This window comes from uncultured Serinicoccus sp. (assembly GCF_947500995.1).
GTDB lineage: Bacteria > Actinomycetota > Actinomycetes > Actinomycetales > Dermatophilaceae > Ornithinicoccus.
Genome location: NZ_CANMUA010000005.1, coordinates 1 through 228,551 on the forward strand (window position 1 = coordinate 1; position 228,551 = coordinate 228,551).

The 228,551-nt window shown below is 71.3% G+C and carries 198 protein-coding genes, 9 tRNA genes, 1 other RNA gene, 7 pseudogenes and 1 riboswitch (1 of these 216 running past the window's edge); of the genes and pseudogenes, 79 read left to right on the plus strand and 136 right to left on the minus strand.

From position 1 onward, the window contains the following. Nucleotides 1-238 precede the first annotated feature (238 nt). Nucleotides 239-5,974 carry a MobF family relaxase gene (gene mobF / locus Q0967_RS08635; protein ID WP_299449591.1) on the plus strand — a complete coding sequence of 1,912 codons (5,736 nt, stop codon included), beginning with the start codon at nt 239-241 and terminating at the stop codon, nt 5,972-5,974. Nucleotides 5,975-6,219: 245 nt separating this feature from the next. Here mobF and Q0967_RS08640 read toward each other — a convergent pair. Then, nucleotides 6,220-7,415, minus strand: a protein-coding gene (locus Q0967_RS08640) for an IS3 family transposase (RefSeq protein WP_299449592.1) whose coding sequence is annotated in 2 segments (ribosomal slippage) — nt 6,220-7,163 and nt 7,163-7,415 — 1,197 coding nt in all. Because the reading frame shifts where the segments join, the coding sequence is not laid out codon by codon here. 95 nt (nt 7,416-7,510) lie between these two features. On the opposite strand from Q0967_RS08640, the pseudogene Q0967_RS08645 reads away from it, so the two are divergent. Beyond that, nucleotides 7,511-7,734 (plus strand): annotated as a pseudogene (locus tag Q0967_RS08645) (ISL3 family transposase); the annotation flags it as partial. A 21-nt stretch (nt 7,735-7,755) separates the two neighbouring features. Here the strand turns inward: Q0967_RS08645 and Q0967_RS08650 are convergent. The 11 genes from Q0967_RS08650 to Q0967_RS08685 all read right to left on the minus strand — a co-directional run bounded on the left by Q0967_RS08650 (nt 7,756) and on the right by Q0967_RS08685 (nt 21,377). Continuing rightward, nucleotides 7,756-8,271: a zinc-binding dehydrogenase gene (locus Q0967_RS08650; RefSeq protein ID WP_299449593.1), complete on the minus strand. Its 516-nt coding sequence runs from the start codon at nt 8,269-8,271 to the stop codon at nt 7,756-7,758. Nucleotides 8,272-8,935: 664 nt separating this feature from the next. Beyond that, on the minus strand, nt 8,936-10,090 hold the full coding sequence (locus Q0967_RS17410) for an MFS transporter (protein WP_367181613.1): 1,155 nt from the start codon (nt 10,088-10,090) through the stop codon (nt 8,936-8,938). A gap of 110 nt (nt 10,091-10,200) precedes the next feature. Next, nucleotides 10,201-11,214, minus strand: a complete 1,014-nt coding sequence (locus tag Q0967_RS08655; RefSeq protein WP_299449594.1) for an iron-containing alcohol dehydrogenase — start codon at nt 11,212-11,214, stop codon at nt 10,201-10,203. Next, on the minus strand, nt 11,211-12,713 hold the full coding sequence (locus tag Q0967_RS08660; RefSeq protein WP_299449595.1) for a tripartite tricarboxylate transporter permease: 1,503 nt from the start codon (nt 12,711-12,713) through the stop codon (nt 11,211-11,213). Before Q0967_RS08660 ends, Q0967_RS08655 begins: the two co-directional genes overlap by 4 nt. 12 nt (nt 12,714-12,725) lie before the next feature. Beyond that, nucleotides 12,726-13,196, minus strand: coding sequence for a tripartite tricarboxylate transporter TctB family protein (locus Q0967_RS08665; protein WP_299449596.1), 471 nt, complete (start codon nt 13,194-13,196; stop codon nt 12,726-12,728). A 323-nt stretch (nt 13,197-13,519) separates the two neighbouring features. Further along, nucleotides 13,520-14,377: a tripartite tricarboxylate transporter substrate binding protein gene (locus tag Q0967_RS08670; protein WP_299449597.1), complete on the minus strand. Its 858-nt coding sequence runs from the start codon at nt 14,375-14,377 to the stop codon at nt 13,520-13,522. Between the two features lie 154 nt (nt 14,378-14,531). Next, on the minus strand, nt 14,532-15,215 hold the full coding sequence (locus Q0967_RS17415) for a TetR/AcrR family transcriptional regulator (protein ID WP_367181617.1): 684 nt from the start codon (nt 15,213-15,215) through the stop codon (nt 14,532-14,534). A 7-nt stretch (nt 15,216-15,222) separates the two neighbouring features. Next, nucleotides 15,223-16,821 carry a CocE/NonD family hydrolase gene (locus tag Q0967_RS17420; RefSeq protein WP_367181614.1) on the minus strand — a complete coding sequence of 533 codons (1,599 nt, stop codon included), beginning with the start codon at nt 16,819-16,821 and terminating at the stop codon, nt 15,223-15,225. Between the two features lie 3 nt (nt 16,822-16,824). Next, nucleotides 16,825-17,994: a CaiB/BaiF CoA-transferase family protein gene (locus Q0967_RS08675; RefSeq protein ID WP_299449598.1), complete on the minus strand. Its 1,170-nt coding sequence runs from the start codon at nt 17,992-17,994 to the stop codon at nt 16,825-16,827. Nucleotides 17,995-18,657: 663 nt separating this feature from the next. Next, nucleotides 18,658-20,265, minus strand: coding sequence for an NAD(P)/FAD-dependent oxidoreductase (locus Q0967_RS08680; protein WP_299449599.1), 1,608 nt, complete (start codon nt 20,263-20,265; stop codon nt 18,658-18,660). A 14-nt stretch (nt 20,266-20,279) separates the two neighbouring features. Beyond that, nucleotides 20,280-21,377 (minus strand): CaiB/BaiF CoA-transferase family protein, encoded by a 1,098-nt coding sequence (locus tag Q0967_RS08685; protein ID WP_299449600.1) that lies wholly within the window; start codon nt 21,375-21,377, stop codon nt 20,280-20,282. Nucleotides 21,378-22,760: 1,383 nt separating this feature from the next. On the opposite strand from Q0967_RS08685, the gene Q0967_RS08690 reads away from it, so the two are divergent. After that, nucleotides 22,761-23,546 (plus strand): citryl-CoA lyase, encoded by a 786-nt coding sequence (locus Q0967_RS08690; RefSeq protein WP_299449601.1) that lies wholly within the window; start codon nt 22,761-22,763, stop codon nt 23,544-23,546. After that, nucleotides 23,543-25,132 carry an AMP-binding protein gene (locus tag Q0967_RS08695; protein ID WP_299449602.1) on the plus strand — a complete coding sequence of 530 codons (1,590 nt, stop codon included), beginning with the start codon at nt 23,543-23,545 and terminating at the stop codon, nt 25,130-25,132. Before Q0967_RS08690 ends, Q0967_RS08695 begins: the two co-directional genes overlap by 4 nt. 343 nt (nt 25,133-25,475) lie before the next feature. Here the strand turns inward: Q0967_RS08695 and Q0967_RS08700 are convergent, their stop codons facing one another. The 25 genes from Q0967_RS08700 to Q0967_RS17425 all read right to left on the minus strand — a co-directional run bounded on the left by Q0967_RS08700 (nt 25,476) and on the right by Q0967_RS17425 (nt 49,779). Next, on the minus strand, nt 25,476-26,141 hold the full coding sequence (locus Q0967_RS08700; protein WP_299449603.1) for a hypothetical protein: 666 nt from the start codon (nt 26,139-26,141) through the stop codon (nt 25,476-25,478). Beyond that, nucleotides 26,138-27,511, minus strand: coding sequence for a type IV secretory system conjugative DNA transfer family protein (locus Q0967_RS08705; RefSeq protein ID WP_299449604.1), 1,374 nt, complete (start codon nt 27,509-27,511; stop codon nt 26,138-26,140). Before Q0967_RS08705 ends, Q0967_RS08700 begins: the two co-directional genes overlap by 4 nt. Before the next feature lie 110 nt (nt 27,512-27,621). Next, nucleotides 27,622-28,071, minus strand: coding sequence for a hypothetical protein (locus Q0967_RS08710; RefSeq protein WP_299449605.1), 450 nt, complete (start codon nt 28,069-28,071; stop codon nt 27,622-27,624). 66 nt (nt 28,072-28,137) lie between these two features. Then, nucleotides 28,138-29,712, minus strand: coding sequence for a peptidoglycan DD-metalloendopeptidase family protein (locus Q0967_RS08715; RefSeq protein ID WP_299449606.1), 1,575 nt, complete (start codon nt 29,710-29,712; stop codon nt 28,138-28,140). 5 nt (nt 29,713-29,717) lie between these two features. Further along, nucleotides 29,718-31,040 (minus strand): ATP-binding protein, encoded by a 1,323-nt coding sequence (locus tag Q0967_RS08720; protein ID WP_299449607.1) that lies wholly within the window; start codon nt 31,038-31,040, stop codon nt 29,718-29,720. Nucleotides 31,041-31,262: 222 nt separating this feature from the next. Next, nucleotides 31,263-32,771, minus strand: coding sequence for an SCO6880 family protein (locus Q0967_RS08725; RefSeq protein ID WP_299449608.1), 1,509 nt, complete (start codon nt 32,769-32,771; stop codon nt 31,263-31,265). A 70-nt stretch (nt 32,772-32,841) separates the two neighbouring features. After that, a complete protein-coding gene (locus tag Q0967_RS08730; protein ID WP_299449609.1) occupies nt 32,842-34,296 on the minus strand; it encodes a hypothetical protein in 1,455 nt (484 codons plus the stop codon). 23 nt (nt 34,297-34,319) lie between these two features. Further along, nucleotides 34,320-35,144 (minus strand): hypothetical protein, encoded by an 825-nt coding sequence (locus Q0967_RS08735; protein ID WP_299449610.1) that lies wholly within the window; start codon nt 35,142-35,144, stop codon nt 34,320-34,322. A 1-nt stretch (nt 35,145) separates the two neighbouring features. Further along, the gene (locus tag Q0967_RS08740) at nt 35,146-35,454 is read right to left on the minus strand and encodes a hypothetical protein (protein ID WP_075957343.1); all 309 of its coding nucleotides are present in this window, start codon (nt 35,452-35,454) and stop codon (nt 35,146-35,148) included. After that, nucleotides 35,444-36,295, minus strand: coding sequence for a hypothetical protein (locus tag Q0967_RS08745; protein ID WP_299449613.1), 852 nt, complete (start codon nt 36,293-36,295; stop codon nt 35,444-35,446). Before Q0967_RS08745 ends, Q0967_RS08740 begins: the two co-directional genes overlap by 11 nt. After that, nucleotides 36,292-36,504, minus strand: coding sequence for a hypothetical protein (locus tag Q0967_RS08750; RefSeq protein WP_299449615.1), 213 nt, complete (start codon nt 36,502-36,504; stop codon nt 36,292-36,294). Before Q0967_RS08750 ends, Q0967_RS08745 begins: the two co-directional genes overlap by 4 nt. A 36-nt stretch (nt 36,505-36,540) precedes the next feature. Further along, nucleotides 36,541-37,353 carry a hypothetical protein gene (locus tag Q0967_RS08755; protein ID WP_299449616.1) on the minus strand — a complete coding sequence of 271 codons (813 nt, stop codon included), beginning with the start codon at nt 37,351-37,353 and terminating at the stop codon, nt 36,541-36,543. A gap of 296 nt (nt 37,354-37,649) precedes the next feature. After that, nucleotides 37,650-40,997 (minus strand): LysM peptidoglycan-binding domain-containing protein, encoded by a 3,348-nt coding sequence (locus Q0967_RS08760; RefSeq protein ID WP_299449617.1) that lies wholly within the window; start codon nt 40,995-40,997, stop codon nt 37,650-37,652. After that, entirely contained in the window at nt 40,994-41,425 is a 432-nt protein-coding gene (locus Q0967_RS08765) for a pilus assembly protein (protein WP_299449619.1), read from the minus strand. Before Q0967_RS08765 ends, Q0967_RS08760 begins: the two co-directional genes overlap by 4 nt. A 19-nt stretch (nt 41,426-41,444) precedes the next feature. Beyond that, nucleotides 41,445-41,885 carry a TadE/TadG family type IV pilus assembly protein gene (locus Q0967_RS08770; protein WP_299449620.1) on the minus strand — a complete coding sequence of 147 codons (441 nt, stop codon included), beginning with the start codon at nt 41,883-41,885 and terminating at the stop codon, nt 41,445-41,447. Continuing rightward, nucleotides 41,882-42,223 carry a TadE/TadG family type IV pilus assembly protein gene (locus Q0967_RS08775; RefSeq protein ID WP_299449621.1) on the minus strand — a complete coding sequence of 114 codons (342 nt, stop codon included), beginning with the start codon at nt 42,221-42,223 and terminating at the stop codon, nt 41,882-41,884. Before Q0967_RS08775 ends, Q0967_RS08770 begins: the two co-directional genes overlap by 4 nt. An 80-nt stretch (nt 42,224-42,303) precedes the next feature. Then, entirely contained in the window at nt 42,304-42,504 is a 201-nt protein-coding gene (locus Q0967_RS08780; protein ID WP_299449622.1) for a hypothetical protein, read from the minus strand. An 87-nt stretch (nt 42,505-42,591) separates the two neighbouring features. After that, entirely contained in the window at nt 42,592-43,515 is a 924-nt protein-coding gene (locus Q0967_RS08785; RefSeq protein WP_299449623.1) for a type II secretion system F family protein, read from the minus strand. Continuing rightward, nucleotides 43,512-44,369, minus strand: coding sequence for a type II secretion system F family protein (locus Q0967_RS08790; RefSeq protein ID WP_299449624.1), 858 nt, complete (start codon nt 44,367-44,369; stop codon nt 43,512-43,514). The genes Q0967_RS08785 and Q0967_RS08790 overlap by 4 nt, the downstream gene beginning before the upstream one ends. Continuing rightward, nucleotides 44,366-45,982, minus strand: coding sequence for a CpaF family protein (locus Q0967_RS08795; protein WP_299449625.1), 1,617 nt, complete (start codon nt 45,980-45,982; stop codon nt 44,366-44,368). Before Q0967_RS08795 ends, Q0967_RS08790 begins: the two co-directional genes overlap by 4 nt. Further along, nucleotides 45,979-46,773 (minus strand): hypothetical protein, encoded by a 795-nt coding sequence (locus Q0967_RS08800; protein WP_299449626.1) that lies wholly within the window; start codon nt 46,771-46,773, stop codon nt 45,979-45,981. Before Q0967_RS08800 ends, Q0967_RS08795 begins: the two co-directional genes overlap by 4 nt. A 1-nt stretch (nt 46,774) precedes the next feature. Beyond that, the gene (locus Q0967_RS08805) at nt 46,775-47,485 is read right to left on the minus strand and encodes an SAF domain-containing protein (RefSeq protein ID WP_299449627.1); all 711 of its coding nucleotides are present in this window, start codon (nt 47,483-47,485) and stop codon (nt 46,775-46,777) included. Nucleotides 47,486-47,561: 76 nt separating this feature from the next. Then, nucleotides 47,562-48,254 carry a hypothetical protein gene (locus tag Q0967_RS08810; RefSeq protein ID WP_299449629.1) on the minus strand — a complete coding sequence of 231 codons (693 nt, stop codon included), beginning with the start codon at nt 48,252-48,254 and terminating at the stop codon, nt 47,562-47,564. 227 nt (nt 48,255-48,481) lie between these two features. Continuing rightward, the gene (locus Q0967_RS08815; protein ID WP_299449631.1) at nt 48,482-49,093 is read right to left on the minus strand and encodes a hypothetical protein; all 612 of its coding nucleotides are present in this window, start codon (nt 49,091-49,093) and stop codon (nt 48,482-48,484) included. Nucleotides 49,094-49,347: 254 nt separating this feature from the next. Then, nucleotides 49,348-49,779, minus strand: a complete 432-nt coding sequence (locus Q0967_RS17425) for a helix-turn-helix domain-containing protein (protein ID WP_367181618.1) — start codon at nt 49,777-49,779, stop codon at nt 49,348-49,350. Nucleotides 49,780-50,066: 287 nt separating this feature from the next. Between Q0967_RS17425 and Q0967_RS08820 the strand changes: the two genes are divergently transcribed. After that, nucleotides 50,067-50,405 carry an Lsr2 family protein gene (locus Q0967_RS08820; RefSeq protein ID WP_299449632.1) on the plus strand — a complete coding sequence of 113 codons (339 nt, stop codon included), beginning with the start codon at nt 50,067-50,069 and terminating at the stop codon, nt 50,403-50,405. Nucleotides 50,406-50,584: 179 nt separating this feature from the next. Here the strand turns inward: Q0967_RS08820 and Q0967_RS08825 are convergent, their stop codons facing one another. The 7 genes from Q0967_RS08825 to Q0967_RS08855 all read right to left on the minus strand — a co-directional run bounded on the left by Q0967_RS08825 (nt 50,585) and on the right by Q0967_RS08855 (nt 59,751). Further along, entirely contained in the window at nt 50,585-52,273 is a 1,689-nt protein-coding gene (locus Q0967_RS08825; protein ID WP_299449634.1) for a hypothetical protein, read from the minus strand. 248 nt (nt 52,274-52,521) lie between these two features. Next, on the minus strand, nt 52,522-53,109 hold the full coding sequence (locus Q0967_RS08830; protein ID WP_299449636.1) for a hypothetical protein: 588 nt from the start codon (nt 53,107-53,109) through the stop codon (nt 52,522-52,524). Nucleotides 53,110-53,294: 185 nt separating this feature from the next. Continuing rightward, nucleotides 53,295-53,714: an HIT family protein gene (locus tag Q0967_RS08835; protein ID WP_299449638.1), complete on the minus strand. Its 420-nt coding sequence runs from the start codon at nt 53,712-53,714 to the stop codon at nt 53,295-53,297. Nucleotides 53,715-53,845: 131 nt separating this feature from the next. Next, a complete protein-coding gene (locus Q0967_RS08840; RefSeq protein ID WP_299449640.1) occupies nt 53,846-54,973 on the minus strand; it encodes a PD-(D/E)XK nuclease family protein in 1,128 nt (375 codons plus the stop codon). Between the two features lie 66 nt (nt 54,974-55,039). Continuing rightward, nucleotides 55,040-56,329: an ISL3 family transposase gene (locus Q0967_RS08845; RefSeq protein WP_299449642.1), complete on the minus strand. Its 1,290-nt coding sequence runs from the start codon at nt 56,327-56,329 to the stop codon at nt 55,040-55,042. Between the two features lie 307 nt (nt 56,330-56,636). After that, entirely contained in the window at nt 56,637-57,875 is a 1,239-nt protein-coding gene (locus Q0967_RS08850; RefSeq protein ID WP_299449644.1) for an IS110 family transposase, read from the minus strand. A gap of 685 nt (nt 57,876-58,560) precedes the next feature. Next, nucleotides 58,561-59,751, minus strand: a complete 1,191-nt coding sequence (locus Q0967_RS08855) for a TRAFAC clade GTPase domain-containing protein (RefSeq protein ID WP_299449646.1) — start codon at nt 59,749-59,751, stop codon at nt 58,561-58,563. Between the two features lie 200 nt (nt 59,752-59,951). On the opposite strand from Q0967_RS08855, the gene Q0967_RS08860 reads away from it, so the two are divergent. The 3 genes and pseudogenes from Q0967_RS08860 (at nt 59,952) to Q0967_RS08870 (ending at nt 64,365) form a co-directional block, all read left to right on the plus strand. Continuing rightward, on the plus strand, nt 59,952-61,007 hold the full coding sequence (locus Q0967_RS08860) for a restriction endonuclease (protein ID WP_299449649.1): 1,056 nt from the start codon (nt 59,952-59,954) through the stop codon (nt 61,005-61,007). A 202-nt stretch (nt 61,008-61,209) separates the two neighbouring features. After that, nucleotides 61,210-62,543 (plus strand): annotated as a pseudogene (locus Q0967_RS08865) (ISL3 family transposase). Nucleotides 62,544-62,772: 229 nt separating this feature from the next. Continuing rightward, nucleotides 62,773-64,365 (plus strand): hypothetical protein, encoded by a 1,593-nt coding sequence (locus Q0967_RS08870; protein ID WP_299449650.1) that lies wholly within the window; start codon nt 62,773-62,775, stop codon nt 64,363-64,365. Nucleotides 64,366-64,401: 36 nt separating this feature from the next. On the opposite strand, the gene Q0967_RS08875 is transcribed toward Q0967_RS08870, so the two are convergent. Next, nucleotides 64,402-67,266: an NACHT domain-containing NTPase gene (locus tag Q0967_RS08875; RefSeq protein WP_299449652.1), complete on the minus strand. Its 2,865-nt coding sequence runs from the start codon at nt 67,264-67,266 to the stop codon at nt 64,402-64,404. A 943-nt stretch (nt 67,267-68,209) separates the two neighbouring features. On the opposite strand from Q0967_RS08875, the gene Q0967_RS08880 reads away from it, so the two are divergent. Continuing rightward, on the plus strand, nt 68,210-69,232 hold the full coding sequence (locus Q0967_RS08880; protein WP_299449654.1) for a zinc-dependent alcohol dehydrogenase: 1,023 nt from the start codon (nt 68,210-68,212) through the stop codon (nt 69,230-69,232). A gap of 61 nt (nt 69,233-69,293) precedes the next feature. On the opposite strand, the gene Q0967_RS08885 is transcribed toward Q0967_RS08880, so the two are convergent. The 8 genes and pseudogenes from Q0967_RS08885 to Q0967_RS08920 form a co-directional block, all read right to left on the minus strand. Continuing rightward, nucleotides 69,294-70,229, minus strand: a complete 936-nt coding sequence (locus Q0967_RS08885) for an HAD family phosphatase (protein WP_299449656.1) — start codon at nt 70,227-70,229, stop codon at nt 69,294-69,296. Then, nucleotides 70,226-71,158, minus strand: coding sequence for a formylglycine-generating enzyme family protein (locus tag Q0967_RS08890; protein WP_299449859.1), 933 nt, complete (start codon nt 71,156-71,158; stop codon nt 70,226-70,228). Before Q0967_RS08890 ends, Q0967_RS08885 begins: the two co-directional genes overlap by 4 nt. 4 nt (nt 71,159-71,162) lie before the next feature. Next, nucleotides 71,163-71,480 (minus strand): hypothetical protein, encoded by a 318-nt coding sequence (locus tag Q0967_RS17430; protein WP_363321996.1) that lies wholly within the window; start codon nt 71,478-71,480, stop codon nt 71,163-71,165. Between the two features lie 225 nt (nt 71,481-71,705). Further along, nucleotides 71,706-72,896, minus strand: a pseudogene (locus tag Q0967_RS17435) (sulfatase-like hydrolase/transferase); the annotation flags it as partial. Beyond that, nucleotides 72,802-73,593 carry an ABC transporter permease gene (locus Q0967_RS08905; RefSeq protein ID WP_298752423.1) on the minus strand — a complete coding sequence of 264 codons (792 nt, stop codon included), beginning with the start codon at nt 73,591-73,593 and terminating at the stop codon, nt 72,802-72,804. The pseudogene Q0967_RS17435 and the gene Q0967_RS08905, both read right to left, overlap by 95 nt. Then, nucleotides 73,590-74,386, minus strand: a pseudogene (locus Q0967_RS08910) (ABC transporter ATP-binding protein). The gene Q0967_RS08905 and the pseudogene Q0967_RS08910 overlap by 4 nt, the downstream one beginning before the upstream one ends. Beyond that, nucleotides 74,383-74,763 (minus strand): DUF1048 domain-containing protein, encoded by a 381-nt coding sequence (locus Q0967_RS08915; RefSeq protein WP_298752593.1) that lies wholly within the window; start codon nt 74,761-74,763, stop codon nt 74,383-74,385. The pseudogene Q0967_RS08910 and the gene Q0967_RS08915 overlap by 4 nt, the downstream one beginning before the upstream one ends. A gap of 2 nt (nt 74,764-74,765) precedes the next feature. After that, entirely contained in the window at nt 74,766-75,095 is a 330-nt protein-coding gene (locus Q0967_RS08920) for a PadR family transcriptional regulator (RefSeq protein ID WP_298752589.1), read from the minus strand. Nucleotides 75,096-75,228: 133 nt separating this feature from the next. On the opposite strand from Q0967_RS08920, the gene Q0967_RS08925 reads away from it, so the two are divergent. Next, nucleotides 75,229-75,633, plus strand: a complete 405-nt coding sequence (locus Q0967_RS08925) for a nuclear transport factor 2 family protein (protein ID WP_298752422.1) — start codon at nt 75,229-75,231, stop codon at nt 75,631-75,633. On the opposite strand, the gene Q0967_RS08930 is transcribed toward Q0967_RS08925, so the two are convergent. Next, on the minus strand, nt 75,599-76,066 hold the full coding sequence (locus Q0967_RS08930; protein ID WP_298752421.1) for a MarR family winged helix-turn-helix transcriptional regulator: 468 nt from the start codon (nt 76,064-76,066) through the stop codon (nt 75,599-75,601). The two genes, Q0967_RS08925 and Q0967_RS08930, sit on opposite strands and share 35 nt — an antisense overlap. An 84-nt stretch (nt 76,067-76,150) precedes the next feature. On the opposite strand from Q0967_RS08930, the gene Q0967_RS08935 reads away from it, so the two are divergent. Beyond that, nucleotides 76,151-76,717, plus strand: coding sequence for a YceI family protein (locus Q0967_RS08935; protein ID WP_298752420.1), 567 nt, complete (start codon nt 76,151-76,153; stop codon nt 76,715-76,717). Nucleotides 76,718-77,144: 427 nt separating this feature from the next. On the opposite strand, the gene Q0967_RS08940 is transcribed toward Q0967_RS08935, so the two are convergent. Further along, nucleotides 77,145-77,987, minus strand: coding sequence for an aldo/keto reductase (locus tag Q0967_RS08940; protein WP_298752419.1), 843 nt, complete (start codon nt 77,985-77,987; stop codon nt 77,145-77,147). Nucleotides 77,988-78,020: 33 nt separating this feature from the next. Between Q0967_RS08940 and Q0967_RS08945 the strand changes: the two genes are divergently transcribed. After that, entirely contained in the window at nt 78,021-78,401 is a 381-nt protein-coding gene (locus tag Q0967_RS08945; RefSeq protein WP_298752417.1) for a hypothetical protein, read from the plus strand. Here Q0967_RS08945 and pabB read toward each other — a convergent pair. Together pabB and Q0967_RS08955 are read right to left on the minus strand one after the other, a co-directional pair. Beyond that, a complete protein-coding gene (gene pabB, locus Q0967_RS08950; protein WP_298752416.1) occupies nt 78,376-80,541 on the minus strand; it encodes an aminodeoxychorismate synthase component I in 2,166 nt (721 codons plus the stop codon). The genes Q0967_RS08945 and pabB overlap by 26 nt on opposite strands. Nucleotides 80,542-80,544: 3 nt before the next feature. Continuing rightward, complete coding sequence (locus Q0967_RS08955; RefSeq protein ID WP_298752415.1) at nt 80,545-81,540, minus strand: pirin family protein; 996 nt, start codon at nt 81,538-81,540, stop codon at nt 80,545-80,547. 99 nt (nt 81,541-81,639) lie between these two features. Between Q0967_RS08955 and Q0967_RS08960 the strand changes: the two genes are divergently transcribed. Then, a complete protein-coding gene (locus Q0967_RS08960) occupies nt 81,640-83,025 on the plus strand; it encodes an NAD(P)/FAD-dependent oxidoreductase (RefSeq protein WP_299449676.1) in 1,386 nt (461 codons plus the stop codon). Nucleotide 83,026: 1 nt separating this feature from the next. Here Q0967_RS08960 and Q0967_RS08965 read toward each other — a convergent pair whose 3' ends face one another. After that, nucleotides 83,027-83,458, minus strand: coding sequence for a GNAT family N-acetyltransferase (locus tag Q0967_RS08965; RefSeq protein WP_298752413.1), 432 nt, complete (start codon nt 83,456-83,458; stop codon nt 83,027-83,029). 101 nt (nt 83,459-83,559) lie between these two features. Here Q0967_RS08965 and Q0967_RS08970 point away from each other — a divergent pair, with 101 nt between their 5' ends. The 8 genes from Q0967_RS08970 to Q0967_RS09005 all read left to right on the plus strand — a co-directional run bounded on the left by Q0967_RS08970 (nt 83,560) and on the right by Q0967_RS09005 (nt 89,531). Continuing rightward, complete coding sequence (locus Q0967_RS08970; protein ID WP_298752410.1) at nt 83,560-84,639, plus strand: PHP domain-containing protein; 1,080 nt, start codon at nt 83,560-83,562, stop codon at nt 84,637-84,639. A gap of 82 nt (nt 84,640-84,721) precedes the next feature. Further along, a tRNA-Glu gene (locus tag Q0967_RS08975) sits at nt 84,722-84,794 on the plus strand. 24 nt (nt 84,795-84,818) lie between these two features. Continuing rightward, nucleotides 84,819-84,892: transfer RNA gene (locus Q0967_RS08980), tRNA-Asp, on the plus strand. A 60-nt stretch (nt 84,893-84,952) separates the two neighbouring features. After that, nucleotides 84,953-85,026: transfer RNA gene (locus Q0967_RS08985), tRNA-Phe, on the plus strand. Nucleotides 85,027-85,164: 138 nt separating this feature from the next. Then, the gene (locus tag Q0967_RS08990) at nt 85,165-86,253 is read left to right on the plus strand and encodes an iron ABC transporter substrate-binding protein (protein WP_298752408.1); all 1,089 of its coding nucleotides are present in this window, start codon (nt 85,165-85,167) and stop codon (nt 86,251-86,253) included. Between the two features lie 32 nt (nt 86,254-86,285). Further along, entirely contained in the window at nt 86,286-87,872 is a 1,587-nt protein-coding gene (locus Q0967_RS08995; RefSeq protein WP_298752377.1) for an iron ABC transporter permease, read from the plus strand. A gap of 46 nt (nt 87,873-87,918) precedes the next feature. Next, complete coding sequence (locus Q0967_RS09000) at nt 87,919-89,031, plus strand: ABC transporter ATP-binding protein (protein ID WP_298752375.1); 1,113 nt, start codon at nt 87,919-87,921, stop codon at nt 89,029-89,031. After that, nucleotides 89,028-89,531 (plus strand): DUF4442 domain-containing protein, encoded by a 504-nt coding sequence (locus Q0967_RS09005; protein WP_298752374.1) that lies wholly within the window; start codon nt 89,028-89,030, stop codon nt 89,529-89,531. The genes Q0967_RS09000 and Q0967_RS09005 overlap by 4 nt, the downstream gene beginning before the upstream one ends. Before the next feature lie 19 nt (nt 89,532-89,550). On the opposite strand, the gene Q0967_RS09010 is transcribed toward Q0967_RS09005, so the two are convergent. Further along, complete coding sequence (locus Q0967_RS09010) at nt 89,551-91,461, minus strand: chorismate-binding protein (protein ID WP_298752372.1); 1,911 nt, start codon at nt 91,459-91,461, stop codon at nt 89,551-89,553. 92 nt (nt 91,462-91,553) lie between these two features. On the opposite strand from Q0967_RS09010, the gene Q0967_RS09015 reads away from it, so the two are divergent. The 3 genes from Q0967_RS09015 to Q0967_RS09025 all read left to right on the plus strand — a co-directional run bounded on the left by Q0967_RS09015 (nt 91,554) and on the right by Q0967_RS09025 (nt 93,465). After that, nucleotides 91,554-92,366, plus strand: coding sequence for a siderophore-interacting protein (locus Q0967_RS09015; protein WP_298752371.1), 813 nt, complete (start codon nt 91,554-91,556; stop codon nt 92,364-92,366). Between the two features lie 81 nt (nt 92,367-92,447). Then, entirely contained in the window at nt 92,448-92,666 is a 219-nt protein-coding gene (locus tag Q0967_RS09020; RefSeq protein WP_130011328.1) for a three-helix bundle dimerization domain-containing protein, read from the plus strand. Nucleotides 92,667-92,754: 88 nt separating this feature from the next. Next, nucleotides 92,755-93,465: a low molecular weight phosphatase family protein gene (locus tag Q0967_RS09025; RefSeq protein ID WP_298752360.1), complete on the plus strand. Its 711-nt coding sequence runs from the start codon at nt 92,755-92,757 to the stop codon at nt 93,463-93,465. Nucleotides 93,466-93,533: 68 nt separating this feature from the next. Here Q0967_RS09025 and ilvD read toward each other — a convergent pair whose 3' ends face one another. The 4 genes from ilvD to Q0967_RS09045 form a co-directional block, all read right to left on the minus strand. Continuing rightward, nucleotides 93,534-95,234, minus strand: a complete 1,701-nt coding sequence (gene ilvD / locus Q0967_RS09030; RefSeq protein WP_298752358.1) for a dihydroxy-acid dehydratase — start codon at nt 95,232-95,234, stop codon at nt 93,534-93,536. Further along, nucleotides 95,227-96,264, minus strand: a complete 1,038-nt coding sequence (gene ilvC, locus Q0967_RS09035) for a ketol-acid reductoisomerase (RefSeq protein ID WP_298752356.1) — start codon at nt 96,262-96,264, stop codon at nt 95,227-95,229. Before ilvC ends, ilvD begins: the two co-directional genes overlap by 8 nt. Nucleotides 96,265-96,318: 54 nt before the next feature. Further along, nucleotides 96,319-96,654 carry an acetolactate synthase small subunit gene (gene ilvN, locus Q0967_RS09040; RefSeq protein WP_081480635.1) on the minus strand — a complete coding sequence of 112 codons (336 nt, stop codon included), beginning with the start codon at nt 96,652-96,654 and terminating at the stop codon, nt 96,319-96,321. Between the two features lie 101 nt (nt 96,655-96,755). Next, entirely contained in the window at nt 96,756-98,561 is a 1,806-nt protein-coding gene (locus tag Q0967_RS09045; protein WP_298752351.1) for an acetolactate synthase large subunit, read from the minus strand. 313 nt (nt 98,562-98,874) lie between these two features. Here Q0967_RS09045 and Q0967_RS09050 point away from each other — a divergent pair, with 313 nt between their 5' ends. The 4 genes from Q0967_RS09050 (at nt 98,875) to Q0967_RS09065 (ending at nt 104,558) form a co-directional block, all read left to right on the plus strand. Continuing rightward, a complete protein-coding gene (locus Q0967_RS09050; RefSeq protein WP_298752349.1) occupies nt 98,875-99,687 on the plus strand; it encodes a PadR family transcriptional regulator in 813 nt (270 codons plus the stop codon). Between the two features lie 73 nt (nt 99,688-99,760). After that, nucleotides 99,761-101,161 (plus strand): dihydrolipoyl dehydrogenase, encoded by a 1,401-nt coding sequence (lpdA, locus tag Q0967_RS09055; protein ID WP_298752347.1) that lies wholly within the window; start codon nt 99,761-99,763, stop codon nt 101,159-101,161. Nucleotides 101,162-101,180: 19 nt separating this feature from the next. Next, a complete protein-coding gene (murJ, locus tag Q0967_RS09060) occupies nt 101,181-102,713 on the plus strand; it encodes a murein biosynthesis integral membrane protein MurJ (RefSeq protein WP_298752345.1) in 1,533 nt (510 codons plus the stop codon). A gap of 1,329 nt (nt 102,714-104,042) precedes the next feature. After that, the gene (locus tag Q0967_RS09065) at nt 104,043-104,558 is read left to right on the plus strand and encodes a PspC domain-containing protein (protein ID WP_298752343.1); all 516 of its coding nucleotides are present in this window, start codon (nt 104,043-104,045) and stop codon (nt 104,556-104,558) included. Between the two features lie 90 nt (nt 104,559-104,648). On the opposite strand, the gene Q0967_RS09070 is transcribed toward Q0967_RS09065, so the two are convergent. Then, complete coding sequence (locus Q0967_RS09070; protein WP_298752341.1) at nt 104,649-105,563, minus strand: hypothetical protein; 915 nt, start codon at nt 105,561-105,563, stop codon at nt 104,649-104,651. Nucleotides 105,564-105,566: 3 nt separating this feature from the next. Further along, on the minus strand, nt 105,567-105,956 hold the full coding sequence (locus tag Q0967_RS09075) for a hypothetical protein (RefSeq protein ID WP_298752336.1): 390 nt from the start codon (nt 105,954-105,956) through the stop codon (nt 105,567-105,569). 233 nt (nt 105,957-106,189) lie between these two features. Here Q0967_RS09075 and Q0967_RS09080 point away from each other — a divergent pair, with 233 nt between their 5' ends. From Q0967_RS09080 to Q0967_RS09125, 10 genes are all read left to right on the plus strand, one after another. Continuing rightward, nucleotides 106,190-106,471 carry a DUF4212 domain-containing protein gene (locus Q0967_RS09080; RefSeq protein WP_298752334.1) on the plus strand — a complete coding sequence of 94 codons (282 nt, stop codon included), beginning with the start codon at nt 106,190-106,192 and terminating at the stop codon, nt 106,469-106,471. After that, entirely contained in the window at nt 106,468-108,192 is a 1,725-nt protein-coding gene (locus tag Q0967_RS09085) for a sodium:solute symporter family protein (protein ID WP_298752333.1), read from the plus strand. The genes Q0967_RS09080 and Q0967_RS09085 overlap by 4 nt, the downstream gene beginning before the upstream one ends. Nucleotides 108,193-108,408: 216 nt before the next feature. Then, complete coding sequence (locus tag Q0967_RS09090; RefSeq protein WP_298752331.1) at nt 108,409-110,415, plus strand: beta-propeller domain-containing protein; 2,007 nt, start codon at nt 108,409-108,411, stop codon at nt 110,413-110,415. Nucleotides 110,416-110,554: 139 nt separating this feature from the next. Continuing rightward, nucleotides 110,555-110,704, plus strand: a complete 150-nt coding sequence (locus Q0967_RS09095; RefSeq protein WP_298752329.1) for a hypothetical protein — start codon at nt 110,555-110,557, stop codon at nt 110,702-110,704. Nucleotides 110,705-110,773: 69 nt separating this feature from the next. After that, complete coding sequence (locus Q0967_RS09100) at nt 110,774-111,523, plus strand: hypothetical protein (RefSeq protein ID WP_298752326.1); 750 nt, start codon at nt 110,774-110,776, stop codon at nt 111,521-111,523. A gap of 398 nt (nt 111,524-111,921) precedes the next feature. Then, nucleotides 111,922-113,256, plus strand: coding sequence for a bifunctional o-acetylhomoserine/o-acetylserine sulfhydrylase (locus Q0967_RS09105; RefSeq protein ID WP_298752324.1), 1,335 nt, complete (start codon nt 111,922-111,924; stop codon nt 113,254-113,256). A gap of 1 nt (nt 113,257) precedes the next feature. Further along, nucleotides 113,258-114,430, plus strand: coding sequence for a homoserine O-acetyltransferase (locus Q0967_RS09110; RefSeq protein WP_298752322.1), 1,173 nt, complete (start codon nt 113,258-113,260; stop codon nt 114,428-114,430). A gap of 302 nt (nt 114,431-114,732) precedes the next feature. Next, a complete protein-coding gene (locus tag Q0967_RS09115; RefSeq protein WP_298752320.1) occupies nt 114,733-115,230 on the plus strand; it encodes an NfeD family protein in 498 nt (165 codons plus the stop codon). Between the two features lie 51 nt (nt 115,231-115,281). Then, nucleotides 115,282-116,562 carry an SPFH domain-containing protein gene (locus tag Q0967_RS09120; protein WP_298752318.1) on the plus strand — a complete coding sequence of 427 codons (1,281 nt, stop codon included), beginning with the start codon at nt 115,282-115,284 and terminating at the stop codon, nt 116,560-116,562. Between the two features lie 99 nt (nt 116,563-116,661). Then, nucleotides 116,662-117,912 (plus strand): amidohydrolase family protein, encoded by a 1,251-nt coding sequence (locus Q0967_RS09125; protein ID WP_298752316.1) that lies wholly within the window; start codon nt 116,662-116,664, stop codon nt 117,910-117,912. Nucleotides 117,913-117,931: 19 nt separating this feature from the next. On the opposite strand, the gene Q0967_RS09130 is transcribed toward Q0967_RS09125, so the two are convergent. From Q0967_RS09130 to Q0967_RS09145, 4 genes are all read right to left on the minus strand, one after another. Next, nucleotides 117,932-119,638: an alpha-glucosidase gene (locus Q0967_RS09130; protein WP_298752314.1), complete on the minus strand. Its 1,707-nt coding sequence runs from the start codon at nt 119,636-119,638 to the stop codon at nt 117,932-117,934. A 24-nt stretch (nt 119,639-119,662) separates the two neighbouring features. Then, nucleotides 119,663-120,190, minus strand: a complete 528-nt coding sequence (locus Q0967_RS09135; protein ID WP_298752313.1) for a gluconokinase — start codon at nt 120,188-120,190, stop codon at nt 119,663-119,665. Beyond that, nucleotides 120,187-121,626 carry a GntP family permease gene (locus tag Q0967_RS09140; RefSeq protein ID WP_298752311.1) on the minus strand — a complete coding sequence of 480 codons (1,440 nt, stop codon included), beginning with the start codon at nt 121,624-121,626 and terminating at the stop codon, nt 120,187-120,189. The genes Q0967_RS09135 and Q0967_RS09140 overlap by 4 nt, the downstream gene beginning before the upstream one ends. A gap of 100 nt (nt 121,627-121,726) precedes the next feature. Further along, on the minus strand, nt 121,727-122,365 hold the full coding sequence (locus Q0967_RS09145) for a YigZ family protein (RefSeq protein ID WP_298752307.1): 639 nt from the start codon (nt 122,363-122,365) through the stop codon (nt 121,727-121,729). A gap of 45 nt (nt 122,366-122,410) precedes the next feature. On the opposite strand from Q0967_RS09145, the gene Q0967_RS09150 reads away from it, so the two are divergent. The 3 genes from Q0967_RS09150 (at nt 122,411) to Q0967_RS09160 (ending at nt 124,048) form a co-directional block, all read left to right on the plus strand. Continuing rightward, on the plus strand, nt 122,411-123,064 hold the full coding sequence (locus Q0967_RS09150; protein ID WP_298752305.1) for a copper resistance protein CopC: 654 nt from the start codon (nt 122,411-122,413) through the stop codon (nt 123,062-123,064). 140 nt (nt 123,065-123,204) lie between these two features. Then, complete coding sequence (locus tag Q0967_RS09155) at nt 123,205-123,444, plus strand: DUF3073 domain-containing protein (protein WP_298752303.1); 240 nt, start codon at nt 123,205-123,207, stop codon at nt 123,442-123,444. A 58-nt stretch (nt 123,445-123,502) separates the two neighbouring features. Beyond that, a complete protein-coding gene (locus Q0967_RS09160; RefSeq protein ID WP_298752301.1) occupies nt 123,503-124,048 on the plus strand; it encodes a hypothetical protein in 546 nt (181 codons plus the stop codon). A gap of 96 nt (nt 124,049-124,144) precedes the next feature. Here the strand turns inward: Q0967_RS09160 and purM are convergent, their stop codons facing one another. The 9 genes from purM to Q0967_RS09205 form a co-directional block, all read right to left on the minus strand. Further along, nucleotides 124,145-125,251 (minus strand): phosphoribosylformylglycinamidine cyclo-ligase, encoded by a 1,107-nt coding sequence (gene purM, locus Q0967_RS09165; protein WP_298752299.1) that lies wholly within the window; start codon nt 125,249-125,251, stop codon nt 124,145-124,147. A gap of 137 nt (nt 125,252-125,388) precedes the next feature. Next, nucleotides 125,389-126,072, minus strand: a complete 684-nt coding sequence (locus Q0967_RS09170) for a hypothetical protein (RefSeq protein ID WP_298752297.1) — start codon at nt 126,070-126,072, stop codon at nt 125,389-125,391. A gap of 249 nt (nt 126,073-126,321) precedes the next feature. Further along, nucleotides 126,322-127,959 carry an amidophosphoribosyltransferase gene (gene purF, locus Q0967_RS09175; protein ID WP_298752295.1) on the minus strand — a complete coding sequence of 546 codons (1,638 nt, stop codon included), beginning with the start codon at nt 127,957-127,959 and terminating at the stop codon, nt 126,322-126,324. Nucleotides 127,960-128,019: 60 nt separating this feature from the next. Further along, a complete protein-coding gene (locus Q0967_RS09180; protein WP_298752293.1) occupies nt 128,020-128,235 on the minus strand; it encodes a hypothetical protein in 216 nt (71 codons plus the stop codon). 9 nt (nt 128,236-128,244) lie between these two features. Next, nucleotides 128,245-128,508 (minus strand): hypothetical protein, encoded by a 264-nt coding sequence (locus tag Q0967_RS09185; RefSeq protein WP_298752291.1) that lies wholly within the window; start codon nt 128,506-128,508, stop codon nt 128,245-128,247. Between the two features lie 86 nt (nt 128,509-128,594). Then, entirely contained in the window at nt 128,595-130,025 is a 1,431-nt protein-coding gene (locus tag Q0967_RS09190) for a cell wall-binding repeat-containing protein (protein WP_298752289.1), read from the minus strand. A 132-nt stretch (nt 130,026-130,157) separates the two neighbouring features. Further along, nucleotides 130,158-131,018, minus strand: coding sequence for an LLM class flavin-dependent oxidoreductase (locus Q0967_RS09195; protein WP_298752287.1), 861 nt, complete (start codon nt 131,016-131,018; stop codon nt 130,158-130,160). A 31-nt stretch (nt 131,019-131,049) separates the two neighbouring features. Next, complete coding sequence (locus Q0967_RS09200; protein ID WP_298752285.1) at nt 131,050-132,171, minus strand: MFS transporter; 1,122 nt, start codon at nt 132,169-132,171, stop codon at nt 131,050-131,052. Next, nucleotides 132,165-132,350, minus strand: coding sequence for a hypothetical protein (locus Q0967_RS09205; protein WP_298752283.1), 186 nt, complete (start codon nt 132,348-132,350; stop codon nt 132,165-132,167). The genes Q0967_RS09200 and Q0967_RS09205 overlap by 7 nt, the downstream gene beginning before the upstream one ends. Nucleotides 132,351-132,445: 95 nt before the next feature. Here Q0967_RS09205 and Q0967_RS09210 point away from each other — a divergent pair, with 95 nt between their 5' ends. Continuing rightward, nucleotides 132,446-133,027 carry a helix-turn-helix domain-containing protein gene (locus Q0967_RS09210; RefSeq protein ID WP_298752281.1) on the plus strand — a complete coding sequence of 194 codons (582 nt, stop codon included), beginning with the start codon at nt 132,446-132,448 and terminating at the stop codon, nt 133,025-133,027. Between the two features lie 7 nt (nt 133,028-133,034). On the opposite strand, the gene Q0967_RS09215 is transcribed toward Q0967_RS09210, so the two are convergent. The 5 genes from Q0967_RS09215 to Q0967_RS09235 form a co-directional block, all read right to left on the minus strand. Then, nucleotides 133,035-133,418, minus strand: coding sequence for a sterol carrier family protein (locus Q0967_RS09215; RefSeq protein WP_298752279.1), 384 nt, complete (start codon nt 133,416-133,418; stop codon nt 133,035-133,037). After that, a complete protein-coding gene (locus Q0967_RS09220; RefSeq protein WP_298752277.1) occupies nt 133,418-134,659 on the minus strand; it encodes an arginine deiminase in 1,242 nt (413 codons plus the stop codon). Before Q0967_RS09220 ends, Q0967_RS09215 begins: the two co-directional genes overlap by 1 nt. 72 nt (nt 134,660-134,731) lie before the next feature. Beyond that, nucleotides 134,732-134,830, minus strand: an RNA gene (gene ffs / locus Q0967_RS09225) — signal recognition particle sRNA small type. A 130-nt stretch (nt 134,831-134,960) separates the two neighbouring features. Continuing rightward, nucleotides 134,961-135,048, minus strand: a tRNA-Ser gene (locus Q0967_RS09230). Nucleotides 135,049-135,168: 120 nt separating this feature from the next. Next, nucleotides 135,169-136,773 (minus strand): helicase HerA-like domain-containing protein, encoded by a 1,605-nt coding sequence (locus tag Q0967_RS09235; RefSeq protein ID WP_298752275.1) that lies wholly within the window; start codon nt 136,771-136,773, stop codon nt 135,169-135,171. A 24-nt stretch (nt 136,774-136,797) separates the two neighbouring features. On the opposite strand from Q0967_RS09235, the gene Q0967_RS09240 reads away from it, so the two are divergent. Genes Q0967_RS09240 through Q0967_RS09255 form a run of 4 tightly spaced genes read left to right on the plus strand, consistent with a single transcriptional unit; the run spans nt 136,798 to nt 138,601 of the window. Beyond that, on the plus strand, nt 136,798-137,109 hold the full coding sequence (locus Q0967_RS09240; protein ID WP_139722429.1) for a type II toxin-antitoxin system VapB family antitoxin: 312 nt from the start codon (nt 136,798-136,800) through the stop codon (nt 137,107-137,109). Nucleotides 137,110-137,137: 28 nt separating this feature from the next. Next, nucleotides 137,138-137,656 carry a LytR C-terminal domain-containing protein gene (locus tag Q0967_RS09245; RefSeq protein WP_298752268.1) on the plus strand — a complete coding sequence of 173 codons (519 nt, stop codon included), beginning with the start codon at nt 137,138-137,140 and terminating at the stop codon, nt 137,654-137,656. Next, entirely contained in the window at nt 137,653-138,132 is a 480-nt protein-coding gene (locus tag Q0967_RS09250; RefSeq protein WP_298752266.1) for an SRPBCC family protein, read from the plus strand. The genes Q0967_RS09245 and Q0967_RS09250 overlap by 4 nt, the downstream gene beginning before the upstream one ends. Nucleotides 138,133-138,187: 55 nt before the next feature. Then, the gene (locus Q0967_RS09255; protein WP_298752263.1) at nt 138,188-138,601 is read left to right on the plus strand and encodes a hypothetical protein; all 414 of its coding nucleotides are present in this window, start codon (nt 138,188-138,190) and stop codon (nt 138,599-138,601) included. A 17-nt stretch (nt 138,602-138,618) separates the two neighbouring features. Here the strand turns inward: Q0967_RS09255 and Q0967_RS09260 are convergent, their stop codons facing one another. Next, a complete protein-coding gene (locus Q0967_RS09260) occupies nt 138,619-140,580 on the minus strand; it encodes a cell wall-binding repeat-containing protein (RefSeq protein ID WP_298752262.1) in 1,962 nt (653 codons plus the stop codon). A gap of 188 nt (nt 140,581-140,768) precedes the next feature. Here Q0967_RS09260 and Q0967_RS09265 point away from each other — a divergent pair, with 188 nt between their 5' ends. Next, a complete protein-coding gene (locus tag Q0967_RS09265; RefSeq protein WP_298752259.1) occupies nt 140,769-141,161 on the plus strand; it encodes a DUF4190 domain-containing protein in 393 nt (130 codons plus the stop codon). 72 nt (nt 141,162-141,233) lie between these two features. Here Q0967_RS09265 and Q0967_RS09270 read toward each other — a convergent pair. Together Q0967_RS09270 and tadA are read right to left on the minus strand one after the other, a co-directional pair. Then, nucleotides 141,234-141,320 (minus strand) — tRNA-Ser (locus tag Q0967_RS09270). Nucleotides 141,321-141,370: 50 nt separating this feature from the next. Next, a complete protein-coding gene (tadA, locus tag Q0967_RS09275; protein ID WP_298752587.1) occupies nt 141,371-141,868 on the minus strand; it encodes a tRNA adenosine(34) deaminase TadA in 498 nt (165 codons plus the stop codon). A gap of 26 nt (nt 141,869-141,894) precedes the next feature. Here tadA and upp point away from each other — a divergent pair, with 26 nt between their 5' ends. Both upp and Q0967_RS09285 read left to right on the plus strand, forming a co-directional pair. Then, nucleotides 141,895-142,533: a uracil phosphoribosyltransferase gene (upp, locus tag Q0967_RS09280; RefSeq protein WP_058890087.1), complete on the plus strand. Its 639-nt coding sequence runs from the start codon at nt 141,895-141,897 to the stop codon at nt 142,531-142,533. Between the two features lie 110 nt (nt 142,534-142,643). Next, nucleotides 142,644-143,759, plus strand: a complete 1,116-nt coding sequence (locus tag Q0967_RS09285; protein WP_298752585.1) for an aminotransferase class I/II-fold pyridoxal phosphate-dependent enzyme — start codon at nt 142,644-142,646, stop codon at nt 143,757-143,759. A gap of 47 nt (nt 143,760-143,806) precedes the next feature. On the opposite strand, the pseudogene Q0967_RS09290 reads toward Q0967_RS09285, so the two are convergent. After that, nucleotides 143,807-144,664: pseudogene (locus tag Q0967_RS09290) on the minus strand (DMT family transporter); the annotation flags it as partial. A gap of 35 nt (nt 144,665-144,699) precedes the next feature. On the opposite strand from Q0967_RS09290, the gene Q0967_RS09295 reads away from it, so the two are divergent. From Q0967_RS09295 to Q0967_RS09305, 3 genes are all read left to right on the plus strand, one after another. Next, on the plus strand, nt 144,700-145,197 hold the full coding sequence (locus Q0967_RS09295; RefSeq protein ID WP_298752252.1) for a MarR family winged helix-turn-helix transcriptional regulator: 498 nt from the start codon (nt 144,700-144,702) through the stop codon (nt 145,195-145,197). Nucleotides 145,198-145,329: 132 nt separating this feature from the next. Then, a complete protein-coding gene (locus Q0967_RS09300) occupies nt 145,330-145,500 on the plus strand; it encodes a hypothetical protein (RefSeq protein WP_165368457.1) in 171 nt (56 codons plus the stop codon). A gap of 14 nt (nt 145,501-145,514) precedes the next feature. Next, the gene (locus Q0967_RS09305; protein ID WP_298752246.1) at nt 145,515-146,309 is read left to right on the plus strand and encodes a PH domain-containing protein; all 795 of its coding nucleotides are present in this window, start codon (nt 145,515-145,517) and stop codon (nt 146,307-146,309) included. Nucleotides 146,310-146,506: 197 nt separating this feature from the next. Here Q0967_RS09305 and Q0967_RS09310 read toward each other — a convergent pair. Then, nucleotides 146,507-147,133 (minus strand): annotated as a pseudogene (locus tag Q0967_RS09310) (YgjV family protein); the annotation flags it as partial. Nucleotides 147,134-147,176: 43 nt separating this feature from the next. Here Q0967_RS09310 and def point away from each other — a divergent pair. Both def and Q0967_RS09320 read left to right on the plus strand, forming a co-directional pair. After that, nucleotides 147,177-147,746, plus strand: a complete 570-nt coding sequence (gene def, locus Q0967_RS09315) for a peptide deformylase (protein WP_298752245.1) — start codon at nt 147,177-147,179, stop codon at nt 147,744-147,746. Nucleotides 147,747-147,757: 11 nt separating this feature from the next. Continuing rightward, nucleotides 147,758-148,684: an alpha/beta hydrolase gene (locus Q0967_RS09320; protein ID WP_298752243.1), complete on the plus strand. Its 927-nt coding sequence runs from the start codon at nt 147,758-147,760 to the stop codon at nt 148,682-148,684. 82 nt (nt 148,685-148,766) lie between these two features. Here the strand turns inward: Q0967_RS09320 and Q0967_RS09325 are convergent, their stop codons facing one another. Both Q0967_RS09325 and Q0967_RS09330 read right to left on the minus strand, forming a co-directional pair. Then, complete coding sequence (locus tag Q0967_RS09325) at nt 148,767-149,795, minus strand: type IV toxin-antitoxin system AbiEi family antitoxin domain-containing protein (RefSeq protein ID WP_298752241.1); 1,029 nt, start codon at nt 149,793-149,795, stop codon at nt 148,767-148,769. 208 nt (nt 149,796-150,003) lie between these two features. After that, nucleotides 150,004-151,410, minus strand: a complete 1,407-nt coding sequence (locus Q0967_RS09330) for a sugar porter family MFS transporter (protein ID WP_298752238.1) — start codon at nt 151,408-151,410, stop codon at nt 150,004-150,006. Nucleotides 151,411-151,541: 131 nt separating this feature from the next. Between Q0967_RS09330 and Q0967_RS09335 the strand changes: the two genes are divergently transcribed. The 3 genes from Q0967_RS09335 to Q0967_RS09345 are packed head-to-tail and all read left to right on the plus strand — an operon-like array spanning nt 151,542 to nt 154,433. Further along, the gene (locus Q0967_RS09335) at nt 151,542-152,741 is read left to right on the plus strand and encodes a pyridoxal phosphate-dependent aminotransferase (protein ID WP_298752236.1); all 1,200 of its coding nucleotides are present in this window, start codon (nt 151,542-151,544) and stop codon (nt 152,739-152,741) included. Beyond that, entirely contained in the window at nt 152,738-153,700 is a 963-nt protein-coding gene (locus Q0967_RS09340; protein ID WP_298752234.1) for a D-glycerate dehydrogenase, read from the plus strand. The genes Q0967_RS09335 and Q0967_RS09340 overlap by 4 nt, the downstream gene beginning before the upstream one ends. Nucleotides 153,701-153,758: 58 nt before the next feature. Then, nucleotides 153,759-154,433, plus strand: a complete 675-nt coding sequence (locus tag Q0967_RS09345; protein ID WP_298752231.1) for an AIM24 family protein — start codon at nt 153,759-153,761, stop codon at nt 154,431-154,433. A 149-nt stretch (nt 154,434-154,582) separates the two neighbouring features. Here Q0967_RS09345 and Q0967_RS09350 read toward each other — a convergent pair. Together Q0967_RS09350 and Q0967_RS09355 are read right to left on the minus strand one after the other, a co-directional pair. After that, nucleotides 154,583-154,655: transfer RNA gene (locus Q0967_RS09350), tRNA-Arg, on the minus strand. An 89-nt stretch (nt 154,656-154,744) separates the two neighbouring features. Further along, nucleotides 154,745-155,500 (minus strand): sulfite exporter TauE/SafE family protein, encoded by a 756-nt coding sequence (locus tag Q0967_RS09355; RefSeq protein WP_299449694.1) that lies wholly within the window; start codon nt 155,498-155,500, stop codon nt 154,745-154,747. Between the two features lie 175 nt (nt 155,501-155,675). On the opposite strand from Q0967_RS09355, the gene Q0967_RS09360 reads away from it, so the two are divergent. Next, a complete protein-coding gene (locus Q0967_RS09360; protein ID WP_298752227.1) occupies nt 155,676-157,505 on the plus strand; it encodes a phosphoenolpyruvate carboxykinase (GTP) in 1,830 nt (609 codons plus the stop codon). Continuing rightward, nucleotides 157,502-157,810: a hypothetical protein gene (locus Q0967_RS09365; protein WP_298752225.1), complete on the plus strand. Its 309-nt coding sequence runs from the start codon at nt 157,502-157,504 to the stop codon at nt 157,808-157,810. The genes Q0967_RS09360 and Q0967_RS09365 overlap by 4 nt, the downstream gene beginning before the upstream one ends. A gap of 70 nt (nt 157,811-157,880) precedes the next feature. Here Q0967_RS09365 and Q0967_RS09370 read toward each other — a convergent pair. After that, a tRNA-Ser gene (locus Q0967_RS09370) sits at nt 157,881-157,972 on the minus strand. Nucleotides 157,973-158,089: 117 nt separating this feature from the next. Here Q0967_RS09370 and Q0967_RS09375 point away from each other — a divergent pair. Beyond that, complete coding sequence (locus tag Q0967_RS09375; RefSeq protein WP_298752223.1) at nt 158,090-159,688, plus strand: LCP family protein; 1,599 nt, start codon at nt 158,090-158,092, stop codon at nt 159,686-159,688. A 157-nt stretch (nt 159,689-159,845) separates the two neighbouring features. On the opposite strand, the gene Q0967_RS09380 is transcribed toward Q0967_RS09375, so the two are convergent. Beyond that, nucleotides 159,846-160,049, minus strand: coding sequence for a cold-shock protein (locus Q0967_RS09380; RefSeq protein WP_022926015.1), 204 nt, complete (start codon nt 160,047-160,049; stop codon nt 159,846-159,848). 210 nt (nt 160,050-160,259) lie between these two features. On the opposite strand from Q0967_RS09380, the gene Q0967_RS09385 reads away from it, so the two are divergent. Together Q0967_RS09385 and Q0967_RS09390 are read left to right on the plus strand one after the other, a co-directional pair. Further along, nucleotides 160,260-160,342: transfer RNA gene (locus Q0967_RS09385), tRNA-Ser, on the plus strand. Between the two features lie 97 nt (nt 160,343-160,439). Continuing rightward, nucleotides 160,440-160,787, plus strand: a complete 348-nt coding sequence (locus Q0967_RS09390; protein WP_298752216.1) for a YtxH domain-containing protein — start codon at nt 160,440-160,442, stop codon at nt 160,785-160,787. A 109-nt stretch (nt 160,788-160,896) separates the two neighbouring features. Here the strand turns inward: Q0967_RS09390 and epsC are convergent, their stop codons facing one another. After that, a complete protein-coding gene (gene epsC / locus Q0967_RS09395) occupies nt 160,897-161,511 on the minus strand; it encodes a serine O-acetyltransferase EpsC (RefSeq protein WP_299449864.1) in 615 nt (204 codons plus the stop codon). A gap of 11 nt (nt 161,512-161,522) precedes the next feature. Continuing rightward, nucleotides 161,523-162,491: a cysteine synthase A gene (gene cysK, locus Q0967_RS09400; RefSeq protein ID WP_299449698.1), complete on the minus strand. Its 969-nt coding sequence runs from the start codon at nt 162,489-162,491 to the stop codon at nt 161,523-161,525. 112 nt (nt 162,492-162,603) lie between these two features. Between cysK and Q0967_RS09405 the strand changes: the two genes are divergently transcribed. After that, nucleotides 162,604-164,898 (plus strand): (Fe-S)-binding protein, encoded by a 2,295-nt coding sequence (locus Q0967_RS09405; protein ID WP_299449700.1) that lies wholly within the window; start codon nt 162,604-162,606, stop codon nt 164,896-164,898. A 24-nt stretch (nt 164,899-164,922) separates the two neighbouring features. On the opposite strand, the gene dcd is transcribed toward Q0967_RS09405, so the two are convergent. Then, nucleotides 164,923-165,504, minus strand: a complete 582-nt coding sequence (gene dcd, locus Q0967_RS09410; protein ID WP_298752210.1) for a dCTP deaminase — start codon at nt 165,502-165,504, stop codon at nt 164,923-164,925. A gap of 81 nt (nt 165,505-165,585) precedes the next feature. Here dcd and Q0967_RS09415 point away from each other — a divergent pair. Then, nucleotides 165,586-165,659, plus strand: a tRNA-Gly gene (locus tag Q0967_RS09415). Nucleotides 165,660-165,669: 10 nt separating this feature from the next. Here the strand turns inward: Q0967_RS09415 and cutA are convergent. Both cutA and Q0967_RS09425 read right to left on the minus strand, forming a co-directional pair. Continuing rightward, on the minus strand, nt 165,670-166,032 hold the full coding sequence (gene cutA, locus Q0967_RS09420) for a divalent-cation tolerance protein CutA (RefSeq protein ID WP_298752208.1): 363 nt from the start codon (nt 166,030-166,032) through the stop codon (nt 165,670-165,672). 24 nt (nt 166,033-166,056) lie between these two features. Further along, nucleotides 166,057-167,379, minus strand: a complete 1,323-nt coding sequence (locus tag Q0967_RS09425) for an aminotransferase class III-fold pyridoxal phosphate-dependent enzyme (RefSeq protein WP_299449703.1) — start codon at nt 167,377-167,379, stop codon at nt 166,057-166,059. Between the two features lie 64 nt (nt 167,380-167,443). Between Q0967_RS09425 and Q0967_RS09430 the strand changes: the two genes are divergently transcribed. Then, complete coding sequence (locus tag Q0967_RS09430) at nt 167,444-169,075, plus strand: AMP-binding protein (RefSeq protein WP_298752205.1); 1,632 nt, start codon at nt 167,444-167,446, stop codon at nt 169,073-169,075. Nucleotides 169,076-169,185: 110 nt separating this feature from the next. After that, complete coding sequence (locus Q0967_RS09435; protein ID WP_298752201.1) at nt 169,186-169,956, plus strand: SDR family NAD(P)-dependent oxidoreductase; 771 nt, start codon at nt 169,186-169,188, stop codon at nt 169,954-169,956. A 92-nt stretch (nt 169,957-170,048) separates the two neighbouring features. Here Q0967_RS09435 and purU read toward each other — a convergent pair whose 3' ends face one another. The 9 genes from purU to Q0967_RS09480 all read right to left on the minus strand — a co-directional run bounded on the left by purU (nt 170,049) and on the right by Q0967_RS09480 (nt 180,871). Further along, the gene (gene purU / locus Q0967_RS09440) at nt 170,049-170,933 is read right to left on the minus strand and encodes a formyltetrahydrofolate deformylase (RefSeq protein ID WP_298752199.1); all 885 of its coding nucleotides are present in this window, start codon (nt 170,931-170,933) and stop codon (nt 170,049-170,051) included. A 62-nt stretch (nt 170,934-170,995) separates the two neighbouring features. Beyond that, complete coding sequence (locus Q0967_RS09445) at nt 170,996-172,144, minus strand: P1 family peptidase (protein WP_298752197.1); 1,149 nt, start codon at nt 172,142-172,144, stop codon at nt 170,996-170,998. Between the two features lie 12 nt (nt 172,145-172,156). Beyond that, entirely contained in the window at nt 172,157-173,560 is a 1,404-nt protein-coding gene (gene pntB / locus Q0967_RS09450) for a Re/Si-specific NAD(P)(+) transhydrogenase subunit beta (RefSeq protein WP_298752195.1), read from the minus strand. Then, nucleotides 173,557-175,164: a Re/Si-specific NAD(P)(+) transhydrogenase subunit alpha gene (locus Q0967_RS09455; RefSeq protein WP_298752193.1), complete on the minus strand. Its 1,608-nt coding sequence runs from the start codon at nt 175,162-175,164 to the stop codon at nt 173,557-173,559. The genes pntB and Q0967_RS09455 overlap by 4 nt, the downstream gene beginning before the upstream one ends. A 145-nt stretch (nt 175,165-175,309) precedes the next feature. Continuing rightward, nucleotides 175,310-176,155, minus strand: a complete 846-nt coding sequence (locus Q0967_RS09460) for an ABC transporter ATP-binding protein (protein ID WP_298752191.1) — start codon at nt 176,153-176,155, stop codon at nt 175,310-175,312. A 121-nt stretch (nt 176,156-176,276) separates the two neighbouring features. Beyond that, nucleotides 176,277-177,347 carry an ABC transporter ATP-binding protein gene (locus tag Q0967_RS09465; protein WP_363321997.1) on the minus strand — a complete coding sequence of 357 codons (1,071 nt, stop codon included), beginning with the start codon at nt 177,345-177,347 and terminating at the stop codon, nt 176,277-176,279. After that, entirely contained in the window at nt 177,344-178,231 is an 888-nt protein-coding gene (locus Q0967_RS09470; protein WP_298752700.1) for an ABC transporter permease, read from the minus strand. Before Q0967_RS09470 ends, Q0967_RS09465 begins: the two co-directional genes overlap by 4 nt. Then, nucleotides 178,228-179,178 carry an ABC transporter permease gene (locus Q0967_RS09475; RefSeq protein ID WP_298752698.1) on the minus strand — a complete coding sequence of 317 codons (951 nt, stop codon included), beginning with the start codon at nt 179,176-179,178 and terminating at the stop codon, nt 178,228-178,230. The genes Q0967_RS09470 and Q0967_RS09475 overlap by 4 nt, the downstream gene beginning before the upstream one ends. An 85-nt stretch (nt 179,179-179,263) precedes the next feature. Beyond that, nucleotides 179,264-180,871, minus strand: a complete 1,608-nt coding sequence (locus tag Q0967_RS09480) for an ABC transporter substrate-binding protein (protein ID WP_298752697.1) — start codon at nt 180,869-180,871, stop codon at nt 179,264-179,266. 61 nt (nt 180,872-180,932) lie between these two features. Between Q0967_RS09480 and Q0967_RS09485 the strand changes: the two genes are divergently transcribed. From Q0967_RS09485 to Q0967_RS09495, 3 genes are all read left to right on the plus strand, one after another. Beyond that, the gene (locus tag Q0967_RS09485; RefSeq protein WP_298752696.1) at nt 180,933-181,982 is read left to right on the plus strand and encodes a glycerate kinase; all 1,050 of its coding nucleotides are present in this window, start codon (nt 180,933-180,935) and stop codon (nt 181,980-181,982) included. Between the two features lie 105 nt (nt 181,983-182,087). Further along, nucleotides 182,088-183,989: an acyl-CoA dehydrogenase gene (locus Q0967_RS09490; RefSeq protein ID WP_298752695.1), complete on the plus strand. Its 1,902-nt coding sequence runs from the start codon at nt 182,088-182,090 to the stop codon at nt 183,987-183,989. Between the two features lie 163 nt (nt 183,990-184,152). Next, nucleotides 184,153-184,737: a GNAT family N-acetyltransferase gene (locus Q0967_RS09495; RefSeq protein ID WP_298752694.1), complete on the plus strand. Its 585-nt coding sequence runs from the start codon at nt 184,153-184,155 to the stop codon at nt 184,735-184,737. Nucleotides 184,738-184,843: 106 nt separating this feature from the next. Here the strand turns inward: Q0967_RS09495 and Q0967_RS09500 are convergent, their stop codons facing one another. The 4 genes from Q0967_RS09500 to Q0967_RS09515 are packed head-to-tail and all read right to left on the minus strand — an operon-like array spanning nt 184,844 to nt 188,417. After that, nucleotides 184,844-185,263 (minus strand): GtrA family protein, encoded by a 420-nt coding sequence (locus Q0967_RS09500; RefSeq protein ID WP_298752693.1) that lies wholly within the window; start codon nt 185,261-185,263, stop codon nt 184,844-184,846. A gap of 35 nt (nt 185,264-185,298) precedes the next feature. Next, nucleotides 185,299-185,532: a DUF6458 family protein gene (locus Q0967_RS09505; RefSeq protein ID WP_298752692.1), complete on the minus strand. Its 234-nt coding sequence runs from the start codon at nt 185,530-185,532 to the stop codon at nt 185,299-185,301. A 45-nt stretch (nt 185,533-185,577) separates the two neighbouring features. Then, nucleotides 185,578-186,408, minus strand: a complete 831-nt coding sequence (locus Q0967_RS09510) for a carbon-nitrogen family hydrolase (protein ID WP_298752690.1) — start codon at nt 186,406-186,408, stop codon at nt 185,578-185,580. After that, nucleotides 186,405-188,417 carry a cytochrome c oxidase assembly protein gene (locus Q0967_RS09515; protein ID WP_298752689.1) on the minus strand — a complete coding sequence of 671 codons (2,013 nt, stop codon included), beginning with the start codon at nt 188,415-188,417 and terminating at the stop codon, nt 186,405-186,407. Before Q0967_RS09515 ends, Q0967_RS09510 begins: the two co-directional genes overlap by 4 nt. Nucleotides 188,418-188,482: 65 nt before the next feature. Between Q0967_RS09515 and Q0967_RS09520 the strand changes: the two genes are divergently transcribed. Next, nucleotides 188,483-189,376: a maleylpyruvate isomerase family mycothiol-dependent enzyme gene (locus Q0967_RS09520; protein WP_298752688.1), complete on the plus strand. Its 894-nt coding sequence runs from the start codon at nt 188,483-188,485 to the stop codon at nt 189,374-189,376. A gap of 54 nt (nt 189,377-189,430) precedes the next feature. Here Q0967_RS09520 and Q0967_RS09525 read toward each other — a convergent pair whose 3' ends face one another. Further along, on the minus strand, nt 189,431-189,832 hold the full coding sequence (locus Q0967_RS09525) for a hypothetical protein (RefSeq protein ID WP_298752687.1): 402 nt from the start codon (nt 189,830-189,832) through the stop codon (nt 189,431-189,433). Between the two features lie 109 nt (nt 189,833-189,941). On the opposite strand from Q0967_RS09525, the gene Q0967_RS09530 reads away from it, so the two are divergent. Further along, nucleotides 189,942-190,910 (plus strand): DUF368 domain-containing protein, encoded by a 969-nt coding sequence (locus tag Q0967_RS09530; RefSeq protein ID WP_298752686.1) that lies wholly within the window; start codon nt 189,942-189,944, stop codon nt 190,908-190,910. A gap of 161 nt (nt 190,911-191,071) precedes the next feature. Here the strand turns inward: Q0967_RS09530 and Q0967_RS09535 are convergent, their stop codons facing one another. From Q0967_RS09535 to Q0967_RS09550, 4 genes are all read right to left on the minus strand, one after another. Beyond that, the gene (locus tag Q0967_RS09535) at nt 191,072-192,592 is read right to left on the minus strand and encodes a dihydrolipoamide acetyltransferase family protein (protein WP_299449712.1); all 1,521 of its coding nucleotides are present in this window, start codon (nt 192,590-192,592) and stop codon (nt 191,072-191,074) included. Between the two features lie 56 nt (nt 192,593-192,648). After that, on the minus strand, nt 192,649-193,665 hold the full coding sequence (locus tag Q0967_RS09540; RefSeq protein WP_298752682.1) for an alpha-ketoacid dehydrogenase subunit beta: 1,017 nt from the start codon (nt 193,663-193,665) through the stop codon (nt 192,649-192,651). A 9-nt stretch (nt 193,666-193,674) separates the two neighbouring features. Next, nucleotides 193,675-194,856 carry a pyruvate dehydrogenase (acetyl-transferring) E1 component subunit alpha gene (gene pdhA, locus Q0967_RS09545; RefSeq protein WP_299449714.1) on the minus strand — a complete coding sequence of 394 codons (1,182 nt, stop codon included), beginning with the start codon at nt 194,854-194,856 and terminating at the stop codon, nt 193,675-193,677. A 127-nt stretch (nt 194,857-194,983) separates the two neighbouring features. Then, nucleotides 194,984-195,367 carry a phage holin family protein gene (locus Q0967_RS09550; RefSeq protein ID WP_299449716.1) on the minus strand — a complete coding sequence of 128 codons (384 nt, stop codon included), beginning with the start codon at nt 195,365-195,367 and terminating at the stop codon, nt 194,984-194,986. 41 nt (nt 195,368-195,408) lie between these two features. Here Q0967_RS09550 and hisC point away from each other — a divergent pair, with 41 nt between their 5' ends. Continuing rightward, nucleotides 195,409-196,500 carry a histidinol-phosphate transaminase gene (gene hisC / locus Q0967_RS09555; protein WP_299449718.1) on the plus strand — a complete coding sequence of 364 codons (1,092 nt, stop codon included), beginning with the start codon at nt 195,409-195,411 and terminating at the stop codon, nt 196,498-196,500. 57 nt (nt 196,501-196,557) lie between these two features. Here the strand turns inward: hisC and Q0967_RS09560 are convergent, their stop codons facing one another. Further along, nucleotides 196,558-196,956, minus strand: coding sequence for a hypothetical protein (locus Q0967_RS09560; protein WP_299449720.1), 399 nt, complete (start codon nt 196,954-196,956; stop codon nt 196,558-196,560). Between the two features lie 106 nt (nt 196,957-197,062). On the opposite strand from Q0967_RS09560, the gene Q0967_RS09565 reads away from it, so the two are divergent. The 4 genes from Q0967_RS09565 (at nt 197,063) to Q0967_RS09580 (ending at nt 205,259) form a co-directional block, all read left to right on the plus strand. After that, entirely contained in the window at nt 197,063-199,099 is a 2,037-nt protein-coding gene (locus Q0967_RS09565; protein WP_299449722.1) for a methylmalonyl-CoA mutase family protein, read from the plus strand. An 89-nt stretch (nt 199,100-199,188) separates the two neighbouring features. Beyond that, nucleotides 199,189-201,504, plus strand: a complete 2,316-nt coding sequence (scpA, locus tag Q0967_RS09570; RefSeq protein WP_299449724.1) for a methylmalonyl-CoA mutase — start codon at nt 199,189-199,191, stop codon at nt 201,502-201,504. Beyond that, nucleotides 201,497-202,573 carry a methylmalonyl Co-A mutase-associated GTPase MeaB gene (gene meaB / locus Q0967_RS09575; protein WP_299449726.1) on the plus strand — a complete coding sequence of 359 codons (1,077 nt, stop codon included), beginning with the start codon at nt 201,497-201,499 and terminating at the stop codon, nt 202,571-202,573. Before scpA ends, meaB begins: the two co-directional genes overlap by 8 nt. A 490-nt stretch (nt 202,574-203,063) precedes the next feature. Continuing rightward, nucleotides 203,064-205,259, plus strand: a complete 2,196-nt coding sequence (locus tag Q0967_RS09580; protein WP_299449728.1) for an HNH endonuclease signature motif containing protein — start codon at nt 203,064-203,066, stop codon at nt 205,257-205,259. Between the two features lie 157 nt (nt 205,260-205,416). Here the strand turns inward: Q0967_RS09580 and Q0967_RS09585 are convergent, their stop codons facing one another. From Q0967_RS09585 to Q0967_RS09640, 12 genes and pseudogenes are all read right to left on the minus strand, one after another. Continuing rightward, nucleotides 205,417-205,623 carry an RNA-binding S4 domain-containing protein gene (locus Q0967_RS09585; RefSeq protein WP_298752702.1) on the minus strand — a complete coding sequence of 69 codons (207 nt, stop codon included), beginning with the start codon at nt 205,621-205,623 and terminating at the stop codon, nt 205,417-205,419. Nucleotides 205,624-205,668: 45 nt separating this feature from the next. Then, a pseudogene (locus Q0967_RS09590) lies at nt 205,669-206,004 on the minus strand (GNAT family N-acetyltransferase); the annotation flags it as partial. Further along, nucleotides 205,970-206,743: a CPBP family intramembrane glutamic endopeptidase gene (locus tag Q0967_RS09595; protein ID WP_299449730.1), complete on the minus strand. Its 774-nt coding sequence runs from the start codon at nt 206,741-206,743 to the stop codon at nt 205,970-205,972. The gene Q0967_RS09595 and the pseudogene Q0967_RS09590, both read right to left, overlap by 35 nt. Before the next feature lie 67 nt (nt 206,744-206,810). Continuing rightward, on the minus strand, nt 206,811-207,401 hold the full coding sequence (locus tag Q0967_RS09600) for a hypothetical protein (protein ID WP_299449732.1): 591 nt from the start codon (nt 207,399-207,401) through the stop codon (nt 206,811-206,813). A gap of 73 nt (nt 207,402-207,474) precedes the next feature. Next, nucleotides 207,475-210,243: a hypothetical protein gene (locus Q0967_RS09605; protein ID WP_299449734.1), complete on the minus strand. Its 2,769-nt coding sequence runs from the start codon at nt 210,241-210,243 to the stop codon at nt 207,475-207,477. Continuing rightward, nucleotides 210,236-212,014, minus strand: coding sequence for an ABC transporter ATP-binding protein (locus Q0967_RS09610; protein WP_299449736.1), 1,779 nt, complete (start codon nt 212,012-212,014; stop codon nt 210,236-210,238). The genes Q0967_RS09605 and Q0967_RS09610 overlap by 8 nt, the downstream gene beginning before the upstream one ends. Next, nucleotides 212,014-213,366, minus strand: coding sequence for a glycosyltransferase family 4 protein (locus Q0967_RS09615; RefSeq protein ID WP_299449738.1), 1,353 nt, complete (start codon nt 213,364-213,366; stop codon nt 212,014-212,016). The genes Q0967_RS09610 and Q0967_RS09615 overlap by 1 nt, the downstream gene beginning before the upstream one ends. Beyond that, nucleotides 213,363-214,604: a glycosyltransferase family 4 protein gene (locus Q0967_RS09620; protein WP_299449740.1), complete on the minus strand. Its 1,242-nt coding sequence runs from the start codon at nt 214,602-214,604 to the stop codon at nt 213,363-213,365. Before Q0967_RS09620 ends, Q0967_RS09615 begins: the two co-directional genes overlap by 4 nt. Further along, nucleotides 214,594-215,847, minus strand: a complete 1,254-nt coding sequence (locus Q0967_RS09625) for a glycosyltransferase family protein (protein ID WP_298752656.1) — start codon at nt 215,845-215,847, stop codon at nt 214,594-214,596. The genes Q0967_RS09620 and Q0967_RS09625 overlap by 11 nt, the downstream gene beginning before the upstream one ends. Before the next feature lie 140 nt (nt 215,848-215,987). Then, entirely contained in the window at nt 215,988-216,662 is a 675-nt protein-coding gene (locus Q0967_RS09630; protein WP_298752653.1) for a response regulator transcription factor, read from the minus strand. A 10-nt stretch (nt 216,663-216,672) separates the two neighbouring features. Continuing rightward, nucleotides 216,673-218,208: a cell wall metabolism sensor histidine kinase WalK gene (locus Q0967_RS09635; protein WP_299449742.1), complete on the minus strand. Its 1,536-nt coding sequence runs from the start codon at nt 218,206-218,208 to the stop codon at nt 216,673-216,675. Next, complete coding sequence (locus tag Q0967_RS09640; protein WP_299449744.1) at nt 218,205-219,320, minus strand: DUF2891 family protein; 1,116 nt, start codon at nt 219,318-219,320, stop codon at nt 218,205-218,207. Before Q0967_RS09640 ends, Q0967_RS09635 begins: the two co-directional genes overlap by 4 nt. 25 nt (nt 219,321-219,345) lie before the next feature. Between Q0967_RS09640 and Q0967_RS09645 the strand changes: the two genes are divergently transcribed. Further along, a complete protein-coding gene (locus Q0967_RS09645) occupies nt 219,346-220,137 on the plus strand; it encodes a thioesterase family protein (protein WP_299449746.1) in 792 nt (263 codons plus the stop codon). 142 nt (nt 220,138-220,279) lie between these two features. Here Q0967_RS09645 and Q0967_RS09650 read toward each other — a convergent pair whose 3' ends face one another. The 6 genes from Q0967_RS09650 to Q0967_RS09675 form a co-directional block, all read right to left on the minus strand. Beyond that, the gene (locus Q0967_RS09650) at nt 220,280-220,867 is read right to left on the minus strand and encodes a hypothetical protein (RefSeq protein WP_299449748.1); all 588 of its coding nucleotides are present in this window, start codon (nt 220,865-220,867) and stop codon (nt 220,280-220,282) included. A 286-nt stretch (nt 220,868-221,153) separates the two neighbouring features. Then, nucleotides 221,154-222,344 carry an O-succinylhomoserine sulfhydrylase gene (locus tag Q0967_RS09655; protein WP_299449750.1) on the minus strand — a complete coding sequence of 397 codons (1,191 nt, stop codon included), beginning with the start codon at nt 222,342-222,344 and terminating at the stop codon, nt 221,154-221,156. 138 nt (nt 222,345-222,482) lie between these two features. Then, nucleotides 222,483-223,505 (minus strand): ABC transporter ATP-binding protein, encoded by a 1,023-nt coding sequence (locus Q0967_RS09660; protein WP_299449752.1) that lies wholly within the window; start codon nt 223,503-223,505, stop codon nt 222,483-222,485. Then, nucleotides 223,505-225,151, minus strand: a complete 1,647-nt coding sequence (locus tag Q0967_RS09665; RefSeq protein ID WP_299449754.1) for an iron ABC transporter permease — start codon at nt 225,149-225,151, stop codon at nt 223,505-223,507. The genes Q0967_RS09660 and Q0967_RS09665 overlap by 1 nt, the downstream gene beginning before the upstream one ends. Next, nucleotides 225,148-226,332, minus strand: coding sequence for a thiamine ABC transporter substrate binding subunit (locus tag Q0967_RS09670; protein ID WP_299449756.1), 1,185 nt, complete (start codon nt 226,330-226,332; stop codon nt 225,148-225,150). Before Q0967_RS09670 ends, Q0967_RS09665 begins: the two co-directional genes overlap by 4 nt. A gap of 5 nt (nt 226,333-226,337) precedes the next feature. Next, nucleotides 226,338-226,442, minus strand: a riboswitch (TPP riboswitch). Then, on the minus strand, nt 226,412-226,651 hold the full coding sequence (locus tag Q0967_RS09675) for a hypothetical protein (RefSeq protein ID WP_298752628.1): 240 nt from the start codon (nt 226,649-226,651) through the stop codon (nt 226,412-226,414). (Overlaps the previous riboswitch by 31 nt.) Nucleotides 226,652-226,846: 195 nt before the next feature. On the opposite strand from Q0967_RS09675, the gene Q0967_RS09680 reads away from it, so the two are divergent. Then, complete coding sequence (locus Q0967_RS09680) at nt 226,847-227,128, plus strand: DUF4235 domain-containing protein (RefSeq protein WP_299449759.1); 282 nt, start codon at nt 226,847-226,849, stop codon at nt 227,126-227,128. Nucleotides 227,129-227,316: 188 nt separating this feature from the next. Beyond that, nucleotides 227,317-228,551 carry the 5' portion of a nucleoside-diphosphate sugar epimerase/dehydratase gene (locus Q0967_RS09685; RefSeq protein ID WP_299449761.1) on the plus strand. Its footprint extends 583 nt past the window's final position, so the window shows 1,235 of its 1,818 coding nt (coding positions 1-1,235); its start codon is at nt 227,317-227,319; its stop codon lies beyond the right edge, outside the window.

Consider the following 228,551-nt stretch of genomic DNA (forward strand, 5'->3'; position numbering starts at 1 on the left):
GAAGCGCCGAACGACGGAGCGTGACGCCTCCCATTCCGGGCGCCTGACCTGCGGGGCGTCGCCTGCTTCGGGCCAGCTATAAGGACTGGTTCCGATAGGGCTGTCCACCAGTATAGGGCCGCGAATCAACTGCAAGTTGACCGCCGTTCCGGGGCCGCGTCTCTGCCAGATCGTGATCGGAAAGTTGCCCGGAAATGAGTCCCTGGGCCTCGGATCTCCGCTTTGTATAGGTATGACGATGACGATCCACCGGCTGACCGCAGGGTCGGGGTATGACTACCTGACCCGGCAGGTCGCCCGGCAGGACGCCACCGAGGTCGGCCACAGCGGGCTGGGCAGCTACTACACCGCCAAGGGCGAGGCTCCGGGTGTGTGGGTCGGCGCCGGCATGGCCGGGATCGCCGGCCTGGCCGCCGGTGAGGAGGTCACTGCCGAGCAGATGACTCGGCTGTTCGGCACCGGGGAGCACCCGCTGGGTGATGAGTCCGGGCAGAGCCTGGGCCGTCCGTTCCGGGTGTACGGCGGCCGCGATGACGTGACCCCGTTCCGGATCGAGGTGGCGCGCCGGTTCGAGAAGCACAACAAGGCTCTGGGGCTGCCGGTGGACCACCCGATCCCTGTGGAGGAACGCGCGAGCATCCGCACCCAGGTCGCCCTGCAGATGTTCCGCGCCGAGCACGGACGCGAGCCTTTCGACGAGCGGGAGCTGGCCGGGCTCATCGCCAAGCAGTCCCGGCCGCGGACCACCGCGGTCGCCGGGTTTGACCTGACCTTCTCCCCCGTGAAGTCAGTCTCCACCCTGTGGGCGGTGGCCGACCGGCCCTTGGCCCTGCAGATCAAGGCCGCGCACCAGGCTGCGGTCCGCGACGCCCTGGCCTACATCGAGAAGCACGCCCTGTTCACCCGCACCGGTAAGGACGGCGTGCAGCAGGTGGACGTGCGCGGCATGGTCGCCGCGGCGTTCACCCACCGCGACTCCCGCGCTGGGGACCCGGACCTGCACACCCACGTCGCGGTGGCCAACAAGGTGCAGACCGCGGCTGACGGGCGGTGGCTGTCCATCGACAGCCGCCTGCTGCACAAGGCGACGGTCTCCGCCTCCGAGGCGTACAACACTGCCCTGGAGAAGCACCTGCGCCCACTGGGGCTCACCTTCGCCCCGAGGACCCCGACCACAGGGCCGGAGGCCCGCAAGCGGCCGGTGCGCGAGGTCGTCGGTGTCGACGACCGGCTCAACCAGGCGTGGTCGAGCAGGCGGGCGAGCATCCAGGCGCGGCGCAGTGAGCTGGCGCAGGCGTTCCAGGCTCAGCACGGGCGGCCGCCGACCCCGGTCGAGTCGATCCAGCTCGCGCAGCAGGCCACCCTGGAGACGCGCGACGCCAAGCACGAACCCCGCTCCGAGGCCGAGCAGCGACAGGCGTGGCGGGCCGAGGCGCTGTCCGTCCTCGGTGACCATGACGGGTTGGCCTCGATGGTGGACGCGGCGCTGGCCGGGGCCCGCACCCACGGGCTCGGCGAGCGGGTCGACGAGGCGTGGGTGGAGCGGACCGCGGCGCGGGTGGTGGACACCGTGCAAGGGTCCCGGTCCACGTGGCAGGTGTGGCACGTGCGCGCCGAGGCCCAGCGTCGCGTTCGTGCCGCGGACGTCCCCCAGGAGCGGGTCGAGGACCTGGTCGAGCAGCTCACGCAGGAAGCGCTGGCACGCAGCAAGACGATGACGTCAGCCAAGGCGGACACGATCAGCGAGCCCGAACCGTTGCGTCGGGCCGACGGGTCCAGCGTCTACACGGTCGCCGGATCGCAGTTGTTCACCTCCACCGCGGTCCTGGAGGCCGAGCAACGCCTGGTCGCCGCTGCTGGCGTCACGGACGGGCGCCGCGCCTGCGAGCAGGACGTGGACGTGGCCCTGCTGGAGTCGGTCGCCAACGGGGTACACCTCAACGCCGGGCAGGCGGCGCTGGTCAAGGGCATGGCGACGTCGGGGGCGCGGCTGCAGCTGGCGATCGCGCCGGCCGGGTCGGGCAAGACCACTGCCATGCGGGCTCTGGCCCGGGCGTGGGAGGCCTCCGGCGGGACCGTCGTCGGGCTCGCTCCGGCCGCGGCCGCCGCCGCCGTGCTGCGGGACAACGCCGGCACCCAGGCCGACACCCTGGCCAAGCTGGTCTGGCACCTCGAGCACGACCCCGAGCACCTGCCTCGGTGGGCAACGGACATCGACGAACGGGCCCTGGTGGTCATCGACGAGGCCGGGATGGTCGACACCCTGTCCCTGGACAAGGCGGTCACCTTCATCACTTCCCGGGGTGCCTCGGTGCGTCTGGTCGGGGACGACCAGCAGCTGGCGGCGGTCGGCGCCGGCGGGGTGCTGCGCGACATCCGCGCCACCCACGGCGCTCTGCACCTGACCGAGCTGATGCGCTTCACCGGGGCCGCCGAGGGCGCAGCCTCACTCGAACTGCGGGAAGGACGCCCCTCCGCCCTGGGGTTCTACCTCGACACCGGACGCGTACACGTCGGTGACCTGGCCACCATGACCGAAGAAGTCTTCGGTGCCTGGTCGGCCGACCGGGCCCGTGGGCGGGACGCGATCATGCTCGCCCCCACCCGGGAGCTCGTCGCCGAGCTCAACCAACGTGCCCGCGACCACCGCCTCGACGGGGTACCCCGACCCACCGACGAGGTCGCCCTGTCCGACGGCAACCACGCCTCGGTCGGGGACACCGTCATCACCCGCCGCAACGACCGCCGCCTGCAGACGGCACCGACCGACTGGGTCAAGAACGGTGACCGGTGGACCGTGCTGGACACCACCGGCGCCGGGGCCCTGGTCGTGCAACACACCCGCACCGCCCGCAAGATCGTCCTGCCGGCCGACTACGTCGCAGCCAATGTCGAGCTCGGGTACGCCTCCACCGTGCACACCGCCCAAGGGGTGTCGGTCGACGTCACCCACGGCCTGGCCACCGGGGACGAGTCGCGCCAGCAGCTCTACACGATGATGACCCGCGGCCGGGACGACAACCATGTCTACCTGGAGGTCGTCGGAACCGGGGACGAGCACGACGCCGCCAAGCCGCACACGGTCAGCCCGCGCACCGCCACCGACATGCTCGAGGCCATCCTGGCCCGGGACGAGGCACCTGCCTCAGCGACGACCATGCTGCGCGAGGCCGACGACCCGTCCGTCCTGCTCGGTGAGTCCACCGCCCGGTACGTCGACGCGCTCTACACCGCCGCCGCCACGGTCGGCACCGATCGTCTCCAGGCGCTCGACGAGGCCGCCGAGCGCCTTGTCCCCGGCATGAGCGAGGCGGCGGCGTGGCCGACCCTGCGGGCGCACCTGACCCTCATCGCCGCCGGCGGGAACGACCCGGTTCAGGCGCTGGCCGGCGCGGTCACCGCGCGGGAGGTCGACACCGCCGCCGACCCCGCTGCCGTGCTCGACTGGCGCCTGGACGACACCGGGATGCGCAACACCGCCTCCGGACCGCTGCCATGGACCCCCGGCATCCCAGCCACCCTGGTCACCGACCCGACCTGGGGGCCCTACCTGGCCGCCCGCGCCCAGCGCGTCACCGACCTCGCCTCCGAGGTCGCCGAGCACGCGGTCACCGCACCCACCCCCGAGTGGGCGGCCCAGGGCACCGCCCGCCCGGCCGACGACGTGCTCGCAGCTGTCGCCGTGTGGCGGGCCGCGAACCAGGTCGAGGCCACCGACCTGCGCCCCACCGGCCCGGCTCACGCATCCAAGGCCGCCGCGACCTACCAACGCCAGCTGCGATCCCAGATCCAGGGCGACCGCTCCCCCGCCCTGGCCGAGTGGGGACCGCTCCTGTCCGAGGTCGCGCCGGGGGCGGCCAAAGACGCCTTCGCCCCTGTCCTGGCCGAGCGGCTGGCCGCCGCCACCCGGGCCGGGATCGACGCCGCCACCCTGCTCCGCCACGCCGCTGGCACCCGGGCCCTGCCGGACGACCACGCCGCGGCCGCGCTGTGGTGGCGCGTCGCCGAGCAGCTGACCCCGGCCGTGAACACCACCACCGTTACTGGGCAGCTCCTGTCCACCGCGTGGGCGCCGACGCTGGCGGACCGTCTCGGGGAGGACCGGGCACGGGAGATGCAGGCCAGCAGCTGGTGGCCGGCGCTGGTCACCACCGTCGACCACGCCCTGCAGCGCGGCTGGTCCCTGGACGCCCTGGTGGCCACCGCTCCTTCGCCGGGAGCCGACGTCGACGACGCCGCGGCGATGACCTGGACCATCAGCACCCTGCTGGACGACCCGACCCACCTGCACACCGACATCGGACCCCACAACGAATCCCTCGAGCCAGGTGGGACGGGCGTCGACCCCCACCCGGTCTCGGTGCAGGCCACCGACGCCGAGTACCGCCAGTACCTCGATACCCTGACCACCCCCTCCCCCACCGACGCCCCGACCGACCAGCAGGACGACCTCGACCCCTCGACGGTGAACGCCGGTCTGGCCCTGGCCGCGCAGTACCGCCGGCTCATGGGGCCGTTGGACCCGACCGACACCGACCTGCAGCGGGCCTTCGACCGCGCGGTGCAGGCGCAGGAATCGCCCGTCCCGGTGCAGCGGCTGGCGCAGGTCAACGCGATGGCGCTGCACTACTACGAGCAGCAGCTGGTCGCCGGTGGCTGGGCCCGCGACTACCTCGCCGGCCGGTTCGGCCAGGACGTCGCCGGCCACCCGAACGTGCGCCCCGGGTACGCGCCAGCCGGGTGGACCCGGCTGGCCGACCACCTGCGCGCCCAGGGCGTCACCGACATCGAACTGACCACCACCGGGCTGGTCACCTCCACCAAGGACGGCCGCCTCATCGACCGGTTCCGCGACCGGGCCGTCTTCCCGATCACCGACCACACTCGCGGGCAGGTGCTGGGGTTCGTCGGCCGCCGCAACCCCTCCACCAGTGAGGACGCCCCGCATGCCGGTCCCAAGTACCTCAACACCCCCAGCACCCCCCTGTTCTCCAAGGGCCACCAGCTCTACGGCGCCGACGCCGACGCCGACCTGCTCAAGGCCGGGGCCACCCCGGTGCTCGTCGAGGGCCCGATGGACGCCCACGCCATCACCCTCGCCACCCGCGGCATGTCCGTCGGGGTCGCTCCGCTGGGCACCGCACTCACCGCAGACCAGGCCGCGCAGCTCGCCCAGCTCGGCGGCCCTGTCGTCGTGGCCACCGACGCCGACCTGGCCGGCCGCATGGCCGCCGAACGGGCCCACTGGCTCCTCGCCCAGCACAACGTCCCCACCTTCCACACGCCCCTGCCCGAGGGCACCGACCCCGCAGCCATGCTCCACCACCAGGGCGCCGACGCCCTGACCGGCGCGATCCTGGCCTCATCCCCCCTGTCCGACCTCCTGCTGGAAGAGCGGCTGACCAACCTTCCCTTCGACGAGGCACTCGAGCCAGCCGCCCGGGTGCTGGCCACCGCCGACCCGTCCAGTTGGGACCGCACCTGCACCGAGATCGCCGACCGCCTCGGCACCAACGACCAGACCACGCGCCGGTCCCTCCACCAGGCCGTCCGCGCCTGGCACGACGACCCCTACGCGGTCGCCACACAGCAGCTCGACAACGACCGCGACGTGCGCGCACGGATCGACGCGACCGCACAGCAGACCCACGAACAACGTTGGGCTCCCATTGCCGACCGACTCGACAACCGGCTCACCACCCAGGAGGACTGGCCGGCCCTGGCCCACGTCATGCAGCACCTGCACGACGAAGGCCACGACGTCCAAGCCCTGGCCAAGGCCAGCATCAGCGACGAGCCCTTGGTCTCATCCCGTCCGGCACAGGCCCTGCGCCACCGACTAACGGTGACCGCTCCACCCCCGGAGACAGCCCTCGGAACTGCGGAGACGGTCTCCACAACCGCGGCCCGCCCCGAGGACGAACGGCAGTCACCTCAGGCCACCCCCCACCGGCCGACGACCCCGGGCCGCTGACCCGGTGGCGTCAGGTCCGGGACGGCCTTCTTGGGGAGTGGGTTGCCGGGTCGCCAGACTCAGGTGCATCCTGCAGATCAATACGAGATGTCGTGTTTACTGGCTCTTCATAGATGCGGGTGTAGCGAGCGCGTGGCGCGTAGGTCCGGGGGTAGGCATCGAAATCTTCCGAAGATGGGAGTTCTCACGCAACCCATCCGAAAGACCTCGGCGTGCTGGGGTTGACCCCGTCCGGTGGACATCGGTTAAGCGGCTTCTGAGGCCGCGGTGATGGTCCGGTGCTCGAACGCTACCGGAGGGATCTGGCCCAGGGCGCTGTGGCGCCGGCGGCGGTTGTAGACGTTCTCGATCCAGGAGGTGACGGCGTGGATCGCCTCGGTCCGAGTGGTGAACTCGTATCGCTCGTAGAACTCGGTCTTCAGGGTCGACCAGAAGCTCTCGATCTGGGCGTTGTCCCAGCACACACCGGTGCGTCCGACCGAGAGCAGCACGCCCAGCTCCTGCGCGACGTCGGCCAGCTGAGTGGAGGTGTACTGACAGCCCCTGTCGGCATGCAGGATGACACCGGTGACCTCGTCGTCGCGGAAGGTGACCGCACGACGTAGCGCGGTCTCCACGACGTCGGTGTGCAGGCTGTCGGAGAAGGCATAGCCGATCACCCGGCGTGAGCAGCCGTCGCGGACGGCGCACAGGTACAGCCAACCCTGGCCGGTGGCCAGGTAGGTGATGTCCGAGGTCCACACCACGTTCAGGGCACCGCGGTCGAAACGGCGGCCGACCCGGTCGGGGATGGTGTGCGGCACCTGGTCCGGCAACGTCGTGACCGGCCGCCACGGTCGGGGGCTGATCCCGCGGAGCCCGTCGGTGCGCATGAGCTTGGCGACCGTCTTCCTCGTGACGACCTCGCCGTCCTCGCGCAGGTCCGCAGTGATCCGCGGTGCACCGTTCACACCGTCGGAGTCGGCGTGGAACCGGCGGATCTTCACGAGCAGGTCATCCTGGCGCTGCGCCCGGGCCGAGGGACCGGCAACTTGCCGGTCGACCCACTTATAGTACCCCGACCGGGACACTTTGAGCAGCTCACACATGCGCACGATCTCGAAGGTGGCCTTCTCCGCGTGGATCAGCTCGAACGCCCGCTGGGGTTGTTCGAGGCGTTCTCCGTGACGAAGAAGGCCGCTGCTGCTTTCAAGAACTCCCGGTCCATCCGCAGCTGGGCGTTCTCGGCCCGCAGCCGTTCCAGCTCGGCCCGCTCATCGATATCCAGGGCCCCCGGCGGGTCCTCCACTCGGGCCCGCTCGGTCGCGACCCACCGCCCCAGCAACTGGGCCCCGACCCCGATCTCCTGGGCGACCTCAGCGATGGTGCGGCCGGTGTCGATCACCAGATGGGCAGCGTCACGACGGTACGCCGGGGTGTACTTCTTCCTCTTGGCACCCATGAGGGCATCCTCTCCTGCCAGGCTCACCTGGCCGGTCAGGATGTCCACCCAACGGGGTCAACCTCAGTGCCGACGCTACCTTCCGGCGCCCTGACCTGACCAGCTTCACCGGCTTGGAAGACCTCGGTCTGGAGGTGACCGCCCAGCTGCTCCAGCCCGACCCTGCGGTGCTTGCGTGCCGGGTCCTCGAACCGGACGACTGGTGCCGGCAGTGCGGCTCCTAGGGCGCCCCGCGGGGACCGTGCCCCGGGAGCTGGCGCACGAGCCGTTAGGGTGGCGACCCACCGCGCTGCTGCTCACCGTGCGCCGCTACCCGTGCGCCGAGCTCCTGCGTATAGGCTCAGGAGACCGTAAGCGTTACCTTCCCGAGACGCCTCGCTCGCCCCAAGAGCCGCTCGGCCTCAAGCACGGCTTCCAAACCGACTTCCTCGGCTACCCGAGGTCGCAGAACGCCAGCAGCCATCAGAGGCAAAATCATCCGCTCGAAAGAACGCGTCACCACAATCCGTTCTTGCAAGGAACGGGTCCGGAACGTGACGCCCTTCATAGTTATTTGCCGGCGAGCGAACTCGTCGAGATTCATACTTCCCCTGGTACCTCCCAGACGCCCGACATGGACGATCCGACCACCGATTGCAGTACTCAAGACGTTGCTGTTGATCGTGGAACCCCCCACCATATCTATCACAAGATCCACCCCGCCCTCGACAAGAGAGCCCACCTCTCCGGCGACCGCCTCCTCGCTGCCACCCAGGACAGCTGTGAAGCCAATGCCTAGTAGTTCGGAGGCGTTCTCTCTCGAGCGCGTAGTTCCTATTATGATGCCCGCGCCGAGGTGCCTAGCTATCTGGACCACCCCCAAGCCAGTGGAAGACGTCGCCCCGCGCACCAGAACCGAACCGCCCGGCGATAGGTGCCCAGCGCGATGCAAAGCATCGAAAGCGGTAGTGTACGAAACAGGCGCAGCAGCCGCCTCGGCCCAGCTGTACGCCGACGGAACACGCAAGGCTAGCCGAAAGTCCAAAATTGCTTCTTCCGCCCATGCCCGCGGCGTCATACCCATAACACGTTGCCCAACCCACGTACCCACCACATTCGACCCCTGCGCCATTACATGACCCGCCATCTCCAGCCCAGCGACAGGCTCAGATCCCCCCAGGTCGGACGCCTCAAAGTGCGTCGGGTTACGGCGCAAATCCGCTTGGTTGATGGCGCTGGAGCGAACGGCAACCAACAGATCGTTCGGTCCCATGGTCGGCCGTGGGACGTCTTGTAAGACGAAGCGAGCGTTCTCTCCGGTACCATCAATTACTACTGCTCTCATGAACGTAATCCTTGTACTAGAAGGAACAATATCAACTCGTGCAAAAACGCTACAGCATCGACCCTAGCCCGCAACGAGCAGTTGGACTGTCTGCTCTTCCCCAGAAAGCGTCTGAAGACGTGAACGCCAGCCACGTTGGCTTCCGCCGTTCCAAGATTCGGTGAACCATGAAACGACGCGGCGGTCCAGAGGGAGTCTACCGTAATTCACCATGTTTGCGCGTCCAGAATAGGAACAATAACCCAGTAAATAACATAACAACCCCCCACGCGGACCAAGACAAGGAGTAACCTTGTGAACCACTGAGCAACCCGAACAAGGGTGGCGCGACAGAGCCACCAACGGCCCCCCCTATCAGGAGCCTGGCCATTACCGCGCGACTGTGATCCTTGTACATCCTGGTCGCCATAGCCATCAACAAACTTCCGGACGACCAGCCACAACCGAAGATGAGAATCACGCCCACGATAATGGCCGCAAGAGACGGCACAGACGCCAACCAACTACCAAGCCCCGCGAGAACAAAAAGACTACCTATTAGTACCGTTTCGCTTACCCTTGGTGAATCCGCGAAAGAGCCTACCAGCACTCTGCTGGCCGCCGATAAAAGCCCACCAACAATGAGAAGTACCGCTCCCCATGAAGCCGCGACATCGATTGCAACAACGGTGACTACAAGGAAGGTGGTGGACACGTTCGTCATTCCATAAGAAAACGCCATGAAAACCCCAAGGACTAGGATGACCGCAGGCGACGGACCCTCTTCAGGACGTGGCCTCCGACGGACTCCTCTAGGACACCGACGACTGAGCGCGAAAGACAAACAGAAGCCTGCGACCCCCACGAGAACGAAAGACATTCGCCAGCTAACTGCGGTCAGCGTGAGCGCACCGACGGCACCCGAAGCAGCCACAGCTAGAGGCTTAGCGCTTTGAAACCAACCGAAGGCCCTTCCATAGTTGGACCCGACAACAATGGACCCCAGTAGGCGCCCCACTGACATCTGATGAACGCTACTGCCCAGGCCACCCACAAATAGTCCAAGCAACAAGACCGGAAGAGTGTGCGCAGTCGCCACCACGAGCCCGGCGCAGACCCCACAGACACCCCCAGATAGGGCCCCGGTTCCCACATGCCAACGGTCAAGAACGCCACCAGCAAAAAGTGATGCAGTCGCAAGCCCCACCGTGAAGAAGCCAACGGCTAGTCCAAGGTCCGCTGGGGTCAACCCAAGGTCGTTCATGATTCTCGGGGCTTGAGCCCCCACGAGAAAAGCCGGAAAGACAGAGGCTATAGTGGACGCTACGACCAAAGCGACGGTCGTATTGGGCCCACCCTGCTCATCAGACACTCTTGCGCCCTCCAACGGGACTACCTCTTCAGTCTATTTGCTTTCCAAGCAGACCCCACAATGGCGGCCAGGCCAGTTCATATTGACACTCCTCGCTGCGAGAAACACATTCAACGCGTCGATTCCATAGCACGCCTTACAAGCGCAGCTAGGCCACGCAAATCTATAATGTTCCAATCCATCCAGGACAAATCGCAAAGAACATCCGACTCGTACCATTCCTTCAACTCCCCGCCTGTGACTACGCTCGATTCCGGCGAGCAGGCTGGGACAATATTTGTGCCGTGTGGAGGTGACCCGGAAACTGACAAGAATGGAGGCGCGGATAAATGACGCCGTTCACACGCCCAATCGAACACCGGCCGACGAAGTATTTTGTGCACTTCGCCCTGCTGAACGTCCAACTTAAATCGAACCAGGTGACAAGTCGCATGGATTATCCCAATGCCGCCACCGTCCTGGACTCTGGCCGCCAGTTGCGCCTGATGTAGACGGGAGGGCCGCGACTCGAACTGGGAGCGCTCGAGCTCCACCGCCGCGACCAGAGCCTCCATCGACCGCTCGTCACCCCTCGTGAGCACATACGCATCGTAGGCTTTTGAGAGACAATTCTCAATACTCATGCGAAAGACCCTTGAGGGTGTCTGTTTCAGCACGTCCTCGATATAGACAATGCTCCCTTCGGGAACTTTGACAAACAACCTTTCCGAACCACTCTTCTTGACGACCGCGACACGCCCTGACTCTGCCCCCGATACGGCCGATGGACACAAAATCAAGTCGCCGGGGAGCGGATCCCTTTCGATGTCTTCGTAGGTGGCCCGCGTCTCTTTCGAAAAAGCGCGCAAAACGTCAGCTGAGGAAGCGCTGTACGCAAAACGCGCAAGGTCCATAATAGCGCCTGGGCCTATGACCACCACTGAATGAACCCCGGTTTTGGCGATGCGTTCACGCAAGGCAAGGGCCGTGGCAATATTCTTATCAGAACTTGAGACAGTTTGTACCCAAGCAGCCCGCATCAACAAGGGCTCTGGGACCTCGAGGTTTCGATGAACCACGAGTGCCCAGTGCTCGAGACTGTCGAGGAGTTCCTCGAGACGGTTCAAGTAGCGAACCGGGGTCATCGGATGTTCGCCTCAGCGGGAGCGCTCTTATCTCCGCGTATCGCGCCCCAAGCGAGCATTCCAGCCAATCCAACGAGAAGGATCACCATGAGCGCTGAAAACGGGCGATACACGAAGATACCCAACTCGCCATCCCCCATTATCATCGAGCGCCGGAACTGAACTTCCATCATCGGCGCAAGAATGAATGCCAGTATAAGGGGGGCAAGATCAAACTTCCACTTCTTCAAGGCATATCCTATAACGCCAAACACGAGTGCCACGATGATGTCGTACAACTTATGGTTTATGCTGTACAGCCCTGCGACGGCTATTATGACTATGATCGCGTTCAAGAACGCGGGCGGCACCCGCAGAATTTGCACAAACACCCCAACCAGGGGAAGGTTCAAAATCAGAAGTAGCAAGTTTCCAATGTACATCGACGCGATCACGCCCCAAAAGATGTCGGGATGCTGCTCGATTAGCCCGGGTCCCGGTGGAACATTGTGCATTAGGAGAGCGCCGAACATCACCGCTAGAACTGAATTTGGCGGCAGGCCCAGTGTCAGTAGCGGTATGAACGACGCGTTGGAGCTGGCGTTGTCAGCAGTTTCCGTCGCGGTCAACCCCTCAACGGCGCCCTTACCAAACCGAGATGGTTCCTTGGATATCTTCTTCTCAAGACCGTACGCGACAATCGAACTCACGGTTCCGCCACCGCCAGGAACCACGCCGATGAAGAATCCGACAATCGCGGCCCGCACCATGGCCCACCGGCTCCGCACCCAGTCGTCCATCGTAGGGAAGAGCCGCCCCAACTTTGTATCAACACCCTCGGCCCCCAACCGAGTATCTATAGCGTAGAAAACCTCACTCAGCCCGAACAAGCCCACGGCAATAGCGACGATCGAAATCCCGCTAGCGAGATCATAATTCCCGTAGGTCAAACGCGTCTGACCCGACATTGCGTCGACGCCGATTGTTCCAATCAGGAGCCCCAAAGCAGCCAAAGAAAAAGCTCGAACTTTAGAGCCGCTGCCGATGATGGCCACCAAGAATATACCAAAGAGAGTGAGCATGAACAACTCGGGAGGGCCGACTCGCGCAGCGTACCGCGCCACAATGGGGGCTAGTACGGTCAATCCCACGATCGCAATCGTGCCGCCGACGAAGGATCCGATAGCAGTTATCGCGAGAGCTGGCCCGGCGCGGCCCTGCAGACGCATGGGGTAACCGTCGAAAGTAGTCACAACGGCCGACGCGTCGCCGGGCATATTGATAAGGATCGCTGGTATTCGCCCGCCGTACATCGTGCCGTAATATATCCCGGCGAGGAAAATAATGGCTGTGGACGCGGGCAAGCCAAATGTTAACGGAAGGAGCAGGGACACCCCGGCGGTCGGCCCCAGGCCGGGTAGGAGGCCTACAACGGTTCCAATTAAAACGCCGAGGGTAACAAACAGGAGGTTTTGGGCGGTTAACGCAACTGAGAAACCCTCAACAATGCCTTCGAACACGATATAGCCCTCTCAGGGGAGACGAACGCTTAAGACTTGGGTGAAGAGCAGATAGATAAAGACCGTTACGCCAACGGGCACAAGTACGAGAGGTATAACGCGACGCTCCTGTGATATCCACACTGCGCCCATTCCGAACAGCGAGCTGGCCAAAATGAAGCCCAGGGGCCGTAGGGCAATGATGTATAGACATATCCAGACGATCAACATCACGACACGTTTTACTCCCCCTTCGGCAAACGGTTCGCTACGCCTAGGCCTCCAAATGATTAGGATTGACAGAACCATGAGCAGCAGACCACCGTTCATGATCCAGCCCCCCGGACCTGGCCTCTCTACTGTTCCCAGTCCCAGTCTGAGTGCCTCTACGACCGCGGCGACGGCTATCGCCATTAGCAGTATCCCGATGATTCTATCGGAGACCTGTGCACCGACATCCGGGCCAGCGGGAGAGTCCGTTTGTGGGGGCATGCCTTTAGGCATCTGTTTCTCCTTGGGTGGTAGGTTTCTCGAACCTCAGATGCGCTGTTTCGTACGCCTGTGCACGGGCTCTGCTGTCCAAGCCACCGCTTAAGTTGGGGGCCTCAATCTGGGGGCCGACTCGTAGCATATGCCCTCGCTCTTGGGTAGTCCAATATTGCGCTGCTTCGGATCCGAACCCGCGTGACGGCCCCGGCTTGGTCATCTGTCTGGCCCGAATATGCGATTTCCTTGGAGGCGCCTCGGCCCAGGACCTGACCTGGGCCGACCTACGGACACACCGCGACTTGGTGGTCCCTAGGCCGGCCCAAGAGCCGTGCCTGCTATCAGCCGACGACCTCGCGGATTGCCTCCTCCAGCTCCTTGTACTCATCGGTTACCTCATCCGGATCCCGGAAGGTCTCGGGAAGGAATGGGCCAACACCCTCTTGAACGTCAGGCTCGTCCAAGCATGTGCGCCACAGATCCGTGAGTCGATCTTGAACGTCCTCCGGGGTACCTGCCGGGACAACGACGGGAACCTCGATCGACATCGATGGAAGCGCGTCCCCGTAACCCAGTTCCTCCAACGTTTGCGTCTCCCCTGGGAGGTATGAGGGTACTGAGTCACCGGCTACTGCAATGACGCGCATCTCCCCTGATTCGATTCGGGGCAGGTAGTCCAGCGAGACCGCCGTGGCACCCGCCGAATAGTCGCCGGCTAGCACGCCTCGAGCGATTTCGGCATTCGAGTCGGTGGGTACGACCCTCGCCTCGAACGCACCGTCTTCAACCAGGGCACGCGTAGCGAAGTCCTGAAGGGAATTTGCGCCAGGCGTAGCAATGGTGGCTTCCTCAGAACTGCTCGCTTCGGCAAAATCCTCGAAAGTTTCGATGTCCGAGTCGCCAGCAACCCACAAAATCATAGGGGTTGCGTACATGAGAGCCACAACCTCCATGTCGTCGAACTCGTAGCCAGTATCAGTAGTCACGGGAGTGATGACAGTGGGGCTGTTCGAACTGATAGACACCGTGTACCCGTCGGGCTCAGCCTCCACCAGCCGACGTGTCCCGATCGTCCCCCCGGCCCCAGGGACATTTTCGACGACGAACGAGGCCCCAGTCTCGTCGGAGAGACATGGAGCTATGGCGCGTGCCATGGTGTCCCCATTACCGCCGGCGTCATAGGGGACGATGACTGTCACGTCTCGCGAGGGGTAGTCGTCTCCGCCGTCGCCTGACCCTCCTCCCCCGCAAGCCGTTAGACCCAAGGCCCCAACCAAGGCCAGCAGGGTAGTGGCGGGTGCTCTACGCATAGGAACTCCTTCGTTCGCTGTCACAGGCCGTACTCGCTGTACATCAACCTCGTGAGAGCCTACTATCAGACTCGGTCACAGCGCAAGGGGTCAAGAGAGGAACTTTGCCAAGTAGCGCTGGCTCCAACTGGACGCGCAGTCGGGGCTCCAACCGGTCCCAAATGGTGTCGGGGCTCAGATCGCGAGCTCGCTCTCGCTCGATCTCGTGCATGAAGACCGCATGGCAATTCTGGGCCACTAACTCAGCCGTTCTCGCATTCAGAGGCCGTGCCAAGACGGGCTCTGTTAACATGCGCTCCACAAGACGGATAGTTCGATCCCCTTGCGCCATGTTGCGAGTCCAGCTGGATCCCATGCGCTGGAACCCTGAGCGCAGATACCTAGCCCCATTCCGAGGATTCTTTGCGTAGAACGAGGATCGCATATTGTACACTCTCAATATGCGCCGCAAAATCCAGTCCTCCGCCGCCTCGCTAGGCCCTTCTGCTTCTAGCTGCTTGTCTCCCGCCTCAATTTCCTCTAGCGCCGTGTCGAGCAGGTCTCCATAAACCGTCGCGAAAAGGTTTTCTTTAGTCTCAAAATATCGATAGACTGTGGCATCACCGACGCCCGCCTCTCGGGCAAGGTCACGGACAGTGACATCGTCGAAGTCAGAAGCTTGAAACAAATGGTAGGCCGCCCTCAGAATGGCGTCATACCTGCGTGAATGAGAGCTACTTAAAGTCATTTGAAGTTTACCGGCCCTGCGCAGGATTAGGTAGGGCACGCCCGCTTGTCGTGACGCTGCTCACCCGCACGGTGCTCAAAACGCCTTCTTGCAATTTTGGGAAGACGGGAAACACCGACGGCACCAGCACCAATTTGAACCTGGCAAGTGCGTCGTGGCATTTCATCGGTGCTATCCATTTAGTCCGACTGCACCCATCCGTACCCGGAAGAATCACACATTCGTCACTGAGAACCTCTAGTTGAGCACCGCCCCCAGCTCGGTCCAGCAGCAGGATGGCCCGAACCGCAACATCTTGCGGTGACGCATACCTCAAGCCCCAATATCCATTAACTTCATTCAACGTGCACTCGACGTCCCATACCGAACCAACTGAGATCAAGTCCTCGAGCCGCAGTAAGAATCGAGTACCACTTGAATCGCCCAGCACTCGAGGGCCGCTCCCCAAAGTCGTCAGACTAAATATACTACTACTAAACGAAGGCGCCTCGCGGTACTCGCTGATCAGTTCTACCTCAAACTCATGTATGTGGCTCGCCGTACCTTGCGATGCATCCGTATCCCATTCCTGGCCTTTCCAGGAACGGTCCCCCAAGTCAAACACGGACTCTGCAACTCGGCCCGCCGGACTATTCGCGATGACATCCTCGGCCCAATCAAGAATCTGGCGCCCCAATCGCCTATGTCGCGCGTCAGATTCGAACCCATAATCCACGCCACCTTGGATCCCTGTGAGATCCCCATGAGTCCAGGGACCGACTACCAAACGACTTCCCGGCACCATCCTGCACCCGTGCCACAGATCCAGCATGCCGGCCAGAAACGGGTCCCACCATCCGGCTATAAGGAAGCTCGGGACGTTCAACGAGGTCAGCTGGGCGTTCTCATGCTCTTGACTGACAGACTCTCCGAAGGAACGCGCCCTTGTTATGGCCGGATGAGTCCACCAAGCCATTGCCCACGGAGATTCTTCTTCGACGGCGGCAGCTAGCGCGCACAAGTACTTGGCGTACGCCGTGTCCAACACGGAACGCTTGCCCGCACTCCCCCCTGGTCCCCCTCCTTCCGCTTCTGGGTATGGGTCCAGGTTCTTTCGAAGGATGTCCGTCCACGCTATCCGCTCGCCGAGGTTGAAGGCGCCCCCCCGGTAAGCCCAGTCCCGTGCAAGATCTACAGGAGCCTGCATCAGTGCAAGACCCCGAATACGCGAGGAGTCGGCCCGTGCCGTGGCCAGGGCTGCGGCCCCCGAATAGGATGCACCGTAAAGCACGATGCGCCCGTCCGTTACCCCTGACGCCAACGCCCAGTCCACTGCGTCCACGCCGTCCCGCCCCTCGTGGATGTACGGATCGAATGTTCCGTCTGACCCGTGACGTCCGCGGACATCTTGGATCCACACGTTCCAACCCCTCTTTACAGCCTTCGCGGCATTAAGGCCAGCGTACCGGGCCTGTTGGAAGCCATAGGGAGTACGTTGTAGGAGCAGGGGCCTTTGCCGAGGCTCATCGTCACTTGATGGAAACATCAATGTGCCTCGAAGGGTTGCGCCATCCCGCGTTATGCAATCCTGACTTACGGTCTGACACTCGGGCTCTGTCACATTCATGCCTCAGACGATCCCCGTCGCTCGCAGCTTCTCAATCTCATTCTGTGAGAGCCCGAGATCGTCACGCAGGATCCTATCGGAATCCACCCCCAAGGCCCCCCCAGCATCTCTAACTGTGGCCGGCGTCCCCGTCATGCGTACAATTGGTCCCTGTAGTGTGATATTTCCCAACTCCTGATCGGGGACCGGTTTAAACACGCCATTGGCAACCATGTGTTGATCTGCCATCAGTTCAGGGGTGCTGTAAACTGGAGCGTAGGAGACCAGGTGGCTATCGAATATGGAGACGATCTCACTATATTCGCGTTCGGCTGCCCATGCGCGAACCAGCTTCCCGATCTCTTCACTGTCACGAAGGCGTGCTTGGCTATCTGCCGCATAAATCTCCCCCAGATCGGGACGCTCAATTGCCCTAAACATGTTGCGCACGGCATTGGGATGGCTTCCCGAGATGACGAACCATTTATGGTCGCGTGTCTGAAACGTATCCCGTGGGGCCGTCCACTTCCACTGATTCCCGACGCGACCCTGCACCTCACCGGTGGCGTCATACTGGACCGTGTTGTAGTCCATCAGGCGTGCAAGCGGTTCGACAAGGTTTGCGTCGATTAACTGACCCTCGTCCTCACGGTTCATCAAGGCGACCATTACCGCAAAGGCCCCAGCCATACCGGTAACACTGTCCGCCAGTGCGAATGAAGGCATCGTCGGTGGGCCATCTGCCGATCCGGTGGTATACGCGAACCCACTCATCGCCTCGCCAAGACTACCGAAGCCCGGGCGGTCGGCATAGGGCCCAGTCAAGCCGAAAGCTGAAATATGAAGAACGATCAGGGCGGGGTTTTCTGACTTGAGAGATTGGTAGTCTAAGCCCCACTTCTCTAGAGTGCTGGGACGATGGTTCACGATCGCCACATCGGCGTTCCTAACCAACCGACGAAAGAGTTCCTGACCTTCACCCTTTCGCAGATCCAGAGTCATGTACTCCTTGTTTCTGTTCGCGGACTTGTAGCACAAGCCCACCCCATCTTTCTCCGCGCCCCAATGCCGAATGGGGTCGCCTTTGACAGGGTCTTCGACCTTGATGACGCGCGCTCCGTGTTCGGCTAACAACGTCCCGGCGAAGGGTCCAGCGACCATGCCTGATGCATCAATAACAGTGATGTCGCTCATATTAATGTTCATTTTCATGGCTAGCTACTCTTCCAATCTGTCAAGGCGACCCGTTGGTCAACCAGTAGTTTGACGACACGTTGCATTGCGAATTCGCCTGACCTTAGGGACAAGACATTGAAGAAGCCAGGCAACGCCACAGGCACCTGGACCGCGTCTCGGCCCCTTTCAGTGTAGCCCGCCGCCACGTCTGCACGCGCGATCACCATATCCCCCCGGGACGTGTCGGACGCGGGCGGCGGATCAATCAGAACGGCCTCCCGGGATAACTCCTCCGGAACGACGTCAATTGCATATCCCAAGATGAACACGTGGTCGGCGGAGGACCGGTAGTTCGTAACCCACCAAGAGGGGTCCACGATCGATACCGAAGCGTTACAGCGTTCGGCTAAACGACCTCCCAGGACCGCGTAGTCCGATGCATGGCCGCGATCGTGAGTCGGTCCCACGTCCCGAATAAGTGTTATCTCCGTCTCGGCTCCACGCGAGGGTGAGATTTGGATGGGACCACCTTCGCCATTATGCACGGTAACAAAATCACCAACTGGTCCATTCCATTCTTGGAGAAACTCATTGGCTTTCGCGCCCGTTTTCCCATAAACGGCCTCTTCCAAGGTTAGTGCGGAGGCTGCGGCCGCCGCCTGAAACTTGCGCTCATCGTATTCAAACACGGTCTCGGACCTCAAATCCCTCGTATCCTGAACTAGCCACCCGTTGACATTCCTCTCGGTACGATCCGAAGTGGCCCAAATAGAAGAGAAAGCTCTTCTTTTTCCCCGGAATGTTTGATCCGGTGAACCACGATTCAGCGAGCGGTATGACGGACTTGTACGCTTGTTCGCCCACCGTTTCCGTCCACATTCGTTGTGCCTCAATGTCAGGTTGGATGGATCCATTTCCATTGGCATCCATCCATTTCATTAGGTCGTGGACCCAATCGACGTGGTTCTCGATCGACACCGGCAAGTTGCCAGTTGTCGAGCCTGGCCCCGTCAACATGAACATGTTGGGGAATCCGTGCGTCATGAGTCCTAGGTAGGAGTTCGGGCCGTCTTGCCACGCCTCGCGCAAAGGCTGGCCCCCCGCACCCTGAATATCAATGCCAAAGTACGGACCGGTGATGGCGTCGAACCCAGTGGCAAAGATCATGACATCAATGGGGACGACTTCACCATCAATGACGATCCCCTCCGGAACCATTCCCTCGAATTTCTGGTAACGAAGATCGCACAAATGCACGTGCTCGTTTGCGTACACTTCGTAATAGTTGGTTTCGACAATGGGGCGTCGGGCCAGAAATGGAAAGTCGACTGGGACTAGGTGGTCCCACATCGCTTCGTTGGTGATACGTTCCCGTGTCTTTTCCCTGATGAACTCAGAGACGATGTCGTTCGCCCGACGGTCGAGGCTAATGTCCCTATAGGAACCGTAGGCGAACTCGAGGCCCCCCTTGTTCCACATCATCTCGAGGGTTTCATTGCGCTCTACGGCTGTGTCCTCCAGAACTGAACGTCCGTTGTGCTGCCACGGGTACCCACCGGCCGAGTGACGCGCCACATCCCAAACTTGTCCGTACCTGCCCTTCAGCTCCGTTAATTCCTGCCTCCCAATGGTATGATGCTGCGCTGGAATAGCGTACTGAGGGGTACGTTGCAGAACGTAAAGCTCCGCGGTCTTGGAGGCAATCTCGGAGACGACTTGGACGCCCGTGCTTCCCGTCCCAAGAACCGCGACTCTCTTGCCCTCTAGAGCCGTGCCCTCCGGCCATGCAGCTGTGTGATGCCATTCACCGGAAAAGGAGTCTAGGCCAGGGATTTCTGGGACATATCGGGCGATTGACAGATGACCAATACCCAGGACCAAATAGCGCGCTCGGTATCTTTCGCCGTCGTCGGTTCTGACATCCCACATCTGTTCTGCTTCTAGGTAGTGGGCATGAGCGACTCTTGTATTAAAGTCGAAGATCTGACGCAGCCCAAAGCGATCCGTCACATGATTAAGATACTCGAGAATCTCGGGCTGGGTCGGATATTTTCCTTCCCAGTCCCACTCTTCCAAGAGTTCCTCTGAGAAGGAATAGCAGTAAATGTAGCCCTCGGTGTCGCAGCGCGCCCCTGGGTATCGATTCCAATGCCAGGTGCCCCCGACGCCGGAACCGGCTTCTATACCTTTCACGCTGAAGTTGCCCTCATTACTCAATTTATGTGCTGCGTAGAGGCCTGCGAAGCCGGCACCAACTACTACGGCGTCGTAGTATTTGTACTGGTCCATTTGTGTCACTCACCTTAACTTTCGTCCGTTATGTCACTGGTCGGCCGATTACTGCCCGGCTTGGGTGTGTATCGAGGTAGTGCATCCGTCTCCGACCTGAAATATCCTGGGTGTGGGAATGCGGTCGTCTTGCTATGAGCTCGCTGATCGCGGATGCCTTCCGCAAGCGAACGGACCGTGCCGACCGGCACATCGGCGTCGCGCAACTGCCGCACGGCCTCGTCGCGTGATCCCTGGCGCACCCACCTGGCCAGGTCCCCGTGCATGGCTGGCCAGGTGTCCTCGGCTTCGCGGTTGCCGCGGTGCTGTTCTAGTCCGGTTGCATCGATCATTGCGGAAAACGATTGCGGCTCGACCGCCGTTATGGTGAGCCATTTCCCGTCTCCAGCTTGATATGTATTATAAAAGGGACAATGGCCCGTGAAGAATTTCCCATCGCCGTCTGCTTGAGATGTCGCTAGCCATGCTTCAGCGGGAGCCATTAGATGTCGCAGATTGTCCACGATAGAAAGGTCGAGGTAGCAACCACGTTGCGTCTGTCGTCTAGAAATCAGAGCAACCAATATGGAATACGCCCCGTAGAGGCCACCAGCCGCGTAGTCAGCAACTATGTTCAACGGGACTTCATGGACGCCATTCTTTCTACCCAGGACTGAAAGAAGGCCCGATTCGGCCAGAAAGTCGAGGTCGTGCCCACGAACCGATGCTAAATCCCCGTCCTGGCCATACCCCGTCAGGGACGCGTAGATCATTTGTGGGGCGTCAGAGCTCAACGACTCGTACCCGAGACCCAATCGGGACATCACTCCGGGTCGAAACGACTCCAGCAAGACGTCGGCCTCTAGCGCCAACTGTCGGGCGCGCTGCATTCCATCGGCCTGCTTCATGTCTACGCATACGGAGGTCACCCCTCGATAGAGTGGGTGCACGCCCGACTCGCGAGCTCTATTGGCCAGGAAGCTGTCCGGATCACGGGAGGGGGGTTGCGCGGTCTCGATCATGACCACATCTGCGCCGAGATCTGCAAGGAGTCTGGCGGCAAAGGGCCCTGGCGCCATCCGGGAGAAGTTGATCACCCGGACACCGAGAAGCGGGGCCGCGTTCGGCTTCATGGTGGTTTCTGTTTGTTCGCTCAACGTCGAGCGCCTCTCGTGGTCGGCAGGGCCAGTTGATAGTGGGCTATCAACTGGCCTGCACGTTACTACCTGAGCGCGTGCCTGGCAACCCCCTCTCGTCTCGCTTGCCGTCCGGGCCGTTAGGGCGTTTCCCGTCCGATCCCCTCGGTAACCGCCCTCCCACGTCCCGCGGGGAGCCTTCGCCCCACGGGGGATGATGGAGGCCCATCCCCAAGCTGGGACATCCCGCTGCGTCTGCGCGACAGCAGCACGCTCAGGTCTCAAGCGACGTCGGCTGGCTGGCTGGAGGGACGCCGGCAATCCCTGCGCCCGGTCGACGAGCCGAGACGGCCCGGGCCTGGACGGGGTGCGGCACCTTGTCGGGGCGACGCAGTCACCGGCCGCCGCGGCCGCAGGCTCATGACGGCGTCGTGAGGGAGCTTGCTGCCCTCTTTCGAAGGCTAGGCCGTCACTCGGTCGGAGTGGCCCGTGGTGGTTCACGCACCGGCTTGCACACGCCGTCGAGGTTCAGGCTGCGTCACACGTCGGCCGGCCCGCAGTCGGGCGACCGGGTCCCCTCTCGACACACCTCCGATTCGGCCTTGACCTCATCCGCGGCCTGACAGTTGGGGTAGAGGAGCGCAGCAAGGGGACGGCTTGGTCGTGCCTACCTCGCGCAGCGTTGACCATCCCTGGTCGAGGCCGGGTGACGTCGTGCGTAGCCGCGGACATCGCCAGCAGCTCGACGCCCAACCCCAGTGCTGTAACTGACCTCGGGCCGCCGCAGCCGGAGATGACCATAGCGTTGAAGGCCACCAAGCTGGGGAAGGATCGAAGCAGTCAGGTACCTCCCGCACTGTTCGCCGAAGCCCGCCCGCACCCTTTGCAGGATCCTGGTCGCTACACAGGAGTCCCTCACCGCCCGACCCGGTCGCTTCCGGGCCGCGACCCGACGGTCGATGCCGGCGGAGTCGGCGAACCGGGCGAACTGGTTGGCCAGGCCGATGTTGACGTCCCGGCACACTCAAGGTGACTTGGCCGCCGCCCTCCGACGCGTAGGGGTTCGCCCCAAAAGCAGCCCTTCGCGGCAACCACTCCCTCCAGGATCTGACCCCGGCCCCTCTTTCCAGCGCTCACGCACACCCTCGGCGTGCCTGCTGGTGACCTCGGGATGAGACCTATCGACAGAGAACGCACCTGTCCCAAGGGCCCGTAGCCCCCTCCGTTTCGCGAGCAATCCAGGATCGAGGACCGACCCGGCATCCGCCTCGTGGGCGCTCTCGGTGAGTCTCGCCGCCCCCTTGACCGTCCCTGCGCCGCAGCGTCTATTGTGGCTTAGACCCCCCTCAGAACGCATCCCCTCCAGGAAGAAGAAGTCCTATGATCACAACAGAGATCGGCCAAACGACTAGGGAGCACATAACAATCCGGGGCCAAGACCTTGCCAGAGACTTGATCGGCGAGGTCGACTTTATTGATATGTTGATGCTCACTACATGCGACAGGGCGGTGACGGAGAACGAACGAGCAATGCTCAACGCATTGATGGTCGCCGTCATGGACCATGGATTTACCCCGAGTTCGATGAGCGCTCGATTGACCTACTTGGGAGCACCTGAGGCGCCCCAGGCTGCAATCGCGGCGGGCCTACTCGGCGCAGGGTCTGTCTTCCTCGGCGCAATGCAGAACGCCGCCGAAATGATAAAGGACGGGGCGCGGTCCTTGACTGAGGACTCCGATTCCGAGGATGTTCAGGCCCAAGCGGTTCAGCTAGTTCAAGACCGGCGGTCTCACGGGCAACCCCTTTTTGGGCTAGGGCACAACATTCATACACAAGGTGATCCGCGAGTCTCGAAACTGCGAGAAGTGGCCGAAAGTCAAGGAATGTACGACCGGCACTGGCGCCTGCTCGACGCGGTCGAAGACGCGACCGTTGCAGCGATCGGAAGGCGCCTGCCCATCAACGGTGCCGGTGCAATGGGGGCGTGTATCATGGCCATGGACCTACCAATGACTATGGCACGTGGCCTCGCCTTAGTGGCTCGCACGGCGGGCCTTGTGGCCCATCTCATTGAGGAAGAATCGGCTCCGGTTGGAAAAGACATTTGGTCCCTCGTCTTGTTGCAAGATCCCCGTAACCAGATGGACGCGGAGGGGACTGCATGACGTTCCATTCTGACCCTGCGGCACAGACGTTTCGGGTGGACGCGGTCAATTTGTCCACTTACCTACGAGTTGTCGCGCGCCGATTTGCTCAACGCGAGGCAATATCCTCAGGAACCAACTCCGTCACGTGGGCGCAGTTGGACGCAAGCGTAGATGCTCTAGCCTCGGCCCTGAGAAGCCGAGGGATCCGACCCGGGGACCCCGTCATCCTACAGTCGCGAAATAGTATCGCCTTCGTGCAGACCATGTACGCCGTTTGGAGAGTCGGTGCCGTTGTCGTCCCGGTGAACTTCCGCAGCGGCCCGTCCGAGGTGGCGCACATGGCACTGACAAGTGGCGCGACACTTATGGTCGCGCAAAGCGAGTTTCGGAAGCACATAGCCGCCGCCACGGAGTGGGGCGCACTTCCCTTGGGTCACATGGTCATTGAGGACGATGAACCCTTCGACTTATCGACCAGCACTGTCCAAGAGGCTGAACCGATCCACGACGTGCGGGTCGACCAGAATCATCCTGCGTGGTACTTCTTCACCTCGGGCACAAGCGGAAAGCCTAAAGCCGCGGTCTTAACACATCACACGCTGGGCTTCATTATCACAAACAGACTGGCAGATCTCACGCCTGGGACGACCCAGGAGGATGTTTCTTTGGTGATCGCACCCCTTTCGCACGGCGCCGGGACCCATCTATTATCCCAGGTTGCCCGTGGCGCAAAGATAGTGCTGGCCCATTCTAAGCCAATGGACCCCGCCGAGATATTCCAGTTAATCGAAGAACACCACGTAACGAATTTCTTCGCCGTTCCAACCATCCTGAAACGTCTTTCCGAGTCAGAAGGACACGGTGAGTACAACCATTCCTCCCTCCGTTTCGTCCTATACGGCGGCGCTCCGATGCTAACCCGCGATAGGGACCACGCGAGAAAGGTCTTCGGGGAAAAATTAGTTCAGTACTACGGCATGGCTGAGGTTACTGGCTGCATGACAGTCCTAGCCCCCCATGAGCACGCTGCTGTCCCAGCCGACGAGACGGGAGTCGGCCCTGCCGGATTCGCTCGAACAGGGGTCGAACTCAGTATCCAGGACGAGAGCGGCGTGGAACGTGCGCCAGGAGAGGTAGGTGAAATCTGCGCAGCGGGCCTAGCCGTGTTTGCGGGGTACCTGAATGATACGGCGGCAAACGAAAAGGCGTTCCGTAATGGGTGGTTTCGAACGGGCGACGTCGGATACCTCGACGCTACTGGGTGCCTATACGTGACTGGCCGGTCCTCCGATATGTACATATCGGGCGGGCATAATATATATCCGCGCGAGATCGAGGAATGCTTGAGTCACCATCCTCGACTAGAGGACGTGACAGTCGTGGGCATTTCAGACGCGCAGTGGGGTGAGATCGGGGTCGCTGTCTGCGTGGCAACGGAAGGGCCGGTTCCGAGCGAGAGGGAGATGACGGATTGGGTGGGGGACCGTTTGGCCAGGTTCAAAGCGCCGCGTCGTTACGTCTTTTGGCAGGAGCTTCCCAAGAACGCCTATGGAAAAGTTGCAAAGACTGAGGTTCGTCGACTTTTCATTAAGAGTGAGACGTAACCCTGCGGGCGGTTTCGGGAAGGTAGGTGGACTTGCGTCGGACACGATGAACGACCGTTCTTTGGTACGTACTGGTCTGTCCCCAGCGCAGGACGTCTCTCCCCCTGACTTAGGCCACACTCATGCGCTCCTGACTTCGTCTTGATGGCGTGCCGGGACCCGGCGAGGTCGTCGGGGATGGGTCGACGACGGTGGAGGTGTGCTCGCCGACGGACCCTCGACGGTGCTCGCGCCGCGCGCATGCAGGACACGGCACGCGCTTGCCCTCGTGTTGGAGCCCTGCGCGAGCGAAACGGAGCTTGAGCGAGACGGAGTTTGACCATCAGGGTGGCGTGGCCGTGGTTCATATCCGCTGCTGGACTTCGCCACTGTCTTGGTTGGCGCGGTGGTCGTCGACGACGTGCAGGCGTGGGATCTGGAGGGTCTTGTCGGGGGGTTGCAGCAGCTGGCGGTGGTGGTCGACGTCGCCGGTGTAGTGCCGTGCCCGGTGGTCGTGGGCGTCTTGGAAGCGGACGTGGGCGGGGCGGGCTGGCCAGTCGTGGTGGCGATTGTCGCAGGCTGTGCGTAGTCGGGTCTTGCGGCGGTCGAAGAAGGCGGGCAGTGCGTAGCGGTGCCATTCCTCGAGGGCGTCGCTGGCGATGGCCTGGCCAGCGCGGCGGCGTTGGTCGGCCAGGACGGCGATCTCGTGGACGAGGTGGGGGTGGGCGGGCCAGCAGGGTGGGACGAGGTAGGAGGGGTCCCAGACGTGTTCGCTGTTGACCCATTCGACGACGGCCTCGAGCCATTCCCACAGCTCGGCGCGCATGGGTGGGTCTTCGATGGTTCCGGGGTCCCAGGGGCGGGGCAGCTTGCTGGGGTGGCCGACGGCCTTGCGTGCCGCGTCGTCCCCGTTGAGGGCGATGTCGAGTTCCCGGTAGGCGTGGACGATCAACGGGCCGGGGGCGGGGAAGGGCCTGGCCAGCGGGTAAGGTCCCCGTCCCTGTTCTCCTGCTTGGTGGGTCGTGCTCACCGGTCGTACTCCGCTGTGATGAGGCCGTGCTGACGGGCTGCGGCCAGGGCGGCGGTGGTGCGGGCCTCGGGGCTGATCGTGGCGCGCTGGTGGCCCCCGATCTGCTCCCGGAGCAGGGCCTGGTCGGCCAGGAGTCGCCTGCCGGGTCTGCCGTCGATGCAGCGGGCCAGGCGGGCCATGACCGGTTTGCCGTTCTCGGAGATGACCAGGGCGTGCCGTTCCTTGATCTGGCGGATCTCCGATCCGGTCAGGACGGGGATGTCCTCGGCCGAGTAGGTACGCCCGCCGCGGTGGCCGGTGTTCCAGGTGGCCCGGCCGACGCGGACCTTGCCGACCAGGTCGCAGACCTCCTGGTTGAAGGCGACGTCCTTGGAGCCGCCGAACAGGACCAGGTTGTTGGTCAGGCCGAGCACGGCGCGGGCCTCCTGCTGGCCGAAGATCGAGTCGAGCTGGGCGCGGGTCTGCGCGGCCCAGATGAAGGACAGGCCCAGGGCGCGTTCGTTGGCCATCCGGGTGCGCAGGGTGGGCAGCGGCGCGGTGGAGGGCAGCTCGTCCAGGCAGGCGAGCAGGGGTGGGCACAACCTGCCCCAGCCGGACCGTTGGGCCATGCCCAGGGCTGTGTCCAGGACGTGCTCTGCCAGGGCGGTCATCAGCGGGGAGGCCGAGGCGTAGGGGTCCTCCCGGCCGAGCAGGTAGATGGTGCCGCCGCCGGCGAGAACCTCGGCGATGTTAGTCGCCGGTCGTCCAGGTCCGGGGACGCACCGCTGGCGCATCGGTTCCTGGAAGAACAACGACAGGGCCTGCTGCACCGTGGTGACGGTGTTGCCGGCAGTCCGTTCGTCTCCGTGGAGGGCCCCGTGCAGCAGTCCGTGCCAGAAGCGGGCGGCCTGCGGGTGGGTGCGCAGGATCTCGGCGGGTTCGACGGTGGAGCGCGGGTCGGCGACCCACTCCAGCACGTCGTCCAGGGTGCGGCTGGTCAGCGCAGCCGCGTGGAAGTAGGCCTGGATGACCTTGGCGGCCTCGGCGGCGTAGAACCGGGCGGCCTGGTCCCCGTACCCCTCGGCCACAGCCCCCTTGATCGTTCCGGCGGTGAACGCCTTGGCCCGCCGCTCGGCCACGACCGCGTCCACGCACCCCTCGATCGGGTCCCACACCAGCTCGGGCAGCCCGGGCACCAGCCCGAACGGGTCGAGCACGACGCAGGGTCGCCCGTCGCTGGAGCGGGCGGTGAACGTCAGGAGCAGGTCGTCCGGTTTGGTGAGGGTGACCAAGGCCGGCCCGGGTGCGTCGAGCAGGGCAGGGGTGAGCAGGTCCAGCGTCTTGCCTGACCCTTGTGGGCCGATGACCCCGGCGGTGCGGTCCCACGGCACCCACAGATCCACCCCGGCGGGAGCGGTGGACCGTCCCAAGTTCCACCCCACCTCCCGAGGATCAAACCGGCGGCGAGGACGACGTCGGAGTTGAAAGGGGCTGGGCAGGTTCATCGCGGGTCCTTTCCGATCAGGTCGGGCCGGATGACGGCCCGGTGCTTACGGAGCCGGGGCAGACCCAGCAGCGACGCGGCCTCGGTCCGGGAGGCCATGCCCCGCAACCGGCCCGACCCGAGGCGCCGGTAGGCCACCACGGAGGCGACCAGCGCGCCGATCAGGTTGAGCGCCGCGGTGACGATCACCCAGGTCCGCAGCGCCCGCGGGTCGGCGACGACGCCGGGGTTGGTCAGCCCGGCGCCGGCGTCCCCACGCAGCAGGCCGGGCAGGCTGGGAAACAGCTCGGTGGCTGGGGGCCAGCCCCAACCACCGCCGGCAAGGAGGTTGGCCACGGCCCGCCCGGTGTGCACGCCCAGCACCGCGACCAGCACCAGGGTGACCGCGATGGCCAGGGGGATCTCGTAGGTCCACGGGTGCGGGTTCTTGAGTCTGTCCTGCTGCATCGCTTCCTCATCTCCGGGGCGGGGAACTGTTCTGCGTCCTAAAGCGGACGAGGACGGCCCAGGGACTCAACTGGGTGCTTTCGGGTTGTCGTCAATGTTGCCCAGGCGCCAGATCTCGAAGATGTTGTTGTCCAGCGCGTGCTCGTAGCTGAAGAAGCCGACCCCTTTGGCGGGGTTGGCGGCCTCGATGCTGGTGTAGCTGGCCGGGTCCCAGACGAACCCGACATGCCCGATCGTGTGCGGGCCCAGGTAGGAGTCGAAGAAGAACAGGTCCCCCGGTTGGGCCTGGTCGAGGGGCACGCGGAACCCGTTGCCCATCGCCAGCCAGTCCCGCTGGGCCTGGGCGGTGCGGGGGGCGGTGATCCCGATCTGGGCCATCGCGGTCTGGGTCAGCGAGGAGCAGTCCCAGGCGTCGGGCCCACCGGCGCCCAGGATGTAGGAGTCCCCCTCCTGTCCGGCCGCGAACGCCAGCATCTGGGCCACCCGTTCGCTGCTGACCGGGGGCAGGTCGGGGTTGCCGCCCTGGCCGTCACAATGCAACGGGTCTCCCAGCACCAATCCACCCCCATACTGCTGGGCGTAGTACAGGACGTCGTTGACGTACCAGTCGGCGTGGTTGTAGGCGAACAGCGCATCACGCACCCCCTGTTCACCACGGTGCACCCCGGAGGCGGTCAGGTAGTTGGCCGCGGAGTGGACGGAGTCGGCGTCGTTGTCGATGTCGGCCAGCCCGTCCCCGTCCCCGTCGACCCCGTAGGCGGCGAAGCTGGCCGGCATGAACTGCATGAGGCCCCGCGCACCCGCCGAGCTGGTGCCGGTGTTGGCCCCGTGGGCAGTCTCGGCCATCCCGATCCCTGCCAGCAGGGTCCACGGAATCGCGTACTGCGACCCGGCCTGCTCGTACAGCTCCTGGATTCCCGACGGGATCGGCAGGGACGGGTTGTGCAGGGAGTCCTGGCGGGGCTCCCCCGGGGCGGGCAGCTCGAACCCGATGCCACCCTCCCCGTCCTCGGGGAGTTCAGGCACCCACGGTGGCAACGGTTCCTCCCCCGGCTCTGGGGAGGGTGCCACGGCGACACCGTTGAGGGTGGCACCGCGCTCGAGCATGAACGGCACCGGGTCGATCGGTTGCCCGTCCTGGTGGATCTCGAAGTGCAGGTGTGAACCGGTGGAGTCGCCGGTGGACCCCTCGGTGCCGACCCGTTGACCGATGTGGACCCGGTCCCCGACGGACAGGTCACTGGGGTGGGCGAGATGCAGATAGCGGCTGCTGGTGCCACCGCCGTGGTCGATGCTGACAGTGTTTCCTCCCCCGCCTGTCCACCCGGCCGCGGTGACCGTGCCGGCCGCGGCGGCGACCACCGGTGCGCCCGCCGGCTGGGAGACCAGGTCGACCCCGGCGTGCAGGCGCCATTCCTGGTGGATCGGGTGGAAGCGCTGTCCGAACTGCGAGGTCTGGGTGTAGGCGGTCTCGTACGGTGGCCGCCAGTCCCCGGTGACGGGAAGGGTCCCCTCGCAGAAGAGGGTGCGGTGCACCTGCGCCATCGCGGGCGTGCCTACCGAGGCCACGAGCACCGCGGTGGCCAGGGGAAATCCCAGCAGCACCGCGAGGGCGGCCAGGACGGCGAGGGCGCCTTTCACTCACCTCACCTGGCCGACTCGATACCGAGGTTGGTGTTGGCCAGTGCGGCCTCGAGGGGGTGCAGGACGGTGGCCACCTTGTACATGCGGTCCCCCACCTGCCACACGGCCCGGCCCGGTTCCTGCCGCGCCCAGGTGGTGATGGCGTGCACGGCCAACGGACCCAGGCCCAGGATCTCGTCGAGCTCGCCTGCGACCTTGGGGCCCTGGCCGTGCAAGATCTTGATGTCGGCCAGGTGCAGCATGTCCCGGGCGATGGTCTGGGCCACCGAGCCCTCGTCGCCGGCGGAGAGCAGGTCGGAAGGTTTGTGCGCGACCGCGTACTGGATGTCCCCGCCCTGGCCGGCGAAACCACGGGACAGGCGCATGTCGGCGTCGAACGCCTTGACGGCCTCCGGCCCCAGCCGCAGCTGCCGCCACGCCTCGTCACGGACGACCACGCGCTGGTCGGTCCTGGAGACGACCTCGCGCTGACCGGCGCCCCAGGAGCCCAGACACGTCAGGGCGATGCCCACGGCCTCCTTGGGCAGCCGGGACAGGGACAGGGACTGGATCGGCGCGAGCCAGTCGATGTCGACGTTGGTGTGCGCGTCGAACATGCCGGCCAGGGCGCCGTTGACCAGCTGGCCCAGGGCGTCGCGCAGCAGGCGGGTCTCGTCCATGAATTGCCGTGTGCTCTCGAACCGGGTCGCGGCCACCAGTTCGGGGGCAGGGTTGTCCAGGGCGTGCCACAGCCCGGGCAGTGTGGTTTCGGTCAAGGAGGTGGCGCCGGCGGCGTACCCGGTCAGGTCGGCCAGGGCGGTGCGGACCACGGCCTCGTCGCTGGGCCCGAAGGGGACCAGGTTCTCCCCGATCTGCTGGGACCCGACCAGGGCACGGATCAGGGTCAGCCACCGGGAGAACACGGACTGGGCGCGACGTTCGGCCTCCACGGCATCCAGCCGTTCCCAGCCGTGGGCCAGCGGGCCAAGGGCCAGGGGGTTGACCCGGGCGCCCAGGCCGGCGCCGAGGGCGATCGGTTCGACCCCCAGGAAGGCGCACACGCCTTCGTACTCGTCCTTGGTGTCGCCCAGGATCAGGGCCCGGTACCCGAAGTCCATCATCCGCAGGATGAACGCCTTGGTGGTCCCGGACTTGCCCATGCCGGGCTTGCCGAAGCACATGATGTTCGGGTTGCTGATCGGCACATCGACCCGGACCACCCAACCGAGGGGGTCGCAGTGGAACGCTGCCCCGGAGGCGACGTCGATGCCCATCTGCGCCCCGGTCGGGGGCAACGCGGGGGTGGGGATGAACGGCCAGAACGCCGGAGCCTGGTCACTGGTCATCCGCCAGGTCGCCACCGGCGCTTTCGCCGGGGCCCAACCGCGATCTGTCTTCCGTGGTCCTCTGGGACTGGTGGGCCGGAACACCCGCGGCTCCCGCTCTGACCTCACTTGGGTGGGTACCGGCGGGGCGTCGTGGCCGAAGTCGGCCAGCAGACGGGCCACGCCCCGGCCGGTGCTCGCCCGGCGGCCGTGAGGGATTCGACTGCGTGAGGCGCCCATGCTTCACCCCGCCTTCCGGGTCAGGCTGATACCCATCGGCACCACGGAGGCGGCGAAGGCCACGTCGTGGGCCAGGTCCAGGCGCAGCGGGGCGAAACCTGCCCGGCGGATCGAGGAGTCCAGGCGGCGACCGGCCTCGGCTGCCCGGACTGTCTTGGGCACCGTGACCGTGGCCACGGCGTAGGGAACGGTCAGGGAGTTGCCGCGGGCCAGCTTGGACTCCAGCCGGCGCACCTTCTCGGACTCGTCGACGTCCTTGGTGCGCTGCTTCATCCGTGCTGCGACCCGCAACGACTGCCCCAGGTCGGCACCGAACTCGCTGTTGGCCGACTGTCGATCGGCACGGCCCGGCGGCACCAGGGGGTAGCAGACCATGAAGCTGCGCCGCTCCCCGTCCTGGTGTGCCGACAGGACCGGGGCCAGTGCCCCCATCGCGGCCCCCTTGACCGGCAGCTTGATCGTCGAGGAGACCGAGTTCCAGGCGTCGTGGGAGTAGTGCCGCACGGCGGCGTCGGCGCCGGACGGGCCGGCCATCTCCCACGGCACGTCGGTGCACACGTCGTCGTCGGTCTGGGATGCCGCGAGGGCGTCGATGATGGTGGCCCGGTCCCCTGGGGCGAACCCGGTCCGGCACGCATGGGCCAGCTGGGGGCTGGTCAGCCACTCCACGCTCGAGACGCCCAGGCCGCCGCGCAGGTGAGACTCGACCTCGGCGATCGCTGCGTACAGAGCCCTGGCGCGACCGTTGACTCCCCCGCCGTACTCCCGGGCCACCTTGCCCAGCCGTGACTCGGGCACCACGACGGTGACGTACTGCTCGGTGCGCACGGTCGCGGCGGTCAGCGACTCGTGCAGGTCGTCGTTGATCGCCGTGACCTGGGCTGGGGCGTTGCCCGTGCGGTGGCGCCGGACCCAGTCGGCCCGCTCGGCACCGTCCTCGGGGACGGTGCGGACCATGAAGATCACCTCGGAGACCAGCTCGGCCCGCACGGCCGCGTCGAGCAGCTCGGTCAGGCCCTGCCCGTAGACCTCCCGGTCCTCGGCCTCGGCCATGCCCAGTCCCGGGTGGACGATCGAGGCGGTGACCGCCCAGGTCCGTGTCGAGTGGTTCTGGATCAACGCGACCCGCCGATGGGAGTGCCCTGTCGGTGGGCCCTCGTGGATCACGACGCTGGCCAGGATCCCCGGCAGGTCCGCCTGCTCCTGCTCCTGGGGTCTGGCCTGCCCGGTGGTGGCCCGCGCCCGGAACCTGGTCCAGCCGGCCAGGGTCCCCGCAGCCAGGGACACGGTCGAGGTGATCCACCCGGTCATCGACCGGCCCCGCACCGGGACGGCCACGACACCGAACAGCAACCCCCACAGGAGGATGGACAGGCCCACCGCGGCCCAGTCCTGCTTGGAGATCGACCAAGCCACCGGCAGGACGGCTGCGGCCAGGAGACCGAGCTGGAGGCCGGTGAGGCCGAAGAACCAGCCGATGCGGGCTCGGGTGTAGTCGCGGTAGACGGTCATCGTGGGGTCCTCCTGCAGGCGGTTTCGGTCGGTCGCTTCCTAAAGCGGAGCTGCACCGGCCAGGGACTCATCACTTCGCCGCTCCTGCGGCCGCTCCGGCCGCTCCGGCGCCAGATCCTCCGGCGGCACCGGCCGCACCTGCGCCGCTGGGCGGGGGCAGCGGCCCAGCGCCGGTGCTCGGGTTGGTCTGCGCCGGGGGTGGGGCCTGGACCGCTCCCCCTCCGGCCTCACCGTTGCCACCGCTGCCACCGCCGGTCTCCTCGCCGCGCTGTTCAGGGTGGCTGGCCCACCGGCGGCCGCCACTTGTCCTGGCCGGCTGAAAGTCGGGGACATACGTGTTGTGCCCGACACCCATCTGGTTGGACACGTCCGCGCCGATGGCCGCGCCCCGGGTGCCGGCCGAGACCATCAGCCCAACCCCGACCCCGACCGCGGCGCCGATCCCACCGGCCACCGGTCCGATGGCAGACCCGCCCTTGGAGGCCAACGAGCTGGTCGCCTGCGCCGCCCGCTGGTTGGCCTGTCCCTCCTGGGAGACCTCGCTGCTGGAGCGGCCATGGCTGTCCACGCTCGAGGCGGCGTTGGATGTTCCCACGGCCCGGCCGGTCAACCCGCGTAACCCACCCTGGGCCTCGTACCCGGCACGCATCGCGGCCCCGGAGGAGGTGCCGGGGTCCACGAAAGCCAGGAGCTTGAACAGGGCCAGCGGGGAGAACGCGGCGATGCAGATCAGGAACACCCCAGGGATCGCCGTGCCGATCGTCTTGGCCAGCCCGTCGGCTTCGCCTTCGACGATGCCGGTGGTCAACGAGATGCCCAGGCCGAGTACCAGAGCGACCAGGACCGGGGTGAATGCGGCCGCGTGGAACCACCGGAACGACTTCCAGAACCACGACCGTGAGAACCCGCTGGCCAGGCCTGCCGCGGCGATGGGGCCGGTGGCGACCAGCACCAGCAGCGCACCGGCCCGGGTCAGCATGACCAGCAGGAACCCGATCGCTGCCAGCCACAGGAACATGCCCATGAACCCCAGGACGGTGGCCAGCAGCGTGTCGGTGATGTCCTCGGTGGCGATGAAGAAGACCTCGGAGGGTTCCCAGTGGGCGAAGGCCTCCACCCCGAACATGGCCCGCATCAGAGAACGGGTCAGGCCCTGCGCGGCGGCCAGGATCATCACGCAGTAACCGATCCAGCCGGCGAAGATGACCACGAACTGCGCGACCCCGATGCCGGCCTGGGCGAGGTCTGCGCCGTCCCGACGCCACGCGGCCAGGCCCAGCTGGGCCATCGCCAGGATGAGGACCAGGGCCAGGGCCAGCCAGAACGTGGTCCGGTACACCTGCCCGGCGGGTCCGGCTGCGGTGACGTCCGGGGTGAGGATGGCGTCCACGAAGCCCAGGACGGTGCGCAGGAACCACAGCCCGGCAGCCCAGATCCCCAGCATGATGGACGTCCAGACGTCGGCCGCCAGCTCGCCGACGGCCTTGCCTGCCAGGTACTCGAACGGGTTCGGGATACCGAACATGAGTCAGGCCCTTTCTGGTCTTCTCAGTGGTTGTCGGCCCAGGGCCGCCACCCGGCCTGGGCGGCCAGCTCGGTCCCGGGCCACGTCGAAGGCGCCGGGGAGACTGGGCGGCTCGTGTCGATCACCCAGCGGTCGCCGGCCCAGGTCATGGCCTCGCAGTGCCCGTAGGCGACGCGTGCCTCCTCCACCAGACGTGCGTGCAGCTCCAGCAGGACGCACGCCACCACCCAGTCGGACCCGTCGCTGCCCTTGACCTGGCCAGCGGCGGGGACCGCGGTCACGACCAGGCCGGCCTCCTTGGTCTGCCCGGACTGGCCGGCGGCGGTGAGGAAGTCGGTGACGTTGCCTGTCATCACCCACCTCGCCGGGTCGGCACCACCCGTTGACCAGGACCGGTAGATCTCGTGCGTCGCCGGGACCGACATCGCCTGGATGACGGCGACGTCGATCGCTGCCAGCTGCGCCACCGCACCCTCCGGGGTCTGGGGGAACCCGGTGGGGACGTCCACCGGACCGGTCCTCGTCGGCGAGGGCACGACCAGGGGTTCGGCGACCGTGGTGGCCACCTGCCCCTCGCGGTAGGCGCGTGGGTCGTCCACGGCCAGCATCTGCGCGTCCGCGATCTGCTCGCGCCGGGCAGGCCCCTCCTGCGGCAGGGTGGCCTCGTCCAGCACGACCGGCGAGGGTGCCGTGTCCTGCGTGGCAGACGTCTGGGGAGCATCGTCGGCCAGGACCTGCCAGATGAACAAGCCCAGGCCGGCCAGCAGCGCCAGCCCCGCACCCAGGGCTGCGGCGAGGATGGCCAGCAGCTTGCCCCGACCCCACGCCTGCGAGCTCGTCGTGGGCATCTCAGACGCACCCGGTGCCCATCATCGCGTCCAGGATCCCCGGCAGGATCAGGTAGGCGATCACGGCGATGAAGACGATGACCAGGCCGATGATGCCGCCGGTGCTGGCGTGCGGCATGCCGAACATGCGTCCGCCGGCGATCGCTGCCACCGCGATGATGACGCCGAGGAAGAACAGGATGCCCACTCCCCACAGGACGTAGCCGAGGATGTTGTCGACGTGCGCCTGCGCGCCCGGGGGCGCCTGCGGGCAGACGGCGGCGACGAACGTGGCGGCCTGCAGGCCGGCGTCGGAGACGTTAGCGAACATGCTGGGGGTTTCCCTTCTGGTGGTGGATAGAACTGCCGGCCAGCTGCAGGAGCTGGGCGATCGTGGTCGCGGCGCTGAGCACGCCGCCGGGCAGGGGTGAGGTGTCCAGGCCGCGGACGGCCAGGCCGGGGTCGTGGGGTACCTCGACCAGGTCCTTCTCGAGCAGGGAACTGGCCCGCGGGCCGATGCAGGAGGCCACCTCGCGGGGCCAACGTCGACGTCTCGAGCCCTGGACGGCCACAGCCACCCCGGCGGGAAGCGGGTCGAGCTCGTGCAGGACCCCCTCGAGCCGGCGCAGGCCGGGGACGGTGGCGGTGGTGACCAGCACCACCCGGTCGGCGTCCAGCACGCTCGAGCGGACCCAGCCGGCGGACCGCACCAGAGTGCCCATCGGCCATCCGGCGTCGAGCACGTGCAGCACCGGCCCGTCCTGCGGGTCAGGGTCCGGGACCGGGATCTGGTCGGGTGCGTACCCGTCAAGCAGCCGGTCCAGGACCAGCAGGTCGCGGTGGCCACGAACCCAGCCCGACCCGGTCTCCCCCAGCTCGGCGGTGGCGAACCCGGTCAGGCCGCTCGTTCCGGCCGGACCGGCCTCGACCACCCGCACCGGGAGCTCCAGCGCGGTCGCGACCGCGACCGCGACCGTGGTGGCCCCGGCCGACCCGTGGCAGCCCAGGACGGGCAGCACAGGCACGCCAGGGTTCCAGGGGGCGCCCTGGCCCTCTCCGGCCTGGGGTGCGTGCGAGCGGCACGGCGGCACGTCCGTGGCCCCTGGGCGGAACCGGCCGTCCTTGACGGCCAGCCAGGCCCGCTGCAGCTCGGCCACGCTGACCACGCTCACGATTCGCCCCTTGGTCCTGCCATGCGCTCGTGCCGACGCGCGATCGCCTGTCGCACGTCCTCGGTAGGCAGCTGGGCAAGAGCGGTCTTGGCTTCCTGCACCTGCCGCAGACGGCGGACACAGTCGTCCAGCTCGGCCAGCACCTGTGGGCCGGACGCCGACAGCTGCAGCAGCTGCTGGACGTCGGCTCCGGCGTCCGGTTGGTTCATCACGCCTCCTAAAGCGCGGTGGCGAGGTTCTGGGTCTCACGCCGAGCGAACTGTTCTGGCGTAGGTGTCCTGCAGTGCCCGCAGCGCCCGCTCGGCCCGGCGGGTGACGGTCGCTCGGGACACGCTCCATTCACTGGCCACGCCGGCAGCACTCGATCGGGCGAACAGGCCGCCTCGGCCGCGGCCGCCGCGGCGAGTGTCGGCGTGCTCGGCCAGGCGCAGCAGCAGGTGACAGTCGTCCTCGTCCACCACGCCGGCGCCGGTGGCGTCCTCGAGGAGCTCGTGCAGCGCGCCGATGTCGGCTGCCGCAGCACCCTGCGGTACGCACGTACCGACCGGGCGCGCGCCGACACCAAGTGCCATGAGCAGTTCGGGATCTGCCGACGGGACCTCGGCGCGGGCCGCGCGCGGATCCATCGACAACCCCAGGTCGGTCATCACCTCCCGACGCGTGTTCATCAGGACCGTCGCGGCGACCCAGATGCCTTTGGCCCAGCTGACGGTGCGGGCACTGATCCACAGCTGCGCGGCCACGATCTCGTCGATCCGTTCGCTCAACCGCATCAAGGCATGGGCGACCCCCACCGCGCCCGGAAGAAGCAGCCACAGCAACGCAGCCGTCGCCGCCGGGTCGTCCCCACCGTCCGCCGCCCCCAGCTCGGCCAACGCCAGCAGAACCTCGTTCGCCTCATCCGGGGTCGCCAGCCTGACCCACCCCGGTAGGTCGAGGAGGTCGTCACAGACGCCCAGCACCGGGTGCGTGCACTGCCACTCCTTCCATCGGGCACACGCGGACACCAGCAGGTCCCCGTGCGGCTGCTCCAGACCAAGCTGCGTCGCCAGGCTCACCTCGAGCTCCTCTCGTCGTGCGATCACGACGAGAAAGGTCGCCAAACAACGCTCCCGGTTCCGTCTCTGCTAGGCCCGACCTGGCCGGTGCGCCAGAGGGGAGACGCTGTGAAACCGCAGGTCAGACCGCGTCTCCGGACGTCTCCGGAAAAGTCCGTGCGGACCCCTTGCCAACGGCCCGCACCCCGACCCCCGACGTGCCCGGATCCTCACTCCGGGGCATAGAGCAACCCCCACGCGAGGGGGGAGACCCCGGGGAGAGTTGCGTGGGGGTTGCTGCCTGTGGTGCCGCTGGGTCAGACGGCTTTCTTGCGGTCCTCCAGCCAGCCGTGGCGGTCGAGGATCCGCTGGGTGCGTTCGGGAAGGTCGCCCGGTGGGAGGTCGGGGTCGTCGGTGCGGTTGCAGATGTCGGTCTGCAGCAGGCGGACCGCTTCGGCCGTGTTGCCCTCCCGTGCGGTGACCGCGACCAGGTCGAGCGTGGGGATCTCCTCGTCCGGGGCGGCGAGGAAGGCGATCTCCGCGGCCGCCCGTGCCCCGGCCAGGTCGCCGGTCTGCAGGTCGTGGGTGGCGACGATGTGGGCGACGTCGACCACCGCGCAGGTCATGTGGTGGTCGAGCCGGTCCCCCTCGAACAGCCAGGCCCAGCCGCCGCGGCGAAGCTGGTCGAAGGGGCGTCCCTGGACCAGGCGCAGCGCAGCCTTGAGGTCCTCGATGCCCTCGACGCCGCCGCGGGCGGTGGCCCGGGTACGGAGCCGGCGGAAGAGGTCGACGTCGACCAGCAGGCCGAGCACCTGGTAGACGTTCACGCCACGTTCGCGGGTGGCGGGGGCGTCCTGGACGTGCGGGATGTACAGCTCGCCGGTGACCGGGTCGGTGCCGAGCCAGTCACGGCAGCGGCCGATGTAGTCGCGGGTCCTGGTCTCGGTGATCCCGAACGCCTCGGCCGTCTGCACGGTGGTGACCCCTCGTGGGTGCAGCGCCAGGTAGGCCAGCAGCTCGGTCATGTACCCCTTGCGCTCGGCCAACGGTTTGCCCCACGTCTTGGCCTGGACCGGGCCCAGCAGGCTGAGTCGGGGGACGCGGACGTCCGGGTCCCACCATGCGGCCAGGTCGGCATCCAGGGTGGGGTCGGCCTGCAGCACCTGCCGGGCGACGTCGGGCTCCACCCGGGGGGCCAGTCTCGGGAGGTCCTCTGCGGTGGTGGCTGCCTCCTGCTCGTAGACCTCGTCCCTCTGGGGTAATAGCGTCGCCAGGTCCTGGTCGAGGGCCGCGTCCCGCCCGGCGCTGTGCTCAGGGCGGATGGCGCCGGCCTGGTCGGTCCAGCCCCGCCAGTCCTCCTGGTGCTCGTCGCTGTCAGGAGTGGCTGCCGGCATCGGCACGTCGGCCTCGGCGTGCGACTGGGCCAGCAGCGCCGCGCACCCGGCCGCCTCGTCGGCGGTCAGGCCCACACCGACCAGGTCCAGCCCCGCTGCGGGCACACGGACCCGACCGTCTGCGGTGGCTTCGATGTGCATCGCGGTGGCGGTGGGGGCACCGCCGTGGACGACCACTGAGGCGCCCGTGCTCCCGGCGTGCTGGGCCAGCAGCTGGCGCAGCTGGTCGGTGGCCGCAGGCGCCGCACCGTCGGTGCTGAGCAGGACCAGCCGGGCCGGCCAGGTGTCCTCGCCGTCCTGGCGGACCCGAGCGGTGGGCACGCCCTGCTCCCCCACCCGGTCGATCACGCCGACGACCTCGGCGACCAGGTCCTCGACGGCGCCGACGTCCGCGACGCGCACCCGGGCCGGGTTCATCGGGGCGACCTCGGAGGCGATGCCGACGCAGTCCAGCCGGACCCCGGCCGACCAGGGGTTCACCGCGACCTCCGCAGCCAGGTAGCGGGCCAGGTCGTCCACGTACTCGGGCTGCCCGGTCAGGGCCACCTCCAGGTCCTCCATGTTCAGCAGCCACGCCGACCCGTCGTCCCCGGCGCCGATGGAGACCAGCAGCGGGAACGGTGCAGGAGCATCCTGCTCCAGCGGGCCGATCTGCTCCACCGGAGTGCCAGCGGGCAGGAACCAGTGCTGCCCGTCCCCGGTGTCTTTCCACGGGGCTCCCAGGTCGGCCGGTTGCCACAGGTGCAGCCACAGGCCGTCTCTGGCCAGCTGCACGGCCGCCACGGCCGGGACGGGGGACCCGGTCACGGCGCACGTCCCACCGAGGCGGCGCAGGGCCTGGTCCAGCTGTTCCAGGGTGGGAGCCGCCGACCGGCCGCGGGTCTGGATCGTCTTCTCCACGGGGACCAGGACCGGGTCGGGTGAGGCGAGGGCACGTCCTGGGCGGCGGGTCCGGAACCGGGAACGGCGGCGCAAGGTGAGCGCGAGGAACAGCGCCCCTCCCAGCAGGGCCCCGGACCCGACGATGCCCTCCAGCAGCCACGCCGGAGGGGTGTCTTCCTCAACGTCTCCGGCAGCGTCTCTGCCGTCTCCCCCAGCGTCTCTGCCGTCTCCAGCAGCGTCTCTGCCGCTCCCGGCAGCGTCCCCACCGACGCCGCGACCGACGTCTCCACCGGTGTCGGGTCCGGCCTGCGCGGTGCTGTCGACGGTGGAGGTGGCGCCCACGGCGGCACCCAGGGTGATACCTGACCGGGCGGCCGCGCCACCTGCCGGGCTCACCGCACCTGGCTGCTTCGGCGCGGCTGCGTAGTTGGGGGTGTCTGGCTGGGCCCCCAGTGCGGTGCCGACGTCCGCGCCCACCCGTGCACCCTCCGTGGTCGACGCCGGCCGTTCCTGGCCCCCGGCCGAGTCGGGCAGGTCCAGGCGCCAGCCGGGATAGATCAGGTTGGGGTCGCTCAGGCGTCGCCCGTCCGGCTGGACGGTGCCGGTGGAGGCCTCGTAGATCTCTGGCCACCGGTCGGCCTGCCCCAGGTGCTCGGCGGCCAGGCCGCTGAGGGTGTCACCGGTCTGCACCACCACGTCCTGCTCCTGGCCGACCTGCTCGCCGGTGCCGGTCCCGGCCCCGGTCGCGGGGAGCTGCAGCACCATGCCGGGGGTGACCCAGTCGGCGCCACCGGCCAGCTGCTCGGGGTTGAGGTCGACGATGCGGTGGTAGTCGTGCCCGGACCCCAGGTGCTGGTCAGCGATGGACCAGAGCGTGTCCCCAGGGCGCACCACGTAGGAGTGCTTGGGCTCCTGCTCGGTGGTGGTTGCAGGGGTCGCCGTGACCGGGGCGGGGGCCGTGCCGGCCCCGGCTGTCACCGGGGCAGAGGCGGTCACCGGGGCGGGGGCCGCCGTGGCCGCGGGAACGGTCCCGCCGGGGGCGGCGATGAACAGGGCCAGCGCGGCCACGACCAGGGGCCGCATGCCGGACTGGGGCAGGGACAGTGCAGGCAGCCTCGGAGGCCGGACGCCGCGCAGCGCCGAGACGGCCTCGACGACGATGCTGAGGCTCAGGGCGGCCCAGACCACCCAGCCGAGCAGCTTGGCCCCGGTCAGGGCCAGGGTGCCGTCGTCGGGCGTCAGCAGGGCGTCGCGGACCTCCTCCAGGCTGGGGAGGGTCTCCGGCAGCGGATTCCCGCCCAGGGTCAGCAACAGTGCGGGCAGGCCCACCAGGATGCCGGCCAGGACGACCAGCGCGCCCAGGCCGAGAAGGCGTTGACGGACTCTCATTGCTCCACTCCTCCCACGGACCGGGTGATCCGCGCCTGCGCCGTGCCGGTGGCACTCAGGCTGGGCACGCCGACGATCGACAGGAACTTGGTCGGGTAGACCGAGGTGACGTCGACGCTGATGCTGGCCGGGCCGGTCACGGACGCAGAACCGGCGACTCCGGCGCTGGCCAGGTACGCCTGCGCGGCCGCCGCGGCCTGGCCGGGGTCGGCCACCGCCCCGAGGCCGCGGACCCCGGTGGGCGTCTGCACCTGCTGGCCCCCGACGCGGGCGGCCTCCCGGGCGGTCGCGCGGGCCTCCTGCATGGCGTGCAGGTGCCCGGAGACGTCCACCGCGAGGCCGACCATGATCAGGAACGAGGCCGCGATGACGATGACGAACACCCCCACCGACCCGCGCTCGGCACGCTCCCGCAGGGACTGTCTCATGCCCGTGGTCATCGCGGCCTCACCCCTGCCTCGAGCGGTAGGTGTCGATCGGGGACGACATGGTCGCCTCCAGGGTGCGGTTGCCAGGGATACCGGGGAACGCCAGGTCGGACATGTCGACCTGGCACGACACGGTCGCGGTGACCAGCCCTGGTGTGCCGGGGTCCTGCGCGAAGGCGCTGGTGTCCACCGACACCGACCGGGTGAGACAGCTCACGTCCTGGTTGGCCAACGACGCCGACGCTGCCCCGGTCGCAGAACCGGACGCCTCCCCGGCTGAGCGGGCGATCGAGGCGGCCCGGGCTGCCTCGGCGGCCGCGGCCTGGACGGACTGCTGGGCCAGTGCGTACCGGCCGGCGAAGAAGATGGCCAGGACGAAGAACAGCAGGACCGGGCCCAGGATCACCAGCTCCACGGACACCGATCCCCTGTCGGACCCGGCCCTGCGCGCGCGGATCATCCGGTGATCCTCTCGGTCGGGAAGCTGGCCGATTGGGCGACCGACGGGTTCAGGAAAGGCACGAGGCTCTGAGCCTGGCCGGTGACGGTCACTGTCGCGGTCGTGGCCGACCGTGATCCGGTGACGGCGGGGTCGAGCATCACGCCGCTACCGGCGTCGGCGATGAACGAGGTGGCTGCGGAGATCCCGGCACCTGCCGAGGAGCTCTCCGCGGCGGCGACGCGGGCACCCTCGGTGGCCGCGCCCAGGGCGACCGCGCGGGCGTGGAACCACAGGCCGCCCTGCACCATCGCGAACAGCAGCAGGAACACCAGCGGAAGCAGGACGACGACCTCCACCGAGCTCGAACCACGGTCCCGGGGCGTGGCACGCAGAACACGCGCCACGCCCCGGTGCCGCAGGCCGAGTCGGTGGGTCATCAGCTCAGGCCACCCAGCTTGCCGGTGGCCCAGGCGGTCAGCAGGCCGACGATGACGGTGGCCAGGGCGAACAGGCCCAGGGCGATGACGACGGTCTCCACCGAGATCGACCCCCGCTCACCGCGGGCGATGATCTCCTGACGCAGGCGCTGCGGGTAGGCCGCGACCTGGGCGCTGAGCTTGAGAGTGCACTTCTTCATGGGTTCTCCCCTTCGTGATGGTGCGGATGGTTCTCGAGTTCGTTGGGTGGGTGTCCTGGCGGCGGGTTCTCGTTGGGCTCGTGTCGGTCAGCTCCCCACCATGCGCAGGAGCTGGGGGGTGATGAGGATGAGCAGGAAGATCATTCCGAGCAGGGTCATCGGCAGGGTCATGCGTTCGCTGACCTCGTTGGCGCGGGTCTTCTGCGCGGACAGGATCGCCGAGCGCATGCTGGCTGCCCGGGCCTTCAGCTGGGGGTAGACCCGTCCACCGTCCTCACCGGCCAGGCGCATGATGTCGGCCAGCTCGTGCAGGTCTGGCATGTCGATCTCGTTGCCCAGGTGCCGCAGCGCGTCCCAGGGGGTGACCCCGGACCAGCGGGTGCGTGCCAGCTCCTCCCGCATCCGGCGGAACACCCAGGAGTCCCCGACCGCGGCCGCGGCCTCCATCGACTGCCGCGGGCCTGACCCGGAGGCCATCTCCAGGGCGACCAGGTCGACGAACGCGCCCAGGGAACGGGCGAACTCGACCCGGGCGTCGCGGGCGTCGCTGGCCACGTTGTAGGTCGGGACGAACCACAGCACCACGGTCAGCACGAGGGTGGCCAGGACCGGGACGTACACCGGGATGGAGAAGGAGAACATGACCGCGGCGGACAGGACGGGGCCGGCGACCAGGCCGATGAAGGCGTACAGGATCTTCTCGCCGTAGAACCGCGCTGGGGTCATCCCCAGCACGGCCAGGTCGGCCGGTGCCACCTTGCCCCACAGGCTGGCCGGCAGGTGCCGGGCACCCCAGGCACCGAGCACATCGCGCACGTCGCGGTCCGCACCGGCCCCCTTGACCTGGGGTTGGGCCAGGGCCGCGCTCTGGGCCTCCCGGGCACCGGCCGGGGAGAGCCGGGCCAGCGCCTGCCCCAGGTCGGGGTGGGACGGGACCAGCTGGAACAGCAGCAGGGCCAGCCCGGCCCCGACGAGCCCGCCGGCGGCCAGCAGCAGCTGCAGGACGCTCATGCCGCACGCTCCCGCACGGAGGTGCCGATGAAGCGCGGCATCGGCTTGCCGCGGGCCATCGTGCGCAGCCAGATCAGCATCCCGACGTACAGGGCCAGGAAGGTGCCCAGCAGCACCTGCCCGACCGGGGTCCCGTAGGGAGCGATGTAGCTCCCGGACAGGGACAGGAAGACCAGCACCGACAGGGTGATGCCGGTGATCAGGCGCGCGTTGCTGCGCGGCTTGGCCCGGTCGGACTCGATCTCGCGCCGGGCGCGCACGTCCTCACCCACGGACTGCGCCAGCGCACCCAGCACGGTGGCCAGGCCGCCGCCGCGGCGGCGGGCCCCCAGGGACAGGTTGGCGGCGACCAGGTCCCCGGTCGGGTCGTCCAGGTCGTCGGCGAAGGCCCGCAGCGCGTCCTCGGTGGCCCACCGTGCCCGAAGCCGGCCTGCCAGGCGGGTCACCTCCGGTTTGATCGGCTCCGGGGTGGAGCGCAGGGACCGCAGCAGCGCCTGCTCCAGCCCGACCCCTGCCCCCAGGGTGCCCGCCACGGTGCGCACCCACTCCTCCATCGCCTCCAACCGTTGCACCTCCCGCTGCGCAGGGGGCGCGGCCAGCAACACCGGGATCCCGGTCAGGGCCAGCGGGGCGACGGCCAGGGCGATCACCCACCCGGTCAGCACCGCGACCAGAGCGCCGATGCCCAGGCCGATGCCTGCCAGCATCCGGGTGTGTGGGCTCAGCCGGGGACGCCGGGTGCTGGCCCGGCGTGGCCGGGCCGGCGGGACCGGCCGTCGCAGCAGCCCAGCGACGATGGAGAGCAGGCCACCGGCGACCAGGGCGCCGGCGACAGCGACGAGCAGGGTGTTCATGCCCCGGTCCCTTCCTGTGCGTCGGTGAACCCGGCCAGGTCGAAACCGAACCGGGCCAGGTCGCGGTAGTCGTCGGGCAGGACGTGCGGACGGGCGGTCGCCGACCCGGGGTCGGTCTTGAACACGTGCGTGACCGCGTACCCGGTCTGCTCCTCCCCCAGCGCGACGGCGATGATCTCCGAGACGAACCGGGACACCTGCGCGGTTCCGTCGTCGGCCGGCAGGGTCTCCTTGGTGACGTGGACGACGACGTCGACACCGGAGGCGACCGCACGCAGGGCGAACTCATGGGTCGCGTGCTGCCCCGACTCCATGACGCAGGTCACCAGCTTCTCCACCGCCCCGACCGCGTGGGCCGCGTGCGTGGTGGAGATCGACCCCGACCCCGACTGCATGGCCTTGAGCATCGCCGCTGCCTCCGGTCCGCGGACCTCACCGACGATCTGCCGGTTCAGGTTCATCCGGAAGCTGCCGTGCAGCGCCTGGTCCAGCGTGTACTCCCCCGCCCGTGACCCGTCCGGGCCGACCTCACCCGAACCGGGCCGGGCCTCCCAGGCGAACACGTACGGGTGCCGTTCGGGCATCTGGTGCAGGTGCAGCTCGTGCTCGGTCTCGAAGGTGCCGATGACCTCATACCGGGGGATCTCGTTGCACAACGCCCGCACCATCGTGGTCTTGCCCGCGCCCTGGGCGCCGGAGACCACGACCGAACGGCCCGAGCGGACCACCGCGGCCAGGAACGAGGCCGCGACCGGGGTCAGCGCCCCCAGGTCGACCAGGTCCTCCAGGGACACCTGGGTCAACCGGTGCCGACGGACCACCACCTGCGGCCGCGGCGTCACCCACGCCTGCGCCGCCAGACGGGCACCACCGTCGAGGCGCAGGTGCAGCTCGGGATGGGACGGGGAGAACGGGCGGGCGTTCACCTCCGAGCGGGAGGCCACGAAAGCCAGGAAGTCCACCAGCTCCTGGTCGGAGTCGGCCACCGGTGCCGCCATGACCTGCCGGCCCCCGGTGAGCTCCACGGTGACCTGGTCGTGACCGAAGATCATGATGTTCTCCACCTGCGGGTCATCGACCAACGGCTGCAGGCGTCCCAGCCCGAACACCGCGTCGAAGACGGCCCTGGCCAGGGCGTGCTGCTCCTCGGTGTCCCAGGCATCCTCCCCGGCCCGGAGCCGCTCGGTGCCCTCCTGTCCCAGCAGCTCGGTGATGATCGCCCAACCCCGCTCCTGCTGGGCCTCCCGGTCGTCCTCACCGGTGGGGGAACCTTCCTGGGACAGGCGGTCGGCGGCCTGCTGCCGCAGGCTGGCCACCAGCTCCCAGGCCAGCCCGCCCCGAGACCAGCCGTGCCGGCCCGACCGACCCGCGTCCCTGGTCTGCAGCGGCACCACGTTGTCGCCCCGAACCTGCTCTGGTTGGGAGGCACCACGTGCGCAGGGGTGACCGGCATGCTCGCCCGTGCCCTGGGTCAGGGTGAATCCCCCGCGTCGACGGCCACGGGACGACCCGGGGGCAGTCTCCGTGGTGGGCGGGGTGGTGAACAGCGGCAGCCCGGTCGGGTCGGAGCTGGCCGTCCCCTCGGGCTGGACGGCGTAGTTCTCGATGCTCACGAGGGCACCTCACTCAGATCGCGGGTGTTGCTCGCGATCCGTTTCCGGGCGGCGTCGTCCAGGTGCCGCAGGCTGGCCACGAGCTTGCTCGAGCCCAGCCGGCGCACCTGCGCCCCGGCGGAGAACGCGGCCGCAGCCTTCGGGTCCCAGTCCACGGATGCCAGGACCGGGGACCGCCCGCCGCACACCTGGGTCAGGACCTTGCCGACCTCGGCCTCGCTGTAAGGCCGACCGGGGCCGACGATCACCACGCCCAGCGACGTCGACCCACCGACCTCCTCGAGCTCGGTGTGCAGGGTGGCCAGCCACGACCGCAGTGCGGACAACGACACCAGGTCGGCCCGGCACACCACCAGGGCCAGGTCCGCCCCGTACAGCAACGGCGTGGGCGACCCGGCCAGACCCAGACGCCCCACGTCGACGAGCACGTCCTGCCCCGTGCCCTCCAACGCCTTCAGCGCCGCCAGCAACGGCTCCCACAGGCCGACCAGCCCCCGCGCCTGGGCGTGCGACCGGGTACCCGGCAGAAGCCCCACCTGAGAGTCGGGCAGAGACATGGTCAGCGACGGCAGCGCCGCCCGCAGCCGGCCCTGCTGCTGGGCCGCCCACAGCTCCAGCAGCACGTCCGGGGGCACCATCTGCCCGCGCAGGTACCCGGCCAACATGGACGCACCGCCGGTGGGGTCGGCATCCACCAGCACGGTGGGCCGTCCCCGGGACAGCGCCCACCCCAGGGCGGTCGTCGTCACCCCCGGAGAACCGGAGGCCGACGTCAGCGTGATGACCGCCACCTCAGTTCCCCTCCCGGCTGTCCAGCACCAGCGCGGCCCGCCCCGCCGAGGCCCACTGCGCGATCCGTGCCGCGTCCTGCTCCGGGACCAGGACCGAGACCACCGTCTGCGGCGACTCCACCGAAGCAGTCACGCCGACCACCTCAGCCCCGAACACGGTGTCCGCGGACTCGAACGCCGCCGGGTCCCCGGCCTGACCGGGGGTGGCCACCACCCGCACACGGTCCCCCACCATCAACGGTTCCCCAGGCATCAGCCCGGACGTCAGCGCCAGACCCACCACCGACTCACCAGCCCCGGGGACGACCTGCTCGGCGGCCGCATCCGGGGTCAGCAGCGCACCGGCGGACAGGTCGCGGGCGGCACGCTGGCCGACGAAGGAGTCCAGGTCGCCGGCCGGCACCAGCGACAGGGCCGGGTCCGGGGTCACCTGGACCGTCATCAGGTCCGCCGCGGTGATCGTCTCCCCCCGCATCACCGTCTCCCGCACCGCCACCGCACTCGTGGCATCGGTGTTGGACAGGTAGACCCACACCGCCAGCAGGGCCCCCATCACCACCAGACCCAGACCCGCCAGAGCCAGCAAGGGCCGGCGGCGCAGCTTCGGCGGCGCCGCCACCGCGGTCGGCTCGGCTGTGGGTGGTGCGGTGTGGGGCGGCAAGGACCCGCCGGTGCCGCCCTGACCGTCGGCCTGGTCGAACTTCTTCGCCATGTGCGTCTCTCCCCGATCTTGCTGGTCGGCGCGGTGCTTGCACTGTCCCGCACCCGAACCGATGACGTTGCCTGCGCTACTGGCTCAGCACCTGGGCCTCCCCCATCACGATCTGCCCCTCCTGGACCAGGTCCATCTCGATGGTTCCCGACCGACCCAGGCCGGCCCAGGTGATGACCCAGTACGAGGTCGCCGAGACCGGGTAGTGCCCCTGTGCCTCGTACCGGTGGCCGCAGTCCGGGCTATCCATGTCACCGAACCGGTCCTCGTACGGGGTGCCCGGGGTCGTGCAGACCACCGTCGTCCCGTCCCCCATGTCCCACTCGATCCGCTCCACCTCAGCTGTCGCGGTCACCGACCACGGCCCGCTGGTCGCGGTCCGGGTGATCGGCCCCCACGTCGACCCGCCCAGGTCCTGCACCCACATCCACGTCGGCAACCCCACCAGCCCGACCCGGCCCGGCCCCTGCTCGGGAACGATCCCGATCTGGATCGCCCGCAGCCCCATCGACTCCACCGCCGCCCGGGCCAGCTCCTCCGGGTCCGGAGGCGCACCCCACGGCGGGGACGGTGCCCACCGAGGGATCGTGTCCGCAGGGAACGGGTCGGTCAGGGTCACCCCGCGGGAGCACCAGAAGATCGCCCCGTCAGTCCGCCCGCTCCACGCCGGATCGCTCCAGGGCGGCTGCGGGTCCGCGTACTTCGTCCAGCACGCCCAGTCATAGGACCAGTACCAGTCGTGCACGATGCACGGGACCACACGATCCACCAGCGGGTCCGCGCACACCGGCTCCTCACCACCGCTGCCATCGCCAGGATCCCCAGGGACGTCTCTCGGCGGGGCCGGGTAGTCCGGCGGCGGCGGCGGAACGTAGATGATGCACTGACCGGAACGCTCGTCGAACTCTCGGCACTCAGGGTCGGCCTGTGCGGGCCCATCGGCCCGAACGGTAAGGGTTGCCCCCATCACCAGAACGAGGACGGTCCACAATATGCCTAGCCGTCGCATGGCTCGTTCCGATTCGTGTCCTCAACGACGTACCAGCCCAACTGGGCCGAGTCGTCACGCTCCAGCACGAAGTCCTTGAGCGTCCGGTCCAGCCGGCTCTCCGGGACGATGGAGTCACCGTTCTCATCCATCACCTCGACATCAGACACGTCCGCGCAGGCGGTTACGTTCGCGATGTCCGCATCCACCGACGTGTCAAGCACCTCCAGGTCAGTCAACCCTGTGGATGTCGTGCCTTGAGCTTCCGATGCCATCACCTGCGTCACCCACTTCTCCCGTGCGGTGTCCCGGGAGAACGGGTAGATCGCCTCCACGGACGCGTCACCGTTGAAAGCGTCGTCAAGAGCGCGCGTATAGAGCTGCAGCGTCTCCTCGATGTCGGCCGCGTCCTGATCCTCTGCCGACAGCTCCGGCGACGCGCTAGCAGTCTCCGCGTCATCAACCGGCGCTTCGGTCGTCGCGACAGGTTCCGCGGTGGTTGGCGCCGCTGTGCTGGGCGCCGGCGTGGCGCTGCCATCGCCGGGGGCATCGGAACAGCCAGTGAGGGTCAGCATCCCCACTGCGACCAGGCTCGCCAGTCTCACCCGGGTGCTCGACATGTCTTGGCTTCCTTCCATGTCTACCAAAGCGGCCAATCTGCGGTCTGGGTCTCACGCCCCGACAAGTTGGCACATTACCGCTAGTCCCTGGCGGCCAACCGTCGTTTTCCAGAACCTGTGGATAACGTGAAGCAAACTGACCGGTGACCCCCTCAAGACCTTGGGCGATCTCGAGCCTAGAGGCCGGACCCAGCCCCGCTGAGGGTTCTTACCAAACCTTTACCCGAGTCCGCCCGAAACGGCGCCTGCTCAGATCAGGGCCGCTCGCCCGTAGCACCGCGAGCCCTCATCAACGCCGCTTCGACCTGTGCGGGAGCGACGTCTAGAGCACGGGCTAGCGCGCGAACGACATCCGCGCCTGGCACTCTGACGAAGTCCCCGCTCTCCCACCGTCGCAACGTCGACGGTGACGTGCTGGCGGCACTGGCGAGTTCTCTGAGAGTCATCCCTCGGACGACACGCAACTCTTGCAGCGTTCGGCCCTCTGTGCCATCGACCGCAAGAAGCTCGATCGGATCAACGCCCAGCACCTTTGCGACTTGAAACAGCGTGCTAGGACGAGGCGTTGCGACGCCTCGTTCCCAAGCCGAGATGGCAGCAGCACCCTGCACTCCGACCTTCAGCGAGAGCGCATGCTGCGACATGCCCTTACCGAGCCGCAGTTCTCGTAGGCGACCCGTATCCATACGTGGGCGGGCGTACGGGAAGTGATTGGTCTCGCTCAAGTCACCCACACGTCGAATATAGATGCGTGCCCACCGGCTCTTGGGGATCCTTCAGTGTCCGCGGAACAGCGAGCAGGCGGCGGCGCTACCTCCTACCTACCTCCAGGCAGCGCTAGAGATCCAGCGCGCCGGTCTTGCAGCGACACACGAAGGTTGCGCCCCCCATGTGCCCGTCCAGAAGTCTGTTACCCGCGGAAGCTACTCGGCGCGTACGATCAAACGTCATTCCCCCACACGTAGGAGTTGCTGTGGCACAGAAGGTGCGAACGATCCTTGTCTCAGACCTCACCGGCAAGGAGCTGGGCGAGGACGGCCAGACCGTCAAGTTCGGCTTCCTCGGAGCCGAGTACGAGATCGACCTCTCGCAGGAAGAGGCAGACGAGTTCGACGCCGTCTTGCAGAAGTACACGGACGCCGCTCGACGTGTCGGTGGCCGTCGCCAGACGGCTAGCAGCCGTGCCAACGCTCCCACAGACCGTGAGCAGTTGAGGAAGATCCGCGCGTGGGCGAACGAGAACGGCTACAAGGTGTCGAGCCGCGGCCGCATCCCCCAGGAGATCCAGGACGCCTACCACGCTTCCAACTGATTTCGAGGACAACAACCCCGGTGGAAGGAGACCGCCAGGCAGGAATTTTGCCCCAGGGGACTACTGGCACGAGTGCCCCGGTGGCAACCAGTCCAGGGATCGAGAATTCGCCATGTCACCCGCAGCGCGGCAATACAGGGAGACCCCGAGACGGCGGATCTCGGCCTCGTAGTTGTCCTTTATCGAGCGGCGGGCGTCACACGCCAAGGTTGGTCCAGGTCTGAGTGGTCAACCATGACCACCAGCGCAGGGTTGACGTGGTAAACCTCCATCCAAGGTCCGTGGCTGAGAACGTCGCCCTCGAGTCGTGCGTGGGCCCCGACATAGACGACCCCCTCGGGTATGTGGTTTGTAAAGGTCCGGTCCGTCTGAATCTTCACCACCGCCTGATCCACCTCCGCCTCGCACGCCAACCCGGTTACCTGGTCGGTCAGGATCCACAATCGAGGTTGGGTGGTGCCCCTAATCCACAGGGAAGCGAGTTCGGCGCGGGACGCGTTCGGAGATCGAGGAGCGACCTCATCCCGGACTAGACGATCGTGCGTCTCGATCCATGCCGAGGATGTCATTGACCACGGCACCTCCTTGTGGTCGTGCCACAGATCCTTAAGCCACGGCAAGCGGTCTATGCGAGCTTCCAACCGCTCACGGTAAAAGAGAGAAGCTGTGCGTGGGAATTTTTTGAGTCGCTGCCCTGAGCACAATCGGTTTCCGACCCAGGAGATCAGCTCATTGAGGGCGCCCTGTGCCGTGACGCACTCGTCGAAGCTGGGCTCGTAGCCAGCGTGTGCGACCCGGTTACGCAACCCATACACGTCGCGGTACCACCGCCGGGGAGCCTCCTCGCCTGTGTCCATCGACCAGCTCCCACCAACCTGCTCGGGCAGTTCTCGCCTCACCCGGGCGAGCAGGGATTCGGGCCAGTCCCGTGCGCTATTCTCCGGCGTCCACCCCCGCTCCCAGCGCATCGTCAGGATGAGCCGGCTGAGGAACACCTCAGACGCGGCGCCCAGCATCACCGCGCATTCGCGCAGGGTTCCGTCGATGTGCAGCGCCACGTCGGCTTGGTTGTACAAGTCGATGTATGGGATCGCATGGAGGCCCACCTCTGGCGCATCGAGCATGAGCCGGCGACGCTCGGGCGGGAGTGGCGCCATGGGCGCCAGCCGCTCCAAACGGCTGTTAGTGAGGAAGACTCCACCCGTGGTAGCACCGGGCTCGAGTGCGTTCATGTTTCGCACGCCGTACACCGTGACTGGAGGGAGCTGTTGCCGGGAAAGGAGCTTTGTGGGGCGACGGGTAATGGCGGCGTACGACCGCTGCAAATGTCTGACGCTTTCGAGCGCCGCGTCGAATGCGTCGCTCACCAGTTCGGGCGGCGGGTCCTGTAGATCCGGTAGCTCCGCAACACGCAGACCCTCATCCACCGCTTTCCGCGCAAGCAGGGTGATCAAGGGGATCGCAACTTCAACCACGACGGTGGCGGTCTCAAGTATCGGCGGCGTCTTTGGTGGATCGCCCGCGTGGGGGAACCCTCGGTGGAAGGCATGCATCATCGGTGTCAACTGGACAGCCGTAGCCGCGTCGCTCGGCACCTCGTGGCACAGCAGTGAGGAGGTCACCACCGCATCGGGATATTGCTCCGGCTCCCGATCCGTGCCCGTCAATCGACTGATCGCGTCGAGCAGACTCGGGTGTGGTCGCTCGTGGAGGCGGACCGGCTGGTCCGGGGGCCACCCGAAACCGGTCTCGAGAGGGAAGAAGAACACGACCACCCGTTCCCCCTCCGGCAGCAGCAACAGTGGGCCTGGTCGAGCGTCACCGCTCGAAGAACTGAGCAATTCGGCGAAGTCGTCACCCTCTGTCATGACGCCACGGTACGAGGCAGAGACGTCAGGCGGGCCCGAGTGTCGGGGTGCGTGTCGGTCGCCCCAGCGGAGGGGCGCAACGGCTCACCGGGACGCAAGGAGAACCTGACTGAAGGCCTGAGCGTCCGGCACTCAGGAGATAATGCGACCGGGAAAGCCGCCGCGCAGTGCGGCAGATGAGTGCGAGAGTGCACGGTCGCTCGTGTTCTTGAACTTTCCCCCGCTGCCGCGTTCGGGTCGGCCGGCAGTCAGTCACGCTTCTTCAATTCTGCAGTGATGCCCTCGACCGCCCGCGTCAGTTTGTGTAGCGTTCCCGCCGGGCGATCCTGCGACTCGCGAAAGTCTGCCAGGTTGATCGCATATTCGAGAGTCGGGATGGGGCCGAACGGCCCGTCTGCTTCGATGGTCACCGAGTGGACCTGCGCCGTTTCCGACTCTAGAAGGTTTGCGGACGCTCCCAAGACCCAGGCGAGATTGTGCCCGGGCGCAAGCGACGACATCCCCGTCTGCATTCGTTGCAGCGCTGTCCCGGTCAGACTGTCGACCCGGTCTTCGAACGGCAAAGGTGGGTCGAAGACGACGCGGACGTTCTCTGCGACCGTGGGGCCGGAGTTTCCAACCATGAGTTGCAGCCAGTGGCCTTGGGTGTCGTCAGCCCGTACATCAGCCCACACGTACGGCTGAGCGGCCGCAATGTTGCTCTCGCGCTGTCCCACAACCTGGGCTTCAGCCGCATCAGCCGATCGTTTGGCTTGTCTGACGCTAGCTTTGGCGAACCAGGCTGAGACGAGTGCCACTAGAGCTGCGAGGCCGGAGATGGTGAGGTCAACGTCCATGGCCCCATTGTCGGTTGGACGTCTGACATCCTCCTCGGCTCGGCAGTCGTCGCCCGGGAAGGAGTTGTGACGGGCGTTATGCAGCGCAGCGCGGGTGCCCGGACTACCGAGCACGAACTACTGGAACGCTCCGTCGACCACCAGGTCATCGAAGCGGGCGACCTGCGGCAGGAGCGGACGGTCAGTCAGTCTTCGGCAAGCGAGGCTGCGACGCGGTCGAGCTCGTCCCTGGTGGCGCGAGTGCCCGGCAGCTCGATCTTTACAGCGTCATTGCTATGCCGTGGAACAACGTGCATGTGGACGTGCGAGATATCCTGCTCGGCCTCTGCACCGTCGGAAAGGTGCAGATTCACCGCCGGTGCGTGCTTCGCCTTAACCCTCCGGGCCATCAATTGCGTCATGCCCCATAGGGCGGTGCCCTCGTCAGGATTGAGGTCAGCCAACGAGCGAACGTGTCGGCGGGGCACGATGAGCACGTGTCCGGGGGCGACGGGGTATGCGTCCATGAAAGCCACGGTCAACTCGTCGCGAGCGGCGACGCTCGCCTCTCCACGGTCGGCCGAGATCTCGCAGAAGGAGCATGCAGTCGGGGCATTCTCAGACATGGACGCACTCTACGAGCGGCGGCCGATGGTCGCGAAGCATGCGGCAGATGAGGGCGGCCGCTGTCCGCCGGGTGACCTCCCCTGGCTATCTTGAATCGCTGTCCGGACCCCAGGGGCCTCGGACAGGGTGCTTACGGGCGGTAGGCCAACAGCTGAACGATCTCGTCGTGGAGTCGGGTGTCCGTCTTGTCCAGTCCGTCTACTACTTCCTGCAGAGTCACGATGGACTGCCGCACTTCCCTATTGGCGGCGCGGGTTAGGAACAATCGCGAATAGTCGGCAACGGCGGGATCGACCCTCTGTCTCCAAGCGGGATCGCTCTCATTGGCGAACCAAGCCGAGGGGCCGAACTTGAGCTGCAGCCTCGCTTCACCGATGTCTTCTCCGACGTCGTCAATGTCGAAGTTGACCGTCCACTGGTAGATCCCCGCATAAGTGGCGCTCACCTTCCGCACAAAGTCGTTGCCGAACGTTGCGTTCAGCTGCGGCCTCAACGCTTGTGCGCCGAACCCCTTCAGTCGGCTCTTGATCTGTTGCAGCAGCAGACGGCCCTCGTCGAAACGTCGCCTGGCCTGCTCTGCTAAGTCACTGGCGAACTGTTCAGCGGCAACCTCGACCTGCTTCTGCTGGTAGCGCCGAGCCTCTCCCGTTTCGCACATCGCAACAACGAAGCCCAGCACGTCTTCGTCCACCATGCGGCCCCTCTCCTCTACGAACTTCCGGTACATCTGCTCGACGAATGAGTAGGCCTCAGGATTCTTTCGCTGGTAGACGAGGTCTCGCCCGGTGAGCTCGCGGAGGCGTCCGATCAGCTTGGCGTAGGTGAGGACGGGGGCGTTCTCCCACCCCAGCGTTTGCAGCGAACGGTTCTCGTCTCGGCACAGGAGGACTACCACGCCTCTACGGCTGTCGCGCCGGCTGTACTGCTGGTAACGGCTGTGATCGTGACCGTGACCATCGGAGGTGAAGTAGTTCTCGACGACGACCACCGCTTCCTTGCTCTCCAGGACCAGGTCGGCGATGTCTTCGGCGTCAGCGCCGACAGCGGTGTTCACCTCCTGTCGGACCCAGTACCCACCGTGCAGCAGCGGCTCTTGGTCGACGAGCAGCGTGTTCAGCTCGTCGATAAAGAGGCGCACGAACAGGTCACCCAGGTTGTGGGACCCCTCTTCTTCCAGAAGCCACCTGAAGACGTTCGAGATCTGCTTCTCGTGCAGACCGTGGTGCATGACATCGAAGACGTTGAACCCCGCGTCCAAGGGATTTCCCAGTACAGGCAGCAGCCCTGTTACAAGGCTCTTCGCATTTAAGCGGGGCGGGGCTGTTCATGCTGCTGACCTGTGCCCTCGGGTGAGGGTGATGTGGGCCAGTATGCGTCGTCGGTAGTTGGTCATGTTGCGGTACCCGCAGCCGACTCTCTTGGTGTCCTTGATGATCCGGTTGAAGCCCTCGGTGCGGGCGTTCGTGACGTCCTCGGTGAGCGCGGTGAGGATGGCCGGCCACCAGGTCTGGACCGTCGTGGCCAGACGGGTGGTCTCGGCCATGTGGGAGTCGGAAGCGGCGTTGTAGAAGTCGAACAGCCGGGCCCGGATGACGGGCGGGTCGCTGGCGTCCAGGAGCAGCCTGAGGCGTTCCTTGACGGCGTGCGCGGCGCCGATCTCGTTGGTGGTGTCCTCGGCCGCCAGGGTGGTCTGCAGGCGCGCGACCTGCTTGTTCGAGAGGTGTTCGTACCCGGTGAGCAGCAGCTGCCGGTGGGCCCAGGTCGCCTCGGCGGTGGTGCCTCGCCGGCCCAGACGTTCCCGGGTGACGCGTTGGCGGACCTCGGTGACCATCTGGTTGGCCAGTGCCACCAGGTGCCACTTGTCGACCGCGACCCGCGCGTGCGGTAGCGCGGCCCGCACACCGGAGGCGTACGGGGCCGAAGGGTCGATGACGACCAGCTCGATGCCCTCGCGGAACGCCTGGGACTGCTCACCGAGCCAGTCGATAACGCAGGCCCCGGACCTGCCCGGGACCAGCCCCAGCAACGCGCCCGGGGCGCTGGTGTCGGCGTTGACGAAGGAGGTCATCCACGGGTTGGACCTTCTCCACCCGGCCTCTTCCAGCACCCACCGCACGGACCTGGCGCGGGTCTCATCGATGCCCAGCACCCGGGTCGGCTCCGGTTCGGGGAACCATGCGGTCGCCGCGGCGATCAGCGCCTGGTGCGCGGTGTGCCAGGACACGCCGTGCTCGGCGGCGACGTCGGACACCGCCCGGTTCGACCGGGCGATCGCTGCAGCGAGCTCGGCGCGCAACCGGACGCTGAGCCTGGCTCGGGCCGGGACCTGGGTGGACTGCTGGGTGAACGTCACCCGCTGGCACCCTGTCTGCTGACAGACCAGGCGCCGCTTACGCCACCACAGATCCAGGATCTGACCGCTGACCTTCAGGTCCTTCACCGCGATGATCGGACGGTCCTTGACCCTGCTCGTCAGGACCCCGCACCCCGGGCAGGCACCCTCGCTCACCCTGACCTCGATGAGCGCCTTCACCCGCCCCGGGTCGATCCGCTCGACCAGCAGGACGGTGAACTCGTCCTCCAGACCCAGAAGTACTGCCGTACCGTCGTCCATGCTCGTGGCCTCGTCGCTGTCGGTGGTGAGAGACCAACAGCATGTCGGGGCCACGAGCCCGATCACCTACCGGGCGCCCCGCTCAACTACGAAGAGCCTGTTACAAGATCGTGAGTCACCAGCGGTTCCTCCGGCTCCAGCTTCCTGAGGTAGAACGTACCGTGCCCAAGCACCAACGCGCCCGGGAACCCACGGGGCCGGCGAGCGGCTCGAGGCATGGTCGGACGCTACGCGGCCACAGCGGCAATGTCGGACGCGCCGAAGGCTAGCGTCCTCCTGGCGGCAGACATCCCAGGTTCTGGTTCTGTCAAGCGGCGGTGTTGAGGTGCTGCTGCCAGGCAGTGTTCTCGTCGTAGAAGGTCCGGTCGCGGAGGCAGCCGTGGAGGATGCCGACCCAGCGGTTGGCCAGTTGTCGTAGCGCGGCTTGGTGGCCGACGCCTCGTCCTCGGAGGGCCTTGTAGTAGGCGCGTGCACCGGCGGAGCCGCGCATCGAGCAGAACGCCCACTGCTGCAAGGCGTCACCGAGGCGCCGGTTGCGGGCGTACCGAGCCAGCACCACCCGTCTAGTTCCTGATGCTCTGGTGATCGGGGCGGTGCCGGCGTAGGCCTTGCGGCCCTTGGCGTCGGCGTAACGGTGGGGGTCATCGCCGAACTCGCCAAGGATCCGGGCGCTAAGGATCACACCGAGGCCGGGAAGGCTGGTGTAGATGTCAGCGTCCCGGTGCCGGCCAAAATGCTCGGCCACCACCTGCCCCAGCCGCTCGATCTGGGCGTTCAGCACCGTGATGAGCGCGACCTCGGAACTCACGATCGCGGCGTAGGCGTCCTGGATCGGGCCCGGTTGCCGCAGCTCAGGTGCGGTCAGGACCTGGCGGATCTTCTCGGCACGGGCGGTGACGTCGCGCCGGTTCGCTCTGGTCAGCGCGCGGACGATCTTGGCGCGGGACAGCCTCGAGGCGGCATCCGGGTCGGGTGCCTGGGCCAGCAGTGCGAGGGTGTCCGGCTCGTCCAGGTCGCCGAACGCGGCCAGGGCGGCGGGGAAGAAGTCCCGCAGCGCCGCGCGGAGGCGCAGCACGTGGCGGGTCCGGTCCCAGATCATCGACTGGTGCGCCCGGGCGGTCACCTTGACCGACTCCCCGGTCGGACTGTCGCCGGCGACCTGGCGGTGGTGTGACCGGTCCAGGCGGACGATCTCGGCCAGCAGGTGCGCGTCCGCGGTGTCCGACTTCGCCCCGGAGGTGGAGTGCCGCTCCCGGTAGCGGGCGACCGACTTCGGGTTCAGCGCGTACACGGTGTACCCGGCCGCGACCAGTGCCCCGACCCAGGGGCCGCGGTCGGTCTCGATGCCGACCATCACCTGCGCGGCCGCCTCGGCCGGGTCCAGGTCCGCCCATTCCTGCGGTGCGTGCTCCGCGAGCAGGGCGTGCAGCCGGGTGATCCCGCCCAGCCCCTCGGGTAGGCGTCTTCGCGCCAGGATTCGTCCCTGGTCGTCGACGAGCTCGACGTCGTGGTGGTCCTCGGCCCAGTCATCACCTACGAACAACATCGCCTTCTCCTCCTTCGCCTCGTTGCGATCCGTTGCAGCAGCGTGGAGGAGGACTTCCGGCGATCTAATGGTCAAGTGCTCACCCGAACGATCTGGGGGCACGTCATCCCAGCAGCGGTCACGCCTCCTCACGACCCGCGGGCGCACGGTCTGCCGCAAGACCTCAACGATCAGATGAGTGGAGTGCTGACCCGCCGGCCGCTACCGGAACCGAGCCTGCCAGAGGATCGGCAGAACCCATTAGATGAGTGTGTCTAGCAGGACTGCGCCGCGCAGACCCCAGGCGAGGGTCAATCGGCGCCGGGTGCGCTCGGGAAGGAGAGATCACCCGGTGCGGGGGGTTTTTCCGCATCCCAGACTCGGGCATAGGCCCCTGCGACGCGGGGCCAAACCGTTGTCAGGCCGTCGTCGACGGATCTGATCTCCTCGGCCAACTTGCCCATCACAACGAACTCGTGCGGGATGACGCGACCGGCTGCGTCTCGGCGTCCCAACGGATCGGGAAAACGCAGTCCGACCAGCCCGGCGTCACGGCACCATGTCGTCGGCTCGTTTACAGCGTGCGCAAAGATACGTTCGTACGTCGGCAGTGGGTCCGACAGTCCTCCGTTGAGGAGAAATCTGAACCCCCAGGAACGGCCGCGGGTGGCCCAGACGAGGTTCTCGGGTCGTTCTTGGACATGGCTCACTTAAGACTCCTGATCAGGAGCCTGTCCTTGACGCCTGCGTCCAGGTCGAGCTTGAACTGCGTCAGTGAGGCAGTCAGGTGGTCGTGGTCCGCTCTGGCCCGGGCGTTCATCTCTTGGAGTTGGCTTTGACTCATCTTGACGGCCTGCACCAGCATGGGGATCGCGGCCTTGCGCGCAAGGGGACCGACGACGGGGATCTTGGCCATCAACTTCTCGAGGACCGGGCCCCCACCAACCAGGACCGCGGCCAAGGTATCGGCGCCGTCGGCCAAGGTGTCCACAACCTTTCTAGGAATTTCCATTCGCTCACCCCACTGAACGCGACGCTCAAGGGGAAGCAGCGAGGCCACCGGCAGGATGAGGTCTAGGCCCACCCGTTGCGTGACATCGATCTTTCCCGTGCCCTCGGGTGCTGCAGAGGACAGTTCGAACTTCGCCGAGGAGAGCAGCATGAAGTCTTCGCCGACCGACAGAGCTTCGGGAGTGTCCACCAGGTCCTGCAGCGTCTCACGTAGACCGTCCACATGCTCAGCCGCCTTGGCGACGACGAGGTCGCGGAAGGAGTAGACGTCCCAGTCTGGGAACAGATCAGCCTTGGAGAGTGCCAGGATCCAGATGCGCGGAAATTCGACTAGCCTTTCTTGATCTGCTAGTAGGTCCTCCTTGAGCCGCAGCAGGCCTTGGCGGAAGTTTGTCATCAGTGACTTGAGGTATCGCTCTTCCTCACCGGCGTAGTCGAGCAATTTCTGCCCGTCTACGAGGAACAGCGCTACATCTGAACGCAGCAAGGATCTGAAGGTATCGACTCGCCGTGTCGCCTCCTCCTCACTGCTTGGCGATTCTTCGAACCATTCCCCCGGGTAGTCGTGCCATGCCAGCCGTAGGGCATCGAAGGGACGGGTTTTCGCCGCGGCGTTATCGCCGCCCTTGAGCTTGACGGAGAAGTGATAGGTCGTAGCGTCGAACCGAGTCGGCAGTGGAGCTGTCGCGTGGTCCCTCATGCCGAGGAAGTTCTGGTAGAGCCGGTTCCCCTGTCCTGTGTCGTCAGCGACAAGGTTCCACAGGTCGTTCGAGTAGGACCCCTCCTGTGTGGGGCCGAAGAAGGAGGAGACCAGCACCGTTTTCCCCGAGCCGCTCGCGCCGAAGACGGCGATGTGCTGCTCTCGGACCCGAGGATATCTAGCCATGACGCGAAACTACCTCACTTATGGGCCTGCCTTGCGCCTGTGGCGGCGGGCGCCCTCGGAGCAGCGAGGAACCGGGAGCCCCTTCGACGAACGTGTGTCGTTCGCCTGGGTGAGCGCAGCAGGGCAGACCTACGCCTCCGGTGTAGCGTCGCGGGAGATGGCTGGGCAGATGTGTCCGAAAGCAGTTTGAGGAGGTCAAGGTGGACGTCAGAGCATGGGTGGTTCGTGCAGGGCGACACGGTGAGGATGAGGAGCACAATCTCCGAGACGGCCGCGTCACCATCGGGTGGCGGCAAACTGGGGACCTCACAAACCTGCACACGCGCGAAGCGATTCGTGAGCGGGTGGACGAGGTCTTCGTAGGAGACCACCCCGGCCGCCAAGCGATCTTCGCCGGCCAGATCTGGGCCTTCCGCGACACCATTCGCGAGGGGGACCTCATCTTGCTTCCGCTGAAGTCGCAGCCGGGACACATTGCCTTCGGGCGGTGCTCCGGCCCGTATGCCTTCGATCCCGAGGCAGACCCCCATCGACGCCATTACCGTACGGTTCAGTGGCAAGAGGACACCGTCCCACGTTCAGCGCTGCAGGGGGACTTGTTGGCGATGATCAATGCGTCGTTGACCGTCTTCAGCCCCTCACGTAATGACGCCGCACGCCGCTTGCACGTCATCGCCAAGACGGGCATCGACCCAGGCCCGGGCAACCCGTCCAAAGACGCTCAGGAGGCGACGAAGATCAACGGTGACGTCCAGGTGACCGACCCGGCATCGGCGCCAACGATGGACGCGATCAAGGACCAGGTTCGAACGTTCGTCATGGCCAACTTCCGAGAGCACGAACTCACGCGCCTGGTTGCGGCCATCCTCGAAGCACTCGGATTCGTCTGCGACGTGTCTCCTGCCGGGCCGGACGGGGGCGTCGACATCCTCGCCGGCGGCGGACCGCTCGGCTTCGGCGCGCCGACCATTGTGGTCGAGGTCAAGTCCGAACCTGGCGCCGTCGGCTCGGCGGTGCTACGCACGCTGCACAGTGCTGTGACCCGTTACGACGCCGATCATGGCGTTCTGGTCGCGTGGGGTGGAGTCAGCAAGCCCGCCATGGCGGAGTTCTCCCACCTACGCAAGACAATCCGCATCTGGGACAGCGAAGAACTCTTGGACAAGCTCTTCCAGACCTACCCGCAGCTGCCGGACTCGATACGTGCCCAACTCCCGCTTAAGAAGGCCTGGGTCTTGGACGACGAAGCACTCTGAGCACCCCGCGGTCCTTGAACTCGGCATCTAGGGGCCGCCATGCCTCAAGCTCTGGACGCGGCAGGAGCGTAAGCGGGTCTTCCCAGTTGTGGTGGGGGTGAGGGTGTGACGCGCCGAGGGGCGCGGTTGTCGGGGTGAGAGGGGTCGAGGTCCTCAAGATCGGAAGCGACCAAGCATTCCGAGAACCCTGAGGACCTCGACGATGGACCACCCTACGTCGTGCTGCGCCGCGCTCGGCGCGCCCAGCGCGTACTGTCACAACTGCGACCTGCTCGTCGGGCTGGAGGGCTATCACGTCCTGGACGTGGCGCGCGGCCCGGACGGGCTGGGGGTGCGAGTGGAGTCACCGCCGGGGCCGGCCGGGTGCCCGGACTGCGGGGTGCGCGCGACCTCGCGCGGTCGGCGCGAGCACAGGCTCGTCGACATTCCGGCGTTCGGGACGCCGGTGAGGCTGGTCTGGGTCAAGCGCACCTGGGCCTGCGCCGAGCCTTCGTGCCCGCGGCGCTCGTTCACCGAGGTCGACGAGAGTTTGGCGCCGCCACGCTCGACGTGGACGACCCGGGCCCGGTCCTGGGCCGTGGGTCAGCTGCGGCGCGAGCACGCCACGGTGCACGGCCTGGCCCGTCAGCTGGGTCTGGGCTGGGACACCGTCTGGTCCGGGGTCGAGCCCATCCTGGCCGTGGCCGCGGCCGATGAGTCCCGCTTCACCGGTGTCCAGACCCTGGGCGTGGACGAGCACGTGTGGCACCACGTGTCCACCAAGGCGCCAGAGGACGGTGGCCGCGGACCGAAGGAGCTGACCGGGATGGTCGACCTGACCTGCGATGAGAACGGGCAGGTCAGGGCACGTCTGCTGGACCTGGTCCCAGGCAGGTCGAAGAAGGCGTACGCCGACTGGCTCACCGAACGCGGCGATGGCTTCACCGCCGGCGTCGAGGTCGCCACCCTAGACCCATTCCACGGGTACAAGGCCGCGATCGACGACGAGCTCGAGGACGCGACCGCGGTCCTGGACGTCTTCCACGTCGTCGCCCTGGGCACCAAGTGCGTCGATGAGGTCAGACGCCGGGTGCAGCAGGCGACCACCGGGCACCGCGGCCGCAAGGGCGACCCGCTCTACGGGATCCAGACCATCCTGCGCGCCGGCGCTGAGAACCTGACCGACAAGCAGCGCGCCAGGATCGAGCGGGCGTTCGCCGCCCGCCCCGAGCACGAGGTCGTCGACCTGACCTGGCAGTGCGCCCAGCAGCTGCGCGCCGCCTACAGCACGCCGACAAGACCGAAGGACGCTCGATCGCCGAGCGCATCGTCGACTCCTTCCCCTCCTGCCCGATCCCCGAGATCGCCCGCCTCGGCCGGACCCTACGCAAGTGGAAAGAGGCGTTCCTGGCCTACTTCACCACCGGCGCCACCAACGGCGGCACCGAGGCCATCAACGGCCTCATCGAACTGCACCGCCGACTCGCCCGAGGCTTCAAAAACCGATCCAACTACAGACTCCGGATGCTCCTCATCGGCGGAGGACTCAACCTATGACCCCCACCGCAACTGGGAAGAGCCGCGTAAGCATCTTCTTGCTTGGACAAGGGAACCGGCCAGCAGGTCGTCACTAATGCATATACTTGGCCGGTCGACCTGCATCTACTGAGTGGGCGCGCAATTTAGGAGCCTTGCGATCAAGGGGTTAGTGTCGGCATACAGTTTCACCAGCGGGTCAGGTTGAAGTAGTCATGCACCCGGCATACGTCGAGAGGAACGAGCCCCCATGCAGACGGAACAGCTGTCCTCCCAGTCGGACTTCTACTGGAAGGTAGCTTACTGGGGAGTCGAGTTCGACTACGGACTGAATCTCCCTTTCGGTCAGGCTGTAATCGCCGCGAACCGATGGACCTGCATCATCGGGACGAGCAGGCGCACTGCGGAGGCGATGGACAGCGACGACGACGACGTGATCTGGTCTGTGATCGACGGCGTCGGGGAGGACGGCAACCACGTGGCCGTCGCGCTGCCTTGCGGACCTGGCGAGGATGTCGATCGCGCTGCCGTGGCTGACCATGTCTCGAGGCTGCGTGAACGCCTTGCTCGCACGACGGCGCGTCTGATTCGGGAGCAGGCAGTTCTTGATCGTGAAGACCCCGATTCTACCGACTACGTGAGCCCTTACCGATGGGCTCGCGTCGAGCTCGATCCCGCCCAGCCCTGGTACCGGGCCCGTGCACAGGACGCTGTCCGCGCAGTCTTACGGACCAACTCCGCCGAGGCGGAGTTGAGTTCCTCCAGGCATTCACGCCTGATGAAGGTCAACGTCGAACTCCTCGGATTCCCCGTCGTGCTCAGGATTGCGCGCTACTTCGTCCCCGACCGTGTGTTGCGGGTCTATGCCCCCGCGCTTGTCGACTACGCCCGGGCGGTAGCCAGCCGACACAACCTGGACGTGCAGCAGATCAGGGTGCTTGATCGCTCGAACCCGCATGGCCAGATCTTTTTCTGGGACGTCGACACCGTCCTTGCAAGGGAGCGGGCACGTTCTGGACGACGCGTCCCGGTGGGACTGGCCGAGGCACTGCCGCCTGACGTGGTGGAGGTCCTCGCGACGTCCTGGAGCACCTACGACCGACTCGGTGTCCCACCCGAAGTCGAGAGACGCTTGGACGGGCTCGAGCGGCGGAGCTTGGTGGACACCCCGTCCAGCGAGTGCCTGGTGTGCGGCGGGAACCCGGATGGTGGTGTGTGCAGGGCCTGTGACGATGACGTCGTGACGGGTCTGCCGGTTGGCCATGGAAGGGACTGGGAGCCGTCGATGCACTGGGCGATGACGCAGCTGGCGATCGAGTTCGGCGGCGCTATGTCCATGCGGCAGGTGAACCGACCAGTCGACCTCAGCGAGGCTGATGCTCCTCGTCGACTCGTCCTCAGAATGCTGGCCAAGCAGGGCGAAAAGCCCTGGACTGAGCGGCTTGTGGACTCCGGGGTCGCCGCCGACGGCCACCGCGCCAGCTGGGGGCTCGTGTCTCGCGCTGTGGACGGCCACCTGTGCCGCTCGGCGCTGGAGCGCACGGTCGATGACTGGATGCACGTCAACGGTGTGGCACACGTTCCCGAGCCGATGTACCCCCGTGACGCCGAGCTTAACGCGCGCGGGCTGTTACGCGCCGACTGGGCACTCATAGACGGCACTCTCGTCGAAGCATTCGGGGCGCTCGGGGTCGAGGAGTACGCCGTCAAGGCCGCGCGCAAGCGGGAACTGGTTCGGCGCCACGGGTTGCGCCTGATCGAGCTGACGGACAAGGACACCGCGCGCTTGGACGTAATCTTCAAGCGTTGGGTTCGAAAACTAGGTCTTTCGTCAGCCGACTGAGCGAGCACAGTGGCAAAGGAGTGTTCCGGGGACGCGTCACAAGCCGTCCTTCGACAGCCCGGACCGCGCGCCCGATTCACCGGCCATGCGCTTTGGGGCCACTAAGCCGGCAGCCACTGGTAGTCGTTCCCGGGCCCGCCAGAGCAGCGAGGTGATCGCGCTCCTCGCCGACCAGTTCTGCGGATCGATCGCATCGATGGCTTCCACCACTGTCTGTAGCGCAGTCCGGTCGCTTGCCACATCGAACGCGCTGGCTGGAACCGCTAAGCCATCAGGGAACTCGAACAAGCCGTCTGCACGGCAAGTCGTCTTTACACTTTGCAAGTCCTGGCGAAAAGCGTGCGGTGTCGAGCCCTTCAGCCACGTCGTAGAGGTTTCAGCCGGAAGTGCGTCTGCCAGAGTGACGACTCGTTTGTCACCCTGTGGTTCTCTCTTCGACAAGGCGTGCATTGACCGCATCTGGCGTGCCTTTGTGGCCAGCGAACCCACTCGCTCCTTCGCGGCGAGTTCTCGCAGGACGAGGATCGCGCTTTGGTGGTTCTCTGGGCGGGAAGCAAGAGCGCGTTCAAGCGCGCGCACGATGTTGCTACGCGTTATGTCATTGAGGTTGTTCTGATCAGCGAGCACTTGACCGAGTCGACTCGCACCCAGACTCACGCCGTTCAGAGTCTCCAGAGCATGTTCGATGAGCAGACGCAGATGTCGTGGGTTGTTCGCGGCGAGACCATCCTCCAGGACGTCCGTAGCTAACCTGGGGCCGATTGGAGCAAGAATACTAAGCCAGGCGTCATCGGCGGCGTCGACGTCGCGCATGGCCTGGAGCATCCGGTCGAATAAGTCGGGCTTCTCTCGGTACAACGTCCCAACGGCCAGCAACCAAGTATTGCGCCAGTGCGCAGACGGTCCGATAGCTGTGAGGTCCCTGACGACGTCATCGTCTCGTCCGGAAGTAAGTGCCTTCGCGGCCATAAACTCCTGCAGGCTGCGTAGGTCGAACCCCACGTGGTCCTGCCCTGTGGCCGCCAGAAGCACTAGGCGGTCACGCGCGGCACGCGTCAGGTCGTCGACGCGTCGCTCGAGGCTAGGGCCGGAATGCTCCTGAGCGATTAGGCGCTGGCGGATGATTTGGTGGAGTTCATCTGCGGACATTGCGGCATCGAAGTCTCCACCGTCCTCGCTCCGGATCTGCAAGGTGAGGCCGACGCGAAAGTGGATGGCGTCGATATCCAAACGATGATCCTGGAGCACGTCCGATAGATAGTTCTGCTTCTGCAATTCACGGTCGTAGATCACATCGTAGTACGCCTGGAAAAGCGAGGCTCGGTCCTGCGGCGGTCGGCGTCGGTTCTCCAGCAAAAGCGTCAGAATCATGACTTGCAGCGGCGTGCCCATCAACCGCCCCGTCACTTCATCGTCTACCGCGGCCGTGATGCGTTTTATTACCTCCGTCTTGTCAGCATCTTCACCCAGACGCATCTGCGTTAGCCGGGTTGCATAGGCAACGGCGTCGTCGCGTGAGAGCTTCCGCAATTTTAGTTTTGCAAGGGCATCAGGGAGCTCGTTACCGTAGCCTTGCGGTCGGGTCGTCGCAACGATCAGCAGATCAGCGTCTTCAGTCTGCGCGGTCTCCAGCAATGCTGTCACGGCCCTCGCCACCTGCTCCCTTGCAACCGCGGACGCTACCTCGTCGTAGCCATCGAGGACCAGCAGCCACGGCCAGGCTCCTAGCCATTGACGGGCATTACGTGCGAAGAAGTCTGCACCCGTGACCGCATTGATCTTGCGGGCAATGTAGGCGACGAGCGGCACCTCTGCACCGCCGGCTACATCGGATGCGTACTCGGCCAGGTCGACGCGGAACGGCCATCGTCGGTTTGTGATGCGTGGCGCCCCGATCTGAGCGGCGCGCTCGAGGGACGCGACCACGATCCGCGACACCTGTGGGCTTTGGTTAGGTCGGGAGCTCAGGAGCGCGGCGCGGTAAGTCTGAACGAGTATCCGACCGAGGGTTGTCTTTCCCTGTCCTGGCCCACCGATGATGAGGAAGTGGGGGCTGGACTCAACTCGAACAGAGGGCCGCTGCACGAGATTGCCCACCGTGATGATGTGCTGCAGCACTCGCAGATCCGACATACCGTCTTCGTCAGTCTCGATTTCCGCGGGGAGGTCGACAGCGACAGCCGCGAGGTCGAGGCGCTGGTTCGCGACCTGACCAGCCTCGCCGAGTTTCACCTGACCGCCCTGCACCAGTTCCACACGTGCATGCTCCTCCAGCAGGGGCAGCGAGTCTCCGAGCGAAATGGTTGGAACCGTCATCGTGCCGCCGGCCAATGCCGCAATGACGTCGCCCGCGGTCAAAAGTCCGTTGAACCGCTGTCTCACGCTGACGTGCGCGTCCAGAAGTCGCTCGACTTTGGACCTGTCCCACACCTGGCAGGCATTCAGGTCCCACTGGTTCTTCGGGTCGGCTGCATGTTCTCGGATGGCGCTCTCAACCTCATCGATCCCACCTCCGATATGCCCAGAGAGAGACACATTGGTGATGACGATGAAGTAGTCAGGGCGCCTACCCTTGCGCTTCAATTCGGTCTTGTCGTTGTAAGTGACGACCTCGCTCCAGCGTTTCAGCTCTCTCCGGACTTGCGCGAGCAACCAGCCCTTGTTCGCACGAGCATCACCGGGGCGTTCGCAGAACTTGGCTTGGAAGACGTGGTATCCGTCCCACGATGGTGCGTCGTCCGCCGTAAGTGTAGTTGGCGAGACCCCCTCAAATACTGCGTCCCGACCGTCGTCCTTGCCCGTGCCGAAGACCTCCAGTGTGGGCCCGAACTCGCAGACCAGCAGCGCCTGAACCATGCGCTCGAAGTCGTGCGGTCCCAGTTCCTCGATCACGTAGGGCATGGATCCCATCCTGCCTGTCGCCGCTGACCTAGGACGCACAGGCTCGCGCCTAAGATCACGACGAGGATCTGCTGCAAGTCGTCGCAACGCTGCCTAACAGGCGCTTCCGTACTGAACATTGCCGCGAGAACCCTAGGCTTTGGCTGCTGATCGGCGTCTCTGACCACATGGAAGGGGATCACCAGTCGTCCGGACATCGGCGTGAGCGTGCTGTCACGCACCGCGGCGTGTGGGCACCCAGGTTCAGGATTGCGACCTGAGGTGCAGGGTGGCGGCCCCGGTCGCCATGCCTGGGATGGTCCTCGAGTCCCGGCCAGGATGCTGCCACCGGCCGGTAGTCATCCACGGTGTCGCTCGACAACACGGGCGCCGACCCGGACCCACTCCCATAACCATGAACCCGTTGGTGTGGCCACCAAACCGTGGTGGCCCACCCTGCTACGCCGAACCCTGGCGATGAGGAGCGCCACCGGCCGTGGGTCCAAGTGGCTCAGCCGCGCCTCCCGGTCCAGCCTGCGGCGTGTCGCGTGAGGGGTTCAGTGGCGAGTCTCGCCCGCACTGGCATCGTGGGCGGATGCACTTGTCCAGCTCCCGGAGAGGAGTTCCAGGACGGGGTCGCGCGTGGCCACCATTTGGCCACCACAGCATCGCCCCGACCGCCCTTGGTTGCGTCAAGAACCGTGGTTTGCACCGACCGCCGCAGGTGCCACATCCCCTGCACCGCAGTGCATCTGCCTTTTAATCCGTAGGTTGTGGGTTCGAGCCCCACGGGGCCCACGTCCCGGCCCGGTCAGGCGTCTGAACGCCTGGCGCGGCCGGCAGCCCCGGACCCCCACCCTCTGCTCTTCGACGGCGCGGCACCGCCTACCTACTATGTCACGTAGTATGATGATCTCTGCGTCATCCTCTGGCGTTGCAGGTCCCCATCTACGGAAGGATCGAGATGAAAGCCGCCGTCGTCCCCTCGCTCGGAGCCCCCCTGGAGATCCGTGAGGTCCCCGTCCCCGAGCCCGGCCCGGGTCAGGTCCTCGTCAGGGTCGAGGCCTCCGGGCTGTGCCACACGGACATCCACGCCGCCCGCGGGGAGTGGCCGGTCCGGCCGACGATGCCGCTCATCCCGGGCCACGAGGGGGTCGGGACGGTGGTCGCCCGCGGGGACGGCGACTCCCCCGTGGAGGAGGGCGACCGGGTGGCGGTCCCGTGGCTGGGCCACGCCTGCGGCCACTGCCGCTACTGCGTCGGGGGCTGGGAGACCTACTGCCTGAGCCCGCAGTACACCGGCTACACCATGGACGGCGGGTATGCCGAGTACGTGCTCGCCTACGCCTCCCACGTCGTCCCCGTGCCCGAGGGGGTCACCTCCTTCGACGCCGCACCGCTCACCTGTGCGGGCGTCACGACCTACAAGGCGCTCAAGGTCGCCCACCCGCAGCCGAACGAGACCGTCATGGTGGTCGGGGTCGGCGGGCTGGGCCACCTCGGCCTGCAGTACGCCTCGGTGTTCGGCGCCAGGACGGTGGCGGTGGACGTCGAGGACGAGAAGCTGCAGCTCGCCCGAGAGCTGGGGGCCGACCACACCGTCGACGCCAGGTCGGGCCGGCAGGAGGAGGAGCTGGCCGCGCTGGGCGGGGTGGACGTGGCGCTGGTGACCGTGCCCTCCCCTGAGGCGATGCGCGCGGCGCACGCCTCGCTCAACCCGGGCGGCCGGCTCGTGCTGGTCGGGTTGCCGGCGGACAACCGCCTGGAGCTGCCGGTGTTCGAGACCGTCCTCAAGGGGATCTCGGTGATCGGCTCGCTCGTCGGCACCCGCAACGACCTCGCCGACTGCTTCGCCCTGCACGCCCGCGGACGCACCCGCGTCGTCGCCGAGCCTCGACGCCTCGAGGACGTCAACGACTGCTTCGAGGAGGTGCTCTCCGGTCGCGTCCCCGCGCGGCTCGTCTTCGACCTGTCCGCGAGCGCCTAGGCAGGCAGCCCGGCGCGCCCTCGTGGTCGCCGACCTCCCGGCCACCGGCCCCGCCTGGATCTCAGGGCGTCGTCCCGGTTCCGGAGCCGTCGAAGACCGTCTCCCAGTCGCGGGCCATGCTCACGACCGTCCAGCCCAGACGCGCACCCACCTGCGTGATGGGTTCGGGCTCGGCGAAGGTCTCGGCGGTGCTGGTGTAGGCGAACTCGCGGTCGCCGTCGTCGTGGTCGACCAGCAACGCCAGGGTGGGCCCCTCCCCCGCCGCGGCCCACTCGAGCATCTCGCGGTCGCCGCCGGAGTTGCCTGCCGCGAGGATGGGGCGCCGGCCGAGCTGGGTCTGGATGTGCGTCACCTTGGCCGCCCCCTCGTTCGCCGGCCCGACGAGGCGGCTGGCGCGGACGAGGCGTGGCCCCGACCCGTCCGAGGTCGGGAGGAAGTCGTAGTCGATGAGACTCCCGGCCACCGCCTCGGGGGGCACCCCGTAGAGCTGCTGGCTGACCGCCCGGACGAACTCGGTGCCGCCGCCGGTGACGATGAGCACGCTGAAGTCGGCCCGCCGCAGCTCGTCGAGGAGCTCCAGCATGGGCACGTAGGTCAGCGTGCGCAGCGGCCGGTCCAGGGTGGGGTGGACGGCACGGTCGAAGAAGTCGCGCACCCGGGCCGTGAACTCCTGGGCGGAGATCCCCTCGAAGAGCTCGGTGAGCGCCAGGGCGATCCGCCCGAGCCCCATCTCGTCGCGGGCCGCCCGGTCACCGGTCAGCAGGGCGGCGTACTCCGCCCGCTCGGCGAGGCCGGGGTCACGGGCGAGGGCGGTCCGGAGCGCGTCCACGAAGAAGTCGAGCTGGGCATACCGCGGACGCTCGCACCACAACGTCCCGTCGTTGTCGAAGCAGGCGACCCGGTCCTCGACCGGCACGGCCCGCGCCTGGTCCAAGAAGCGCACCACGGCGTCGCGGGACGCGCCGGGGCGCCAGGACGGCAGGACGTCGGGGGTCACGCGGCACCGTCCCGTCCGCCGGGTCGGACGCACCGGAAGCCCTGGTGACTGGTCCCGGTGTCGAGCATCTGCGGTCGGCGCGCGGCAGGGCGGTAGCGCAGGCAGTAGGAGTCGGCGCACAGGTGCGAGCCGCCCTTGACGACCTTCCGCCCCACCCGGAACTGCGGCTGCGCCCGGTCGTAGCTCTCCTCCAGCGAGCCGCCGCGGGGGTTGCTCGGCAGGCAGCAGGACCCCTGCGAGCGTCCGGGGTGGCGCTCGCTCCACCAGTCGTCCGTCCACTCCCACACGTTGCCGGCCATGTCGAAGAGCCCGAACCCGTTGGGCGGGAAGCTCCCGACGGGCGCGGTCCGCAGGAAGCCGCTCTCCCCCGTGCTGCGCCAGGGGAAGTCCGGACCGTCCCAGGTGTTGGCCATGATGCGGCCACCCGGCCTGGCCTCCTCACCCCAGGTGTATGCCGCGCCCTCCAGGCCTCCGCGGGCCGCGTACTCCCACTCCGCCTCCGTCGGGAGTCGGCCACCCACCCAGCTGGCGTAGGCCTGGGCGTCCTCGTGCGCGACGTGGACGACCGGATGGTCCCCCTTCGCCTCGACCGAGCTGCGCGGTCCCTGCGGATGGCGCCAGCTCGCCCCGGGCTTCCAGGTCCACCACTGGCTGAGGTGACGGAGATCGACCGGCCCCGGCGTGGGCGTGAACACCAAGGACCCGGGCTGCAGGTTCTCCGGTGGGGCGCCGGGGTAGTCGGCCGGGTCGAGGTCGCGCTCAGCCACGGTGACGTAGCCCGTGGCCTCCACGAACGCGGCGAACTCGACGTTGGTCACCGCGGTCGACTCGATCGTGAAGCCGTCCACCCGCACCTGGTGCGCGGGCGCCTCCTCCGCGTAGTGGGAGTCCGACCCCATGGTGAAGGCCCCCCCGGGAAGGTCGACCAGCACCTCAGCTGTCCCCGATGCCGCTCGTGAGCTTGGCCATGACCTGCTCGACGTTGAAGCTGGCGGGCTTCTGCCGCGGGGGGAACTCGGCCAGGCTGGAGATCATCTCGGCGACGTAGGCCTGGGCCGGGACGAAGGTCCACACGTGGTCCAGGACCCAGTCCCAGTAGGTGTTCGAGGTGATGTCCGCGCGCTCGTAGGGGTCGGCCCGGAGGTTGAACAGCTTGGGGAAGCGCAGCTCGACGAAGGGCTCGGCCCAGATGCGCAACGTCCCGGTCGCACGCTGCTCCAGGAAGACGAACTTCCAGTTGTCGTACCTCATCGCGGTCAGGTCGCCGTCGTCGGAGACGTAGAAGAAGTGCTTACGCGGGCTCTCGGCAGCCTGCCCGGTGAGGTAGTCGAGCTGGTCGTGCCCGTCCAGGTGCACCTTGTAGGTCGCGCCCGCCAGCTCGGTGCCCTCCCGCAGCCGGCCGGCGACGTCGGGGTCGCCCGCCGCGGCGAGGAGGGTGACGAACCAGTCGTTGTGGCTGACGATGCCGGTGCGCACCTCTCCCGCGGGGATGCGTCCCGGCCAGCGGACGAGGGCGGGGACCCGGTAGGCGCCTTCCCAGTTCGAGTTCTTCTCGCTGCGGAAGGGCGTCACACCCGCATCCGGCCAGCTGTTCATGTGCGGCCCGTTGTCGGTGGATTACATGACGATGGTCGAGTCGGTCAGCCCGCGCTCGTCGAGGTGGTCGAGCACCGAGCCGACCAGGTCGTCGTGGTCGCACATCGTGTCGTGGTACTCCGACTGCCAGCGGCCCGCCCGTCCCCGGCTGCTCTCCTTGCCGTGCGTGCGGAAGTGCATGTGCGTGGTGTTGAGCCACACGAAGAACGGGGTGTCGTCGTCCTGCGCGTCGCTCATGAAGCGCAGGGCCTCCGGCACGACCTCGTCGTCGATGGTCCTCATCCGCTCCCTGGTGAGCGGACCGGTGTCCTCGATCCGCTGCGTCCCGTCCTCCTGGGCCCAGGAGTGGATGACCCCACGCGGGCCGAACCGCTCGCGGAAGTTCGGGAAGTCCTCCTCGGAGGGGTAGTCGAAGAGCTCGGGCTCCTCCTCGGAGTTGAGGTGGTAGAGGTTGCCGAAGAACTCGTCGAAGCCGTGGGCGGTCGGGAGGAACTCGTCGCGGTCCCCGAAGTGGTTCTTGCCGAACTGCCCGGTGGCATACCCCAGCGACTTCAGCGCGGTCGCGATCGTCGGGTCCTCCGCGCGCAGGCCGATGTCCGCCCCCGGCATACCGACCTTGGTCAGGCCGGTGCGGTAGGGGTTCTGCCCGGTGATGAAGGCCGCCCGCCCCGCGGTACAGCTCTGCTCACCGTAGTAGTCGTGAACCGCACCCCCTCCTCGGCGAGACGGTCGATGTGGGGCGTGCGGTACCCCATCACCCCGTCGGCGTAGCAGCTGAGGTTGCTGAGGCCGATGTCGTCGCCCCAGATGATGAGGATGTTCGGTCGTTCCGTCATGGCACTCCTCAGTCCCGTCGACCCGACCGGAAGGACCGTGGTCGAGAAAATCCACCGATGGGAGGAAACGTACTACCGCAGCGGTGGCGCGGCCAGATGTGGAACAGGGCAGGACGGGCCGGGGAGCACCTCGCCCGGCCTCATCCCACGCGACGACGGAAGAGCACCACGGCGACCGTGTAGGCCAGCACGAGGGCGCCGACGCACCAGGCGAGCGCCACCCAGATCTCCCCACCGACCGGTTCGCCGGCCAGCAGGGCCCGCAGGCTGTCCACGACCGAGGTCACCGGTTGGTGCTCGGCGAACCACCGGCCCGGTCCGGGCATCGTGGCGGTGGGCACGAAGGCCGAGCTGAGGAAGGGCAGGAAGATCAGCGGGTAGGAGAAGGCGATCGCGCCGTCCAGGGACCGGGCCGACAGCCCGGCGATGACGGCCAGCCAGGTGAGCACCAGCGCCACGAGGACCAGGATCCCGGTCACCGCGAGGCACCCGAGCAGGTCTGCCTCGCTCCGGAACCCCATGAGCACGGCCACGCCCACCACGACGGCCAGCGAGGTCAGGATGGCCGCCAGCGACGTCAGCACGTGCGCCCACAGGACCGGGGCGCGGGAGATCGGCATGGACCGCAGCCGCTCGACCATCCCCCCTTGCAGGTCCATGAACACGCGGTATGCCGTGTAGGCGACACCGGTCGCGATGGTGATGAGCAGGATGCCCGGCAGCAGGTAGTCGACGTAGGCCTCTCCGCCCGACGACCCGGCCGCCGGGCCCTCCACGCCGGCCTCGATCGCGCCACCGAAGACGTAGACGAAGAGCAGCAGGAAGGCGATGGGCATGACCGCCGTCGTGACGATCGTGTCGGGGCTGCGCAGGACGTGGCGCAGCGAGCGGCGGGTGAGCGCGGCCGTCTCGTGCAGGGCGTGCGTGCTCATCGTCCGTCCTCCACGTGCTCGTCGGCGTCGGCCGGGTCGTCCCCGACGAGCGCCAGGAAGATCTCCTCCAGGGTCGGCTGCGTCTCGACGTACTCCACCGTGGTGGGGGGCAGCAGGGCGCGCAGCTCGGCGAGGGTGCCCTCGACCAGGACCCGGCCGTGGTGCAGGATCGCGATGCGGTCCGCGAGGTGCTCCGCCTCCTCGAGGTACTGCGTCGTCAGCAGCACGGTCGTGCCTGCGGCGGCCAGGGTGCGGACGGCGTCCCACACCTCGAGGCGCCCCTGCGGGTCGAGTCCGGTCGTCGGCTCGTCGAGGAAGACCACCGGTGGGCGGCCCGTCAGGCTCATGGCGATGTCGAGACGTCGCCGCATCCCTCCGGAGTAGGTCGCCACCCGCCGGCCGCCCGCCTCCACCAGGGAGAACTGCTCCAGCAGCTCCCGCGCGCGCTCGCGCGGGTCCGGCAGGTGCCAGAGCTGGCCCATGAGCACGAGGTTCTCCCGGCCGGTGAGGACCTCGTCGACGGCGGCGAACTGGCCGGTGAGGCTGATCGAGCCACGGACGTCGGCGGCCCGGGTCACCACGTCGAGGTCGCAGACCGTGGCGGTGCCGGCATCCGGGGGCAGGAGCGTCGACAGGATGCGCACCAGGGTGGTCTTGCCGGCGCCGTTCGCCCCAGGAGGGCGTGGATGCTGCCCCGGTCGACCTCGAGGTCGACACCGCGGAGGACGTCGACGCCGGCGAAGGACTTCCTCAGGCCGTGCACCTCGATCGTGGGTCCGGTGGTGGTCGTCATCCCCGCGCTCCGTGCTGCTCGAGCGAGGAGGCGCGGACGATGGTCTCGCCCAGCCGGCGCCGCTCGTGGGTCACCCACCGTGCGTCGTCGTAGGTGGCCAGGAAGGTCTCGGCGAACTCGACCGGGTCCGCGCCCACCACGTCGGTGACGGACAGACCGTCGGCCGCGCTCTGCTCGAAGAGCTCGACGAGGTCCTCCAGCATCTGCACCAGCACGTCACCGCGGGCGATGCCGCCCGTCACCATCACATACCGGTCCAGGCCCTCGACCGCGGTGCGGTGGTGGGCAGGGAGGGCCCGGCGCCGGTCCTTGTAGCGCCAGTAGCGCCGCTTCTGCGACCACGGGCCGGTCACCGTCTCGATCCAGCGTGCCGCCATGCTCACGCACCATCCTCTCGGAGCTGGTCCAGTCGTTCGGTGAGGAAGCTCCAGGTCCTCCAGAACTCGGTGAGGTCCTCGCGCCCGCGGGCGTTGAGGGTGAAGACCTTGCGCGGCGGCCCCTTCTCCGAGGGCACCTTCTCGACGTCGACCAGGCCGCGCTGCTCGATGCGGATCAGCAGCGCGTACACCGTCCCCTCGGCGAGGTCGGTGAACCCCTGGTCGCGCAGGCGCGCGGTGATCTCGTAGCCGTAGGCGGGCCGCGTGGACAGCAGGGTCAGGACGATGCCCTCGAGGACGCCCTTGAGCATCTCCGTCGACTGCCGGCCCACCGTCGCTCCCATCTACTCACTGTCACTGACTACCACTACACAGTAACGCTGAGTACCGGACCGTGGCAAGCGGGTCCAGGACCGTCGGTCCCCGCGCCCATACTGGTCAGGACCGCCCGACCGAGGAGAGCCCATGACCACCGACCACGAGCCCACGCCCGTCCGACGGCTGCCCGGCCTGCTGCGCTCCTACCTCGCCGCCCGGGACGCCGGCCGGTATGCCGACGCCGCCGCCCTCTTCGCCCCCGACGCCGTGGTGGAGGACGACGGCGGCAGGCACGTCGGGATCGACGCGGTCGCCCGGTGGATCGTCGAGTCGGCCACGGCCGTCGAGCACACCACCACCGTGCTGGGTCACACGGTCGTCGACGACCGGACCGTGGACGTCCTCGTCCGCATCGAGGGCGCCTTCCTCGGCGGCAGCGCGACCCTGCGGCAGCGCTTCACGACGGACTACGGCGTCATCCGCCACCTGACCATCGAGCCGGCCCCGGACGGCGGGCTCAGGCCGGGGCCACCCGGTCCAGCACCCGCGTGAGCACGCGCAGCAGCGCATCGCGCTCCGGCGCGCTCATCCCGTCGAGGAAGACCTGGCGGACCGTGCGCACGTGATCCGGGGCAGCGCCCTCCAGGGCCTCCCGGCCGGCCGGGGTCAGCACCACGAACGACCCCCGGCCGTCCTCCGGGCACTCGACCTTCTCCACGAGCCCGCGGGCGCCCATCCTGCGCAGGTGGTGCGAGAGCCTCGACCGCTCCCAGTGCATCTCGTCGGCCAGCGCCGACACGCGCAGCCGCCCCTCCCCCGACTCCGAGAGCCGCACCAGGGTCTCGAAGTCCTGCAGCGACAGGTCACTGTCCTCGTGCAGCGCCCGGCCCATGGCCGCCGGCAGCTCGGTCTGCACCCGCAGCCAGGCGCGCCACAGGCGCATCTCGTCCTCGTCGAGCCAGGGGGCGGTCGCAGTGGTGGGCATGTCTCTCAGTCTAGCAGTTGCGTGACACGTCACCAACATCTAGAGTGACAGTTGACCGATCAACTATCCGGGAAGGACCCCCTCATGACCGACGTCACCCCCACCACCATCTCCCTGCACGACCTGGACGGCACCTACGCCATCGACGCCTCGCACAGCCGCGTCGGCTTCTCGACCCGGCACGCCATGGTCACCAAGGTCCGGGGCGCCTTCAACGACATCGAGGGCAGCGCCACCACCGGCCCCGGCCTCCAGGACGCCTCCGTGCAGCTGACCATGCAGGTCGCCTCGGTCGACACCCGCTCCGCGGACCGTGACGGCCACCTGCGCTCGCCGGACTTCTTCGACGTGGAGAACTACCCCACGATGACCTTCACCTCGACCGAGGTCACCGCGGTGGACGACGAGACGCTGCGCGTCACGGGCGACCTGACCATCAAGGACGTCACCCGCCCGGTCACCGTGGACTTCGAGTACGCTGGGGCCGCGACCGACCCGTTCGGCAACCAGCGCATCGGCTTCGAGGGCTCCACCGTCGTCAACCGCAAGGACTTCGGCCTCACCTGGAACGCCGCGCTGGAGACCGGTGGTGTCCTGGTCGCCGAGAAGGTTACCCTGGAGTTCGAGATCTCGGCCATCAAGTCCGTCTGATCTCGCCACACACTCCCCCGGACCGTGCCTGCAACCGGTCCGGGGTGAGCGCGGCCCCGCTGGACCTGTGACCCGGCGGGGCCGTCGTCATGTCCGGGGGCGGCAGCGGACCCGCCGCCGGTCCGCACCGGACGGGCGTTGCACCATACTGCGGGGCTCATCGTCGAGCGCACCGCATACCTGTGCGCCTGCTCGTGTCACAAGGGTGCTCAGGGGCACGCCTGTGACACCAGGTCGTGCACACGTCACCGCACAAGCGTGCTCCGCCACCGGCGGGGCGTCGCGGTCCAGCACGGACGACCGACCGACGGACCCGGCCAGACTCAGGACGGACCCGGCCAGACTCGGGGGCCCACCTTGCGCGGACGGGGTCAGGAGCCCCACGCAGGGCTCGGGTGCGTCGCCGCGCCGGGCGTATGCCGCAGGCTCAGCTGCGGAACTGCGTGAAGTCCGCGGTCTGCGGGTCCGGGAACATCCGCTCGCCGGTGTCGAGGCCGCTGATCGCGCCCATCTGCGCCTCGTCGAGCTCGAAGCCGAAGACGTCGGCGTTGGAGACGATGCGCTCGGGGGTCGCGGACTTGGGGATGACGATGCGGCCCTCCTGGAGGTGCCAGCGGATGACCACCTGTGCCGGGCTCACGCCGTGCGCCTCCGCCGCCTCGGTCACCGGCGCGAGCTCGAGGTCGGCGCCCTGGCCGATGGGCGCGTACGCCTCCACCGCCAGCCCGGCCTCGCGGGAGGCGCGCTGGGTCTGCGGCTGCTGGAAGGAGGGGTGGACCTCGATCTGGTTGACCGCGGGCGTCACCGACGCGTCCCGCAGCAGCTCGGCGAGGTGGTCGGGGAGGAAGTTGGACACGCCGATCGCCCGGGCCGCACCCTCCGCCTGCAGCTCCTCGAAGACCTCCCAGGTCTGCGCCGCGAGACCCTTGCTGGGCACCGGCCAGTGGATGAGGTAGAGGTCCACGGCGTCCACGCCGAGCGCCTCGCGCGAGCTCTCGAAGGCCGCCCTGGCCCGCTCTCGGCCCTGGTCGCCGTTGCGCAGCTTGGTGGTGAGGAAGACCTCGTCCCGGGCCAGCCCGCTGGCCCGCAGGGCCGCGCCGACGCCGGCCTCGTTGTAGTAGCCCGCGGCGGTGTCGATGTGCCGGTAGCCCGCCTCCAGAGCAGCCTCCACGACCCGCTGGGTCTCCTTCACGTCCACCTGGAAGGTGCCGAAGCCGAGCTGGGGGATGGTGACGTCGGGGGTGAGGGCGATGGTTGGCTGACTCGTCATGCATCCCACGATACGTCGGGCACACTGGGGGGCATGGCATGGGACGACCTGCCCGGCGACCCCGAGCGGGAGCGATGGGACCGCCGGGACGAGGCGGCGGCCCAGCTGCGCCTCAGCCGGCACCTGCAGCTGCAGCTGCCGGGGCTCGTCGCGCGCCGGGTGCCCGTCCGCGGGATCACGCCGGGGCCCATCCAGGGCGTCGGCCGGCTGCGGTTGGCCGACTCCACCACCTTCCTCGTGGGCGGTGCTGTCCCCGGCAACCTCGGTCGCATCCTGCGCGCCCTCCACGACCGGCACGCGGTGACCGTCTCCGGCTGGGAGCAGCACGAGGACGGCCTCCTCCTCACCCTGGCGGGGGTGCCCGGGAGGGAGCCGGTCCAGATCTGGCTCATCGGTCCCGACCAGCCGGACTGACCGCACCCGGCCGCTCCCCCGTCCGCTCCCCCGTGGTCGCGACGGCCGCTGCGCGGTCCACCGCCCTGAGCATCGCCTGCGCCTTGGCGCGCGTCTCGGCATACTCCTCGGCCGGGTGCGAGAGCGCGGTGACCGCACCCCCGACGCCGAAGGCGAGGGCCCCGTCCGTCGACCGGGTGAGCGTGCGGATGACGATCGAGGTGTCCATCGACCCGTCCAGCCCGATCCACCCGATCGTCCCCGAGTAGACCCCGCGCGCCCGGCCCTCGAGCTCGTCGAGGATCTCCATCGTGCGCACCTTGGGCGCACCGGTCATCGACCCACCGGGGAAGCAGGCCCGCAGCACGTCCGTCGGCCCCATCCGCGGGGCGAGCGTGCCCCGCACCGTCGAGACGAGCTGATGGACGGTCGCGTAGGTCTCGACCGCGCACAGCTGCGGCACGTGCACGCTGCCCGAGCGGCACACGCGGTGCAGGTCGTTGCGCAGCAGGTCCACGATCATGAGGTTCTCGGCCCGGTCCTTGACCGCGGTCGCGAGGTCGGCGGCGAGCGCGGCGTCGTGCTCGGCGCTGTCCCCGCGCGGGCGGGTCCCCTTGATCGGCCGCGCCTCGACGGCGCCGCTGCCGGCGTCCACCGACACGAAGCGCTCGGGCGAACCGCTCAGCACGCTGAGGCCGGGCGCGCGCAGCCAGGCCCCGCGCGGCACGGGTGACACCTCCCGCAGCGCCCGGTACAGCTCGCCCTCGTCGAGCTCCGGCGCGCTCGTGCGGTATGCCGTCGTGAGGCAGATCTCGTAGGACTCGCCCCGCGCGATCTGGGCCTGGGCGAGGCGCACCTTGGCGAGGTACCCCGCCTCGTCGTCCTCCGCCGCCCAGGCCGGGGCAGCGGCACGGGGACGGCCCTCGACCGGGGCGCCGGGTGCCGGCCCCTCGCCCGCCGTCCCGGCCGGCGCTGCCACCGGGGGCTCCGTCGCCGCGCGCAGGACCGGGACCACCTCCTCGACCCACCGCGCCTGCTCGTCGGCGGTCGACGCGTCCTCGACCCACACCGCCCACACCTGGTCGGTGCGGTGGTCGAGCACGACCCCACGGTCGACGAGGAGCAGCCAGGCGTCCGGCCACGGCGAACGGTGCGGCCCGGTAGGGTCGGCGCCGGTCTCGGCCTTGACCTCGTAGCCGATCCAGCCGACGAGCCCGGGACGCCACGGCACCTCCCCCGGCCGCTCCTGCGCGACCTCCAGCGCCCAGGCGTCCAGCTCGGCGTCCACCCGGTCCAGCAGCGGGGCACCCTCGCCCACCCGGTGGGTCAGCTCCCGGGACAGCGGTCCGCGGCCGTCGGCGAGCACCGACCAGCCGCTGCCGTCCGAGGAGTCGAGCCAGACCGAGCTCGGCGCCCGGCCGACGAGGCGCTCGTGCAGCTCGAGGACACGCACCCGGGACGCGTCCTCGCGCAGCAGCCGGGCGCGCAGCCGCACCGGGCGTCCACCGCGGCGGTGCTCCTGCGGCCGCAGCGTGTCACCGACGGCCACCACGGCCCCGCCCTCGTCCGCCGCCGCCCGGACACCGGCGAGCGCCAGGAAGTTGGCCACGACCCGCTCCCCGTGCTCGGACAGGACCGACTCGGGGTGGAACTGCACGCCCCAGAACGGCCGGTCGGGGTCCGCGAGCGCCATGACGCAGCCGTCGTCGACGGCCCGGGCGGTGACGTGCAACGCCGAGCGCAGCGGCTCGACCACCTCCAGGGAGTGGTACCGCACGACCTGCAGGGGCGACGGCACGCCCTCGAAGAGGCCCTGGCCGTCGTGCTCCACCGGGCTGACGATGCCGTGCCGGGTCAGGCTCATCTCCGCCACCGTCTCCCCCGCCACGTGGGCGAGGCCCTGGTGGCCCAGGCACACCCCCAGCACGGGGACCTCCCGCTGGCGGAGCGCCAGCGCCGACAGGCCCAGGTCGCCGTCGACCTGGGGCCGTCCCGGCCCGGGCCCGATGACCACCGCGGCGAACCGTCGCAGGTCCTGCGCCGAGGCCGGGTGGTCGTGGCGCCACAGCACGGGGGCCCGCCCCAGGACGCGGTGCAGCAGGTCGGCCAGGTTGTAGGTGAAGCTGTCGAGGTGGTCGATCAGCAGGACCTCGCCCGCCACGCCTCAGCCCCGGGGGCGCAGCCGCACCTGCGGCAGCTCGGGCGCCGGCAGGGAGTCCCCGCCGGGGTGGTCGACGGCGCCGAAGCGGCCCTCGGGGTCGTGCCCGAGCTCGGCCTGCCACTGCTCACGCGCCTGCACGACCTCCTCGTGGGAGCGGCCGATGAAGTTCCACCACATGACGATCTGCTCGCCGAAGGGCGGGCCCCCGAGCAGCAGCACCCGGGCGCCGTCGGCACCCGCGGTGAGCTCGAGCTCGGCACGCCCCGGCGCGAGGTAGCCCAGCTCGGCGCGCTCGACGACCGTCTCCCCCACCCCCACCCGGCCCTGGTCGACGAGCACCCCGTGCTCGTGCTCGGGGTCGACCGTGAGACGGACCCGCGCTCCGGGGTCCAGGACGAGCTCCGCGCCCAGCAGCGGGGTATACGTCGGCACCGGCGAGCCTGTCTGCTCCCCGTCCACCCAGAGGGCGCCCAGGAAGACGCTGACCCGCCCGCCGCGGACCTCCCGCGGCTGCGGCGCGTGGTGCTGGAACCCCGGGTCCACCCCGGCGTCGGCGGCCGGGAGCGCCACCCACAGCTGGGCACCGTGGAGCACCTGCAGGTGCGGTTCGTCGCCGGTGACGGACACCTCGGAGTGACAGACCCCCCGGCCCGCCGTCATGAGGTTGAGCTCCCCCGGTCGGACGACGGCGTGCACGCCCGTGGAGTCGCGGTGCTCGATCTCCCCGCTGAACAACCAGGAGACCGTCTGCAGGGCGGTGTGCGGGTGCGGCGGCACGACCATCCCGCCGGTCCGTCCCACCTCGTCGGGACCGTAGTGGTCCACGAAGCACCAGGCCCCGACCATGGTCCGTCCGCGGGAGGGCAGGGTGCGGCGCACCCGCATGGCCCGGGGTCCGCCGAGCGGCACCTCGCGGGGGGCGAGGACGGTCACCGCCCCCTGCGGCGACGGTCCGTCCCCGCACGTCACCTCGTCCGGGCGCGTCTCCAACGAGCTCATCGCCCCATCCTCCCACCGTGAGCAACGTCTCGTCGTCCCTGCGGGCACCCGGTGGCCGCAGCGGAATCCTGCGGTGCGGTTCTGTTGTTGACTAGACATATGAGCACTCCCCAGCCGTCCGCCCCGGCGCAGCAGCCGTCCGCCTCCCGCCCCCACCGCGTCCTGATCATCGGCTCCGGCTTCGGCGGCCTGTTCGCCACCAAGGCGCTGTCCGACCCGGCCGTGCAGGTGCTCATGGTGGCCCGCACCGGCCACCACCTGTTCCAGCCGCTGCTCTACCAGGTGGCGACCGGCATCCTGTCCGAGGGCGTCATCGCCCCGCCGACGCGGGACGTGCTGGCCAGCCAGGACAACGTGACGGTGATGCTGGGCGACGTCAAGAGCATCGACATCGACGAGCGCTCGGTGACCGCGGTCACCGCCGGCGAGGACATGGTCTACGACTACGACAGCCTCATCCTCGCGGCCGGTGCCAACCAGTCGTGGTTCGGCAGCCCGCACTTCGCCGAGTACGCCCCCGGCATGAAGTCGATCGACGACGCCCTGGAGCTGCGCGGGCGCATCTACGGCGCCTTCGAGCTCGCCGAGCTGGCGGCCGCCGCCGGGCGGGAGGACGACGTGCGCCGGCTGCTGACCTTCGTCGTCGTCGGCGCCGGGCCGACGGGCGTGGAGATGGCCGGCCAGCTGGCCGAGCTGAGCAAGCGCACGCTGCGCAAGGAGTTCCGCCACATCGACCCGACGCAGGCCCGGATCATCCTCGTGGACGCCGTGGACAAGGTGCTCGCGCCCTTCGGGGACAGCCTGGCGGCGAAGACCGAGCGCAGCCTGACCGACCTCGGTATCGAGGTGAAGCTCGGCCGCAAGGTCGTCGACGTCGACGAGGGCGGCGTCGTCCTGGAGTCCACCGAGGACGGCAGCCAGGAGCGCATCGAGGCGCAGACCAAGGTGTGGGCCGCCGGCGTGCAGGGCAACCCGCTGGGGCGCAAGATCGCCGAGCAGGCGGGCGCCGAGCTCGACCCCTCCGGACGCGTCAAGGTCCAGCCCGACCTCACCCTGCCCGGGCACCCCGAGGTCTTAGTCGTGGGCGACCTGGCCGCCGTCGACGGCGTGCCCGGGGTGGCCCAGGGCGCGATCCAGGAGGCCCGGCACGCGGCCGACCAGATCATGCGGCGGCTCCGTGGGGAGGAGACCGGGCAGGCGTTCGAGTACTTCGACAAGGGCTCGATGGCCACGATCTCCCGCTTCCGCGCGGTGATGAAGCGGGGGCGCATCGAGCTCACCGGCTACCCCGCCTGGGTCGCGTGGCTGGCCGTGCACCTCTTCTACATCATCGGCTTCAAGAGCCAGCTGGCCACGCTGCTGCACTGGGCGGTGAGCTTCGTGGGGCGGGACCGCTCCGAGCGCACGGTGACCGAGCAGCAGGTGTACGCCCGGCTGGCCCTGGAGTACCTCGGCGAGGACTTCCGCAAGCAGCCCAAGCGCTGACTCAGCCCCGCGTCATCGGCAGGTGGGGTATGCCGTCCTCCAGGTAGTCCGGGCCGCTGCGGACGAACCCGAGCCGGGCGTACCAGTCCGCCAGGTAGGCCTGGGCACCGATCTGGACCGGCCCGTCGCCCAGCCGGCGCAGCCCCTCCCGGACGAGCTCGGCGGCATACCCCTGCCCGCGGTGGTCGCGGTGCGTGGCCACCCTCCCCAGCCGGCGCGTGCCGTCGGGGTCGACCAGGGTGCGGACCGTCGCCGCGACCTGCCCGTCGACGTCCATCCACAGGTGCTCGGCCGTAGGCTCGACGTCGCGCCCGTCGATCTCGGGGTAGGGGCACTGCTGCTCGACGACGAAGACGTCCACCCGCAGCCGCAGCAGGTCGTGCAGCGTCGTGACGTCGAGGTCGGCGAACCTGGCGGCGTGGAGGGTGCCCATGCCAGCAGGGTATGCCGACCGCACCGGCCGCCCGGGTGGCGGCGGCGGCGGGGACGTCCTGCGCCCGGCCGGCGGCGGGCAGGGACGCCTAGAGTGGGGTCATGAGCCACGCACCGGGCGGCCCCGAGCCGGTCGACGTGCTGCGGCGGATCGCCTTCCTGCTCGAGCGCGAGCGCGCCGAGACCCGGCGGGTGGAGGCCTACCGCAGGGCCGCGTCGGTCATCCTGCCGCTGGGGGAGGACGAGGTGCGCCACCGGGTCGCGGCCGGCACGCTGCGGGACCTGGCCGGCATCGGCCCCTCGACCTCGGCCGTCATCGAGGCCGTCGTGCGCGGGGAGACGCCGGACAAGCTGGCCGACCTGGAGTCCCGGTCCGGCACCCCGTTGGCCACCGGCGGGGAGTCGCTGCGCGAGCTGCTGCGCGGCGACCTGCACAGCCACTCGGACTGGTCCGACGGCGGCAGCCCGATCGAGGAGATGGTGGCCAGCGCGATGGAGCTGGGGCACGACTACCTCGCGCTCACCGACCACTCGCCCCGGCTCACCGTGGCCCGCGGGCTGACGGCCGACCGGTTGCGCCGCCAGCTGCAGGTCGTCGACGCCGTCAATGCGCAGACCGCGCCGGGGTTCACCCTCCTCAAGGCGATCGAGGTGGACATCCTCGACGACGGCGGCCTCGACCAGGACGCGGACCTGCTGGGCGAGCTCGACGTGCGGGTCGCCTCGGTGCACTCCAAGCTCACCATGGCCCGGACCGCGATGACCCGGCGCATGGTCGCCGCGGTCGAGAACCCGCTCACCAGCGTCCTGGGTCACTGCACCGGCCGCCGGGTCATGCCGCGGCAGGGCGACCGGGGCGCCCGCAGCGGATCCCGCGCCCGCCCGCCCAGCGACTTCGACGCGGCCGCCGTCTTCGAGGCGTGCGCGCGGACCGGCACGGCCGTGGAGGTCAACTCCCGGCCCGAGCGTCAGGACCCGCCCGGCGCGCTCCTCGAGCTGGCCGTGGAGACCGGCTGCCTCTTCGCGGTGTCGACCGACGCGCACGCCCCCGGCCAGCTCGACTTCCTCGACTACGGCTGCGAGCGGGCGGTGCGCCACGGCGTGCCCGCCGACCGGGTGGTGAACACCTGGCCGCTGGAGCGCCTGCGGGAGTGGGCCCGGGACCCCGCGTCGGCGATCTGAGGCCCGGCCACGCGCACGGCGCCGACCGTTTTGGTCCATCCCTGCGCGATCACGTATGCTCATCGTCGTCCTCAACGGATAGGTCCCCATCGTCTAGTGGCCTAGGACCCCGCCCTTTCACGGCGGTAACACGGGTTCGAATCCCGTTGGGGATGCACCAGGTCTCGACCTGAAATCGAGGCCCCGTGGCGCAGTTGGTTAGCGCGCCGCCCTGTCACGGCGGAGGTCGCGGGTTCGAGTCCCGTCGGGGTCGCAGAGTAGGAGCGGCGTGGTCACCGGAGAGATCCGGGGGCCACGCCGGATCACTACTTCCGGCCAGGTAGCTCAGTTGGTACGAGCGTTCGACTGAAAATCGAAAGGTCGGCGGTTCGACCCCGCCCCTGGCCACGCGACAAGCCGCGGGTCTGCCCTGATGACACCCGCGGCTTTCGCGTGTCCGGGGGTCGGAGAATTTGTGCAGACGATCATGCCTGTGGTGAAGTTAGGTCCACCTAAGTTGGACCGCTCCTCGAGGAGACCACCCCCATGATCCGAGTGACCCGCCTCGCCCTCGTCGGCGCCCTGCTCCCCCTGACCCTGGCCGCCTGCACCTCGACGGACGAGCAGGCTCCCGCCTCCGACGACACCACCACCGAGGCGACCGACGCCGCGGACGGCGGCGAGGGCGTCGCCGAGAGCGACGGCACCCTCACCCTCTACTCCGGCCGCAACGAGGAGCTCGTCCAGCCGGTGCTGGACGACTTCACCAGCGAGACCGGCATCGAGGTGGAGGTCCGGTATGCCGACACCGCAGCGATGGCGGCCCAGCTCCTGGAGGAGGGCGAGAACTCCCCCGCCGACGCCTTCCTCGCCCAGGACGCCGGCGCCCTCGGCGCCGTCTCCGCGGAGGGGCTGCTCGAGGAGCTCCCGCAGGAGACCCTCGACCTGGTGGCGGACACCTACCGGTCGGCGGACGGCACGTGGGTCGGGCTCACCGGGCGATCCCGCGTCCTGGCCTACAACACCGAGGCCGTGCCCGAGGACGAGCTGCCCGCCTCGGTCCAGGAGCTGACCGGCCCGGAGTGGACCGGCCGCGTGGGCGTGGCCCCGACCAACGCCAGCTTCCAGTCCTTCGTCACCGCGATGCGGGTGCTCGAGGGTGAGGACGCCGCGGCCACCTGGCTCGAGGGTCTCGCCGCCAACGACCCGCAGATCAGAGAGCGGAACGGGGAGATCGTCGCCGACGTCGACTCCGGCGCGATCGACGTCGGTCTGGTCAACCACTACTACGTCTACGAGCTGGCCGCCGAGCAGGGCGTGGCTCCCGAGGAGCTGGACGTGGCCCTGCACTTCTTCCCCGACGGCGACACCGGCGCCCTGGTCAACATCTCCGGCATCGGCCTCGTGGGCGAGCAGCCGGACGCCGACGCGCAGGCGCTCGTCGACTACCTGCTCTCCGACGCCGGGCAGACCTACTTCGTCGAGCAGACCTCGGAGTACCCCATGATCGAGGGTCTCGAGGGCCCGGCCGGCCTCCCGGCGCTCGAGGAGCTCGAGACCCCCGACATCGACCTCAACGACCTCGAGGACCTCCAGACGACGATCGGGATGATCACCGAGGCGGGTCTGCTCTGACCGGACGCCGAGCCCATCCGGCGCTCACCGCCATGGCCCTCGCGGCCACGGCGGTGGCGCTGCTCCCGCTCGGCTACCTGCTGCTGCGCACGGCGGAGGGCGGCCTGCCCACCTGGTGGGAGACGGTCGCCACCGAGCGGGTCGCCCGGCTCACCGCCACCTCGCTCCTGCTCGCCCTCGTCGTCACGCTGGCCTGCCTGGTCATCGGCGTCGGCAGCGCCTGGCTCGTGACCCGGTCCAACACCCCCGGCCGCGCCCCGCTCGCGGTGCTGCTGGCGCTGCCCCTGGCCGTCCCCAGCTATGTCGCCGCCTTCACCTGGGTGTCGGTGTCCGACCTGTGGTCCGCCGACCCCGGCGCCCGCTTCGAGGGGTTCGGCGCCGCAGCCCTGGTGCTCACCCTCTACACCTACCCCTACGTCTACCTCCCGGTCGCCGCCGCGCTGGCCCGGGTCGACCCCAGCCAGGAGGAGGTGGCGCGGTCGCTGGGCTGCGGTCCCTGGCGCACCCTGACCACCGTCACCCTCCCCCAGGTCCGCCCCGCCATCGCCGGCGGTGGCCTGCTCGCCGCGCTCTACGTCCTGGCAGACTTCGGCGCCGTCTCGATCCTGCGCCTCGACACCTTCACCCGCGCCATCTTCACCGCCCTCAGCTCGGGCTTCAACCGCTCCATGGCGCTGACCCTGGCCACCGTCCTGGTGCTGCTGACCCTGGCCATCCTCTGGGGCGAGGGTCGCACCCGGCGGGCCGGTGCCCGCTTCTCCACGGCCACGGTCAGCCGCCCCGCGCCGGCCCTGGACCTCGGCCCCTGGCGCCTCGTCGGCACCGGCACCCTCGCCCTGGTCGTGCTCACCGCCCTCGGCGTCCCGGCCCTCTCGCTGGCCCGCTGGATCGCCGCCGGCTCCTCCGCGGGCCAGGCCTGGGACCGGATCGGCGGCGCCGCGTGGGGCTCGCTCAGCGCCTCCCTGCTCGGCGCGCTGCTCACCGTCGCCCTCGCGCTGCCGGTGGGCCTCCTGGCCGCCCGCCACCCCGGGCGGCTGAGCGCGCTGCTGGAGCGGGCGGCATACCTCGCCCACGCCCTGCCCGGGGTCGTCGTCGGGCTCTCCCTCGTCTTCTTCGGCGTGACCGTGGCGCTGCCGCTCTACCAGACCACGTGGCTGCTCGCGCTGGCCTACGCCTCGCTCTTCCTGCCGCTCGCGGTCGCCGCCGTGGCCTCGGCCGCCGCGCAGGCGCCCCCGTCGCTGGAGGAGGCGGCGCAGTCCCTCGGCACCTCTCCCGCCCGCGTCTTCACCCGGGTCACCCTGCCGCTCACCCTGCCCGGGATCGGGGCGGGCGCCGCGCTCGTCTTCCTCACCGCGATGAAGGAGCTGCCTGCCACGCTGCTGCTGCGCCCCACCGGGATGGAGACGCTGGCCACCCGCCTGTGGAGCGCGACCGGGATCGGCCGGTATGCCGAGGCCGCCCCCTACGCCCTGCTCCTCGTCGCGCTGGCCGCCATCCCCACCTGGGTGGTGGTGCGCCGGACCGGCATCGTGCCGGCCGGCGCCGCCGGTCCCCTCCCCGGGCGGGCGGTCCCCCACCCGGCCGACCCGGCCCCCGTCGAGCCGGTCGTGTCACCATGATCTCGACCCCCCTCGCGCGCCCGCAGCCGACCAGGAAGGACCGCCGATGCCCGTGACCACCGACGCCTCGCGGGCCTCCCGCACCTCGGTCGGCACGCACGCCGTCGAGGTGATCGGCGTCGGCAAGTCCTTCGGCCCGGTCCGTGCGCTCGACCACGTCGACCTGCACCTCGACGACGGGGAGTTCCTCGCCGTCCTCGGGCCCTCGGGGTGCGGCAAGACCACCCTGCTGCGCTGCCTGGCCGGCTTCGAACGGATCGACGAGGGTCGCCTCGCCGTGCACGGTCGCGCGGTGGCGCTGCCCGGCATCCACCTGCCCCCGCACCGCCGTCAGGTCGCCGTCGTGCCGCAGGAGGGCGCGCTCTTCCCGCACCTCTCGGTCGCCGACAACGTCGGCTTCGGCCTGCCCCGGCGCTCCCCCCGGGCGCAGCGGTCCCGGCGCGTGGACGAGTGCCTCGAGCTCGTGGGGCTGGCCGGGCTCGGTCAGCGCATGCCGCACGAGCTCTCCGGCGGCCAGCAGCAGCGGGTCGCCCTCGCCCGGGCGCTGGCGCCGCGCCCACCGCTGGTGCTGCTGGACGAGCCCTTCAGCGCCCTCGACGCCTCGCTGCGGGTGGAGCTGCGTCGCGACGTCCGCGACGCCCTGCACGCGGACGGCGCGACGGCCATCCTCGTCACCCACGACCAGGGCGAGGCGCTGTCGATGGCCGACCAGGTCGCGGTGATGCGCGAGGGCCGGGTCCATCAGGTGGCCGCGCCCGAGGAGGTCTACGCCGCCCCGGTCGACGCCTGGGTCGCCTCCTTCGTCGGGGAGGCCGACCTCTTCCCCGTGCCCGACGCGAGCGCCGACGGCCTCGTCGACACCCCGCTGGGCCGGGTCGAGGTCACCGGCGGCGTCGACGACGCCACGCACGTCCTCGTCCGCCCCGAGCAGGTCGTCCTGGGCGCAGACGGCATCCCCGCCCAGGTCCGGACCGTCGACTTCCACGGGCACGACGCCCTGGTCACCCTCGCCCTCGACGACGGCACCCTGGTGCACTCGCGCAGCGGCGCCCACCCGCCGGTCGTGGGCGCGCGCGTGGGTCTGCGCGTCCAGGGGGCGTGTCGTGCCGTCCCGGGGGGCCGGCCCGGGCCCGCACCCGCCCCCACCCCGGCGCGATGAGCGGCACCCCGCCGGTGAACCGTTCCACGCAGCGGGTCGGCCGGCTCAAGGCGCTGGCCACCTCCCCGCGCGCGCTCCGGCTCGGCATGAACCTCTGGCCCCCGTTCCTCTGCGCCGGCATCCGGATCGAGCGGATGGACGAGGACCTCCGGCACGTCCGGGTGCGCCTCCGGCACACCCCGCTCACCACCAACTACGTGGGGACGCTCTTCGGCGGCTCGCTCTTCGCGATGACCGACCCGTTCTGGATGGTCATGGTGCTGCGGGGACTGGGTCCGGGGTATGTCGTGTGGGACCAGGCCGCGGAGATCACCTTCGTGGCCCCCGGCCGCGGTGCCGCGAGCGCCAGCTTCACCCTCGAGGAGCAGGTGCTGGAGGAGCTGCGGGCGGCTGCGGCCGACGGGGCGCCGGTCCGGCGCTGGTTCTCGACCGACGTCGTGGCCGACGACGGCACGGTGCTGGCCCGCGTGCGCAAGCAGCTCTACGTCCGCCGGACCTGACCGCGCGTCCGGCGGGCGCTTACCGCGCGCCCGGTGCGGCGGGGTGGCCCAGGGCGTGCCGGACGAGGGCGTGCAGCGCCCGCAGGCCGTCCCGGGACAGCACCGACTCGGCGTGGCCCTGGATCGTGGCCACCGCGTCACCGCGCAGGCCGACGACCGCGTCGTCCGGCTCGTGCAGCGCCACCTCGAGCGGCCGGCCCAGGAGGCTCGCCGGGCCCGGCCGGGCGACGAAGGTGTTGTAGAAGCCGATGCGGTGCACCTCTCCCCACAGGTCGACCGGGAGCTGGACCCCCTGGTTCGGGGAGGGCAGCTTGGCGATCTCCAGCCCCGCGGTCGCCGCGAGCACCTGGTGCGACAGGCAGACCGCCAGCACCGGCAGCCCCGCCTCCACCCGGGTCGCGATGAGGTGGCGCAGCCGCACGATGCGCGGGTCGGCCGCGTCGGTGGGGTCTCCCGGCCCGGGGCCGTAGAGCACCAGGTCCGCGCCGCCACCCCCACCGGAGGCGTCCCGCCGGCCGGTGACGTCGGCCGGGGTGACGTCCTCCCAGCGCCGCACCTCGGGGACCATGCCCAGGTGGCGCACCATGTGGGCCAGCATCTGCGTCCAGGTGTCCTCGGCGTCCACGACGAGCACGCGCCGGCCCAGCAGGTCCGGGTCGGGGCGGGCGCCCTGGGGGCTGAGCCAGAAGGGCGCGAGCGTGTCGTTGCGGGCGGCCAGGTCCTCGGCGACCCCGGGGAGCGAGCCGAGGTCGACGGCATACCCGAGGTCACGACGCGGCCGCAGCCCGAGCGCCGCGAGCACCCCTCGGGCCTTCGCCGAGGTCTCGGCGCACTCCGACACCGGGTCGCTGTGCCGCACCAGCGTCGCGCCCGCGCTGACCGACACGGTGCCGTCGCCGCGGACGTGCGCCGTGCGGATGAGGATGGGCGCGTCCAGGGTCTCCCCGCCCTCGTCGTCCTCCTCCAGCAGCGCGAGCACGCCGGAGTAGTAGCCGCGACCGGTCTCCTCGTGCCGGGCGATGACGGTGCAGGCGTTCTCCATCGGCGAGCCGGTGACCGTGGGGGCGAACATCGTCGTGCGCAGCACGTCGCGGACGTCGGCGTCGCTGCGCCCGTCCAGCAGGTACTCGGTATGGGTGAGGTGGGCCATCTGCTTGAGGTAGGGCCCGGTGATCCGCCCGCCGTCGGAGCAGATCTGGGCCATCATCTTCATCTCCTCGTCGACCACCATGAAGAGCTCCTCGGTCTCCTTGGTGTCCTTGACGAAGGCCCTAAACTCCGGCTCCACCTCGGCCTCGTCCGCCGGGTGCCGGAAGGTGCCGGAGATGGGGTTCATCCAGACCCGGCCGTCGCGCACGCTGACGTGCCGCTCCGGCGTCGCACCGACGAGGGTGTGCCCGGGCGTGTGCACCGCGAAGGTCCAGTAGGCGCCGCGCTCGTCGACGAGCAGCGACCTCAGCCAGGTGAGGGCGGCGACGGCGTGGTCGCCGGCGCACCGCGCGAGCACGTCGCGCCGGATGACGAAGTTGGCGCCCTCGCCCTCGCCGATCTCCTCCTCGATGACCCTCCCGACGGTGCGGGCGTAGTCGTCGTCCTCGACGCTGAAGTGCTCGCCGGTCAGCTCCACCGGGTCCTGCGGCAGCGCCGCGACCAGCTCGTCCAGCCCCACCCGAGCGGTACGGGTGGGTTGCAGCACGCGCAGCGGGGTGTCGTCCTGCCGGGCGTCGAAGCCCCGCTCGGCGATCTGCCGGAACGGCACCATCGCGAGGACCGGCGCGCGGTCCCGCGGCCGCGGGATCTGGCTGAGCAGGTCGAGGTCCACCACGTCGCCCAGCAGGATCTCGGCCTCGTCCTGGCCGTCCCGCCACAGGACCGCCCAGGCCTGCCCGGCGGGGTCGGCGAGGATCTCGTCCAGCAGGCGCAGCGACATGGCGAGAGTCTGTCATGCCCACCGGCGGCCCCCGTATCCGTGCGGGGCCGACCTCCGCCAGATTTTGGTGAGGTTATCCTTATCTTATTCCGATGGAAGGAGAACCCGTGTACGGCACCGTCGTCCGCACCGAAGAGCTCACCCCGCACCTGCGTCGCGTCGTCCTCGGCGGGGACGGTCTCGACGGCTTCGCCGACCCCGGGTTCGCCGACTCCTACGTCAACATGTTCTTCCTGCCCGAGGGGGCGGACTACCGGCCGCCCTTCGACGCCGAGGCGGTGCGTGACCTGCCCCGCGAGCAGCGGCCCTACCCCCGCCGCATCACGGTGCGCTCCTGGGACCGGGAACGCCGCGAGCTCGCCGTGGACCTCGCCGTGCACGGCGACGAGGGGTATGCCGGTCGCTGGGCCCGGCACGCCCGCCCCGGTGACCGGGTTCAGCTGCGGGGTCCGGCGGGTGACTACTCGCCCCCGGCGGACGCCGAGGCATACCTCCTGGTCGGCGACGAGAGCGCCCTGCCCGCCATCGCCGCGTGCCTCGAGGCGGTCCCCGAGGGACGGCCGGTGGTGGCCCTCGTGGAGGTCGACGGACCCGACGACGAGCTGGCCCTGCACTCCCCCGGCGACCTGCGGGTGACCTACGTCCACCGGGCCGGGCACGCCGAGCCCACCCGACTGCTCGTCGACACGCTGGCGGCCACCCGCCTGCCCGCGGGCCGGCTGAGCGCGTTCGTGCACGGCGAGGCGGAGTCGATCCGCGCGGTGCGCCGCCACCTGCTCGGCCGGTCGCTGACCGAGCCCGCGATGCTGTCCTGCTCGCCCTACTGGCGCCGTGGCCACACCGACGAGCAGTGGCGGTCGGTCAAGAGCGACTGGGTCCGGGCCATGCACGCCGAGACGCCCTGAGCCGCAACGGCCCCGCGCCATCCGCCGACGCTTCACCTCGGCGTCACCCCACCGACACCGCGGGGTGACAGAGTGCGACCCATGTCCACGCTCGCCCCGGCCGCCGTCGCCGCGGTCGTCGACGAGCTGGTGGTCGCGTTCACTGGGATCTTCAGCCGGGAGGAGGTCGCGTTCGTGGTCGAGGACAGCTGGCACGACCTCGAGGCACGCTCACGGACCCCGCACTTCCTCACCGCCCTGCTCCGCAAGGACGCCCGGGACCGGCTGACCCAGATGGCCCGCTACCGGGGGCTGCGCTGACCGGCTGACGCGCGTTCGTCGGCCAGGGTCCGCCCGCCGGTCACCTGCGCGTCACGCTGCGGTCGACGGGAGGACGTTGGCTGGCCCCATGGCCGAGGCAGACCAGCACGAGATCCAGATGCTCCACCGCGCCCTCGTGGGCAAGTACGACGGGACCCTGTCCTCCGAGGACATCACCGACGCGATCGACCAGGCACGCGCGGAGCTGGAGCGGGAGGCGAGGATCGACGAGTTCCTCACCGTCTTCGTCCAGCGTCGGGCCGAGGAGCTGCTGGCGCAGCGCGCCCGCGACCGGGGGATCGACCTGGCCCACGTCACGCAGGTGCTCTTCGTCGACGACGCCAACACCGGCCGCAGCCACATCGCCGCCGTCATCGCCAACGGCCGCGGGGAGGGCCTCGTCCGGGCCCGCTCGGGAGGCGTCGTCCCCGGGGAGCAGATCCGTCCCGAGATCCAGGACCTGCTGCGGCACCACGGGTTCGACCCCGACGAGTTCACAGTGACCCCGATGACGGGCAAGCTCGTCCTCACCTCCGACCTCGTGGTGACCATGGGCCTCAGCGAGGAGGAGAAGGTGCAGATGCCCACCCACGGGCTGCACCAGGTCGACTGGGACGACCTGACCTCCCTGCAGGGCCGGGAGGACCTCGACGTGGCCTTCGACGAGATCGAGGCCCGGGTGTCCGAGCTGGTCGACGCGCTCCTGGAGAAGGACCTGGCCGAGCGCACGGCCGACCCGGAGGTCGAGGAGGAGCTGCGCCGGGTGATCGGCGAGCTGCACGACCCCGGGCGCGGCTGAGCGCGCCCGGCGACGCCGACGGCCGGTCCCGGTGCATCGGGACCGGCCGTCGGCGACTCACGCACCCGTCAGTGCGTCACGGCCCCCTCGGAGGCCGACCGGACGAGCGCGACGTACTTCGCGAGCACGCCGCGACGGGCGCGCTCCGGCGGCTGCGGCGCCGACCACTGCGCGCGCCGTCGCTCCAGCTCGGCCTCCTCGACCCCCAGGTCGAGGTGGCCGTTCGCCACGTCGAGGGTGATGGGGTCCCCGTCCTGGACCAGCGCGATCGGGCCGCCCTCGGTCGCCTCGGGGGCGATGTGCCCCACGCACAGCCCGGTGGTGCCGCCGGAGAACCGTCCGTCGGTGACGAGCAGCACGTCCTTGCCGAGGCCGGCACCCTTGATCGCCCCGGTGATCGCGAGCATCTCGCGCATCCCCGGGCCACCCCTCGGCCCCTCGTACCGGATGACCACGACGTCACCGGCCCCGATCGTGCCGTCCTCCAGGGCGTCCATGGCGGCCCGCTCCCCGTCGAAGACGCGTGCCGTGCCCTCGAAGACGTCGGAGTCGAAGCCGGCCGACTTCACCACCGCCCCGCCGGGCGCGAGCGTCCCGTCGAGGATGGTCAGGCCGCCGGTGGCGTGGATGGGGTTGTCCATCGCCCGCAGCACCGTGCCGTCCAGCGGCGGGGCGCCGAGGTCGGCGAGGTTCTCCGCCATGGTCCGCCCGGTCACCGTCAGCACGTCGCCGTGCAGCAGCCCGGCGTCGAGCAGCGCCTGCATGACGACGGGGATGCCGCCGATCCGGTCGACGTCGACCATGACGTGCTGCCCGAAGGGCTTGACGTCGGCCAGGTGCGGGACCTTCGCCCCGATCCGGCGGAAGTCGTCCAGGCTGAGCTCGACCTCCGCCTCGTTGGCGATGGCGAGCAGGTGGAGCACCGCGTTCGTCGAGCCCCCGAAGGCCATCGTCACCGCGATGGCGTTCTCGAAGGCCTCCCGGGTGAGGATCTGCCGGGCGGTGATGCCTTGGCGCAGCATCCCGACGACGGCCTCGCCGCTGCGCCGGGCGAAGCCGTCCCGGCGCCGGTCGGTGGCCGGCGGCGCCGCGGACCCGGGCAGCGACATCCCCAGCGCCTCGGCGGCGGCCGCCATGGTGTTGGCGGTGTACATCCCGCCGCACGCCCCCTCGCCCGGGCAGATCGCCCGCTCGATGGCGTCGACGTCCGCGCGCGACATGAGCCCGCGCGAGCACGCCCCGACCGCCTCGAAGGCGTCGATGATCGTGACCTCCTTCTCCGAGCCGTCGGAGAGGCGGGCCCGACCGGGCAGGATCGACCCGGCATACACGAACACCGAGGCCAGGTCGAGGCGCGCGGCGGCCATGAGCATGCCGGGCAGCGACTTGTCGCACCCGGCGAGCAGCACGGAGCCGTCCAGCCGCTCGGCCGACATGACCGTCTCGACCGAGTCGGCGATGACCTCGCGGGAGACGAGGGAGTAGTGCATGCCCTCGTGCCCCATGGAGATGCCGTCCGAGACCGAGATCGTGCCGAACTCCAGGGGGTAGCCAGCGGCGGCGTGGACGCCGTCCTTGACCGCCTTGGCGAGCCGCTCCAGCGAGAGGTTGCAGGGGGTGATCTCATTCCAGCTGCTGGCGACGCCGATCTGGGGCTTGACCCAGTCCTCGTCGCCCATCCCGACGGCTCGGAGCATGCCGCGCGCGGCGGTCTTCTCCAGACCGTCGGTGACGTCCCGCGAGCGGGGCTTGACGTCGACCTCAGCCACGGGCGGCCGAGCCCTCGACGTAGTCGCTGTCCGCCTCGTGCCCCTTCACCCAGGCCATCATCCCGCGCAGCTCGCGGCCCACGCCCTCGATGGGGTGCTCGGCACCCTTCGCGCGCAGCTCCTCGAACTCCGGCCGGCCGTGGTCCTGGTCGTCGATGAAGCGCTGGGCGAAGGCCCCGTTGCGCACGTCCTCCAGGACGGCCTGCATGTTCTCCTTGACCCGGGGGTCGATGACGCGCGGGCCGGAGACGTAGTCGCCGTACTCGGCCGTGTCCGAGACCGACCAGCGCTGCTTGGCGATGCCGCCCTCGTACATGAGGTCGACGATGAGCTTGAGCTCGTGCAGGCACTCGAAGTAGGCGACCTCGGGCTGGTAGCCGGCCTCGGTGAGGGTCTCGAAGCCGTACTGCACCAGCTGGCTCATGCCGCCGCAGAGCACCGCCTGCTCGCCGAAGAGGTCGGTTTCCGTCTCCTCGGTGAAGGTGGTCTCGATGCCGCCGGCGCGCAGGCCGCCGATCGCCGAGGCGTAGGACAGCGCGAGCGCCTTGGCCCCGCCCGAGGCGTCCTGCTCGACGGCGACGAGGACCGGCACGCCGCGACCGTCGACGTACTCGCGGCGGACGAGGTGCCCCGGACCCTTCGGCGCGACCATGCACACGTCGACGCCGGCCGGGGGCTGGATGTAGCCGAACCGGATGTTGAAGCCGTGGCTGAAGAAGAGCGCGTCCCCGTCCTTGAGGTTCGGCTCGATCGCGTCGCGGTAGACGAGCCGCTGCACGTGGTCCGGCACCAGCACCATGACCAGGTCGGCCTCGGCGCACGCCTCGGCCGGGGTGACGACCCGCAACCCCTCCGCCTCCGCCTTGGCCCGGCTCGAGCTGCCCTCGGCGAGCCCGACCCGCACGTCGACCCCGGAGTCGCGCAGCGAGAGCGCGTGGGCGTGGCCCTGGCTGCCGTAGCCGAGCACGGCCACCTTGCGGGACTGGATCAGCGAGAGGTCGGCGTCGTCGTCGTAGTACATCGTGGCCATGGGGTGGGTGTCTCCTGTGGGTTCGGGGTGGGGTGTGCGGGTGTGCGGGGCGGGCTAGAAGGCGGCGGCGGCCATGGCGCCGACGGGGCGCGGGCCGTTGTCGTTGATCTGCCACAGCTTGCTGCGGATGGCGTCGGCGTCCTCGAGCTCCTCGATGTGGATCACCTCGACCAGCTTGTCCAGCTGGCTGGTCACCTTGTGCAGCTGCTCGGCGTTCACGTTGACGACGATCGTCATCCGGCTGACCTTGTTGTCCTCGGTCGGGCCGACGACCAGGTGGTCGATGTTGAAGTTGCGCCGGGCGAAGAGGACCGAGACCCGGGCGAGGACGCCGGGGTTGTTCTCGACCAGGACGGACAGGGCGTGGCGGGTGCGAGCTGCGTCGCTCATGGTGGTGCCTTTCGTGGGGGCCTGCTGGGGGGTGTGCGGTCGGTAGGCGGGGGCGGGGGTGGGGAGCCCCGGGTCACGAGGAGGGTAGTCGGACAGCAGCGTCACTCGTCCTCCCCGAAGTCGGGTCGGACGTCGCGGGCGTGCTGGACGTCGTCGTTGCTCGTGCCGGCGGCGACCATGGGCCAGACCATGGCGTCCTGGCTGACCCGGAAGTCGACGACCACCGGCTGGTCCTCGACCTCCATCGCCCGCTCGATGGTGGCGTCGACGTCCTCGGCGCGCTCGCAGCGCAGCCCGACGCACCCGTATGCCGTGGCCAGGGTCGCGAAGTCCGGCACCTGCATCGAGGGCAGCTGGGAGTGGCTGAAGCGCTCGGAGTAGAACAGCGCCTGCCACTGCTTGACCATGCCGAGGGCGGCGTTGTTGATGATCGCCACCTTGATGGGGATGCCCTCGACCGAGCAGGTCGCGAGCTCCTGGTTGGTCATCTGGAAGCAGCCGTCCCCGTCGATCGCCCAGACGGTGGCCTCGGGCCTGCCGACCTTGGCGCCCATGGCGGCGGGGACGGCATACCCCATGGTCCCGAGCCCGCCGGAGTTCAGCCAGCGGCGGGGCTCGTCGTAGGTGATGAACTGGCTGGCCCACATCTGGTGCTGGCCGACGCCGGCGGCGAAGACGGTGTCCGGGCCGGAGAGGGCGCCGAGCCGCTCGATGACCAGCTGCGGGGCGAGCGCCCCGTCGGAGGGGGTGTCGTAGCCGAGGGGGTAGCGCTCCTTCCACGAGCGGCACCGCCGGACCCACGCCTCGTGCTGCGGGGCCGCCCCGGCGGCGGTGCGCCGGGTCCACTCCGTGAGCAGCTGGCCGATGGTCCCGCGCGCGTCGCCGACGAGGCCGACCGCCGTGGGGAAGTTCTTGCCGATCTCCGCCGCGTCGATGTCGGCGTGCACGATCGTCGCGTCCGGGGCGAAGGTGTGCTTGGCGCCGGTGACCCGGTCGTCGAAGCGCGCGCCCAGGCTGATGATGAGGTCGGACTTCTGCAGGGTCGCGACGCCGGAGACGCTCCCGTGCATCCCGGGCATCCCCATGTGCTGGGGGTGGCTGTCGGGGAAGACGCCCCGGGCCATGAGGGTGGTGACGACCGGGAAGCCGGTGAGCTCGGCCAGCTGCAGCACCTCCTGCGAGGCGCCGGACCGCAGGCACCCGCCCCCGACGTAGAGCACGGGGCGCCGGTGGGTGAGCATGAGCTCGACGGCGTCCCGCACCGCCTCGGGCGCGGGGCTCGTCGGCGTCCGGTAGCCCGGCAACGGCAGCTGCAGCAGCGTCTCGTCGGCGAGCGCGACCAGGGCGTCCTTGGTGACGTCGACGAGCACCGGGCCGGGGCGCCCGGTCGAGGCGATGTGGAAGGCCGAGGCGACGGTGGCGGCGATCTCGTCGGGGTTGGTGACGAGGAAGGAGTGCTTGGTCACCGGCATCGAGATCGACCGGATGTCGGCCTCCTGGAAGGCGTCCGAGCCCATCGCGGTGCTCGCGACGTTGCCGGTGATGGCGACCATCGGCACCGAGTCCATGTTGGCGTCCGCCAGGGCCGTCACGAGGTTGGTCGCCCCCGGGCCGGAGGTGGCCAGGCACACCCCCACCCTGCCGGTGGCGGCGGCATACCCCTGCGCGGCGTGACCGGCGCCCTGCTCGTGCCGGACGAGGATGTGCCGGACCTTGGCGCCGTAGAGCGCGTCGTAGAGCGGCAGCACCGCTCCCCCGGGCAGGCCGAAGACGTGCTCGACACCCAGGCGCTCGAGGGTGGCGACGAGGGCCTCGGCACCGGTGCGTCGGGTGGTGCCGGTGGACCGTCCACCGGTGTCACCGGGGGCGGTGGCGGTCGCACCGTCGGAGATGTGGGTCGCGGTCATGTGCGGGTCTTCCTGACGTCCGGGAGGGTGGGGCGGTGGCAACAAAAAACCCCTCGGCCCGGTCGGGCTGGCGAGGGGAGGACGCGTCGATGGCGAGGATCGGCCGGCGGCGCGTCCCTAGGTAATAAGTACGAGAGCGAAGAACTGCATGAGGACATACAACCCCGCACCATGCCGCCGCGTCAACCCCGCCGCGCCGCCGAGCCCCTCCCGATATTCTCCGACAGTTCTCGATATGTCGTTGACATGTCGAGACAGGTCGCGTTATTCTTCTCGACAACGATACGACCACCACTCCCACAGGAGGGCACTCATGACATCTCGACACGGCTCCGGGGGCTTCGGCTCCTTCGAGGACCAGATCTTCGGCCCCGGCGGGCTCCTCGGCCAGGTCTTCGGGCCGCAGGGCGGCCCGTTCGGCCCGGGTGGCGGCCCGCAGGGCTTCGGCCGCAAGGGCGGCTTCTTCGGCCCCCAGGGCGGGCCGTCCGGCCCGGGCCCGCGCCGCGCGCGCCGCGGCGACGTCCGCAACGCGGTCCTGCACCTGCTGCAGCGCGAGCCGATGAACGGCTACCAGCTCATGCAGGAGATCGAGCAGAGCTCCGGCGGGGCCTGGCGGCCCAGCTCCGGGGCGATCTACCCCGCTCTCGCCCTCCTGGAGGACGAGGGGCTCGTCAGCCAGACGGAGGTGGACGGACGCCGGGCCTACGAGCTCACCGAGGCCGGTCGCGCGGCCGCCCAGGACCTCCCGCCCCAGGGATGGACCGGTGGTGAGGAGCCGGAGGACCCCTGGGCGCAGGACCGCTCCTCGGGCCGGGGCCGCGGTCCTGGTCACGGGGGTCACCGGGACCGCCGCCACCACTCCTCACGCGGGCCCGGCAGCGAGCGCCGCGGCAGCGCGGGGACCCTGTGGAAGGCCCTCGGCAGCGTCGCGATGGCGACCCAGGCCGTCGGCCAGTCCGGCCAGGACGAGCTCAACCAGCAGGCGGCCGAGCTGCTCGACCGCACCCGCCGCGACCTCTACCGCATGCTCGCCGAGGCCGAGGTGGCCCGGGACGAGTTCGACGAGGAGCGGGCCGAGGAGGAGATCGCCGAGGAGATCGCCGAGGGCGAGATCGTCGAGGACTGAGCACCCGATCGGGTGCGCCACCACGCCGTCCCCCGGGAGCACACGACCCCGGGGGACGGCATAGTGTGGCCTTATGGCCGATCACTATGACGTTGTTGTCCTGGGCGCCGGTCCCGGCGGGTATGTCGCGGCGATCCGCGCGTCCCAGCTGGGCAAGAAGGTGGCCGTCGTCGAGAAGAAGTACTGGGGCGGTGTCTGCCTCAACGTCGGGTGCATCCCGAGCAAGGCGCTCATCCGCAACGCCGAGATCGCGCACCTGCTGCAGCACGACAAGAAGAAGTACGGCATCGAGGGTGATGCCACCATGTCCTACGGCCCGACGTTCCAGCGCTCCCGCTCGGTGAGCAGCGGCATCGTCAAGGGCGTGCACTACCTCATGAAGAAGAACAAGATCACCGAGGTGGACGGCTGGGGGACACTCACCTCGGCCACCTCGATGGACGTGAAGGACGACGACGGGGGCACCAGCCAGCTCACCTTCGACCACCTCATCCTGGCCACCGGGTCGGTCACCAAGATGCTGCCCGGGGTGGAGGTGAGCAAGAACGTCGTCACCTACGAGGAGCAGATCCTCGACGAGGAGCTGCCGGGCTCGATCGTCATCGCCGGCTCCGGGGCCATCGGCGTCGAGTTCGCCTACGTCATGGCCAACTTCGGGGTCGACGTCACCATCGTCGAGTTCCTCGACCGGATCGTCCCCCTCGAGGAGCCGGAGATCTCCAAGGCGCTGGCCAAGGAGTACAAGAAGCTCGGCGTCAAGCTCATGACCAGCACCAAGGTCGAGAACGTCGAGGACACCGGTGACGGCGTCAAGGTCACCGTGACCCCGGCCGACGGCGGCGACTCGCAGACGCTGGAGGCCGACAAGCTGCTCTCCGCCATCGGCTTCGCCCCCCGGGTCGAGGGCTTCGGGCTGGAGACCACCGGGGTCGAGCTCACCGAGCGCGGCGCCATCGCCATCGACGACTACATGCGGACCAACGTCGACGGCGTCTACGCCATCGGCGACGTGACCGCCAAGCTCATGCTGGCGCACACCGCCGAGTCGCAGGGCATCGTGGCCGCCGAGACCCTCGCGGGCGCCGAGACCATGCCGCTGGACTACACCTTCATCCCGCGGGCGACCTACTGCCACCCGCAGATCGCCTCGATGGGCCTCACCGAGCAGGCGGCCAAGGACGCCGGCCACGACGTCAAGACGGCGCAGTTCCCGTTCTCCGCCAACGGCAAGGCCATGGGGCTGGGCGACGGTGTCGGCTTCGTCAAGGTCGTCGCCGACGCGAAGTACAACGAGATCCTCGGCGCCCACCTCATCGGCCCGGACGTCACCGAGCTGCTGCCGATCCTCAACCTGGCGCAGACCTGGGACCTCACCGCCGACGAGATGTCGCGCACCGTCTTCGCGCACCCGACCCTGGGCGAGGCCGTCAAGGAGGCCGTGCACGGCATCGCCGGCCACATGATCAACCTCTAGACGCGCACGAGGCGGCGCGGTGGCTGCCCGCTGGAGCATCGGCCGCGCCGCCGTGCTCGTCGCCGGTCTGACCGGCGTCTCGATCCTGCTCGGCTTCGTCCGGGACGCCGTCATCGCGGCCGTCTACGGTGCCGGGCCGCAGCTGGACGCCTACTTCGTCGCGCTGGGGCTGGCCAACATCGTCCTGGGGCTGCTCGGCACGTCCCTCACCCGGGCCTCCACCCCGGTGCTCGCGCGCGAGGCCGACGGCGAGCAGGAGTGCCCGGGGCACCGGACCTTCGACGTCGTCCTCACCCTCGCCGTGGTGGGCATCGGTGCCCTGAGCGTCGCCCTGGGGCTCGCCGCCGCGCCCGTGTCCCGGGTGCTGGCCCCGGGGCTGGACGGCGAGGCCGCCGACCTGCTCGTGCTGCTCACCCGGATCGTCCTCGTGACGACGGTGCTCGTCGCCGCGACCGACCTGCTCGTGGCCCTGGCCCAGGCGCACGGCGTCTTCCGCTGGGGCGCCCTGCAGGGCGTGCCCTTCAACCTCGTCATGATCGCCGCCGCCGGGCTGCTGGGGCCGCGCATCGGGGTCGTCGCCCTCGCGGTCGGCTTCGTGGTCGGGTCGCTCGCCCGGCTGGTGCTGCAGCTGGTCCCGCTCGCCCGGCACCGCTGGCCGGTCCGCCCCCGTCTGGACCCGCGGTCACCGGGCGTGCGCGAGATCGGCTGGCTGCTGCCCCCGCTGCTCGTCGGCCAGGCGATGCTCAACGTCAACACCATCGTCGACCGCGCCGTGGCCTCCACGGTGGGTGAGGGGGCGGTGACGGCCGTCTTCCTCGGCTGGCGGCTGGTCAACCTGCCGGAGATGCTCGTCGTGGCGGCGCTCGTCGCCCCGCTCTACCCCGCGATGGCGGCGGCGGCAGGGGCGCAGGACCGGGAGCGGCTGCGGGCTCTGGTGCACCGAGGGCTCGCGGTCTCGCTGACCCTCCTCGTGCCCGTGACCGTGGCCCTGCTGGCCGCCCCGCAGCAGGTGGTCACCCTTGCCTTCGGCCGGGGGGCCTTCGACGAGCGCGCGGTGCAGGTCACGGCGGTGGCCGTCGTGTGCTTCCTGCCCGGGCTGCTGGCGCTGGCCTGTCGGCAGGTGCTGGTCAGCGCGTGCTACGCCGTCGGCGACACCCGCGGGCCGGTGGCCGTGGGCGTGCTGGCGATGGTCGTCAACGTCGTCGGGGACCTGACGCTGGCCCCGGTCCTCGGCGTGGCCGGGATCGTCGTGGCGACGTCGGCGTCGCTGCTGGTCGCGGCGGGGCTCACCGGCTGGCTCGCGGCCCGCCGGCACGGCCTGGTCCCCGCGCGGAGCACGCTGCCGCTGCTAGGCCGCACCGCGGTCGCGGGCCTGGGTGCAGCCCTGACCACGTGGGGCGCCGTGCGGCTGGCGGGTCTGGACCAGGCCTGGGCGGGCGCCGGCCTGGCCCTCGTCGTCGCGGCCGTGACCTACCAGCTCGCCCTCGCCCTGCTGCGTGCCCCGGAGCGCTACGTCGCTCTCCAGGTGGTGCGTCAGGTGCGCCGCCGCTGACCGGGTGACGCTCGGACCCTCGGGGGCCGCCGGGGCCCCGGGCTCGGCGCCCGCGCCGACCTTGCCGACCATGAGGTGGAGCACGGGCCCGGGGTCGGTGAGGGCCGCGACGCTGTGCCGGGCCCGGGTCGCCCACCACAGGGTGGTGGCCAGGTCCGGGGCCACTCCCCCGCGCCGCTCCTGGCGAGCGCGCCGCAGGTCACCGGCCAGCCACTGGTAGCGCACGCCGGGGCGCCCCTCGCCCAGCCTGGGCACGGAGCCGCCCGTCGTGGCCCGCAGGCCGGCGTCGACCAGGCCCGGACGCGCCCGCTCGCCGAGGGCCAGCGAGCCGAAGAAGCGGCCGTTGAGGTCGATGAGACGGTGCCCTCCGTCGGCACCCACGAGGAACTGGAGCTCGACCAGCCCGGTCCACCCCAACCGGCGCAGCAGGTCCTCGCAGCGGTCCGCGAGGACGGGGTCGACCGAGACGGTGCGGGCCCGCGCGGACGCCCCCGACGGCGTGGGGAACAGCCGGGGGGAGACCTGCTGCACCCGCCCGAGCAGGTGCCCCTCGTGCATGACGCCGATGACCGCGGCCAGGTGGCCCTCGACCGGCTCCTGCAGGATCGGCTGGTCCCGCGAGCCCTCGAAGGCGCGCAGGTGCTCGGCGAGCTGCTCCCGGGTCGAGCACACCCGCGTCTCGATGCGGTGGGTGCGGCTCTGCTGGGGCGACCAGTGCCAGCGGTTCTTCACCACGACCGGCAGGGCGACGTCGGCCGTCGCCCCGGGCGGCAGGGTCGAGGTCGCCGGCGTGCCCAGCCCGACCCGCGTGGCCAGCTCGGCGAGGACCAGCTTGTCCGTCGCCGCGCCGACGACCGACGCCGCAGGATGGGCCACCGGGGTGTCGAGGAGGTCGCGATGGTGGGTCAGCGCCGCCATCCAGTCGTCGCCGGAGCCGACGACGACGGCATACCCTCCCTCGCGGGTCGCGCGCCGGACCCCGGCGACGAAGGCGGCGGGGTCGCCCGTGGGTCGGGGCACCACGTGCGTGCGGGTGACGGCTCGCGAGGCACCCACCAGACCGGCGCCGGGCCGCGAGGACCCGACACCGACCCGCCAGCCCGCGCGGTGCAGAGCCCGCGCCGCGGTCACCGCGCCCCGGTCGCGGGTGTGCGCGAGGATCAGCACCGAGGCGGCAGGGCTCCCGGCGGACGACATGCGCAGACCCTATGCGCCCGCCGCCCCCATCCGGGGGAGAATCGCCGCCGCCGCCCGAGGGGGGATATCCCCCACCCGGATCTGGGAGCCTGCCCCGTCGCCTCCTCGCCGGGCCCCCGGCAGGCTGGACCCATGAACGAGAACACCGCCTCCACCCCCGCCCCCGACCTCCCACCCATCCTGCCGCAACCGCGCCCGCAGCAGGAGCACCGCTCCTCCGCGCTCGACGGCGTGTACGCCGCGCTGCGCCGTCTCCCCGCCCGTCGTACGGACGACGCGGTGCTGGGGGGCGTGTGCGCCACCGTGGCCGACCGCCTCGGCGTCGCGCCGATCGCCGTCCGCGCCGCCGCCGTCGTCGTCGCCCTCCTGGGTGGCGTCGGCGTCGGGATCTACCTCATCGCCTGGACGCTCCTGCCCGACCTCTCCGGGCGCACCCACCTCGAGGGCGGCCTGCGCGACGGGCGGGGCCGGTCCCTGCTCGTCCTGGCCCTCGGGGCGTTCGCCGCGCTGGGGGTGCTCGGCGGCGGGCTGTCCTTCCTCGCCGCGATCCTGCCCGAGCTCGTCGGGGTGGCCGCGCTGGCCGCCCTGGGCTACTGGGCGTGGACCCGCGCGCACCGGCGCCAGCCGCGCGAGGACGCCACCCGCTGACCGGGGCAGGGACTCCCCGCCAGCAGCGGTGGCCGCGCCGGCCTGGCCCTTCGGGGCCGGCCGGCGCGCTCGTGCGTGCCCGGGCTGCGCTCAGGCGTCGGCCAGCTCCTCGCGCAGCAGCAGCAGCCGCGCCACCAGGGCCTCGGCCTCCGCCAGGACCCGCTCGCCCCATCCCCGCGCCTCGTCCATCCGGGTCGTGACCTCGGCGTGGCCGACCATCCGCATCCGGCCGGGCGACGGCTCCGGGAACCCGGCCAGGTCGGGCAGCGGCAGGTCGGGCAGCTGTGAGCTCTCGACCTCCTCGCGCAGCCGCTGGACGGCCTCGTCCGCCGCGGCGACCTGGCGGCGCAGCTCGCCCAGCCCGTCGGACCAGAACGCGGCGCCATGGACGTCGGTCACCATCATCGCCGAGGCCTCCATCCCGGCCGCGACGACGGGGATCCGGGCGCTGATCCGGCGCAGCAGGGGGACCAGCGCCCGGGCCTGCGGGAGCAGCACCTCGACGTCGGCACGCCGGGTGATGGCCTGCTGGCGCCGCTCGGCCCAGGTGACGACCTCCTCCTCCGGCGGCGGCCCGGTCCTCCCCCGGGCCCCGGGCCGCGGCGTCCCGGCCCGCGCCGCGAGCACGAGGTCGGCGAGCGCCTCCTGGTAGGGCGTCTCCGTGTCGCCCAGCGCCGCGATGTCGCCGTCGAGCTGGTCGGCCTCCAGGGCGAGGGTGGCGAGGCGGGCCCGGATCTCCTCCACCCGCTCGGCCGCCTCCTGCGCCTCGGCCAGCTCCCGCTGGCGCCGCTCGTCGAGCGACCCGTCGAGGGAGGCGATCCACCGGTGCGGGCCCTGCCGGTCGAGCCGGTCGACGTCGCCCTGGTGGGCGTCGCGCAGCCGGGTGCGCTCGGCGAGCAGCGCCCGGTCCCGGTCGAGCCGGGGCTGCAGCCGCTCCCGCGAGAGCCGAAGGCGTCGGGAGCGGGCCCGCAGGTCCTCCAGCTCCAGCAGCTGCTCGGCGTCCACGGCTCAGGCCTGGACCGGCCGGACCTGCGACAGCTGGCGGGCGGCGAGCAGGCAGAGCACCCCGCCGAAGGCGCTGAGCACCAGGCCCGGCCCGGGCATCCACCCCTCGAGACCCACCAGGCGCAGCAGGTGGACGACCTGCCAGAGGGGGAGCCCCAGGGCCACGACGGCACACACCACCGACTGGGCGACGACGAGGCCGCGCAGCCGGACGGCGGGCACCATCCCCCCGGCGAGCGCGAGGAGCCCGGCGTAGAACACCCACAACCCGGCACCGACGGCGCCGCTCACCGGACCGGCATACGTGTAGACCCAGGGCAGGAGGCCGCCGAGGACCATCATGCCCGCGGCGAGGAGCAACCGGCCCTGGCCCGGGGCGCGTCGGGAGCGCATGAGCGGCACTGTATGCCACGTCGCCCCGCAGGGGTGGCCTGCGCGCCGGCCGGGCGGGTGGCCCCGAGACCGGCCACGGGGCGGGCGGCACCACTCGTCGCCGACGCCTCGCCGCTCGCCGCACCGCCGGCACCGTTCGGCGCACCACCGCCGCGCGCTCCTTGCCGCCGCGTCACGGCCTCGTGTTCGGTAGGCCTGCTGGCCACATCCGTCCCGCAGAGCAAGGAGGCTCCATGCTTGACGTCGACCAACGACGTGAGTACTGGCGGCGCAACGTCCGCATCATGTCGGTCCTACTGGTGATCTGGGCGTTGGTGTCCTTCGGCGCCGGCATCCTCTTCGTCGACGTGCTCAACGCCGTGAGCATCTTCGGCATACCGCTCGGGTTCTGGTTCGCCCAGCAGGGGTCGATCATCGTCTTCGTCCTGCTCATCGCCTTCTACGTGTGGCGCATGGACAAGCTGGACGCGGAGTTCGGCATCACCGAGTACGAGCAGGAGGTGCATCACCAGTGAGCCCCATCCAGGCCTGGACGCTCGTCTTCGTCGTCCTCACGTTCGGCTTCTACATCTGGATCGCCTACCGCAGCCGGGTCTCCGACACGGCCGGGTTCTACGTCGCCGGCGGCGGCATCCCCGCACCGGCCAACGGCGCGGCGGTCGCCGCCGACTGGATGAGCGCCGCGTCGTTCATCTCGATGGCCGGGCTCATCGCCTTCAGCCAGAACGGCTACGCCGGCTCGGTCTTCCTCATGGGCTGGACCGGCGGCTACGTGCTGCTGGCCCTCCTGCTCGCCCCCTACCTGCGCAAGTTCGGCAAGTACACCGTGCCGGACTTCGTCGGCGACCGCTACAACGAGACCGCCCGCCTGGTCTCGGTCGTCTGCGCCCTGGTCGTGTCGTTCGTCTACGTCGCCGGGCAGATGGCCGGGGTGGGCGTGGTCTTCCAGCGCTTCCTCGGCGTCGACCGCACGTGGGGCGTCGTCATCGGGATGGCGATCGTCTTCCTCTACGCCGTGCTCGGTGGCATGAAGGGCATCACCTGGACCCAGGTCGCGCAGTACTCCGTCCTCATCGTCGCCTACATCATCCCCGCGGTGGCGATCTCGCTGCAGCTGGCCGGCAACCCGTTCCCGCAGATCGGCTTCGGGCAGATCCTCGGCGAGCTCGACGGGCTGCAGCAGGACCTCGGGCTGGCGGCCTACACCGAGGCCTTCACCCAGACCTCCATGGTCAACATGGTCCTCATCACCGCCGCCCTGATGTTCGGGACCGCGGGGCTGCCGCACGTCATCGTCCGGTTCTACACCGCGAAGTCGGTCCGGGCCGCGCGCTACTCGGCGCTGTGGGCGTTGTTCTTCATCTCGCTGCTCTACACGATCGCCCCGGCCGTCGGCGCGTTCAGCAAGTACAACGTGCTGACCCAGATCCCGGGCAGCGCGATCGGTGACACCCCGGCGTGGTTCAACACCTGGAGCGACGTCGGGCTCATCACCGTCACCGACCTCAACGGCAACGGGATCATCGACGTCGCCGGGGCCATCGGCGAGGGCACCGAGCTGGCGATCAACAACGACATCGTCGTGCTGGCCGCCCCGGAGATCGCCGGTCTCCCGGCACCCATCGTCGGTCTCGTCGCGGCCGGTGGTCTGGCGGCGGCGCTGTCCACCGCCTCCGGTCTGCTCCTGGTCATCTCCAGCTCGGTGGCCAACGACATCTACTGGAAGAAGATCAACCCGCGGGCCACCGACGCCCAGCAGCTGCGCGTCGGCCGGATCGCCATGGCCGCTGCGATCCTCGTGGCCGGCTACCTCGGGATCAACCCGCCCGGGTTCGTGGCCGAGGTGGTCGCCCTGGCCTTCGGCCTGGCCGCCGCCTCCTTCTTCCCGATCCTCTTCCTCGGGATCTTCTGGAAGAAGGCGACCGCCGCGGCCGCCGCGACCGGTATGGCGGTCGGCCTCGGCGTGACGTTGCTGTACCAGCTGTGGACGTTGCCGACCTTCTTCGGCAACGAGCCCATCCTGGACATCCCCGCGACCGGCATCGGGACGATCGGCATGATCCTCAACCTCATCACCATCGTCGTCGTCTCGCAGTTCACCAAGGAGCCCAGCGAGCTGATGCAGCAGGTGGTCGAGGACGTCCGCTACCCCGGGCGCTCGGAGCTGGTGGCCGCCCACGCGGAGGGCCATCTCGGCGAGTACGCCGAGGAGCACCACCTCGACGACGACCGCTGACCGCCCCGACCGGGGATCTCACACCGGCCGTACGCCCTGACCGCCAGGGCGTACGGCCGGTCCCGCGTCCCCCCACCGGACGCGCGGGGAGAGACGCACCGGACGCGCGACGGGGACGGAACCACCGAGGGTGACGTGGCGTCATACGCCTGACCGAAGCACCATCCCGGCCCAGGGCTCCGCCTCCTGGAGCCCCCTCCCAGGAATCGAGTCGCCATGACACCGTCGTCCGGGCGCCGCACCGCCCTCGCCGCCTCCCTGCTCGCCGTCCCGCTGGCGCTCGGGGCCTGCACCCCCGCCGACGTCGTCGCGCCACCGCGCGCCGGGGCCGCGGAGCTCACCGACTTCGGGTCCTGCGAGGAGCTGCTGGACTACGTCCACGAGCACGCGCTGGAGGCGGTCGGGCCGTGGGGGCTCGGCACCGGCTCGGGGTGGTTCGGCGAGGACATGGCGATGGAGGACTCCGGCGCCGCCGACAGCTCGGTGGGCGGCGGCGACGGCGCGGGGACCGCCGTGGCGGGCCGGGACTTCTCCGGCACCAACAACCAGGAGCAGGGGGTGGAGGAGCCCGACGTCGTCCAGACCGACGGCGAGATCCTCGTGACCGCCCGGGGTGGCCGGCTGGTCGTCGTCGACGTCGCCACCCGGGCCGAGGTCGGGGCGCTGCGGCTGCCGGGTCGCGACCTCGGGTCCGACGCCGAGCTGCTGCTGGACCGCACGTCCGGGCAGGTGCTCGTGCTCACGCGGGAGTGGCCGCGGCAGGGCGTCCCGACGCCGACCCCCGACGCCGCGGACGGGCTGACCTCCTTCCCGGCCTTCGAGGCGACCCGCACCGTCGTCACGCTCGTGGACGTCTCCGACCCGGCGAACCCGACCGCCGGTGGGACGCTGCGGCTGGAGGGCGACTACCGGTCCGCCCGGATGCAGGACGGCACCGCCCGGGTCGTCATGGTCACCGCACCGCCCGGGCTGGCGTTCGTCCATCCGCGCACCGGCAGCCTGGCCGCCGAGGAGGAGGCCGAGCAGGTCAACCGCGAGATCATCGAGGCGTCGACGCTGGACGACTGGCTGCCCCACGTCCAGACCGTCCAGGGCACCCGCTCCGACGGCACCCGACTCGCGGTGCCGTGCGAGGACGTCGCCCGGCCGCCGGAGTTCTCCGGGCTCACGACCATGTCCGTGCTCACCTTCGACCTCGCGCGCGACGAGCTCGAGCTCACCTCCGCCGGCGGGCTGGTCGCCTCCGGCTCCACGGTGTATGCCTCGACCGACCGCCTGGTCGTCGCCACCAGCGCGTGGGAGGCGTGGTCCGTCGCCGACGGCGCCCCCGACGGGCCGGACACCGCCCTCCCCCGGGGCGCCGGAGGCGCCACCACCACCGCCCTGCACACCTTCGACCTCACCGACCCGGCCTCGACCGAGCACGTCGCCTCGGGCAGCGTGCCGGGGCGCCTGCTCAACCAGTTCAGCCTGGACGAGGACCAGGGGACGATCCGCGTCGCCACGACCACGGACGGCTCGGGCAGCACGCCGTCCAGCAGCTCGCTCGTGGTGCTCGCCGAGGCGGGCGACCGGCTGGTCGAGCAGGGGCGCGTCGACGGCCTCGGCGAGACCGAGCAGATCTACGCGGTGCGCTACCTGTCCCCCGACACCGCCGCGGTGGTGACCTTCCGGCAGACCGACCCGCTCTACCTGCTCGACACCTCCGACCCGACCGAGCCCCGGGTCACCGGCGAGCTGAAGATTCCCGGCTACTCGGCATACCTCCACCCGGTGGGCGAGGACCTGCTGCTCGGCGTCGGCCAGGACGCCACCGACGAGGGCCGGACGACGGGGCTGCAGGTCTCGCTCTTCGACATCTCCGACCTCTCCGCGCCGACGCAGGTCGCCAAGCAGACGTGGGCCGACCACGGGTCCGGCGCGGAGCACGACCACCGGGCCTTCACGTGGTGGCCGCAGACCGGGCAGCTCTTCCTCCCCGCCGAGGCCTGGACCGAGACCTCGCAGTGGACGGGGGTGATCTCCGCCGGCGTCGACGTCGACACCGCCGCGCTCACCCAGGGCCCGCGCCTCCAGCTGGGCGGGGACGCCACCGTGGCCTGGGACCACGCGCGCCGCACCCTCGTCATCGGCGACCACCTGTGGATCCTCGGCGAGAGCACACTGCACGTGGCCGACCTCGCCACCCTCGAGCCGGTGGGCACCGTCGACCTCCGAGCCTGAGCAGGGTGGTGCACCAACGGTGCTGCGCACCGGTCGTCCTGGCGACCGCTGTGCAGCACCGTTCCTGCACCACCGCCCTTGTCCACAGGGCAGGGCCTGCTGCCTGCGGTGGCCTGGCCCACCGGGGCAGCATGGTCGCATGGCAGCGCAGCACCCACCCTTCCCCGACGTCGCCGGCCAGCGCGGGCTCGCGACCGTCGGGCAGCTGCGGGGTGCGGGGTGGACGCCGGCGCAGATCCGGCACCGACGCTCGACGGTATGGCGCACGCCCTACCCGCGCGTCGTGTGACCCCATCGTGGGCCGCTCAGCCACGACGCCCTCCTCACGGCCACGGCGCTGTGGGCCGGCGAGGACGCGGTGCTGACCGGGCTGGTGGCCCTCGGCGAGCACGGGCTCCGCACGCCGCCGCCACGGGTCGCGACGTTCCTCGTGCCGGCGACGGCCCGGGCGCGCGAGCACGACGGGGCCAGGGTCGTCCGGACCACCCGGCTCCCCGACCCCGCGCGGCGCGAGGGGCCGCTGGCCGTGGCACCCGCTGCGCGGGCGCTGGTGGACGCGGCGTGCCTGGAGCGAGTGACGCCGACGGAGCAGGAGGCGTTGGCCATCGCGATCCTGCAGCGTGGGCTCGCCACCCCGCAAGGGTTGGACCGCGAGCTGTGGCAACGCCCGGGGCCCCAGGTGCACCGCGTGCGCGCCGGGCTCGAGGCCTTCACCGGTGGCGCCTGGTCCCGCCCGGAGGCGGTGCTGCGCCGCCTGTGGGACCAGCGGCCGGACCTTCCCGTGCTGCTGACCAACTGTCGGCTCGTGCACGCGCGGACCGGCCGCTTCCTCGCCTGCCCGGACGGCTGGATGCCCACGATGGGAGCAGCCCTGCAGGTGCACTCGCGGCAGTACCACCAGGGGATCGACGACCGGGGCGGCGACCGGTGGGCCGCGACCGTCGAGAAGGACTCCGTCCTGGTGGCCGTCGGCGCGAGGGTGCTCGGCGTGACCCCGTGGACCTTGCACACCCGCCCCCAGAGCTTCCTCGCCAGGGTGGACGAGCTCATCGCGCTGGGCCCAGCGTCACCGATGCCGGACGTACGGGTGCTCGAGCGGCCCGGCTGAGCATGGTGGTGCAGGAACGGTGCTGCACACCGGTCGTCCTGGCGACCACTGTGCAGCACCATTTCTGCACCACCCCCGGTTCCGCGGTGAGCGACGAGGTGACCTCGCTCTGCACCTGAGCCGACGGCATACCGAAGGATGGAACCCTTGCGCGACACACGCTGCAGATCCTGCGGAAACGGGCTGTCAGCGGCCCGCGAACTCGCATTGACTTCGAGACCCGCCGCCTGTAGAACAGGACCCATGACGAGCCGCTCCCGCCGAATGCGCCGCTGCTGAGCCCACCCCTCGCAGCTGACGCGCCGCGGACGACCCCGGCCCCGTCCCTCCCGCTGCTGAGGCGGGCTCAGCAGAGTGACCACCACCCTGCCACCCCCCAGCGAGAGACGAGACCTCCGATGAGCACCTACCGCGACTTCGCCACCCGACAGATCCACGCCGGCCAGACCCCCGACTCGCAGACCGGCGCGCGCGCCCTGCCGATCTACCAGACCACCTCCTACGTCTTCGACGACGCCGACCAGGCGGCCGACCGGTTCGCGCTCGCCGAGCTCGGGCCGATCTACACCCGCATCACCAACCCCACCACCGAGACGGTCGAGAACCGCGTCGCCGACCTCGAGGGCGGCGTCGGTGCGCTGCTCGTCGCCTCCGGCTCCTCGGCGGTCACCCTGTCGATCCTCAACCTCGCCGGCGCGGGCGACCACGTGGTCTCCTCCCCGAGCCTCTACGGCGGCACCCAGAACCTCTTCGCCCACACCCTGCCCCGCCTGGGCATCGAGGTGACCTTCGTCGAGGACCCGAGCGACCCCGAGTCGTGGCGCGCCGCCGCCCGCCCGGAGACCAAGGCGTTCTTCGGCGAGACCATCGCCAACCCCAGCAGCGACGTGCTGGACCTGCGCGCGGTGGCCGACGTCGCGCACGAGGTGGGGGTGCCCCTCATCGTGGACAACACGGTCGCCACGCCCTACCTCTGCCGGCCGATCGAGCACGGTGCCGACGTGGTGGTGCACTCGGCGACGAAGTACCTCGGTGGCCACGGCACCTCCATCGCCGGCGTCATCGTCGACGCGGGCCGCTTCGACTACGGCCGGGGTGGACGGTTCCCCGGCTTCACCGAGCCCGACCCCTCCTACCAGGGTCTGGTGTATGCCGAGGCGCTCGGCGAGGGAGGCCTGCTCGGCGCCAACGTGTCCTACATCATCAAGGCGCGGGTGCAGCTCCTGCGCGACCTCGGGCCGGCGGTCTCCCCGTTCAACGCCTTCCTCATCGCCCAGGGACTGGAGACGCTGTCGCTGCGGGTCGAGCGGCACGTCGCCAACGCACAGCGGGTGGCGGAGCGGCTCGACGCGCACGACCAGGTGGACGCGGTCTCCTACGCCGGGCTGCCCGGCCACCCCTCGCACGAGCGGGTGCGGACCTACCTGCCCGGTGGCGCGGGCGCCGTGCTCGCCTTCGAGATCGAGGGTGGCGCCGCCGCCGGGCGCGCCTTCGTCTCGGCCCTGGAGCTGCACAGCCACGTCGCCAACATCGGCGACGTCCGCTCGCTGGTCATCCACCCCGCCAGCACCACGCACTCCCAGCTCACCCCGGAGGCGCAGCGGGCCGCGGGGGTCACCCCCGGGCTGGTGCGGCTCTCGGTCGGGATCGAGGGCATCGAGGACATCCTGGCCGACCTCGACCGGGGTTTCGCCGCCGCGGCCGCCGTGGCCCGCGGCACGGAGGCGGCCTGAGATGGCCGCCGTGCCCCTCGAGGAGCACCCGCCCCGCTCACGGCGGCGGACCCAGCCGGTCGGCCCGCTGGCGCTGGAGTCCGGGGAGATCCTCGAGGACGTCCGGGTCACCTACCAGACCTGGGGCCGCCTCGACCCCGACGGCGGCAACGCCGTCCTCGTGCTGCACGCGCTCACCGGCGACAGCCACGTCGTCGGGGAGCAGGGACCGGGGCAGCCCACGCCGGGCTGGTGGCCGGGCCTCATCGGTCCGGGCTGCCCCATCGACACCGACGAGTGGTTCGTCGTCGCGCCCTCCGTCCTGGGCGGCTGCGGCGGCACCACCGGGCCGTCCTCGGCCGCGCCGGACGGCCGGCCCTACGGCAGCTCCTTCCCCCGGGTCACCGTGCGCGACCAGGTGCACGCCGAGGCCCTGCTGGCCGACCGGCTCGGCGTCGACCGCTTCGCGCTCGTCGTCGGCGGGTCCGTGGGCGGGATGCGCTCGCTGGAGTGGGCGACCACCTTCCCGGACCGGGTGCGACGCTGCGTCGTCCTCGCCGCCAGCGCCGTGGCGAGCGCCGACCAGATCGCGTGGTCGGTGCCGCAGCTGCACGCCATCCGCCTCGACCCGGCCTTCCACGGTGGGGACTACTACCCCGGACCCGGACCCCGCGCCGGTCTGGAGATCGCCCGCCAGATCGCGCACACGACCTACCGCTCGGCGGCGGAGCTGGCGCTGCGCTTCGGCTGCGGGGCGCAGGACGGCGAGGACGCGCTGCGCGGCGGCCGGTATGCCGTGCAGTCCTATCTGGAGCACCACGGCAAGAAGTTGGTGCGCCGGTTCGACGCCAATGCCTACCTCGTCCTCACCGAGGCGATGAACAGCCACGACATCGGGCGCGGGCGCGGCGGCGTCGCAGCCGCCCTGCAGCGGATCACCGCGGAGCTCACCGTCGGCGTGGTGAGCAGCGACCGGCTCTTCACCCCGGCCGAGGGCGAGGTCGTCGCGTCCGCCCCTACCTGCCGGGAGCTGGCGGTCATCGACAGCCCCTACGGCCACGACGCCTTCCTCGTGGAGACCGAGCAGGTCTTCGGGATCATCGAGCGGGCGCTGAGAGGTGGAGAGCCGGCGGCTCCGACCGCGACCGCCACGCGGTCGGAGCTGCCGAGACTGGTCGGCACCGGCCTCTGGTGAGGGCGGGCCGCACCGGGCGCAGCACGACCACACGTCCGGTGCGGCACGATCGCGCGTCCGGTGCGGCACGACCACACGTCCGGTGCGGCACGACCACGCGTCCGGTGCGGCACGACCACGCGTCCGGTGCGGCACGATCGCGCGTCCGGTGCGGCACGACCACGCGTCCGGTGCGGGAGAGGGGTGGCAGAGGGGGTGGCAGAGGGGCGGGAGAGGTGACCGGTCGCAGGTCGAGGGAACCGACCGCGCGTCGTTGACGTCCACGTCATAGGATCGACGGTCACAGGGGAAAGGAGCCCGACATGCCCGACTGGCTACGCGACTCTCCGCAGTGGCTCTGGTGGATCGGCGCCGCCCTGGCGTTCGGCATCGTCGAGATGACCACCCTCGACCTGCTCTTCCTCATGCTGGCGCTCGGCGCCCTGGTGGCGGCCGTCGTGGCCGGGGCCACCGGGGTCGGGCTCATCTGGCAGGTGCTCATCTTCGCCGTGGCCTCCGGCCTCTTCGTCTTCGCGCTGCGTCCGGTGGCCCTGCGCCACCTGCGCCTCGAGGGCAAGGGCGGCAAGATCCTCATGGAGGGCAACATCGGCCAGACCGCCACCGTGCTCGAGCCGGTCTCCGACCGGGACGGCCTGGTCAAGCTGCGGGGAGAGAACTGGACCGCCCGGGCCGAGCTGGAGGGGCAGACCTTCGCCGCGGGTGACCTCGTCACCGTGGTCCGCATCGACGGGGCGACCGCGGTGGTCACGGCCGCCACCCCGGAGGACAAGCCGTTCGACCTCGAACCGCCGCGCGACTGACCGCGGCGCGGCACCGCATACCTCAGCAGAAGTCAACCAAGGAGAAGCTAGATGGACCCCATCAACGTCATCGTCTGGGCCGTCGTCCTCCTGCTCGCGCTCTTCGTCGTCGTGGCCGTGGCCAGGGCGATCCGGATCGTGCCGCAGGCGACGAGCGTCATCGTGGAGCGGCTCGGCAAGTACGACCGCACCCTGGACGCCGGCCTGCACTTCCTCGTGCCCTTCATCGACCGGCCCCGCTCGGTGGTCGACCTGCGTGAGCAGGTCGTGAGCTTCCCGCCGCAGCCGGTCATCACCAGCGACAACCTGGTGGTCTCCATCGACACCGTCATCTACTTCCAGCCCACGGACCCCAAGGCGGCGACCTACGAGATCGCCAACTACATCCAGGGCATCGAGCAGCTCACCGTCACCACGCTGCGCAACGTCATCGGCTCGCTCGACCTGGAGCAGACGCTGACCAGCCGCGACATGATCAACGGCCAGCTGCGTGGGGTGCTGGACGAGGCGACCGGGCGCTGGGGCATCCGGGTCAACCGGGTGGAGCTCAAGGCCATCGACCCGCCCGCCAGCGTGCAGGACTCGATGGAGAAGCAGATGCGCGCCGAGCGCGACCGTCGCGCGGCCATCCTCAACGCCGAGGGCGTCAAGGGCAGCCAGATCCTCACCGCCGAGGGCGAGAAGCAGGCGCAGATCCTGCGCGCCGAGGGCGCGGCCCAGTCCGCGATCCTGGAGTCCCAGGGTGAGGCCCGCGCGATCCTGCAGGTCTTCGACGCCATCCACAAGGGCAACCCGGACAGCAAGCTGCTGGCCTACCAGTACCTCCAGATGCTGCCCGAGATCGCCAAGGGCGACTCCAACCAGATGTGGGTCGTGCCCACCGAGCTCACCGCCGCGCTCGCCGGGATCGGCAACGCGCTCGGCGGTGGCAAGGGACCGGACTCCGCCGGCCTGGACGCGCCCTCCAGCGGGATCAGCTCCGAGGTCGGTGACATCGACCTCGGGGTGGACGCACCGATGCTGGAGGACCCGCGCGAGGCACTGCGCCGGGCCCGTGAGGAGGCCGAGGGCGCGACCCGCGACGCGGAGATCTCCACCCGCAAGCGGTCCAAGCAGGACGCCGACGCCGCCATCGCCGAGGCGGCGGAGAAGGCCCGTCAGGCCGCCAAGCCGCACGCGGGCGAGGAGCAGGACGACGCCTCGCAGGCCGAGCTCGGCACCCTGGAGCAGCCGGAGCAGGTCGCTCCCGACCTGGGCCAGCAGGTCGGTCAGGGCCAGTCCGACACGAGCGAGGACCCCGAGGCACAGCCCCGGAGGCGCGAGGAGGGCTGAGCACGCAGCACCGACCACGCCTGAGCCGCCCCGGGCGGCCCGACGTGGACGAGCGGGGCACGACACCTGGTGTCGTGCCCCGCTCGTAGTCTGTCCCCCATGTGGATCCGCGACGTGCGCCCCTGGGGTGGCCCGGCCAGTGACGTCCGGCTCGAGGGCGAGGTGGTCGCCGAGGTCCGCCCGCGGCGGACCGGCGAGGCCGCACCGCAGACCGGCGCCGGTCCCGGTGACGGTCCCGACGGGGCCCCGGCCGACGGGGAGCTCGACGGTCGCGGTCGGCTGCTCCTCCCCGCCTTCAGCGACGTCCACGTGCACCTGGACTCCACCCGGCTGGGCCTGCCGTTCCGGCCGCACACCGGTGGCCCCGGGGTGTGGACGATGATGCTCAACGACCGGGCGCACTGGCGGGACGCCGAGGTCGGCGTCGTCGAGCGGGCGGCGCACACGCTGGGCCTCATGGTCGCCCGCGGAGCCACCCGGGTGAGGTCGTTCGCGCAGGTCGACGTGGACTGCGGGCTGGAGCGCCTGGAGGCGGTCCTCGCCGCTCGCGAGACCCACCGCGACCGGGCCGAGGTGCAGGTCATCGCCTTCCCGCAGGCCGGGCTGCTGCGCGAGGAGGGCTCGGCCCGGGTGCTCGAGGACGCCCTGCGCGCCGGCGCCGACGTCGTGGGCGGCATCGACCCGTGCAGCCTGGACCGTGACCCGGTCCGGCACCTCGACCTCGTCTTCGACCTCGCGCAGCGGTATGCCGTGCCCGTGGACATCCACCTGCACGAGCCCGGCGACCTCGGCCGGTTCTCCGCCGACCTGGTCTGCGAGCGCACCGAGGCCCTGGGGATGCAGGGGGACGTGCTCATCTCGCACGGCTACGGCCTGTGGGACGGCACCGAGTCGCAGACGCAGGGCCTCGTCGAGCGCCTGGCCGGACTGGACATCGCCACGGCCACGGTCGCGCCGGGCGGTCGGCAGACGCTGCCGCTGACCCAGCTCGCCGAGGCCGGCGTCCGGGTCGGGCTCGGCGAGGACGGCCAGCGGGACTACTGGTCGCCCTACGGCAACGGCGACATACTCGACCGCACCTGGCAGCTCGCCTTCACCCACGGGTTCCGGGCCGACGAGCTCGTCGAGCACGCGCTGGCCGTGGCCACCCGCGGCGGCGCGAGCATCATGGACCGCGACCTGCCTCGGCTGGCGGGCACCGCCGACCGACCCGGCCTGGCCCCGGGCGACCGGGCCGACCTGGTGCTCGTCGCCGGCGAGACCCCCACCTCGGCGGTGATGGACCGGCCGGACGACCGCACCGTCCTGCACCGCGGCCGGGTCGTCGCCGACGGCCTCACCCTGACCTGACCCTCGCCCGCCCGAGCGCTCACCGCCGGCGCAGGACCACCGACTCCCAGCCCGGCAGCGTCCCCCCGTCCAGCACGCCGGCTGCCGCCTCCGCGGAGGTGGCGAGCACCACCTCGGCCCCGCCCCACCCCTGCAGCAGCTCGGGCGGGACGACGAGGGGGTCCCGGGTGAAGGAGGCGAGGGTGAGCATCGAGACGCCGTCGAGCCCGCGCTCGAAGGCCCACAGGTCGGGGTGGTCCATCGCCAGCGGTCGCACCGTCCCTCGGGCGACCACCTCCTCGTCGTGGCGCAGGGCGACGAGCGCGCGGTGGTGCTCCAGCACCGACCCGGGGACCCCGGTCTGGGCGGCTGCGTTGATCTCCGTGTGGTTGGGGTTGATCCCGATCCACGGCTGGCCGCGGGTGAAGCCCGCGCCGGGCGCGTCGGTCCACTGGACGGGCGTGCGGGCGTTGTCGCGCCCCACCGCGCGGATGCCCTCCAGCAGGTCCTCGACCGGCCTGCCCGCCGCCTCCTGCTCGGCGACGTGGTTGAGCGCCTCGATGTCGCGCAGCTCGGCCAGCGACGCGAAGGGGAGGTTCGTCATACCCAGCTCCTCCCCCTGGTAGATGAACGGCGTGCCGCGCAGCGTGTGCAGCACCGTCGCCAGGGTCTTGGCGGAGCGCTCGCGCCACGCCGGGTCGTCGTCGCCGAAGCGGCTGACCGCCCGCGGCTGGTCGTGGTTGTCCCAGTAGAGCGAGTTCCAGCCGGTGTCCGCGAGGGCGGTCTGCCAGCCCATGAGGCTGGCGCGCAGCAGCGGCATGGTGATGGGCAGCCGGTCGAACTTGCCGCCCGGGCCGATCCCCAGGTCGACGTGCTCGAACTGGAAGACCATGTCCACCTCCCCCCGGTCGGCGTCGGTGTAGAGGCGTGCCTCCTGCGCGGTGACGCCCGGCATCTCGCCCACGGTGAGGAAGGCCCGGGGGTGGTCGGCGAAGACGCGCTCGCGCATCTGGGCCAGGAACTCGTGCACCCGGGGGCCGTCGGCGACCAGCGCGAAGGCGTCCCCGTCGGGCAGGTCCAGCGGCTTGGAGATGAGGTTGATGACGTCCATGCGGAAGCCGTCGACCCCGCGCTCGAGCCACCAGCGCATCATCGCGTAGACGGCCTCCCGGACCTCCGGGTTCTCCCAGTTGAGGTCGGGCTGCTTGCGGCTGAAGAGGTGCAGGTAGTACTCCCCGCTGGCCGCGTCCCACTCCCAGGCGGGGCCGGAGAAGAAGGAACGCCAGTCGGTGGGCTCGGCGCCGGGCTCCCCGCCGGTATGCCCGGCCCGCGCCGGACGCCACCAGTACCAGTCCCGCCGCTGCGCCTCCGGGGAGGCACGGCTCTCCTCGAACCAGGGGTGCTCGTCGCTGGTGTGGTTGACCACGAGGTCCATGACGAGGCGGATGCCGCGCGCGTGCAGCTGGGCGATGAGCTCGTCGAGGTCGGCGAGTTTGCCGAAGGTGGGGTCGAGGTCCTGGTAGTCGCTGATGTCGTAGCCGTTGTCGTCCTGCGGGCTGCGGTAGACCGGGCTGAGCCAGACCACGTCGACCCCGAGGTGCTCGAGGTGGTCCAGCCGGCCCAGGATGCCCGGCAGGTCACCGATGCCGTCACCGTCGCTGTCGGCGAAGCTGCGGGGATAGATCTGGTAGACGACGGCGGAGGCCCACCAGTCGCGCGGCAGGGGCTGGTCGAGCGGGAGCGGCATGACGCCACTCTAGGGGTGGGGGTCTCAGTCCTCGTCGAGCTGGGCCAGGACCATCCGGGCGATCCGCTCCGGCGGGTTGGCGACGTCGAACACCGCCCCGCGCTCGTCGGCCTCGAGCGGCTCCAGGGTGTCCAGCTGGGACTCCAGCAGGGACGGCGGCATGAAGTGGTCGCGGGCGCTCATGCGGTCCAGGAGCAGGCCCTTGTCACCGGAGAGGTGGACGAACCACGTGCCCGCGCCGCCCTCGGTGAGGACCTCGCGGTAGGACCGGCGCAGGGCCGAGCAGGTGAGCAGCGTGGGGGTGCCGGCGGCGTCCCGCTCGGCCGTCCACGCCGCGAGCGCCTTGAGCCACGGCCAGCGGTCCTCGTCCATGAGCGGCCGCCCGCTGGTCATCTTGTCCACGTTGGCCTGCGGGTGGAAGTCGTCGCCCTCGGCGAACTCCCACCCCAGCCGCTCGTGCAGGGCCAGACCGATGGTCGACTTCCCGGTGCCCGAGACGCCCATGATGACGAGGTGGAGGGGCCGTCCGGCGGGGTCGGGCGTGGGGCTCATGGCACGACCACCCACAGCCCGGCGGCCAGGACGAAGATCGCGAGGCCGAGGGTGGTCTCCATCACCGTCCAGGTCCGCAGCGTCGTCTTGACGTCCATCCCGAAGAAGCGGCTGACCAGCCAGAAGCCGGAGTCGTTGACGTGCGAGAGCACCGTGGCACCGGCCGCGATCGCGAGCACCAGGCAGGCGATCTTCAGGTCGGAGAGCCCCTCCGCGGTGACGGCGGCGGAGATGAGCCCCGCGGTCGTGGTCAGCGCGACCGTCGCCGAGCCCTGGGCCACGCGCAGGAGGGTGGCGATGAGGAAGGCCGACACGATGAGGGGCAGGCCCAGGTCGGCCAGGCTCTCCGAGAGGGCCGCGCCGATGCCGGAGTAGCGCAGCACCCCGCCGAACATCCCGCCGGCGCCGGTGATGAGGATGATCGCGCAGATGGGGCCGAGCGCGTCGTTGAGGAGCGTCTCGACGGTCGCGAGCGAACGCCCCCGGGTGCCGAGCACGTAGGTCGTCACGAGCAGCGTGATGAGCAGCGCCACCGGCGTCTGCCCGATGAAGACGAGCGCGTCGAGGGCGACGCTCTCGCCCAGCACCTCGGCCGAGCGCAGCGTCGCGATCCCGGTGTTGAGCGCGATGAGGACGAACGGCAGCAGCAGCAGGGCGAGCACGAGCCCGAACGAGGGCGGGGTGACCTCCTCCTCGCCGCGGGCGATCCGCTCGGCGCGCGCGTCGTCGTCGCCGTCGTCGAGGTCCGACGGCTCGCCCGAGACGGTGCCGCGGAGCATCGAGTCGTTGATGGGGACCATGATCTTGCCGGCGTAGGCCGTGGTGAAGAGGTAGACGCCGACGTACCACGAGACGAACGCGACGGGGATGCCGATGAGCATGCTCAGGCCGATGGAGCCGCCGAGCTCGGTGGCGGCGGTCACCGGGCCGGGGTGCGGAGGCACGATCGCGTGCATGGCCGCGAACGCCCCCGCGGCGGGGAGGGCGTAGAGCAGCACCGAGCCGCCGAAGCGCCGCGCCACCGAGAAGATGATGGGCAGGAAGACCACGAGCCCGGCGTCGAAGAAGATCGGTATGCCGAAGAGCAGGGCCGCGACGCCCAGCGCGAGGGGTGCCCGCTTCTCGCCGAAACCGCCGATGAGGGTGTCGGCGAGCACCTGGGCCCCGCCGGTGACCTCCAGCAGCCGGCCGATCATGGCGCCGAGCCCGACGAGCAGCGCGACGGCTCCCAGGGTGCTGCCGAAGAAGCTGGTCGCGACCCCGGCCAGCTCCCCGAACGGGATGCCCGCGGCGAGACCGGTGAGGAAGCTGACGGTGATGAGCGCCACGAAGGCGTGCATCCGCAGCTTGATGATGAGGAAGAGCAGGACCGCGACGGCGACGGCCGCGATGGTGAGGAGCGTGCCCGCTCCGTAGACAGGATCCATCGGTTCCATGGGCATCTCCCCGGGGTCGACATCGGTGGCGTCGGCCCACCGTAGCCGCGCCCCCGGCGCGGGGCGCGCAGGAACGCCGCGCGCGTGCGTCGGGGCCCGGTCAGGCCAGGTCGACCCATCCCTCCCCGGCCGTGCCGGGCACCGGCTCGGCCGCTCCACCGGTGAGCTCGGCCAGCAGGTCGGGCACGGCGTCGGCCCGGTCGACCGGCACCTGCAGCCGCAGCGTCACCTGCGGACCGTAGCGGGTGTCGGCGATGTGCACACCGCGGGCCCGCAGGTCGTGCTCCAGTCGCCCGGCCATCGCGTGCCCCACCCGCACGTCCACCTCGCGGACCCGGGTCCGGGTGAGCAGCCGAGCCTCGTCGAGGGCGAGCCGGACGGCACCCGAGTAGGCACGCACCAGCCCGCCGGTGCCGAGCCTGGTCCCGCCGAACCAGCGGGAGACGACGGCGACCACGTCCGTCACCCCCGCATGGGTGAGCGTCTCCAGCATCGGCATACCGGCCGTGCCTGCCGGCTCGCCGTCGTCGCTGCTGCGCACCGTGGCGCCGTCCGGGCCGAGGACGAAGGCCGAGCAGTGGTGCCCGGCGTCCCAGAGGGTGGAGCGGGCCTCCTCGACCACGGCGCGCGCCGCGGCCTCGTCGTCGACCCGGCGCAGCCAGCACTCGAAGACCGAGCGCCGCTCCTCGGTGCGCACGACGACGGGCGCGGCGAGGGTGCGGCAGGTCGTCGGCTCCACCCGGGCAGGGTATGTCGTCCAGGTGCGCCACCTAGACTCGACGTCATGTCATCGACGCGCCGTTCCACCGCCCTGCTCGCGGCCCTGGCCCTGGTCGCCCTGCCGCTGCCCGCCCAGGCCCACGACGAGCTCACCGGCAGCGACCCCGAGGACGGCGCGACGGTCGAGGCCGGAGAGCTGGACGAGGTGACCATGACCTTCAGCGGGCAGATCGCCGAGGTGGGTGCCGCCGTCACCGTGACCGACCCGGACGGCGGGTCCGCGCTGGAGGGCGAGCCCGAGGTCGAGGGGACCGAGGTGACCCAGGACCTGGTGGACGACCTCGCGGACGGTGACTACGCCGTCGCGTGGCGGGTGACCAGCGAGGACGGGCACCCCATCTCCGGTGAGTTCGGGTTCACCGTGACCGGCGGCGAGGAGGTCACCGAGGAGGCCTCCCCGGCCCCCACCCCCTCCGAGGAACCCACCGAGGAGACCTCCCAGGAGGCGCAGCCCGAGGAGTCCTCGACCGAGCCGGAGGCGGAGGAGACGACGCCGGAGCAGGAGCAGGCGACCGACTCCGAGGAGTCGGCGACCGCGGACTCCTCGACCGCCGAGGCCTCCTCCGGGCTGCCGGTGTGGGCGTGGGTGCTCCTCGCCGCGGGTGGTGTGGCCGTGCTCGCCCTCATGGCCGCCACCTGGGCGCGCGGACGCCGCTGAGCCGCCCGAGCCGATGCGGGCGCCGTGCCGGTCCTGATGTACCGTAGGGCCCACGGAATACACATCCCCGGGCCGGCTCCGCACCTGAGCGATCAGCCAGCGATGCCGCCCCGGCAGACTCGACACAAGGGGGTCACGCCATGGGGCGCGGCCGGGCCAAGGCAAAGCAGATCAAGGTCGCACGGAAGCTGAAGTACTCGGCTCCGGACACCGACCTCTCGGCACTCGAGCGGGAGCTGCACTCCTCGCGCGGCGAGTTCGACTACTCCCCGCCGTCGGACGAGCAGGACGACGACGAGCCCGAGGACGATGACGACCCCTACGCGGAGGACGACGAGGACGGCGAGTACGGATCCTGGGCGGCCGGCGGAGAGCGGTGACCACCCGCCCGCGTCCGCAGCCGCTCCCTGAGGTCGGTGGCGGGCGACGGGCGAGCGGATGAGCACCCGCAGCCGGCACGAGGCCCGCTGGACCGATGCGCGGGCGACGGCCAGCGGTCGTCTCCCTCGCAACCAGTGGTGGGTCCTCCCCCTGCTGCTGGTCGGGATCGCGGTGGTCATGTTCGTCGCCTGGCGCATCTACAACGGTGTCGACACCGTGACCTACGAGGTGCGCCAGTGCCAGGAACCGCTCACCGAGGACGCCTCCTGGAGTGAGGTGCAGGCAGCGGCGTGCGACCCCGTCGACGCGTCCGCCCTGCCCTCGGTGGTGCTCATGCGCGGTGTGGAGCCCGTCGAGCCGGACCGGAGCGAGGGTGCGGTCCTCGCCTGGGAGGGCTGGGCGGTCAACTCCCCCGAGCACAGCGTGCAGGTCCGCCTCGAGGACCCCGCGCAGAGCATCGTCATCGCCGAGCCGACCACCGAGCAGCTGCGCACCGAGCTCACCCCGGACGCCGCGGACCTCCGGTGGGGCGGCTTCATCGGTGGGCGCGGGCCCACGGAGTACTGGGTCCTCATCACCCCCGCCGCACCGGACGCGCCGTAGGGCAGCACCGGACGCGCGGGCGGGCTCCACCGGACGCGCCGTAGGGCAGCACCGGACGCGCGGGCGGGCTCCACCGGACGCGCGCCGGGACCGCGCTCAGCGTCGGTAGTCCCCCACGACCCGGACGGCTCCGCCGTCGACGCCCTTGGCTCCCTGCACGACGTCCGGACCGACGGCGTCCTCCCCCGCCACCTCGACGGTCCCCACGGGCCACGTCGGTATGCCGTTCTGCTCCAGGAGCGCGACCGCCCGGTCGGCCTCCGTGGGAGCCACCACGGCCACGAACCCCACCCCCATGTTGAGCGTCTGCTCCAGGTCGGCCAGCGGCACCCGCCCCAGCTCCTGCACCAGCGCGAAGATCGGCGGCAGCTGCCACGCCCGTTCCACGGTCGCCAGCATCCCCGGCGGCAGCACCCGCGCCAGGTTGGCCGCCAGCCCGCCACCGGTCACGTGGGACAGGACGTGCAGGTCCGGCCCCAGCGCCCGGACCAGCTCGAGCAGCGGCCGGGTGTAGATGCGGGTCGGCTCCAGGCACTCCTCCCCCAGGGTCCGCCCGAGCTCGGGGACGTCCCGCTCCCAGGCCCACCCTGCGGCGGCGACGACGCGGCGCACGAGGGAGTAGCCGTTGCTGTGCAGGCCCGAGCTCGCCAGCGCCAGCACGACGTCGCCCTCGGCGACCCGCTGCGGACCCAGCACCGCGTCGTGCTCGACGACACCCGTCGCGGCGCCCGCGACGTCATACTCGTGCGGACCGAGCAGGCCGGGGTGCTCCGCCGTCTCACCGCCCACCAGGGCGACGCCCGCCAGCTCGCAGCCGCGGGCGATGCCCGAGACGATCGCGGCGATCCGCTCGGGCACCACCGTGCCGCAGGCGATGTAGTCGGTCATGAACAGCGGCTCGGCCCCGCTCACGACGATGTCGTCGACGACCATGCCGACGAGGTCCTGGCCGATGGTGTCGTGGACGTCCATCGCCTGGGCGATCGCGACCTTGGTGCCGACCCCGTCGGTCGAGGTCGCCAGGACGGGACGCCGCATACCCCGCAGCGCGGACGCGTCGAACATCCCCGCGAAGCCTCCGAGCCCACCGAGGACCTCCGGGCGCTGCGCCCGCCGGACCGACTCCTTCATCAGCTCGACGGCGCGGTCGCCGGCGTGCACGTCGACGCCCGCGCTGGCATAGGTGATCGGCTGGTCGCTCATCGCGGGTTCCCTCGGGCGTGGCGGCGGGTGGGCACCCCCAGGGTATGCCGAACCGGGCGTCGTCGACGCCGCGCCCGTCCCCGACGTCGTCCCTCCTGAGGTGATCCTGGTCAGGCGAACCTCGGGGACGACCCGGCTCAGCCGTGCGCGTGCCGGAAGCCGGCGCGCTCCGCGGTCTCCCCGTCCACGAAGCACTCGTGCGCCTCGGCGTCGTAGCCCTCCTCGTCCGGCAGGACGAAGGTCATGGTGTCGTGCCAGGCCTTGACCGGGTGGCCCTCGGGCGCGGACCCGTCGGCGCGGGGCACCGCCGAGCCCCAGCCGTGACCCCCGTCGCGGATGTCCTCCTCCGGGCTGCCGTCGCCCGCGCCACCCTCGGTCGCGCCAGACCCGTCCGCGCCACTCTCGGTCGTGCCAGACCCGTCCGCGCCACCCTCTCCCGTGGTCGCCGAACCCGTCGCGGCGAGCATGCTCCGGTCGGTCTCGAGCTCCTGGGGGCCGTCCTCGTCGGCGGTCCAGTCGCCGGGCTGACGGAACTCCTCGCCGGCGTCCACGTCGTGCTCGGCCGGGTCGTGCTCCCGGGCGAACTCCTCCTGCCTCCGCCGGGCCTCCTCCTCGGACTCCTGCCGGGGGTCACCCTCGTCGGTCTCGTCGGCGGACTCGTCCTCGGTCGTCCCCTCCGGCCCAGCGGGGTCGGGGCCGTCGGCGTCGTCGGGCTCGGCCGCGGCCCGGTCCACGTCGGCCGTGGTCCGCTCGCCGTCGGGCTCGGCCGCGTCCCGGTCCTCGTCGGTCTCAGGCATGGTCTGGTCGTCGTGCTCGCTCATGGCGCCTCCACATCCCGGGTCGCCGACCCGTCGTCACGGACGCTAGACCCGCTCGCCCCGCCCCGCGCGGTGAAGTGCTCCTCCCGTCCCTGGCGCAGCCTGTGCACGCTCATGCAGCCTGTGCGGAGGTTCTACCGTGTGCCCAGCCTGCACAAGGGTGCACAGGTATGCCTGGGGCTGGTGTGGCGTGCACAGGGTCCGGCCTCGTGCCAGGTCGAGCTCGTGACAGGGAGGCCAGGGCTGCGCGGGTCAGGGGCGGCGGACGGCGTCCGAGCCGCCGGCGGCGGCCGAGACGCTCACGTTGTCCATGTCGCGCGCTCCCGCGGGGGCGTGGTCCCTGTCGCGGACGTCACGGGCGCGGTCGACGTCGAGGGTGCCGACGTCGGTGGGGTCCGCCCCCTGGGTGTCGACCGGGAACTGCAGCTCCAGGACGTCCTTGCCGAGCTGGTCCTCACGGGGCAGCTCGATCGGGTAGTCCCCCGTGAAGCAGGCGGTGCACAACGAGGACCGGGGCTGCTCGGTCGCCGTCACCATGCCCTCGGTGGAGATGTAGCCCAGGGAGTCCGCGCGCAGCGAGGCGCAGATGTCGGCCGTCTCCAGCCCGGTCGCGATGAGCTCGGCGCGGGTGGCGAAGTCGATGCCGTAGAAGCAGGGCCAGCGCACCGGCGGCGAGGAGATCCGCACGTGCACCTCGGCGGCCCCGGCCTCACGCAGCATGCGCACGAGCGCCCGCTGGGTGTTGCCGCGCACGATGGAGTCGTCCACCACGACGAGCCGCTTGCCCTTGATGACGTCCCGGAGGGGGTTGAGCTTGAGCCGGATCCCGAGCTGCCGGATGGTCTGGCTGGGGGCGATGAAGGTCCGGCCCACGTAGGCGTTCTTGACCAGCCCCTGGCCGTAGGGGATGCCCGACTCCTGCGCGTAGCCGATGGCGGCCGGCGTCCCCGACTCCGGGGTCGGCATCACCATGTCGGCCTCGACCGGGTGCTCGCGCGCCAGCTGGCGCCCCATCTCGACGCGGGAGTCGTAGACCTCCCGCCCGGCGATCGTGGTGTCCGGCCGCGCGAGGTAGACCCACTCGAAGACGCAGCGTCGGGGCGCCGCCTCGGCGAACCGGCGCGAGCGCAGACCGTTGTGGTCGATCGCGATGAGCTCTCCTGGCTCGACCTCCCGCACGACCGAGGCCCCGACGATGTCCAGACCTGCGGTCTCGGAGGCGACCACCCACCCGCGCTCCAGCCGGCCCAGCACCAGGGGACGGACCGCCTGGGGGTCGCGGGCGGCATACAGGGTGCCCTCGTCGCAGAAGACCAGGGAGAAGGCGCCGCGCAGCTGCGGCAGCACCCGCATGGCCGCCTCCTCCAGCGACAGGTCCGGGTCGGCGGTCAGCATCCCGGTGACGATCGCGGTGTCCGTGGTGTTGCCGCGCCCGACCTCGCCGGTCGAGCGCGCCAGGTCCCCGCCGAGCATCTCGCGCAGCACGTCGCGCAGCTCGGAGGTGTTGATGAGGTTGCCGTTGTGGGCCAGCGCCACGGTCCCCTCGGCGGTGCCCCCGAGCGTCGGCTGGGCGTTCTGCCAGGAGTTGCGACCGGTCGTGGAGTAGCGGCAGTGCCCGACCGCCAGGTGGCCCTGGAGGGAGGCCAGCGCCGACTCGTCGAAGACCTGGCTGACGAGACCGACGTCCTTGTAGACCACCAGCCGCTGCCCGTCGCTGGTCGCGATCCCGGCCGCCTCCTGCCCGCGGTGCTGCAGGGCGTAGAGGCCGTAGTAGGTGAGCTTGGCGACCTCCTCACCGGGCGCCCACACCCCGAAGACGCCGCAGGCGTCCTGGGGCAGACGCTCCTCGGGCAGGAGGTCGTGCGAGAGCCGTCCGTCAGCGCGAGCCACGGCCCCATGGTCCCACAGTCCACGGGCCGGGCGCACCGCCCGCCGGGCCCGGGCGCGGGGTCAGGAGCCCAGCCGCGGGCGGTCGGCGACGAGGTAGGCCAGCGCCCCGACGGCGAACCCCGCACCGCCACCGATGAGGATGAAGAGCAGGTACTCCTCCAGGCCGTTGACGTAGGGCACGTCCCGGCCGAGGGCCGCCACGAGCACGGCGATGACCGCCCCGACGACCGCGCCGGTCGCCAGGAAGCGCACGAGGTCGGGCCGACGCTGCTCCACGGGCGCGGGTCAGTCGCGCGCGGCGCGACGGTCGAGGGCGAGGTAGACGATCGCGGCGGCGAGCCCGACGAAGACGGCACCGGTGGCGCCCAGCAGGACGACCTCCTGGCCGGCGCTGCTGCCGGGGGCGTCCGGCCCGAGCAGGGAGATCACGGCGCCGACGACGAAGCCGACGAGCGCGCCGACGACGAGGAAGCGGCTCAGCCGGGGCCGGCGCCGCACCGGCAGCCGGGTGGGTTCGTCCGTGGGGTCCGAAGGGTCCGAGGGTGGCACCTCACCAGTATCCGTCAGGACGCGGACCGGCGCGGCAACCGGGTGGCTGCCGCGCCGGGGACCCGTCACGGGGGACGAGGGAGGGATCACTCCTGCCCGATGTTGCCCTCGGTCCGCCCACCGGTGGACCGCTGCGTCGGGTCGGCCAGGCCGCCGACCAGGCCGAGCAGCTGCGTCTCGACCGTGTCGTGCACCGCCAGCTCACCGCCGACGATGGTGATGAGCGGGAACGAGAAGCCGGTCACGAGCCGCTCCACCTCGTCCAGGACCCCGGCCGGCACCGCGTCGGGGCGGGTCAGCGCGACCCCGGCCCCGGTCCGCGCGGCGACGGGCACCGCGGTCAGGCTGTCGGGGAAGTCCTGCCCCGTCGCGACCAGCACCTTGCCCTCGGCCGGGAACTGCTCCAGCACCGACTCGGCCGTGTCGTAGCGGTCCGGCCCGCTGTAGCGCGTCCACGGCATACCGAGGGAGACGTCGTCGAGCACGTCGTCGGAGAGCACCGTCGTGCCGCCGGCGGCGTAGACGTCGTCGAAGGTCAGCGCGGCCACGGCGCTCGCGGTCTCCGGGGGCACCTCGGCGTGCTTGGTGAGGACCAGCGGGGCCTGGTGGCGGGCCGCCAGGGCACTGAGCACGAGGGCGTCCGGGAAGTCCTGCCCCGAGGCGACGAAGAGCTCGGCCGAGCTGTCCTGGACCACGCGCTGCGCGATCTCGCCGGCCGTCCCGTAGCGGTCGGGCCCGGACACGCGCTCGACGTGGGCCCCCGGGAGGGCCGCCTGCACGTCGGTGAGGACCTGACCGCTCACCGCCGCGGGGCCGCCGACGACGTAGACGTCGTCGGGCATGAGGCGCAGCAGCTCGTCGAGACTGGCCGCGGACAGACCGCCGGGGCTGGTGAGCAGCAGCGGGGCCCCCAGCTGCGCGGCCCACGGGGCCGCCGCGAGGGCGTCCGGGTAGGTGCGCGAGGTCGCGATGACCACCGTGTCGGCCATGACGAACTTCTGCTCCGACAGCATGGCGGCGGTCTCGATCCGGGTCGGCCCGCCGATCCGCTCGACGTCGAAGGTGCACGGCCCGTCGACGTCGTCGGGGTAGAACGGGTCGACCATCTCGAGGGTGCCGACGACGTCACCGTCGGCGTCGACGTCGCTGATGACGATGCCGACACCGGGCGCCCCGGTGCCGTAGAGCCCGACGAAGGACAGGAACGCGTTGAGCTCCCGTGTCGTGCCCACCTCGACCTCGAGGATGCGGCTGTCCTTGAGGGTGCCGTCGTCCCAGACGTCGAACCGGACGCGGTCGAAGCCGCCGATGTCGTCGGTGGTGCCGGTGATGTCGGCCTGGATGGCGTACTCGTTGCGGCTGCAGTCGTCGTTGACGAACTGCACGCCGCTGATCTCGTGGTCGCCGAGGGTGGCGGCGAGGGCCGGGACGGCACCGGCGAGCGCCGTGGCGCCGAGCGCGAGCAGCGTCCCTGTCGCGAACCCGGCCCTGCGCCGGGTCCTGGTGGTGGTGGTCATGCGGATCTCCTTCGGGCGCCGGCCGTCACGGGCCGGTGACGCCGGGAGGCCCCTCGCCTCCGCCGGGGCGTCAGGGCTCAGAGCACCCCCACCCCGCCGGGATACATCGGCGGTATGCGGCGCCGCCCCCGGTCAGGACCGGGAGGCCGCGAGCGCCTCCAGGACGCGCACGTCGGCGCGATAGGGCTCGTCCGCGCGCGGCCAGTGCACCACGACGTCGGTGAACCCGGCCTCGGCAGCGAGGCCGATCCGGTCCTGGACCTCCTCGAGGCTGCCCAGCGCCGGCGACCCGGCGTCGAGCGACAGGTAGCGGTCCAGCGGCCGGGCCCGACCCGCCTCGCCCTCCAGCGCGTCCACCCGGGCGCCGAGCTCGCGCACACCGCGCCACCAGTCGTCCAGCCCGTCCTCGGCCGCACCGGGAGGTCCGGTGGTGAGCCAGCCGGCGCCGTGCGCCACCGCCAGCCGCATGGCGCGCGGCCCGTTGGCGGCGACCACGAAGGGGACCCGGGGCTGCTGGACGCAGCGCGGGCGGGCACCCGCCCCGGCCACCGTGAAGAACTCGCCCTCGACCTCGACGTCGTCCTCGGTCAGCAAGCGGTCCAGCAGGGGCACGAACTCCTCGAACCGCGCGGTCCGCTCGCCGCGGGTGTGCCGGTCCCCCAGCAGCCGGCTGTCCAGGTCCCCGCCCGTCCCCAGCCCGAGCAGGACGCGCCCCGCACTGAGGTCGTCCAGCGTGGTGACGTCCTTGGCCAGGAGCGCCGGGTGCCGGAAGTTCGGGGAGGCGACGAAGGTGCCGAGCCGGACCCGGTCCGTGACGACGGCGGCCGCCGCGAGGGTGGCGACCGTGGAGTGCCACGGCGCCTGCGGCAGCCCGGCCCAGACGAGGTGGTCGTAGGTCCAGGCGTGCTCGAACCCCCACTCCTCCACCTGCCGCCACAGCGGCTCGGCCTCCCGCCAGGGGTGCTCGGGCAGGATGCAGACGCCGATCCTCATGGGCAGGACGCTAGCGCCTGGGGGCCGCGGCTCAGGCGACGGGCTCGGGGTCCGGGGCCAGCTCGTGCGCGTCCACCAGGGCCTGCGGGACGCCGACGGCGACCATGGCGGTGGCCAGGAGCATCACCACGGGGACGCCGAGCAGCACCACCGGGATGCCGAAGAGCGCCGCGACCTGTCCCCCGACGAGGGCGCCCAGCGGCATGGCGCCGAAGACCAGCACCCGGGAGGCGCCACCGACCCGGCCCAGCTGGTCCCCGGCGACCAGGCGGGGCCGGATGGACCCGGAGACGACGTTGCCGATCACCCCCAGCGGGCCGGCCGCCAGGAGGAACAGCGCGAGCCCCCACACCGAGGGCCAGAGGAGGAGAGCCAGGTTGAAGACGGCGTTGAGGCCCCAGCACACGACGAGGACGGGCATCTCGGAGAAGCGCTCGATGACCCGGCTCGCCACCAGGCTCCCCAGCAGGGCGCCGACCGGGAGCACCACCATCGCGAGGGAGAACAGCTGCGGCGACAGGCCCCCCTCCGACTCCGGACCGACGAGCCACAGGATGAGGACCGCGCTGAGGGCGGTCGAGGCGAAGTTCCACAGCCCGGCCGCGATCGCCAGAGGACGCAGCACCGGGTGGGTCCACAGGGTGCGCATCCCGGAGGTCAGCGCGGACCACCGCGAGCCCACGCTCTCGACCTCCGGGACCACCGGGGCATACCTGCCGCGCAGCCCGAGGGCGAGCACGAGGACGGCGCCCACCACCACCAGGGCGGAGGAGCCCACGAGCCACGCCGCGCCGAGCGCGACCAGCACACCGGCCAGCGGCGGGCCGACGAAGCCGTTGCACACCTGCTCCACCGCGAGGAGGCGGGAGTTCGCCCGGCGCAGCGGGCCGGCCGTGCGCCCGACCAGGGCCGGGACCTGCGCGGCCGCGGCGAGGTCGGCGAAGACCTCGGTGATGCCGTAGCCCAGCGCCAGGGCGACCAGCACCCAGATGGTCAGCCGGTCGGACAGCGCGAGGACCCCGGCCCCGCCCAGGAGGGCGCCCCGGGCACCGAGGGCGACCAGCATCGTGCGGCGCCGGTCCCACCGGTCGACGAGGACGCCGGCGGGGATGCCGCAGACGAGCCAGGGCAGCCACACGGCGGCCGTCAGCACCCCCATGAGCAGCGGTGACGGGTCAGGGTCACGGCCAGCAGGGGGACCCCGATCTGGACGACCCCGTCGGCGAGGTTCGCCAGCCCGACGGCACCGAGGTGCGCGCCGAAGGGGCGCCCCAGGGGCGTGGTGGCCGGGCGGGGCTGGGTCCCCGCCGACCTGGTGGTGGATGCCGTCATGGCCGGTCCCCTATCCTGAGTGCAGAAGATGTTGTGCAAACTAACCTCTGCAAAGGTATCTCTGGACTATGCCGACGCGCAAACCCTCCCCCCACGTGGCCCCCGCCCTCGACGCCGCGACCCTCAAGGCGTTCGCCCACCCGCTGCGGCTACGGATGTACGACTACCTCAAGGACCACGGCGCGGCCACCGCCTCGATGCTGGCCCGGGCCATGGGGGAGAACACCGGGCAGACCAGCTACCACCTGCGGCAGCTGGAGCGGCACGGGCTCGTCGAGGAGGACACCGCGCGGGGGTCGGCGCGCGAGCGGTGGTGGACCAGCGTCGGCTTCTCCTTCGGCCTCGAGGCGGTCGCCCAGGACAGCGCCGCCCGCACCGCCGCCCAGACGGTCATGCTGCACCAGATGGAGATGCGCAACGCCCGGGTCCAGGAGTGGATCGCCCGGATGGAGTCCGAGGACGAGGCGTGGCCCGGCATCGCCACCTCCAACGAGGCCACGGCCATGCTGACCTTCGAGGAGGCGGACGCCCTCGGCGACGCCATCGCCGCCACGATGACGGAGCACCTGGAGCGGGCGAAGGCCGCGCGCGCCGAGCACGGCGAGGAGGGCGCCCGGCGGGTCAAGCTCTACCAGCTGCTGTTCCCGCTGCCGCCGGAGGAGCCCCCCGGGGCCTGAGCGCGGCTCAGCGCAGCGGCAGGTATGCCGTGAGGTCGGCCCGCTGCCCCGACGCCCGCACCGCGCCGCTCGCCGTCGCCTCGGCCCAGGTGGTCCGCCCGGTCGCCAGCGCGAGCCACGTCTGGGGGTCGGTCTCGACCACGTTGGTCGGGGTCCCGCGCGTGTGCCGCGGTCCCTCGACGACCTGGGCGGCGGCATACGGCGGGATCCGCACCTCGACCGACCTCCCGGGGGCGCGCTCGACGAGGTCCTCGAGCAGGTAGCGCACGGCGGTGGCCAGCTGGCTGCGGGAGACCTCCGGCGCGCCGCCCGCTGCGCCGGACTGCGCGGCCTCCCAGGCCGCCAGCGCCTGCTCGCCGGCAGCCGGGTCGACCCGACGGCGGGCGGGCATCAGGTGAGCGGGTCCCGCTCGATCGGGCAGGACATGCAGCGCGGGCCACCCCGCCCCCGCCCCAGCTCGGAGCCGGCGATCTCCAGCACCTCCACCCCCTGCTCGCGCAGGTAGGCGTTGGTCACCGTGTTGCGCTGGTAGCCGACGACGACCCCGGGCTCGAGCGCGAGCACGTTGCAGCCGTCGTCCCACTGCTCCCGGGCCGCCGCCCGCGGGTCCTGCTCGGCGGCGAGCACCCGCACCGAGTCCACCCCGAGGCCGTGCGCGACGACCTGCATCATCTGCTCGGGTTCGTGCCGCTCGATCTCCAGGCGCAGCTCGCCGGTCGCGGCGTCCTGGTCCCCGGCCGTGATGGTCCAGGACGTGAGGTCCGGCAGCCCGGCGTAGCGGGTGAAGGTCTGCTCGTCGAGCATCGTCATCACCGTGTCGAGGTGCATGACCGCGCGCGCCTTGGGCATGTCCAGCGCGACGACCCGCTCGGCCTCGCCGGAGGCCAGCAGCCGGCGGGCCAGGCGCTCGACCCCGGTGGCCGTGGTGCGCTCGGAGAGCCCGACGAGGACCATCCCGTTGCCCGGCACGAGGATGTCGCCCCCCTCCGCCGTCGCGGGGCCGTCGTCGACGCCGTGGCTCCACCACTGCATACCGGCCTCGGCGAACATCGGGTGGTAGCGGTAGATCGCGTCGTAGTGCACCGTCTCCCGGCGACGGGCCTTCTTGTGCATCGAGTTGACGGCCACCCCGCCGTAGGCCCACGCGGAGGTGTCGCGGGTGAAGAGGTGGTTCGGCAGCGGCGCGAGCACCGAGTCGTGCAGACCGAACTGGTCGATGACCACCGAGCTCGGGCTGCCGATGCGCTCCAGCACCTCGGCCTTGGTGATGCCGCCGATGAGGTGGGTGGTGAGCTCGGCGTCGTCCATCCCGTCGAACATCGCGCGCAGGTCCTCGGCCGCCTGGGGGCCGACGTGCCGCTCGTCCAGCGAGTGGGCGAGGACGTGGGCGCGGGCCTCGGGCACGGCGAGCGCCTCGCGCAGCAGGGTGTCGAAGTGGTGCACCGTCACCCCGCGCTCGCGCATGACCTGCACGAAGTAGTCGTGCTCCTCCTGCGCCTTCTCCACCCAGAGGATCTCGTCGAAGAGGTAGCGCTCCTTGTTGTCGGGGGTCAGCCGGTGCATCTCCAGCCCGGGCCGGTGCACGATGACCTGACGCAGGCGGCCGACCTCGGATCCGACGTGGAACGGCATGGCGTGTCCTTTCGCAGGGGTGCGGACATCCTGCCACGTGGGAGGGAGGCAGCGGGCGCGACGGCAGCAGGGTATGAAGAACCCCTCGCGCACCTGGAAGAGCCCGATTGCCCTTGCTGCATTCCTGCCCTGGGGGAGTTCACCGAGGTACCACCGCACGAGGGGTCCGGCGACCAGTCTAGGTGCTCGGCCGAGACTGTCCAAGACGGCCCGCGCGCGCAGGCTGCACGGGTGGGTGGAAGGCCCGGGTATGCGGAAGGCCCCGGTCACCGGTGGAACGGTGGCCCGGGGCCTCGCCGACTGGCGGAGGATGGGGGATTTGAACCCCCGAGGGTTTTATCCCAACACGATTTCCAATCGTGCGCACTAGGCCGCTATGCGAATCCTCCGCGCAGCAGGATACCCGAGGCGGTCCGGGCGGCCCAAACGCGCGTCCGGTGCGGGCTGAGCGCGCGTCCGGTGCGGGCTGAGCGCGCGTCCGGTGCGGGCTGAGCGCGCGTCCGGTGCGGTCAGCGGCGGCGGGTGCCGAAGACCGAGCGGGTGATCTCCCGCCCGATGACGGTGCCGGCCGAGCGGAGCATCGAGCGGAACGCGCCGGAGGAGACGACCTGCTCGAGCACGCCCCCGTCCGGGTCCTGCCGTCCCCCACCGCCCGAGCCGCGACGTCCTCCGCCGGCCGGACCGGGGGCAGCCTCCCGGCTCGCCCGCGTCCGCGCCTCGGCGGCCTCCTGCTCCTGCGCCGCCCGGGTCGCCGCCTCCATCCGCGCGGCGAGCATCTCGTGCGCGGACTCGCGGTCGAGAGCCTCGGCATACCGGCCGGACAGGGAGGACCCGGCCACCAGCGCCCGCACGACCTCCTCCTCCGAGGGCCCGATCCGGGCCTGCGGCGCCCGGAGCACGGTGCGCGCGACCGGGGTCGGCGCGCCCTCCTCGGAGAGGACGGTGACGACCGCCTCGCCGGTCCGCAGCGAGGTCAGGACCTCGCCCAGGTCGTAGTCGCTGGTGGGGAAGGTCGACACGGTCGCCTTGAGCGCCTTGGCGTCGTTGGGGGTGTGGGCGCGCAGCGCGTGCTGCACCCGGTTGCCCAGCTGCGCCAGGACGGCGTCCGGCACGTCCGTGGGGGTCTGCGTGACGAAGAAGACCCCGACCCCCTTGGAGCGGATGAGGCGCACCGCCTGCTCGACGGCGTCGAGGAAGGCGTCGGAGGCATCGCCGAAGAGCAGGTGCGCCTCGTCGAGGACGAAGACGAGCGTCGGCTTCTCCGGATCGCCCACCTCGGGCAGGTCCTGGAAGAGCTCGGCCAGCAGCCACATGAGGAAGGTGGAGAAGAGCACCGGCCGGTCCTGCACCCCGGGCAGCTCGAGCAGCGTGATGACACCTGCCCCGTCGGCGGTCGTGCGCAGCAGGTCGGCGGTCTCGAACTCCGGCTCGCCGAAGAAGACGTCTCCCCCGGCCGCGGACAGGCCGATGAGCTCGCGCAGGATCACGCCGGCCGTCGACGTCGCGATGCCGCCGAGCCCCTTGAGGTCCGCCCGACCCTCGTCGGAGATGAGGTGCTGGATGACGGCGACGAGGTCCTTGAGGTCCAGCAGCGCGAGCCCCTGCTGGTCGGCCCAGTAGAAGATGAGGCCCAGGCTGGATTCCTGGGTCTGGTTGAGGCCGAGCACCTTCGACAGCAGCGTCGGCCCGAAGCCGGTGACCGTGGCCCGCACCGGGTTCCCCACGCCGTGCCCGCCGAGGTTGAGCAGCTCGACCGGGTAGGCCTTCGCCTCCCACTCCTGGGCGAGGCCGCTCATCCGCTCCTCGACCTTGCCGCCGCCCTCGGCAGGGGTCGCCAACCCGGTGAGGTCGCCCTTGACGTCCGCGAGGAAGACCGGCACGCCGGAGTCCGAGAGCTGCTCGGCGAGCACCTGGAGGGTGACCGTCTTGCCGGTGCCGGTCGCCCCGGCGACCAGTCCGTGCCGGTTCATCGACCCCAGCGGCAGCCGGACGACCGCCTCGCTCGCCACGGCCTCCCCGTCGGTGCCGACCGCGCCGCCCAGCGTGATGCTCGGCCCGGCGAAGGCGTACGCCTCCCGGATCCGGTCGACCTGGCTGCTGCTCTGCTCGCTCACGCACCAGACTCTAGACTGCGCGGCATGATCTTCAAGGGCGTCGGGGACGAGCAGCCCTACCCCCCGCACGGCCTGGACGAGCCCGGCGACTGGGCGCACCTCCCCCCGCGGATGCTGCGGCTGGACGACCTGGTGACGACGCGCTCGCAGCTGGACCTGAGGGCCCTGCTGTCCTCCGACTCCACCTTCTACGGCGACATCTTCTGCCACGTGGTCCGCTGGCGGGGCACCCTCTACCTCGAGGACGGACTGCACCGTGCCCTGCGGGCGGCGCTGCAGGGCCGACCCGCCGTCCACGGGCGTGTCCTCGACCTCGACGGCACGGCGACTCGCTAGCCTGCTGCCCTTCGGGAAGGACTTCTGCGTGGGATACGTGCGCACCGCCGGCATGTCGACGGCCGCCCGCCGGGCACGTCGTCGCGCCGCCATGGTCATGGCGGCGCTGCTCGGCGTGCTCGTGCTGGCCCTGGTCCTGGCGATGGCCTCCATGCAGGGCTGGTTCGGCATGGGTGGGGACACCGACGAGGCACCGGCGACGGTCGCGGCGCCGACCCCCACGCTGGTCGCGGAGGACGTCGTCGTCAACGTCTTCAACTCCACGGGCGTCGCAGGGCTGGCCGGACGGGCGAGCGAGGGCCTGCAGGCGCGGGGGTTCACGGTCGACGGGGTGGACAACTCCGGCGCCGACCTCGAGGGTCCGGGCCAGATCATCCACGGCCCCTCCGGCCTGGAGGGGGCCCAGCTGCTGGCCGAGGCGCTGCCCCAGGAGGTCGAACTGGTGCAGGACGAGCGGGAGGACGCGACGCTGGACCTCGTGCTGGGTGACGCCTGGGAGGACCTGCCCGCACCCGAGGAGCCCGAGCCGACGGGGGACGGTCGATGAGCGCGCAGCACGAGGTCCGCGTCGAGCGCCGGGTCGAGGCCCCGGCCGGCGCGGTCTGGGAGGTCATCACCGACCTCGACCACGCGCAGGAGCGCCTCTCCCAGGTCACCGACCTGCACGTCATCACCCCCGGCCCGTATGCCATCGGCACCGGCTGGCGGGAGACGCGCCGGATGATGGGAGCCTCGGACACCCAGGAGATCTGGGTGGTGGACAACGACCCCGAGCGGCGCACCGAGACCGAGGCGCGCTCCGGCAACACCACCTACCGCACCGTGATGACGCTCGAGCCGCTGGCGGAGGCCGACGCCACGCTGCTCTCCGTGCACTTCAGCGCCAGCACGCCGGACCCCCGGGCCCTGCAGCGCCTGGCGCTGCGGGTCGTCGGCCCGCTCGGGCTCAAGCTGACCGAGAAGGCCCTGCGCACCGAGCTCGACGACATCGCGACCGCCGCTCAGGAGCTCCACGCCCGCTGAGCCCGCCTGTGGACAACCTCGGCGGGGCCGCCCCGGTCAGCCCTAGGTTCGGTCCATGGACCACCTCGGAGCACCACCGCCGACCCCGCACCACCCGCCGGCCCGCGGGCCGACCCTCCACCCCCCGGAGGACCGCCGGGCGGGAGCGCCGCCCGACCCCGGCTCCCCCTGGGGGCCACCACCACCCCGGGGCGACCCGTGGGGCCCGCCGGGCTACCAGCACCCGCGGGGCACCTCGGCCCTGGTCCTCGGGCTGCTGAGCGTGACCGTCCTCACCCCGCTCGGGCCGTTCGCCTGGGCGATGTCGCGCCGGGCGCTGCGGGAGGTGGACGCCGCCCCGGTCGTGGTCACCAACCGGGGACAGCTGGTCGCCGCCCAGGCCATGGGGGTCGTGGCGACCGCCCTCCTCGCCGTCATGGTCGTGACCGTCGTGGCCGCGGTGCTGGGGGTGCTGCTCCTCGGGCTCTGACGCCCGGCCCGGTGCGCCTACCGGCCGGTGTCGACGAGCCGCACCTGCTGCAGCGCCCCGGGCTGGATCGCCGCCGGGCCGCCGAACGCGCCGACGTAGTCCGGCCGGCGCAGCTCCAGGCTCTGCCGGGTCTGGGTGGGCAGCCCGTCGGGGCGCACGAGCAGCATGGGGCTGCCGACCTGGCCGGCGAGCGCGCCGCCGGCCAGGGCGTCCGGCCAGTTGCGGCCGGTGGCGACGAAGGCCATCTCCTGCGCGGCGGGGATGCGCTGCGCGACCCGGGAGGCGACGGCATACCGGTCCTTGCCGTCGAGCCGTCGGATGGAGGGCGCCGAGGCGCCGCCGAGGCCCCTGCGCAGCTGGGTGATCACGTCGCCGGACACGGCACCGCTGCCACCGAGCACGACGACCTCGTCCGGCCGCAGGTAGCGCAGGGCGTCCATCACCGGGGCCGGCACCTCGCCGTGCTTGGTGAGCAGCAACGGTGCGCCCTCGTAGGCCGCGGCCGCGCCGCCGGTGAGGCCGTCCGGCCAGTTCTGCCCGGTCGCCAGGTAGGCCGTGGACCCGCCCTGCTCCCAGAAGGAGGAGGCGACCGCGCCCGAGACGGCGTAGCGGTCGGCCCCCGTGACGCGCTCGACCCCGTCGGCGTAGCGCAGGAGCTCGTCGGCCACCCCCTTGGTCACCGCGCCGGTGCCGCCGAGCACGACGATCCGGCGCGGCTCCAGGGCCTTCAGGGCGCGCACCGTCGAGCCCGGCAGGCTGGCCTTCTTGGTGAGCAGGACGGGGCCGCCCACGAGGCCCGCGAGCGCGGAGCCGGACAGCGCGTCGGGGAAGTTCTGGCCGGAGACGACGACGACCGTGTCCGCGCCGTCGGCCCAGGACGCGGCGATGTTGGCGGCGACGGCGTAGCGATCGGTACCGCTGATGCGCTCGACGACGGAGTGGCGCTGGTAGCCGGTCGCCGCGGCGGCGTCGGTGGTCAGCGAGCGCCCCGACCACGCGAGGACCGTGAGGGCGGTCGCCCAGACGTCCCCGTCGGCGTGCTCGAAGAACTCGGGCAGCGCCCCGTCGGCGTGCTGCTGCTGCAGCAGCCAGGTCATGGTGACGTCGCGCCGCGCCGGCTCGTCGGCGTCGGTCCCGGCCATGGCGAAGCTCTGCTGGGCCAGCGCGTTGACCCCGACGGGCAGGTCCTCGGCGAGCACCGGCGCGTCGCCCCGGGAGAGCGCGAGGTAGTCGCGGGCGCCGAGCCCGGTCACCCGGGCCCTGCGCATGCTGTCCACGCCGGCCATGGCCTGGGGCGTGACCGCGGTGGACCACGCCTCGACCCCGCCCCCGGACCTGATGCCCGCGGTCGTCGGGTCGGCCGCCGCGGCGACGGCGTCGACGGCGGCCTGGGGGACGGTGCCGCCGCTGCGCTTCAGGCCCATGACGCAGATGCCGGTGACGAAGACCCAGTCGTCGCCGCACCGCCCGTCGGCCAGCTCGGTCCGCAGGGCGGCCACGAGGTCGACACCACCGAACGACCGCGGGTTGCGGCCGGCGACGTCGACCGCGATCGCGGTGAGGCCGAGGACCACGGGATCGGCCGCTGCCGTGGGGGCGCGCCGCTCCAGCTGGCCGGTGAGGCGCTGCAGGTCGCCCGCGTGCTCCGGACCGGCCGCACCCAGCGCGATGACGGCCAGGGCGAGCCCGTCGGTCGTCATCCGGCCGGTGCCGGCCTGGGCGGCGAGCCAGACGGCACCGCGGTCGGCGGCGGCCGCCAGGTCGGCCGCGCGCACGGCGGCCGGGGCGTCGTGAGGCGTCGACGCGGCCGTCGACTCCTCCCCCGGGGCGGTCACCTCGACGGCGGGCGCCGCCGGGAGGGTCAGCGCCCCGGGGCGGCTCTCCTCCGTCGGGGGCTCGGCGAGCGCCACGAGCGGGGAGGCCAGCAGGCCCGCGGCGAGCGCCGTGGTGAGGGTACGGCGCAGGGGACGACGGAGCATGGTGGCTCACTTCCGGGGACGAGACATCCGGCCCTCGGGGACGTGGAGGGCGACCCTCCGGGGACGAGAGGAGGGCGGCGTGAGCATAACGCGGCGACCGCTCCCGGGGCCAGAGATCTCGGAGAGGTTCCTGTGACGGACGTGGTTTCGCCCAGGTGGCTCCGAGGACCGGCGGGTAGCCTCGGGGGATGTACCGCTTCGAGCCCCCACCCGCGCCGCAGTTCGGCGCCGGCTCCGAGCCCGACGACCCGTATGCCGACCCCGGACCGGCCGCGGCCGACCGCAGGCCCCCCGCCGGGCCTCGGCGCACCGCCCCCGCAGCACCCCACCCGCGGACCGGAGCAGCGCTCGTCCTCGGGATCCTGTCCGTGTGCGGCGTCGCCGTCCTCGGACCCGTCGCGTGGGCGGTGGCACATCTCGCGCTGCGCGAGGTCGACCGCTCCCCCGTCCCCACCCGTGGCCGCTGGCAGCTGGTCGTGGCCCGCACGCTCGGGATCGTCGGCTCCGTCTTCCTCCTGCTGTGGATGCTGGCCGGCCTCTTCGTCGCGGTCGTGGTCGGCGTGGCCGACGCCCTCGGCTGACCGGCCGCCCCCGGCACGGAAGAACCCCCGGACCGGTGGTCCGGGGGTTCTCGTGTCGATCCAGCGACACCGCGGTGGCGGTGGGATTTGAACCCACGGTGGACTTGCGCCCACACACGCTTTCGAGGCGTGCTCCTTAGGCCGCTCGGACACGCCACCGCCGACGAGGCTACCCGACGAGCAGGGCCCACCCCAAACAGTCGCCCCCGTCAGCGGCGGTCGGTGAAGAAGGTGGTGAGGAGCGCGGCGCACTCCTCTTCCAGCACCCCGCCGACCACCTCGACCCGGTGCAGCGCGCGGCGGTCCCGGGGCAGGTCCCACACCGACCCGCACGCCCCGGCCTTGTCGTCCCAGGCCCCGAAGACCACCCGGTCGACCCGGGCCAGCACGGCCGCCCCGGCGCACATCGCGCAGGGCTCCAGCGTCACGACGAGGGAGCACCCCTCCAGCCGCCAGGACCCGAGCGCGGCGCCCGCCTCCCGCAGCGCCACGACCTCCGCGTGCCCGGTCGGGTCGTGCCGGAGCTCGCGCACGTTGCGCCCCCGGCCGACGACCCTCCCGCCGACGTCGACGACGACGGCCCCGACGGGCACGTCACCGGCCTCCCCCACCGCCCTGGCCTGCGCGAGCGCCTCCGCGACCCAGGCGGCATACCTCCCGGGGCCCCAGGCCGCGTCCGCCGGGGGCGCGGGCGGGGTGTCGGGCAGGTCGGTCACGTCCTAGAGTCTGGCGTATGCGCGTCCTCGTTGCCGACCACCCGCTCATCGCCCACAAGCTGACCTACCTGCGCGACCGGAGGACCGACACCCCGACCTTCCGCCGCCTGGCGGACGAGCTGGTGACGCTGCTCGCCTACGAGGCCACCCGCGAGGTGCGGGTATCGCCGTTCGAGATCGAGACCCCGGTGGCCGCGACGACGGGGATCCACCTGGCCACGCCCAAGCCGCTCGTCGTGCCGATCCTGCGGGCCGGGCTGGGGATGCTGGACGGCATGATGCGGATGCTGCCGACCGCAGAGGTCGGCTTCCTGGGGATGGTCCGCAACGAGGAGACCCTCGAGGCGCACACCTACGCCAACCGGCTGCCGGACGACCTCGACCGTCGGCAGTGCTACGTCCTCGACCCGATGCTCGCGACCGGCGGGACGCTCATCGCGGCCATCCGCTTCCTCGTGGAGCGCGGCGCCGACGACATCACCGCGATCACGCTGCTCTCTGCGCCGGAGGGGATCGAGAAGGTCCAGGCCGGGCTGGCCGACGTCGAGCCCCCCATCACCCTGGTGACCGGAGCCATCGACGAGCGCCTCAACGAGCAGGGCTACATCGTGCCCGGGCTCGGCGACGCCGGCGACCGGCTCTACGGCGTGGTCTGAGGGCAGGTATGCCGCCGCCCCAGCCCGCGGACGCGACACCTGCCCCGGCGGCCGGTGCGGCGCGCCGCGGGCGGGTCTCGACCCGGTCGGCGGTCGAGCCCTTCCACGTGATGGAGGTGCTCAAGGCGGCGGCGCAGCGGCAGCGCACCCACGGCGACGTGCTGACGCTGTGCGCCGGGCAGCCGTCCACCCCCGCCCCCGCGGCGGCCCGGGCCGCCGCGATCGAGGCGCTGGACACCGACGTCCTCGGCTACACCGAGTCGACCGGCATCCTGCCGCTGCGCCGGGCCGTCGCCGAGCACCACCGGGAGACCGCGGGCATCGACGTCGACCCCGACGACGTCGTCGTCTTCCCCGGCAGCTCCGGGGCCTTCACCACGCTCTTCCTCGCCGCCTTCGACGCCGGCGACCAGGTGGCGATGACGCGGCCCGGTTACCCGGCATACCGCAACAGCCTGGCGGCCCTGGGCTGCGAGGTGCTGGAGCTGGACTGCGGTCCCGACACCCGCTTCCAGCCGACCGTGGCGATGCTGGAGGCGCTGCCCGCGCCCCCGGCCGGGCTCGTCGTGGCCTCCCCCGCCAACCCGACGGGGACCGTCATCGACGCCGGCGAGCTGGCGGCGCTGGCGCGGTGGTGCGAGGAGCACGGGACGCTGCTGGTCAGCGACGAGATCTACCACGGGCTCAGCTACGGCCGGCCGACCACGAGCGCCTGGGCGACCTCGCGCGAGAGCGTCGTCGTCGGCTCGGTGAGCAAGTACTTCTCCATGACCGGCTGGCGGGTGGGCTGGCTGCTCGCCCCGCCCGGGCTGCGGCGCCCGCTCGAGGTCCTCACCGGCAACCTCAACATCTGCCCGCCGGCCATCGGCCAGCACGCCGCCATCGCCGCGCTCGGCCCCGGCGCGCGGGAGGAGCTGGACGCCCACCGGGAGCGGTATGCCGCCACCCGTGAGCTCCTCCTGCGGCGGCTGCCGGAGGTCGGCCTGCACGACTACGCCCCGCCGGACGGCGCGTTCTACGCCTGGTGCGACATCGGGCACCTCACCGACGACTCGGTCGCGTGGTGCCGGGCCCTGCTGGACGACTGCGGCGTGGCCCTGACACCCGGCGTGGACTTCGACACCGTCCACGGCCACCGCAAGGTGCGGCTCAGCTTCGCCGGCTCCACGCAGGAGGTCGACGAGGCCCTGGACCGGATGGCCGTCTCGCCGCTGCTGCGGGCCTGAGGACCCCGGGGGACCCGGGGACGGAGCTGTCCGGCCAGCGCCCCGGCGAGGGCGAGACCGACGCCGAACAGCTGGGTGGTGCCGAACGGCTCGGCCAGCAGCGCGACCCCGAGCCCGGTGCCGACCACCGGGTTCACCAGCCCGAGCAGGGCGGTCGAGCCCGCACTCATCCGGGTCAGACCGGTGAACCAGCACACGTAGGCCACCGCCGTGCCGACCACGCTGAGGTAGGCGTAGGCACCGGCCGCCGCGGCGTCCACCCGTGGTGGCGCGCCCTCCACCACCCAGGCGACCGGCAGCAGCGCCAGGCCACCGGCGAGGAGCGTCCAGCTCGTCATCGGGAGCAGGCCGGCCGGTGAGGGCCACCGCTTCACGAGCACGAAACCGAGCGCCGAGCTGGCGACCGCGCCGACCGCGGCGGCCAGACCCACGAGGTCCACACCACCCGGGACCTCCGCCGCGAGCAGCGCCACGCCGCAGGCCCCGACGAGGCCCCCGAGCACCTGCCACCGCCTCGGCGACTCCCGCAGCACCAGCCACGCCAGGGCCATCACCACCAGCGGCGAGAGTGCGGTGGTGGTCGCCGCCAGCCCGCTCGGCAGCCGGTATGCCGCGACGAAGAGCAGGGCGAAGAAGAGTCCGATGGTGAGCACCCCGAGGACGGCGGCCCGCCACCACCACGACCCCTGGGGCAGGCGCCGCGTGAGCGCCAGCAGCAGGAGCCCCGCCGGCAGCGCGCGGACGCACGCCGAGAAGAGCGGTCGGCCCTCTGGCAGCCAGAGCTGGGTCACCGCGTAGGTCGACCCCCACGCGATCGGCGCCACGACGGTGACGAGGACGAGGGCGGCGCGGGAGGGCGTCGGTTGCGGCAGTATAGTTTCCACGGAAGAGACAATAGTTTCCATGGAAGGTATCCGCAACGGGTGGGTAGGGTGGGCCTGTGACGGACAGCGACCCGGTCGACACGATCCTCGAGCAGTGGCGTCGCGAGCGCCCGGACCTCGACACCTCCCCCATGGGGGTCATCGGCAGGATCAGCAGGCTGGGCGACGAGCTCGAGGCCCGGTTGCGCCCGACCTTCGCGGCCAGCGGGCTGGGCGAGGGCGAGTTCGACGTGCTGGCCACCCTGCGGCGCAGCGGGCCGGGCGCCGAGCTCACCCCCGGCGAGCTCACGGCGTCGATGATGGTGACCTCGGGCGCCGTGTCCAAGCGGCTCGACCGGCTGGTCGGCGCCGGACTGGTGCACCGCCGGAGCAGCGAGCACGACGCACGGTCCCGGCTCGTGTCCCTGACCGAGCAGGGCCGAGAGCTGGTCGACGCGGCGGTCGAGGCGCACCTGGCCAACGAGGAACGCCTGCTGTCCGGACTCTCGCCGGAGGAGCGGCGGCAGCTCGCCGACCTCCTGCGCAGACTCACGCTCTCGCTCCCCGCGGGGTGAGGACGCGCTGCCGCGGCCGCAGGCCTGCTGCGCGGGGTCGACACGCACGCGGTGACGAGACTCGGCATACCCCACCACATCTGCCACACTGGCACCAGACCCGTGTCCCCTGTCCAGCGAAAGGCACCTGACATGCCGTCCACGGTCAAGAAGGTCCTGCACTGGCTGCTGTGGGGTTTCCTCATCTACGCCGTCATCACCAACCCCGACCGCGCCGCCGACATCGTGCGCGCCGTCTGGGACATCATCAGCCAGGGCTTCCTCAACATCGGCCGGTTCTTCAACCAGCTGATGGGGGTCTGAACGGTCGAGGCCGCGTGAGCGCCCACCCCTCGACCGCACCCCGCATCAGCCGCCGGGTCGCCAAGCGCTACCTGCTCACCGACGAGCGGGTGGTGGTGTCGACCCGCTGGCACTGGGCCAAGCTCCTCAAGCCGGGGTCCGCCGTCGCCGTGGCCCTCTTCCTCACGCTGTGGGTGGCGGCGTCGGTGACCGAGCCCGCCGCGACCGGCCTGGCGCTGTCCGTCCTCGCGGTCGTCTGCGCCTGGGCGGGGTGGCAGGTGCTGGAGTGGCGCTGCGAGTGGTTCATCGCGACCGACCGCCGACTGCTCAAGACCTACGGCCTCATCACCCAGCGGGTCGCCATGATGCCGCTGGTCAAGGTCACCGACATGAGCTACGACCGCACCATCGCCGGTCGGCTCCTCGGCTACGGACGCTTCGTCATGGAGTCCGCCGGGCAGGACCAGGCGCTGAGCCACATCGACTACATCCCGCAGCCGGACGCGAAGTACCAGGCCATGTGCGAGACCATCTTCGGCCGCGACGTGCGCGACCCGGGCGAGGACGACGACGGGTGGGACGACGAGGGGTATGCCGACGGTCCCGACCACCGCACCGGTGACCCGGGCCGGGGCTCGTGGGGCCAGGGCCAGGGCCAGGACCGCACGGGGTCGGGGGGTGCCGTGGTCGGACGGCGGCAGCAGTGGGAGCCGGTGGACCCGGGGCAGCTGCCCTCGGACTGGGACTGGGAGGGCGAGACGCCGGGTCCGCGACGCGCCCCGACGCGGCGGCGCGTCGCGGTCGACCCGGACCCCACGCCGCTGCGCTGACGCCACCACCCCCGCTCCCCGCACAGCACGCGTGGCCAGGCCGCACAGGACGCGTGCCCAGGCCGCACAGGACGCGTGCCCAGGCCGCACAGGACGCGTGCCCAGGCCGCACAGGACGGGTGGTCAACCGGCACAGTACGCCCGCCCAGGCCGCACAGGACGCGCAGCCAGACCGCACAGGACGCGCCTGGCGACCGTCAGCCGGCCGCGGGGACCTCGAGCTCGAACCTGTCCCCGTACGGGCGGAAACCGATCCGCTCGTAGTAGGGGTGCTGCATCCCTGCCGGTGAGAGGACCCGGGTGAAGCCGCGGCGGGAGAAGAGCCCGGACTCGCGGTAGACGAACTCCCCGGGCGAGAAGTCGCGGTGGCTGGGGGTGACCCAGTCCAGGACGACCTCCGCGGTGCCCTCGCCGGCGTCGCGCGCCAGGACCACCCCGACGGTCTCGTCCCCCTGGAGCACGAGGAAGGCCGAGTGCTCGGCCGCCGGCTCGTGCTCGAAGCCGGGGTTGTAGCGCGCGATGTCCTCGCCGTGGACCGTCAGCACGTGACCGAGGTAGCGGTCGTCGGGCTCGACCTCGAGCACGGTGTAGGCGTCGGCGTCGTGCCGGCTGCGCAGCATCCGCCACAGGTAGACGACGTTGATGACGGCGAGCACGACGTTGAGCCCGACCATCGGCCACACCCCGACGACGGCGTTGTACCCGATGAGGACGACACACCCGACCAGGTTGATCCACCGCAGCCTCAGCACGCGCGTCTGCAGCAACGACACCACCAGGATGGTCGAGCCGACCCAGCCGAGCACCTCGATCCAGTTCATCCAGGCAGGGTAGGGGGTCGGGGTGCGGCAAACCTAGAATCACCCCATGGCAGTCCGACCCATCACCGTCATCGGCCACAAGGCCCTGCACGCCCGCACCAAGCGGGTGCGCGAGATCACCGACGAGATCCGCACGCTCGTCGACGACATGTTCGACACCATGGCCGCGGCGGAGGGGGTGGGCCTGGCCGCGAACCAGGTCGGCGTGCGGCTGCGCCTCTTCGTCTACGACTGCCCGGTCCCGGGCGAGGACAACGTCCGGGGCGTGGTGGTCAACCCCGTGCTCGAGCGGCTCGGCAGCCCCGCGCCCCTGGACGAGGAGGAGGACGGCGAGGGCTGCCTCTCGGTCCCCGGTGAGTGGTTCCCGCTGGCCCGCCACCCGCGCGCCCGGGTGACCGGCACCGACCTGGACGGCCACGAGGTCGTCGTCGAGGGGGACGGTCTGCTCGCCCGCTGCCTGCAGCACGAGACCGACCACCTCGACGGCTACCTCTACGTCGACAGGCTCACCGGCCCGGTCAAGGCCGAGGCCCGCGAGGCGGTCAAGGACCGCGGCTGGGCCGCCGACGGCGTCGTCCGCTGGGACCCCTCGGCCACCACCGCCGACGAGGTCTGAGACCTCCGGGTATGCCGGCCGCCCCGGTCCTCGACCGCCGCAGCCTGCTCGCCCTGACCGGCGGGCTGTCGCTGGCGGCGTGCACCGGCGGCGGGAGCCCGGGCACGGGCGGCGTCTCCACGGGTGGCACCCCGGGGGCGACCTCCTCGCCGCCCGCCTCGCCGGGGCCTGCACCGGCGACGTCGGGGCAGCAGCGCTCGGGCCGTATCAGCTACGGCGACCACCCCTCGCAGTGGGCCGAGCGTCAGGTGCCCGACGGTCCGAGCCGGGGCACGGTCGTGGTCCTGCACGGCGGGTTCTGGCGGGACGCCTACGGCGCGGACCTCGGTGAGCCGCTCGCGGCCGACCTGCTGGCCCGCGGGTGGAGCACGCTCAACGTGGAGTACCGCCGCGTCGGCGGGGGCGGCGGCTACCCGCAGACCTTCGACGACGTGCACGCGGCGATCGAGCTGCTGGGCGGGGAGGAGAGCGGCGACGGCGATGGCACCGGACCCGTGGTCACCCTCGGACACTCGGCCGGCGGCCACCTCGCGGCCTGGGCGGCCGCCCGGCTCGACGCAGGCTGGCCAGGGCGCACCCGGGTGACCCACGTGGTGTCCCAGGCCGGCGTGCTCGACCTGGGCACGGCATACCAGGAGCGCCTGGGCTCCGGCGCGGCCCGTGACCTCGTCGGCTTCGGCCCGGACGACCCGCGCTTCGCCGCCGTGGACCCGATCCGCCAGGTCCCGCTCGGCGCGCCGGTGTGGGCGCTGCACGCGCCGGACGACGGGCAGGTGCCGATCAGCCAGTCGCAGGACTACGTCACCGCCTCCCGCGAGGCGGGCGGGACGGCCGAGCTCGTCGAGGTCACCGGCGGCCACTTCGACCTCATCGACGTCACCACCGACGCCTGGGCGCGGGTCGTCGAGGTCCTGGACGGCATCAGCCCGCCCCGCTGACCGACCCCCGCCCTCTCGGACGCGGCCTGCTGACCGACCCCCGACCTCTCCTACGCAGAAGGTGCACCTCTGCGGTGATGCATCACGCTCGAGGAACGACATCTGCGCAGGAGTGCAGGAGCAGGCCGTCCCACGTCGCCCCGGTGCGGCGCTGGTGGGCTTCCACGGTGACCGCCACACGCTCCGGGGCGCGCGTCACCGTGGGCGCAGCCAGCTCGACCACCGCCCGGATACGGGCGAGATCGTCGAGGTCGGACCAGACGAGGCGGGCCACGCCGTAGCCGAGGCGCCGTATGCCGTCCTCGCGACGCTTCTCCTCCACCAGGGCGGCCCGACCCTCGGCACCGGCATACTTCAGCGCGCCGTCGACCTCGACGACGACGCCCAGATCGGGGAGCAGGAAGTCGACGCGGGCGACGAAGGCACCGTGCTGCTCGCGGAGGACCACCTGCGGGACGACCCGGAGACCGAGCGCGAGCAACCGGATCCTGGCCCTGGACTCGGCGGCCGACTCCGCCGTCGGGCTGGCCTGGGCGACGACGTGTCGGGCCCTCGAGAGGTGGGGGGTGCGGCGCATCGCCTCGACCCAGCCCAGCATCTCCTGCCTGCTGGCCAGGTCGGCGCGCAGCGCGGCGTCGGCGACGCAGACCCCGGCGTCCACACCGGCCTCGAGAGCGGTGCCGACCGCCGCGAGCGCCGGGGTCACGACCGGGAGCCGCCCCACGAGGCCGAAGGCGTCGGGGCGGCCCGGGAAGGCGTGGATGGTGAACGTGGCGTGGCTCCGCGTCGCCGCCGTGCCCGAGGTCCGGGTGAGGTGGATCCTCGGCAGCGCGCTGGCCAGGACCGGGAACCCCCATCGCAGGGCCGCGCTCTGGTGGCTCGCGGCGACGTCCGGTCTGGCCCGGCTCAACGCGATGACCGCCCTGGTCGCCTCGATCGTCCGGTCCTGCGACGGTTCCGCATAGGCGCCCCGCCCGACCCGCCGCAGGAGCTGGTCCGACACGAGGCGCCGCAGGTCGTTCGGACCCAGCCCGAGGCGGCGCGCCTCGGCCGTGGTGATGACACCGTCGTGGGCCGCGAGGAAGGCGGCGAGCCGTGGGAGGTCGTCCATGTCGGTGATGCTGGGCCGGGGGCGGGGCTGCGGCCAGCCCCCGCCGGGCATCTGTGGACGCAGAAGAAGCGCCGCTGGGGGTGTGGACGACGGGCCCGACCCCACTCATACGCAGAAGGTGCTCTTCTGCGGTGATGCATCACGGCAGGGGAGCACCTTCTGGGTATGAGTCGGTCCAGCGCGGCAGGGGCGCCGGCCAGGGACGGCGTCAGTCCATGTCCTCCAGCTCGCGGCCGTTGGTCTCCGGCACGAACTTCAGGACGAAGAAGAAGCTGAGCAGCGCGCACAGCGTGTAGAAGCCGTAGGCGAAGCCCAGACCCAGGTCGGCCATGGCCGGGAAGCTCGTGGAGATCACGAAGTTGGCCAGCCACTGTGCCGCCGCCGCGACGCCCAGCGCCGTCGCGCGGATGCGGTTGTTGAACATCTCGCCGAGCAGGACCCACACGCCCGGACCCCACGACATGCCGAAGAAGACGACGAAGCCGTTCGCCGCGATGAGGGCGATGAGACCGGTGGTGTCGCCCAGCTGGGGGGACCCGTCGACGACCGGTGCGTTGGCGAAGATCCACGCCATCGTCCCGAGCGTCAGGAACATCCCCGCCGACCCGATGCTCAGCAGCACGCGACGGCCGATCTTGTCGATGAGGGCGATGGCCAGGATCGTCACAGCGATGTTGGTCACCGAGGTGATGACCGTCTGGGTGAGCGCGTCCTCCTCGGTGAAGCCGACCGCCTGCCACAACGTCGAGGAGTAGTAGAAGATGACGTTGATCCCGACGAACTGCTGGAAGACCGACAGCCCGATGCCGATCCAGACGATCGGGAGCAGCCCGCCTCCGGACTTCATGAGGTCCGTCAGGGACGCCTTGGCCTCCCGCCGCACCGTCCGCTGGATCTCGGTGATCCGGTCGGCGATCCCGCGCATCATGACCCGGCCGAGGACCTCGCGGGCCTCGTCGACGCGGCCCAGGGCGACGAGGTAGCGCGGTGACTCGGGGATCGTCGTGGCCAGCACGCCGTAGGCGACGGCCGGGATGATCTCGGCCCAGAACATCCAGCGCCAGGCGGTGCTGCCCCACAGCGCCTCCGCGGAGCCGCCCGCGACGCCGGCGAGGAAGTAGTCGGAGAGCAGGGCGATGAAGATGCCGCTGACGATGGCCAGCTGCTGCAGCGAGCCCAGCCGACCGCGGATCGACGCCGGGGCGATCTCCGCGATGTAGGCGGGCGCGATCACCGACGCCGCACCCACGCCGATGCCGCCCACCACCCGCCACACGATCATGTCGACCGGGCCGAAGGCGAAGCCCGACCCGATGGCCGAGATGGTGAACAGCGCGGAGGCGAGCATCATGACCCGGATGCGGCCGATGCGCTCGGCCAGGCGGCCCGCGGCATACGCCCCGGCCATGCAGCCGAGCAGCGCCGAGCTCACGACGAAGCCGGTCAGCACCGACCCCATCTCGAAGTCGCCCTGCATGGCCGTGACCGCACCGTTGATGACGGCGGTGTCGAAGCCGAAGAGGAAGCCGCCCAGCGCGGCCACCGAGGCCAGCAGGATCGCCTTCCCGAGATAGTAGTCCCGCTCCCCGACCTGTACCTGTGACCGCTCGCTCATGTCCACCACCCTTTCGGTCGTCATCCTTGACGCAACGACACCCGACAGTGTGCACCTCCACGCACCTCCGCACCACCAGACGCGCGATACGGTGATGACCTCTCGGATCTCGACACACAAGGACGTGGGGTATGAAGCTGGCCTCCAGGCTCGACAACCTCGGCACCGAGACCGCGTTCGCGGTCGCCGCGGCCGCCGCCGACTGGAAGGCGCAGGGCCACGAGGTCTACCCCTTCCACCTGGGCGACCTCGACGTCCCGCTGGCCGACCACATCGTCGAGGCCATGAACGTCGCCATCGCGAACGGCAAGACGGGATACTGCCCAGGCCCCGGCATACCGGAGCTGCGGGCCGCGCTCGCCGACGACATCGGGTCCCGCCGCGGGATGACGTTCGGCCCGGAGGAGGTGACCGTCATGACCGGCGGCAAGCCGGTCATCACCAAGTTCCTCCAGGCGGTGATGAACCCGGGCGACGAGGTCCTCTACCCCAACCCGGGCTTCCCCATCTACGAGAGCCAGATCGAGTACCTCGGCGGCCGCGGACGCTCCTACCGCTACCTGCCGACCGACGACGGCTTCCGGATCGACCTCGACCAGCTGCGCGACCTCATCACCGACCGGACCGTCGCGATCATCTACAACGACCTGCAGAACCCCATCTCGGCGGAGTCGACCGACGCCGAGCGGGAGGCGATCGCGCAGCTCGCCATCGAGCACGACCTGTGGGTGCTCTCGGACGAGGCCTACTTCGAGATGCGCTACGAGGGCACGTCGACCTCCATCGCGAGCCTGCCGGGCATGCGCGAGCGCACCTGCATCCTCTACACCTTCTCCAAGAAGTTCGCGATGACCGGCTCCCGGCTCGGCTGCGCCGTCGCACCGCCGCCCATGGGCAAGGTCTTCTCGACCATGAACACCAACGACGAGTCCTGCACGACCCACTACGTCCAGTGGGCGGGGATCGCCGCCCTCACCGGCCCGCAGGAGCCGGTGGCCGACATGCTCACCACGCTCAAGGCGCGCCGGGACGCGGCGTGCGAGATCGTGGCCGACACCCCGGGCATGTCCGTCGAGACCCCGCGCTCGACCTTCTACCTCTTCCCCGACGTCACCGAGGCCATCCAGATCGTCGGGGCGCGCGACGTCGGCGACTTCGCCCAGCAGGCCCTGCACGCGACCGGGGTGAGCTTCTGCACCCGCAACCACTTCGGCCGCCCGCAGCCCGGGGAGGACCGCAGCTACATCCGGTTCGCCTACTCCGGGCTCCCGGAGGAGCAGATCCGGCGCGGCCTGGGCGGGCTGCGCGAGTGGATCGGCAGCCACGCATGAGCCGGGTCGTCGTCACCGGCCGGATCCCCAAGCCGGGGCTGGACATCCTGCGTCGCGCCGGTCACGAGGTCGACGTCTGGGACAGCGAGGACCAGCAGCCGCGCGAGCAGCTGCTCGCGCAGGTCCGCGGCGCCGACGCGCTGCTCACGCTGCTCACCGAGCAGGTCGACGCCGAGCTGCTCGACGCCGCCGGAGACCAGCTGCAGGTCGTCGCCAACGTCGCGGTGGGCTACAACAACGTCGACGTGGAGGTATGCCGCGAGCGCGGCGTCGTCGCCACGAACACTCCCGGGGTGCTCACCGAGGCGACCGCGGACATCGCGATGGGCCTCATCCTCATGGCCACCCGCCGGCTCGGCGAGGGCGAGCGGGTCATCCGCTCGGGCACCCCGTGGCAGTGGGGCATGTTCTACCTGCTCGGGTCGGGGCTGCAGCGCAAGACGCTCGGCGTCGTCGGGCTCGGCGGGATCGGCGCGGCCACGGCCCGGCGCGCCCGGGCCTTCGGCATGAACGTCATCTACTCCTCCCGCTCCCAGGCCCCGCGCGAGCTGGAGCTGGAGCTCGGGGCGCACCGGGTGGACCTGGACACCCTGCTGGCGGAGAGCGACGTGCTCTCCCTGCACTGCCCCTACTCCCCCGCCACCCACCACCTGCTGGGCGCCGAGCAGTTCGCCGCCATGAAGCCCACCGCCTACGTCGTCAACACCGCCCGCGGGCCGGTCATCGACGAGGCGGCGCTGGCCCAGGCGCTGCGGGAGGGGCAGATCGCCGGGGCCGGGCTGGACGTCTTCGAGGACGAGCCGCAGGTGCACCCCGACCTGCTGGGGTGCGAGAACGCCGTGCTCGTCCCCCACCTCGGATCGGCCACCATCGAGACCCGGACCGCCATGGCCACCCTGGCCGCGGACAACGCCGTCGCCGTGCTGGCCGGCGAGGAGCCCCCCACCCCCATCCGCTGACCCCGTCGCCCACGGACGAGGGGTCGCGCACCGGGCCAGGTGTCAGTAGCATCTCGACATGCGCGGGCAGCTGCTGGACCAAGCCGAACGTCAGGGCGAGCCAGGGCGGTTCACGCTCCAGAACGCGAGAATGCTCAAGGTCGACCTGAGCGGCACCGGGGGGTTCTTCTACGCGATGCAGGGCTCGATGGTCGCCTACCAGGGCGACGTCGACTTCGCCTACGAGGGCTCGGGCGGTGCGGCCAAGCTCTTCAAGAAGGCCTTCACCGGCGAGGGGATGTCGCTCATGAAGGTCTCCGGGAGCGGGGACGTGTTCCTCGCCAAGGACGCCGACGAGATCTTCGTGCTCGAGCTCGAGGACGAGCAGGTCACGGTCAATGGCAAGAACGTCCTGGCGTTCGAGAGCAGTCTGCGGTGGGACATCAACCGCGTCGAGGGTGCGTCCATGCTCAGTGGTGGTCTGTTCAACACGACCTTCAGCGGCTCGGGGATGATCGCCGTGCTGGCCCACGGCGACCCGGTCGTGCTGCAGGTCGACGCCCCGACCTTCGTCGACATGCAGTCCGCCGTCCTGTGGTCCGGCGGCCTGCGCTCCTCGGTCCGCAGGACGGCCCGGCTGGGCGCCGTCGTCGGCCGCGGCTCCGGCGAGGCCTACCAGCTCGCGCTCACCGGGTCGGGCGTCGTCGTGGTGCAGGCCTCCGAGGGGCACCCGCCGCCCTCCAGCAGCAGCTGACCCCCCTCGACATCCCGGAGACACGCCCGCCCGCACCGGCTCATCCGCGCACGTGCGTCGATGAGCCGGTCGGCCCCGGCGTGTCTGCGGACATGACGAGGGCCCCCACCGCATCCGGTGGGGGCCCTCGTCATCTGTCTCAACCAGAGCGCGCCCGAAGGGATTCGAACCCCTAACCTTCTGATCCGTAGTCAGATGCTCTATCCGTTGAGCTACGGGCGCTGGCGATCAGCAACTCTAACGGATCGGCGCTCAGGGCTCCTAATCGCAGCCCCGCCGCCCCCGCTCAGGGCTCCTCATCGCGCCCCGCGTCACAGCAGCGCCAGGACCTCCTGGGCCAGCACGACCACCCCCATGACGAGCACGAACCACCCGAAGGCCACCCGCAGCCGGTCCGGGTGGACCCGGGACACCAGCCGTCCACCGACCAGCGCCCCGGCCACGGCGGCCGCGGTGACGACACCGGCGGTCGCCCAGTCGATGCTCACCGAGGACAGGTAGCCCGCGAGCCCCGCCCCGGACTTCATGGCGATGACCACGAGCGAGGTGCCCACGGCCACCGGCATCGGCAGCCCGCCGAGGAGCACCAGCGCCGGCACCACGAGGAAGCCACCGCCCGCACCCACGATGCCGGTGACGAAACCCACCACCAGGCCCTCGCCGACGACCAGCGCCCACGGCAGCGTGTCGTGCGCCCGGGTCGGGGCCGGGCCGGACGGGCGGCGGAGCATGGCCCAGGCGGTGGCGAGCATCATGAGGGCGAAGGCGAGGAGCAGCAGGGTGCCCGGCAGGAACGCGGCGACCCGGCCGCCGAGGTAGGCACCGACCATGGCGAACCCGCCGAACATCAGCCCGGTGCGCCACTGCACCCGCCCGGCCCGGGCGTGGGCGACGGTGGCGACGGCACTGGTCACCCCGACCACGAGCAACGACGTCGCGATCGCCTCCTTGGCCTCCATGCCCGCGACGTAGACCAGGAGCGGCACCGTGAGGATCGACCCACCGCCCCCGAGCAGGCCGAGCGAGAGCCCCACGAGGACGGCGAGTGCGGCGACGAGGAAGATCACGAGACCAGGATACATACCCCCAGGGGTATGTGCCGCCACGTCGCGCCGGTGACCGACGCCACACCGCGAGCACCTCCGGGCCCCCCGAGGGGCGGCCGCCGGCGCTACGGTGGTCGCACCGGGGCGGCGCTGCCCCGGCGACCCGCGACTGGCAACGACGCCAGGAAGGACGGCCATGCCCGACATCACCACGACCGGTGGCACCCGCCACGCCGACCTGGACGCCTGGGTGAGGGAGGTGGCTGCCCACACCCTCCCCGACCGGGTCGTCTGGGTGGACGGGTCCGAGGAGGAGCGGCGCGCCGTCGAGCAGATCCTCGTGGCCGCCGGCACCGCCAGCCCGCTCGCCGAGGACGAGATCCCGCACTCCTACCTCGCGCTGTCGGACGCCGACGACGTCGCCCGGGTCGAGGACCGCACCTTCATCTGCTCGGTCGAGGAGAAGGACGCGGGTCACACGAACAACTGGGTGGCGCCGCAGAAGATGAAGGACGAGCTGTGGCCCCGGTTCGCCGGCTCCATGACCGGCCGGACGATGTATGTCATCCCCTTCGTCATGGGCCACCTCGACGCCGCGGACCCGAAGTTCGGCGTGGAGCTCACCGACAGCCCCTACGTCGTCGCGTCCATGCGCATCATGGCGCGGGTCGGGACCCCGGTGTTGGAGCTCATGGAGGAACTTCAAGCCCCCTACGTCCGGGGCCTGCACTCGCTGGGGGCGCCGCTGCAGCCCGGCGAGCAGGACGTGCCCTGGCCCTGCAACGAGGACAAGTACATCGTGCACTTCCCCGAGGAGCGGGCGATCTGGTCCTACGGCTCGGGGTACGGCGGGAACGCGCTGCTCGGCAAGAAGTGCTACGCCCTGCGCATCGCCTCCGCCATCGCCCGCGACGAGGGCTGGATGGCCGAGCACATGCTCATCCTCAAGCTCACCGGCCCGGAGGGGGCCGTGCACTACGTCGCCGGCGCCTTCCCCTCGGCCTGCGGCAAGACCAACCTGGCGATGATCCGCCCGACGGTCCCGGGGTGGACCGCCGAGCTCGTGGGGGACGACATCGCCTGGATGCGCTTCGGGGAGGACGGCCGGTTGTATGCCGTGAATCCCGAGTTCGGCCTGTTCGGCGTGGCCCCCGGCACGAACGCCCGCACCAACCCGGTGGCGATGGAGACCATCCAGGCCGGCAACTCGATCTTCACCAACGTCGCGCGCACCCCGCAGGGCGGCGTGTGGTGGGAGGACCTGACCGAGGAGGAGCCGCCCGAGCTCACCGACTGGCACGGACGGCCCTGGTCCCCCGGGAGCGGCCGCCCGGCCGCCCACCCGAACAGCCGCTTCTGCACCCCGATCACCCAGGTCCCCACGCTCGCCCCGGAGTACCACCGGCCCGAGGGGGTGCCGATCTCGGCCATCCTCTTCGGCGGGCGCCGCCGGACGACCGTGCCGTTGGTCACCCAGGCCCGCGACTGGCAGCACGGCACCTTCCTCGGGGCCACGCTGTCCTCGGAGACCACCGCCGCCGCCAAGGGCGCGGTCGGGGTCGTCCGTCGCGACCCGATGGCGATGCTGCCCTTCATCGGCTACGACGCCGGCGACTACCTCGACCACTGGCTGGAGGTCGGGAAGCAGGCGGACGCCTCCCGGCTCCCGCAGATCTTCCTGGTCAACTGGTTCCGCCGGGACTCCGAGGGCTCGTTCCTGTGGCCCGGTTTCGGCGAGAACTCCCGGGTGCTGACGTGGATGATCCGACGGCTCGAGGGGGAGGTCGAGGCGCAGGAGTCCCCCATCGGCTTCCACCCCCTGCCCGAGGACCTGGACGTCTCCGGTCTGGACCTCACCCCCCAGGACGTGGCGGCAGCGCTGGAGTTCGACGCCGTCGAGTGGGAGGCTGAGCTTCCCTTGATCAGGGAGTGGTTCGCCGCCTTCAACCCCGGGTCGCTCCCGGCGGCGATGGAGGACGAGCTGGCCATCCTCGAGCAACGACTGCAGGAGGTCACCCACCCATGAGCATCACCCCGGGCTCCGAGCCCCGCCCCGAGGGCAGCCGGCCCATGCTGGCCGACGAGCCGCTGCCGCCGGGCGAGCACGACATCCAGGAGACGGTCGACGCCCTCGCCCGGCAGGAGCGCGACGCGGGCTCCGACGAGGCCGCCCAGGCGCAGGAGTCCAAGGAGACGGAGGGGGACCCCGGCCCGGACGCCGAGGACGCCGAGAACTCTGAGAGCACCGACGACGCGGACGGTTCCGGGCCAGAGGGCCAGGAGGGCCACGACCCCAACGACCCCGAGCAGGACGCCCCGGACGTGTCCTAGCCGGGCCTACGCACGGCAGAACCCCCGAGCCACCAGGGCTCGGGGGTTCGTGTCGCTCGCGGCGACCGGGCGGAGGTGGAGGGATTTGAACCCTCGATCGGGCTATAAACCCGAAACCCGCTTAGCAGGCGGGCGCCATAGACCAGACTAGGCGACACCTCCACGGCGTGGATCAGGTTACCTGGCATGCTGGGCGCGACCAAACCCCTCTTTCCCAGCCCGGCACCAGGGTCCGGAGGGAGAGTATGGTTCGTCCTCGACCCGAAAGGCACCTCCGGCATGACTGACTCCCGTGGCTCGTCCGACCCCGGGTCCGACGCACCCGTGCCGCGGTCCCGAGCGCGCGCCGAGCAGCCGGAGCAGGGCCAGGGGGTCGGTCGCGCGGCAGGGCTCACCACGCTCAGCGCGGTCGTCCCGGGGGCAGGTCTCCTGGGCACGTCCCGGAGACGCCTGGGCCTCGTCATCCTGGGGCTGGCCGCGCTCGCCCTGGTCGCCGTCACGGCCTACGCCCTCACCAACGGGCTGACGACCACGGCCCTGCAGACGGCCGCCGACACCGGACGGCTGCGGACCATCGCGGTGGTGCTCGTGCTGGGCACGCTGGTGTGGGTCGCGGCCGTCGCGCTCACCGCGCTCGTCGCGGCGCCGCGGCGGCTCTCCCGCGGCCAACGCGCTGCCCTGACCACCCTGACGGCCGTGCTCTGCCTCGCGGTGAGCGCACCCGCCGTGCTCGGGGTCCGCTACATCACCGCCCACGTCGACGCGGTGGACAAGGTCTTCGAGGCCGGTGGGGGCACGGTCGGCGGGGGCGGGGGCAGCAACGGCGCGGCCCCCACCTCGGTGGTCGGCGACGACCCGGACGACCCGTGGAAGGACCTGCCGCGGGTCAACGTCCTGCTGCTGGGCTCGGACGCGGCCGAGGCCCGGGAGGGCACCCGCACCGACACCATGATCGTCGCCAGCATCGACACCCGGACCGGCGACAGCGTGCTCTTCTCGGTCCCGCGCAACCTCCAGAACATCCCTCTCCCCCGCGACAACCCGCTGCACGACGTCTACGGCCCGGTCTACGACTGCGGCGACCAGTGCCTGATGAACAGCATCTGGACCGAGGCGGAGCTCACCGCGCAGGAGCACCCGGAGTGGTACACCGACGACCCCAACCCGGGCCAGACCGCGACGCGCGAGGTGCTCTCCGGGATCCTCGGCATACCCATCCACCACACCGTCATCGTCAACATGCGCGGCTTCGCCGACCTCGTCGACGCCATGGGGGGCGTGCTCGTCAACGTGCAGGAGCGCATTCCGATCGGGGGCTACACCTACACGGACGCCAACGGCACCCTGCAGCTGGACCCCACCTCGGACTACGAGTGGCTGGAGCCGGGCCCGCAGCGGCTGGACGGGCCGCAGGCCCTGGCCTACTCCCGCTCCCGGGTGACGACCGACGACTTCTCCCGCATGCGGCGGCAGCGGTGCATGGTCGCGGCCGTCGTGGACCAGGTCAACCCCATGACCATGCTGCAGCGCTACCCCCAGATCATCGGTGCGGTGGGCGACAACGTCCTCACCGACCTGCCGCAGGAGGACCTCGACGAGTGGGCCGGCCTGGTGCTGCAGGTCCAGGACGGCACCATGCGCAGCCTGCCGTTCACCGGCGCCAACATCGACACCGTCGACCCCAACTACTCGCTCATCCGCGCCCGCGTCTACGAGGCCCTCAACCCGGCCCCCGAGCTGCCGGCCGACGAGCCGAGCGAGGCGCCCACGGCGGGCGACGACGCCGCGCAGACCACCGCGCCGCCCGCGCAGGACACCCCGACGACGACCGAGGAGCCCAGCGACGAGCTCGAGGACGTCGGCGCCGTGTGCGACTGACCCCCTGACCCCGCTCCCCCGTCACGACGGTCCCGTGGGAGTCGCCACCTCTCCCGACGTCCACGGGACGCTCGTGGCGTCTCCCCCGGTATGCCGAAGGCCCCCGCCACCTCGAGGGTGACGGGGGCCTTCGCGGAAGGTTGTGGAACGGCCTACCTCAGACGGGGCGAACGGCGTCCGCCTGCGGCCCCTTCGGGCTCTGCGTGACGTCGAACTCGACCCGCTGGGCCTCCTCGAGCGTCCGGTAGCCGTTGGTCTCGATGGCCGAGTAGTGGACGAACACGTCGGGGCCACCGCCATCCTGAGCGATGAAGCCGAAGCCCTTCTCCGCGTTGAACCACTTCACGGTTCCCTGTGCCATGGGCGATCTTCTTTCTGATGTGCTGTGCATGTGCAACCGACCGCAGGGCGCGGACGGTGGTGGTGGTGAACCCCCCAGCTCACTCGCGAGAAGATACAACGCCAACCAAGACACCACGCTATCAGCCACAGCGCCCGATGGTGACATCCGAGGACCGTGCGATGATGGGCAGCGCCAGGCGCGGTCCCGCACGCGGGCCGTCCGAGGCCTGGAGGGTTCGCATAGTGGCCGAGTGCAGGCGCCTTGAAAGCGCCCGAGGGAAACCTCCGTGGGTTCGAATCCCACACCCTCCGCGCGCATGCCCTCCCCGGCCGCAGGCGATCCCGGCGGACGCGCCGCCGACTGCGCGATATGGTCGGGGCGAACGCAGACCCACGAGAAGGAGTCAACATGCGCAACAAGCTGTTGCTGCTGGTCGGCGCTGCCGCCGGCTACGTCCTCGGCGCCCGCGCCGGCCGCGAGCGCTACGACCAGATCGCCGACCAGGCCAGCAAGGCCTGGGGCAACCCCAAGGTCCAGGAGACCGTGGAGCAGGTCAAGGCCAAGGCCCCCGAGCTCAGCCAGAAGGTCAGCGAGCAGGCCAAGGCCACCGCCGACGGCGTCAAGTCCAAGGTCTCCGGGCACGAGAGCACCGACCAGGACGGCACCTACGAGAACGCCACCGGCAGCCTCGACGGCGACGGTGACGCGACCATCGACGCCACCGGGTTCGGCCCGGGCGGGGAGAAGCTCCCCTGACCCACCCCCGCGCATGACGAAGGCCCACCTCCCCGAGGAGGTGGGCCTTCGTCATACCGTGCTCGTGAGGCTGCTCACCGGCGTTCGACCGGTATGCCGCGGCGCACCGCTAGATCCAGAGCGCGGGCTCGTCGTAGAGCGCCTCCTGCGGGTCCCGGCCGGGGTCCGGGCGGCGGACCGTGGCGGGGATGCCGGTCGCGACCGCCATGGAGGGGACGTCCTTGGTGACCACCGCGTTGGCGCCCACCTGGGCGCCGTGACCCACGACGATGTCCCCGAGGATCTTGGCACCCGCACCCACGGTGACGCCGTCCCCGAGGGTGGGGTGGCGCTTGACGGTGGGGTCCAGGGACCGCCCGCCGAGGGTCACCCCGTGGTAGAGCATGACGTCGTCGCCGATCTCCGCGGTCGCGCCGATGACGACCCCCATGCCGTGGTCGACGAAGAAGCGTCGGCCGATGGTCGCACCGGGGTGGATCTCGACCCCGGTCGCGGCCCGCGCCGCCTGGGAGAGCAGCCGGGCCGGCAACCGCCTGCCCGAGGTCCACAGGGCGTGGCTCGCCCGGTGGGCCCACAACGCGTGCAGCCCCGGGGAGGCCAGCGCCATCTCGAGCCGGCTGCTGGTCGCGGGGTCCCGCTCGACGGCGGCGTCCAGATCCTCCCGGACCGCGGCCGTGGCACGTCGCACGAGGTCCGTGCCACGACGCGTCCCCCGGGTCAGCAAGGTCGGCACGGTCAGTCCCTCAGGTCCTCGAAGAGGACGGTCGAGAGGTAGCGCTCGCCGAAGGAGGGGATGACGACGACGATCGTCTTGCCGGCGTTCTCCGGACGCCTCGCCACCTCGAGCGCACCCCACACGTTGGCCCCGGAGGAGATGCCGGCGAGGACACCCTCCTCGGTGGCCAGGGAGCGGGCGGTCCGCAGGGAGTCGTCGAGGGTCACGTCGACGACCTCGTCGTAGAGCTCGGTGTCGAGGATCTCGGGGACGAAGTTGGCGCCGAGGCCCTGGATCTTGTGGGGGCCGGGCTGGCCCCCGGTGAGGATGGGGCTGTCCGCGGGCTCGACGACCACCAGGCCCACGTCGGGCTTCTGCTCGCGCAGGTAGCGCCCGGCCCCGGTGATGGTGCCACCGGTGCCGACGCCGGCGACGAAGATGTCGACCTGGCCGTCGGTGTCCGCCCAGATCTCCGGACCGGTCGTCTCGTAGTGCACCTTGATGTTGGCCGGGTTGGCGAACTGCCGGGCCCGGACCGCGCCGCGCTCCTCGGCGATCTCGTCGGCCTTGCCCACAGCGCCCTTCATCCCTTCCGGACCGGGGGTGAGCACGAGCTCGGCGCCGTAGGCGCGCAGCAGCGCCCGGCGCTCCATGCTCATGGTCTCGGGCATGGCGAGGACGACCTTGTAGCCGCGTGCGGCCCCGACCATGGCGAGGGCGATGCCGGTGTTGCCCGAGGTCCCCTCGACGATGGTGCCGCCCGGCTTGAGCTCACCGGCCTCGACCGCCGCGTCGATGATGGACGCACCGATGCGGTCCTTGACCGAGGCGGCGGGGTTCTGCGACTCCATCTTGAGCAGGACCTGGGCACCGTCGGCGATGCCGTCGGTGAGCCGGTTGAGGCGCACCAGCGGGGTGCCGCCGATGGCCTGGGTGATGTCGTCGTGGACGCGCACGGGGGAAGCCTTTCGTCGCAGGGTCAGCAGCATGCTGCTCTCAGCAGGTTATACATCATGCAACACCCCGTTATTCCAGGTATGACGTCGCGTCGGGTGGTCGTGTGCGCTGCGTGCTGACGGGGGCGACGACTACGCTGCCCCCATGTCCTTCGGAGTGCTGCAGGTCCTCGCCATCGTCGTCGCGGGCCTGGTCACCCTGGCCGCGGTCGCCCTCTTCGTCCGCACCCTCGCCGCCTTCGTCGACCGGTTCCGGCTCGGGCAGCCCGAGACCCGCACCGACGCCCCCGGCCTGCGCACCTCGACGCTGCTGCGGGAGGTGCTGGGGCACACCCGGATGGCGCGCAAGCGCTGGGTCGCGGTGGCGCACTGGGTGGTCATGGTCTCCTTCGGCCTCCTGTTCCTCACCCTGGTCACCGCCTACGGCCAGCTCGTCGACCCGCACTTCGTCCTGCCGCTCATCGGTCACTTCTGGCCCTTCGAGTGGCTGACCGAGCTGTTCGGCTGGGGCGCCGTCGTCGGCATCGCCGCGCTCATCGTCGTGCGCCAGCGGGAGCACCCCCGGGCCCTGGGTCGCCGGTCCCGCTTCTGGGGGTCGACGTTCTGGCAGGCCTACGTCGTGGAGCTCGTCATCCTCGGGGTCGGGATCTGCATCGTCGCGCTGCGGGCGCTCGAGTACGCCCTCGGCCGGGCCACCGGCGAGGCGTGGGCGACCGCCCTGCACTTCCCCCTCACGGCCTGGCTCGGCGCGCCCCTGGCCGGGACGTCGCCCTCCACCCTGGAGGGCTGGATCATCGGGGTGGCGCTGCTGAAGATCCTCATCTCCATGGCGTGGATGATCATCATCGCCCGGACGCCCACGATGGGCGTCGCCTGGCACCGCTTCCTCGCCTTCTTCAACATCTGGTTCCGGCGCCACCCCGACGGCGCGACGTCGCTCGGCGCGGTGCAGCCGATCAGGGTCGGGGGCGAGCCGGTGGACTTCGAGAACATCGAGGAGCTCGACGAGGACGCGGCGCTCGGCGTCGGCTCGGTCCAGGACTTCACCTGGAAGGGCCTGCTCGACTTCTCCACCTGCACCGAGTGCGGCCGCTGCCAGGAGCAGTGCCCGGCCTGGCACACCGACAAGCCGCTCTCGCCCAAGATGCTCGTCAAGAACCTGCGCGACCAGCACCACGCCGTCGCTCCCTGGCTGCAGGCGGGCCAGGAGCACCGGGAGGCCGCCGCCCAGGCGCTGGAGGCGGCCGGCGGCCCGGGGGCCGAGGGCCTGCCCGAGCAGCTGCACGGCATCCCCACGACGGCGGTCGTCGCGGCGCAGCGCCCGCTCGTCGGCGAGACCGAGGGCGACCCCACGGTGCCCGACGGCGGTGGCGTCATCGACCCGGACGTCCTGTGGTCCTGCACGACGTGCGGCGCCTGCGTCGAGCAGTGCCCCGTGGACATCGAGCACGTCGACGCGATCGTGGACATGCGGCGCTACCAGAACCTCATCGAGTCGGCCTTCCCCTCCGAGCTGGGCGGGCTGTTCAAGAACCTCGAGAACAAGGGCAACCCGTGGGGCATGAACGCCCGGCTGCGGATGGACTGGGCCAAGGACCTCGACTTCGACATCCCCGTGGTGGGCGAGGACCTCGAGAGCCTGGCGGAGATGGACTACCTCTTCTGGGTCGGGTGCGCCGGCGCGTTCGAGGACCGCGCCAAGAAGACGACCCGTGCGGTGGCCGAGCTGCTGCACACCGCGGGGGTGAGCTTCGCGGTGCTCGGCGACGGCGAGAGCTGCACCGGTGACCCTGCCAGGCGCAGCGGCAACGAGTTTCTCTTCCAGATGCTGGCCATGCAGAACGTCGAGGTCCTCACCGAGGCGGGCGCCACCAAGATCGTCGTGACCTGCGCCCACTGCTTCAACACGCTGAAGAACGAGTACCCGCAGGTCGGCGGGCAGTTCGAAGTCGTGCACCACACCCAGCTGCTCAACCGGCTGGTGCGCGAGAAGCGCCTCACCCCGGTCTCCCGGCCGGACGCCGCGGACACGGTGGGGGCGGCCTCGACCGCGGAGTCCGTGACCTACCACGACCCGTGCTACCTCGGCCGGCACAACCAGGTCTACGCCCCGCCGCGCGAGCTCATCGGCGCGCTCCCCGGGGTCCAGCTCACCGAGATGCCCCGGCACGGGGAGAAGTCCTTCTGCTGCGGCGCCGGTGGCGCCCGCATGTGGATGGAGGAGAAGCTGGGCACCCGCATCAACCTCAACCGCACGGAGGAGGCGCTGGCCACCGGCGCCGACCGCATCGCGATCGGCTGCCCCTTCTGCCGGGTCATGCTCTCCGACGGCCTCACGCAGAAGCAGGCCGAGGGCGCCCGCGAGGAGGTCGAGGTCGTCGACGTCGCCCAGATGCTGCTGGCCGCCGTGCGTCGCGCCGACCAGGAGCAGCCCGGCTGAGGGCACCCTGGACGGGCAGGACGCTCAGCGAGCGACGTCGCTGCGGGAGAAGTTGGACCAGGACCGGCTGGCGGTGGGTCCGCGCTGACCCTGGTAGTGGCTGCCCTTCTCCGAGCTGCCGTAGGGGTGCTGCGACGCCGAGCTCAGCCGGAAGAAGCAGAGCTGACCGATCTTCATCCCCGGGTGCAGGACGATGGGCAGGGTCGCGACGTTGGACAGCTCCAGGGTCACGTGCCCGGTGAAGCCCGGGTCGACGAAGCCCGCCGTCGCGTGCGTGAGCAGGCCCAGCCGCCCCAGGGAGGACTTGCCCTCGACGCGGGCGGCGATGTCGTCCGGCAGACTGACCTGCTCGTAGGTCGACCCGAGCACGAACTCACCCGGGTGGAGCACGAAGCTCTCCCCCGGGTCGACCTCCACCAGACGGGTCAGGTCCGGCTGCTCCTGCGCCGGGTCGATGACGGGGTACTTGTGGTTGTCGAAGAGCCGGAAGTAGCGGTCCAGCCGGATGTCGACGCTGGAGGGCTGGACCATCGTCGGGTCCCACGGGTCCAGCCGGACCCGCCCGGAGTCGATCGAGGCGAGGATGTCGCGGTCTGAGAGCAGCACGACGTCACCCTAGCCGGGGGGTGACTTTGGTCGTGGACACCCGGGGTGGTTATCATGACTGTCGCCTCGATCCGAGGCCGCGCGGGCGTAGTTCAATGGTAGAACATCAGCTTCCCAAGCTGAATACGCGAGTTCGATTCTCGTCGCCCGCTCCACGCGTCAGACTCAGTAGCCGGGCCCGCGGGGCTGCTCGGCCCCCGACCCACCCAGGTGGTGGGTCACCCACGCGGCATACCTGTCCAGGGCGTCGACGACAGGCACGGCCATGATCTCGGGCACCTCGTAGGGGTGCAGTGATCGCACGGTCTCGCAGAGGCGACCGAAGGCCTCCCGCGACGTCTTGGCCAGCAGCAGCCACTCCTTGCTCTCGTGCACCTCCCCGCTCCAGCTGTAGATCGAGGTCATCGGCCCCAGCACCTGCACGCAGGCGGCGGCCCGTCGGGCGACGAGCGCCTCACCGATGTGCCGGGCGGACTCCATCGAGGGCACGCTGACGCGGACCTCCACGAGATGGGACGGGTCGGTCATCTCCCCTGCTTCCTGCTTGTGCGGTCACGGCGTCACGCCCGCCAGCACGTCGGCGAGGATCGCCACGCCACGGGAGGCGTCCTCGTCGGTGATCACGCACGGCGGCACCAGGTGCACGCGGTTGGCCACGATGAGGGGCCACATCCCCCGCTCCAGGCAACCGGCTTGCACCGCTTTCATCATGGCAGCAGAGGCCGGTTCGCGCGAGGCGTGGTCGGCCACGAGCTCGACGACCCAGAACACCCCCAGCCCGCGCACATCCCCCACCAGCGGGTTCGTGCCCAGGAGCGCCGTCGCCGCCGGCCCGAGACTGCGCTCCCCCACCTGAGCGGCGTGCTCGACGACCCCTTCCTCGCGCATGATCGTGATCGCGGCGACGGCGGAGGCGGTGGCGAGGGCATGACCCGAGTAGGTCAGCCCGCCCGGGAACGGGCGCTCGTCGAAGGTCGCCGCGACCCGGTCGTCGATGACGACGCCCCCGAGCGGGACATACCCGGAGTTGACCCCCTTGGCGAAGGTGATGAGGTCGGGCCGCACCCCGAAGTGGTCGAGGGCGAACCACGCCCCGGTCCGCCCGAAGCCCGCCATGACCTCGTCCAGGATGAGCAGGATGCCGAACTCGTCGCACAGCGCCCGCACCCCGGGGAGGTAGCCCGGCGGCGGCACGAGGATGCCGTTCGACCCGACCACCGTCTCGAGGATGATCGCGGCGACCTGGCCCGGCCCCTCGGCCTCGAGGGTGTGCCGCAGGTGCAGCAGGGCGCGCTCGCTCTCCTCCTCCTGCGTCGTGGCGTGGAACTCGCTGCGGTACAGGTGCGGGCCCCAGAAGTGCACGACCCCGGGGATGCCGGGCTCACCGCCCCACCGGCGGGCCTCGCCGGTCAGGGTGATGGCCCCGGCCGTCCCCCCGTGGTAGCTGCGGTAGGACGCCAGGATCTTGTGCCTGCCGGTGTGCGCTCGGGCCATCCGCAGGGCGTTCTCGTTGGCCTCGGCACCGCCGCCCGTGAAGAAGACCTTGCTCATGCCCTCCGGCGCCAGCCCCGAGATGAGGGCCGCCGCCTCGGCCCGGCTCTCCTCCGCGAAGGCCGGGGCCACCGTGGTCAGCCGCCCGGCCGCCTCGGCGATGGCGGCCGACAGGCGCGGGTGCTGGTAGCCGATGTTGACGTTGACCAGCTGGGAGGAGAAGTCCAGGAAGCGTCGGCCCTGGTGGTCCCAGAAGTAGGCTCCCTCGCCCCCGGCCAGCGGCACCGGGTCGATGGCCCGCTGGGCCGACCAGGAGGTCATGACGTGGGCCCGGGAGAGCTCCCGGATCCGGGCGTCGCGGTCGAGGTCGGGAGGGGTCGTCATGGGAGCGACTCTAGGCCAGCCGTCCCCCTGGTGCCCGTCGCGCACGCACGGCAGGATGGGGGACATGGCACAGGCGCTGGCGCACACCACCGGGGTCGGCGAACCGCCGCTGCTCGAGCAGACCATCGGGGACAACCTCGACGAGACCGCCCACCGGCACGCCGACCGTGAGGCGCTGGTCGAGGTCGCCACCGGGCGCCGCTGGACGTATGCCGAGCTGGTCGGCGACGTCGACCTCGTGGCCCGCGCCTTCGTCGCCTCCGGGGTGCGCACCGGCGACCGGGTGGGCATCTGGGCGCCGAACTGCGCCGAGTGGACCCTGGTCCAGCTGGCGACCGCCAAGATCGGGGCCATCCTCGTGACCATCAACCCGGCCTACAGCGAGCGCGAGCTGGCCTACGTGCTGCAGCAGTCGGGGACGCGCACGGTCGTCGTGGCGCAGGAGTTCCGGGGCCGCGCCTACCCCGACATGGTCGAGCGCGTCCGGGAGGAGTGCCCCGACCTGGCCCAGGTCCTCGTCATCGGGGACGAGGGGTGGGACGAGGTGCTGGCCGGGGCCCACCAGGTCAGCCCCGGGCGCCTCGCCGAGCTGCAGGCGACGCTCACCCCGGACCAGCCGATCAACATCCAGTACACCTCCGGCACCACCGGCTTCCCCAAGGGCGCCACGCTCTCCCACCGCAACATCCTCAACAACGGCTACTTCGTCGGGGAGGGGTGCCGCTACACCGAGCGCGACGTCATCTGCATACCCGTGCCGTTCTACCACTGCTTCGGCATGGTCATGGGCACGCTCGCGGCGACCACCCACGGCGCCTGCGCGGTGATCCCGGGGCCGGGGTTCGACCCCGGGGCGACCCTGCGGGCGGTGCGGGACGAGCAGTGCACCTCGCTCTACGGCGTGCCGACGATGTTCATCGCCATGCTGGAGCTGCTCGACGCCGGCGACGGGCTCACGACCGCGGACCTGGCCACGGTCCGCACCGGGATCATGGCCGGGTCGCCGTGCCCGGCGTCGGTCATGCGCGCGCTCATCGAGGCGGGCGTCGAGGAGATGACCATCTGCTACGGCATGACCGAGACCTCACCGGTGTCCACCCAGACGGCTCCGGACGACCCCTTCGACAGGTTGGTCGGCACCGTCGGCCGGGTGGGACCGCACCTGGAGATCCAGATCGTCGATCCCACGACGCGCGAGGTCGTGCCGCGCGGCACGCCGGGCGAGTTCTGCACCAGGGGCTACTCGGTCATGCTCGGCTACTGGGAGGACCCGGAGCGGACCGCGGAGGTCCTGCAGGACGGGTGGATGGCGACCGGTGACCTCGGGGTGATGGACGACGAGGGGTATGTCGAGATCACCGGCCGCATCAAGGACCTGGTCATCCGGGGCGGGGAGAACATCTCTCCCCGGGAGGTCGAGGAGGTCCTCCACGCCCACCCGGACGTGCTCGACGCCCAGGTCGTGGGAGTGCCCGACGAGCGCTACGGCGAGGAGCTCATGGCCTTCCTGCGGCTGCGCGAGGGAGCCGCACCGCTCACCCCGGAGGCCGTCCGGGAGTTCTGCTCCGGCTCGCTCGCCCGCTACAAGATCCCGCGTCACGTGCACGTCGTCGAGGAGTTCCCCATGACGGTCACCGGCAAGGTGCGCAAGGTGGAGCTGCGCGAGCGTGGCGCGGAGCTGCTGCGCGAGCCCTGACCCCCACCCACCGAGCGCCGCGAATGGTTGCCCCCAGCCCCACCGAGCGCCGCGAATGGTTGCCCCCGGCCCCACCGAGCGCCGCGCATGGTTGCTGGCAGGATCGGGTCATGAGCCTGGACTACGCACAGATGTTCCGCCTGGACGGCCGGCACGCCGCGGTGCTCGGGTGCGGCGGGATCGGCGCCGAGATCGTCGCCGGCCTGGCCGCCCAGGGCGCCCGGGTGAGCTGCCTCGACCAGGACCCGGGTGTCGCCCGGGCGGCGCTGGATCGCGCGCCGGGAGGAGCGGCATACCCCGTCGACGTGCTGGACACCGACGCCCTGGCGCGCTGTGCCGCCCAGCTCGGTGACGTCGACGTGCTGGTGCTCACCGCCGCGATGAACGTCCGCAAGCGGCTGCTGGACTACACGGCCGAGGAGTTCGACCGCGTCGTGGACCTCAACCTGCGGGGCACCTTCCAGGCGGTGCGCGCCTTCGCGCCCGGCATGGTCGAGCGCGGGCGGGGGTCCGTCGTCGCGCTGACCTCGATCCGCGCGGTCACCGTCGAGCCGGGGCAAGGGGTGTATGCCGCGACCAAGGCGGGCGTGACGCAGCTGGTGCGCACGTGGGCCGCCGAGCTCGGGCCGGCCGGGGTGCGGATCAACGCGGTCGCGCCGGGAGTCGTGGCGACGCCCCTGACGCAGCAGATCCGCGACGACGCGGACTGGGACCGGGCGTATGCGCAGAAGTCGGCCCTGGGTCGCTGGGCGCGGCCCGAGGAGATGGTCGGGGCCGTGGCGTGGCTGGCCTCCGACGCGGCGAGCTTCGTCACCGGCAGCCAGGTGATGGTCGACGGCGGCTGGACCGCGATCGACGGGCGGTTCACCCCGCCCGGGTGAGCGACGGCGTGTCACCGGCCGGCGTCGGCGTGGGTGGGCGTCTGCGGTCCCCTCGGGTCCTGCGTTCCCCTAGGGTCCTGCGGTCCCTCGGGTCAGGAGAAGACGATGGTGCGGCCCGAGCGCAGGACGACACGCTGCTCGGCGTGCCAGCGGATGGCCCGCGAGAAGGCGGTCGCCTCGACCTCCTGCCCCTGCTGGGCGAGCTGGGCCGGGGTCAGCCGGTGGTCCACCCGCCGGAAGTCCTGCTCGATGATCGGGCCCTCGTCCAGGTCGGCCGTGACGTAGTGCGCGGTCGCGCCGATGACCTTGACCCCGCGGTCGTGCGCCTGGGTGTAGGGCTTGGCGCCCTTGAAGCTGGGCAGCAACGAGTGGTGGATGTTGATGATGCGCCCCGAGTAGTCCGCGCACATCGTGGGCGAGAGCACCTGCATGTAGCGCGCGAGGGCGATGGTGTCGACGTCGTGCCTCTCCACGAGCTCACGGAGGCCGGCCTCGGCGTCGGCCTTGGTGTCGGGCGTGACGGGGAGGTGGTGGAACGGGATGTCGTGCCACTCCGCGAGGGCACGGAAGTCCTCGTGGTTGGAGACGATGGCCGGGATGGTGACCGGGAGCTGCCCGGTGCGCGTGCGGAAGAGCAGGTCGTTGAGGCAGTGCCCCATCCTGCTCACCATGACGAGCAGACGGTGGGGCTCGGCACGGTCGTGCACCTGCCACTGCCCCTCGAGGCCGTCCGCCACCTGGGCCAGGCCCGCGCGCAGGGTGTCGATGTCGACCGGCGACCCCTCGCGGGTCGCCTCCATCCGCAGGTGGAACTCGCCCGTGCTCGGGTCGGCGAACTGCTGGCTGTCGGTGATGGTCAGGTCGTGCTCGAGCATCGCCCCCGACACGGCGTGCACCACGCCGGGACGGTCGGGGCAGGACAGGGTGAGGACGATGTCGCGGCCGGTCTCGGCCGACGCGGAGGTATGCAGTGCCACGCCGGGCGAGTCTACGTCCCTCCGCGCGTCCGGTGGGGCCCTGCTGTGCGTCCGGTGCGGCCCTACCGCGCGTCCGGTGGGGTCGGGGGGTGGGCGGCGGAGGGGAAGGCGTCGAGGTAGCTCCGCCAGGTGCCGGCCGGGGTGGTGATGGTCTGCGCCGCGAGCAGGGCCCGGACCATGGCCCGGGTCACGACCTCGCCCGCGGTGTGCAGCATCGCGTGGACGCCGGCCCGGTCCGGGGCGGGCCGTGCGCAGGTCGCGAGGCCGAAGAGGCTGTCGCCGTCGAACATCGTGTGGATCGGGTTGACCGCGCGGGCCATGCCGTCGTGCCCGCTGGTCGCGAGCCGGGCGCACTGCGCCGGGTCGAGGGCGGCATCGGTCGCCACCACGCCGATGGTCGTGGCCAGCGACCGCGGCACCGCGCTGGTGGCGTTGGCCTCCTCCGCAGCGGCTCGCGCGGCCCGCAGCTCCTCGGCCCGGGGGCGCTGCGGCCACCGGCCGTCCGGCCAGCCCCCCAGGTCGGCGAGGTCCTCGGCCACCAGGTGCCGGGCGCCCCACAGCTCGCCGGTGTCGAGGTCGACCGCGGAGCCCACGGCGTTGACCACCACGAGCGCGGCGACCGTCGTGCCGTCGGGCAGCACACCGCTCGCCGTGCCCACCCCGCCCCGCAGACCGCCGACCTGGGCGCCCGTGCCCGCGCCGAGGCTCCCCTGCGGCACGTGTCCCGCCGGTTCTGACCCCGCGGGTCGCCCACCCTCGTCCGCGGTCCCGCCGCCACCGTCCGCAGCGGCGAGGGCGGCGACCCCGAACCCGGCGTCGGGGAAGGCCCCGAAGTCGCCACCCCGTCCCAGGTCGAAGCACACGGCGGCCGGCACGATCGGCACCACCTCCCCCGGTCCCCCCATGGGGAAGCCCTGGCCACGGGCGTACAGCTCGCGCATGACCCCGTCGGCGGCGGCCAGGCCGAAGGCCGAGCCTCCCGAGAGCACGATCGCGTGCACCCGCTCCACCAGGTTGCGCGGGTCGAGCAGGTCGGTCTCCCGGGTGCCGGGCGCCCCGCCGCGCACGTCGACCCCGGCGACGGCACCCTCCGGGGGGCAGCGGACCACCGTCGTGCCGGTGAGCCACCCGTCACCCACCCTCTGGTGGTGGCCGACCGCGAGACCGGCCACGTCCAGCAGGGAGTTCGTCGGGCCGGCGGTGGGCTGCATGCGCCTACCCTGTCACGGGCTCAGCGCGGCCAGGATCTCCTCGACCTTGGCCTTGGCGTCACCGAAGATCATCTGCGTGTTGTCGCGGAAGAACAACGGGTTCTGGACCCCGGCGTAGCCGGTCGCCATCGAGCGCTTGAACACCACGACGTCCCGCGCCTCCCACACGTGCAGCACGGGCATACCGGCGATCGGGCTGCCCGGCTGCTCGATGGCGGCCGGGTTGACGGTGTCGTTGGCGCCGATGACGAGCACGACGTCGGTGGAGGCGAGGTCGCCGTTGATCTCGTCCATGCCGAGGACGACGTCGTAGGGCACCCGCGCCTCGGCCAGCAGGACGTTCATGTGGCCCGGCAGCCGTCCCGCCACGGGGTGGATGCCGAAGCGCACGTCCGCACCGAGCTCACCCAGACGCTCCACCAGGCGGGCGACCGGGTGCTGGGCGTGCGCGACCGCCATGCCGTAGCCCGGAGTGATGACGACCGACCGTGCCTGGCGCAGCATCTCCGCCACCCCCTCGGCCCCGACCTCGCGGTGGGTGCCGGCCTCCTCGTCGTCACCGGCGCCGGGGACCGGGTCGGCCCCGAAACCCCCGGCGATGACCGAGACGAACGAGCGGTTCATGGCCTTGCACATGATCCAGGAGAGGATCGCTCCGGAGCTGCCGACGAGCGCGCCGGTGATGATGAGCAGGTCGTTGCCGAGCATGAAGCCGGCCGCCGCGGCGGCCCACCCGCTGTAGGAGTTGAGCATCGAGACGACGACCGGCATGTCGCCCCCGCCGATCGAGGCGACGAGGTGGGCCCCGAGGACGAGCGCGAGCAGCGCGAGGACGAGCAGCGGCGGCAGGCTCGGCGTGACGACGAACCACACCGACATCGCCAGGCTGGCGAGCACCACGACGAGGTTGAGCAGGTGGCGCCGCGGCAGCACGAGCGGGGCGCTCCTCATCCGCGCGGACAGCTTGGCCCAGGCGACCACCGACCCCGTGAAGGTCACCGCGCCGATGAGGACGCCGGCGGCGATCTCGATCCGCTGGCTGACACCGGCCGCGCCGGCATACCCCTCGCCGAGGAAGGTGTTGATGCCGACGAGCACCGCGGCGACCCCGACGAAGCTGTGCAGGATCGCGACCAGCTCCGGCATCCCCGTCATGGCCACGACCCGGGCCCGCCAGATGCCGACGACCGCCCCCACCGACATGGCCGCGGCGATGAGCAGCAGGGTCGCCAGCGCACCCCGCTCGGCGGTGCTCACCGCCAGCACGACGCTCGCGACGAGCGCGAGCGCCATCCCGGTGATGCCGAGCAGGTTGCCCCGGCGGGCGGACTCGTGCCGCGACAGCCCGGCGAGGGCGCCGAGAAAGAGCAGCGCGGCGACGAGGTAGGCGGCGTCGACCGCCGAGGTCAGCGTCACGACTCCGCCCTCCGGAACATCCCCAGCATGCGGTGGGTCACCGTGAAGCCGCCGAAGATGTTGATCGAGGCGACCGTGATGCCGACCAGCGCGAGGGCGGTGACCCAGGTGCTGCTGCTCCCGACCTGCAGGATCGCCCCGACGCAGATGATGCCGCTGATGGCGTTGGTCACCGACATGAGCGGGGTGTGCAGCGCGTGGGTCACGTGCGAGATGACGTAGTAGCCCGCGATGACGGCCAGCGCGAAGACCGTGAGGTGCATCCGCAGCTCGTCCGGCGCGAAGGCGGCACCCACCGCCGCGAGCACCGCCAGGGTGAGCACGACCGCCCGACGCCGCCGCGGGTCCCGCACGAGGTCCTCGGGGGTATGCCGTGCAGCGGGCTCCCCGGCCGCCCCACCCCGGTCGGGGGCGGGGGCCGGCGCGGCGCTCACCGCGACCTGCGGCGGCGGCCAGAGCACCTCGCCGTCGTGGGCCACCGTCATCGCGCGCAGCACCTGGTCGTCCAGGTCGAGCACGAGCGGCAGGCCGGCGTCGGCAGCGGCGTCGACGTCCGCAGCAGCGCCGGCGTCTGCATCGGCGTCTGCGGCGAGCAGCGTCACGAGGTTGACCATGTTGGTGCCGAAGAGCTGGCTCGCCTGCGCGGGCATCCGCCCGGCGAGGTCGGTCCAGCCGAGGAGCGTCACGCCGCCGTCGGTGACGACCCGCTCGTCGGCGACCGTGCCCTCGACGTTGCCGCCGTTGGCGGCGGCCAGGTCGACGACGACCGAGCCGAGCCGCATGGCCGCGACCGTGCCGGCGTCGATGAGTCGCGGGGCAGGGCGGCCGGGGATGAGCGCCGTGGTGATGACGATGTCGGCCGTCATCGCCTCCTGGGCGTAGAGCTCCTGGGTGGCGCGCTCGGCGTCCTCGGTGAGCTCACCGGCATACCCGTCGGAACGTCCCCCGCCCACCTCGACCTCGAGGCTGACGAAGGTGGCGCCCATCGACTCGACCTGCTCGGCGACCTCGGGGCGCACGTCGAAGGCGCGCACCTGCGCGCCGAGCGACTGCGCGGCGCCGATCGCGGCCAGCCCGGCGACCCCGGCCCCGACGACGAAGACCGTCGCCGGCGGCGTCGTGCCGGCCGCGGTGACCTGACCGGCGAGCATCCCGCCGTAGTCGTGCGCGGCCTCGATGACCGCACGGTAGCCCGCGAGGTTGGCCATGGAGCTCAGGACGTCGAGGCTCTGGGCGCGGGAGAGCCGGGGCACGGCGTCCATCGCGAGCCCGGTGACCCCGTGGGCGGCCAGGGCGTCGAGCAGCTCCGGCGTGCGGGCCGGGGCCATGAGCGAGGCGACCGCGCCACCGCGTCGCATCGCGTCCAGCTGCTCGGTCGCGGGGGCGTCCACCTGCAGGACGAGGTCGGCCGCGAGCACCTCCGCGCGGTCGGCGAGCCGGGCCCCGGCCTCGGCGTAGGCCACGTCGGGGCAGCTCGCCCGCTCCCCCGCGCCGCGCTCGACGAGCACCTCGTGGCCCTGCTTGCGCAGCGCCGTCACCGTGGCGGGTGTGGCGGCGACGATCGCCTGAGCCTCCCGGGGCTCGCACGGTATGCCGATCAGCACGCCGCTCCCCTCTCTGCGTCGAGTGTGGTCCAGCGCTGCTGACACTAGCCGGGGTGCCCGACAGAGGCGCCGCTGACCCGCCGCGGCGGCCCGCCCGGGAGAGGGGGCCCGGGTGCGGGGCTCACGGGAGTGCGTCGGGTGCCCCTCAGGAGGCGGGGCCCACCCCGCGGGCGAGGTCCTGCGCGCTGCGGCCGGCGAGGGCGGCGTGCAGGTCGGGGATGGCCGCGACGAGCGAGGCCGTGTAGTCGTGGCCGGGCTCGGAGAAGAGCCGCTCGGTCTCGCCGGTCTCCACGACCTCCCCGGCCCGCATGACCGCGACCCGGTCGCACACGTGCCGCACCACGGACAGGTCGTGGCTGACGAAGACCAGCGTGAGGTCGAGCCCGTCGACGATCTCGTCGACGAGGTTGAGGACCTGGGCGCGCACCGACACGTCGAGGGCGGAGACCGGCTCGTCCATGACGAGGATGTCCGGGTCGGGAGCCAGCGCCCGGGCCACCGAGATCCGCTGCCGCTGCCCCCCGGAGAACTGGTGCGGGTAGCGCCGGGCCGCCTCCGGGTCCAGCCCGACCTGCCCCAGCAGCTCGGTCACCCGAGCCCCGTGGTCTCCGCCGATGCCCTGCGAGACCAGGGGCTCGGCGATGATGTCGCGCACCCGCATGCGGGGGTCCAGGCTGCTCATCGGGTCCTGGAAGACCAGCTGCAGCCTCCGGCGCAGCCAGCGCAGGCGCCGGGCGGGCTGGTCGCCGATCGAGCGGCCCTCCACGAGGATCTCGCCCGAGGTCGGCCGGTCCAGCCCGCAGATGAGCCGCAGCAGCGTCGACTTGCCCGACCCGGACTCCCCGACGACCCCGAAGCGCTCGCCCCGCCCGACCGACAGCGACACGTCCTGCACCGCCCGCACGACGGGCGGCGCCTCGCGCAGGGACGTGCGGGGACGCCGGAAGTCCCGGCACACTCCCCGCAGCTCGATGGCCGGAGTCTCAGTCACGACAGCTCACCCCTCGCGAGGCTCGATGGGGTGGGCGGCAACCATTCGCGACGCCCGGTGGGGCGGGAGGCAACCATTCGCGACGCCCGGTGCGGGGGGGGGGGGGGGGGGGTCGGCCCGGTCATGCGGCGTCCCCCGCCGGGTGGAAGCAGGCGTAGCCGGCAGCACGCCCGGCCTCGCCCGGCGCAGACCCCGCCTGCTCCTCCGCCTCGTCCGGCGCGGAGCCCCGCCCGTCCGCACCGCCCCTCGGCGTCCACCCTGGTGGCGTCCCGCACTCGTCCGTGGCGTGCGCGCACCGGCTGCGGAAGACGCAGCCGTCCGGGAAGCGCCCGGCCGGCGGCACCGTCCCCGGGATGGTGGGCAGCGCCCCCCGCCCGCGCCGCCCCTGCTCGCCGGTGAGGTCGGAGGCGCCGATGAGGCCCTGGGTGTAGCGGTGGCGCGGGTCGGCGAAGACCTCGCCGACCGGTCCGGCCTCGACGATGCGGCCGCCGTACATCACCAGCACCCGCTCGCAGACGGTCGCGACGACGGCCAGGTCGTGGGTGATGAAGAGCATCGCCGCCTCCCGCTCCTGAACGCCGCGCACCACGAGGTCGAGCACGGTCGCCTGCACGGTGACGTCGAGGGCGGTCGTGGGCTCGTCGCAGATGAGCAGGGCCGGGTCGTTGGCCAGCGCGATCGCGAGGACGACGCGCTGGCGCTGCCCGCCCGAGAGCTCGTGCGGGTAGGACCGCGCCAGGTGGGCCGGGTCGGGCAGCCCCACCTGGTCGAGCAGCTCGACCGCCCGCGCCCGGGCACCGGCCGTGTCGCGGGTGCCGTGGATGCGCATCACCTCGGCGACCTGCGCGCCCACCCGCATGGTCGGGTTGAGCGCCGTCATCGGTTCCTGGAAGACCATCGACACCGCGTCCCCGCGCAGCCGCGCCATCTCCCGCTCGCCCACCTCGAGCAGGTTGCGGGTGGCCGGGGTCCGCCCGGAGAGCCGGACGTCACCGCGCGCGTGCAGCCCCTCCCCGAGGAGGCCCATGACGGCGAGGGCGGTGAGGGACTTGCCCGACCCGGACTCCCCGATGAGCCCGACCCGCTCGCCGCGAGCGATCGCGAAGCTCACGTCGTGCAGCAGCGGGGTATGCCCCGTCCCCACGTCGAGGCCCTCCACCGCCAGCACGGTGCGGTCGCCGGCCCTGCTCACCGGTCCTCCAGCCGGGGGTCCAACCAGTCGCGCAACCCGTCGCCGAAGAGGTTGAACCCGAGCACCGACAGCGCGATGGCGGCGCCCGGGATGAGCGCCAGGTGCGGGGCGGAGCGCAGGGTGGTCTGCGCCTCGTAGAGCATGCGGCCCCAGCTGGCCTGGCCCGTGGGCGTCCCCAGCCCCAGGTAGGCGAGCGCCGCCTCGGCGAGGATGGCGATGGCGAAGGACACCGAGGCCTGCACGATGACCAGCCCCGCGACGTTGGGGACGACGTGGCGCACCGCGATCCCCAGCGGCGAGCGGCCCGCGGACCGGGCGGCCACGACATACTCCGTCCGCATCACCCCGAGCGCCCCGGAGCGGGTGATCCGCGCGAACGCCGGGATGGTGGCGATGCCGATGGCGATCATCGCCACCCGCGTCGAGCCGCCGTAGAGCGCGGCGAACATGATCGCCAGCAGCAGCGCCGGGAAGGCCAGCAGCACGTCGTTGCCGCGCATGACCAGCTGCCCGAGCCAGCCGGGCGACATCGCCGCGAGGATCCCCAGCGGCACGCCGACCAGCGCCGCGACGCCCACGGCGACGAACCCCACGAAGAGGGTCGTGCGGGCGCCGACGAGGATCTGGGTGAGGACGTCGCGCCGCAACCGGTCGGTGCCGAGCCAGTGCTCGGCGTTCGGGGTCTGGTAGGGCTCGACCGGCAGGACGCGCATCGGTGCGTAGGGGGTCCAGACGTAGGACAGCAGCGCGAGCCCGACCACGACCGCGACGATGGCACCGCCCACGAGCAGCGAGGGGTTGAGGCGGCGGCCCGGGGAGCCGCCCGCGGGCGCCTGCCCCGAGTCGGTCACCGCGTCGGCCGCCGCGCCCTGGACCTCGCTCACCGCGACCCCGTCCGCAGCCGCGGGTCGATGACGAGGTAGAGCGCGTCGACGAGGAAGGTGATGAGCAGCGTCGCGACGACGAGGACCATGACGACCGTCTGCACCGTGAGGATCTCGCGCTGGGCCACCGAGTCGAGGAGCAGGGACCCCAGGCCGGGGATGACGAACACCCGCTCGATCACGACGGCACCGACGAGCAGGGTCGCCAGCTGCAGCCCGAGGACCGTGACGACCGGCACGGCCGCGTTGCGCAGCCCGTGCCGCCAGAGCGCCTGGACGGGCCGCAGGCCCTTGGCGCGGGCCGTGCGCAGGTAGTCCTCGCGGAGCACGTCGAGGACGGCCGAGCGGACATACCTCGCGAGCACCGCGGCCTGCACCCCGGCGAGCGCGATCGAGGGCAGCACGAGCCGCTGCAGGAAGCCGACCGGGTCCTGCGCCGGCACCGCCCACCCCCCGCTGGGCACCCAGCGCAGCCGCACCGCGAAGACCGAGATGAGGACGATGCCCGCGAGGAACGCCGGGATCGCGACGCCGACCTGCGAGGCGGCCGACATGACCACACCGTCGGCGTGCCGGTGCCGCACGGCCATCCAGATGCCGACGGGGACCGCGACGAGCACCGCGAAGATCATCGACGTGGTCACCAGGATGAGCGTGACCTGCAGCCGGTCGGCGATCTGCGGGCCGATGGCGGCCTTGGAGATGAACTCGATCCCCGGGTCGAGGGTGAGCATGCCACGCATCCAGTCGAGGTACTGCACCACCACCGGCCGGTCCAGCCCGAACTGCTCCCGCAGCGCCGCCACCGACGCCTCCGAGGCGTTGATGCCCAGCGCCACCCGCGCCGGGTCGCCCGGCAGGACCCGCATGAAGGCGAAGACCAGCACCGAGGCCGCGAGCACGCTGAGCACGAAGACCATCGCGCGGTGCAGCAGTCGCAGGACCATGCGAGCACTCTAGAGCGAGCGTCCCTGGTTCTGGACAGACGATCCTGGGGAACGGGTCCCAGATCCTGAGGTCCAGAAGTGCAGGTCAGCCCCGGGCGAGGTCGCCGAGGTCGAAGGACTCCTTGATGGCGTTGGTCGGCAGGCCGGTGATGTCCGGGTCGGCGACCATGAGGTTGGGCAGCAGGAAGAGGAAGTCCGCGGCGGCGTCCTCGCTGATGAGCGCGGCCGCCTCCTGGAGCTTCGTGACCTGCTCCTCCTCCGTCCCGGTGTCGGCCTCCTCGAAGAGGGCCTGGATCTCCTCGGTGCCGTAGGTCGTGTAGTAGTCCGGGCTGCCGAAGACGTTGGCCATGTCGCGCGGCTCGACGTGCGCCACGATCGACATGTCGAAGTCCTTGTTGGTGAAGACCGTCTCCAGCCACGCCGCGGGGAACTCCAGCTCGTCGATGGTCACCTCCAGCCCGACGTCCTCGAGCATGGACTCCACGACGGTGCCGCAGGACACGGCATACGGCAGCGACGGTATGCGCAGGCGCAGCTCGGTGCCCTCCGCGCCGGCCTCGGCGATGAGCTCCTCGGCGCGGGCCGGGTCGAAGGGGAAGTCCCCGGTGCGGTCCTCGTACCACGGGTCGGTCGGCGGGACCATCGAGCCGATGAGCTCCCCGCGGCCGGCCCAGCAGGTGTCCAGGAGCGACTGGTGGTCGATGGCGTGCCGGACCGCCTCGCGCAGGGCGGGGTCGGCGAGCGGGTTGCCCTCCTGCTGGTTCATCGACAGGACGACCTCGCCGTTGGTCGTGCCCTCGACGATCTGGAAGTCGCCCCCCTCGAACTCGGCCAGCGACTCCGGCGCCTGCACGGTCGAGACGACGTCGATCGCGTCGGTGAGCATGGCGTTGTTGAGCGCGTTGGCGTCCTGGAAGTAGCGCATCTCGACGGTCGCGAAGTAGGGCGCGTCGCCGTGGTAGTCCGGGTTGCGCTCCAGGGTGATCTGCGAGCCGCGGTCCCAGGTGCCGAAGGTGTAGGGACCGGTGCCGACGGCCTGCTCGGCCAGGTCGTCGACGCCCTCGGTGTCGAACATGGCGCCGACCCGGGTGGTGAGGGCGTAGAGGAAGGAGTTGGACGGCCGCGACAGGGTGACCTCGAGCGTGGTGTCGTCCACCGCCTCGGCCGACTCCACGACGTCGAGCTGGGACTTGAGGCTGATGGTCCAGGCGTCGGAGGAGACCCTCTCCAGGGAGAAGGCGGCGTCCTCGGCCGTGAACTCGCTGCCGTCGGAGAAGGTGACCCCCTCCTCCAGGGTGAAGGTGTAGGTCAGCCGGTCCTCGCTGACCTCCCAGTCGGTCGCGAGCGCGGGGACGATCTCGCCGGTCTCGGCGTCGACCGTCACCAGCGTCTCGTAGACGTTGTCCAGCAGCAGCTGCGGGATCGCCGCACCGTCGGTCGTGGTGAAGTCCAGGCTCGCGGGCTCGGCGACCAGGCCCACCCGCACGGTCTCGTCGGAGCCGCCGGGCGCCGACCCGCCGGTCTGCCCCGCCTCGCCGTCTCCCTCCTCCGAGCCACCGCCCCCGGAGCCCGAGCCCTCCTCGGACCCGTCGTCCGGGGAGCCGCTGGTGCCCGCCCCGGCGTTGCAGCCGGCCAGCAGGGCGGTCGCGGCCACGGCGGCGACCAGGGAGCGGGTTGTCGTCGACGTCCTCATGCGCCCCATCATCGGGTATGCGTGCGCGGGCGCGCCACCACGGCTCGTCTAGTCTCGTGCCGTGAGCAACGACGCCAGCCCCGCCCGCCCGGTCGTCCTCGTCGCACCGGACAAGTTCCGGGGGTCGCTGTCCGCGCCGGAGGTCGTGCAGGCGGCCCGGGCCGGGGCGCAGGAGGCGGGGTGGGACGTCGTCGACATGCCGATGGCGGACGGCGGCGAAGGCATGCTCGACGCCTTCGGCGGGGCCAACCGCACCTCCACCGTCACCGGCCCGCTCGGCACCCCGGTCAGGGCGCAGTGGCGGCTCGGCGAGGACGACGGCCTCGCGATCATCGAGTCGGCGGCGGCGAGCGGGCTGGTCCTCGCGGGGGGCAAGGAGGGCAACGACCCGATGGGGGCCACCAGCGCCGGCACCGGGGAGCTCATCGCGCAGGCCGTGCTCGCCGGCGCCCGGCGGGTCGTCGTGGGGCTGGGCGGCTCGGCCATGAGCGACGGCGGGCGCGGGGCCGTCGAGGCGGTCCTCGCGGGCCTGGACGGCGACCGCCCGGCCGACCGGGGCGTCGAGCTGCTCGCGGCGTGCGACGTGCAGACGCCCTTCGTCGAGGCCGCGCAGGTCTTCGGCCCGCAGAAGGGCGCGGACGCCGGGCAGGTGGTCGAGCTCACCGGCCGGCTCTTCGCGCAGCAGGGGGACTACGTCGAGCGCTTCGGCGTCGACGTGTCGCAGACCGCCGGGGCGGGGGCCGCCGGCGGCCTGGGGGGCGGCGTGCTCGTGCTCGGCGGCGCGCTCGTGCCGGGGCTGCGGCTGGTGGCCGACCAGGTGGGTCTCGAGGAGGCCGTGGGCCGGGCGGACGCGATCGTCACCGGCGAGGGGGCGCTGGACGCCGAGTCGTTCAACGGCAAGGTCGTCGGCGGGGTCGTCGACGCGGCCGAGCCTTACGGCATCCCCGTCGTCGTCGTCGCCGGCGTCCTGCGGGAGGACGCCCCCGCCGCCCGGCTGACCGGGCTGCGGGTCGTCGACCTGTCCGCGACCTACGGCGCCGCGGCCTCCTGGAACGACACGGCCGCCTGCGTCCGACGTGCCGTGGCCGAGCAGCTGCGCGCGCTGAGCTGACGGGGCCGCCTGGTCCCGCCGGGGAGCAGCCGCGCGGTTACCGGCCGGTATACACTGGTCCCAGGATCCAAGTACCGCCGGTACCGCATACTTCAGGAGGCCACCGTGGGCCACTACCGCAGCAATATCCGCGACATCGAGTTCCTGCTCCTCGACGTGCTCGGCCGCCAGGAGGTGCTGGGGCGGGAGCCCTACGCCGAGGTCGACGTCGAGGTGGCCCGCGAGGCGCTGCGCGCCGTCGCCGACCTGGCCGAGGGGCCCCTCGCCGCCTCCTTCACCGAGTCCGACCGCACCCCGCCGGTGCTCGACCCGGCCACCGGTGAGGTGAGCATGCCGGAGAGCTTCGTCGCGTCATACCGGACCTGGGTGGAGAACGAGTGGTGGCGGCTGGAGATCGACGAGGGCCTCGGCGGCACCCCCGCCCCCCCGAGCCTCACCTGGGCGATGTCCGAGCTGGTGCTCGGCGCCAACCCGGCGGTGAAGATGTTCGCGGCCGGCTACACCTTCGCCAACGTGCTCCACCGCCTCGGCACCCCCGAGCAGCAGCAGCTCGCCCGGCTCATGGTCGACCACGCCTGGGGCGCGACGATGATGCTCACCGAGCCCGAGGCCGGCTCGGACGTCGGGGCCGGGCGGACGAAGGCGGTCAAGGCCGGGGACGGCACCTGGCACCTCACCGGCACCAAGCGCTTCATCACCAGCGGGATCGCGCCGTTCTACGACAACGTCCTGCACTTCGTCCTCGCCCGCCCCGAGGGCGCCGGCCCCGGCACCAAGGGGCTGTCGCTGTTCGTCGTGCCCGACCGGCACGTCACCGACCTCGAGACCGGTGAGCTGGGCGACAAGAACGGCGTCCAGGTCACCGCCATCGAGCACAAGATGGGCCTCAAGGTGTCGACGACGTGCGAGGTCGCGCTCGGCGAGGACGAGTCGCGGCCGGCCGTCGGCTGGCTCCTCGGGGAGACGCACGACGGGATCGCCCAGATGTTCCGGGTCATCGAGTACGCCCGGATGCTCGTCGGCACCAAGGCGATCGCCACGCTGTCGGCCGGCTACCAGGCGGCGCTGGGGTATGCCCGTGAGCGGGTGCAGGGCGCCGACCTCACCCAGATGGCCGACAAGACCGCGCCCCGGGTGACGATCACCGCGCACCCGGACGTGCGGCGCTCGCTGCTGCTGCAGAAGTCCTACGCCGAGGGGCTGCGCGCGCTCATGCTGTGGACCGCGACCTTCCAGGACCAGGTGCACGCCCGGCAGGACCTCGCCGGGGACGACACCCTGGACGGCGCCGACGAGGTCGCGATGGCGGCCCGCGTCAACGACCTCCTGCTGCCGATGGTCAAGGGCTGCGGCTCCGAGCGCGCCTTCACCCTGCTCGGGACCGAGTCCCTGCAGACCCTCGGCGGGTCCGGCTTCCTGCAGGATTACCCCATCGAGCAGTACCTGCGCGACAGCAAGATCGACAGCCTCTACGAGGGCACCACCGCGATCCAGGGCATGGACTTCTTCTTCCGCAAGATCCTGCGCGACCGCGGGCAGGCGCTGGGGTATGTCGCGGCCCAGGTCAGGCAGACCGCCGAGACGCAGGCGGACGACGGGCTCGGCGAGGTCCGCGGCGCCGTGCTGCGGGCGCTCGGCGAGGTCGACGCGATGGTGCAGTTCATGACGGCGCGGGCCGCCGAGTCGCAGGAGCGGCCGAGCGCGGTCTACGCCGTCGGCCTGGGGACCACGCGGCTGCTGCTCGCGGCCGGCGACCTGCTCATCGGCTGGCTGCTGCTGCGTGAGGCCGAGGTCGCCCAGCGGCTGCTGGACTCGGGCGACACCGGCGTGAGCGGGCTGCGGGCCGCCGACGAGGACGCGCGCGCCTACCTGCAGGGCAAGGTCGTCGCCGCGCGGTTCTTCGCGACCGAGGTGCTCCCGCGCCTGGGCGCCGACCGCCGCACCGTCACCTCCGCCGACGACGACCACGTCGCCGCGGTCATGGACCTGCCCGACGCCGCCTTCTGACCCGCCCTCCCGCACCGGACGCGCCGTCCGACCACACCGGACGCGCGGTCAAGACCCACCGGACGCGCGGTCAAGACCCACCGGACGCGCGGTCAGGGCCCACCGGACGCGCGGTCGTACCGAGTGACCGGCATACCTTCGCCCCAGGCGCCAGACTGGCCAGATGGTGTTCGAGGTGCACCCCGTGACCCCGGACCGGTTCGAGGACTTCGCCGACGTCGTCAACCCGAACCGGCGCGCGACGCACTGCTGGTGCGTCCCGCACCGGCTCCGCAGCGCCGAGGTCGACGAGCTCGGCGGTGGGGACCGTGAACGAGCGATGCGTGCCCTGTGCGAACGGGACCTGCCGCCCGGGGTGGTGGGCTACGCCGACGGCATACCGGTGGCGTGGTGCAACATCGGTCCGCGCTCGGACATCCCGGTGCTCGTGCACTCCCGCAGGATCCGTCCGCTGGACGACGTCGCCGTCTGGAGCATCGTGTGCACCGTCGTGCGCGGTGGGCACCGGAAGCGCGGTCACACGTCGCGGGTCGTCGAGGGCGCCGTCGGGTATGCCGCAGCCCACGACGCCCCGGCCGTGGAGGCATATCCGGTCGACCCGCCGGGGCGGATGGACACGACGATGGCGTTCGTGGGGACCCGGGCGATGTTCGAGAGGGTCGGGTTCGAGGTGGTCGGCCGGACGGAGGCGACCGCGAGCCGGCTCCCGCGGCTGGTGATGCGACGCGACCTGTCGCCGCGTGCGTGACCACGCGTCCGGTGCGGCGTGACCACGCGTCCGGTGCGGCGCGACCACGCGTCCGGTGCCGCCTGACCACGCGTCCGGTGCGTCCTGACCACGCGTCCGGTGCAGGTCAGGTGTAGCGCTTGAGGCGGAAGACGAAGCTGCGCATCATGAGGTACATGAAGACCGCCTCGCAGGCGCCGGCGACGAGGCGCGCCGCGAGGTACTGGACGCCGAGCCACTCCAGCGTGGTCGACAGCGCCAGGATGAAGAGTACGTAGTTGGCGAGCACCGTGACGACGTAGCGCCCGGTCTGCCGGCCGAGCGGGCCGTGGCTCTGGAAGTTGAGCCACCGGTTGAGCAGGAACGCCAGCCCGAAGGCGACGACGTAGCCCGTCGTCACGGCCAGCGGGTACGGCCAGCGGAGGACGTCGAAGAGGACCGCGAGGAGGGTCAGGTCGATCGCGTAGGTCGTGCCGCTGATGGCCGCGAAGCCGACCGCCGTCTCCGGGACGAGCCTGCCGACGGGCGCGGGGAGTCTCGCGTGCACCCGGGCGCGGGCCCGGGCGAAGGCGTCGGTGGCGTTCAGTACTGGTCGCGGTGACGCACGTCGGCGTCGGTCCGGCGGTCGATGACCTCGCGGTGGGTGGTGTTGGTGCGCTGGGTGTTCATCACCAGGCTCAGCAGCAGCGAGAGCACACCGGCCGCCATGAGGATGTAGCCGACGATCGTCAGGTCGACCCCCTGCACCACCGTGTTGACCGCGAAGGTGAGGATGGCGCCCACGACGAGCAGGAAGATTCCGAGACCGATGCCCATGACAGATCCTTTCGGTTGGCTCGGGGACAGCCTAGCCACAGGCCCTCACAGCCGGCGGTCCGACAGGACCGGGAACCCCTCGCGCACCCGCGGCACCTCGTCGAGGTCGAGCTCGACCGACAGCGTCTCCTCGCCCGTCCCCGCCTCGACCAGCACCACCCCCGACGGGTCGACGACGGCGCTGCGGCCGCCCATCTCGACCCCGGCGTGGGTGCCCGCGGTGTTGCCGGCGACGACGAACGCCTGGTTCTCGATCGCCCGGGCCCGCAGCAGCAACCGCCAGTGCTCCACCCGGGCCATCGGCCAGGCCGAGGGGATGAGGAAGAGCCCGGCCCCCTGGTCCAGCTGCAGCCGGTAGAGCTCGGGGAAGCGCAGGTCGTAGCAGGTGGACAGGGCGACCCCCACCCCGTCCGCGGGTGCCGGCAGCTCGGTCACGACGACCTCGGTGCCGGCCTCCATGAGCCTCGGCTCGCCCCCGCCGAAGCCGAACCGGTGGATCTTGCGGTAGGTCGCGCACACCGAGCCCCGCGGGTCGAGCACGACAGAGGTGTTCCACAGGTGCCGCCCCTCCTCCCCCGGCTCGGCCGTGCGCTCGACGTGGGAGCCGGTATGCACCACCGCCCCGACCTCCCGCGTCGCCTCCGCGACGGGCACGAGGGCAGGGGGCAGGTGGCCGTCCGCCAGCCCGGAGAGGTCCTGGCTGCGCTCCTCCCACTCCTTCGACGCGAAGCCTCCCGCGCTCCACAACTCGGGCAGCAGCACCAGGTCGTGGCCGGCCCCGGCCTGTCGCACCAGCGCGGCGACCCGCTCGGCCCGCGCCTCGACGCCCTCCTCGCTGCCGTCGGCATACCCGAGCTGGATGATCGCGACCTTCATCGGCTGCTCCTCTGCGCCAGGCTCTGCAGGTGGGCGTTGTAGGCGGCGAGCTCGGCGTCGTCGTCACGCGCGGCCTGGCGGTCCGAGCGCGCGCTCTCCCGCTCGTCGCGGCGTATCCAGTCCACCATGACCATGAGCACGAGGACCACCGTGGGCAGCTCGCCGACCCCCCACGCGATGGCCCCGCCCACCTGCTGGTCGGCGAGCAGGTCGGGCACCCAGGGCACCTCGATGGCCTTGTAGAAACCCGGCGCGAGCAGCCAGGTGCCCTGCATGAGCGCGAGCCCGAAGAAGGCGTGCGTCGCGAGGGTGCCCAGCAGCACGAGGATGCGCAACGGTGCCGGCCACTTCTCCGGCCCCGGGTCCTGGCCGACGAGCGACCACACGAAGGCGAAGCCGGACAGCGAGAAGTGGGCGACCATGAGCACGTGCCCGACGTGGGTCGTCATGGCGAGCTCCAGCAGCCCGGTCCAGTAGAAGGCGATGAGGCTGCCGAAGAAGATGACCCCGGCCACCAGGGGGTTGGCGATGAACGCCGCCCACCGGGAGTGCACCACGGCGAGCAGGAGCTCGCGGGGCCCGAGGGTCTTGTCCCGTCGCGCGGGCAGCGTGCGGTAGGCGAGGGTGATCGCCTGCGCCGGCACGAGCAGGATCGGCACCCCCATCATGAGCGCCATGTGCATCATCATGTGCTGCGAGAACATCACCCGGCCGTAGACCGCCGGCGCCCCGCTGGTGACGTAGACGAACAGCGCCCACCCGAGCACCCACACCAGCAGCCGCCACCACGGCCAGCGGTCACCGCGGCGCCAGAGCTTCACGCAGCCGGCGGCGTAGAGCCCGACTGCCACCAGCGCCACGAGCAGGAAGAGCCAGTTGACCTCCCACACGTCGAGCAGACGGGCCGAGCTGTAGGGCGGCGGCATGGGGTAGCCGGTGAGCGCGAAGACCGCCGTGTCGAGGTCGGCGGAGGACTCCACCACGGGTGGCGGCGTGCGCGAGAGCACCGCGCCGAGGGCCACCGCGGCCCCCATGACGGCCAGCTCGCTGGCGGCCAGCGCACCGAACAGCCACGGCCGGTCGGCCCCGCGGGCGATGATGGCCCGGCGCTGCACCGCCCCGAAGACGCCGAGCACCCCGAGCAGCAGCACCTTGGCCCAGATGAGCACCCAGTAGGCGCTGGACAGGTCCGCCAGATCGTCGGCGGTGAGCAGGGCGAAGAGCAGGCCGGAGAGCGCGATGGCGGCGTAGCACCAGGTCGCGAGCAGCGAGTAGCGGCGCAGGGTGTCGGGCAGCGCCGGGCCGAGCAGCGGCAGCAGCAGCCCCAGCGCCATGAGGCCGCCCACCCAGACGCACATCCCGACGAGGTGCAGCGCGAGGGCGGTGACCGCGGTCTCGTGACCGTCGGTGCCGCTGGCGTGGCCGCCGTAGGCCAGCGGTAGGAGCGCCACGAGCGCGAGGGCCGAGGCCCAGGCCAGGGCGCCGCGCGTCCGCGCCGAGGCCGCGAGGGGCACGAGCAGGGCGACCAGCACCGTCTCGATGAGGCGCAGGCGCATGACCTCCAGCCCCCAGAGGTTGGCCAGCAGGTCGGACAGGTAGCCGGGAGCACCCAGCGGCAGACCGGCCAGGTCGCCGAAGCCGACGACGAGGATCGCCGCCGACGCGGCCGCCCACACCACCGCGGACAGGGCGGCCACCCGGGCGGCCGCACCGCGGCGGTCGGTGCCCCGGCCCTCGCGGACCAGGAACGCCGCCGCGACGAGCAGCCCGATGGTCAGGGCGGCGGCCAGGTGGTGGACGACCTTGAGCAGGACCATGCCCCAGCGCACGACCGGGCCGGCGTCGCCCAGCAGCAGTGGGGCCACGGCACCGCTCAGCGCGGCCGCGGCGACCGCCACCACGAGCGCGGTGAGCAGGGTCGTCACCGGTACGGCCCAGCGCAGGGCCGGGGCCGTGGGCGCGCCGTCCGCCTCCGGGGCGACCGGTCGAGCGGGGGTGCGCAGGGACATACCCCCATGCTACGGAGCCCGACCGACACCCGGCACCGCCGACCGGGGGTCGTTAGGGTGGCGGGATGGTCGTTCATCCCTCCCCGCCCGCCGACGTGCCCGGCTACGTCGAGGCCTACCGACAGGTGCTGCTGTCGATGGTCAACACCTGCGACGGGCTGCGCGAGGCCGAGTGGGACCTCCCGACCGACTGCCCCGGCTGGACGGTCCGTGACCACGTGGCCCACACCGTGCACCTCGAGGACTACCTCTCCGGCTCCGAGCACCCCGTCGTCGAGGAGCCCATCGAGGTCGGCTCCCCGGAGCACGTCCGCAACGAGACAGGGGTCTGGATGGAGCAGGGGGTCCGCTCGCGCGCCGGACTCACGCCGGACCAGCTGCTGTCCGAGCTGCGCGGCCTGGTCGAGATCCGCAGCGCCGACCTGTATGCCCACGACCTGGCCCTGGACTCCACCGTCCGCTCCGTCCGCGGCAGGGAGACGACCTTCCAGCGGCTCGTCCGGCTGCGCCTGTGCGACGTCTGGACCCACGAGCAGGACATCCGGGAGGCCCTCGGGCGTCCCGGGTCGCTGGACGGCGACGGCGCCGCGATGTGGACCGCCATGGTCCTCGAGGCGCTCCCCGAGGTGGTGCTGCGCCGGGTGGAGCCGGAGCCGGGCACCGTCGTCATCCTGGAGAGCACCGGCCCGGTGACCGGGCGGGCCGGGGTGCGGATCGACGTCGACGAGGACGGCGAGCCGGTCGCGCACGAGCTGTTCACCGGCCACTCCGCGGAGGAGGGCGAGGACGTGCCGGTCTTCGATGCCGGCGAGGAGGCCACGACCACCATCTCGCTGTCCACCCACGCCCTCGCCCGCCGCACCGCCGGGCGCGCGAGCACCGAGGACACGGCCTACCACGTGCAGGGCGACGAGGAGCTCGCCCGGGCCGTGCTCGACGCCTTGACGCTGGCGCGCTGAGGCTCGGCACGCTGAGGATCGGCGCGCTGATGCCGGGCGCGGGCCTCCCTGGGCTCAGCGCCCGCGCGCCCCGCGGCTGAACCACCACAGCCCGCCGACGAAGAGCGCCAGCACCGCCAGGACGGTCCCCGCCACCCACAGCCCGGGCGTCCACCCGAGGGTCACGTCGAGGACCGCCGCGACGAGCGCGATGGCCAGCCCGCCCTGCGCCGCCAGCCGGGTGGCCCGGAACTGCCCCAGTGCCTCGCTGCGGTCCGCCTCGCTCCCGGTCATCAGCCGGGCGGCCGGCTCCAGGCGCCGGCTGACCGACTGGAGCACGGCATACCCGAGGAAGAAGCCCGCCCCGAGCACCGCCACCCGGGTGTTGCCGCGGGACAGCCCGACGATGAGCACGACCACCGCGGCGAGGGTGGTCAGCGCGGTGAAGATGCGGTCCTTGAGGCGGGGCCGGGGCATGGGCCGATGGTATGCCGTGCCTCACCACCCCCTCGCGCGCGCCGCGCCCCGCCCGCGCCCCGCCCGGACCCGGTCCGGCGCCCCCACCGCTCCCGTACCCTGGACGACTGTGACCGACACCTCCCGCGCCGCCTCGCAGCACGCCGCCCGCAGCCGGAAGCTGCTCCCGCTGGACCTCCTGCGCGGCTTCCTCATCGGCATGGCCGAGCTCATCCCCGGGGTCTCCGGCGGAACGGTCGCCCTCGTCACCGGGCTCTACGAGCAGCTCATCGGCAGCGCCTCGCACGTCGTCTCCGCGGCCAAGGCCCTCGTCGTCGGGGACGAGCGCGGCCGGGTGCAGGGGGCGCTCACCGAGCTGCGCCGCACCAACTGGTGGCTGCTCGTCCCGGTCGTCGTGGGCATGGCGCTGGCCGTCCTCACCATGGCCGGGGTGATGAGCCGCTTCGTCACCGAGGCCCCCGAGCACGCCCGCGGGCTCTTCCTCGGGATGGTCGCGACCAGCGTGGTGGTGCCGCTGCGGATGCTCACCGAGCGCCGCCGGCCGGTGTGGGTGGAGGTCGTGCTGGCCGTCGGTGCCGCGGTGCTGGCCTGGACGCTCATCGGCTTCGCCGGCGGCCAGGCGGTCGCCGACCCCCCGCTCATCCTCGTCTTCGGCGCCGCGGCCGTGGCCATCTGCGCGCTGGTCGTCCCCGGGGTGTCCGGGTCCTTCTTCCTGCTGGCGGTGGGCCTCTACACCACGACCCTCGACGCTGTGGACTCGCGCGACCTGCTCTACATCGGCGTCTTCGCGCTGGGCGCGGCCACCGGCCTGGCGTCCTTCGTGCAGCTGCTCAGCTGGCTGCTCGAGCACCACCGCCGCTCGACCCTCATCGTCATGGCCGGTCTCATGGTCGGCTCGCTGCGGGCGCTGTGGCCCTGGCAGGAGTCGGCCGGCGGCGAGGACCACGGGCCCGGCGCGCTCGTCGCGCCCTACGCCCCGGTCCTGGGCCCCGTCCTCCTGGCGCTGCTGGGCGCCGCGGTGGTCGCCGTGCTCGTGGTCGTCGAGGCCCGCAGCAGCGACGGCGACGAGAAGGACTGACTCAGGCCCAGGCGAGCGCCCGGGCGACAGGCACCGGCGCCTGAGCCCCGCTGCATACCGATCTGGACAGAGGTTTCTGGGACCCGTCGCCCAGAGACCTCTGTCCAGAAGTTCAGGTCAGCAGGAGTAGGGCAGGGGCGGCGCCGACGAGAAGGACTGGCTCAGGCCCAGGCGAGCGCCCGGGCCGGGTCCTCGAGCAGCGCGGCCAGGTCGGCGAGGAACATCGAGCCCAGCTCGCCGTCGATGAGGCGGTGGTCGAAGCTCACCGCGAGCTGGGTGACCCAGCGCGGCTCGATCCGCTCCTGCTCGCCCTCGCCGACGACCCACGGCATCCGCCGCACCGCGCCGAAGCAGACGATCGCGGACTCCCCCGGGTTGATGATCGGGGTGCCGGTGTCGATCCCGAAGACGCCGACGTTGGTGATGGTGATGGTGCCGCCGGACATGTCGGCCGGCTGCGTGCGCCCCGCCTTGGCGGTCGCCACCAGGTCGGTCATCGCCTCGGCCAGCTGCCGCAGGTCCATGAGGTCGGCGTCCTTGATGTTGGGGACGACGAGACCGCGCGGCGTCGCGGCGGCGATGCCGAGGTTGACGTAGTTGCGCTGCACGATCTGCTGCGCGTCCTCGTCCCAGACGGCGTTCATCCCCGGGTTGCGGCGCACCGCGACGGTCATCGCCTTGGCGAGCACGAGCAGCGGGTTGATCCGCAGATCAGCCAACCCGGAGGACCGGTCGGCCTTGAGCCGGTCGATGAGCTCCATGGTCCGGGTGACGTCGACGGTGACGAACTCGGTGACGTGCGGCGCGGTGAACGCCGAGCCCACCATCGCCTGCGCCGTCATCTTGCGCACGCCCTTGACGTCGGTGCGCTCCTCGCGCTCACCCGAGCGGTCGAACACCGGTCGCTGGTATGCCGTCCGCCCGGCGCCGCCGGCCGCCTCCCCCGCACGGCCGGTCGCCTCGGTCGCAGGGGAACCATCCGCGGCGCCCGGTCGGGTCGAGGAGGAACCATCCGCGGCGCCCGGTCGGGTCGAGGAGGAACCATCTGCGGCGCCCGGTGGGGTCGTGGGCGCTGCGCCGCCCTCGAGGAACGCGTCGATGTCGGAGCGCCGGACGATGCCGGTGGGCCCGGCCGCGTCGACCTCGTTGATGTCGACGCCGCGGTCCTTGGCGTACTTGCGCACCGGGGGCGAGGCCTTGGCCTTGCGCTGAAGCGCGGAGGCCGCCTCGGCCTCGGCGCCGGAGGCCCCCCGGCGCCGCTTGCGGCGGGTGGTGGAGCCCTCGATGGCGCCGTAGCCGACGAGCATCGCCTCGCGCGTGCTCCCGGTGCTGCTGCCACCGCCCTCGGGCGGGCTGGGGACCAGGTCGTCGGACGCCGCGGCGGCCTCGTCGGTGACGTCCTCGACGTGGGTGCCGGCGCCCCCGCCCGCGGCCGGGCCCTCGCCGGTGCCGTCGTCCACGACGACGATCGGCGTGCCGACCTCGACCTCGTCACCCTCGGCAGCCAGGATCTTGGTGACGGTCCCCGCCCACGGGATCGGCAGCTCCACGAGCGACTTCGCGGTCTCCACCTCGACCACGATGTCGTTGGTCTTCACGGTGTCGCCCTCGGCGACCTTCCACTGGATGATCGTCGCCTCGACGAGGCCTTCGCCGGGGTCGGGGAGCTTGAACTCGGGCACGAGGGCCGCCTCCTGGGTGGACTGGCTGAGCTGGTCTGGGCGTGAGCGGGGTGGGGTCAGTACGCGAGCAGGGTCTCGACGGCGTGCAGGACGCGGTCGAGGTCGGGGAGGAAGACCTCCTCGTGCCGGCTCGGCGGGTAGGGGATGTTGTAGCCGCCGACCCGCAGGACCGGCGCCTCGAGGTGGTAGAAGCAGTGCTCCTGCACGTGCGCCGCGAGCTCGGAGGTGATGCTGGCGAAGGTCTGCGCCTCGGACAGCGCGATGCACCGCCCGGTCTTGCGCACCGACTCCTCGATGACGTCGACGTCCAGCGGGGACAGCGAGCGCAGGTCCACGACCTCGATCGACGGGCCGTCCTCCAGCTCGGCGGCCTGCGCGGCGGCGTGGGCGACCTTGACCATGGGGCCGTAGGTGAGGACGGTGACGTCGCTGCCCTCCACCCGGACGACGGCGTCCTCCAGCGCGTGCGGCGCGTCCTCGAGCGACCCGCCCCCGTCGCCGAGGTCGAGGACCCCGCGCTCGTGGTAGCGGCGCTTGGGCTCGTAGAACACGACGGGGTCGTCGCTGGCGATCGCCTGCTGCATCATCCAGTAGGCGTCCTCGGTGCCGGAGCAGGTGACCACCCGCAGCCCGGCCGTGTGCGCGAAGTAGGACTCGTTGGACTCGCTGTGGTGCTCGACCGCCCCGATGCCGCCGCCGTAGGGGATGCGGATGACCATCGGCACCTTGAGCGCGCCCTGGCTGCGGTTGTGCATCTTGGCGACCTGGCTGACGATCTGGTCGAAGGCGGGGTAGACGAACCCGTCGAACTGGATCTCGACGACCGGGCGGTAGCCGCGCAACGCCATACCGACCGCGGCTCCCATGATCCCGGACTCGGCCAGCGGGGTGTCGACGACCCGGTCCTCCCCGAAGTCCTTCTGCAGGCCCTCGGTGATGCGGAAGACCCCGCCGAGCTTGCCGACGTCCTCACCCATGAGGACGACCTTGGGGTCGCGCTCCATCGCCGCGCGCATGCCGGCGTTGAGCGCCTTGGCGATCGTCATCCGGGTCGCCGTGCTCTGCGTGCTCATCGGTGCCCCTCAGTCCTCGAAGTCGGCCTGGTAGTCGGCGAAGGCCTGCGCCTCGCGCTGGACCAGCCGGTGCGGCTCGGCGTACACGTGCGCGAACATCTCCTCGTGCGGCGGGTCGGGCATCGTCTGGCAGGCCTTGCGGATCCGGGCGGCGAGCTCGTCGGCCTCCTCCTGGGTCCGCTCGATCCAGGCGTCGTCGACGGCGCCGGCGGCCCGGAGGTATGCCGTCATCCGGTCGATCGGGTCCTTCGCCCTCCAGGCGTCGACCTCGGCGGAGATGCGGTACTTGGTCGGGTCGTCGGAGGTCGTGTGGGCGCCCATCCGGTAGGTGAACGCCTCGATGAGCGTCGGGCCCTGGCCGCTGCGGGCGCGGTCGAGGGCGTAGCGGCTCACCGCGTAGCTGGCAAGCACGTCGTTGCCGTCGACCCGGATCCCGGGGAAGCCGAAGCCGTCGGCGCGGCGGTAGGGCGGGATGGTGAACTGCCGGTCGTTGGGTTCGGAGATGGCCCAGTGGTTGTTCTGGACGTAGAACACGACCGGTGCGCCGGTGACCGCCGCGAAGACCAGCGACTCGTTGAAGTCGCCCTGCGCCGTGCCGCCGTCACCGGTGAAGGCCATGACCGCGGTGTCCCGCTCGGGGTCGCCGCTGCCGACCGCACCGTCCCGGTCGACGCCCATCGCGTAGCCGACCGCGTGCAGCATCTGGTTGCCGATGACGATGGTGTAGAGGTGGAAGTTGTTGTCGTTGGAGTCCCACCCGCCGTGGTTCACTCCCCGGAACATGCCGAGCAGGTTCTCCGGCGGCACCCCCTTGCACCAGGCCACGCCGTGCTCGCGGTAACCAGGGAAGGCGTAGTCCTGCGGCCGCATCGCCCGGCCGGCGCCGACCTGGGCGGCCTCCTGGCCGAGCAGGCTGGGCCACAGCCCCAGCTCGCCCTGGCGCTGGAGCGCGAATCCCTCGGCGTCGACCCGGCGGACGAGGATGAGGTCGCGCAGCAGCCCGCGCAGGTCGTCCTCGTCGAGGTCCTCGAGGTATGCCGCGTAGGGCTCGGTCTGCGGCGTCACCTCGAGCCGGGTGCCGTCCGCGGCGAGGAACTGGACCATGTCCGGCCCGCCGTCGGTGATGTCCCGCTCGGGCGGCTCGTGGCCGGTGGGGGTGGCGCCCTCCGGCGCGACCTCGTCGTCGCTCACCCAAACACTCCTTCTGCCGTTGACCTGGCCGGAACGTTACCGCAGACGTCAACCTGACCTCGGGGCACGCCGCAGGAGCGGGGGTGCCGCGGCGTGCGGCGCCACCGGCGCCACCGGGCGCCGCGCGTCAGGCGCGGTCGCGCCCGTCCGGGAGGAGCATGCTGACGAACAGCGAGACGATCGAGATGATGATCGACCCGAGGATCGCGCTCCAGAAGAGGTCGTCGACGCTGAAGTCGAGACCCAGGACGCCGGAGAGCCAGGACGTCAGGAGCAGCATCAGCGCGTTGACGATGATGAGGAAGAGCCCGAGGGTCAGCACGATGAGCGGCAGCGAGAGCAGCTGGACCAGGGGCCGGACGACGGCGTTGACGAGGCCGAAGACGAGCGCGACACCGAGGATGGTGAGCAGCTGGGACAGTCCCCGGCCGCCGAACTCGATACCCGAGACGATGGCGGAGGCGACCCAGAGGGCGACGCCGTTGGCGACGACGGAGGCGAGGAGCTTCATACCCGCATGATCCCACGCAGCGGCGTCGTTACGCTGACGACATGACCGAGCAGCCCAGCCCCGTCCGTCTGCGGTCCGCCCTGAGCGGCGTGCCCGCCTACGTCCCCGGGAAGCCGCCGGCGCCGGTCGAGGGGGTCACCGCCTACAAGATCTCCTCCAACGAGAACCCGCACCCGCCGCTGCCCTCGGTCATCGACGCGATCTCGCAGGCCGCGCAGAGCGTCAACCGCTACCCCGACATGGGCGTGGTGGCGCTCACCGAGGCGTTGGCGGCCGACCTCGGGGTGCCGGCCGAGCAGGTCGCCACCGGCACCGGCAGCGTCGCCGTCCTCACCCAGCTCGTCGCGATCACCTGCGACCCCGGCGACGAGGTCGTCTACGCGTGGCGCAGCTTCGAGGCCTACCCCATCGTCGTCGCGCTCCCCGGCGCGGTCTCGGTGCAGGTGCCGCTGGACGAGCACGCCCGGCACGACCTGGACGCGATGGCCGACGCCATCACCGAGCGGACCCGGCTCGTCCTCGTGTGCACCCCCAACAACCCGACCGGCCCGGCGGTGCGCGCCGACGAGCTGGAGGCCTTCCTCGACCGGGTGCCCGAGGACGTGCTCGTCGTCATCGACGAGGCCTACCTCGAGTTCACCACCGAGGAATCGGTGCCGGACGCGCTCGCGGTCGCCCGCGACCGACCCAACGTCGTCGTGCTGCGCACCTTCTCCAAGGCCTACGGGCTGGCCGGGCTGCGGGTGGGGTATGCCGTGGCGCACCCCGAGATCGCCACCGCCCTGCGCAAGGCGGCGACCCCCTTCGGGGTGACCGACCTGGCGCAGCAGGCGGCGATCGCGAGCCTCGAGGCGCGCGACGAGCTGCTCGCGCGGGTGGAGGAGCTCGTCGCCGAGCGTGAGCGGGTCGTCGGCGCGCTGCGCGAGCAGGGCTGGGACGTCCCCCAGGCGCAGGGCAACTTCTGCTGGCTGCCGCTCGGCGACGACGCCGTGCCCTTCGCCCAGGCCGCGCAGGCGCGCGGCCTCATGGTGCGTCCGTTCGCCGGCGACGGGGTGCGGTGCACCATCGGCGAGACCGAGGCCAACGACCGGCTCGTCGACGTGGCGCGGGAGTGGCTCTCGACGCAGGGCTGAGCGGCGCGCGCCTCGGGGACCTGTGCCTCGGGGACCTGTGCCTCGGGGGCGCGAGCCTCAGGTGTGACGGTTGCCGAGCATGCGCCGCGTGAGCGTCGCCACGGCATACGTCATCCCCCAGCTCGTGGCGCCGACGACGAGCGTCGGGAGGAGCACCCCCTGACCCTGCTGGGCCACCGCGAGCCCGAAGAACCACGGCACCGTCATCCCGACCGCCCCGGCCGTGGCCATCATCCAGCCGCGTCCCCGCGGGCCGGCGATGAGCTGGGCCGCGACCGCCATGACGGCGAGGTTGCCGTAGGCCATGAGGACCTGGAAGACCTCGCCGGACCCGCGCTGCACGCTCCAGGACTGGCCGGCCACCCAGGCGAGGATCCCGCCCAGCAGCATGACCGGCAGGCCCTTGCGCAACGAGCCGGTGGCCACGGCGCTGGAGCCGTGGGGGGAGAGTGACATCGGGCCTCCTTCGGTTCCTCCACGATAGTCGGCCCCGGGACCGGCGGGTCCACGGCGGCGTTACGATCCAGGTGCCGTGTCCGTCACTCGAGGGAGAGCGCCACCGATGGAGGAGACCATCCAGCCGGCCGAGGACGTCGTGGACGCGCTGCCCGAGGTGCTCGCGCTGGCCTCGTCCTTCCCCGGGGCCACCCGCGAGCAGTGGCTGGAGCAGGTCGTCCGGGTGCTCAACCGGCGGCGCCCCGCGGACCGGCAGCTCTCCGCCGAGGAGTGCCTCGACGCGCTGCGCACGCGCACGGTCGACGGGCTGACGATCGAGCCGCTCTACCCCCCGACCGGGCGCGACCTGGGCGAGCCCGGCGTCGCCCCCTTCCGGCGGGGCACCACGGTCCGCACCGACGGCGCGTGGGACGTGCGCGCCCTGCACGACGACCCGGACACCGTGGCCGGCGCGGAGGCGGTGCTGACCGACCTCGAGCGGGGCGTCACCTCGCTGTGGGTGCGGGTCGGCGCCGGCGCGGTCGCCCCGGCCGACCTCGGCCGGCTCCTCTCCGGCGTCGAGCTGGGTCTCGCGCCCGTCGCCGTCTCCAGCGAGGACGACCAGGGCACCGCGGCACGCGCGCTGCTCGCGGTCTCCGTCGAGCGCGGTATGCCGCTCGCGCCGGGCAGCAACCTCGGGCTCGACCCGGTGGCGCACGCCGCGGTGACGGGCACCCCCGTGGACGTCGCGGGGGTGGGCGAGCTCACCCGTCACGTCCTGGACGACCACCCCGGGGTGCGCGCCGTCACGGTGGACGCCTGCGTCTACCACGACGCGGGCGGCTCGGACGTCGACGAGCTGGGCCTCGCGGTCGCCAGCGGCATCGCCCACCTGCGGGTCCTGGAGGCCGCCGGGGTGGGGCCGGAGCAGGCGGCGGACCAGCTGGACTTCCGGGTGTCGGCGGGCGCCGACCAGTTCCTCACCATCGCCCGGCTGCGGGCGCTGCGGGTGCTGTGGGCCCGGGTCCTGCAGGAGTGCGGGGTCCCGGCCGCGCGCCGGGGGGCCCGCCAGCACGCGGTCACCTCGTGGCGGATGCTCACCCGCGACGACCCGTGGGTCAACATGCTGCGGGCGACGACCGCGACCTTCGCCGCGGCGGCCGGGGGCGCCGAGGCGGTCACGGTGCTGCCCTTCGACCACGTCCACGGCTACCCCGACGCCTTCTCCCGGCGGGTCGCGCGCAACACCCAGGTCGTGCTCGCCGAGGAGGCCGGCATCGGGCGGGTCACCGACCCCGCCGGGGGCTCGGGCTACGTCGAGTCCCTCACCGACGACCTCGCGGCCCGGGCCTGGGAGTTCGTGCAGCGGGTCGAGGCGGAGGGCGGCCTGGTGCGGGCGCTGGACCACTCGTCGCTGGTGCAGGACGTGCTCGCCGCGAGCCGGGAGGAGCGGGCCCGGCGTGTCGCCGACCGCACCGCGCCCCTCACCGGGGTGAGCAGCTTCCCCGCCACCGACGAGACGCCGCTGGTGCGGGTGCCGCGGCTCGCGCCGGTCACGGGCGGTCTGCCGCGGGTGCGCGACGCCGCGGTCTTCGAGGCGCTGCGCGACCGGTCCCGCGCGCACGAGCAGGAGCACGGCACGCCGCCGCAGGTCCTGCTCGTCGCCATCGGCACCCGGCGCGACTTCGGGGCCCGCGAGACCTTCACCACCAGCCTGCTCGCGGCGGGCGGGATCCGTGGGGTGCTCGTCGAGGTCGACGGGGTCGCCGACGGGAACGCCGACGGGGTCGCTGACGCCGAGACCACCCAGGTCGCCGACGCCGCAACCACCCAGGTCGCCGACGCCGCCGAGGTCCTCGCGACCGCCATCCGCGAGGCCGGGTCGTCGGTCGCGATCCTCACCTCCAGCGCCGAGCGCTACGCCGAGCACGGTCCCGCCCTCGCCCGCGCCGTGCGCGAGGCCGGCGCGAGCACGGTCCTGCTCGCCGGGTCCGAGCGCGAGCTGGGCGACACCGACGAGCGGCCCTCCCCCGCCGACACCTCCGAGGATGCCGGTGCGGACGACCGTCCCGACGCGCCCCTCGTCGACGGCACGGTGCGGGCCGGCATGGACGTGGTCGCCTTCCTCGACGACCTGCTCGACACCCTGGAGGTGGCCCGGTGAGCATCCCCGACTTCAGCCAGGTTCCGCTGTCCCCCCACCCCGACCGAGCGCCGGGAATGGTTGCCCCCGATCCCGACCGAGCGCCGCACATGGTTGCTCCCGACCCCGACGCCGCTCCCGACCCTGGCACTGCCTCCGACCCCGGCGGCACGGCATACCCCGAGCTGCCCGAGCCGTGGCACACCCCGGAGCACATCGACGTCGCCCCGGTCTACGGGCAGGACGACCTGGCTCCGCTGGACTTCCTCGACACCTGGCCGGGGCTGCCGCCGTTCCTGCGCGGGCCCTACCCGACGATGTACGTCAACCAGCCGTGGACGATCCGGCAGTACGCCGGCTTCTCGACCGCGCAGGCGTCCAACGCGTTCTACCGCCGCAACCTCGCCGCCGGGCAGAAGGGCCTCTCGGTCGCCTTCGACCTGGCCACCCACCGCGGCTACGACTCCGACCACCCGCGGGTCGAGGGCGACGTCGGCATGGCCGGGGTGGCGATCGACTCGATCCTCGACATGCGCCAGCTCTTCGACGGCATCCCGCTGGACCAGATGTCCGTCTCGATGACGATGAACGGCGCGGTGCTGCCGGTGCTGGCCCTGTACGTCGTGGCTGCCGAGGAGCAGGGGGTGGCGCCGGAGCAGCTCTCGGGGACGATCCAGAACGACATCCTCAAGGAGTTCATGGTCCGCAACACCTACATCTACCCGCCGGGGCCCTCGATGCGGATCATCTCCGACATCTTCGCGTTCACCAGCGCGCGCATGCCGCGGTTCAACTCGATCTCGATCTCCGGCTACCACATCCAGGAGGCGGGGGCCACGGCCGACCTGGAGCTCGCCTACACGCTGGCGGACGGCGTGGAGTACCTCCGCGCCGGACAGGCCGCCGGGCTCGACGTCGACGCCTTCGCGCCGCGTCTGTCCTTCTTCTGGGGCATCGGCATGAACTTCGCGATGGAGGTCGCCAAGCTGCGGGCCGCCCGCCTGCTCTGGGCCCGGTTGGTGCAGCGCTTCGGCGCGCAGGACCCGAAGTCGCTGTCGCTGCGCACCCACAGCCAGACCTCCGGCTGGTCGCTGACCGCGCAGGACGTCTACAACAACGTGACCCGCACCTGCATCGAGGCGATGGCCGCGACCCAGGGGCATACCCAGTCGCTGCACACCAACGCCCTCGACGAGGCGATCGCGCTCCCGACCGACTTCAGCGCGCGCATCGCCCGCAACACCCAGCTCTTCCTGCAGCAGGAGTCGGGCACGACCCGGGTCATCGACCCGTGGGGAGGCAGCGCCTACATAGAGCGGCTCACCCACGACCTCGCGCGCGCCGCGTGGGCGCACATCGAGGAGGTCGAGGATGCCGGGGGTATGGCGTCGGCCATCGAGGCGGGTATCCCCAAGATGCGGGTCGAGGAGGCGGCGGCACGCACCCAGGCGCGGATCGACGGCGGGACCCAGCCGCTCGTCGGCGTCAACCGCTACCCGCTGGAGCAGCCGGAGAGTCTCGACGTGCTCAAGATCGACAACGCCCAGGTCCGCCGCGACCAGCTGGCCAAGCTGGAGCAGCTGCGGGCCGAGCGCGACGAGGACGCCTGCAGGGCCGCGCTGGCGGCGCTCACGGCGGGCGCGCGGGCGGCGACGGAGTCGGGCAGCGAGCCGGACCCGGGCGACCTCTCGCAGAACCTCCTCGCCCTCGCCATCGACGCCGCCCGGGCGCACGCCACCGTCGGGGAGATCTCGGACGCGATGGAGGAGGTCTTCGGGCGCTACACGGCGCAGGTCCGGACCATCAGCGGCGTCTACGCGAAGGAAGCCATGGGATCGAGCGGGACAGGGTCGCTGGAGCGGACGCTGGCGCTGGTGGAGGAGTTCGAGGCGGCCGAGGGCCGGCGGCCGCGGATCCTCGTGGCCAAGATGGGCCAGGACGGGCACGACCGGGGGCAGAAGGTCATCGCCACCGCCTTCGCCGACCTGGGCTTCGACGTCGACGTCGGCCCGCTCTTCCAGACGCCGGCCGAGGCCGCCCGGCAGGCGGTCGAGGGCGACGTGCACGTGGTCGGGGTGTCCTCGCTGGCGGCCGGCCACCTCTACCTCGTGCCCGCCCTGCGCCGCGAGCTGGACGAGCTCGGTCGCGAGGACATGATGATCGTCGTCGGCGGCGTCATCCCCGAGGGCGACATGGAGCAGCTGCACGAGCTGGGTGCCGACGCGATCTACCCCCCGGGCACGGTCATCCCCGTCGCGGCGGCCGAGCTGGTGCGGCGGCTGGGTGAGCGGCTGGGGCACGAGGGAGCGGGGGACGAGGGAGCGGGGGACGGCGACGCCGCTCGCGGGCACGCCGAGGCCTCTCACGAGGACGGCGATACCGAGCACGGGGACGGCGACGCGCAGGGCGGTCGCCCGGGTGCCTAGGCCGGTCGACGTCGACGACCTCGCCCGGGGCGTCACCTCGGGCTCGCGTGCGCACCTGGCGCGCGCGATCACCCTCGTCGAGTCGACCCACCCCGACCACCGCGCCGCCGCCCGCGACCTCCTGCGCCGCCTCGCCCCCACGACGGGTGGGACGGCATACCCGCAGGTCGGGACCGGTTCCCCGCCTGACGACGGGACCTCGGCCACCCCGTCGGTGCGCCTGGGCATCTCCGGGGTGCCGGGCGCGGGCAAGTCGACCTTCATCAACGCCCTCGGGCTGCGGCTGATCGACGAGGGGCACCGGGTCGCGGTGCTGGCCGTCGACCCCTCCTCCGCGCGGTCGGGCGGGTCGATCCTCGGCGACCGGACCCGGATGGGCGAGCTGTCCGCCTCCCCCGACGCCTTCGTCCGGCCCTCGCCGACCGGCCTGCACCTGGGGGGCGTCGCCCGGGCCACGCGGGAGTCGATGATCGTGGTCGAGGCGGCCGGGTTCGACGTCGTCGTCGTCGAGACCGTCGGGGTCGGGCAGTCCGAGGTGGCGGTGGCCGAGATGGTCGACACCTTCCTGCTCCTCACGCTGGCCCGCGCCGGCGACCAGCTGCAGGGGATCAAGCGCGGCATCCTCGAGATCGCCGACGTCATCGCGGTCAACAAGGCGGACGGCCCGCACGCCGCCGAGGCCCGCGGCACCGCCCGTGAGCTGGCCATCGCGATGCGACTGCTCCGCGGCGGGGAGGGCGAGCGTCGGGTCCCCGTGCTCACCTGCAGCGCCCTGACCGCCGACGGCCTCGACGAGGTATGGCGTGAGGTCCTCGCCCATCGCGCCCACCTCGAGTCCTCGGTCGAGGGTGGTCTCGCGCAGCGCCGTGGGGAGCAGCAGCTGCAGTGGCTGTGGGCGCTGCTGCAGACCGAGCTGTGGTCGACGTTCCGCGGCGCGCCGGCCGTGCGTGAGGCGGCCGCGGAGGTCGAGCAGGAGATCCGCGGGCAACGGCTGAGTGCGGTCGAGGGGGCGCAGCGGATCCTCGAGGCCTTCGCCCGGTCGGCCGCCGACCTGCCCTGGTCGCGCTGACGGGGCCACCCCGGGTCATCGGCGCGCACCGGCGCGGCCACGCCTGACTCCTACCCCTGACTCCCACACCGGCCGTGACGGTCCTGCCGTTCGCACCCGTCCCACGATCGCTGCCTGCACACCTCCACTGCCCGGACGCCTCCCCCTCCCCCGCCGCCCAGAGATCCTGGCCGTCCGCACCCCGCCAGCCCCATGCCTGCCGACCCCCGCTCGCCACAGCCCACCTGTCCACATCCCACCCGCACCCTCCACGCCTGGCGACCCCCGCTCGCCAACGCCGTCCACATCCCACCCGTACACCTCGGGTTCTCCACAGGAGGGCGTGTCGGAGAACAGATCTTCGAACATGTGTTCTATAGTGGAGCCAGATCGACACCAGGACGCCACAGGGGGTGGCGTCCCCTCGGGAAGGGAAGGGGGTGCGATCGTGGCGACCGTCAGTCCAGCGGACCAGGCCAGGGCGCACTCTCTCCTGCGACACGCCTTGCGCATGACCGGGATGAACCCGGCGTCGGTCGACGCCATGGCCCAGGCAGCGCTCGCGGTGGGGGCGGTCGACTCGGGCTCCCCGCTCGGGTCCGCCGCTGTTCTCGGCACGCCTCCCTCCCCCATCCCCACGCCGCAGACTCCCCACCGCGCCGGTCCGACCGCCTCTGGCACCGCCGAGCCATCGGTCGGCACGGTCACGCCCATCTCGTCCGTCGACGACCACCTCGCCCGCGCCCGCGCCCTGCTGTCGGTCATCGAGGGTGTGACCCAGACGGCGGCCCGCCTCGACGCCGCCCTCGTGCTGGCGACCCGGCACCAGACCGCCGCGATCGGGCGGTCCCTGCTCGCCGAGCGGGACGTCAGCTCACCCGAGGACCTCAGCACCCACCAGCGGCTCCGCTGGCGGGCCCGCGCCAAGGCGTTGTCGCGGCACGAGATCGAAGCGGCCACGGGCTGGGGTGCCGGCGAGGTCGTGGACCTGGTCGGGCTGGCGACAGCACCCCGCGAGGCGGCCCAGCCGGCGATCCACGCCATGGCCACAGGCGTCGCGCCCTGGCGTCTGGCGCGCTCCTTCTGGCGAGACTGCGGTGCCCTCGGCACCGACGAGGCCGCTCACGTGGCGGAGGTCCTCTTCGGGACCGACGCGGAGTCGTGCGCGCCGGAGCGCCTCGACCCCGACGGCGCGCTCAGTGAGGCCCCGTGGTTCCACCGGGAGTTCCGCGCGGCCCTGCGCCGCGAGGTGACCCGCGTGCGGGGCACCGACCTGGTCGCCGCCAGGGCGGAGCGTGAGGCAGCCCTGGCCGGCCGGAGCATGGGGGTCACCATCGACGAGAACGGCACCGGCATCGTCACGCTGCTCGGGTCCGCCCTGCAGGCGACGGCGATCGCCGACCGCATCGACCAGGCGGCGCGTCGTGCGCGGGCCTCCGGAGACGAGCGCACCCTGCCCCAGCTGCGCGCCGACATCGGGCTGTCACTCATGCTGCACGGCACGGTGACGCCACCGGACACCACGGCACCACGGCCACCCCGCCCGCTCGCGGGCTCGGCACCTGAGTCTGCACCTCCGGAGGACACGACCACCACAGGGCTTCGCTGGAGCCCGGAGCTGGCCCAGGTCTTGTCCGGTATGCCGTCAGCCACCCTCCAGGTCATCGTTCCCTACGCCGCGGTTCACGGCGGTCCACGGCTGACATCGACCGCGGCGTCCGAGCACGCTCCCGCGCCGCCGGACCCACTCGTCGAACCGCCCGGCCCACCCGTCGAGCCACCCGACACCACGTCCATCGACGACCTCCTGACCGTCGGCCAGGTGCTCGGGGCGCACTCTGCCTACATCTCTGCCGACCAGGTCCACGACCTGGCCGTGCTCCCCGGCACCGTCCTCGAGCGGCTCCTCGTCGATCCGGCCGACGGTCGGTGCGTCGAGCGCTCGCTCGAGCGCTACCGCCCCGACGCCGCGATGCGGGCCCAGATCCTCGCGGCGGACGTCACCTGTCGAGCACCCGGCTGTCTGGTGCACGCGGGAGCGTGCCAGCTCGACCACGTCATCGAGCACGGAGCCGCCGGAGGGGTCACGGCCGAGACCAATCTCGTGCCCCTGCACGTCGGGCACCACCACCCCAAGACCCTCAAGGCATGGGACAGCTCGCTCGCCGAGAACCGCAACATGACGTGGACGAGCCTGCTGGGCCGGCTCTACCGCACGCGGTCCCACGACTACCGCCAGTACGTCCACCGCGTCACTGACGCCCTCGACCGCGTCCATGCCGCGTCGACAACAGACCCTGCCGACCGGCTGCCCCAGGTCGATCGCGAGATCCTGCTGACCCTGGCGTTCAGGGCAGCGGGTGAGGGGTTGCAGGCCGGCGACGACACCGTCGAACCGGACGAGGGGCGGTTCGGCGGGTGGGGCTTCGTCTCCCTGACCCACACCGATGACCGAGGTATGCGTCGGTCCGGGCCGAGCGGCGCGCTCCTGGCCGAGCGCGCCGCGGCGCAGGCGGCCTCCCAGCTCTCCTCCGACGGCAGTGCCTCGCAGGGCCAGACGTCCGACCCGTTACCGGGCCGCTCGTCCGACCCGTCACAGGAACAGACCTCCGGCCCGTCGCCGGACCGAGTGTCCGACCCGCCGCAGGACCGGCGCGACCGGTCGGCGGAGCGCCTACGTCGGGACGAAGGGCCCCCACCCTTCTGAGCGGAGCGTCCTCGACGGTCACCGCCCTCCTGAGCAGAGCGCCCTCGACGGTCACCGCGACGGTCGACCCGGTCCACGCCGTCCCCACCCTCGTTCGAGGACGGTCGACCCGTCGACAAGGACCGACCGGTGAGCGCGTCCGCCGCGCAGGCGGAGCTCAGCCCTCGTGGACCGGTGACACGCCCTCACCCGCATAGGTCACGACCTGACCCGGACGGATCTGCGTGCCCCGGCGCATGACGACCTCGCCGTCGACCTCGACCTCGCCGTTCTCGATGACCATGCGCGCCATCGCGCCGTCGGGCACCAGGCCGGCCAGCTTGAGCAGCTGCCCCAGCCGGATGCTCTGGTCGCGGATCCCCACCGTGGCGACCCCGTCGCCCTCCGCCCCCTCGACGAGATCGGCGTGCTCGGGGTGACGCTCGAGGTAGTCCGGGACGAACGGGCAGGTCGGACGGACCTGCAGGCCCTCGGCGCGCGCATACTGCAGCGCCTCCTCGACGAGGCGACCGCCGAGGCCCTGGCCGCGGGCCGTGGGGTCGACCACGGTGTGCTGGAGATCGATGACGCCGTCGGTCAGCTCGTAGGACAGGTAGCCGATCGAGCGGTCACCGTCCTGGGCTTCCCAGCGGCTCCGGTCGGCGAGATGGACGATCTGCGTCATGGGTCCAGGGTATGCCGCACGTCCCCGACCTCGAGAGCGCGCCAGGTCACAGCCACCCCACCCGGCCGGCGAGCGCGGCATACCCGACGAACGCGACGACGTCGAGCAGCGTGTGCGCGACGACCAACGGCATGACCCTGCGGGTGCGCGTGTAGAACCACCCGAGGATGATCCCCATCGCGACGTTGCCGACGAACCCCCCGAAACCCTGGTAGAGGTGGTAGCTCCCGCGCAGCACCGCCGACGTGAGGATGATCGTCCACGTCGACCAGCCCGCCTGCGCCCACCGGGTGAAGAGGTAGCCGACCGCGATGACCTCCTCCACCACCGAGTTCTGGACCGCGGCCAGGACCAGCACCGGGACGGCCCACCACACGGACGGCAGGTTCGCGGGGGCGACCGTGGTGTTGACGCCGAGCTCGCGGGCGAGGAGATAGAGGCCGAGTCCAGGTATGCCGATGACCGCCGCCAGCATCGTTCCCTGCGCCAGGTCCCGGACAGGTCGGGTGCGGTCGAGTCCCAGCAGGCGCCACGGCCGGGCGACATCACGCCCGAGCAGGTGCAGGGCGAGCACGACGGGCACCAGCGCCAGGGCGATGCCGACGAGCTGGTAGGCGAGGTCGATCCACGGCTGGTCGGGGGCGGCGCTGGTGTTCATGCTGGTGGTCTGCGCCGCGAGCCCGCCAGGCGCCGTCAGCTTGCGGGTGATGCTGAGCACCGACCACACCGCCGACGCCCCGAGGCTCACCCCCAGGACGAGCAGCGTCTCGGTCAGCAGGCTGCGTCGGGGGAGAACGGTCGGTGGAAGGCGAGGGTCCACTCCCCCAGGCTAGGTGCCCGCACCCCAGGCCCGCGCGCGGTCCCGACGGCCGCTCCTTGGGAGGACCTCAGTCGTCGTCCCAGTCGTCGTCCAAGTCGTCCCAATCGTCGTCGTGCGAGCTCCCGTGGCCCGAGTTGTCGTCGCCTCCGTCGTCGTCACACTCCTCCCACTCGTCGTCGTCCCAGCACATGACCTGCGACGGCTGCACCGGGGCGGGCTGGACCGGGGCGGGGGCCGGCGCCTGCTGCACCGGCGCCGGCTGGGACTCCGCCTCCCGGGCGGCCTCCTCGGCCTCCTGCTGCGCCCTGGCCTCCTCGTCCGCCTTCCGCTCGGCCGCGGCCTGCTCCTCCGAGGCCTTCTTCTCCGCAGCCTTCTTCTGCGCGGCCTTCTTGTCCTTCGCCTCCTGCTCCGCCGCAGCCCTCGCCTCGGCGAACTCCTCGGACAACCGACCCGTCCCCTCCTGGACCGCGCCCAGCAGCTGCCCACTGGTCACGCCCCGGACACCGGGGGAGCTCGGCGGCAGAGCCTCCCCCGGTTCGAGGGCTCCCGCCACGACGATGCCCTCGGTCTCCTGCGCGTCCGCCGCGGCATCGACCCACAGCCATCCACCGGTGAGACCGATGAGCACCAGGGCGAGTACGGAGGCCACCATCTTCATGCCCACCAGTGTGCCCGCCCTGGAGGAGATAGAGGTGAGAACTTCATGAGAAAGCTCTCACCCGGGCACCGGATCACGCGGACCAGCGCGACTCGGCATCCCATTGCTGGTCGGCCCACGCGAGCACCACGTCCCGCCAGCGCGGCCGCAGGCAGTAGACGGCGACGAGGCGAGCCAGGGTGGCCTGCCGGGCGATCGCCAGCCGGCTCGTGGGCACGGAGCCGGCGGCCGCGACCTCGTCCACCGCGTCCTGCACCAGGGCGGCTGCCGCCGCCGACCACAGGCCCTGGGCCTCACGCAGTCTCGCGTGGACGCTCAGGTTGGCGAGGTCGAGGGCGGGTTCGGCACGGCATACCGTGTCCAGGTCGACGACCCCGACCCGCTGGCCGTCCCACAGCAGCTGGCCGTCGTGCAGGTCACGGTGAGCCACGACGAGGGGGACGTGCGGCGACCGGTAGAGCTGTGTCGCGACCTGCGCCAGCCGCTCCGGCCAGGGGGTGCCGGCGAGCAGGTCGAGCGCGCCCACCCGCTGCGCCCACGTCCGCAGGACCTGCGCCTCGTCAGCGGGCGTGTGGGTCGCCAGCCCGGTCGCCGGCAGCTGCTGCCACCGCGTCCAGCCGGCCGCCCAGGCGGCCCAGACGTCCGACCAGCTGGCGTCGGAGGCGAGCCGCTGCACCGGTATGCCGGGCAGCGCCCGGGCGAGCACCGCGTCGTCGGTGCTGCTGATGAGGTCGGCGGCCGCGAAGCCGGCGCCGCGCGCCACCGCTGTCCCGCGCTCCGAGGCCTCGACGAGCGCGGCGGCACGACCGGGCCGCACGAGCTTGAGGTACCCGTCCGCCCGGTGCACGACGGCGCGTCGACCGGCCCTGTGCACGAGCAGGCTGCCGGTGCGAGCAGCGGCGGCGAGTCCCGGCAACCGGGGGTCCTCCCCGTGCGGGAGGAGGGCCACCTCGCCACCGGGAGTGACGGTGCCGGCACGCAACCGGCCACGCCCGTCGTCTCCCTCGATCGCCACCCGCGCCTGGCCGTCGCGGACTCCCGCCGGCCACGCCCGGCCGACGGTCACGGTGACCGGGCCGTCGTCACCGCTCTCGACCACGGCGTGCTGCCGGACCTGCCGGGGCACCCGCCACGCCGACCGGGAGGTGGGCGGGGCGGCGGCGCCACCCGGGCCACCCGGACCATCCGCGCTATCCGGACCACCCAGGCCACTCGCGCCATCCAGTCCACTCGGGCCATGCAGTCCACTCGGGCCATCCGGACCACCCCGGCTATCCAGTGCACCCGGACCACGAGGACCATCCGGTCCAGCGGGGAGCAGCGTCCCGCCGAGGTGGTCGAGCGCCAGCTGCCCCACCTCCTGGGTCTGCTCCCGCCAGCCCGGCGCCTGCGAGCGCCAGGGCTCCGCGACCCGGGCGAGCAGCGCGGCGGACACCCACGCGCCGGGCAGGGGGGCCCAGCCGTAGCCGTCCACGAACGCCTCCCAGGTGGCAGTCCCGTCGCCCTGCGCGACGTCGCTCGCGCCGCTGGAGTCCTGCCGGTACCGCACCTCGTGCAGGATCTGCGCGGCACGCACCGAGGCGAGATCCAGCTGGACGGGCCCCCGGCAGGCCCGGTCCAGGTCGGTCAGGCGCACCACGCCGTCGTCGCCGAGCAGGAACTGGTCCAGCGACAGGTCGCCGTGGAGCAGGGCGTGGTGGCTGGTGTGCGCGCTCGCCCGGTGTCCGTCCGACGACGGCTCGCACCTCGGCTCCTGCTGCGGCAACCCCGCGAGGGCGAGCCGCGCCTGATGCGCCGCCTCCGGGGCGACGGCGTGCAGCAGCGTCACCGAGCGCCGGGCCGCGGCCAGGAGGTCGCCCCAGCCACGCTCGGGCAGATCCACCGCCACGGGCGTCGGGTCCACGTCCACGTCCACATCCACGGGCGCAGGGTTGGTGTCCCCCGCCGTCCCGTCCGGTCCCACCGCCGTCCCGTCCGGTCCGACCGCCGTCCCGTCCGGTCCGAAGCCCGTCCCACCCAGGCCCCGTACTCTCCCGTCCCGTCCCGCCACCGCTGTCGAGTGCAGCCGCGCCGCCAGCTCGCCGGCAGCCCGGGCGGACGCGAGATCCGACTGCGTGAGGTCGCTGCCCTCGATCCACGGCCATGCGCTCACCCGCCGCGACACCCGCAGCCGAGGAGGGGCCGCGCCCCGGAGGGGCTGCCGGCCGGCGACACCCGCGTCGGTCTCCACCGGCGCCACGACGGGCAGTCCGCGCCCGGCCAGCGAGCGGGCGACCGCCGACATCCGCGGGGCGTGAGGCTCGGCGGTGACGCGGACGACGTACGCGCCGTCGCGCACCACGAGGCGGCGCAGCGGGTTGTAGCGCAGCAGGACCAGGTCCGGCGAGGCGAGGTCGAGCCCGCTGCGTCGCAGCGGGCTGCCCAGCTCAGGGTCGGTCGCGATGCCGCCCCAGACCAGCTCGGCGTCCCACTGCGGCAGGGGCAGGGATCCGATGAGGGCGCCGTGGCCGTAGCGCTCGGCCCGGTCCCGCGCCTTGGCCGCCTTGGCCCGCGCCGGCCCGACCAGTGCCTGGACCCAGCCGAGCACCCGTCCGTCCGCCCCCACGAGCGCGGCGGTGTGGCTCACCCCCGGCTTGGGACGGACCCGTGTCGCCCGCACCGGCGTGCGCAGCAGCCCACTGAGCCGTTCGGGGTCGAGCAGCAGCTCGAGCACCGGGTCCGGGGTATGCCGCTCGGTCCCCCTCGTCTCGGCGCCCACCCCCGACGGCCCGCGCGCAGCCCGCACGGCACCCGCGGCGGCCGCGTCCGGACACCCGCCCACGTGCGACTCCCGCTCATCCATGGCTCTCCTCCAGCACCCCGTCGAGCGGCGCGTCCTCGGGCCTCCCGGTCCAGGTCACCCGCCCCTGCTCCAGCACGACGACCCGGTCGGCGCCGCGGGCGACGTCGAGGTCGTGGGTGATCATCACGCTCGTGCGGCCGCGGCTCAGCTCCCTGATGGCCTCACCCACGAGCGTCACGTTGTCCGGGTCCAGCCCGGTGGTCGGTTCGTCGAGGAGCAGCACCGGGGCGTCGCGCAGGAAGGCGCGCGCCAGGGAGATCCGCTGGCGCTGCCCGCCGGACAGGCTGCTGCCACGCTCGCTGACCTGCGTCTGCAGCCCCTCGGGGAGGCCGTCGGTGAACTCGGTCACCCGGGCGAGCCGGGCCGCGCGCAGCACCTGGTGGTCGCTGGCCTCCGGCCGCCCCTGGCGGATGTTGTCCTCGATGGTCCCGGTGAAGAGCACCGCGTCCTGCTGCACGAGGGCGATCTGGCCGCGCAGGTCGCGCAGGTCCAGCTCGCGCAGGTCCACCCCGTCCAGCTGCACGCTGCCCGAGCCGGGGTCGAGCAGGCGCAGCAGCAGCGCGGCCACCGTCGACTTGCCCGAGCCCGAGGGTCCGACGATCGCGACCCGTTCGCCCGGTTCGATCCGCAGGTCCACCCCGCGCAGCACGGGGACCCCGGGCACGAACTCGAGGTGCACGTCGCGCAGCTCCACGGTGCCGCGGACGACCCCCAGCCGCACCGGGTCCGCCGGGGAGACGATGTCCGGCCGCTCGTCGAGCAGGTCGGCCACCCGCTCCCCCGAGGCGGTGGCGCGGGCGATGCGGCCGGTGTACTTCGCCAGGTCGCGCAACGGCTTCATCGACGTCTTGAGGTAGGTCAGGAAGATCACCATGTCCCCCGGCGTCATCGCGCCCTGCAGCACCCGCACGCCGCCCAGCAGCAGCACGGCCGCGGTCGCGACGCCGACGAGGACGTCGGTGCGCCGCTCCAGCGCCGCCGCCAGCCGTCGCGCGACGACCCCGTCCTTGAGCGAGCGGTCGTTGGAGCCCTGGAAGGTGCTCGCGCGGTCGCGCTCCATTCCGTATGCCTGGACGTGCGTCATCCCGGTGAGCGTCTCCTGGGCGACGTTGGCCAGCTCGCCCTCGCTGCGGCGGGTCTTGCGCGAGGCGTGGGTGATCTTGCCCGTCGACAACCGGGAGAACAGGAGGAAGACGAGGATCGCCCCGAGGACGATGAGCGCCAGCACCGGGTCCAGCCAGGTCATCACCCCGAGCATCGCCACGAGGGTGAGGACATTGACGACGAGCGGCATACCGGCGGTCACGGCGACCTCCTGCAGCCGGCCGACGTCGGCCACCAGCCGCTGCACGACGTCACCGGACCGCGCCCGGCCGTGGTAGCTGCGGGACAAGCTCTGGACGTGGTCGAAGACCGCCGCCCGCAGCCGGGTCGCGACCCGGCTCCCGCCCAGCGCGAAGGCCACCGTCGCGCCGTAGTTGCACACCGCGCGCATCCCGATGATGGCGATGGTGCCGAGCCCGCAGGCCACGAGGAGCTGGACGGAGGCCTGCGGCCCCGGTTCGGCGAGGTTCGCGCCCAGGCTGCGGGTGAGGGCGTCGATGACGAGCTTGGTCGGCCAGGGCTCCAGCACCCGGAAGACGACCTCGAGCAGCAGCAGCACCCCGCCGCCGGCCAGCAGGGCCCGCTGCCCCTCCAGGTGCGGGACCACGAGCCCCAGGGTCCGCCGCAGCGGCGAGGCGGTCGCGCTCTCGCCCGGGTCCGCGGCCATCAGCGTCCCCCGGCCGCGGGTGAGCCGGCCGCCGACGAGGTGGGCTGCGAGGACGCAGCCGCCGGCGAGGTGGGGAGTGAGACCGACGCGGCCGAGGTATGCGTGGACACCAGCGGCGCGGCCGACGTCACCGGCGCGAGGGTCGCGTCGAGCACGTGCTCCCACGAGTGCTCGCGCTCCATGAGGCGGCGGGCGGCAGCCCCCATGGCGCGCGCGGCGTCCGGGTCGGCGACGAGGGCGTCGACGGCGGCAGCGAGGGCGGCCGGGTCCGACGGCGGCACGAGCACCCCGGTGACACCGTCCTGCACCACTGCCGGGATCTGACCGATCCGGGAGGCGACGACGGGCAGGGCGGCGGCGCCGTACTCGTAGACCTTGAGCGGGGAGAAGTAGTGGTCGTCGCTGGAGGGGTAGGGCGCGACCGCGACGAGGGCGCCCTCCAGCGCGGCGGGGACCTCCTCGGGCGCGAGGGCCCCCGTCAGCTGCACGGCCAGCCCGTGCCGGGCGGCAGCCTGCTCGATCGCCTCCCGCTGGGGCCCGTCGCCGACGATTCGCAGCCGCCACGGGCGCTGGGCCAGCGCCGCCGCCTCGAGCAGGTCCTCGACGCCGTGCCACGGCTTGAGCGTCCCGACGAAGACGACCACGGGGTCGCCGTCCAGGTCCGGGGTGACGGCCCGGATCCTTCGGGTGTTCACCCCGTTGGGCACGACGACCACCCGCGCGGCTCGGGCCCCCCGGTCGGCACCGGCAGCGTCCCCGCCACGGACCGCCATCTCGGCACCGGCACCCTGGTCGACCCCGGTCCGCTCGCGCACCCACCCGGCCACCCGCTCGCTCACGCAGGCGACGACGTCGGCGGCACCGACCTGAGCACGCAGGGCGTCGACGCTGCCGGCCTCGTCGACGAGGACGCGGTGCCGCTGCTGCTCGTCGATGAGCGGGGCGTTGACCTCCAGGACGGTCCGGACCCCGGCGCCCAGCCCGCGCCGGGCGAGGTGCAGCACCCCGGAGAACAGCGAGTAGCGCTCGTAGACGACGTCGGGGGCGGCGGCCACCACCCGAGCGCCGATCTCCGCCGCGGCCTGGCGCTGGGCCACCTCGCGCCGGGCGGCGGCGCCCTGGTCGTCCGCGCCCGATCCCGAGCCGACGCGGCCGACCGGGACGTGGTGCACGACGAGGTCGGCGAGGTCGGCCGGGACGTGCTCGACGTCACCGAGGCGGACGGCATACACCTCCACCTCGGCGCCGCCCCGGCGCCAGGCGCGCACGATCTCCTGGATGTGGACGCTGGCGCCCTTGGTGCCGAAGACGGGGATGCCGGGGTCGGCGCAGACGTAGGCGACGCGGGTCATCGGGTGGCTCCTGCGGTCACGGCGGCGAGGCGCGCCGCCTGGGTGGTGGTGTCGTAGTCGCGCTCGACGAGCGCTCGGGCGGCCCGGGCGACCTCGACCCGCGGCCAGTCCGGGTCGGCGACCCGGCGCAGCGCGTCGGCGACCCGGCCGGAGAGACCGGCGGGGTCGCTGGGCAGGAGGATCCCGGTGGCCGGGGTCACGTCGTCGCCCGGTCGCACCGCCTCGGGGATGCCGGTGACGTCGGTCGCCACGCACGGCACCCCGCTGGCCATCGCCTCGAGCAGCACCGTGGGCAGGCCGTCGGCGTTGCCGTCGGCGCCGACCACGCACGGCGCGACGAGGACGTCGGCCCGGTCCAGCTCGGCGACGAGCTCGCTCTGGCTGCGCGATCCGAGGAGGGTGACGGCGTCGTCGACGCCGGTGCGCCGCACCTGGGTCGCGAGCTCGGCGGCCCGCTCGCCCTCGCCGACGATCCGGACGTCGAGCGGCATACCCTCGGCGCGGAGGGCGGCGACCGCGTCGACGAGGTGGTCGAAGCCCTTCTTCTCCACGATGCGCCCGACGGCCAGGACCCGCAGCGTGTCGCCGACCGGCCGCGGGTCGCGGTAGGCGAAGCGGCCCAGCTCCAGGCCGTTGCGCACGAGGGCGACCCGGTCGGCCAGCCCGGGGTCGACCTCCTCGAGGAGGAAGCTCCGGTTGTAGTCGCTGATGGCGATGACGGCGGACGTGCGGGCGAGGACCTCGCGCAGCACCACCCGGTCGACGTCCTCGTGGAAGAGGTCCTTGGCGTGCGTGGTGACGGTGAAGGGTATGCCGGTGAGCGCGCTCGCGATCGCGGTGCACCACGACGCCATGCTGGCGAAGTGCACGTGCACCCGGGTGATGCCGTCGCGCCGCAGCCGCAGCGCCAGGTCGACGCCCTGTGCCACGTCGGAGGGGTCGAGACGCACGAGCAGCGGCATGAGCGCGCCGAGCCGGGTGCCGAAGCCGGGCAGCTCGGCGTGGGCCCGGGCGAAGACCTCCCACTCGGCGGACAGCTTGTGCGCACGGGGAAGGTGGGTGACCGGCGCCTGCACCTGCGCCAGCTGGGGGTGGAAGCGCGAGTCGGTGGTCGGGCGCAGGGCGTAGATGGCCAGGTCGTCGCCGGCGGCCTCGCGGGCCAGGATCTCGGTGACGACGAAGGTCTCGGAGAAGCGCGGGTAGACCTTGAGGACGTAGGCGGTGCGGTCAGACGGCAACGGGGAGTCCTTCCTCGTGGGCGGGGGCGAACGACGGGACCGGCGCGAGGGCCGGCGAGGTGCGGACCAGCTCGGTCGCGGAGGTGGCCACGGTGCGCAGGCCACCCAGGTCGAGGGCGCCGCGGTCGACCCGCCGGCCCACCGCGTCCGCCCACCAGCGGCTGATCGCGGTCTCGGTCAGGTCGCCCTCGCGCAGCAGGTCGGCGGCACCGACCCGGGCGAGCGCGGCGGCCCGGATGAGCTGCTCGGTGCGCGGGCGCTCCCGCGGCACGAGCAGGGCGGGGACGTCGGTGGCCAGCGTCTCGGCGACGGTGTTGTAGCCGGCCATCGAGACCGAGGCGGCGGCCCGGCGGATGAGCCCGGCCGCGTCGTCGACGCTGCGGACCACCTGGGTGCCGCGGGCGGCCTCACGCTCCACCGACCGGTGGTCGGCGTCGCTCATCTGCGGGCCGGTGACGAGCAGGTGGCGGTGCCCGGCGGGGACCCGGGCGCGGGCCGCCGCGAGGCACAGCCGGGTGCCGTCGCTGCCCCCTCCGGCGGTGGTCACGAGGTAGGGCCGGTCCGGCTCGACGTCGGTCGGCTCCTCGGCCCGCCCGTGCGCGAGGAACCCCTGGTAGCGCACCAGCGGGACGAGCTCGGGCGGCAGCTCGCCGGAGCGGCGCAGGTCGTGCACCGCCGGGTCGCCGTAGACCCAGATCTCGTCGTAGATCTGCGCCACGAGGTCGGCGGGGGTCTGGCGCCACTCCGACTCCACCGCCTCGGGGTCGTCGAGGACGTCGCGCAGGCCCAGGACGAAGCGGGCCTGCGGCAGCTCGCGGCGCATGGCCTGCAAGCCGGCGAGCAGCTCACCCCCGACGCCGAGGGCGTGCCGGTCGACGACGACGAGGTCGGGGCGGAAGGCGAGCCCGGTGGCGCGGACGATCTCCCCGCGCACCGACAGCACGGCGTCCATGCCGAGGTCGAGGTGGCGTGGGCCGTAGCCGCGGTGCCCAGCCGTCTTGCCGATGGCGGGGAGGGTGACGACGTCGAAGCCGGCCGGCAGGCTGCGGGCGGCGGCCCCGGCGACACCGTTGAGCAGCAGCCCGGTGACCGGGGACCCGGTGAGCACCGGCAGCCGCTGGGAGAGGGTGTGCGCGAGGGCACGGTTGCGGCGGAAGTGACCCAGACCCTGGGAGTCGTGGGAGTAGAACAGGGCTCGCAGCGGGGTGCCGCTGCTCTGGACGTGACTGGTGCGGTGGTCCATGTCGTCCTCTCCCGCGCCGACCCGGTGCCGGTGCGTGGAGACGAGTGAACACGGGTGGGATGAGGGGTGGATGACACATCCATGAGACTGCTCTCATGCAGGGTGACCAGCCCAGACGCCACGGACCAGACAGGGCGGCGTCAGCGCTCGAAGCGGTAGCCGACCCCCCGGACGGTGCTGATGCGATCGGCGCCGACCTTGGCGCGCAGGTAGCGGATGTAGACGTCGACGACGTTGGAGCTGCCGGTGACCTCGAAGCCCCACACCCGGTCGAGCAGCTGGTCCCGGCTGAGCACCTGCCCGGCGTGGTCCATGAGCTCACGGGCCAGAGTGAACTCCCGCGCGGAGAGCTCGACCGGCTCGTCGTCCACGTGGACGGTCCGGGCCGGGATGTCCAGCCGCACGCCGCCCACCTCGAGGACGTCCTCCGTGCGCCCCCCGGCCATCGCCTCGGCGTGCTGGCGCAGCCGCAGCTTGACCCGGGCGCGCAGCTCCTCGACCCGGAAAGGCTTGGCGAGGTAGTCCTCGGCCCCGTTCTCCAGCCCGTGCACGGTGTCCTCGACCGAGTCGCGGGCGGTGCACATGATGACGGGCACCGGCTCGTCCATGGTCCGCAGCATGCGCAGCACGGTGAAGCCGTCCATCTTCGGCAGCCCCACGTCGAGCACCACGAGGTCGACCTGTCCCCCGCTGGCCGCCTCGAGGGCGGCGATGCCGTCGGTGACGACGGTGGTCCGGTGACCGTCGGCCCTCAGGCCCCGGTCGACGACCCGCGCGATCCCCTCCTCGTCCTCCGCGATCAGGATGTGCGCCATGGGGGGCAGGCTACCCGGCAGCGGTGCGGGCGGGCTCACCCTCGGCGGCCGCGGCGACGCGGTGCGCGGGCTCGTCGGTGAGGTCGGCCGGGATCCACATGGTGAAGCGTGACCCCAGCCCCTCGACCGACTCCACCCCGACGGCACCGCCGTGCGCCTCGGCGATGGCCTGGACGATGGCCAGCCCCAGGCCGCTGCCGTCGACCTGGGCGGCGGCCTCCGCCCGGCCGAAGCGTTCGAAGACCCGCTCCTGCTCGCTCTCGGGGATGCCGGTGCCGTGGTCGGAGACGCTGAGCGCCAGGTAGCGGGGCGCGGGTCGGGCGCCGAAGTCCCGCGCCCGCCGCACCTGGGGGTCCTCCCCCTCGACCCACGCCGTCGCCAGCTCCACCGGTGACCCCTCGTCGCTGAACTTCACCGCGTTGGCCGCCAGCTGGACGACGGCCTGGATGAGCCGCTGCCGGTCCAGGACGACCGGGCCCTCGGCGTGCGCGGCCAGCTGCCACTGACGCGGACCCAGCGAGGTGATGCGCTCCATGCACTCGACGGCCAGCTCGGTGACGTCGGTGGCGCCCGGCCGCAGGAAGTCCTGGCGCTGCGCGCGCGCCAGCATGAGCAGGTCGTCGACCAGCCGCTGCATCCGGTCGACCTCGTCGAGCATGAGGGTGCGGGTGGCGCTGACGTCCGCGGGGTCCTCGGGCCGCAGCAGCTCGGCGTTGCCCCGCAGGATGGTCAGCGGGGTGCGCAGCTCGTGGGCCGCGTCGTCGAGGAACTGGCGCTGCATCCGGACTCCGTCCTCGAGCCGGTCCAGCATGGCGTTGAAGCGGTGCGCCAAGGCCGTGATGTCGGTCTCGCCGGACACCTCGACCCGGCGCGAGAGGTCATCCGCGCTGATCTGCGCGGTGGCGTCCTGGAGCTCGCGCAGCGGGCGGAGCAGGCGGCCGAGGACGACGTTGGCGAGCGCCCCGGCGACGAGCAGGGAGGCCAGGCCGACGCCGGCATACGTCCAGACGCGGCGCCAGATCTGCCCGGCGAGCGTGCCGGAGTCGATGGCGACGACGAAGGTGCCCTCGCGCTCCTCGTCGGGCAGCCGGACGTCGGCCATGATGACCGAGAGCGTCGTCCCCTGGGTGCTCACCGTGTCGATCACCGCACGCCCGGGCTCGAGCGGGGTGCTCCGGATGAGCTCAAGGACGTCGGGGTGGTCGACCTGGAAGTCGCGCTCGCCGGGGCTCGCGAAGCTGCGCTCCCCGTCCAGCAGCGCCAGGAAGGCCTCGTTGGAGCTGGCGATCGAGGTCTCGAGGAAGGACAGGAAGAGCGCGTCGGCCTGGGTGAAGGGCTCCCCGTCGCGCAACGGACCCGACTGCGCCAGCGCCGTGACCTCCTGGATCTCCTGCTCGAGCTCCTCCCTGACCCGCTCGTCGAGGGAGCGGAACTGCACGGCGAAGGACAGCACGCCGGTGAGGGCGATGCCCAGGGCCATCATGCTCACCATCATCACGAGCAGCCGGCGGTGGACGCTCCAGCCGCGGCGGCCGGCGTCGTTCACGGCCCCGCACCGTCGGCGAGCAACGCGAAGGACACCAGCCAGTGCGTGGCCATGAAGTCGCCGTCGGTGATCTGCTCCAGCACCGCGCCCTCCTGCTCGCCGGCGGCCTGCCGCACCCGGTCGGCGGCAGGCTCCGCCACCCAGGGTGCCAGAGTCCGCAGCGCCCAGGCGCGCGACAGCGCGAGGCCGAGCAGGTGGGCGCCCTGCCCGTCGGTCGGGTCGAGCACGAGCGGCACCTCGAGCAGGTGGGCGTGCGCCCCCTCGCCGAGACCGGGCAGGACCCGGGCCAGCCACGCGGCCCCGGCGGCACGCCCGAGGACCTCGGTCATGAGGAGCGCCTCGGTGAGCGCCGGGGAGAGGAAGTCCGAGCCACCCGGTTCGTCCTCGGTCGACAGCGGGCCGTCGTCGCCGAACCAGCGGACGGCCGCCTCCTCGCACGCCCGCACGACGTCCTCGCGCCCCAGGCGGCGGTAGGCGTCGCGCAGCAGGAGGAGGGCGAAGGCGTCGTTCTGGTGCGTGCCGTGGCGCACCGGGTAGGCCCGCCGCGGCAGGTGCTCCACCACCCGGTCGGCGAGCAGGTCCGCGAGCGGGGCCAGGGCCCGCGCCCACGTGCCCGCCTCGGGGAGGCTCGTCCCCTCGATCTCGGCGGACCCGTCGACCGCGTCGGACCGCTCGGACGGCGCGGCGAGGTCCGCGGCCGCGGCGGCCAGCTGCGCGGCCCAGGCCCAGCCGTAGGGACGCTCGTAGCCGGGTCGGGCCCGCAGGTAGTCGACCTCGACCGCGAGGTGCTCCTCGGTGAGCCGCTCCGACAGCAGCGCCCTCGCGGCGGCACGTTCCTGCGCGCCGAGCGCGTCGGCATACCTCGTGAGGAGGGTGACGAGGGACCACTGCATGTGCACGCAGGAGTGCCAGTCGAGCGCGCCGTGGAAGGCGGGGTGCAGGCGCGCCGGCGTGACGTCGGTGTCGCCCGGCCCGAGCACGACGTGGCCGGGCGCCCAGGGGTATGCCGTGCCGATCACCTCGCGCGCGATGCGGCTCCACGCCCGGGCGTGCGGGTGCGGGTGTGCCGTCTGGTCCGGGCGGCTGTCGCGGCGTGGTGCGTCGGGGGTCACGCGACCATTACTACACTCGCGCCTCATGACGGCTGACGGGCGGCACTACTTCACGGCGCTGGGCGAGGGCAGGTATGCGCCGACCGAGCACGTGCAGGGCGCCTGGTCGCCCGACGAGCAGCACGTCGCCCCGGTCATCGGGCTGCTGCTGCACACGCTGGAGCACGAGCACCCGCGCGAGGACCTGCAGTGGGCGCGGCTGAGCGTCGACATCCTGGGCTTCATCCGGCGCGAGGAGATGCAGGTCACCACCCGGGTGCTGCGGCCCGGGCGGACGATCGAGCTGCTCGAGGCGAGCGTGGAGATCGGTGGCCGGGACGCCGTGCGGCTCACCGCGTGGCGGCTCATGAGCAGCGACACCGCGGCCGTGGCCGGTCAGGAGCACGCGGAGATGCCCGGACCCTCGGAGCTGGAGCCGTGGCACGGCATGGACCACTGGGACGGTGGCTTCATCGCCAGCCTGGACTTCCGCTCGGTCCCCGGGTCGCGGGCCGGTCGCGGCCGGACCTGGGTGCGCACCGACGTGGCGCTCGTCGGCGGCCGCGACGACGAGCAGGCCTCGGCGCTGGCGTCGTGGGTGGGGCTCCTGGACACCGCCAACGGCACGGCCGGGCGGGAGGCCCCGCACGACTGGCTCTTCCCCAACGTCGACCTCACCCTGCACCTGCACCGGGTGCCGGAGGGCCCCTGGGTGGGGCTGGACACCCGGGTCTCGTGGGGCCCGACCGGGATCGGGCAGACCGCCTCGGTGGTGCACGACGAGCAGGGACCGGTCGGCACCCTCGTGCAGGCCCTCACCCTGCGGCCGGCGCGCTGAGCGACCAGCGCGGCGAGCCTGACCGACCGGGGAAGTCGCGCCCCGGCAGCGTTTCCACGGTCACCCTCCACCGCACCACCCCCCGACCGGGGAAGTCACGCCCCGGCGACATTTCCACGGTCACCATCGGCTCGGGCGGCGCTCAGCGGTCGGTGACCGGGCCCCCGGAGGACTGCGAGGTGGCGGGGCCGACGGGCTGGGCGCAGTAGGAGAACGGCTTGCCCTCCGCCGCGTGGTAGCTGGCGTAGGACCCGTCGACCTCCAGGACGAGCTGGTGGCCGGGGACGAGCGCCTGGGTGTACATCATCCCGGGCTTCGGGCAGCCGATCGAGCCGTCGCTCCAGGTGACGTCGGCATACCCGGCGATGGTCACCGCCTCGGGCTCGACCCCCGCGCGCTCCGCCTCCGCCTCGACCGCCTCCTGCACGTCGGAGCGCTGGAGGACCGCGTCGGGCACGGCGCCGAGGGGCAGCGAGACGTCGCCGCCGCCCGGGGCGATCTGGGTCTGGGTCGGCCTGTCGCCGGCCCCGGGCTCGTCGGTGCTCATGCTGGGGTCCTCGCTCTCGTCGGCGTCGCCGTCCTCACCTCCGGCCTCGCCACCGGCCTCCTCGCTCTGCGTGGCGGTGGCGGCCTGTTCGCCGGCACTGCCGTCGGTGTCCCCGCATCCGGCCAGCGCGGCCGCGAGGCTGAGGGCGGTGACGGCGAGGATGGGTCGGCGGTTGCGGGTCATCGGGTGACACCTCCAGGTCGCGTCCCCGCCAGTCTAGGTCCGGAGGGCTGCCGCCACGCGCCGATGAGGGTATGGAGGGTGGGGCGCCGGTCCCTGAACCGGCGCCCCACCATCCGTCTCCCCACCGTCCCGCGTGCTGCGGCCCCCACGACGGGGTTGTGTCGGCTGTCCCGAACCGACATTCCCTAGACGTCCCTCAGAGCAGGAACGTTGCATCCAGATACTGTGATCTGCGTCACATCTGTATCTCGGCCCGCGTCGCCGGCCCCGAGCCGGAGCGCCGGCCTCAGCCGAAGGCAGCGACGAGCCCCCGCTCGAGGTCCTCCCGCAGGTCCTCCACGTCCTCGAGCCCGACCGAGAGCCGGACGGTGCCGCCGGTGATGCCGGCCGCCACGCGCGCCGGCTCGGGCAGCCGCTTGTGCGTGGTGGTCGCCGGGTGGGTGGTGAGCGACTTCGCGTCGCCGAGGTTGTTGGAGATGTCGACGACCTGCAGGGCGTTCATGAACGCGAAGGCCTCCTGCTGGCCCCCGTCCAGCGTGAAGGTGACGACCGTGCCGCCCCCGGTCATCTGACGTCGAGCCAGCCCGGCCTGCGGGTGCGACTCCAGCCAGGGGTGGAACACCCGGGCCACCCGAGGGTCGCCCTCGAGATGGCGCGCCAGCTCCAGGGCGCTGGCCGCCTGGCGCTCCACGCGCAGGGTGAGCGTCTCGAGCCCCTTGATGGTGACCCACGCGTTGAACGGTGACATCGCGGGGCCGGTGTGCCGCAGCAGCGTCTGGATCGGCCCGCCGACGAGCGCAGTCGGGCCGAGGATCATCCCGCCCATGACGCGGCCCTGGCCGTCGATGTGCTTGGTGGTGGAGTAGACGACGATGTCCGCGCCGTGGTCCAGCGGGCGGGAGAAGACCGGGGTCCCGAAGACGTTGTCCACCACGACGACCGCCCCGGCGGCGTGCGCCAGCTCGCTGACGGCGGTGATGTCGACGAGCTCCTGCGTGGGGTTACTCGGGGTCTCGAAGAAGACGGCCGCCGCCGGGGTCTCAAGCGCCCGCGCCCAGTCGTCCAGGTCGGTGCCGTCGACGAAGGTGCTCTCCACGCCCCAGCGGCGCAGCACCTCGTCGATGATGACGAAGCAGGAGCCGAAGAGCGAGCGGCTCGCGACGATGCGGTCGCCCGCGGCGCAGAGGCCGCCGAGCGCGGTGAAGACGGCGGACATCCCGGAGGCCGTCGCCTGTGCCGCTTCGGCGCCGTGCAGCAGCCGCATCCGCTCCTCCAGCATCGCGACGGTGGGGTTGCCGTAGCGGCTGTAGACGAAGCGCTCGATCTCGTCGTTGAAGGCCGCCTGCGCCTCCTCGGCACTGCCGTAGACGTAGCCGGACGTCGGGTAGAGCGCCTCGGAGGTCTCGTCGAACGGGCTGCGCAGCAGACCGCCGCGCACCGCGAGCGTGTCCGGCCGCCAGCCGTCAGGGATGTCCATGGGGCACCAATCTAGGGCCCGGAGGCACCGGTCACCGCATCGGCTCCGCCCCTCGAGGTATGCAGTTTCTTCCGACCACCCGGCAGATCGGTCTCTCCTGGCGCAGGTCGTGCGGCAGTCGGCAGTAACGACGGCAGATCACTCGGGCAGGTGCGCGACGCCTCGCGGATCCACCGCGAGCCGGACGTCGTCGCCGACCTCCGGTCCGCGGTCCGCGGCGAGCACCGGCATACGCCCGACGCCCTCGACGTCGACCTCGAGGTGCAGCGCGTCGGAGACGGTCACCACCCGCCGCACCACCCCGCGCAGCTCCCCCTCGGGGTCGACGCGCAGCGCCGAGCGGCGCAGCGCCACCGCGGAGGACGCCGGGTGGGCCCCCGGCCCCCTGCCGGCGACGCCCGGGGAGGCCGGCGGCAACCACGAGCGGCGCTCGGTCGAGGTGGGCTCGAGGATCGTGTCGTACCCGACGAAGGAGGCGACCTCCCGGGAGACCGGGTGACGCCATACCTGCACCGCGTCGCCCTCCTGGGCGATCCGCCCGTCGAGCATGACGGCCATCCGGTCGGCGACGGTGAAGGCCTCGTCGTGGTCGTGGGTGACCAGCAGCGCGGTGGTGCCGGTGGCGGTGAGGATCTCGCGCAGGTCGCCGGCCAGCCGGTCGCGCAGCGCGCGGTCGAGCGAGCTGAGCGGCTCGTCCAGAAGCAGCAGGGCCGGGTCGGCGGCTAGCGAGCGGGCGAGCGCGACCCGCTGCTGCTCCCCGCCGGAGAGGGTGGCGGGGCGGCGGTCGGCATACCCTCCGAGGCCGACGAGCTCCAGCAGCTCGGCGACCCGCCCGGCCCGCTCCCGCCGGCCACGCCCGCGCAGCCGCAGCGGGTAGCCGATGTTGTCGGCGACGCTGGCCTGGGCGAAGAGCTGCCCGTCCTGGAACATCAGGGCGAAGCCGCGCTCGTGGGTCGCCACCCCGCGCAGGTCCCTGCCCTGCCAGCGGATCGACCCGGAGGTGATCGGCTCCAGCCCGGCGACCGCCCGCAGCAGCGTCGACTTGCCGCAACCCGAGGGTCCGAGCACGGCCAGCACGCTGCCCTCCTCGACGCGCAGGTCGACCCGGTCGACGGCGGTGGCGCCGGGGAAGGTGACGGTGACGTCGCTGAGCTCGAGCATCAGAAGGCTCCTACCGAGCCGACCCGCAGCCGCTCGACCACACCCATGACGACGACGGTCACGAGCGCGAGCAGGACGCTCGCGGCGAGCGCCATCCCCAGGTGGTCGGCACCGGGCCGGGAGATGAGCTGGTAGATGACGACCGGCACGGTGGGCCGGTCCGGACGCGCGAGGAAGCTGGTCGCGCCGAACTCCCCCAGCGAGACGGCGAAGGCGAAGCCGGTCGCGGCCAGGACCGGTCGGGCGAGCACCGGCGCCTCGGCGGTCCAGGCCGCACGCCACGGCCCCGCCCCGAGCGTGGCCGCCGCCTCCCGTTGGCGCGGGTCGACCGAGCGCAGCACCGGGGCCAGGGTGCGCACGACCAGGGGGAGCGCGACCATGGCCTGGGCGATGGGGACGAGGATCGGCGAGGTGCGCAGGTCCAGGGGCGGGCGGTCGAGGGTGATGAGGAAGCCGAAGCCCACGGTGACCGCGGAGATGCCGAGCGGCAGCATGAAGGCCCCGTCGAGGACCGAGACCGTGCGCGCCCAGCGCGGTGAGCGGGGGCGCCGGGAGACGACGACGGCGACGGTCAGCCCCAGCACCATGGCGAGCACGGTGGCGTCCACGGCGGTCCGCAGGGAGTTGGCCATGGCCTCGGTGACGCTCACCCGCAGGGCGGCGGTCGCGTCGGGGTCGGTGAGGGCGCGGTAGTGCTCGAGCCCCCACCCGGGGCCGACCCGCAGCGAGCGCACGACGAGGGTGCCGACGGGCAGCAGCACGAAGGCGACGGCGAGCGCCGTCGCCGCCAGGGCAGGGATGTCGTCGCGCCGCGGGCGGCGGGCCGCGGCGCGGGCGCCGACCCGGCGCAGCGTCTGCTCGCGCCGGGTGCGCGTGCGGGCGGCGAGGGCCAGCATGGCGACGACGGCGAGGAGCTGCAGGAGCGAGAGCACCGCGGCGCCCTGCAGGTCGAGGAACTGCACGGTGAGCAGGTAGATCTCGGTCTCGACCGTGCCGTAGCGCAGGCCCCCGAGGGTGAGCACCACCCCGAAGGCGGTGGAGCAGAAGAGGAAGACGAGGGTCGCCGCGGAGATGATCCCCGGCGCGAGCGCGGGGAGGGTGACCGTGCGCCATACCTGCCAGGGGCCGGCGCCGAGGGTGGCGGCGGACTCCTCCGCTCGCCGGTCCAGCCCCTCCCACAGGCCTCCGACGGTGCGGACGACGACGGCGAGGTTGAAGAAGACGAAGGCGAGCAGGATCGGCACCCACGTGCCGTCGAGGTCGAGCCCGCCGAGCGGGCCGCCGGGGGCCAGCAGCGAGCGGAACATCACGCCCACCACGACCGTCGGCAGGACGAAGGGCATGACGACGACCGCGCGCAGCAGGCCCCGGCCGGGGAAGCGCAGGCGGTAGAGCACGAAGGCGACCGGCAGCCCCAGGAGCAGCGTCACGACCGTGCCGGCCAGCGAGCTGACCAGGGTGAAGGTGAGCACCCGCAGGGTGCGCGCCCGGCCGAGGACCTCGGGCACGCCGCTGAGGTCGAGGCGACCCTCGGGCCACAGCCCGCGGGCGAGCATCCCGCTCACCGGGAGGACGAAGAAGACGGCGAGGAAGGCGATCGGGACCAGCGCGGCGAGCCCGAGCGCCAGCCCGGGGGCGCGTCTCATCCGGTGGCGATGTCCGCCCACTCGCGCAGCCAGGTCTCCCGCTCGGCCTCGATCTGCCGGGGGCTGACGACGATCGGGTCCTCGGCGACCTGCGCCCACTGGGCCCACAGGTCGGGCAGGACGACCTCGTCGTCGACGGGGTAGACGTACATGCTGTCCGGGATGGCGGCCTGCACCTCCGGGCTCAGCAGCCAGTCGACGACCGCCTGGGCCCCCTCGGGGTTGTCGGTGCCGGCGAGGACGCCGGCGTACTCCACCTGCCGGAAGCAGGTGTCGAGCAGCGCGCGGGTGGTGGGCTCGAAGCCGCCGTCGGGGATGGTGAACGGCGGGCTGGAGGCGTAGGACAGGACGATCGGGCGGTCCCCGTCGCCGCCGCCGGCGGTGAAGTCGACGGTGTAGGCGTCGGTCCAGCCGCTGGTGACCTTGGCGCCGTTGGCCATGAGGTCCTCCCAGTAGCCCTGCCACTCCCCTGGCCCGAACTCACCGATCGTGGCGAGCAGGAAGGCCAGGCCCGGGCTGGAGGTGCTGGCTCCAGGGGTGACGAAGAGGTCCTCGTAGGCGGGGTCGGTGAGGTCCGCCAGCGTCTGCGGCGGCTCGATGCCCTGGTTGGCGAACCACACGCTGTCGATGTTGACGCAGACGTCGCCGTAGTCGACGGGGGTGAGGTAGGCCTCCGCCCCCTCGGCGAGGTCGTGCTCCTCCACCGACTCCGGCAGGTCTGCCGGCCGGTATGCCTCGAGCGCCTCCGCCCCGACCACCCGGGTGGCGAAGGTCGTGTCGATGCCGAAGACGACGTCGGCGGTCGGGTTGCCGGCGGTCAGCACGATCTGGTTGGCCATCTGGCCCGCGTCGCCGGAGAGCTGGACCTCCAGGTCGTACCCGGTGTCGGCCTCGAAGGCCGCCAGCAACTCGTCGGGGAGGGTGAAGGAGTCGTGCGCGGCGAGCACGACCGTCCCGGTGTCGGCGGGCGTGGGCGCCTGCGCCGTGTCGGCGGAGCCGTCGGTCGAGGCGGCGTCGTCGCCGTCGTCAGAGCCCGGTGACTGCGTGGAGGGCGGGGCGCCCTGGTCCTCGCCGGGCTCGTCGTCGCCGCCACCGGTCAAGGTGCAGGAGGTGAGGACGAGGCCGGTGGTGAGGGCCAGGGTCAGGGCGGTGGTGGTCCGTCGAGGACGGGTATGGGTCATGGTGCAGCGTCTCCTCATCGACTTCCTTCGCCGGTGCTAGCCGGTGCAGGTTCGAGGGTCTGCGGCGGGTGCCGCACTCTCAGCGCTCGGGCGCTCCCCTGTCGTGGTCGTTCTCGACACTACCACCGCCACCGGGACGGCGAGCCTCGCCCCGCAGACGGTCCTTCCCCCGCTGGTCCTCCTCGCCCTCCGGCGGGCCGAGCACCATGTCCATGCCCTTCACGGTGTTGCGCGTGGACGCCCAGACGATGGCGAGACCGGCGATCCCGAGCAGGACCCAGAGCACGACGACGATCCATCCGGGGAAGTCCGGCACCATGAGGGATGCGGCTGCCTTTCTGGATCTGGGGAGGCGTTCCACCGCCGTCGGGTCGCGCGCCGCTGCCGGAGCGACGAGGGCCCAGACCATAGCAAACGAGGTCGCCCCGCAGAGTTGCGCTGGAAGCGCTCTCACCCCAAAGGGTGGAATGCTGCCGCGAGCCCGCCCCGCACAGCGCTGTGGCACTATCGGGACATGGGAAATCTCGTCGCCAAGGCCGTCACCGTCGCAGCAGTCCTCGCGGCCAGCAGCATCGCCCGCAAGGCCACCGACGGCACCTGGAAGTTCGTCACCGGCAGCGACTCCCCGGCCAACCCGGAGGACCCGGACATCGACTTCAAGGAGGCTGTGGCCTTCGCCGTCCTGTCCGGCGCCCTGGTGGGCCTCGCGCGGATGCTGGCCAACCGCGAGTCGAGCCGCGTCATCGCCCGGGCGAGCCGCAAGAGCTCGGAGCAGGTCGCCGACGAGACGAACTGACAGGGAAAAGGTAAAGAGAAAGTAAAGAATTCGCCGGCCCTCCTGACGCCGGGTCCTCTTTTCTCCCTACTGCGGGCCGCCACGGTCATCGCATACCTCTGACCTGCACTCTTGCCATTCTGCGGGGGAGCGGTCATTCTTGGGTTTGGCCTTTTGTCGTGCAGCCGCACATTCCCCCAAGGATCCTCGTGAGCCCACGCCCCCGTCGCGTCCCGGATGCGCTCAAACGCGTGCTCTGGGCGCTCGGCGACGGGGCGGTGTGGGCGGTGGCGATCCTCGGCATGACCTGGATCAGGTTCCAGTACGACGCCGGCCGGGCGTTCGTCATGGACACCTGGGTGGTCGCAGGTGCCGCGGCCGCCATCCACCTGACGCTGGGCATCCTCCTCGGGCCGTATCTCATCAAGCACATCCGGGGGTCCTTCGAGGAGGTCACGGCGGTCTGTCGGGCCGCCCTCATCACGGCGCTGGTCCTCAGCGTGTGGGCTATCTGGCTCCAGCCCTACGTCGTACCGCGCTCGGTCCCCAGCGTGGGAGCCGCCGTGGCGATCTCGCTCATGCTGGCGGCCCGCTTCGTCGTGCGCTCCTACCGCGCCCGGGCCGCGGTCCGGCGCGAGGTGGACCACAGCGCCATCATCTACGGCGCGGGCGTGCTGGGCCGGCGGCTCGTGGCCAACATGCTGCAGGACGACACCTCTCCCTTCCGCCCGGTGGCGTTCCTCGACGACGACCGCAGCAAGCGCAAGCTGCGGATCGACGGCATCCGGGTGCGCGGTGACCGGACGGCGATGAGCCGGGTCGCCAAGCGCTACGAGGCGACCCACCTCATCGTGGCGATCCCGCGGGCGGACGCCGCGCTCCTGCGGGAGGTCAACGACCTCGCCGGCGAGGCCGGGCTCACCGTCAAGGTGCTGCCGAACCTCGACCGGCTGCTCGACGCCAACCCGCTGGTGGAGGACCTGCGGGACATCGACCTGGAGGACCTCCTCGGTCGTCGCCCGACCGAGTTGGACCAGGGGGCCATCACCGACCAGCTCACCGGCAAGGTCGTCCTGGTGACCGGCGCCGGCGGCTCGATCGGATCCGAGCTGTGCCGGCAGATCGCGCGCTTCCACCCGCGCCGGCTGGTGCTGCTGGACCGCGACGAGTCCGCGCTGCACGCCGTGCAGCTCTCGCTCACCGGACGGGGCCTGCTGCAGAGCGAGGACGTCGTGCTGTGCGACATCGGGGACGCCGGCATGGTGGACCGCGTCTTCCACCAGCAGCGGCCGGACGTGGTCTTCCACGCCGCGGCGCTCAAGCACCTGCCGCTGCTGCAGCGCTTCCCGATGGAGGCCTGGCGGGTCAACGTCGCGGGCACCCTCAACGTGCTCCGTGCATCAGCCACCTACGGGGTGGGGACCTTCGTCAACATCAGCACCGA

What these genes read in the sequence shown, in the direction of transcription:
- mobF (WP_299449591.1), top strand. Translation starts at nt 239, where the DNA reads ATGACGATCCACCGGCTGACCGCAGGGTCGGGGTATGACTACCTGACC.
- Q0967_RS08655 (WP_299449594.1), bottom strand. Translation starts at nt 11,214, where the DNA reads ATGACCCCGGTTCGCTACTTGAACCGTCTCGAGGAACTCCTCGACAGT.
- Q0967_RS08665 (WP_299449596.1), bottom strand. Translation starts at nt 13,196, where the DNA reads ATGCCTAAAGGCATGCCCCCACAAACGGACTCTCCCGCTGGCCCGGAT.
- Q0967_RS17415 (WP_367181617.1), bottom strand. Translation starts at nt 15,215, where the DNA reads ATGACTTTAAGTAGCTCTCATTCACGCAGGTATGACGCCATTCTGAGG.
- Q0967_RS17420 (WP_367181614.1), bottom strand. Translation starts at nt 16,821, where the DNA reads ATGAATGTGACAGAGCCCGAGTGTCAGACCGTAAGTCAGGATTGCATA.
- Q0967_RS08675 (WP_299449598.1), bottom strand. Translation starts at nt 17,994, where the DNA reads ATGAGCGACATCACTGTTATTGATGCATCAGGCATGGTCGCTGGACCC.
- Q0967_RS08680 (WP_299449599.1), bottom strand. Translation starts at nt 20,265, where the DNA reads ATGGACCAGTACAAATACTACGACGCCGTAGTAGTTGGTGCCGGCTTC.
- Q0967_RS08685 (WP_299449600.1), bottom strand. Translation starts at nt 21,377, where the DNA reads ATGAAGCCGAACGCGGCCCCGCTTCTCGGTGTCCGGGTGATCAACTTC.
- Q0967_RS08690 (WP_299449601.1), top strand. Translation starts at nt 22,761, where the DNA reads ATGATCACAACAGAGATCGGCCAAACGACTAGGGAGCACATAACAATC.
- Q0967_RS08695 (WP_299449602.1), top strand. Translation starts at nt 23,543, where the DNA reads ATGACGTTCCATTCTGACCCTGCGGCACAGACGTTTCGGGTGGACGCG.
- Q0967_RS08710 (WP_299449605.1), bottom strand. Translation starts at nt 28,071, where the DNA reads ATGCAGCAGGACAGACTCAAGAACCCGCACCCGTGGACCTACGAGATC.
- Q0967_RS08720 (WP_299449607.1), bottom strand. Translation starts at nt 31,040, where the DNA reads ATGACCAGTGACCAGGCTCCGGCGTTCTGGCCGTTCATCCCCACCCCC.
- Q0967_RS08725 (WP_299449608.1), bottom strand. Translation starts at nt 32,771, where the DNA reads ATGACCGTCTACCGCGACTACACCCGAGCCCGCATCGGCTGGTTCTTC.
- Q0967_RS08730 (WP_299449609.1), bottom strand. Translation starts at nt 34,296, where the DNA reads ATGTTCGGTATCCCGAACCCGTTCGAGTACCTGGCAGGCAAGGCCGTC.
- Q0967_RS08735 (WP_299449610.1), bottom strand. Translation starts at nt 35,144, where the DNA reads ATGCCCACGACGAGCTCGCAGGCGTGGGGTCGGGGCAAGCTGCTGGCC.
- Q0967_RS08740 (WP_075957343.1), bottom strand. Translation starts at nt 35,454, where the DNA reads ATGTTCGCTAACGTCTCCGACGCCGGCCTGCAGGCCGCCACGTTCGTC.
- Q0967_RS08750 (WP_299449615.1), bottom strand. Translation starts at nt 36,504, where the DNA reads ATGAACCAACCGGACGCCGGAGCCGACGTCCAGCAGCTGCTGCAGCTG.
- Q0967_RS08760 (WP_299449617.1), bottom strand. Translation starts at nt 40,997, where the DNA reads ATGAGAGTCCGTCAACGCCTTCTCGGCCTGGGCGCGCTGGTCGTCCTG.
- Q0967_RS08765 (WP_299449619.1), bottom strand. Translation starts at nt 41,425, where the DNA reads ATGAGACAGTCCCTGCGGGAGCGTGCCGAGCGCGGGTCGGTGGGGGTG.
- Q0967_RS08770 (WP_299449620.1), bottom strand. Translation starts at nt 41,885, where the DNA reads ATGATCCGCGCGCGCAGGGCCGGGTCCGACAGGGGATCGGTGTCCGTG.
- Q0967_RS08780 (WP_299449622.1), bottom strand. Translation starts at nt 42,504, where the DNA reads ATGAAGAAGTGCACTCTCAAGCTCAGCGCCCAGGTCGCGGCCTACCCG.
- Q0967_RS08785 (WP_299449623.1), bottom strand. Translation starts at nt 43,515, where the DNA reads ATGAGCGTCCTGCAGCTGCTGCTGGCCGCCGGCGGGCTCGTCGGGGCC.
- Q0967_RS08790 (WP_299449624.1), bottom strand. Translation starts at nt 44,369, where the DNA reads ATGAACACCCTGCTCGTCGCTGTCGCCGGCGCCCTGGTCGCCGGTGGC.
- Q0967_RS08805 (WP_299449627.1), bottom strand. Translation starts at nt 47,485, where the DNA reads ATGGCGAAGAAGTTCGACCAGGCCGACGGTCAGGGCGGCACCGGCGGG.
- Q0967_RS08815 (WP_299449631.1), bottom strand. Translation starts at nt 49,093, where the DNA reads ATGTCGAGCACCCGGGTGAGACTGGCGAGCCTGGTCGCAGTGGGGATG.
- Q0967_RS17425 (WP_367181618.1), bottom strand. Translation starts at nt 49,779, where the DNA reads ATGGATACGGGTCGCCTACGAGAACTGCGGCTCGGTAAGGGCATGTCG.
- Q0967_RS08825 (WP_299449634.1), bottom strand. Translation starts at nt 52,273, where the DNA reads ATGACAGAGGGTGACGACTTCGCCGAATTGCTCAGTTCTTCGAGCGGT.
- Q0967_RS08830 (WP_299449636.1), bottom strand. Translation starts at nt 53,109, where the DNA reads ATGGACGTTGACCTCACCATCTCCGGCCTCGCAGCTCTAGTGGCACTC.
- Q0967_RS08835 (WP_299449638.1), bottom strand. Translation starts at nt 53,714, where the DNA reads ATGTCTGAGAATGCCCCGACTGCATGCTCCTTCTGCGAGATCTCGGCC.
- Q0967_RS08845 (WP_299449642.1), bottom strand. Translation starts at nt 56,329, where the DNA reads ATGGACGACGGTACGGCAGTACTTCTGGGTCTGGAGGACGAGTTCACC.
- Q0967_RS08850 (WP_299449644.1), bottom strand. Translation starts at nt 57,875, where the DNA reads ATGTTGTTCGTAGGTGATGACTGGGCCGAGGACCACCACGACGTCGAG.
- Q0967_RS08855 (WP_299449646.1), bottom strand. Translation starts at nt 59,751, where the DNA reads ATGGCTAGATATCCTCGGGTCCGAGAGCAGCACATCGCCGTCTTCGGC.
- Q0967_RS08870 (WP_299449650.1), top strand. Translation starts at nt 62,773, where the DNA reads ATGCAGACGGAACAGCTGTCCTCCCAGTCGGACTTCTACTGGAAGGTA.
- Q0967_RS08875 (WP_299449652.1), bottom strand. Translation starts at nt 67,266, where the DNA reads ATGCCCTACGTGATCGAGGAACTGGGACCGCACGACTTCGAGCGCATG.
- Q0967_RS08880 (WP_299449654.1), top strand. Translation starts at nt 68,210, where the DNA reads ATGAAAGCCGCCGTCGTCCCCTCGCTCGGAGCCCCCCTGGAGATCCGT.
- Q0967_RS17430 (WP_363321996.1), bottom strand. Translation starts at nt 71,480, where the DNA reads ATGAGGTACGACAACTGGAAGTTCGTCTTCCTGGAGCAGCGTGCGACC.
- Q0967_RS08905 (WP_298752423.1), bottom strand. Translation starts at nt 73,593, where the DNA reads ATGAGCACGCACGCCCTGCACGAGACGGCCGCGCTCACCCGCCGCTCG.
- Q0967_RS08915 (WP_298752593.1), bottom strand. Translation starts at nt 74,763, where the DNA reads ATGGCGGCACGCTGGATCGAGACGGTGACCGGCCCGTGGTCGCAGAAG.
- Q0967_RS08925 (WP_298752422.1), top strand. Translation starts at nt 75,229, where the DNA reads ATGACCACCGACCACGAGCCCACGCCCGTCCGACGGCTGCCCGGCCTG.
- Q0967_RS08930 (WP_298752421.1), bottom strand. Translation starts at nt 76,066, where the DNA reads ATGCCCACCACTGCGACCGCCCCCTGGCTCGACGAGGACGAGATGCGC.
- Q0967_RS08935 (WP_298752420.1), top strand. Translation starts at nt 76,151, where the DNA reads ATGACCGACGTCACCCCCACCACCATCTCCCTGCACGACCTGGACGGC.
- Q0967_RS08940 (WP_298752419.1), bottom strand. Translation starts at nt 77,987, where the DNA reads ATGACGAGTCAGCCAACCATCGCCCTCACCCCCGACGTCACCATCCCC.
- Q0967_RS08945 (WP_298752417.1), top strand. Translation starts at nt 78,021, where the DNA reads ATGGCATGGGACGACCTGCCCGGCGACCCCGAGCGGGAGCGATGGGAC.
- Q0967_RS08955 (WP_298752415.1), bottom strand. Translation starts at nt 81,540, where the DNA reads ATGAGCTCGTTGGAGACGCGCCCGGACGAGGTGACGTGCGGGGACGGA.
- Q0967_RS08960 (WP_299449676.1), top strand. Translation starts at nt 81,640, where the DNA reads ATGAGCACTCCCCAGCCGTCCGCCCCGGCGCAGCAGCCGTCCGCCTCC.
- Q0967_RS08965 (WP_298752413.1), bottom strand. Translation starts at nt 83,458, where the DNA reads ATGGGCACCCTCCACGCCGCCAGGTTCGCCGACCTCGACGTCACGACG.
- Q0967_RS08970 (WP_298752410.1), top strand. Translation starts at nt 83,560, where the DNA reads ATGAGCCACGCACCGGGCGGCCCCGAGCCGGTCGACGTGCTGCGGCGG.
- Q0967_RS08990 (WP_298752408.1), top strand. Translation starts at nt 85,165, where the DNA reads ATGATCCGAGTGACCCGCCTCGCCCTCGTCGGCGCCCTGCTCCCCCTG.
- Q0967_RS08995 (WP_298752377.1), top strand. Translation starts at nt 86,286, where the DNA reads ATGGCCCTCGCGGCCACGGCGGTGGCGCTGCTCCCGCTCGGCTACCTG.
- Q0967_RS09000 (WP_298752375.1), top strand. Translation starts at nt 87,919, where the DNA reads ATGCCCGTGACCACCGACGCCTCGCGGGCCTCCCGCACCTCGGTCGGC.
- Q0967_RS09005 (WP_298752374.1), top strand. Translation starts at nt 89,028, where the DNA reads ATGAGCGGCACCCCGCCGGTGAACCGTTCCACGCAGCGGGTCGGCCGG.
- Q0967_RS09010 (WP_298752372.1), bottom strand. Translation starts at nt 91,461, where the DNA reads ATGTCGCTGCGCCTGCTGGACGAGATCCTCGCCGACCCCGCCGGGCAG.
- Q0967_RS09015 (WP_298752371.1), top strand. Translation starts at nt 91,554, where the DNA reads ATGGAAGGAGAACCCGTGTACGGCACCGTCGTCCGCACCGAAGAGCTC.
- Q0967_RS09020 (WP_130011328.1), top strand. Translation starts at nt 92,448, where the DNA reads ATGTCCACGCTCGCCCCGGCCGCCGTCGCCGCGGTCGTCGACGAGCTG.
- Q0967_RS09025 (WP_298752360.1), top strand. Translation starts at nt 92,755, where the DNA reads ATGGCCGAGGCAGACCAGCACGAGATCCAGATGCTCCACCGCGCCCTC.
- ilvC (WP_298752356.1), bottom strand. Translation starts at nt 96,264, where the DNA reads ATGGCCACGATGTACTACGACGACGACGCCGACCTCTCGCTGATCCAG.
- ilvN (WP_081480635.1), bottom strand. Translation starts at nt 96,654, where the DNA reads ATGAGCGACGCAGCTCGCACCCGCCACGCCCTGTCCGTCCTGGTCGAG.
- Q0967_RS09045 (WP_298752351.1), bottom strand. Translation starts at nt 98,561, where the DNA reads ATGACCGCGACCCACATCTCCGACGGTGCGACCGCCACCGCCCCCGGT.
- Q0967_RS09050 (WP_298752349.1), top strand. Translation starts at nt 98,875, where the DNA reads ATGACATCTCGACACGGCTCCGGGGGCTTCGGCTCCTTCGAGGACCAG.
- lpdA (WP_298752347.1), top strand. Translation starts at nt 99,761, where the DNA reads ATGGCCGATCACTATGACGTTGTTGTCCTGGGCGCCGGTCCCGGCGGG.
- Q0967_RS09065 (WP_298752343.1), top strand. Translation starts at nt 104,043, where the DNA reads ATGAACGAGAACACCGCCTCCACCCCCGCCCCCGACCTCCCACCCATC.
- Q0967_RS09075 (WP_298752336.1), bottom strand. Translation starts at nt 105,956, where the DNA reads ATGCGCTCCCGACGCGCCCCGGGCCAGGGCCGGTTGCTCCTCGCCGCG.
- Q0967_RS09080 (WP_298752334.1), top strand. Translation starts at nt 106,190, where the DNA reads ATGCTTGACGTCGACCAACGACGTGAGTACTGGCGGCGCAACGTCCGC.
- Q0967_RS09090 (WP_298752331.1), top strand. Translation starts at nt 108,409, where the DNA reads ATGACACCGTCGTCCGGGCGCCGCACCGCCCTCGCCGCCTCCCTGCTC.
- Q0967_RS09095 (WP_298752329.1), top strand. Translation starts at nt 110,555, where the DNA reads ATGGCAGCGCAGCACCCACCCTTCCCCGACGTCGCCGGCCAGCGCGGG.
- Q0967_RS09105 (WP_298752324.1), top strand. Translation starts at nt 111,922, where the DNA reads ATGAGCACCTACCGCGACTTCGCCACCCGACAGATCCACGCCGGCCAG.
- Q0967_RS09110 (WP_298752322.1), top strand. Translation starts at nt 113,258, where the DNA reads ATGGCCGCCGTGCCCCTCGAGGAGCACCCGCCCCGCTCACGGCGGCGG.
- Q0967_RS09115 (WP_298752320.1), top strand. Translation starts at nt 114,733, where the DNA reads ATGCCCGACTGGCTACGCGACTCTCCGCAGTGGCTCTGGTGGATCGGC.
- Q0967_RS09120 (WP_298752318.1), top strand. Translation starts at nt 115,282, where the DNA reads ATGGACCCCATCAACGTCATCGTCTGGGCCGTCGTCCTCCTGCTCGCG.
- Q0967_RS09125 (WP_298752316.1), top strand. Translation starts at nt 116,662, where the DNA reads ATGTGGATCCGCGACGTGCGCCCCTGGGGTGGCCCGGCCAGTGACGTC.
- Q0967_RS09130 (WP_298752314.1), bottom strand. Translation starts at nt 119,638, where the DNA reads ATGCCGCTCCCGCTCGACCAGCCCCTGCCGCGCGACTGGTGGGCCTCC.
- Q0967_RS09135 (WP_298752313.1), bottom strand. Translation starts at nt 120,190, where the DNA reads ATGAGCCCCACGCCCGACCCCGCCGGACGGCCCCTCCACCTCGTCATC.
- Q0967_RS09140 (WP_298752311.1), bottom strand. Translation starts at nt 121,626, where the DNA reads ATGGAACCGATGGATCCTGTCTACGGAGCGGGCACGCTCCTCACCATC.
- Q0967_RS09150 (WP_298752305.1), top strand. Translation starts at nt 122,411, where the DNA reads ATGTCATCGACGCGCCGTTCCACCGCCCTGCTCGCGGCCCTGGCCCTG.
- Q0967_RS09155 (WP_298752303.1), top strand. Translation starts at nt 123,205, where the DNA reads ATGGGGCGCGGCCGGGCCAAGGCAAAGCAGATCAAGGTCGCACGGAAG.
- Q0967_RS09160 (WP_298752301.1), top strand. Translation starts at nt 123,503, where the DNA reads ATGAGCACCCGCAGCCGGCACGAGGCCCGCTGGACCGATGCGCGGGCG.
- purM (WP_298752299.1), bottom strand. Translation starts at nt 125,251, where the DNA reads ATGAGCGACCAGCCGATCACCTATGCCAGCGCGGGCGTCGACGTGCAC.
- Q0967_RS09170 (WP_298752297.1), bottom strand. Translation starts at nt 126,072, where the DNA reads ATGAGCGAGCACGACGACCAGACCATGCCTGAGACCGACGAGGACCGG.
- Q0967_RS09190 (WP_298752289.1), bottom strand. Translation starts at nt 130,025, where the DNA reads ATGACCACCACCACCAGGACCCGGCGCAGGGCCGGGTTCGCGACAGGG.
- Q0967_RS09195 (WP_298752287.1), bottom strand. Translation starts at nt 131,018, where the DNA reads ATGAGGATCGGCGTCTGCATCCTGCCCGAGCACCCCTGGCGGGAGGCC.
- Q0967_RS09205 (WP_298752283.1), bottom strand. Translation starts at nt 132,350, where the DNA reads ATGACGGCATCCACCACCAGGTCGGCGGGGACCCAGCCCCGCCCGGCC.
- Q0967_RS09215 (WP_298752279.1), bottom strand. Translation starts at nt 133,418, where the DNA reads ATGCCCGCCCGCCGTCGGGTCGACCCGGCTGCCGGCGAGCAGGCGCTG.
- Q0967_RS09220 (WP_298752277.1), bottom strand. Translation starts at nt 134,659, where the DNA reads ATGCCGTTCCACGTCGGATCCGAGGTCGGCCGCCTGCGTCAGGTCATC.
- Q0967_RS09240 (WP_139722429.1), top strand. Translation starts at nt 136,798, where the DNA reads ATGATCTTCAAGGGCGTCGGGGACGAGCAGCCCTACCCCCCGCACGGC.
- Q0967_RS09250 (WP_298752266.1), top strand. Translation starts at nt 137,653, where the DNA reads ATGAGCGCGCAGCACGAGGTCCGCGTCGAGCGCCGGGTCGAGGCCCCG.
- Q0967_RS09255 (WP_298752263.1), top strand. Translation starts at nt 138,188, where the DNA reads ATGGACCACCTCGGAGCACCACCGCCGACCCCGCACCACCCGCCGGCC.
- Q0967_RS09260 (WP_298752262.1), bottom strand. Translation starts at nt 140,580, where the DNA reads ATGCTCCGTCGTCCCCTGCGCCGTACCCTCACCACGGCGCTCGCCGCG.
- Q0967_RS09265 (WP_298752259.1), top strand. Translation starts at nt 140,769, where the DNA reads ATGTACCGCTTCGAGCCCCCACCCGCGCCGCAGTTCGGCGCCGGCTCC.
- upp (WP_058890087.1), top strand. Translation starts at nt 141,895, where the DNA reads ATGCGCGTCCTCGTTGCCGACCACCCGCTCATCGCCCACAAGCTGACC.
- Q0967_RS09285 (WP_298752585.1), top strand. Translation starts at nt 142,644, where the DNA reads ATGGAGGTGCTCAAGGCGGCGGCGCAGCGGCAGCGCACCCACGGCGAC.
- Q0967_RS09300 (WP_165368457.1), top strand. Translation starts at nt 145,330, where the DNA reads ATGCCGTCCACGGTCAAGAAGGTCCTGCACTGGCTGCTGTGGGGTTTC.
- def (WP_298752245.1), top strand. Translation starts at nt 147,177, where the DNA reads ATGGCAGTCCGACCCATCACCGTCATCGGCCACAAGGCCCTGCACGCC.
- Q0967_RS09320 (WP_298752243.1), top strand. Translation starts at nt 147,758, where the DNA reads ATGCCGGCCGCCCCGGTCCTCGACCGCCGCAGCCTGCTCGCCCTGACC.
- Q0967_RS09325 (WP_298752241.1), bottom strand. Translation starts at nt 149,795, where the DNA reads ATGGACGACCTCCCACGGCTCGCCGCCTTCCTCGCGGCCCACGACGGT.
- Q0967_RS09330 (WP_298752238.1), bottom strand. Translation starts at nt 151,410, where the DNA reads ATGAGCGAGCGGTCACAGGTACAGGTCGGGGAGCGGGACTACTATCTC.
- Q0967_RS09335 (WP_298752236.1), top strand. Translation starts at nt 151,542, where the DNA reads ATGAAGCTGGCCTCCAGGCTCGACAACCTCGGCACCGAGACCGCGTTC.
- Q0967_RS09340 (WP_298752234.1), top strand. Translation starts at nt 152,738, where the DNA reads ATGAGCCGGGTCGTCGTCACCGGCCGGATCCCCAAGCCGGGGCTGGAC.
- Q0967_RS09345 (WP_298752231.1), top strand. Translation starts at nt 153,759, where the DNA reads ATGCGCGGGCAGCTGCTGGACCAAGCCGAACGTCAGGGCGAGCCAGGG.
- Q0967_RS09360 (WP_298752227.1), top strand. Translation starts at nt 155,676, where the DNA reads ATGCCCGACATCACCACGACCGGTGGCACCCGCCACGCCGACCTGGAC.
- Q0967_RS09365 (WP_298752225.1), top strand. Translation starts at nt 157,502, where the DNA reads ATGAGCATCACCCCGGGCTCCGAGCCCCGCCCCGAGGGCAGCCGGCCC.
- Q0967_RS09375 (WP_298752223.1), top strand. Translation starts at nt 158,090, where the DNA reads ATGACTGACTCCCGTGGCTCGTCCGACCCCGGGTCCGACGCACCCGTG.
- Q0967_RS09380 (WP_022926015.1), bottom strand. Translation starts at nt 160,049, where the DNA reads ATGGCACAGGGAACCGTGAAGTGGTTCAACGCGGAGAAGGGCTTCGGC.
- Q0967_RS09390 (WP_298752216.1), top strand. Translation starts at nt 160,440, where the DNA reads ATGCGCAACAAGCTGTTGCTGCTGGTCGGCGCTGCCGCCGGCTACGTC.
- cysK (WP_299449698.1), bottom strand. Translation starts at nt 162,491, where the DNA reads ATGCTGCTGACCCTGCGACGAAAGGCTTCCCCCGTGCGCGTCCACGAC.
- Q0967_RS09405 (WP_299449700.1), top strand. Translation starts at nt 162,604, where the DNA reads ATGTCCTTCGGAGTGCTGCAGGTCCTCGCCATCGTCGTCGCGGGCCTG.
- cutA (WP_298752208.1), bottom strand. Translation starts at nt 166,032, where the DNA reads ATGACCGACCCGTCCCATCTCGTGGAGGTCCGCGTCAGCGTGCCCTCG.
- Q0967_RS09425 (WP_299449703.1), bottom strand. Translation starts at nt 167,379, where the DNA reads ATGACGACCCCTCCCGACCTCGACCGCGACGCCCGGATCCGGGAGCTC.
- Q0967_RS09430 (WP_298752205.1), top strand. Translation starts at nt 167,444, where the DNA reads ATGGCACAGGCGCTGGCGCACACCACCGGGGTCGGCGAACCGCCGCTG.
- Q0967_RS09435 (WP_298752201.1), top strand. Translation starts at nt 169,186, where the DNA reads ATGAGCCTGGACTACGCACAGATGTTCCGCCTGGACGGCCGGCACGCC.
- Q0967_RS09445 (WP_298752197.1), bottom strand. Translation starts at nt 172,144, where the DNA reads ATGCAGCCCACCGCCGGCCCGACGAACTCCCTGCTGGACGTGGCCGGT.
- Q0967_RS09475 (WP_298752698.1), bottom strand. Translation starts at nt 179,178, where the DNA reads ATGGTCCTGCGACTGCTGCACCGCGCGATGGTCTTCGTGCTCAGCGTG.
- Q0967_RS09480 (WP_298752697.1), bottom strand. Translation starts at nt 180,871, where the DNA reads ATGAGGACGTCGACGACAACCCGCTCCCTGGTCGCCGCCGTGGCCGCG.
- Q0967_RS09495 (WP_298752694.1), top strand. Translation starts at nt 184,153, where the DNA reads ATGGTGTTCGAGGTGCACCCCGTGACCCCGGACCGGTTCGAGGACTTC.
- Q0967_RS09505 (WP_298752692.1), bottom strand. Translation starts at nt 185,532, where the DNA reads ATGGGCATCGGTCTCGGAATCTTCCTGCTCGTCGTGGGCGCCATCCTC.
- Q0967_RS09510 (WP_298752690.1), bottom strand. Translation starts at nt 186,408, where the DNA reads ATGAAGGTCGCGATCATCCAGCTCGGGTATGCCGACGGCAGCGAGGAG.
- Q0967_RS09515 (WP_298752689.1), bottom strand. Translation starts at nt 188,417, where the DNA reads ATGTCCCTGCGCACCCCCGCTCGACCGGTCGCCCCGGAGGCGGACGGC.
- Q0967_RS09520 (WP_298752688.1), top strand. Translation starts at nt 188,483, where the DNA reads ATGGTCGTTCATCCCTCCCCGCCCGCCGACGTGCCCGGCTACGTCGAG.
- Q0967_RS09525 (WP_298752687.1), bottom strand. Translation starts at nt 189,832, where the DNA reads ATGCCCCGGCCCCGCCTCAAGGACCGCATCTTCACCGCGCTGACCACC.
- Q0967_RS09540 (WP_298752682.1), bottom strand. Translation starts at nt 193,665, where the DNA reads ATGAGCACGCAGAGCACGGCGACCCGGATGACGATCGCCAAGGCGCTC.
- Q0967_RS09550 (WP_299449716.1), bottom strand. Translation starts at nt 195,367, where the DNA reads ATGAAGCTCCTCGCCTCCGTCGTCGCCAACGGCGTCGCCCTCTGGGTC.
- hisC (WP_299449718.1), top strand. Translation starts at nt 195,409, where the DNA reads ATGACCGAGCAGCCCAGCCCCGTCCGTCTGCGGTCCGCCCTGAGCGGC.
- Q0967_RS09560 (WP_299449720.1), bottom strand. Translation starts at nt 196,956, where the DNA reads ATGTCACTCTCCCCCCACGGCTCCAGCGCCGTGGCCACCGGCTCGTTG.
- Q0967_RS09565 (WP_299449722.1), top strand. Translation starts at nt 197,063, where the DNA reads ATGGAGGAGACCATCCAGCCGGCCGAGGACGTCGTGGACGCGCTGCCC.
- scpA (WP_299449724.1), top strand. Translation starts at nt 199,189, where the DNA reads ATGGTTGCTCCCGACCCCGACGCCGCTCCCGACCCTGGCACTGCCTCC.
- Q0967_RS09580 (WP_299449728.1), top strand. Translation starts at nt 203,064, where the DNA reads ATGACCGGGATGAACCCGGCGTCGGTCGACGCCATGGCCCAGGCAGCG.
- Q0967_RS09600 (WP_299449732.1), bottom strand. Translation starts at nt 207,401, where the DNA reads ATGAAGATGGTGGCCTCCGTACTCGCCCTGGTGCTCATCGGTCTCACC.
- Q0967_RS09605 (WP_299449734.1), bottom strand. Translation starts at nt 210,243, where the DNA reads ATGGATGAGCGGGAGTCGCACGTGGGCGGGTGTCCGGACGCGGCCGCC.
- Q0967_RS09610 (WP_299449736.1), bottom strand. Translation starts at nt 212,014, where the DNA reads ATGGCCGCGGACCCGGGCGAGAGCGCGACCGCCTCGCCGCTGCGGCGG.
- Q0967_RS09615 (WP_299449738.1), bottom strand. Translation starts at nt 213,366, where the DNA reads ATGACCCGCGTCGCCTACGTCTGCGCCGACCCCGGCATCCCCGTCTTC.
- Q0967_RS09625 (WP_298752656.1), bottom strand. Translation starts at nt 215,847, where the DNA reads ATGGACCACCGCACCAGTCACGTCCAGAGCAGCGGCACCCCGCTGCGA.
- Q0967_RS09630 (WP_298752653.1), bottom strand. Translation starts at nt 216,662, where the DNA reads ATGGCGCACATCCTGATCGCGGAGGACGAGGAGGGGATCGCGCGGGTC.
- Q0967_RS09645 (WP_299449746.1), top strand. Translation starts at nt 219,346, where the DNA reads ATGACGGCTGACGGGCGGCACTACTTCACGGCGCTGGGCGAGGGCAGG.
- Q0967_RS09650 (WP_299449748.1), bottom strand. Translation starts at nt 220,867, where the DNA reads ATGACCCGCAACCGCCGACCCATCCTCGCCGTCACCGCCCTCAGCCTC.
- Q0967_RS09655 (WP_299449750.1), bottom strand. Translation starts at nt 222,344, where the DNA reads ATGGACATCCCTGACGGCTGGCGGCCGGACACGCTCGCGGTGCGCGGC.
- Q0967_RS09660 (WP_299449752.1), bottom strand. Translation starts at nt 223,505, where the DNA reads ATGCTCGAGCTCAGCGACGTCACCGTCACCTTCCCCGGCGCCACCGCC.
- Q0967_RS09665 (WP_299449754.1), bottom strand. Translation starts at nt 225,151, where the DNA reads ATGAGACGCGCCCCCGGGCTGGCGCTCGGGCTCGCCGCGCTGGTCCCG.
- Q0967_RS09670 (WP_299449756.1), bottom strand. Translation starts at nt 226,332, where the DNA reads ATGACCCATACCCGTCCTCGACGGACCACCACCGCCCTGACCCTGGCC.
- Q0967_RS09675 (WP_298752628.1), bottom strand. Translation starts at nt 226,651, where the DNA reads ATGGTGCCGGACTTCCCCGGATGGATCGTCGTCGTGCTCTGGGTCCTG.
- Q0967_RS09680 (WP_299449759.1), top strand. Translation starts at nt 226,847, where the DNA reads ATGGGAAATCTCGTCGCCAAGGCCGTCACCGTCGCAGCAGTCCTCGCG.